Below are 224,653 nucleotides of genomic sequence, written 5' to 3'. Positions count from 1 at the left end.
TCGTCGAGCCGACGGATGCGGTCATCCGCGTCACCGCCGCCTGCATCTGCGGCTCGGACCTCTGGCCCTACCGCGGCATCGAGCCGGTGGACCACCCCACACCGATGGGTCACGAGTACATCGGCGTCGTCGAGGAGGTCGGCGACGAGGTCCGTGACATCGCGGTCGGCGACTTCGTCGTGGGATCGTTCGTCGCGTCCGACAACACGTGCGAGATCTGCCAGGCGGGATTCCAGTCGCGCTGCATCCACCAGGTCATGATGGGCGGCGTCGGCACCCAGTCCGACTACGCCCGCATCCCTCTCGCCGACGGCACTCTCGTCGCCGTCGAGGGCGATCCGACCCCCGCGCAGACGCGCAGCCTGCTCGCGGCATCCGACGTCCTGGGCACCGGATGGTTCGCCGCCGTGGCCGCCGAGGCGGGGCCGGGCAAGACCGTCGCCGTGGTCGGCGACGGAGCCGTCGGCCTGCTCGCGATCCTCGCGGCCAGGCAGCTCGGAGCCGAGCGGGTCATCGCGATGTCCCGCCACGCCGACCGTCAGGCTCTGGCGACGAAGTTCGGGGCCACCGACATCGTCGAGGAGCGCGGCGACGCAGGCGTCGCGAAGATCAAGGAGCTCACCGGAGGGTACGGCGCCCACTCCACCGTCGAGGCGGTCGGCACCCAGGAGTCGATGATGCAGGCGATCCACGCCACGCGTCCGGGTGGACACGTGGGGTACGTCGGCGTGAGCCACGGCGTCGAGCTCGACGGCCTGGACCTGTTCTTCTCGACCGTCAGCCTTCTGGGCGGGCCGGCGCCGGTGCGCCGCTTCCTGCCCCAGCTGATCGACCTCATCATGACCGATCAGATCGATCCGGGGGCCGTCTTCGATCTGACGCTGCCGATCGAGCAGGCGGCCGAGGGCTACAGGGCCATGGACGAGCGCCGCGCCACCAAGGTGCTGCTCACCACCGACTGATCAGAACCCCCGACGACGGCGGGCGCCTTTCTCGTGCCCTCCGCCGTCGGCGAAGGAACCTCGCGGTCAGCGTGCCGCCGCGGCCGAGCCGTCGAGGTCGAGGTCCACATCGACGTACCAGTCGCTGTGGCCGCCGTGCTCTCCCGAGTCCGGAGAATCGGGATAGAGGCGGTGCGCCTGCAGCTTCGCCGCGTGCTCGCTGAAGTCGGGCTCGTCGTCATCGAACTCGTGCGGCCCGACCAGCAGGTCGTTGCCCACGCCGATCACGAGGTCGGCGCAGTCCTCGCGCCCGCCGACGAGGATGGGGATCTCGACGGCGTCGGCCTCCCCCTCTTTGGCGACGGCTGCGGCGAGAGTCACGAGAGAGTCCGCCACGTCATCCGTGGTCACCAGCTGCTGGCCTGCGTACGAGACGATCTTCATGGATCCATCCTGGCCGACTCGGCCGATCCGCGGTGCAGGGTTGCGCGGCGGATCACGGTTCGATATGCGGGCGAAGCCCGACGGGCGGGATCAGCTCACATCCGGGCGTAGCGGGCGCGGGCGAAGCAGAACAGGCCGTACAGAGCGAGGCCGGCACCGACCACCCACAGGATGACGGCGCCGAACGGGAGTCCGGCCAGAGCGCGCAGCGCCGAGTCCAGGCCGCCGGCGGTCTCGGGGTCATGCGTGAGCGCCGCGATGACGAACAGCACACCCGCGACCCCGACCGCGATGCCCTTGGCGACATAGCCGGCCGTTCCGAAGGCGGCGATGCCGGATCGCGCTTTTCCGGACGGCACGGACAGATGCTCCATGAACGCGCGAGTGATGCCCCGGACGACGAAGGCGACGCCGACGGCCGCCACTCCGAGCCCGACGAGCACGAGGAGCACGACGCCGGCCGGCACCGCGAGCAGCTTCGCGCTGAACGACTGGGAGGATTCGGACGACTGCGACTGGCCCCCGAGCGCATAGACCAGAGCCGTCGCGCCGATCGCGAGATAGGCGACAGCCGTGCCGAGGAACTTCGCCCGGTGCGCCCACTTCTTCTTCGCGTCGGGATCGCGCTCGACGACCGCCTCGGCGATCTGCCAGATCGCGAGAGCGAGCAGGCCGAGCACGATCAGCCACAGCAGGAACACGCCGGCGGGAGACTCCTGGATCTGCTGCATGGCACCGCCCTGATCGGCGTTCTCGCCGCCGCCGCCGGTCGCGATCGAGATCGCGATGCCCCCGATGAGGATGTGCAGGATGCCGAGCACGACGTAGCCGACGCGCGCGAGGACGCGGAAGGCGGTCGAGTCCTGGGCGGCTCTCGCGGTGGAGGCGGCCGAGTCGCGAGTGTTCATGGATTCACGGTGCTTTCGATCGGTTCTTCGGAGGTGTCGGGAGTGGGTGTCGCAGACGCGAGGCGCCGCGCACGGATCGCCTCCATGCACGCCCAGACGAATGTCGCGACGGCGACGCCCTCGAGCATTCCCGCGACGACGTCGCTCAGCCAGTGGGCATGCAGGTAGGTGCGGCTCCACATCATGAGGAGCACCCACACGACGCCCACGACCCAGACCCATCGACGACGGAGCACCAGTGCGAGGACGACCACGACGGTCGTGGCGACAGCCGTGTGCCCGGATGGAAAGGACGTCGCGACGCTCTCGGCGAGCGAGTCCGCCGGTCGCGTGCGCCCGATCACTGCCGCCATGGTCGCGCCGATCGCCACGACGGCGACCATCGCGATCGCCAGCGTCGCGGCATCCCACCGCCGACCGCGCCAGATGAGCGCAGCGATCAGCAGCGCTCCGACGACGATCATGCCGATGGTGCCGCCGACCACCGCCGGGACCCAGGCGACGACGACCCAGATGTCGCTGGTCAGCGCGACCATGAGGTCGTGCCACCAGACGTCGATCGCGAGCGGCTCGTGACCGCCGAGGGCGACCACCGCCCGCAGCACGACGAAGGCGAGGGTCGCCGCGACACCGACGACGATCGCGCCGGTGCCGCGCTGCACCTCGGTCACGCCGACATCAGGCGAGGGGCTCGTTGTCGCGCATGCTGCGACGGGTCACGCGGTCGCCGGTCGCCGGGTCGACGGCGGTGCGGTCGACGGTCTCGGTGCGACGGCTGCGCATCGTGAGGATGAGGCTGATCAGGAAGACGACGACTCCTGCGCCCATGAGGATGTAGCCGATCAGATCGAGATCGACGTAGCCGCCGGTGTCGATGTTGAGTGCGAAGACCAGGATCGCTCCGATGACGAAGAGCGCGATGCCGCTGCCGATGCCCATATGTCCATTCCTCTCCGAGACCGCGTCCGCGGTCTCGCGACGACCAGAATATGGTCAACACCGATTGAGTCAATACCCGTGGACACGTCCATCATCCCGTGATATGGATGGGAACGATGACTGATCTCGAACGCCGCGTGGCGATCTTCGCCGCACTCGCCGATCAGACGCGCCTGCGCATCGTCGACCTGCTCACCCTCGGCGACCTCTCGTCGTCGGAGATCGGCACGACGCTCGACCTGAGATCGAACCTGATCGCCCACCATCTCGGCGTCCTCGAGTCCGCGCGCATCATCACGCGCACGCGCTCGGAGTTTGACAGGCGGCGCAGCTACATCGGGCTCCGCCCCGAGGTGTTCGACACGCTCGCACCGCCGAGCGTCGCTCCCCCGCGCCGGGTGCTGTTCGTGTGCACCGCGAACTCGGCACGATCGCAGCTCGCCGAGGTCATCTGGCGCGACATGAGCGCGATCGACGTGGCCTCCGCCGGCACCCAGCCCGCCTCCGCGGTGAACCCCCAGGCGCTGGCGACAGCCGAACGCCACGGGCTGATCATCGACCCGGCCCGGCCACCCCGCCACGTCGACGAGGTGCGCACCGACGACGACCTGGTGATCACGGTGTGCGACGACGCGCACGAGCGGATGCTCACGGGCGACGACCTGCACTGGTCGGTGCGGGATCCTGCCAGGGTCGGCACGGCCGCCGCCTTCGAGAGCGCCTTCGACACGCTCTGCCAGAGGATCCGCGCGCTGTCGTCGCGGCTGATCGCGGCCTGACAGCCCCGGCCCGGATGTCCCCGGCCCGTGCGACGATCTGCACGTCGACGGGAGAACACGATGCGGGGCGAAGCCACCGTGCTGCACGCCGATCTCGACGCGTTCTACGCCTCGGTCGAGCAGCGCGATGCGCCTGCTCTGCGCGGCCGGCCCGTCATCGTCGGCGGCGGCGTGGTGCTGGCGGCGAGCTATGAGGCCAAGGCCCGAGGGGTGCGCACCGCGATGGGCGGCCGCCAGGCGCTCGAGCTCTGCCCGGATGCCGTGGTCGTCCCGCCGCGCATGGAGGCGTACTCGGCGGCGAGCAAGGACGTGTTCGCGATCTTCCGCGACACGACCCCGCTCGTGGAGGGCCTCTCGATCGACGAGGCCTTTCTCGAGGTCGGCGGGCTGAGGCGCATCGTCGGCACCCCCGAAGAAGTCGCAGTGCGGCTGCGGAATCGGGTGCGCGCGGAAGTCGGCCTGGCCATCTCGGTGGGCGTGGCGCGCACCAAGTTCCTCGCCAAGGTCGCCAGCGCGGTCAGCAAACCCGATGGGCTGCTCGTGGTCGAACCCGACCGGGAAGAGCAGTTCCTGCTGCCGCTGCCGGTCGAGCGCCTGTGGGGCGTCGGGGCGGTGACGGCCGAGAAGCTGCACCGCTACGGGGTGCACACGGTCGGTCAGCTGGCGGAGCTCGAAGCGGCGACGGCCGAGCGGGTGCTGGGCAAGGCTGCGGGCTCGCACCTGCACGCCCTCGCCCGCCTGCGCGACCCGCGCCCGGTCGACACGACCCGGCGCCGCGGCTCGATCGGCTCGCAGCGCGCCCTCGGCTCGCGCGCCCGCACAGCGGACGAGCTCGACCTCTTCCTCACGCAGATCATCGACCGGCTCGCCCGCCGGCTCCGCGACGGCGAGCGCGTCTGCCGCACGGTCGTGCTGCGCCTTCGTTACGGGGACTTCGCCAAGGCGACCCGATCACGCTCTCTCCGAGTGCCGACCGATCGCACCGCGATCCTGCTCGACGTCGCGCGGACGCTGCTCGCCGCGGCCTGGCCCGAGATCGAGGCGCGGGGCATCACCCTCATCGGGATCTCGCTGTCGCAGCTCGACCGCGCCGAGAACGCGCCACCCGAACTGCCGATCGACTGGGGCGACGACGAACGACTCGACACGGTGCTCGACACCCTGCGCGGTCGCTTCGGCGCGGCATCCGTCTCGCGCGCCGCTCAGCTGGGGCGCGACCCGGGGTGGTCGAGTCCGATCCTCCCCGAGCACGAGTGAGCGCTCGACGTCAGAGCTGGTCGAGCACCAATTCGCCGCGCGAGTTCAGCTGATCCATCATGTGGGCGACCCGTTTGGGGTCGATCGCGGGCATCGTCGGATCATCGAACTCGAGCACCAACGGGATGCTGGGGTGCACCCAGATGGTCATGCGGCCGGACGATGCCTCGGGCTTCGAGAGCCAGGTCATCATGAAGCTCTCATTGCGGCGCAGCTTCGTGCCGATCACGATCTTCACGTGCGCCAGAGTGGCGTCCTCGATCTCGATCGCGGGCCGCGAGCTGTTGTACTCCAATTTCCCCATGATGAGAACTGTACGCTCAGCGGAACCGATCGGGACCGCCCCACCCTCCGACCCATGCCTCCACGTGCGGGTTGGAGCGCAGCAGATGCACGCCTTCCGCACGGACGGTCAGGGTCTCGAATCCCTCTGCCGTGCCCCATCGCGCGGCTCGCCGCAGCGCTCGGCGCGAGTGCAGCACACCGGCGGACGAGCCGGCGGAGTCGACGAGATCGACGGTGCCGACGTCACCCGCACCGAGGCCCGCGACGAGCTCGGCGATCCCTGCCGACTCGAGGACCACGACCGGGCGGTCGAGTTCCCAGAGCACCCTGGCCTCAGGCTCGTCGCCGTCGATCACGATGCGCGGGTCGTCGATGTCGAGTCCGGACGTCGCATCGAGCATCACGCGCGACCGCGGGAACGCGGTGAGGATCGAGTCCACCGCGATGAACAGCGCCTCCCGGGTGTGCGTGCCGCGCAGCCGGACGACGAGATCCGGGACCGCCGACAGCAGTCCCCGCGGAGCCGAGCCGTCGACCGGAATCGACGAGACGAGTGTCATGGTCTGGGCGTTCGCGCGCTCGAGCCCGGAATCCGTGCGCTCGGCCCACTCGGGCCCGTCGTGCCAGGCCACGGCCGTCGGCACGTGCGCCAGCACGGCGCCGGCCTGCCACATCCGATGCGCCCACTCCCAGTCCTCCCCGCCGTAGGTCGAGAACGACTCGTCGAAGCCGCCGGTCTCCTCGAACAGGCGACGCGAGCAGGCGATCACCGCGCCGATGACGAACCGGTACGAGCGGTCGTCGGCGTCGAGCAGGTCACGGCTGCGTACGTACTCCTCGGCGAGCCAGGCCGGCTCCGGGAGCTCCCGGCCGATCACCGCCCCGGTCACGGGAGTCTCCGCATCGATGCCCGAGAAGTCGGCGTGGCGACGCCGTCCGACCGTGACCGCCTCGGGAAGCAGCGCCGGAAGACGGGTGAGAGCCCGCACATACCCGGGTTCCGGGGCGGTGTCGGCATCCAGGAAGCAGAGCACGTCCCCGGTGCTCGCTCGTGCGCCGAGATTGCGTGCAGCGGCGAGGCGGAAGCCCCGGTCGTCCTGCCGCACGAGGGTGACCCCCGGCGGCACGAGGACATTCCCGGCGGAGCCGTCGTCGGCGACGACGATCTCGAGGAGTTCGCGCGGATAGTCCTGCGTCGACAGCGCCGACAGCGTGCGGGCGAGCTCCCCGGGCTGCTCGTAGTGGGCGACGATCACCGACACTTTCGGCAGCGTCTGCGGCTGGACCCCGTCGAGCGAGTCCCACCTGTTGCCGACGACCCACGGGCGCCGTGTCACCACGCCAGCCCGCCCCACCAGCGCACGTAGGCCTCCGCCGCGTCCGGCCACGACATCGGCAGCCGAGTGAGTCCGTGCCAGGTCGTCTCGGGTCGTTCGAACGCCGCCCGCACCGCGGTGGCGAGCTCTGATCCGTCGACGGTCTGCACGGTTCCCGGACGCAGCGCCGCCATCTCGTCCATGTAGCGATTGCGCACGGCGACGGGACGGCGCCCCCAGCCGATCCACGATGCGAGGGACCCCGACGCCGACACATGGCGGTGGGCGATCACCGGCACCGACACCGCGCGTCCCCGCCGGGCGATCTCCTCGTCGTCGAGCCAGCCCGTCACGTCGACCTCGACACCGAGGGCGCCCGCGCGACGGACGAACTCCTCGAGCTCCGCGGCGTGGCCGTCGGACGCCCGGCCGAGAACCGTCATCCTCGTGATGCCCGCGGACGCGGCTGCGCGGGCCGCCTCGTCGTGTCCTTTGCCCGGGTAGAAGTAGCCGAGCACTCCGATCGACTCGTCAGCCGGCGTCCGCGGCACCTCGGGCCGCAGCTCGACGGGCAGCGGGATGCTCACCGCCGGGCCCGTCCACACCCGCTCTTCGCGCAGCAGCGCACGCTCATGGTCGCTGTTCACCGCCACTCCACGCGCCGCCGCCGCAACCGCCGCGTACGCGGCCCGCCGCCGGGGCAGGTTGCGCTCGCCGTCCGACGCCTGCGGCACGTCGTGCAGGGTGACGCTGATCGCGCGCCCGGCGGCGAGGTCTCCGAACGTCTGCGCCGCCTCCTCGGGAGAGCGACCCCAGAGTCGGTCGGTGAAGTGCACGTGCAACGGGGCGCGTTCGTCGTCCGCATCCAGGTCGGGCGGTTCCACGGTGCGGATCGACGGATCCGCGACGCGGACCGCATCGGCCATCTGCCGTCCGTACATGGCGACGCCGTGCGTTCCAGGGTGGACGAGCAGCAGCGGGGTGACGCTCATCGTGCTCGCCAGACGTCGAGAAGGGGCGCGAGACGGGTCACGGCGGCGTCGACGAACTCCGGGTGCGTGGCGTACCACTCGCGGTGAGCGGCACGCACCTCGGCGTCGTCGACCGCCACGCCGTCGACGATCCAGTGCGCGCGCGGCTCGTCCGCCAGCCCCCACGCGTCGACGACCTCCGGCTCCAACGGCGCGCGCACCGAGTTCAGCAGCGGGCGCCCGGGGTCGGTCGGGCCGCCCGTATGGCCGAGCATCTCGAGCATCCGGGCACCCAACGGCATCCACACCGCATCGCCCGGATGATTGACCGTGCGCATGTGATCGGCCGTGACGGAGTCGAAGAGGTCGGAGACCGCCACGTCGGCGGTCTGCTCGCGCAGGCGCAGCGTGTCGATCGACGTCTGTCCCACGGCCCGCACCTCAGCGGGCGCGAGCGCGGCGACGACGGGGATGCCCGCGGCGACGGCGAGAGTGCGCACGTCGTGGTACGCCACGACGGGCGGATCTCCCTCGACGCCAGGAACCCGGAAGGCGGATTGAAACGGATGCAGTCCGGCGAAGCGCACCGGGGGCACGGTCATGACCCGGGCATCGGTCACTGCGGCGATCTGGCGTGTCCCCAGCGGCAGATCGCGATAGTCGTCGCGGATCGGCTGGCTCACCACGACGTCGGCGAGGCCGGCGATCTCGTGCAGGCGCGCGGCGTCGGCGGCGGTCATCTCGTGCACGGCGGGGACGCGCACGAATCGGTGCTCCGGCGCATCCATCACCACGCGCAGCGACTCGGCCTGGCAGTTGCCGAGGACGACGCCGAATCGTTCGGGAAGCGGGGTGAGCCCGTAGAACTCCGAGTAGTGCTTCTGACGCGCTAGCACCACGGAGCCGGTCGGCGCAACGCCCGTGCGCGGTTCGGGATCGTGGCTCATGATTCGAACGTACCCCCTTCGATCGCATCAGTCGTGCGCCCCCTTTGCTGTGCGGTCACCCCCGTCATCGCGACCCCGCACGTCGATGCTCTGCCCGCCCACGGAGAACCACATCGTCACCGAACCCGCCCTCATCCGCGTCGCCTCGATCCCGGCCACCCATCCCTACGTGCGCGCCATCGCCGACACGGAGCGAGTGAAGGTCCTCCCCGATCCGCCCGTTCCCGGCGCAGCTGCGGGCGTCTGGTGGCCTCCGGTGGCTCTCACCCCGCAGTGGCTGGTGTCGCACGCAGATGAGTTCGATGTGCTGCACGTGCACTTCGGCCTCGAATCCTTCTCGCCCGACGAGCTGCGCGAGGCGCTCGAGACCGCGCACCGGCTCGGCCGCCCGGTCGTGTACACCGTGCACGACCTCGAGAACCCGCAGCTGGTCGACCAGGCGCCGTATCGAGAGCTGCTCGATGTGATCATCCCGTCGGCCGATCACCTGGTCACGCTCACCGCGACGGCGGCGGACGAGATCGAACGACGGTGGCACCGCAGCAGCGAGGTGTTGGCGCACCCCACCCTGCTCGACGATGCGCCTGTGATCGGGCGCTCGGATGACGCGACCGTGCGGGTCGGCATCCACCTGCGCGACCTGCGTCCCAACATCGACGCGGAGCGTGCGGTCCGCACGGCTGTCGACGCGGCCGGGCAGCTCGCCGAGGCGGGTCGCGCCGTCGACTTCGAGATCCTGCTGAACGAGCGCACGCGGGATGACGAGGCGGCAGCCCGCGTGGTCGCCGCCGCGGCCGACCACCCGTCCGTGCACGTGCGGCGCACCCCGCGGCTGAGCGACGCGGACATCGCCGCGTGGATCGGCGGCCTCGACCTCTTCGTCCTGCCGTACCTGCACGGAACCCACTCGGGATGGGTCGAGCTCTGCCACGACCTGGGGGTCCCCGTGGCCGGGACCGAGGTGGGGCACATCGGCTCGCAGCATCCCGACGACTTCTTCATCATCGGGCTCGACGACGCGCGGACGCTGGCCGAGGCCGTGTCGCGCGCGTCGGACGCGCCGCCCCGGCCGCCGATGGACACGCGCAGGTCCGAGAGGCTGGCCGAGCGGCAGGCGGTGCGCACCGCCCATGCGCGGCTGTATGCCGAGGCATGTGCGCGCGTCACCGAGGGGGTCCGCGCATGATCGGTCGCGAGCAGCTGCGGGTGCTGGTCGTGGCGCCCGAACGTCATCCTCTTCGCCAACCGCACGCGGGCGGGCTGGAGGCCGTGGTCTGGAACCGCGTGCGCTGGCTGCGCAGCCGCGGCCACCATGTGGAGCTGTGCGCGGCGGAGGGATCGGACTTCCTCGACGCCGACACCGACCTGCACCTGCCGAGTCCGCGGTGGCACCGGGCGCGGGATGCGTCCGACACCGACTTCCCCGAGGGGCACCGCCGTCTCATGACCGACGCCTTCGCGCGGGTACGCGATCGGCTCGACGCGCCGGAGACTCGCGTCGATGTCGTCGACAATCACAGCCTCCACGGCGATCCGATCCTGTGGAGCCGCGAGATCGGGGTTCCGGTCGTCACCACGCTGCATACCCCTCCCCTCGCCGACATGGTGATCGCGTCGAATGCTCTCGACGGCACGTCGCCGCACAGGTTCCTCGCGGTCAGCCAGTACACGGCGCGCGCGTGGTCGGCCGAGGGCGTCGAGGCGTTCGTCTTCACCAACGGCGTCGACACCGCACAGTGGAGTCTGGGATCGGGCGGAGGGGACTGGGTGTGGTTCGGCCGGATCGTGCCCGAGAAGGCACCCCATCTCGCCATCGATGCCGCTCGACGCGCCGGCGCACGCCTGAAGCTCGCGGGCCGCGTCGGCGACGCCGCCTATTTCGACCGCGAGGTGCGCCCACGTCTCGGCCGGGGCATCGACTACGTCGGCGCGCTGCGACAGCCCGAGCTCGCCGCGCTCGTCGGGGCCTCATCGGTCGCCCTCGTGACACCGGTGTGGTCGGAGCCCTTCGGGCTGGTGATGGCCGAGGCGCTCATGACCGGCACGCCCGTCGCCGCGTTCGACTCGGGAGGCACCAGTGAGGTGCTCGCCGGAATCCCCGGCACCGCCGTGGTGCCGTCCGCCGACACCGAGGCGCTCGCGCGTGCCGCGACGAGCCTGGTCGCGCAGTCGCGCAGCGGACTGCGCCGACGGGATGTGCGCGACGCCGCCTCCGCGCGGCATTCGCTCGACCATCGGCATCGCGAGATCGAACGGGTCCTCACCGTCGCCGCTCAGAGCGCGATGCCCGCCCACGAGTTCGTGGAGGCGGTCGGAGCATGATCGCGTGGTACGTGCACCATCACGGGTGGGGCCACCTGACGCGGATGCAAGCGATCCGCCCGCACCTCGCCGACGAGGTCACGGTGTTCTCGAGCCTGCCTGAGCCCGAGTCCCTGGCACCGCGGACGACATGGGTTCAGCTGCCCTCCGACTCCGACCCGGTCGTCGGGGCCGACGGAGTGCGCCGAGAGGCGCACGAACTCGGCGATGTCACCGCGAACGGCAGCCTGCACTGGGCACCCCTCGGGCATCCCGGGCATCAGGCTCGCCTCTCGGTGATCGCCGACTGGGTGGCCGTCCACCCGACCGCGGCCTTCGTCGTCGACGTCAGCGTCGAGATCACGATGCTCGCCCGCCTGATGGGCGTGCCGACGATCGTCTTCGCTCAACCGGGCGAGCGCACCGACGCCCCGCACCGGCTCGGATACGACCTCGCCGACCTCATCCTGACGCCGTGGCCGCAGGGAACCATCGAGGCGACGGCGCTCGTCGGCCGCGAGCGCGTGCGAGCGGTCGGCGGCGTGTCTCGCTATGACGGCCGAGCCCGCGTCGACACCGGCGATGAGCACCCCCGTCGCGTGCTGTTCCTCGGCCGCGCTCTCGACCGTGACGGGCTCTCCGAGACCGTCGAGCTGCTCAGAGCGGACGGGTGGGACGTCGAGAGCGCCGGCGCGAACGACGACGATCGGGTCGACGACGTCTGGCCCCTGCTGTGCCGCGCCACGGTCGTGGTGAGCGCGGCGGGCCAGAACAGCATCGCCGACCTCGCCGCCGCCGATGCCCGCGCCGTCGTGATCGCCCAGGAGAGGCCCTTCGGCGAGCAGGAGGACATGGCCCGCGTGCTCGCCGCACAGGGCTTCGCCCAGAGTCTTCCGGTCGATGCGGAGCCCTCCCAGGTCGTGGACGGCATCCGCCGAGCTGCTGAGACCGCTCCCCGCTGGCACGCGTGGCAGGTGCACGGGGCTGCCGCCCGCGCCGCGAGCGCGATCGAGGAGGTGGCGTGATGAGCGTCCGCGTCGCCGTCATCACGCCGGCTTCGGTCAACCGTCTCGACCATCTGCAGCGTCAGCGGCGGTTCCTCGACGAGGTGAGCACGCCCGGTGTCGAGATCGTCCGCATCGAGGCGTGGCTGGATGCGGAGGCCCCGCCCGTGCAGCCCCCGGCCCTGTTCGTGCATGTGCCGCCGGGCGACCACGGCATGCGCGTCGGCGCGGCGCGGAACGCGGCGGCCTCGCTCGCGCTCGCTCGGGACGTCGACCTGCTGGTGTTCCTCGATGTCGACTGCCTGCCGGGACCGGGACTCGTCGAGCGATATATCGGTGCCGCGCGAACGCACCCGCAGGACCTCCTCTGCGGCCCGGTGACCTATCTCCACAGTGTGCAGCGCCCGTCGACACCGCACGATCTCGGCATCCTGACCCGTCCGCACCCCGCTCGCCCACTGCCCGCGGGCGACGCCGTCGTCGCGGCGACCGATGACGAGTTCGACCTGTTCTGGTCGCTCTCGTTCGCGGTGACCCCCGAGACCTGGACGCGTCTCGGGGGATTCGACGAGGTGTACGAGGGCTACGGCGCCGAAGACACCGACCTGGGTCGACGCGCACGGGCGCGTGGCATCGGTCTGCGCTGGGTCGGCGGCGCGCATGCCTACCACCAGTGGCATCCGGCCGGCTCTCCGCCCTGGCGCCACCTCGACGACATCCTGCGCAACGGCGCTCTGTTCGCCGAGCGATGGGGCGAGTGGCCGATGCGCGGCTGGATAGACAGCTTCATCGAGGGCGGTGCCGTGGAACCTCACGGCGACGGCTTCCGCCGCGTCGATCGCGCGAGCGCATCCCGTCGCTGAACCGCTCGACGGGAGGTTCGGATGCCGGGGAATCCGCACTACGCTCGGCAGCATGACGGCGTCTTCCCCCGATGAGCACCCGCTGCTTCGCGCGCACCGCACCCTGCGTCCGGGATTCGGCACCGAAGCGGCGGTCTACGGAACGATCCTCGTGAGCGGACTGATCGCCGTCTCGTCCGCACACGGAGAGACGTCTGCCGCGGTGCTCCTGTCGGTCGGAGTGACCGTCATCGTCTTCTGGGCGGCGCATGTCTACGCGGGTGCCGTCGCCCGGCTCGGCCGAGACGATCCCGAGCAGATGGGCGTGCGCACGGCCATCGGCCGCTCGGTGCGCCATTCACTCGGGATGCTGAGCTCGGCCGGGATCCCCGCGCTCATCCTCGTCGCCGGCACGACGCGGGTCATTCCCGACGATGCCGCGAACGACGTCGCCCTGTGGTCAGGAACCGTCATCCTGGCCTTCCTCGGCTACGTGGCCTTCCTCCGTCGGGGCAGCTCCATCCCCGTCCGCATCCTCGGGGCGCTGAGCACAGCGCTGTTCGGGGTGGCCTTCGTCGTGCTGAAGGCGTTCGTGCACTGACGTCCGGTCAGGCCGGCAGGATCACTCTGATCTGCGCGGCGACCTCGTCGACGATCTGCTCGACCGAGTGAGCGATGTTGATCGTGGCGGACATGGTCAGGAACATGACGGCCGAGACGATGCGGGCGAGCGCCGCGGCCTCGTCGGCCGAGACCCGCGTATCACGGGCGATGACGTCGGCGACCAGCTGCTCGGTCTGCCCGGTGAGGGCGAGCGCCTCACCGTGATGCGGTTCTTCGGGGTCGCCGAACACGATCTCACGCAGGTAGGTGCGGCCGTTGTCGATCTGGGTGCGGTTGCATTCGATGACCGGCCGGATCACCGCCAGCACACCCTCGAGAACACCGTCCGCGTCGGCGGCGGCGGCGCGTCCGCGCTCGAGCGCCTCGGCGTACATCGAGTTCTGCACGAGCAGCAGCAGCTCGCCCTTGGTCTTGGCGTAGAGGAAGAGCGTTCCCGTGCCGATGTCGGCGCGATCGGCGATCTCCTGCGTCGTGACGTCGTCCACCCCTCGTTCGGCGAAGAGCTCGCCGGCAGCGGTCGTGATGCGCTCGAGCTTGTCGAGCTTGTTGCGCTCACGTCGACCGAGAGGGCGGGAGTCGACAGTCATGACGTCCTTCGGAATAAATAATGATCACGCTCAGTTCTGATCATAGTCACCAGGGTGTGGGCTCGGTTCGCCCATTCTCCCACGAGCGCCTCATCGATCCACGGTGAAGCCGTGACGGCATCCGTTCGATCCCTCCCACAGAAAGCCCACCCTCATGCCTTCTCTCTCTGGAGCAGTAGTCCTCGTCACGGGCGCGAACGGAGGGATCGGCACGCACTTCGTCCGCGAGGCCCTCGCGCGCGGCGCCTCGAAGGTCTACGCCTCCGCACGCACGCCCCGCGAGTGGGACGACGAGCGCATCGTGCCGCTCGCCCTCGACGTCACCGATCCGGCATCGATCGCCGCAGCCGTCGCTGCCGCGCCCGACGTCACGGTGCTCATCAACAACGCCGGCGCCTCGCCCTCGAGCCCCGGCATCCTCTCGCACAGCGACGAGGAGATCCGCGCGAACGTCGAGACCAACTTCCTCGGCCCGCTGTTCCTCGCTCGCGCCTTCGCGCCGATCCTCTCGGCCCAGCCGCAGTCGGCGCTCATCGACATCCACTCGGCCTTGAGCTGGTACGCCGTCGCCGGCATCTACAGCGCGACCAAGGCGGCGCTGTGGTCGGCGACGAACTCGCTGCGCCTCGAGCTCGCCCCGGCCGGAGTGCACGTCGTCGGGGTGCACGTCGGATACGTCGACACGGCCATGGCGGCGACCGTCACCGACCCGAAGCTCGACCCGGCCGTGCTCGTGACCACAGTGCTGGATGCCACGGAGGCGGGCGAGTACGAGGTGCTCGCCGACGACACCTCGGTGCAGGTCAGGGCCGCCCTGAGCGCCCCGCTCCAGGCGCTCTACCCGCAGCTGGCGCGCGCCTCGGAGCAGTAGTCCACACGGCGAAGGCCCCGGGAGCGATCGGATCGCTCCCGGGGCCTTCGTGCGTCCGGATGCTCTGCAGCGATCAGGACTCAGGCTCCCCTGATCACGACCTTGCCGCGGATTCCGCCCCGGGTCAGCGACGCGATGCCGTCGGCGGCCTCCTCGAACGGGAGCACGCGACCGACGATCGGGCGGATGGCTCCCGCGTCGACGAGTTCTGCGATCTGGCGCAGCTGTTCGCCGCTCGCCCGCATGAAGAGGAACGTGTAGGCGACGCCCAGGCGCTTCGCCTGGGCCCGGACCTTGCGGCTGAGCACGGCCATGGCCAGTCGGAGCAGTGGATTGAGGCCGGCTGCGCGGGCGAACTCGGGTGTGGGCGGACCCGAGATCCCGACCGCCCTGCCTCCCGGCCGCAGGATGCGCAGCGACTTCTCGAGGTTCTCGCCGCCGAGGCTGTCGAGCACGACGTCGTATCCAGTGAGGACCTCCTCGAAGTCCTCAGACCGGTAGTCGACGACATGGTCGGCGCCAAGCATCCTCACGAAGTCGGCGTTCGCGCCGCTCGCGGTCGTCGCCACCTCCGCACCCAGGTGCTTCGCGAGCTGGATCGCGATCGATCCGACGCCGCCGGCTCCCGCATGGATCAGCACCTTGTGGCCCGGCCGCACCTCGCCGATCTCGACCAGGGCCTGCCAGGCCGTCAGCGCGACGAGCGGCAGCGACCCCGCCTCGTCCATCGTGATCGACGCGGGCTTCAGCGCCACGTCGCTCTCGTCGATCGCGATCCGCTCGGCGAAGGTCCCGATGCGACGATCGCGCGGACGCGCGTAGACCTCGTCGCCAATCGCGAAACGGCTCACGCCGGCGCCGACGCGGATGACCGTGCCCGCGACGTCATGCCCGAGGACGATCGGCAGACGGTACGGCAGGATCGCTCTGAACTCGCCGGCGCGGATCTTCTCATCCAGCTGGTTGACACCCGCCGCCTGCACGCGGACGAGCACGTCGCGCTCGCCCACGGAGGGCTCGGGCACGTCGGCCGCGTGCACGGCGGTGTGGTACTTCGAGAGGACGAAAACTCTCATGGGTGATCTCCGGAATCCGTCGCAGAATAACGACTGAACTCTATTATGAGCGCACTCAGTTTTATTGTCAACGGCGAGATGCTCTCAGTCGAGTCGAGAGGACAGCTCCTCGATGATCTGCGCGACCTCGCGTCGCGCATCCGCCAACCGTTCGATCTCCGCGTCGAGGCCGGCGAGCGCGGTGTCGGACGATCCGTGACGGCGTGCGATCTGCAGGTTCGCCCGGATGTTCAGCGACGCCCCCGACAATCCGGCGCCCAGGGCCTCTGCGGCGACGGCGAGATCAACGGCGATGTGAGGGTTGCCCGCCTCGACGAGCACCCGCACGTCGCGCAGCATCCGCACGCCGATGCCACCGACCTGCGCCGCGGACTCGGCCGCCTCGACGGCCGCCTCGCGGACGCGCTCGTCGCGGGACGGGTCGTCGCTGGGCAGTGCGAGGGCAGCTCCGAAGCGTGCCGAGACGACGCCGTCCGCCTCGACCGCCCGCAGCGCCTCGACGCGTCGCCCGGTGAGCGGATCGAGGCGCTCCGATGCTCGAGGGTCGTCATCGGAGTACCCGCCCACCATGCTCATCAGCGAGGCGGCGATCGCGAGCATCACTCCCGACGCGGCGCCTCCCCCGGGAGAACCGGTCGGACGACTCAGCGCGTCGAACCAGTCGTCCATCGGGGTGGATGCGGGGATGTCGGCGGAGTCCTCCATGACCGTCACCCTACGAGCTACGACCAGAGCAGCGGGAGCAGCGACACCACGAGACCCGCGAACCCGACGCCGGCGAACACGATCCCGAGGGTGAGGACGACGCGGCGTGCGTGCGGGGGCTCCCCCACCCGTGCGTGGGAGGGGTTGTTCGCGCTGACCACTCCGTCGGCCCAGCCGGCCTCCGCCGTCGCCGATTCCTGCCGGCTCAGCGGTCGCTCATGGAAGTCTCCGCCGGCGAACCAGCGGGCGAGCAACGCCCCGTCGCGCTCGATAATGGCGATCTCTGCGGGCAGCCACGGCCCCTCGATCGTCCGGATGAGGACGCCGATCAGCAGCATCGGCAGACCGAGCCCGAGACCGACCCACGACAGCACCTCGCCGACGAGCGCGAGGGTGTCGAGCATCTGCATGATCTCATCGTAGAGAGTTCGGTTAACCCTCGTCGGCCTCTGACGCAAGGCCCTCGGCACACTCGCTTCGATCGCATAGCGTCGGCCACACGAGAGGGAGGAGCGCACAATGAGCACGAACATCGAGATCGACGGCCGGAATTTCGTGCTGCGTGACGATCGCCCTCTGAGGCAGGTGATGGACGAGATCGAGGCCGCCGCATCCGCAGCGCCGACCTTCATCACCCTGTCGGGCGACGACCGCAGCATCAGCGTGCTCATCCGCCCCACGACGCGCGTGGTGATCTCGGTCGAGAAGGCCGCGCACGTCGATACGACCGGACGCATCGAGCCGGACCACGCCTCCTGGGATCTCCCGTTCGAAGACTGGGAGATGTGACGTGCAGGAGCTGTGGCTCGTCAGGCACGGAGAGAGTGTCGGCAACGTCGCCGCGACAGCCGCGGAGACCGCCCGCGCCGAGGTGATCGACCTCGCGACCCGAGACGCCGATGTGCCGTTGTCGACCACCGGCGCCGAGCAGGCGCGAGCGCTGGCGGCCGCGTTGCACGGCGGCCCTGTCACGCCCCAGGTCGCCTGGTTGTCGCCGTACGTGCGAGCCCAGCAGACGTTCGCGCTCAGCATGGAGGGCGTGGAGGGCGTCGCCGGCGTCGAGCGGGTGCTCACCGACGAACGGCTGCGCGACAGAGAGCTCGGCATCCTCGATCTGCTGACCCGGTGGGGCGTCGCCGCCCGGCATCCCGAAGAGGCCGACCGTCGGGCGCGACTGGGCAAGTACTACCACCGGCCGCCCGGAGGAGAGTCGTGGGCCGATGTGTCCCTGCGCCTGCGGTCGTTCCTGCGAGATGCACTGGCCGACGACGCCCGCGTCGGTCTCGTCGTCGCGCATGACGCCGTCGTGATGCTGCTGGTCGCACTGCTGACCGGGATGGACGAGACGCGCCTCATGCAGTTCGCCTCGACGAACCCGGTGCTCAACGCCTCGGTGACGCGGCTGCGCCTGGACGGCCGGCAGTGGCAGCTCGAGGACTTCTCCGACGTGCGCCACCTCGCGCAGCTGGGCGCCGACATCACCGTGCACCCGGGAAGCCCCGATGTCGGCCCGGGATGAGCCGACGCGGGTGACGCCGCAGCTGCTGCAGGAGTGGGGTCTGCCCGACCCCGGCGACTCGAAGAAGTCCCGCGGCACGGCGATGATCGTCGGCGGCTCGTCTCTCTCGGCCGGCGCGGTCGTGCTGGGCGGGGAGGCCATGCTGCGCGTCGGAGCGGGCAAGGTCGCGGTCACGACCGACGCCTCGGTCGCGGATGTCGTGAGGATCGCGTTCCCCGAGGCCGGGGTCTACGAATCGCCCGGTCCGGGCGAACCGATGACCGACGACCTGCGCAGCGCCTGCGAAGGAGCGGATGCGGTGCTGGTCGGGCCGGGGCTGGACGACCCCGACGATGCCCTCGGGTGGCTGCGGCGGCTGGCGGGCCACGACATCTCCTGCCTCGTGGTCGACGCCTTCGCCGTCGGTGCACTGCGCGACGTGCCGCGCTCGGATCTTCCGGCGTCCCTGATCGTCAACGCCAATCTCGACGAGGCCGAGCTCCTGCTGGGCCGCCCCGTCGACGACCTCTTCTCGGAGCTGCCGGGACTCGCTCAGGAGCTCGACGCCGTGATCCACTGCTACTCCGCCGTGGTCTCACCCTCGGGCACCGCATGGCGACTCGACGACGGCGGCCCCGGCCTCGGCACGGCCGGATCGGGCGACGTCGTCGCGGGCGCCATCACCGGCTTCGCCGCCCGAGGACTCGCCCCGGAACGCGCCGCCGTCTGGGGAGCATGGGCGCACGCCCGCGCAGGAGACCGACTCGCCGAGCGCAGGGGTCTCGGCTACCTCGCCCGCGAGCTGGTGCGCGAACTCCCCGCCGCCGTGCTCGACGTCGACGGGGCTCGAGGCGACGTCGACTGAGCCTCAGGTCACGCGTCCGTCGCCCGGTCGCGAGACCCGGAGCCAGCGGTAGCCGTATGCCGGCACCTCCAGTTCGACCTCGCCGTCCGGCCCCAGCGCGATCTGGGCGGGATCGAGCAGATCGACGAGCCTCGTGCCCTCAGGCTCGTCCTCCACCCGGAACGACGTGGTGACCGGCACCTCGGCGAAGTTGTGGAGGGCGATCATCCTGCCCACGTCCGCGGCGAGCGAGTGCGCGAGGAGCGAGGCGGCCGGCTGGTCGATGATCTCGAGCGTTCCCCAGCCGAGTTCCGGCGAGATTCGATACGCCGAGGTGAGCGCCCGCACGAAATACAGCATCGACTCGCGGTCACCCAGCTGCGCGGCGACGTTCACGTGCTCCGGCGCGTACCCGTCGGACGGTGGCCGAGCGACGAGCCGGCTGGGCGCGGCATCCGAGAATCCCCCGTTCTTGTCGACCGACCACTGCATCGGCGTCCGCACCGCTTCGCGGCCGGGGATCTCGATGTTCTCCCCCATGCCGATCTCCTCGCCGTAGAACAGCACCGGGGTGCCGGGCAGGGTGAAGAGCAGGCTGTAGGCCATGCGGATGCGACGAGGGTCGCCCTCGAGCATCGGAGGAAGGCGGCGGGTGATGCCCCGCCCGAACACGCGCTGGCGTTCATCGGGCGCGAAGGCGTCGAACACCTCCTGGCGCTCGCTGTCGCTGAGCTTGTCGAGGGTCAGCTCGTCGTGGTTGCGCAGGAAGTTCGCCCACTGCACCTCGGATCCGAGCACGGGGCGAGCCCGCAGCGCCTCGATCAGCGGAGCGGGGTCCTTGCGGGCGAACGACAGGTACAGCGACTGCATCCCGACGAAGTCGAACTGCATGGTGAGCTCGTCCTCATCCTCACCGCCGAAGTACTGCACCTGCTGGTCGTAGGGCAGGTTGACTTCGCCGAGCAGGATCGCCTCGCTCGACCGGCGCTGCAGGAAGCGGCGGATGTCGCGCAGCAGATCGTGGGGCTCGGGGATGCCGGAGCCCTCGGGGATCTCGAGCAGGAAGGGCACCGCATCGACGCGGAAGCCGGAGATGCCCAGCTGCAACCAGAAGCCGATGACCTTCGCGATCTCGTCACGCACCCGAGGGTTGGCGATGTTCAGGTCGGGCTGGTGCTCGTAGAAGCTGTGCTGGTACCACTGCCCCGACTTCTCGTCCTTGCCCCAGATGCCGTTCGCCTGCCCGGGGAAGACGGCGTTCTTCTGCCCCTTCGGAGGTGCGTCGTCACGCCACACGTAGTAGTCGCGATACGGCGAATCCACGCTCCGTTTCGCGGCGAGGAACCACGGATGCCGGTCGGAGGTGTGGTTGATGACCAGGTCGACGATCACCCGCATCCCGCGGTCCCGTGCAGTGCGGATGACCTCGACGAAGTCGCCGTGGTTGCCGAGTCGCGAGTCGATCCCGTAGAAGTCGCTGACGTCGTAGCCGTCGTCGCGGTCGGGCGTCGGATAGAACGGCATCAGCCACAGGCAGGTGACGCCGAGCTGCGAGAGGTAGTCGATGCGCTGGGAGAGGCCCTGCAGATCGCCGACGCCGTCGCCGTTCGAGTCGAGGAACGTCTCGACGTCGAGGCAGTAGATGACTGCGGTCTTCCACCAGAGGTCGCTCGTGTCGGTGATCTTCACAGTCGCTCCTTCAAGGCGGGGATGAGCTCGGATGCTGCGGCGTCGAGGTATCGGGACTGCTCGGAGCCGACGTGATGCAGGTAGACGCGGTCGAACCCGATCCGAACCAGATCCGCGATGCGGTCGGCCAGTGCGGTCGCGTCGTGGTCGATGAGGACGGCCTTGCGGAGCCCCTCCTCATCGATCCCGACCAGCGCCGCCTCGAAGTCCTCCGGCTGCTCGAGATCCCAGGTGACCGGAGGCGCGAGCAGTCCGTTCCGCCACTGCTCGCGCGCGATCCCGAACGCCGCATCGTCGCTCTCGGCCAGGCTGAGATGCACCTGCAGGATGCAGGGACCCGTGCCTCCTGCACCCCGGTAGGCATCGACGACGCGCTGCAGTGCGGCCGGTTCCTGCGCGACCGTCGCGAGGCCCTGCGCCCACGACGCCGCCCACTCCGCCGTCTCGGCGCTCACAGCGGTCGCGAACAGCGTCGGCGGTTCAGCCGGTCGGCTCCAGACCCGCGCGCGATGCACGCGCACCAGACCGTCGTGGTCCACCTCCTCTCCCCCGATCAGTCGGCGGATCACGTCGACGCTCTCGCGCAGTCGGTCGTTGCGGATGCTCTTGTCGGGCCATCCGTCGCCCGTCACGTGCTCGTTGACCGCTTCGCCGCTGCCCATCGCCGCCCAGAAGCGGCCGGGGAACATCTCCTCCAGCGTCGCGAACGCCTGCGCGATCATCACCGGGTGATACCGCTGACCCGGAGCATTGACCATGCCGATCGAGAAGCGGGTGCGGGCGAGCGCGGCGGCGATCCAGCTCAGGGCGAAACCCGACTCGCCCTGAGTCGTGGTCCACGGTGCGAGGTGGTCGGAGCACATCGCCCCGTCGAACCCTGCGCGCTCCGCCTCGACCACGGCCTCGAGCAGGGCGCTCGGGGGGATCTGCTCGTGCGATGCATGAAAACCGATGAACACCATGCGCCGAGTCTGGCAACGAACAGCGCGCGGCGGCAGTGGTGGACACTCCGGAACGAGTCTGGCAAGATGCGACGCCCGGATCGGCCCGCGGTCTCAGCTGCCCGGGCTCACGATCCCGAGCTCGTAGGCCAGGATCACCGCCTGGACGCGACTGGGCAGATCGAGCTTCACCAGGATGCGGCCGAAATGCGCCTTGACCGTCGACTCGCTCAGATGCAGCGTCTGCGCGATCTCGCTGTTGGTGAGGCCGCGCGCGACCTGCAGGAAGACGTCACGTTCCCGCTCGGTCAGCGCCGAGAGCGCGCCCTCCCGGGCCCCGGCGTCCGGCGGCGCGAGGTGCGGCAGGGCGACCTCGATGAGCGTCGCGGTGATGCGGGGTGCGACCACCGCATCACCGGTGGCGACCGTGCGGATCGCGGCGACGAGCTCGGCCGGTCTCGTGTTCTTGAGCAGGAACCCGGCGGCCCCGGCCTGCAGGGCTCCGAAGGCGAACTCGTCGAGATCGTACGTGGTCAGCACCAGCACCCTGGTCCGCGGCAGACGCGCGTAGTCGCCGGCGGGCTGTCCGGCGGGCGGGTTGATCTGCACCGTGACCGGATTCGCGATCGCCGGGTTGAACAGGAGCGGATCCGGGAGCTCGTCGCTGATGACGGTGTTGAGGCAGCCGGGGTCGTTCACCGACGAGCAGTTGACGGTGATCTGATAGGTCACCGTGTCGCCGGGTCCGAAGGGGCCCGCCTCGACTGCGGACTTCTGGATCGAGAACGCCGCCACCGCGAAGGCCGGTGCCGCTCCGAAGACCAAGGATGCCGCGGCGAGCGCGAGCACGGTGAGTCCTGCGAGAAACCGTCGTCGCCGTTCCATGTCGATGACCCCCCTGAGCCTGCGTGGATCAGGCCAGCGTAGGAAGGTCCCGAAGAGACCGACAGGACGCCCTCACCCTGCCGGGGTGACACCGGGTGGTGGTGCGGCGAGCGTGCTCATCCGCCTCAGATGACGGCTAGCGCGACCGGGTTTCGCTCTCGACGGGCTGCCGACTGGCCGACTCACGCACTCGGAACCACAGCGTCAGCTCCATGATCGCGCGACCGATCATGTCGTGATCGCCCATGCGGAGATCGTCGAACGAGTCGCGATATCCCGAGGCCGTTCCAGGCTCCGGAGCGACGAGGGACTGATATCCCATCGTCCAGTCCCGGAAGCGCCGTTCGTGCAGCGGCTCTTCGATCAGCACGCGGACATCCGTGTGGCGCGGGTCGCGGCCGATCCTCTCCATCAACGCCTCGACGTCGGACCTGGGCCCCTCGAGGATCTGCACGAACTCTCCGCCGCGGTAGAGCAGCATCCCGGTGATGTCGCGGTCGCTGTTGCGGGCGCGACTCACTGACAGCAGTTCACCGAGCTCGTGTTCGCCGAACGGCTGCGTGGCGCTGCTGCAGTAGACGAGCGAGACGAGCGGATTCTGTTCAGTCATTCCGCACCCCGTCCCTGCCGTGGTAAGCCGACCGATGCGCGCTGACCTCGACGGTGGCCGTCACCGCTGCCATCGCTCGATGGTGGTCCGCGAAGTCGCCGATGGAGCGCGAGGCCGCATCGAATGCGCGCCAGACGCCGTCGGACAGACGGTCGACGTAGCCGAGGAAGGAGCCGTCCTGGCTGCCCACGTAGAAGCCGTCTGCCACGCTCGCCCAGAGCGGGCGAACAGGCGTCGGCGATTGATCACCCATGCTCTCAGCGTACCTTCGAGATTCCGGGCGGGCTCCGGATCATCCTCCAGGCGGAGTGACGATCGGAACGCGCGGTCCGGCTCTGGCAGGATCAAGGACATGATCACGGTTCACCTGCGCTACGAGATCGACCCCGACAAGCTCGATGACTTCACCGAGTACGGCCGGGCATGGATCCGTCTGGTGGCGAACCACGGCGGGACCCACCACGGCTACTTCATGCCGAGCGAAGGCGACAGCGATGAGGCGTTCGCGCTGTTCACATTCCCCTCGTTGGCCGAATACGAGGTCTACCGCACGGCATCGAAGACCGACCCCGAGTGCATCGAGGCCTTCGAGTTCGCGCGCAGGACCCAATGCATCCGCCGCTACGAGCGCCGCTTCCTCAGCCCCGTCTTCTCGGCCGACGCCGACTGAGGAGGATGTTCCCGCCCGGTGCGTCAAGGGGGTTCGACGGTGCCGCTCTCCGTCCTAGCGTCTGCGCATGGCTATTGAACTGAATCACCCCGCCCTCGAACACGCCCGCTCGCTGGTCCGCGACGGCAAGGTCGTCCGCGACGAGCGCGACGACTGGTCGGAGGCCGCGCCCAGCGCTGACGACGAGAACCGCTTCATCGAGCAGCACGGATGGACCGAGTTCTCCCACTGGCACCTGGGCATCGACAAGAGCGAGAACCCCGAGACGAAGAAGGCGTACTCCTTCCCCTTCGGGGATCTCCGCTCGGTGCGCCGCTCGGGAGTCATCTCCGGTGAGAGCCGTGCCGGGCAATACGACCACACCGAGATCCGCGACGAGCTGCGCAAACTCCTCGAGCTGATCGACGCCGACCGCGACTAGCTCGGACTCCGGATGCCTCAGTCCGAAAGCGACCGTTTGCCGGGATGTTCGGCCCCGCCCGTGGCCACGGGCCGCGACATCATGATCTCGATCCGTCCGTCGGGGAACGTCTCGCTCGCCCCATCGGGCGTGAATCCCAGGCGCGTGTACGCCGCGATCCCCCGGGGGTTGCTCTCCATCACACCGAGATGGATCGTGTCCGCTCCACGGGAGGAGACATAGTCCGCGCAGGCGACCATCAGCGCGTCGACGGCTCCCTGACCCCGGTGATCCGGTGCGACCCAGACCCCGTTGACCACCCAGCGGCCACTCATGTCGTAGACGCCGCCGATGCCGACGTCCTCGCCATCGATGCTCGCGATGAATGCTCCAGGATGAGTCGAACGGCTCCGCCAGACGTCGTCGCCGAACGCGGACTCCCGCCGCAGCGTCGACCCGAACATCTCCGGGGACTCTGCGAGCGCGGCCAGCCGAAGGTCTCGGTAGCGTTCCCACGTCGCAGACGGCGCCGGAGTGATCGTCACATGCATGCCAGAAGCCTGCCAGAGCGCGGGACGCGACGTCAGATCCGGTCGCTGACTACGGCCCCCGCGCCGTCGCTGAGCGCGTTGCGCTTGTCGCGTCGGCTCTCCCGAATGACGCTGATGACGCTGATCGCCAGCAGGATCAGAAGCAGGCTCTCCACGTACCCGAGTGCACCGGTCCCCGAGTCGTCCGCGGGCGAATGCTGCACGGGGACCGATGCGGACGGAAGCCCGACGTCGGACCCGACGTAGAGGACCCAGTCGGTGAGAGCGTGAATGAGCATGGCGACCCAGATGCGCCCGGTGACGCGACGGATCCAGTAGTAGGTGGCGCCGGCTGACATCAGGGCGATCACATTGAAGGCGATGATGAAGAGCGGCAGACCGCTGAACAGATAACCCGGAATATGGGCGAGCGCGAACACGAAGCACGTGAGGAGGAACACGGCGAACTCGCCGAAGCGCGCGCGGACCGCTGTGAGCAAGACGCCCCGGATCACCAGCTCCTCACCGAACCCGACCATCAGCGTTCCCAGCGCCACGACGACCAGGAAGCCGAGCGAGCGCCCAGCCCAGGGCACGTCGAACAACTCGACCACCGGCACGGCGAACGCGAGCACGGGAATCGAGATCAGCCACCACCGGCGAGGGGTGAGGGTCGGGGTCGGTCGCTCCCTCCACACCTCGGCACCCCAGCCTGCCCACCGCAAGAACAGCAGAACGCCGCCGATGCCCACAGCGAGGGGGATGAAGTGACCGAGGGAGAAGTCCGCCAACGAGCCGTCGTCGCCGACCAGCCCGCTGAGGAGGTTGCCGAGCCCCCATGCGCAGAGAACGTAGAAGACCACGACCCCGAGTGCGAGCCAGATGCTGCGGGGACGTCCGATTGCGGTCTTCATCCTGAGGCTCCCCTGATCCGGCGGGCGTCGCCCCGTCGACGCCGCATGAGAGCGAGCGTCCGGTCTCCGAGGCAATCCTAGGGTTGCGGAACCTCCGCTCGTCGTTCGCCGACTGACGCAGAGAGGTCGCTCACCCCTTCGGAGCGAACGAGCCCAGAGCCGACCGATACTGCGCGCTGTCGCTGCGCACCTCACCGGTGACCAACAGCGCGTGAGGGCCGATCTGTCGCACGTGCAACTCGCGGCACGGGATGGTCACGACCTTCAGCAGGCCGCGACGCCAGGCATCCGCGAGCGCCTCGACGTCTCGATGCTCGGGACTCTCGGCGAGCGTCGTCGGTCGTGTCTCGACGTGAGAATCGAAGCCGCGCCGCTCCCAGTCCCGATATGCCTCATCGTCGAAGACATCGCCGCCGAAGTCGTCTCGCCATGCCGGCCCGACGAGCTCGCGCAGAAGGCGCTCCCGCTCCGTCGAGCTCAGGTCTGAGCTGAACACCGCATCGAGCAGACCTCGGTCGGGTTCGACGGCGGCGTGCGCGAGCACGTCCTCCCAGATCCGCGACCAGGCTGCCGACCAGCGGTCGCGGGTGACGGCATCCACCGGGTTCGCCGCAGCCGCAGGCGTCTCGATCAGCCTCGGCGGCAGCGTCTCGCCGACGGGACGCAGATCGTGCGCCTCTCGAATCCAGAGCAACTCGAGCAGGAGCTGTGGTCTGTCCTCCACGGTGATGGACATGTCGTGCGGCCAGGGGTTGTCCGGCATCGGAGTCGTCGATCGCATCCCGTCAGTCCATCGGATCGCCGTTCGGCTTTCAACCGGTTGCTGTCCCCCGAACGGCGGATACCGGAGGATGCCGGCATACGAGAGGATGGCCTTTTCTGCGGAATGCGAGCGACGGGTGGACGCGATGAGGGGCTCTCGATGACGGCACCCGGGCAGCCGGTGGATGGGCTGTCCGATTTCGCGGAGCTCATGGCGCATGAGCAGGAGTTCAGCGGTGATCGGGTCGACCCCGCGGTGCGCAGAAGACGCCGGCGACGAGGGCTCGTCATCACCGCCGTCTGCGTGGTCCTGGTGCTGGCCGTGACCGGAGGGTACGTCGGGTGGGCGCTCACGGCTCCGGTGGATCCGCCGGCCGTGACCGCACGCGCACCGCAGGTCCCGGTCGGCGACGCGGCTGCCGTCGCCACGCATACGGCTGCGGCATCGGCGATCAGCGTGTCCGGCGCCGACGCGTACCTGGGCGAGGGGGCGAGCGGCACGTGGTCGGCGACGGGGACGGGCGAGCCGCTCCCGATCGCGAGCATCACCAAGCTCATCACCGCCCTCGTCATCCTCGACGCGTCACCGCTCGCCTCCGCAGACGACCCCGGACCGACCATCACGTTCGGCAAGGCCGATCACGACCTCTACGACCAGTACTACGTGCAGGGCGCGACCATCGCTCCGATGCCCACCGGCACCTCGATGTCGTTGCATGATGCCCTGGCCGTCATGCTCATCCCCTCCGCGAGCAATTACGCCGACGCGCTGTCCTCCCGGATCTTCGGGTCGCAGAGCGCTTTCCTCAGTGCGACGCGCGCCTGGCTCGCATCCCACGGCCTCACCGGAACGACGGTCACCGAGCCCACTGGCATCAGTTCGCGCAACACGAGCACGCCCGCCGATCTGCTGGCCATCGCGAAGCTCGCCGCCGCGCATCCGGCGATCGCTCGGATCGTCGCGACCCCCTCGGTCTCGATCCCCGGCGCCGGTCAGCTGATCAACACGAACGCCCTCCTCGGCACCGCCGGGATCACGGGACTGAAGACCGGCAACCTCGGCGAGGGCACGCACAGCCTGCTGTACACGGCGACGCTCGACGTGGGCGCGCCCGATCCGCTCGAGATCACCGGCGTCGTCCTCGGCGGATCATCGCGCGAGTCGGTGAATGCCACCGTGATCGCCGAGCTCGAGAGCATCCGCTCCGGCTTCCATCAGGTGCCCGTCGCGAGCGAGGGCCAGGAGATCGGAACGATCTCGACACCCTGGGGGTCCACCGCCACCCTGGTCATCGGCGAGGACGCATCGATCTTCACCTGGTCGGACACGCCGATCGAGCTGACGATGGACATCGACACCCCTCCCACCTACCGCGACGGCACGGCCGTGGGGACCGTCACCTGGACCGCCGGACCGAACACCGTCACTGCCCCCGTGACCATCGCAGGCACCATCGATCCGCCCACCGAGTGGTGGCGGCTCACCCACCCGTCCGAGCTCGGCTCCGCGACGGATGCCGAGGGCTGAGGCCGCTCGACCGCGCATCGGAACGCTGCGTGCCGACCTTCGGACGAAAGTCGAAAGATCGACCGATCGGCCTCCGCCTGCGTTCTCCGGCTATACGATCTGCATCGAGGCGCCAGGCCCGATGTGCTCTGCGGAAGGACAGCCGGATATGTCAGCAGACCCGATGACCTCTCGACCTGAGGCACCGAGATCCGCCGCCGTCTCCGCCTGGGCGCCGCTGGCCATCCCGGCATTCCGGGTGCTGTGGTTCGCGCAGCTGGGAAGCAACATCGGCACCTGGATGCAGACCGTCGGCGCACAGTGGTACCTCGTCGACGCCGCGGCCAGCGCGACCATCATCGCCCTCGTGCAGACGGCGAGTCTGGCCCCGGCCGTGCTGTTCTCCCTCCCCGCGGGGGTGCTCGCCGACTCCCTCGACCGCCGCAGACTGCTGATCTGGGGGTCGGTGGCGAGCGCCGTGATCGCCGCGGCGCTGACCGTCATCGCCTTCCTGAACGAGCTCACTCCGTGGACGATCCTCGGCTTCACGTTCCTGCTCGGGATCACCTCCACGCTGACGTCCCCGGCCTGGCAGGCGATCCAACCGGAACTCGTGCCCCGCCCGCTCATCGGCGCGTCCTCCGCGCTCGGCGGCGTCACGGTGAATGGCGCCCGGGCCGTCGGCCCCGCGCTCGCTGGCGTGCTGCTGTCGCTGTTCGGCGCACCCGTCGTCTTCGGCATCAACGCGCTCAGCTTCATCGGAGCAGTCGTCGCCCTTCTGTGGTGGCGACGGCCGCCGCAGAGCGGACTCGACGACAGGGAACCGTTCACGGCCGCGCTGCGCGCAGGCGTTCGGTACGTCACATCCGCCCACCTCGTGCGACGCATCCTTCTGAGGTCCGCTCTCTTCGCCCTGCCCGCCAGCGCACTGTGGGCGCTGCTTCCCGTGACCGCCAAACGGCTCGACCTCACCTCGAGCGGATACGGCTTCCTGCTCGGAGCGCTCGGCGCCGGGGCCGTGCTCGGCATCTTCGTTCTGCCCATCGCCCGCAAGAGGTTCTCGGACAACGCGGTGATCGCGGCGAGCGCTCTGCTGTTCGCAGCCGGCACGCTCGCCGCGGCATGGCTGCCGTTCGTCCCCCTGCTGCTGCTGCTCGTTCTCGCCGGAGTCGCCTGGATCGGCACGCTCACCGTGCTGAACGCCGCACTGCAACTGACCCTCCCGCAGTGGGTGCGATCGCGAGGAGCATCGATCTACATCCTCGTCTTCATGGGAACGATGGCCGTCGGGTCGTTCGGCTGGGGCGCCCTGGCCGGAGCAGTCGGCACGGCGACGTCGCTGGCCGTGGCCGCGGCGCTGCTCGTCGTCATCGCAGCCAGTGTGATGTGGCTGCCGCTTCTGCCGGGCACGAGCACCGTCGACCGGACCGTCTCGATGTCGTGGCCCACCCCGACCCTCGTCCTCGACCCCCAGCCGACCGACGGCCCCGTTCTCGTGCAGATCACCTACACCGTGCGACCCGACAGCATCGACGCGTTCCGAGAATCCATGCGACTGGTGGAGAGTTCGCGGCGGCGAACCGGCGGGTACCGATGGACGCTCCTCCGCAGCGGCGAAGAGCAGGACCTGCTGCTCGAGTCCTTCATGGTCCCCTCCTGGGGAGAGTACCGACGACAGCAGACCCAGAGACTGACCGGTCGCGACCGTGAGATCCAGGCGACCGCGCGGGCGCACACCGACGGCGAGCCCACAGAGGTGCACTACTTTCCCGAGCCCACGCCGCCCCGCAGGAGACCCGGACCTCAGCGCTGAACGGGCTCAGGGGGACAGCAGAAGGCCTGCGCCGTCGGATGCCGGGGCATCTGGGAATCCCGTGAGAATCGACGGGCTGGTCACGACCGCGCCGATAGCGTCGAAGCATGGATATCGACACCAGACGACCCCAGGTTCGCCGTGCACGCATCCTCTCGCCCCTGTTCGGGATGGCGGTCGCCGCTGCGCTGCTGGCCGGATGCGCAGCCCCCGCGTCCCCGACCCCGACGGTCACGCAGACGGTGACGGCATCCGCTGATCCTGCGCCGAGTCCATCGCCCAGCGCATCCTCCACGCCGACCGCGGGCGTCAGCCCATCGGGCATCGGAGACGTGGAACTCGGCGCGCCCTACGACGAAGCCGTGGCGGCGGCGGGTGCCGCTCCGGTTGACGCCTGCCCGTGGCTCGCGTCCACGGAGGCCGACGGATACATGCTCACCGTTCAGCGCCCCGAGGTCTCGGAACAGGACCCCGCGGTGGTCGACCTCGTGCAGGTGTCCGCCTCACCCGTCGACCTCGAAGGCAAGCCGGCCGTCGGCCCGCTGACCGCTGAGGGGATCGGTCTCGGTTCCCGGCTCGACCAGGCGCTGGCCGTCTACCCCGACGCGGTCGAAGTCGAGAGCGTCGGCGATCGCCGCTATCTCGCGATCGAGTCGGAAGCCGGCACCGGTTCGGTCTTCCTGACCTATACCGCCGGAACCGACATCATCTGGGGCGTGACGGCGACGACCCTCGACGAGCCGCCGTACGAATCCTGCGCGTGAGCGCGGGCGTGAGGCGGGAGCATCCGGAGTCGAGTGTAAGGCGAAGGGTGAGTCGGCCCTGTCTCGTACTCCTCACGCTCCGGTGCGAGAGTAGCGACTGACCCAGAGGCCGGGAATCGGCTCGGCATCCGACTGGTGCACGAAGCCGAGGGACTCGTACAGCGCTCGAGCTGGCGCATTGTCGCGCCCGGTCGCGACGACCGTCTGGGGCGCGAGCGACATGACCTGCCCCACCAACGCGGCGCCCAGGCCTTTCCGGTGATGGGTGGGGTCGATCATGAGACGGTCGAGGTCGACGACGTCATTCTCGATCACGTATCCCACCGCTCCGGCGATCTGGTGATTCTCGTCGACGCAGACCAGCCACTCCAAGGCAGCCGAAAGCAGGTCGGACGCCGTCTCATGAAGCGGCGGAATGCGGTCGTCACCGATCAGCCGAGCCTCGACAGCGTACGCCTCGTGCTGAAGCTCAAGGAGGCGCGGCGCGTGTCTGCGCACTTCATCTGCGGTCAATCTTCGCGTCAGCACAGTCCGCCGCTCCTTCACCCGATCGAGCCGGTAGACCCGGCCTTGGCCTTTGTGTCGCCACAGAGACCACATCAGTTTGGCGCGACTACGGAGAGTCGGGGGCCGGCCCCAGCTTTTCTTCGATCATGCGCCGCCTCTCGATCCGTGGCGCTGTCCGACGGTGCGATCTGGGTGCGGCGACAGCTCAGCGATCCGCTGGCTTCGTCGACACACGGCATCACCGCTGTGACCTCCCGGGCCTCTCGTCGCGGAGGACGGATGCGGGACGCCTCGCGCGAGGGAGGAACGCTGATGCGAGGCGCCCCGAGTGAGGCCGATGCCCGCCGGAGTCACTCCGGCCAGATGATCGCCCCCGGCGCCATCCGGCAGATTCAGGATCCCCGCTCGAATCCATTCCCACAAGACTCAACTAGACATCGAGTGACGAGGTACTCCGCGTTGCCGCGCATCGCGGGCTTGTACCGCTCAAGGTCATCGACAGGCACCATGATCGACCCACCAGACCAGGCGCGTCTCGCACGTCTCCAGGAGATCCGAGTCGCTTCGGATCGAGGCTCTCGCCGAACGTGGAGGTAGAACCTTCACGACCGAAGAGACGCTCGGGTTCATCCGGCGACATGATCTCGCCGCAGACAGCCCCTCGCGCCAGACGCGGGTTGATTCACGCCCTGCCAACATCTAGGTACATAAGTGTTGGTATGATGATGTGATGTCCACGTCTTCGCCCAGCACACGCATCCCCATCGATGCCGTCTCGAGCGAGACCCTCGACTGGGCGCCGCGCGCACCGGAGATGTTCTCACGGGCCGAGGTTGTGCGTCAGACCGGGCCGTACGAGGCGACGGTCACAGCACCGATCGCCGAGTGGAGCCCGCAGGTTCCCAGCGAAGACGCCGCTGATGTCGAAGACGCCACGCGCCAGCTGGTCGCGTTCGACGAGCATGCGCGGCGCACGTTGGGCACCGACAATCCGGCCCTGGGCCCGATGACCGCGATCCTGCTGCGCACAGAGTCCGCGTCCAGCTCACAGATCGAGCAGCTGACGACGTCGGCGAAGCAGCTCGCTCTCGCCGAGATCGATGAAGGCGACAAGGCCAACGCGCTCACCGTCATCGGGAACGTCCGCGCCATGGAAGCAGCCCTCGCGCTCTCGGACGAGATCTCCGAGGATTCCATCCTGCAGATGCACCACGCTCTACTGCGCCACCAATCAGGCCTCGAGCAGGAAGCAGGTCTCTACCGCCAAGAACAGGTCTGGATCGGCCCCGGCAACGCCGGCCCCCGCCAGGCGGAGTTCATAGCTCCCCACCACGACCGGATTCCCGGTGCGATCGGTGACCTGGTCAGATTCGTGCAGCGCCAGGACATCTCCGTGCTTGTTCAGGTCGCTGTCGCGCACGCCCAGTTCGAGACCATCCACCCGTTCGTCGACGGCAACGGCCGCACCGGCCGCGCGCTCGCGCAGTCGATCCTGCGCAACAAGGGTCTCGTCAACTCCACCGCCGTACCGATCTCTGCCGGACTGCTCGTGAACACCGGGCGCTACTTCCAGGCGCTGACCGCTTTCCGAGCCGGCGACGCTGCCCCGATCATCCGCGAGTTCGCCATCGCGAGTCGCATCGCCGCGTCCACGGGGACGCAGCTGGTCGACGATCTCGTCGCGCAGCTGGACGAGTCCCGCGCTCTACTCCAGGGCGTCCGCTCCGACGCTGCGGTCTGGAAGGTCCTTCCCGCGCTCGTGGGCCAGCCGGCTGTGAACACGAAGTACCTCATGAGCGCGCTCGGACTCGGCGAGATGGCGGCGCTGCGCGCGCTGGACACACTCGCCGATCGCGGGGTGCTCACCGAGACGACCGGCCAAGGACGCAACCGCGTCTGGCAGCACCGCGGGATCTTCGACGTCCTCGACGACTACGCCGAGCAGATCCGCCGGATGACTGCTCGAGGCTAGCCGCGCGCCAGCGCGGGGTCATAAGCCCCGGCGGGTCGGCACTGCTTATGACCCCCGATCCGACTTCCGCGGAATCTCGCGGATTTCGTGCGCTCCCCTGCGCTCTGTGGATGAAGAATCGGCGGCTAGATCGACTAGAGCCAGGAGCGGTACGGTGAGCGCATGACCCAACCCATCGAGACCGAGGCTCCGCGCGAGTGGCGAGAGACCTGCGGTCGGATCGGATGGGCGGTTCTCGCTATCGCCACGACGATCGTGGTGGTCACGGTCATCGAGACACTCCTCGCCGGTCTCGGGCTCGCACTCGGCGCCGGAATGACTGCTGAGGAGGCAGCGGGCATCATGCTCCGTGTCTGGATCACTCTCGGGGTCGTAGCTGCGATCGCGGTGATGTCGATCATCGCTTCGAAGTGGGGGCTGCTCGCCGCGTCGCTGCCGATCCTGGCTGTTCTGTTCGTCTTGGCCAACGGAAGACTCACCACCGTCTCATAGAGGTCTTCGACGGCCGTCCCGTAAGGGGTCATAAGCCCGGACGGGTCGCCACTGCTTACGACCCCCGATCCGCCTTCCGCGTAATCGTGCGGATTTCGTGCGCTCCCGTGCGTTCGGTTGCTGGGGCACTTCGATGGAGACCCCCAGCAATCGAGCGCATCCGAGCGCGCATTGCCTCTGAACGAGGTCTAATCCGGGTCCGGACCTGCGGCTGCAGTTCCCTCGAGCTCGCGAGGCCGTTTCAACGGAGCCCAAGGACAGATCGCTATCCACGCGATCGAGATCATCGGTGCACCCATGATCATCGAGGCGATGTCCATGGCGCCCAGCATAGGCAACGAAGACAGAGAGCCACCCCGCCCATACTCGCCCGGGCAGCCCTCTGCCGTAAGTCCTTCGCCCAACCTCAAAAACCTCAGAACGAGGACTAGTCGCCAATCCGCGGAAATGCGGGGGTTTCATGCCCCCAACCTCACAAACCTCAGATGCGCAGCGATGCCCCCTCCCGCCAGACGCACTCCAGCACTCTCGGCCTCGAGGAGACACCGATGGCTCTCGTCCACAGCACGACCCCGCCACCCTGATGAGTAGCAGGGTCGACTTGTTAGGCCTGAACGTGGGCGAAACATACTCCTTGCGGAAGAGGATCGTGCCGAAGTGCTGCATCCCGGGCTCCTGGACGCATCGCTCCAGCGGGACGCTTCAGATCGCGGCATCACGACCGGTGGGCCAACCCCGTTTCACTACAACAACGGTTTCTGGGCGCGAGACTTCAGCAGCGCTGACAACGCGGCCTTCACCTCACCGTTCTCGGTTCCGTTCATGTCGGGGTTCGGAGGGATCACCGTCGCACTCATGCCCAACGGGTCGAGCTACTACGTCTTCAGTGACAACAACGAGTTCGCGTGGCGAGACGTCGTCGCAGAATCCAACAAGCTCGACCCGATGACTGGCGGCTGAGACGTGCACGCGAGTCCGTGGCACATGCGCTCGGGCCACGGACTCGTCAGGCGGGCTGATCTCAGGCGAGCAGCGCACCCATCTGCTTCGCGATCATGGTCGTCGCGAACTTGGGGTTGAGGCGCGACAGGCGATCCATGGCCGCAGCATCCGAACCGATGGTCGCTCGGAAGCGGTCCTTGCGGATCGCGTCGACGATCACCCGGCCGGCCTCTTGCGGCGTCGTCGTCTTGTACGCGCTGGTCTCGGCCGACGCATCGCCCCCGAGATCGACGCCCGAGTTCGCGGCGATGTCGGTGCTGATCGCGCCCGGGAAGATAACGGTGACGTGCACGTTCGTGTCGAGCAGCTCGGCGTAGAGCGCTTCGGTGAGGAGCTTCACCGCGGCTTTCGAGGCGCCGTAGACGGCCTGACCGGGCACCGGGGCATACGATCCCATGCTCGCGACGTTGAGCAGCGATGCCTCCGGCCGGGCGAGGAGATGGGGCAGGAATGCCTTGCACACGTTCATCACGCCCCAGAAGTTGACATTCATGACCTTCTCGATCTCGGAGAACGGCAGTTCGTTCACCGTGACGAACTTCTGGATCACACCGGCGATGTTCGCGACGCCGTCGACCTGGCCGTGAGCCGCGATCACGGCGCCGGGAAGCGCGTCGATCGCATTCCGGTCGGTGATGTTCACCGCGTGCTGAGTGAATCGCGTGCCGACAGCCGCGAGTGCTGCGGTCGCTTCGAGGCCTGCGGCGTTCAGGTCGACGCCGGCAACCGAGGCGCCACCGGCAAGCAGACGCAGCGTCACCTCGCGTCCGATGCCGTTTCCTGCGCCCGTGACGACGAAGACCTTGCCTGAGATGTCCATGGTTTCCTTCTGGGTGGGTCGGGCCGCGATCAGCGCGACTCGGAGGAGATGTCCGCAAGGATGCGGTCGAGGGTACGGGTGATCGAGATCGTCGTCGCCGCGTCATGCCAGGGATGCTCACGCAGACCGGACTCGATCGCCGTGCCCACCGCCTCGAGCATCGGCCCGTAGCCGTTGCCCACTCGCGGATGCCCGATGCGCTCCGGCTCGCGGAAGATACGCTCCGCCGACCCTGCATGAACTCGGGCGTCGCTGCCCGCCCAGAACATGGGATCGAGCGTGATCCAACCGCGCTCGCCGCTGATCGCCGCTGAGAGATCGAGGAAGTCCACTCCTGACCAGGCGAGCTGCGCGAAGGCGCCGCCGGCACTGTCGAGGGTGGCATGCCCCGCGAGGTCCACCCTCTCGGAGACGACTCCTCGTGCTTGGACGTCGTCTGGCTCCCCGAGGAACCAATGGGCCAGCGTGACCGGGTAGATCCCCCTGTCGCGCAGGATGCTTCCGCCGTCTTCCGGCCGCTCTTTGCCCGGGCGCGGGAAGAACGGGGTGCCGAAGCTCGCCCGCACGTTTCCGATCGCGCCGAGCTCTCCTGCGGCGATCCGGTCGATGACCTCGACGTGCAACGGGTTGAACCGCATCCACATCGCCTCCATGAGAAATCGGTCCACCTGAGCCGCGCGGGCGAAGAGCAATTCGGCGTCAGCGGCCGAGGTCGCGATCGGCTTCTCGACCAGCACATGCTTACCCGCGTCGAGGGCCTCGAGCGTGATCGCGGTATGCGTGACGACAGGGGTGGCGATGTAGACGATGTCGACGTCGTCGCGAGCGAACAGCGCTGCCCGATCGTCGGTCGACGACGGGATGCCGTGCCGCGTCGCGAAGTCCGACGCGCGGTCTGCGGTTCGCCCCCAGACAGCGCTGATGTCCCCGCCGATGGCGAGCAGATCGGAGACGAGGCGATCGGAGATGTCGCCGGTGCCGATGATGCCCCACCTAGGCATCGACGGCCTTCCGCTCGCGGATCGGCGCCACGGTGAGCGTCGCGAGGGCGACGAGCACGAGTGCGGCTCCCCAGACGAGCTGATACCCGCCGGTCGCTGAGACCACGACCGCAGCGAGCGCCGGTGCCAGCGCCTGACCGAGGTTCATGGCGACGATCGCGAGACCGAGATCCCGCCCTGCGCGCGCCGGATCAGGGAGCACGTCGATGAACATCGCGTTGTCGACCGGCAGGTAGATGCCGAAGGCGAGGCCAGTGATGATCACCTGGGCGAAGAGGGCCGGGAGCGTCGGCGAGATCAGCGGGATCGCCATCGACACCGCCATGAGCAGCGACGCAACGACGATGAAGGGCTTGCGACGGCCGACACGGTCGGAGAGCCGCCCCGAGATCGCCACGGCGATGAGCGTGAAGGGGATGCCCGCGAGCCCGAGGATCGGCACCATCGCCGATGCCTCGGCGGCGCTCAGCGCGGGGCGCACGTAGCTCTGCAGCATGTAGAGATTGAGCACCGTCGACGTGCTGTAGCCGAAGAAGAAGAGCACGCGCGAGATCCACAGCCACCGGTAGTTGCGGGCTTTGAGAGCACTCGCGTAGCCGAGCAGGAACGGCTTCCAGGCGAAGGGCTCACGCTCGACATCGACGGATGACGCGTCACGGTTCCGGGTGACGAAGAGCACTGTGGCGATCGCCACGAGCAGGCCGAGGATCAGATAGAAGTCCAGCCCGACGAGTCCGAACAGTGCACCGGCGCCGATTCCACCCAGGATTCCGCCGATGATCGAGCCCATGCTCGTCCACGACGTCACGCGGCCGCGTCGGTCGCGCGGCACTCTGTCGGCGACCGTGGCCTGCAGCGGGTTTCCTGCGACGTTCAGCGCCAGCTCGGCGGCAGACCACAGCACGACGAGCACCACGAGCGACGGGGCGTACCGGACGGCGACCAGCAGCACGGCGCCGATCAGTCCGGCGTAGAGGATCCACGGCGCCCGGCGTCCCAGGCGGGAGCGCGTGCGGTCGGACAGCACACCGATCACCGGCTGGAGGATCATGACGATGATGGCGCTGGTCGTCGTGACGAGCGCCAGCCCGTTCGCTCGCGCTGCTTCGAAGTCAGAGAGCAGGGCGAGCTGTCTGGTCTGATCCGTCGTCGGAGTGACCTCGCCGGCAGCGACGGCGCGACCCAACTCGGTGAGAGCCTGCAGGTCGACGCCGGCGTCTGCCCCATTGAAGAAGGATCCGAACTCCAGCAGTTGGATCTGGTTCGGCATGAGGATGCCGTTCGTCGCCGCCCACACTGCCGAGACAGCCAGCGAGAGCAGCAGGTACCAGCGGATGTATCGGGAGAGCGGCTTCTTCGCGTCGTAGTGCACCCCGATGTTCGAGGTCCATCGGGATTCCTCACCGGCGCGATGCGTGATCTGCTCGCTCATGACCGAGCTCCCTGCAGCTGTGCATTCGTCATCGAAGTCTCCAGACCGCCTCACTGTTGAGGCTCTTACATCAAATCAGAGATCGACGCATTTGGCAACCGATTGCCACGTTCACAGAAAGACGTCAGCGCACCGCACGGCACTCAGCTCCGAGCAGCGCGCCCTGTACTTCCCCGCACCACCAGGGTCGTCGCGAGAGGATCGTCGCTGACCGGTTCGGTCGCATCGCCCAGAGCTTCGAGGACCTTACCGACCGCGCGCTCCCCTGCGAGCTGCAACTGGGCGCGCACGGTGGTCAGCGCAGGGACGATGAGTTCGCTGCCGAAGATGTCGTCGAACCCCGCGATGCTCAGTCCGTCGGGCACGAGGATGCCGGCGGCGGACGCAGCCTGGATCAGGCCGATCGCCATGAGGTCGTTGAACGCGATGACGGCGGTCGCCCGCGATGCCTGCACTCGACGAAGAGCTTCGCGACCGCCGTCGATCGTCGGCATGTGCGGGCCGATCTCGACGACTGCCAGGCCGAGGCGCTCGGCGGCGTCGAGCATAGCTTCCCACCGTCGTCGGCTGATCCACGATGTCTCGGGGCCGGAGAGATACGCGATCGAGCGGTGACCGAGGTCGGCGAGATGGGCGACGAGGTCCGCGACACCCTGCTCCACCTCGGGGAGGACGCCGACCACGCCGTCGACCTGCCGGTTGATCAGGATGACGGGCTTGCGCTCCGCCAGCCGCAGGATCCGCTCGTCAGCCAGACGGGTGGTCGCCAGGATCAGCCCGTCGACGCTCGGCAGCAGCCGCGAGACCGCCTCGGCCTCCGCTTCACCGGACTCCTGCGATTCGGCGATCACCAGCGTGTATCCGGCCGCGGCTGCCGTGTGCTCCGCGCCGCGGACGATGCCGAAGATCACGGGGTTGGTGATGTCCGCGACCATCAACCCGATCGTGTGGCTGCGTCCGGTCGGCAGGGCACGCGCCATCGGGTTGAACTGGAAGTCCAGGCGGTCGGCGGCGAGACGGATCCTCTCCTCCGTCTTCTTGCTGATGCGACCGGGCTTGCTGAGCGCGCGCGACACCGTCGACGGGTTCACACCCGCGAGTTCCGCGATGTCGTAGATGGTCGCGGCGCCGCCGCGACGCCGGATGCGCTCCGCGAGTTCACCGGGCAGATCGTCGTCCATGGTTCCTCCCAGCTCCCAGCGTGTCATGACCGGTGCGATTCGAGCCATTCGACGGCGGCGCGGGCGAGTTCCGCGGGCGGGCGACCGACGTCGACGACGACCGCGACCTCGTCGGCGTCGAGCGCTTCGAGGGTGTCGAGTTGCGATCGAAGCAGGGAAGGAGGCATGAAGTGATCGGTTCGGCCGGCCGCGCGCTCGGCGAGCAGCTCGTCGCTGCCGTGCAGGTGCACGAACACGACACCCGGCACCCGCTCGCGGATCCGATCCCGATAGACCCGCCGGAGCGCCGAGCACGCGATCACTGACCCCGATGCCGACCGTGCGGCGAGTTCATCGCTGACGCGGTCGAGCCACGGCATCCGGTCCTCATCCGTCAACGGTGTGCCCGCGCTCATCTTCGCCCGGTTGGATGCGGGATGCAGGTCGTCCGCGTCGAGGAACTCGACGCCCAGATCGGTCGCGAGCAGGCGCCCCACTGTCGACTTGCCGGCGGCCGAGACCCCCATCACCACGACCGGGGGCGATGCGTGTGCGCTCACCAGTCGTGGACGGTGCCGTCGAGCAGCCGGTTGTAGGGCAGGTAGGCCTGCTCGTACGGGTACTTGCCCGCCTCGTCGACGTCGAGGTCGACACCCAGACCGGGCTTGTCGCCGGGGTGCAGGTAGCCGTCGGTCCAGGTGAACGACTGCTGGAACACCTGGTCGGTGCGCGACCCGTGCTGCATGTACTCCTGGATGCCGAAGTTGTGGATCGCGAGACCGAGGTGCATCGCCGCCGCCATGCCCACCGGCGAGATGTCGGTCGGGCCGTGCATGCCCGACTTGATCTGGTACATCGCCGCGTAGTCGAGAGTCTTCTTCAACGCGCTGATGCCACCCATGTGGGTGACGGCTCCACGCACGTAGTCGATGAGCTGATCGCGGATGATGTCCTTGAAATCCCAGACCGTGTTGAAGATCTCGCCGATCGCCAGCGGCGTCGTGGTGTGCTGGCGCACGAGGCGCAGCGCCTCCTGGTTCTCGGCCGGAGTGCAGTCCTCGAGCCAGAACAGGTCGTAGGGCTCGAGGTCCTTGCCGAGGCGTGCGGCCTGGATCGGCGTCATCCGGTGGTGGCCGTCGTGCAGCAGCGGGATGTCAGGGCCGAACTCGTTGCGCACGGCTTCGAAGACACCCGGGAGGTGATTCAGGTAGGCGCGCGTGTCCCAGTCCTCCTCCACGGGCTTCGCGCCTCGACGCGCCGGCTCGTGGTCGTACCGGACACTGGCATCGCCGACGTCCGCACCCTGCGCGGCGATGCCGTAGATGGCCTTGAGCGTCGGCACCCCGGTCTGCACCCGGATCGCCTTGTATCCCTGTGCCTGATGCGCGCGGATCGAGTCGAACAGCTCGGGCAGCTCCTTGCCGGACGCGTGACCGTAGGCCATCAGGCCCTTGCGACTGGCTCCGCCGAGCAGCTGGTACACGGGAAGCCCGGCCACCTTGCCCTTGATGTCCCACAGCGCCATGTCGACGGCTGCGATGGCCGCCATCGTCACGGGCCCGCGGCGCCAGTAGGCGCTGCGGTACAGGAACTGCCAGGTGTCTTCGATGCGAGACTCGTCGGCGCCGATCAGCAACGGCACCACGTGCTCGGTGAGGTAGGCGACGACCGCGAGCTCACGCCCGTTCAGCGTCGCATCACCGAGTCCGGTCACGCCGTCTGCGGTCGTGATCTTGAGCGTGACGAAGTTGCGGTCGGGACTCGTGACGATGACGTCGGCCCTGTCGATGGTCATGTGCTTCTCCTCTGCGTGAAGGCGGTAGGTCAGGCGTCCGCGCCGGGCTTGCGTCCGTCGAGCCCACGCCAGCGCTGGCGCAGAGCGAATGCGGCGGACTTCGGCCGGCGCTCGCGGGTGAAGATGCCCTTCTTGTTGCCACCGACGCGGTGCAGGCCGTTGGTCGTGGCGAAGTCGGCGAAGTTCCAGATCTGCTCACCGACGAACTGCGGGAAGCGATCGAAGACACGGTGGTACATCGCGAGCAGGTCGGTCTGGTACTCCTCGGTCCACACCTGGTCCCACACCGAATGCAGCCCCGGCATCGTGTCGGCGCCGTACTCGAGCATCATGATCGGTTTGCCCGTGCGGTCGATCCAGCCCTGGATGTCGCCCTGCAGATACATCTCGGCCGTCGCGAGGTCGCCCGCGTTGATGTACCACCCGTAGTAGCGGTTGAGGCTCACGACGTCGAACAGGTCGATGATCTGGTCGTTCTTGAAGGTCGCGAACATGACCATCGAATAGGTGATCGGGCGCGTCGGGTCGAGCTCGCGCACCAGGTCCACCAGCGGCTCGAAGTACTCGCGTGCGCCGTCCTCGTTCGAGGCGGGCTCATTGGCGATGCACCACAGCACGACGGACGGGTGGTTCTTGTCGCGTCCGATGAGCTCACGCAGATGCTGCGCGTGCGCCGCGTGCGTCTCCGCCCCGGCATACTGCTCCGAGAAGGTGGGGAACGGCGGGGTGCCGCTCAGACCGCCGACGACCCCCATGTTGAGACCCACGGCCGCGGTCTCGTCGATGACCAGGATGCCGTGGCGGTCGGCGAAGTCGAGAACGTCCTCGGCGTACGGGTAGTGCGAGGTGCGGAACGAGTTGGCGCCCGTCCACTCCATCAGCTGGAAGTCGTGCACCATGTACGCGTCGTCGTGCCCCTTGCCGCGCACGAACGTGTCTTCGTGCTTGCCGAATCCGGTGAAGTAGAACGGTTCGCCGTTCACGAGGAACTCCTCGCCTCGCACCGCGACCGTGCGTACCCCGACTGCCACGGAGTACGTGTCGAGCACGTCGTCTCCGTCGACGGCCTCGACCGTCAGCTCGTAGAGGTACGCGGCGCCCGGCTTCCAGAGCACGACGTCGGCGATCTCGAGACGGCCCTCCGGGCCGGACGACGTCGCCACGACACTGCCCGCGGCATCCGCCAGGCTCACCCGCACGGCGGCATCGCCGACGGTCTCGACGCGGTAGTCGACGAATCCGGTCGAGCCCTCGAACGTCGTCACGACCGTGACGTCGTCGACGTGCACCTGCGGCAGCGAGTACAGCGACACCGACCGGGCGAGGCCCGCGTAGTTGTAGAAGTCGTGGAAGTAGGTCTGGGTCTTGACGCCGGTCATGCCGACCTCGATCTTGCCCGGCGGGATGGTGGTGTTGCTGAGGTCGGGGCTGACCGCGACCGTGAGCCGGAACGCGGCGCCCGGCTTCACGACATCGGTGACGTCGATGTCGAACGGCGTGTACCCGCCGACGTGTCCACCGACGAGCTGGTCGTCGACATAGACCTTCGCCGAGTGCGTCGCGGCGTCGAAACGCAGGAGGATCCGCTCCCCCGCCCAGCCGCGCGGCACCTGCACCGACCGCTGGTAGTACACCCAGCCGACGTGGTCGCGGATCGCCGGATCGGTGAAGAGGTCGTTGTAGCTCGCCGGAACGGCTGCTTCGAGAGGCGTGTCGAGAGTGGCGAGCCAGGGCTCCTCCGGGAGGCGGGAGTCGATCCCGAACTTCCAGACTCCGTCGAGCTTGACGAGGTCACGGGTCGCGGTGGCGATGGGCTTGAGCATCAAGGGCCTTTCGTGCGCTTCTTTGCGTTCTTGGTTTCAGTACAGCAGAGTTCGGAAGAAATGGCAACCGATTGCCATTCAGATGGTCTCTCCGGCGTCCGCAAGCAGCGTGCTGCCGGTCATCACCACCGACAGGTCACTGGCGCAGAACAGCACCACCCGCGCGATGTCGTCGGGCGTGCCCTGACGACCGATCAGACTCTGCGACATCGCCGAGGGCATGGTCGAGGGGTCGATGCCGGCTGCTGCCATCTGCTCCATCGCCGCAGCTGCCATCGCCATGTTCCCCTCGGTCGGCACGTAACTGGGAGCGACACCGAGAACGCGGATCCCCTGGGGCGCGAGCTCCAGAGCGAGCTGCTTCGTGAGCCCCCGCACCGCGTGCTTCGACGACACATAGGCCGACAGACCGGGCGCAGTCCCACGGAAGCCTGCGGTCGAGACGATATTGACGATCACGCCGCCCTGCGGCATCCGACGGGCCGCCTCGCGAGCACCGTTGCGCACACCTCGGGTGTTGACGGCGAACACCTGCTCCCAGGTCTCGTCGCTCATCTCGAGCAGGGACTGGCTGGGGAAGATTCCGGCATTGTTCACCCAGACATCCGGAGCACCGACCTCAGCCGCCGCGGCGTCGGTCGCCGCAGCCACCGACGCCGAGTCGGTCACATCCATGCGCACGCCCACCGTCCGCACCGAGAAGCGCTCGCCGATCTCGTCTGCCGCCGCTCGCGAACGGCCCTCGTCGAGGTCGGCGATCACGATGCTCGCACCGGCCTCGGCGAGCCGATCCGCGATGGCACGACCGAGGCCCTGAGCGCCTCCTGTGATGAGCGCGGTGCGTCCTGTCAGATCGATCAGCGAGCCGAGGGGGGTCGACGAGACGTCGGGGAAGGGAAAGGACATCATTGCTCCGTTTCGAATGGGTGATGCTCAGCGGACGCTGCGCACCGAGAGGGTGATGAGGAGACCGCCGGCGAAGGCGAGCGCGGCAGCGAGGAGATACAGCGCGGTGAAGTTCTCGGCGCCGGCACCGATGGCCAGCACCGCCCCGCCGAGCACCGGCGCGAAGACGCCGGGTATCTTCTGCGCGAACAGGGCGATGGCCATGTAGCGGCCCGCTTCCCTCTCGCGATCGGGCAGCACGTCGAGCAGAAGGGCTTGAGCCACAGCCGAGAAGGTGGCGATGCCGAGGGAGTTCAGCAGGGTGCCCACCATGAGCGTCGGCAGGTCGTGGGCGAACGCCGAGACGCTGCATCCCGCCGCGAAGAGAGCGGCACCCGCGAGGATGAACGGCTTGCGCCTGCCCACCCGGTCACTCAGCCATCCGCCCCCGAGGGAGCCGACGGTGGCCGTCACGATGCTCGACGCCGAGACGATCGCGAGCACTCCGGCGACATCGGGCACGCGCAGCTCGAGGCGCTGGGCGACGAAGAACACGGTGAAGCTGGTGGTGAGAGTCAGCCCGGAGAAGAAGATGAAGCGCCCGAGCCAGTTCCATGCGAAGTCCGGGGCTTCACGCGGATCGAAGCCGTAGCTCCGCAGCAGTCCGCCGACGGTCAGCCGCCGCTCGATCAGCATCCCCCTGGTGTCGGGGTCGTGCACCACCGCGAGGAATGCGATCACCAGTACGACACCGATCGCCGCAGGGAGCGCGAACACGAGGATGACCTGATCGCGGAAGAGTCCGACGAGGATGATCCCGACAACGGGCGCGACCTGCATGGTGACGCCGGTGAGGCCGGACACGCGGCCGCGTTGGTGCGGCGGCAGACGATCCGCCTGCCAGTTGCCGAGCGACGCAGCCGCCGTTCCCCACCCCACGGTCGAGAGCGTCCAGCCGATGGTGAGGGCGGTGAGATTCGGGGCGAGGGCCATGACCGGCACAGAGGCCGCGCCGATCAGCAGACCGATCACCGTGAACGGACGCCGCCGCCCCCAGCGGCTGCGCAGGCGATCGCTGAGGATGCCGGTGAGCGGCGCGAGCACGAGTGTGGCCGCCGAGCCGACGGCGAGGACGATGCCGAGCGCTTCGGTGCGCCCGGGCGCAAGCTGGTCGAGTCGCACGGCCAGCGAATAGGCCATCGGCACGATCATCGCCATGCCGGCGCCGAAGGTCGCGGCGACGAGCAGGGCGATCGACCACCCCGAGACGGACGCCTGCCCGGTCCCCGCGCGATCGTCGGGCGCGGGGACCAGGGAGGAAGGCTGCGGGAGCGCGAGGTTTCCCTCGGGAACGCGCCCCGCAGCCTCCGCAGGGCCTTCGCCCTGGGGATCGTCGACGTCGACGGTCATCTGCTCGGCCTCTGTACGCGGCTTCGGTCAGGCCAGACCGTTGCGCTTCGCGACCTCACCCAGCCAGCCGAGGCTCGGCTTGGGCGTGCGCACGAACGTCTCCCGATCCACGGCGATCAGGCCGAAGGTCGGAGCCCAGTGACCCCACTCGAAGTTGTCGAGCAGCGTCCAGTGCAGGTAGCCGCGCACGTCGATGCCCTCGTCGATGGTGTCGGCGAGTCCGCGCAGCGCGGCATCCGTGTAGCGGATCCGCTGGGTGTCGTCGGCCGTGGCGATGCCGTTCTCGGTCACGATCACGGTGACGCCCTCGGAGACCTCCCATGCGTGGCGCACGGCCATGGCGAGCGAGTCGGGGCGGAAGGCGGTGCCGACGAGCGTGTTGTCGGGGTGCGGCGGATGCGGCACAAGACCGTCGGCATCGACCTCCTGCGACGAGTACGCCTGCACACCGACGAAGTCGTCGCCGCGGGACCCCTCCCAGTAGACGTCTTCCTTGCCGTAGCGGATCTGCTTCAGCTTCTCCTCGCCACCGGGGGCCGCGGTGAGCGCGCCTGCGGCGATGGTCCAGCCGACCTTGGCGTTCGTCTTGGCGCGCACGATCTCCCGGGCGGCATGGTGGATCTCGACGAACGCGCGGCCGATCTCGGGGTCTGCGTCCTGCAGGAAGGAGCCGTGCTGCTTCTTCTCTTCCTTCTGCTCCGCGGGTGCCTCGCTCTCGACCGCGTCCGCCTCGACCGTGGGGCTCGTCCACTGTCCGCCCTGAGCGGCCATGCGACGCATCGCCGTCATGATGGCTGCCTGCATGTTCGGCTCATTCATGGTCGCGACCCACTCGACACCGTCGAGGATCGTGGTGGCCTGGGTCACGAAGCTGAGGAAGCGGTCCTTGGCCTTGGGCGACGTCCAGCCGCCGTCGTTCGCGAACCATCGCGGCGTCGTGAAGTGCTGCAGCGTGACGAAGGGAGTGACATCGCGCGAGAGGCAGTAGTCGATCACTCGACGGTAGTGCGCGAGCTCTGCGCGAGAGAACTGGCCCTCGATCGGCTCGATGCGCGACCACTCCAGGCTGAAGCGGTAGGTGTCGAGGCCGGCGTCGGCGAGCAGGTCGATGTCCTCGCGGAAGCGGTGGTAGCTGTCGACGGCGTCGCCCGAGGGCTCCATGCCGGGCATGGTCAGCTCCCGCTCCCACCAGTCGCTGTTGACGTTGTTGCCTTCGATCTGGTGTCCGGCAGTGGCGGCCCCCCAGAGGAAGCCGGTGGGGAAGTTCGTCATTGAGGGATCCTCTCGATCGGAGCAATCGCGACAACCGATTGCCAGCTAACGGTAACATAAAATAGTAAGTCCTCACTATTTTTATCGCCGGAGGTATCGATGGTCCAATACGCCAAGACCGCAGCCGTCCGCCGCGGCATCCTGGACGCCTGCCTCACGATCTTCGGCGAGTCCGGCTTCCACGGAGCCTCGATGGCCGAGATCGCTCGTCGTGCAGGCATCAGCCACACCGGGCTCCTGCATCACTTCCCCCGCAAGGAGGACCTGCTCATGGCGGTTCTCACCCTGCAGGACGAGCGCAGCGCCGACTACCTCGCACGCAACGAGGTCTTGAGCGCCGGAGCCGATCCGCTCGACGTGCTCCGCGGCATGGCCACGACGTTGATCGAACGCGACCAGCGGGTCGGACTGGTCGAGCTGAGCGCCGTGCTCACCGGCGAGGCCACGGCGCCCGCTCACCCGGCGCACGACTACTTCGAGACGCGATACCGCAACATCCGCTCGTTCATGACTCGCCTGTTCACCCGGCTCCGAGACGAGGGGCGCCTGTCGACCGACCTGCCCCCGGCACACCTCGCAGCGATCACGATCGGCGCGATGGACGGGCTGCACACGCAGTGGCTCTTCGACCGTTCGGCGATCGACGTAGACACCTGCGTCACGTCGCTGATGTCGACCTTCGTGCCGGAGCTGCGGTCCCGCCCGCGGGACTGATCACTCCGCAGCGGCACCCGATTCGTACTCGAACCGACTGACGACGACCTGGTCTCCGAGAGCCTCGACACCGATGACCCTGCCTGTGAATCCACCGGCGACCTCGGTCGACAGATAGCGGCCGTCGAGCGTGGCGAGCTCGACGAAGCCCTCCACCGAAGAGAGACCGGCGCGCAGCAGGTCGGGACCGCGCCGCGCGCCGCGCTCGGCTTCGAACTCCGTGGCTCGAATCTCGAGCACCGCATCCGCCGGAGCCTCTGTCCGCGCGACGACGTCGCTCAGCGGACCGATGACGATCCGTGCGCGCACCTCTGCACCGACGCGCTCGACAATCAGCTGATGCGCGTCGTCCATCCGGACCGAGAGCGCGACGTCGCCTGTCGCGTGCAGGCGGGCCGACCAGAGTTCGTCTTCGGCGCGCACCGCGAGCAGCCGCTCGGCACTGGCGGCGAGCGCACCCCGCCCCCGCTCGAGGTGCAGCCCATCTGCACTCGTGCGGGCGAACGACGACGGCGAGGTTCCCGGCGAGATCCACCGCGGATGCAGTTCCTCGCCTCTGAAGTCCTCGACGAACGAGGTCTTCGCGAGTGGGACGTCGTAGCGCTCTTCGTCGATGACCGGCCACCCGTCGACCCAGTCCACCCCCGCGAGGAAAGTCTCGCGCCCGTTGGTGTGCCAGCGCGGGAAGGTGCCGCGGGGCCGCGTCGCGAGGAAGACCAGTGCCCAGGATCCCTCGGCGAGCTCGACCAGATCGGAGTGCCCCGTCGACTGCACGGCCGCGCTCGTGCTGCGGTGAGTGAGGATGGGGTTCGTCGGTGCCGGCTCGAAGGGTCCGCTGATGCTCGAGGATCGCGCGATCGTCACCATATGGCCGGGCCCCGTACCGCCCTCGGCGACCAGCAGGTACCACCACTCCCCGCGGCGGATCAGGTGAGGCCCTTCGGCGTGCGCACCACCGGTTCCCGCCCACAGCGACCGCGGCTCCGACAGCACCTCACCGGTCAGCGGGTCGATGACGGCCTGCGAGATTCCGCCGCGCATCACGTCGCTCCACGTCACGACGCAGGTGCCGTCGTCGTCCCACGCGATGTCGGGGTCGATGCCGATGAGCCCTGCGACGTAGACGGGATCGCTCCACGGGCCGGCGGAATCCTCGGCGTGCACGAGGATGTGACCCCGCCCCACCTCGTGGATGTTCGTCGTGATCATCCAGAACCGGCCGTCGTGATGCCTCAGTGTCGGGGCGTAGATCCCCCCGCTCGCTCCCGCGAGCCCGGTACGCACGTCGAGGTGCTCGGGGCGATCGAGGATGTTGCCGACCTGCGTCCACGAGACGAGGTCACGGGAGTGGAACAGCGGAACGCCCGGCGAGTACTCGAAGCTCGAGTTCGCGAGGTAGTAGTCGTCGCCGACGCGGCAGATCGACGGATCCGGGTGGTATCCGGGGATTATCGGATTCTGGGTCATGATGCCTCCATGATTCGGCGGCGCTCGAGTCGCCGCTCGCGCTGACGGGAGGGGTCGGCGACCGGCGCCGCGAGCAGCAGCTTCTGCGTGTAGGGATGGTCGGGGGTCGAGGTCACGTGCTCGGCAGGTCCGGTCTCGACGAGGTCGCCGCGGTACAGAACGGCCACCCGGTGACTGATGTGGCGGACGACCGAGAGATCGTGCGACACGAAGAGGTAGGCGACCCCGGTCGCCCTCTGGATCTCGACGAACAGATCGAGCACGCGTGCCTGGGTCGAGAGGTCCAGAGCAGACACCGGCTCATCGCACACGATCAGGCGAGGCTCAGGAGCCAGCGCGCGCGCGATGGCTACACGCTGACGCTGACCGCCCGAGAACTCTCGGGGCAGTCGCTCGACGGCATCCGAGGGCAACCCGACCTGGTCGAGCAGGGTCTTGACCCGCGAGCGTGCATCCTTCGCCGTCGCGCCCTGGATCACCAGCGGCTCGGCGAGGATGTCGCCGATGGTCATCGACGGGTTGAGCGACGTGTACGGGTCTTGGAACACCACCTGGATGTCACGAGACAGGCGACGACGATCGCGAGGTGAGATTCCGGCGATCGACGTCCCGTCGAACCGGATGTCGCCGCCGGACGGCTTCACCAGGCCCAGCACCGCGCGTCCGATCGTGGTCTTGCCCGATCCGGATTCGCCGACAAGCCCCAGGGTCTCCCCCGGCGCGACGCTGAGCGAGACGCCGTGCAGCACCTCGACCGGCTTGGCCCGCCATCCACGTCCGGGGAAGGCGACACGAAGCTCATCGACCTCGAGAAGGCTCATCGGTCTGTCCTTTCATCGGAGGCCGCGACGGGCGGATCGGTGCGGACCGTGCTCTCGTCGAGGATCGCACCGAGCAGCATCTTCGTGTACTCGTGCGTCGGGTGTGAGAACACCTCCGCAGCGGTGCCGGACTCGACGATCACGCCATGCTGCATGACCGCGATGCGGTCGCACAGGTCGGCGACGACACCGAAGTTGTGAGTGACCAGGAGGATCGCCATGTCGAGCTCGGACTGCAGGTCTCGCAGCAGGTCGAGGATCTCGGCCTGCACCGTGACGTCCAGTGCCGTCGTCGGCTCGTCGGCGATCAGCAGCTTCGGCCGGCTCGCGACGGCGCCCGCGATCAGCACACGCTGCGCCATGCCGCCCGAGATCTGATGGGGGTACGAGTCGAAGGTGCGCTTCGGGTCAGCGATGCCGACCCTCTCGAGCAGCGCGAGCACCCGGGCGGATGCCTCCGCGCGGGTCACGCCGAGCGCCGACCGTACGCCCTCGACGAGCTGTGCGCCGACCCTGTACGACGGATCGAGGTTCGACATGGGTTCCTGGGGGATGTACGCGATCTCCTTGCCGCGCAGCGGACGCATCTGCGCATCCGTGAGGCCGACGAGTTCGCGCCCGTCGAAGCGGATCGACCCGCGGGTGATGACCGCCTCGTTGGGCAGCACCCCCAGCGAGGCGAACGCTGTCTGCGATTTTCCCGACCCGGATTCGCCGACCAGCCCGACGATCTGCCCGCGGGCGATCGACAGGTCGACGCCGCGTACGACCTCGTTCAGGCCGCCACTCGGACGCGGATAGGCGATGGCGAGCTCGTTGATCTCGAGCAGTCCCGTGCGCGCGGCCGTCGCTTCTCCGGCGCTGTCCAGCACACGCTGGCCGCGTCCGACCTTGGCCGGCTTCGGCATGGAGCCCTCCAGGATGTCACGCAGGGCGTTGCCGAGCAGCACGAGAGACGCCGTGATGACGCCGAGCAGGAGGCTCGGCCACAGGAACTGCGTGGGCGCGATGTACAGGTTGCGGAAGCCCGAGGAGATCATCGACCCGAAGCTCGGGATCTGCAGCGAACCGACGCCGAGGAAGGCGAGACCCGACTGCACGGCGATCGCAGAGCCCGCCATGAAGGCTGCGGCGATGATGATCGGCCCTCTCACGACGAAGAGCACGTGGCGACCGAGGATACGCAGGTTGCCGAGCCCCGACACTCGGGCGGCATCGACATAGAGCTCGTTCTTCACCCCGAGCACGAGGTTGCGAACGATGCGGTAGATGCCGGGCGACAGCAGCACGCCGAAGATCAGCATCGTGAAGCGGTAGTCGCCCCCGGTGACCGGCATCAGGATGATCAGCAGCAGGATGCCGGGGAAGGTCATGATGAGGTTGAACAGCCACTCGGTGGTGGCTCGCGTCACGGTTCCGAAGTAGCCGCCGATGAGGCCGGCGACCACTCCGACGAGCAGGGCGACACCGGCTCCGATCAGAGCCGAGATCGCTGCCGTGTTGATCGAGTGCAGCAGCCGCGACAGGATGTCGCGCCCGGCCTCGTCGGCACCGAGCAGGTACCCGGGGGTGCCGACCGGCGCGTTGATCATCGCAAGATCGGCGTCGTTCGGACCGTGCGGCGCGAGCCACGGTGTGAGCAGCCCGAGCAGGAAGATCACGGCGAGAAGCCCGAGCGTCACGACGGCCTGCGGGTCGCGCAGAATGCGGCGCCAGGTCGACGTGCGGGTCTTCGCTGCGTTCTCGAGGGTGACGAGCAGCTCGGTGCTGGGAGGTGTCACGGTGCCGGTGGTGGTCTGGGGTGGGCGTTCGTCGCTCAATGGACTCTCGCTTTCGGGTTCAGCCAACCGTTGGCCAGGTCGGTGAGGAGGTTGACGACGGTGACGAGCAGCACGCCGAAGGCGGTGATGCCCATGATCACGGGGATGTCGCCCTGCAGGGAGGCGTTGAACGCGAAGCTTCCGTAGCCCGGGAGCGCGAACACGTTCTCGATGATGAGTGCGCCGCCGAACATCTGGATGAACTCCAGCGACATCACCGTGAGCGCGGGGCTCGCGGCGTTGCGCAGAGCGTGCTTGATGACGATCGAGGTGGTCGACGATCCCCGCGTGCGCAGGGTTCGGATGTAGTCGCGACGGAGCTCGTCGATCATCCTGCCTCGCACCTGGGCCGCCATGTTGGCGACGCCGCCGATGGTCAGCACGATCACCGGGATGGTGATGCTGCGCACCCATGCCCCCGGGTCCTCGGCGAACGGCGTGAACCCGGTGGCCGGAAGCCACTTGAGCTGCACCGCGAACACGACGACGAGGACGATCGCCAGGAGGAGACCGGGAACGATGTAGCCGATGAGCGAGATCCCCTGGGCGATGCGGTCGACGATCCCGCCGCGCGATGCCGCCCAGACGCCGAGGAAGACGGAGAGGATGACCGTCAGGATCAGTGCTGGGACGATGATCGAGAGGGTGACCGCGAGCCGCTGCAGCACAGAGGGTCCGACGGGCAGTGAGGTGTACACCGAGACGCCGAAGTCACCCTGCACGGCGTGGATCAGCCAGTCGAAGTACTGCACGATGACAGGGCGATCCCACCCCTTCGCTGCGATCAGATCATCGACCACATCGGGCGTCGCCGACGTGCCGAGGATGGCCTGAGCGACGTCGTTGAACGAAGTGCTGAGGAGAAGGAAGGTGATGAGGGTGACCAGAATCGCGAGCACGACGCCGGCGCCGAGTCGGCGGAGGATATAGCTGAGCATCAAGAGACTCCCGGTGTGTGGTGGGGATGCGGCGCGCCGCATCCCCACCCGTCACTCACTCGGTGACGTCGAACTGTCGGATGGTTGCGAGGGTGTTCGCCTTGCCGACGTAGGTGATCCCGTCAGCGGTCGCCCACGTCGCTCCGATATAGGCGATCGGGGCGACGAGCGCCTGATCCACGACGTACTCGTTCAGCTCCTTGTAGACCGGGAGAGCATCCGCGAAGTCGACGGTGTTGTTGATCTCGTCGAAGTAGCCATCGAGCGTCGGATCGGTGTACCCGGTCGGGTTGCCGAAGCCGGCGGCGCCGATCGTGGTCGCGAGATCTGCCGAGTCCGAGTTGAATCCGAGGATCTGGTAGTACAGCCCGTAGTCACCGGAACGGGCAGCTGCCTGCGCCTGCTGCGGCGGCACGGTGACCCACTCGAGGGTCAGACCGATGTCGGCGAACGCCTGCGTCAGCACGGGCTCGATCGTGGTGCTGAGGAAGGTGCTCGGGATCTGGAAGGTCTCGCCGGCGTAGCCCGCCTCTTCGACGAGCTCCTTGCCCTTCTCGGGGTCATACTCGTACGCGTCGTTCAGCTTCTCGTCGTAGACCTCGCCGAACGGGCTGACCAGCTGCGTCGTGGCGATGCCCACTCCACTGAAGATGCCCTTGAGCACGCCCTCGCGGTCGATCGCCATGTTGATCGCCTGACGCACCTTCACGTCACCGAGCGCCGGGAACTTCTCGCCGGCGCGATCGAGGATGTTGAGGTACCCCACGGCCACCGCGTCGTTCACCGTGATGGTGAACTTGTTCGCGTCGAGCTGCGAGACGACCTGCGACTGCACGGTCGCCGCGTTGAGCTCGCCCGCCTGCAGTGCGTTGAGCGATGCCGTCGGGTCCTGCAGCACCTTGACGGTGAGCGTCTTGAACGGCACATTGTCGGCGTCCCAGTACTCATCGCGCTTGACGAGGACGTAGCTGCTGCCCGGGACGGTCTTGTCGACGTCGAGAGTGAACGGGCCGGATCCGATCGGGTCGGTGGCCGTGCGCTCTTCATCCATGGTCGCGGGATCGCCGATGGCACCAGGGCCCTGGGCGAGGTTGTCGAGGAACTGGGGGTCGAATGCCGAGAAGCTGATGACGACGGTCTTGTCGTCCTCTGCCACGACGTCCGCGACCGCGGCGAGGCGGCTCTGTACGGCTCCGGGCGTGGCCTTCGAACGCAGCAGGGTCGCAGCGACCGCGGCAGCATCCACCGGGTCTCCCGAGCTGAACGTCATGCCGTCGCGCAGCGTGAGGGTCAGCTGGGTGCCGTCTTCGTTGTACTCCCACTTCTCTGCGGCGCCGGGGAGCAGTTCACCGGTCTCCGGGTCCTTGCGCAGCAAGGTGTCGAGGATCGACGACCAGACGAACATCTGCTGACCGTCGACGATCTGAGCGGGATCGAGCGAGTTGGGGGCAGACACCGCGGCGACTGCGAGGTCCTTCTCGACGACGGCCGCCGACGTGCCTTCGGGCGTCGAGTCGCTTCCGGCAGCGCAGCCGGTGACCGCGAGTGCGGTGATGAGGATCGCAGCGGGCAGAGCCACTCGGCGACGGTGCTTACGGGTGTTCCACATTGTTCATACTCCTTTGGATGAAACGACTTGATGCGCAACCGCTTGTCAGCGGGGTGTGGCGGACGAGGACGGCGACGTCTGATGTCAGTAAAGCAGGGTTCTGGAGTTTTGACAACCGATTGCCAACTTGTTACCGAAGCGTGAGATCCGCAAAAGACCGGCGGCCCGCGAACACCGCATCTACGAACACCTCATCACCACCGAGCACAGGGCTGAGGTCGGCGACCGCGCGTTCCACCCCTGCACGATCCGATGCCCCGCCGTCGATTGCCAGCCACGCAGCGACGACCGCCGCGCACGCAGCACCGGTGCGGCCCGCCGCGCGTTCACGCTCAGCCACCGGCGCGATACGCACCCGCATCTTGGTGTCGGCGTCGAGTGCGATCTGCGCGAGTAGGTGCCGGATGCGGGGGTTCCGGAACCGCCCGAGCAGCGCCGTACGGTATTCGGGCAGCTCGAGCTCTGCCGGAAGATGGCGGCATGCCTCGTCCCAGTACGCGTCGACAGCACGGAGACACTCTGCGTCGGCTATCGCTTCGGAGACGGTGAGATGCCCCCGAAGTCGACCGACCGAGGCGAGCAGGGTGTGAGCACCGTTCAGTAGCCAGAGCTTCCGCGCCTCCCACGGTTCGAGGTCGTCGGTGAAGCGCGCTCCCGCCGTCTCCCACTCCGGTCTGCCCGCAGGGAACTCCCCAGCGATGACCCAGTCGGAGAACGGCTCGGCGACGACCGGTGCACGATCCCCGTAGCGCTCTGCGAGCTCAGCCGCCTCCTCGTCCGAGAGTCGGGGCGTGATGCGATCCACCGAACTCGAGACGAACGAGACCTGGAGATCGATCCAGTCGGCGAGCCCGGGCAGCCCGCCCGCGACCGCGTGCACGGTGTCACGGAGAACTCCGCCGTTGTCGGGCAGATTGTCGCAGGAGACCAGTGCGAGCGGGCCCGAGGCTGCGCGCCGGCGCGCCTCGAGCCCCAGGGCGAGACGACCGATCGCGGTGAGCGGACGGATGCCGTCGAGGTCGTCGCCGGCCGCGTCTGCGAGCAGAGCCCGATCGCGTGACAGTGCGGGGTCGGCGTAGGCAGCCTCGGTGATCGTCAGACTGACGATGCCTGTCGTGGGAGCGGCGACGTCATTCACGAAGGACGGGATGTCGGTGCCCGGATGGGCCCGGACGATACTGCCGATCCGTTCCGCTTCGTCGCCTTCCGGCGAGCGCACGACCAGTGTGTAGAGGCCGTCCTGGGCGGTGAGATCATCCGCAAGGCCGGCGCTTCGTCCGGTGTACGCCGCGATCCCCCACTCGGCTGCATCCGCGGCATGAGCCGTATACCAGGCCAGATGGGAGCGATGGAAGGCGCCGAGCCCCATGTGCACGATCCGCACGGGCGGAGCCGGCGACTCGCGCACGCCGAGTGTCGTGGCGCTCACAGCTTGAACACCCGCTTCGGCTGCGGACCGACGATGTCGCCGATGATCGCGGCCGCCGACTCCTCGCTCACCCGACCCTCGACCACGAGGCGCGCGAGGAATGCGGCATCCGCTCGACGCGCCGTATCGTGCCGGGCTGGGATCGAGAGGAACGCGCGGGTGTCGTCGATGAAGCCCGACCCCCGTGAGAATCCTGCGGTCTCGGTCACGGCCGACCGGAATCGGGCCATGGCGTCGGGTGCGTCGAGGAACCACCACGGAGCCCCGATGTAGACGCTCGGATAGAAGCCCGCGAGCGGCGCGACCTCCCGCGAGTAGACGGTCTCGTCGACCGCGAACAGCACGAGGTGCAGGTCGCGCTCGAGCCCGAACCGCTCGAGCAGCGGTCGCAGACCGCCGACGAAGTCGGTGCGCCGGGGAATGTCGTGGCCCGTGTCGGGCCCGAACCTGCGGAAGGTCTCCGCGTTGTGATTGCGGACCACGCCCGCATGGATCGTCATGACCAGACCGTCGTCGACGCTCATCCGGGCCATCTGCAGCAGCATGTGCGCGCGGAACGAATGGCGATCGGCAGCATCGGCATCCCCGGCCATCACTCGGGCGAACAGCGCCTGCCCCTCGGCTGCGTCGAGATCGAGGGTGTCGGGCACCTCGACACCGTGGTCGGCCGAGACCGCGCCGTGCTCGATGAAGTACCGCCTCCGCGCCTCCAGCGCTGCGAGGTAGCCGGCGAATGTGCTCGGCTGCCCAGTGGTCTCGAGCAGGCGCTGCACGCTGGCGGCGAACCCTGCCGCGTCCGGGTCGAGGTAGCGATCAGGCCGGAAGGTGGGAACGACCCTGCCGACCGCACCCTCGGCGGCGAGCGCAGCATGCCCCGCGAGATCATCGAGTGGATCGTCGGTCGTCGCGAGGACCTCGATGCCGAAGCTCTCGAAGAGCGCACGCGGTCGCATGCTCGGATCGACGAGCTTCGCGGCGATGTGATCGTACGCATCGTCCGCAGTCGCGGCAGTGAGCGGCGTCCGAAGCTCGAGCACGTTCTCGAGCGACTCGCTCAGCCAGTACCCAGACGCCGTGCCCGCGAACAGCGGCCAGCGCTCGGCGAACAGCCGCCACACCTCTCGCGGGTCCGCCGGCGATCCACCGACGCCGAGCGCATCGAGTCCGACACCCGAGGCATGCAGCAGCCGGGTGACGTAATGGTCGTGCGTGATCAGCAACGATGCCGGGTCGGCGAAAGGGCGATCCTCGACGAGCCACTCCACCGGCACGTGGCCGTGCGGCGAGACGATGGGCGCAGCTGAGACGCTCTCGTACAGGGATCGCGCGACGGAGCGCGTCGCCGGGTCGGCAGGAAGCAGGCGGTCGCGGTCGCGGCGTTGCGGCTGGAGCATTCCTCTATCAGATCGGTTTCCGCCAGTTTTGTCAATCGGTTGCCAAGCGTGTTGTTCGCACGGCGACATATCCCGGCGGACCTGCTGCCGTACGATCGGGGAACCGGATGCCGGTCGCAGCGAAGGGAACAGCACGCGATGTCGATGGACGATCTGACAGCACCCGATGAGGTGCCTGGCAGTGCTGGCACCTCTGCCCGCCGAGCGACCATCTACGACATCGCGCAGCGGGTCGGCCTCAATCCCTCGACGGTCTCCCGCGCTCTGAACAAGCCGGGTCGCACGAACGCAGCGACCGAAGAGAAGATCCGCGCGGCGGCCGCCGAGCTCGGCTACCGCGCCAACCCGATGGCGAGAGCTCTTCCCACCGGCCGGTCGGGCACCTTCGCGATCGTACTCCCTGACATCACGAACCCGGTGCACTTCGAACTGATCCGCGGCGCTGAGCAGGTCGCCCGCGCTGGCGGCTTCACGCTGATCATCTCGGAGACGGAGGGATCGGCGGAGATCGAGCACGAGACCATCGAGACGCTGCAGGCATCCGTGGACGGGCTCCTCGTCGTGGCGTCTCGTCTCGGCGACTCCGACCTCGCCACCCTCGCCGCCGTGAAGCCGATCGTGGCGGCGAACCACTCGGCGCCCTCGCTGCCGAGCGTGATCCCCGACCTGGCGATGGGGCTGACCGCAGCCATCGACCATCTCCGCGATCTCGGACACCGGTCCGTCGCGTACCTCGGGCTCGGCGGTGTGCAGATCAATCGCGCCCGCTGGGATCTCACCCTCGACCTCGCGCTGTCGCGTGACATCTCTCTGGTCGAGATCACCGTGGATGCCCCGACCGTCGCCGCGGGTGCGGATGCCCTGCGCCGCGTGCGCGCCAGCGGCGTGACCGCCGTTCTGGCCTACAACGACCTGGTCGCTCACGGCCTGCTCCGAGCAGCCCGCGGCGCCGGCCTCACCCTGCCTGAGGCGTTCAGCGTCATCGGGTTCGACGACATCTTCAGCGCCGAGCTCGCCGTGCCGGCACTGACGACGCTCCACTCGCCGCTGCGCGAGATCGGCACGCGGGCCATGGAGACACTCATCGAGCCCGAGCGGAATCGCGCCCCGTCGAAGGTCGTCCTACCGCTCGATCTCGTCGTGCGCGAATCGACGGCGCGCCCCGTGAGCTGAGCGCCCGACACGTAGGTCTCGCGGTCAGACCGAGGGAGCGGCGGAGGGTACGGCGAGTTCGCCAGTCAAGTACTGCGCCCGACCGAATCCGAACGACCAGTCCTGAGGGCCGTTCTCGACGTACCCGATGAAGACGTCCTCGCCCGCGACGCCCACCGCAGCGAGTCGGGCTGCGATCTCGGCATACAGGTTCTGCTTCATCTGGTCGCTGCGCCCGCGCTGGGTGAAGATCTGGATGATCACGGGGTCGGTCCGATCGAAGCCGAGCCCGGCATCCTCCGCGATGATCGTGGTCGTCGATCGAGAGGTGATCACCTGGAATCGGTCGCGGACGGGGATGCCGTAGACCTCGACGATCGCGTCGTGGATCGCTTCCGAGATCTCCTGGGAGTTCGAGCGGGCGTCACTGTGGTCGATACGTACGAGTGGCATGAATCCTCCTGAGTATTTGTCCTGACATTCTCACATTAGTCGGATCAGTCCGTCAAACTCTTGCATCCACTCTCTCCTCCATGCAAGAATGTCTTTACATGGAACGCGCTATCGTGTTCCGCACCACCCTTCCGCCGCTGCGGCATCCACCGCGTGGCGATTCCACGCAAAGGAGCGTCCTCGTGTCGAATTCCCGCATCACCAGACCGTCGTCGGTTGTGACCGGCGGCACCGCAGGGCGGGGGTTCCTCGCTCGCCTCACGGTGATCTCCACCCTCGGCGGTCTGCTCTTCGGCTACGACACCGGGGTCATCTCCGGTGCGCTGCTGTACATGCGCGATGACCTCGCGATGTCCACGGGAGAAGAAGCCTGGGTCGTCAGCGCACTCCTCTTCCCCGGCGCCGCCTTCGGCGCGCTGCTGGGTGGGCGCATCGCCGATGCGCTCGGGCGCAAGCGCAGCCTTCTCGTCTGCGCCGTGATCTTCCTCATCGGAGCCATCGCCTGCGCGATCGCCCCGAACGTCACGATCATGGTCATCGCGCGCATCTTCCTCGGGTTCGGAGTCGGCGCCGCCGCCGTGGCGTGCCCCCTCTACCTCGCAGAGATGGCGCCAGCCGACAAGCGCGGCCGTATGGTGACGATCAACGAGCTGATGATCGTGACGGGACAGCTGCTCGCCTTCGCGATCAACGCGCTGCTCGCCGTTCTGATCAGTGACACGCACGTCTGGCGCATCATGCTCGCGGTGGCGTCGATCCCGGCGTTCATCCTCCTGATCGGAATGCTGGTACTCCCGGAGTCTCCCCGTTGGTTCGGCGCCCGAGGTCGTCTCGACGAGGCACGACTCGTGCTCAGCAAGAGCCGTACGCCTGACGAGGTCGAGACAGAACTCGCCGAGATCGCGCAGAACGCGAGCGTCGAGGGCGATCAGCGTCGCCACGCGTGGCGGGCGCTGCGCGACAACCGCTGGATGCGTCGGCTCCTGTACGTCGGCTTCGGTCTCGCGACGGTGCAGCAGGCCACTGGCATCAACACGGTCAACTACTACGCTCCCAGCATCCTCACCCAGACGGGCCTCGGCGACCAGGCCGCCCTCATCGCGACGATCGGCGTCGGGCTCACCAGCGTCATCATGACCATCGTGGGGATCTGGTTGATCGGATTCATCGGCCGTCGCAGGATGCTGGCCATCGGCTTCAGCGGCGTGGTCGGCTCGCAGATCGTGCTCTCCCTGGTCTTCCTGCTGCCCCAGTCAGACGGGGTCAGCTACCTGATCCTCGCCGCGATGATGCTCTTCGTCGCCTTCGTGCAGGGCTTCATCGGCACCGTCGTCTGGCTGCTGCTGAGCGAGATCTTCCCGCTGGCGATCCGCGGACTCGCGATGGGGCTCGCCGTGTTCGTGCTCTGGACCGTGAACGCGTTCATCTCGTTCGTCTTCCCGCAGATCGTCGAAGGCATCGGTTCGACCTGGACTTTCGCGCTCTTCGCGGCGATCAACGCCGTCTCGCTGTGGTTCGTGCTCACCCAGGTTCCTGAGACCAAGGGCCGCTCGCTCGAGACGCTCGAGACCGACTTCCGCACCCAGGCGATCCGCACGATCCCTCGCCGGGAGCGCCTCGCAGGGCGCTGATGCATCGCCTCTGAGAGGGGGTGGGGAGCCTGACCGGCTCCCCACCCCCCTCTCTTCGTGCGCCGGCCACAGCGAAGCCCCCTCCTCGAGATCGAGGAGGGGGCTTGTCGGCGCGACGCGACTCGTGCGCGGGACCTCAGCCGATCAGTTCGCGCAGCCTCTGCAGCTGGAAGCGTGAGACCTCGTCTGCCCGCTCATCCTCGGCGAAGACGTTCGAGACCAGCAGCGCGTCTGGGCGATCGAGATATCCGCTCGCCCGCAGCGTGTCGAACAGCTCGATCCAGTTCACGTCGCCGTCGCCGATCTGCAGGTGCTGGTGCACGCGGGCCGCGTTGCCGGGTGGGTTCGAGATGTAGCGCAGGCCGTGAGAGCGATGGTGGTCGAATGTGTCGGCGGCGTAGACCGCCCCCAGTCGCTCACCGATCTCAGGAAGCAGGGTCGCCGCACGGTCGCCGTAGTGGAACGTGTGAGAGGCGACGTACACGAATCCGACGGCCGACGAGTTCAGCCCGCGGATGACCCGCCAGGCCTCGAGCCCGTCCTCGACGAAGTCGTCGGGGTGCGGGTCGATGTTCAGCCGCACCCCTTCCTTCTCGAGGATCGGCAGCAGCTCCTCCATCGAGCGGTAGAACGCGTCTTCGCTCTCCTCCTGGAGCTCCGGTCGACCCGAGAACTCGGTGTTCAGCACCGGGGCGTCCAGAGCGACGGCCAGCTCGATGATGCGCCGCATGTTGCGCACGGCGGCTGCGCGCTCCGTCTCGACCGGAGACGAGATCCGCTGCACAGGGAGCAGCGCAGGGATCGCCACACCGGCGTCCACCGCGCGCTTCTTGAGAGCCGCGGCGAGCGCATCATCCGCCTTCGGATGCCGGAAGAACGGGGCGAAGTCGGCGTGCGGCGTGAGGTGCAGATACTCGTACCCGAGACGTGCGGCGACATCAGGGAAGTCGAGGAGCGCGTGATCGTGGTGGTACGGCGTGGGGTCGAGTGCGATGCGGACCATGTCGGTTCCTCTCCGGCTCAGGCGTAGAACGCAGGACGCTCAGCTGCCTCGACGGGAACGATACCGCCGTCGAGCGCCTTGACCCCCGCCTCGCACGCGAGTGCGACGAGGTATCCGTCCCAGGCATTCGGACCATCGACAAGACGGCCGTCCTTGACGGCATTCACCCACCGCTGGATCTGGCGGTCGTACGCCTCCGCGAAGCGCGTCGTGAAGCTCGTGTGGTCCTTGATCGAGAACTGTCCGTCGCGCCACTGCTGCAGGCCGGACGGCTGTCCGATGCGGGCGATGCCCTTCTCGAACACCGCCTCGGTGCCGACCTGGTAGCCGAACTGCACGCTCACGTTCATCTCGACATCGACGAGCACACCGTTCTCGAGCTCCATGATCACGAGGATGGGCTCGCGCAGGTGCTCGGGGGTGAGAGTGTTCCGACGCGGGAACTTGATCTCGACCGACTTCACAGCGGATCCGGCCAACCACGGGATCACATCGAATTCATGCACGACCGAATCCGTGATGAGCATCGTCTGCGTATAGCTGTCGGGCACGGACGGGTTGCGGTGCACACCGCGCACCATGACCAGGTCGCCGGCGTCGCCTGAGGCGATCAGTTCGCGCAGGGCCGCGTACTCCGGGTCGAAACGACGCATGAAGCCGATCTGGATGTGCGGCTTGTCGAGCTTCTGCTCGCGCTCGATGATGTCCCACGACGTGGCGGAGTCGGGCGTGAGCGGCTTCTCGCAGAGGATCGGAAGGCCGGCCTCGAGTGCGGGGATCAGCACCGGGGCGTGGAACTGCCCGGGTGTGGCGATCAGCACGGCGTCGACCGCGTGAGCGGCAATCGCGTCTTCGACGCGGCTGAAGGCGGCAGCACCCGGCGCGTTGAACACAGCCGCGGCGGCACGCCCCGGATCCGGCTCGATGATCGCCGAGACGACGGCGCCCGAGATGCGATGGGTGATGCGGGCGATGTGATCGGCGCCCATGAGTCCGGCGCCGACGACGCCGATGCGGAGGTCAGTGGTCATGAGTTCAGTGCTCCAGAAAGAGAAGGGATCAGTGGATGCGGGCGAGGTGGGTGCATCCGAAGATGTGCTCACGTGTGCGCTGGGCGATGGGGAAGGGACGGTCTACGTCGCAGCCGTACATGTCCTGCTCGACGATCGCGAAGATCTCGGAGTCGATCGCGGCGACCGCGTCGATGATCGGTCCGAGATCGGGCACGCCGTGCGGCGGCTCGATCATGATGCCCTGCGTGACGGCATCCGCGAAAGGAACGTCGTTCTTGAGCACGTCGAAGAGCAGCGAGGTGTCGACCTGCTTGAGGTGCAGGTATCCGATGCGATCGGGGCGCTCCTGGATGAGCTTGACGTTGTCGCCGCCGTAGTAGGCGAAGTGGCCGGTGTCGAGGCAGAGGTTCGTGTACCGCTCGTCGGTCTCGTCGAGGAATCGCACGACCTCACGAGTGGTGCCCACGTGGCTGTCCGCGTGCGAGTGGAACTGCTGCTTGACCCCGAATTCCTCGAGCAGAGCCTTGCCCAGACGGTCGTGCCCCGCGGCGAGCTTCTTCCACTGCTCGTCGGTGAGGGTCCGCGCCTCGAGCACCTCGCTCGTCGCGTCACTGCGCCACAGGTCGGGGATAACGACGAGATGCTCGGCGCCGAGCTTCGATGCGAGTCCGGCGACGGCGAGGGCCTGGTCCCACGCCCGCTGCCACTGGTCGTCGCCCTTGTGGAATCCGGTGAAGACGGTGCCCGCGGACAGCTTGAGCCCCCGCGAGCCGAGTTCGTCCTCGAGCTGGTGCGGGTCGGTCGGCAGATAGCCGTACGGGCCGAGCTCGATCCACGAGTACCCGGCGGCGACGACCTCGTCGAGGAAGCGCTGCCAGGGCACCTGCTTCGGGTCGTCCGGGAACCAGACGCCCCAGGAATCGGGAGCGGTGCCGATGCGCAGACCCGGGTTGGCGCCTGCGGCCACGGATGCGGTGGTGGTGTCAGTCATGTCAGTTCTCCGTTGAAGTCAGCCGAGGAGCGGACGCTGGTGCGCCTGCTGTGCGAGGTACTCGGTGCGCGCCTGCTGCGTGCTGGCGAGCGTCGAGACCTCGGGGACGGGCACGTCCCACCATCCGTCGCCGTCCGGCGCATAGATCAGCGGGTCGCTGTTGATGTGGATGAAGGTCGATGTCGCCGACGCCTTCGCCTCGGCGACAGCTGCCGACAGCGCGTCGATGGCCCCGGCTCCCGGCTCGATCTCGATCACGTCGAGTCCGTAGCTGCGGGCGTTCGCGGCGAGATCGATCGGCAGGGTCTGCTCGCCCTGGAAGTTGCGCGCCTGAGGGTCGTACTCGCGATACCAGGTGCCGAAACGGTCGGAGCCGACCGTCTCGGAGAGGTGCCCGATCGACGCGTAGCCGTGGTTCTGGATGAGGACGAAGATCACCTTGATGCCCTCGGCGACGGCCGTCACGAGTTCGGTGTTCAGCATCAGATACGAGCCGTCGCCCACCATGACGATGACATCTCGGTCGTCGCCGTCGGCGACCAGCCCGCGCTTCGCGCCGATTCCGCCCGCGATCTCGTACCCCATGCAGGAGAACGCGTACTCGACGTGGTAGCCGAGGGGATCGCGCACCCGCCACAGCTTGTGCAGGTCTCCGGGCAGCGAGCCTGCGGCCTGCACGATGACGTCTTCCGGGGCGGAAGCCGACTGCACGGCGCCGATGATCTCGGACTGGCCGGGCAGCGCGAGTCCTGACGGGGCGAAGGCCGCGTCGACGCTCGCGTCCCACGCCGCCTTCTCACGGGCGATGCGCTCGGTGTACTCGGAGGTGATCTCCCACCCCTCGAGCTCGATGGCGAGTTCGGTCAGCGCCTCGCGTGCATCGGCGATGACCGGCAGCTGCGAGCCGTGCTTGTAGGCGTCGAACGACGCGATGTTGATGTTGACGAACACCACATCGGGGTTCTGGAAAGCGGTGCGGGAGGCGGTCGTGAAATCGCTGTACCGCGTGCCGATGCCGATCACGACGTCGGCCTCCGCCGCGATGCGGTTCGCCGCCAGAGTGCCCGTCGCGCCAACGCCGCCGAGGTACTGCGGATGATCCCAGACGAGCGAGCCGCCACCCGCCTGCGAGGTGCCGACCGGGATGCCGGTCGCCTCGACGAGTGTGCGCAGGTGATCTTCGGCACCGGAATAGAGCACGCCTCCTCCGGCGACGATGAACGGACGCTTCGCCGAGCGGATGGCGGCGACTGCCCGAGCGAGCGCCGCGCGCTCGGGCAGAGGCCGGCGCACGTGCCACTCGCGATCCTGCAGGAACTCGAGAGGCACATCGATCCGCTCGGCCTGGACGTCCTCCGGCAGCGCGATCGTGACTGCTCCGGTCTGCACCGGGTCGGTGAGAGCGCGCATCGCGCCGAGCGCGATCGAGTACAGCTGCTCAGGGCGCTGAACCCGGTCGAAGAACACCGACAGCGGCCGGAAGGCATCGGTCACTTGGATGCCGGGGTCGTGCGGGTGCTCGAGCTGCTGCAGAACGGGATCGGCCACGCGGGTGGCGAAGGTGTCGCTCGGCAGCAGCAGCGCGGGAAGCCGGTTCGAGGTCGCCAGGGCCGCCGCGGTCAGCATGTTCGCCGCACCCGGTCCGACGGAGGCCGCGGAGGCGAGAGTGCCTCTGCGCCGGTGCATCCGGGCGTAGCCGACGGACTGGTGGACCATCGCCTGCTCGTTGCGCGCCTGGTAGTACGGCATCAGGTCGGGCTGCTCGACGTTGAACTGCTTGAGCGCCTGACCGATGCCGGCGACGTTGCCGTGTCCGAAGATGCCGAACATGCCCGCGACCGTGCGCTCGCGGATGTCGCCGTCGACGGTCCACTGGTGTCCGAGGAACTCGACCAGCGCCTGGCTGACCGTCATCGTCTTGGTGTTAGCCATCAGGGCCGGCCTTCCTTGTCGGTGTCGTGCTCGTAGGGCAGCCGGGAGTCGAACTCCTGACCGTCCCAGGTGTTGCGAACCCACGCATGAGCGGGATCGTCGCTGATCAGCCACGTGCGTTCCGGGTCGGGACCCGCCATGACGTTGAGGTAGTAGAGGTCGTACCCCGGGGCGGCGACGGCCGGGCCGTGATAGCCATAGGGCACGAGTGCGATGTCACCGGTGCCGACCATCGCATTGATGTCGATCTCACCTGCGGGCGAGGAGTAGGTGCTGAACATCCCGAAGGCGCCGTCGGCCGCGTCCGGGTTGCCGCCCGAGCGCGACGGGGCGCTCTCGAAGTAATAGATCTCCTCGAGGCGCGACTCGTGCCCCGGCTTGTGCTCGTCGTGCTTGTGCGGAGGGTACGACGACCAGTTCTCGGCCGGGGTGATGACCTCGCAGACGATCAGCCGAGCGGCGTCCAGCGCCTGCGGAGTGCCGAAGTTGTGCACCTGACGGCTGGAGCGCCCCGCCCCGCGGAGCTCCACGGGCGTCTCCTCGGCGGCGATGTACTGCCAGTCGCGACGCTCGGCGGTCGGCGCTTCGGTGACCGCGACGCGGCCTTCGCCGCTGATGGTCGCCGTCGTGCCGATCGACAGATAGAGCACGTCGGTCGGCCCGTCGAACACCGACGCACGACCGTGCAGTCGTGTGTGCCACTCACCCGGGTGATGGTGATGCGCGATGCGGAACGACCCGGCCAGCGGCACGATGACCCGCTCGACGTCGAGGGCCGTGAGCTCGAGCTCGTCGCCCTCCGTCAGCTCGGCGATGCGGATGCCGGTGTGCTGCCACCCCGCGAGCGAGGCGTCGACCACGCTCTGCCATCCGTCGCGCGCGAGTGTGCCGCGTCGGTGGAACCAGCGATCTTCTGTGGTGCTCATCTTCGTGCTCTCAGAGGAATGGATGCCGCCCGCTCCCCCGCGGGCGGCATCCGGATCGGGTCAGTTGTTCTGCGGGAATCCGAGGTTGATTCCGCCGTGCGTGGCCGGGTCGAGCCAGCGGCTGGTGATCGCCTTCTCCCGCGTGAAGAAGTCGAACCCGTGCACACCGTACGCCTTCGCGTCGCCGAAGAGCGAGGCCTTCCAGCCGCCGAACGAGTGGTACGCGACCGGCACGGGGATCGGCACGTTGATGCCGATCATCCCGACCTCCACCTCGCTCTGGAAGCGCCGGGCGGCGCCTCCGTCGTTGGTGAAGATGGCGGTGCCGTTGCCGAACTCGCCCGAGTTGATCAGGTCGAGACCCTCCTGGAAGGTCTGCACCCTCACGACCGAGAGCACCGGGCCGAAGATCTCCTCGGTGTAGGCGCGCGACGTGGTCGGGATGTCGTCGATCAGGGTCGGCCCGAAGAAGAAGCCGTCTTCGTGTCCGTCGATCGTGAGGCCGCGTCCGTCGACGACGATCTTCGCGCCGTCAGCTTCTGCGATGTCGACGTACGAGGCGACCTTGTCGCGGTGCACACCGGTGATCAGGGGTCCCATGTCGGGCTCGACGCCGTCGACACCCGCGCCGTTGCCGATGCGCAGGTTCGCGATGCGCTCCGAGACCTTGGCAATCAGTTCGTCGGCGACGGGCTCGACGGCCAGCACGACCGAGATCGCCATGCAGCGCTCGCCGGCGGCGCCGTAACCGGCGTTGACGGCCTGGTCGGCGACCAGGTCGAGGTCGGCGTCGGGCAGCACCAGCATGTGGTTCTTCGCGCCGCCGAGAGCCTGCACCCGCTTGCCGTTCTTCGACGCCGTCTCGTAGATGTACTGCGCGATCGGCGTCGAGCCCACGAATGAGATCGACTGCACGACCGGGCTGTGGAGCAGACCGTCGACAGCGAGCTTGTCGCCCTGCAGCACCGTGAACACGCCGTCGGGAAGACCGGCTTCCTTCCAGAGCTGAGCGATCCAGAGGGCAGCCGAGGGGTCCTTCTCGCTCGGCTTGAGTACGACCGCGTTGCCTGCGGCGATCGCGACCGGGAAGAACCACATCGGCACCATGGCGGGAAAGTTGAACGGGCTGATGATGCCGACCACGCCGAGCGGCTGCTTGAGCGAGTAGACATCGACTCCGGTCGAGGCGTTCTCGCTGAATGCGCCCTTGATGAGGTGCGGGAATCCCGTGGCGAGTTCGACGACCTCCTGGCCGCGGAGGATCTCGCCCATGGCGTCGGAGACGACCTTGCCGTGCTCGGCCGTGATGATCTCGGCGAGCTCGCGCTTGCGGGCGTTCAGCAGCTCGCGGAACGCGAAGATGACGGTCTGACGCTTCGCGATCGAGTAGGTCTTCCAGACCTGGTACCCGCGCTGGGCGGACTCGATGGCGGCATCGATCTCGGCCTGGTCGGCCAGCGCGACGTGCGCCTGCACTGCTCCGGTGGCGGGATTGTAGACGGGCGCGGTGCGTCCGCTGCTGGAGGGGCTGTCGGCGCCGTCGATCCAGTGGGAGATGACGCGAGGTTCAGGGGTGCTCATGGGTGGATCCTTCGTGGATGGCAGTTCAGCGGATGGGTGCGGCGGCGCCGCGGACGAGCCCGGCTGCGGCGTCGACGGCGGCGACGACGTCGCCGTCCGGCGGATAGAGCAGCGTGCGGCCGACGGTGAGACCGCGCACGCCGGGGAGGGTCAGAGCGTCCTCCCACGCGGCGAAGGTCTGATCGGGGTCGGCGCCGGAGTCGCCGCCGAGAAGCAGCGTCGGCATGGTGGTGGCCGCCATCACCCGCTCCATGTCCTCGACGACCGGGAGCTTCATCCACGTGTACGCAGACGACGCGCCAAGGCCGGCCGCGATGGCGATCGAGGCGATGACGGCATCCGTCGAGAGATCGTTGACGATGTGGCCGTCTTTCCAGCGGCTGAGGAACGGCTCGAGCATGATCGGCAATCGAACTCTTGCGGCGGCGGTGACAGCGTCGGCCGTCGCCTGCAGCGTGGGTGCGGTTCCTGCATCGTCGAGGTTGATCCGGATCAGGGTCTTCGCGAAATCTGCGCCGATCGCTGCGAGCTCGTCGACCGTATAGGCGCCGTAGCGGTCGTCCATCTCGAAGGTCGCGCCCCTCAGACCGCCTCGGTTCATCGACCCGACGACGATCTTGTCGTCGAGCAGCCCGAGGGCGGCCAGGTCGTCGATGATGTCGGGGGTGCCGAGCACGCCGTCGACGCCCGGGCGTTTCAGCGCCGTCGCGAGTCGATCCAGCAGGTCGTACCGATCGGCCATGGCCATGGGGTCGGAGCCCACGGCGAGAGCGCCACGGGCGGGGTGGTCGGCGGCGACGATGAACAGCTTGCCGTCGACCCCGAGCAGGTCGCGTCGGCGGCGGTTGCGCAGTCGCGAGGCGATCTCGTGCGGCGCTGAGGCGCGCAGGTCACGGAGACGGGAGAAGTCGTCTGCCGAGAGGGTGATGCCGGTCATCCTCGGACTCCTTCGAGTAGTTGCTGCACCTCGGACACGGTGGGCATGGCGGTCGAGCATTCCAGTCGCGAGGCGACGATCGCGCCGGCGACGTTGGCGAATCGGAGGATCTCCTCGAGACCCCAGTCCGAGAGGAGCCCGTGACACAGGGCGCCACCGAACGCGTCGCCTGCGCCGAGTCCGTTGACGACGTCGACGAAGTGGGGCGGCACCTCGACCGTCTCGTCGGCCGTCTTGGCGAGCACGCCCTTCGGTCCCTGTTTGACGATGGCCAGTCGTACGCCGCGCTCCAGAAGAGCATCCGCCGCTCGGAGGGGCTCGGTCTCGCCGACGGCGACCTCGCACTCCTCCCGATTGCCAACGGCCACGGTGACGTGCTCGAGAGCGCGACCCACCTGAGCGGTCGCCTCGCTCGGGTCGGCCCAGAACATGGGCCGGTAGTCGAGGTCGAGGACTGTGTGATCTGCGCGACCGCGCATCGCCCAGGCATCGAAGTGCGTCTGGCGGCTGGGCTCCTGCGAAAGACCGGTCACCGTCGACCAGACGACGCCGGCTGCACGGATGGCATCGGCGTCGAGCTGATCGGGCGTGATGTTGAGGTCCGGTGCCTTCGGCTCGCGGTAGAAGTACAGCGGGAAATCGTCCGGAGGGAAGATCTCACAGAAGGTGATGGGCGTCTTCAGATCCGGATCGACGGCGACGGCCGAGTCGTCGACACCAAGTCGCGTGAGCTCTCGATGCAGATAGCGACCGAAGGGGTCGTCGCCCGTCCGGGAGACGAGCTGCACGGCCCGGCCATAACGAGCGGCGGCCACGGCGACGTTCGCCGCGCTTCCGCCGAGGTACTTGCCGAACGTCGCCACGTCCTCGAGACCGACGCCGCTTTCGAGGGGGTAGATGTCGACGCCGAGGCGCCCGAGGGCGACGACGTCGAAGGTCTTTTCTCCGGTCATACTCCTGTGTACAACTTTCCTGATCGCAATGGACGGGATATGTCCTAACAATAACACAAGGCTCGATTCTCGCAAGGGCCCGCGCGCCTGGCTCTCGCGCTCTGAGGTGACAAAGTCTGCGGGAGGTAATATTGTCGCGACAAACGAGGGAGACCACGAGATGGCGACGACGGACGGCGTATGGCCGGACCACCTGTTCCACGATCTGGACCGCACAGGGCCGATTCCCCTGTACTTCCAGGTGTCGAGCAGGCTCGAGGCGGCGATCCGATCGGGCGAGATCCCGCCGGGTGCGCGCCTCGAGAACGAGATCGCGATCGGTGAGCGCCTGGGACTCTCTCGCCCGACCGTTCGGCGGGCGATCCAGGAGCTCGTGGATCGGGGCCTCCTCGTACGTCGCCGCGGAATCGGCACGCAGGTGGTGCAGGGGCAGGTGACCCGCCAGGTCGAGCTGACCAGCCTCTTCGACGACCTGCAGAGCACGAAGCACAGCCCCGGCACGACGGTGCTGCTGCACGAGCTCTCTCCCGCCCCCGAGAACGTCGCCGAGCACCTCAGCGTCCCAGCGGGCGCGGAGGTGCTGCACATCCGCCGCCGCCGCACCTCCGACGGCAGCCCCGTGGCGATCCTCGAGAACTGGTTCCCCGCCGACATCGCCGAGATCACCCGGGAGCAGCTGGAGGATCAGGGCCTCTACCAGATTCTGCGCAGTCGAGGCGTGACGATCCGTGTCGCGAAGCAGCGGATCGGCGCTCGACGGGCTCACGACGACGAGGGCAAGCTGCTCGACATCGACCGGGACGGGCCCGTGCTGCAGATGGAGCGCACCTCGTTCGACGGCGCCGGCCGAGCGATCGAGTTCGGGGTGCACATCTACCGCCCCGATCTCTACAGCTTCGAGACCACACTCGTCGCGAAGTAGCCTGCGCGGCGCCGGCTCGGCGCAGCAGCATGCGGACAACAGGGGTGGCGAATCGACGGATTCCCCGCCCCCATCGGCGACCCTGGAAACGGTCTGCGATCTTCAGGTTCGAATGTTATGACATTCTATTGACTTCTTGCTAGGTGCTGGATACGCTCAGCGCACCAACGACGGTAGCCGGAACCCGCCGGCGCAAGAAAGGATCACGACGTCGTGACACTCACACACAGCTCCCGCACCGGGATGGCCCTCGTCGCCGTCGCCGTGTCGGCCCTCGCCCTGGCGGGCTGCTCCGCCGCCGCCTCCGACGGCTCGACCGACGCGTCCAGCGGTCTCGAGAGCGGCTACGGCTCTCTCGCCGAGAACCGCAACGCCTACTTCTTCACCTACTACAACCCGGCGGGCGATCCCTTTTGGGCCCAGATCCTGCAGGGCGGCGAGGATGCCGCCGAACTCGGAGATCTGACGCTCACGCACCAGACCGCAGAGGGCGACCCCGACAAGATGGTCGACCTCGTACAGACGGCGATCGCCACCGACCCCTCCCTGATCTTCATGCCCTTCAACGAGGGCGAGAAGTGGGTGGGCGTCGCCTGCGACGCCGCCGAGGCGGGCATCACCGTGGTCGCCTACAACGTGCCGGCGCCCGAGTCGGCCGCTGACTGCGTGTCGGGCTTCGTGGGGCAGGACTTCTTCGAGGTCGGGGAGATCGTCGGCGAACGGCTCGTCGAAGAAGCAGGTCTCGAGAGCGGCGACAAGGTCCTACTCCCCGCCGAAGAGCCCGAGCAGGCCTACGCGATCAACCGCGGCGGTGGCGTGCAGTCCTCGCTCGACGAGGTCGGTGCGAAGGGCGAGTTCCTGCGCACGTCGGGCAACGACGAGGAAGCGCTCAACTCGCTGACCGCCTGGCTCACGGCGAACCCGGATGTCGCCGCGATCGCTCCTCTCGGCGGCACCCCGCACCGGAACATCGTCGCCGCCATGGAGGCGGCCGGAGTGAAGGTGCCGGTCGTCGGCTTCGATACCTCGCCTCAGGTCGTCGCAGGGATCAAGAGCGGCGACATCATCGCTACCGCCGACCAGCAGGGGTACGTGCAGGGATTCCAGTCCGTCACGCAGGGAATCCTCTACATCGACTTCGGCCTCTCCCCCGCCAACATCAACTCCGGCGGGCGCGGCCTGATCGACGAGTCGAACGTCGATCTGCTCGAGAACGACAAGCTCAAGGGCGTCCGTTTCTGAGAGCTCGACTCGCGGGGGCCGCAGCCTGGGGCGCGGTCCCCGCCTCCTTCTTCCTCACTTCCCCGAAAGGCATGAGATGTCTCAGCCCACAGAAAGACCGCGCGAGCACGTCCTGACCGCTCCCGCCCCGACCGAGACCGTCGTCACCGGACGGATGCTCGGCGACAGCACCCCGCGGACGTTCACCGACTCGCTCCGCGAGAGCATCCGCTACAGCCGAGGCAGGGGTGCCCTCGAGATCGGCGTGATCGTCGCGCTGGTGCTCGTCGGCTTCATCATCGCCGGCTCGGTGGCCCCCGCCGCCTTCCCTTTCCTCTCTGCAAGCAACCTCTCCGGAGTCATCTCGCAGAGCATCCCCGTGCTCGCGCTGCTCGGCCTCGGTGCCGGCATCCTGATGGTGGCCGGCGAGTTCGACCTGTCTCTCGGCGCGAACGTCGGCTTCACCGCGATCGTCTTCATCAACGTCTCCGAGAGCGTCGGTTGGGGCTGGGGCATCGTCGCCGGACTCGCCACCTCCACCTCCATCGCTCTGATCAACGGACTCATCGTGGTGCTCACCCGCATCCCGTCCTTCATCGCCACACTCGGCATGGGGTTCTTCTGGGTGGGCGCGAGCATCTTCGTCAACGGCACCTCTCCCGCCATCCTCGTCGACGGCAAGGACGACGTTCTCGTCACGGTGTTCGCCGGCGACTTCGGCTTCTTCCGGTCGCAGTTGGTCTGGCTGGTCCTGATCGGCCTTGCCGCATGGGCGTTCCTGCACCGCCACAAACTCGGCAACCACATCTTCGCAGTGGGCGGCAATGCGTCTGCAGCCAAGGCGATCTCGATCAAGCCCAACTCCGTACGCCTCCTGGCCTTCGGAGTCTTCGGCCTGCTCGTCGGTTTCGCGGCGATCCTGATCTCCGTCCGCACCGGCTCCATGCAGCCGGGCAGCACCGATGACTACACGCTCATGGCGATCGCTGCCGCCGTCGTCGGAGGCACCTCTCTGAACGGCGGTCGCGGATCGGTCATCGGCATGATCATCGGCGCCGCCCTGATCCGACTCATCGAGAACGGCCTGATCCTCGCCAAGGCACCGGGCTTCTACATCCAGCTCTTCGTCGGCCTCATCATCGTGATCGCCGCCGTCTTCAACAAGCTCATGGAAGGCAAGGCATCATGACCTCCGACTACCTGCTGCGTCTCGAGGGCGTGACCAAGAAGTACGGTGCGAACACCGTGCTGAAGGACGTCTCGTTCGACATCGGCCGCGGCGAGGTCGTCGGCCTGCTCGGCGACAATGGCGCAGGCAAGTCGACCCTCGTGAAGATCATGTCCGGTGTCGTGCCGATGACCTCGGGGGCCTACTACTGGGACGGCGCCGCCGTGCCCACCGTCAACCGACCGACCACCGAGTCGCTGGGCGTCGAGACGATCTTCCAGGACTCCGCCCTCGTCGATCAGATGTCGATCACCCGCAACATCTTCATGGGTCGGGAGATCACGAACCCCCTCGGCTTCATGAAGTTGAAGCAGATGGATGCCATCGCGACGAACATCCTCGACACCGTCGTCACGATCGAGGGCATCAAGAGTTCGAAGCAGCTCGTCTCGTCACTGTCGGGAGGACAGGCGCAGGCCGTCGCGATCGCGCGGGCAGTGCACTTCAAGCGCAGCCTGCTCATCCTCGACGAGCCGACATCGGCCCTGGCCGTGCGTGCGACCGAGGCTCTTCTGGACTACCTCCGACAGCTCAAGACCGAGGGAGTGAGCTCGGTTCTCGTCACCCACAACCTGCACCACGCCTACAAGGTCTGCGATCGGCACATCGTGATGAATCACGGCAGGAAGATCCTCGATGTGCGGCGCGAGGACACCAGTGTCGAAGAGCTGACCGCAGCCGTGGTCGAGGGCCAGATCGGGGTCGACCGCTTCCGCGCCGGAGTGGGCATCTGACCGGCAGCTCCACACGCGAGGCCCCGCACTGCAGCGCAGTGCGGGGCCTCGCTGTACCCGGCAGTACCGATGATGCGAAGACGCTACTTGATCGCTCCGGCGCCGATGCCCTTCACGATGTGGCGCTGGGCCATCAGATAGAAGATCACCACGGGCACGATCGAGATCGTGGTCGCGGCGAGCAGGATCTGCTGCTGCGGCGTCTCTGCGGACGTGAACGCGGTGAGACCTCGCTGGATGGGCATCAGCGCGTTGTCGTCGAACAGCACGAGCGCCATCAGGTACTCGTTCCACGCTCCGAGACCCTGGATGACCGCCACGGCTGCGAGCCCTGGCTTCGCGAGCGGCAGGATCACGCTCCAGAAGATGCGGAGCGGTCCGGCCCCGTCCAACGCCGCGGCCTCTTCCAGGTCTCGAGGCTGGCTCACGAAGAAACTGCGCATGATGAGGGTCGACATGGGGATGCCCGATGTGATCAGGATGAGGACGTAGCCCACCGGGTTGTTGGTCAGACCGAGCGAGATCAGCAGCTTGTACTGCGCGAGGAACATCGCCGGAGCCGGAATGATCATCACCGCCAGGATGATGAACGTGAAGACGCCCTTGCCTGCGAAGTCGAGGCGCGCGAGCGCGTAGCCCGCCAGGCTCGACACGATCAGGATGCCGGCGACGGCGCATCCCGTGTAGATCACGCTGTTGCGCAGATACGTGCCGAGGTCGCCCTGCACCCAGGCGGTGATGTAGTTCTGCCACTGAGGGTCAGCCGGCAGGAAGGTGTCGTTCGACAGCAACTCGGTGAGGCTCTGCAATGACCCCGAGAGCATCCAGAGCAGAGGCAGCAGCGCTGTCAGCGCCGCGATGATGAGGAGCCCGTAGAGCCCCACTCTGTCGGCGCGGATGCGACGACGCGGTCGCGGCCGGGGCTGGTCGATCGTGGTCTCCGCCTCCTCGACCGGCGGCTGGGTGATGAGTGTCATGCGCGGGACCTCCGCCCGGTGATGGCGAGCTGGAGAACCGAGAGCAGCACGAGAGCGCCACCGAAGACCACGGACATCGCGGCCGCACTTCCGTAGCGCCAGTTCACGAACGCCTCGTTGAAGATCGCGAGCGTGGGAACCATCGTGTGATAGCCGGGACCGCCGTTCGTGAGCACCTGCACCGTTCCGAAGATCTGCAGAGCGGCGAGCAGGGTCAGCAGGCTCACGATCGAGGTGACCGGCGCGAGATGCGGCCAGGTGATGTAGCGGAACTGGGTCCACGGACTCGCGCCGTCGAGCTCCGCAGCCTCGTACAGCTCCTTGGGCACATCCTGCAGCCCTGCGAGGAACAGCAGGAAACCGAACCCCCAGTGGAACCAGACGAAGACCGCGGCCACAGCGGGAAGGGCCACAGAGGGGTCCCCGAGCCAGTTCTGCTGCAGCGCGCCGAGACCGACCATCTCGAGGACGCGATTGAGCACGCCTGACCCCGGCGCGAGGATGAAGGAGAAGAGCAGACCGACGACGACGACCGAGAGCACGCCGGGCAGATAGAAGACGGTGCGGAAGAAGGTCTTCCCCCGCGTGATGCGGTTCACGGCGAGCGCCATCGCGAGTGCGACGCCGTTGCCGACGAAGAAGCCGACCACCCCGAAGAACAGCACGTTCCTCATCGACGCCCAGAAGACGGGATCGCTTGCGATGAACTCGTAGTTCGCGAATCCGACCCAGGGGGTGTCAGGGCTCACGCCGTCCCACGACTGGAAGCTGAGGAGGATCGCCTGCCCGAAGGGGACGATCGTGAAGATGCCGATCAGCGCGATGGCGGGTGCGAGGAACAGCCAGCCCAGCAGGTTGGCGCGCAATGAGCGCTTCCTGCGCGGCGCCCGGGTGGGGCGCCGCGCAGCAAGCGGGAGAGAGGAGGTCGTCATGACACTCGGTCTTGGGCGGCCTGGATGTTGGCGAGAGCCTCGTCGATCGTCGCCTCACCCAGCACGACCCGCTGAGCCTCGGCGACGATCGCGGTGCGCACGTCGGTCGCGAACGTCGCGGACATGACCTGGACAGTCTCGACTCCCGAGGCGAAGCCCGCGAGCTGCGTCGGCACGTCGCCACTCGAGAGCAGTTCGGGGTTCGTCGGCAGGATGCGGCCGACCTCGGCGAACACCGCCTGCTGCTCGGGCTCGGTCAGCCACTTCACGAACGCGAGCGCCTCTTCGGGGTGCTCACCCTTCGGGTTGATGACCGCGCCCTTTCCGGGGACGCCCGGGGAACGGGGATCCTCGGTACCGCCGTCGACGACCGGGATGCCCACCGAGAAGTAATCCTCGAACTCGGGGTTCGTGCGAAGGCCCACGGAGACACCGGGAGACGCGTCGAAGATCGAGCCCATCGCCTGGGTGAAGAACGACGACTCCACGTTCGGGTTGTCGTCCTGACCCCCGACGAGCGCGTCGTTGGCGATCACGCCGGCGTCCTTCATGTCGACGAGCACCTGGAAGGCCTCTCGCCAGGCATCCTGCTCCCAGCTCTCCTCACCGTTGAAGGTCGCGGCGATCTCGTCGTCGGTGAGCCAGTTGGAAGCGATCGCCTGCAGGAACTGCGGCGTCAGCGACGCCGCGACCGAGAAGCCGGCGGCACCGTCATCCGCATCGGCGAGGGCCTCGATGAAATCGCCGGCCGTCGTCGGGGCGTCGTCCAACGTCATGCCGGTGAGCGCCGGGTTCACGAGGAAGCCGTACGTCTGCGTCTCCCAGTGCACGGTGTAGATCCCCGGGGGAACATCGAGATTGTTGCCTTCTTCGAAAGTCGACATCTCGATGATCGCCGGGCTGAAGTCATCGCTCCACTCGCCCTCGAGCTCGGACGACAGGTCCATCGCCCAGCCCGCCTTGTAGAACGGCGCCATGTCGGTGGCCTGGAACGAGGAATAGATGTCGGGCATCGAGTTCGACTGTGCTCGCGCCTGCAGCTTGGGAAGGTAGTCGGCGGGTCCGGGCGAATCGATCGTGACGGTGACGCCGGTCTCTTCTGCGTACTGCTCGGCGAGCTGCGTGAGAGCGGCTTCCTGGCCGCGGGACTGGTTCATGAACGTCAGCTCGACGTCCTCTGCCTCCCCCGGGGACTCCGCCGGCTCTGGCGAAGAGCATCCCGAGAGCGTGATCGCGGTCGCGAGGGCGATGCCGCCTGCAGCGAGCGCCAGGCGGCGAATGCTGCGGGGAGAATGTGTGTAACGCGTGGTCCTCATCATTGAAAATCCTTCGAACGATGAACCGTCTGGCGGTTCGGGATCGGTTGCTGCGTGGGCGTTCCGGCGTCGATCGTGATTGTGTCAACCGGTTGCCCTTTAAGGAATCATCCTCTCTCTCATGCGATGCGCGGGAAGGTCAGACGGCGGCGGAGGCCGCGTGAGACGGCGAGGGCGATGGCGCTGGCGCACCGTCATAGGTCACCCGCCACCCGTCCGGCTCGCGATCACCGGCGTCGATGGCGCGGACGATGTGGGCGATCGCGGCGAGCAGCCCGCCGTTGGCCGGCAGGTACAGCGACAGGAAGCCGGGGATCTGCGGATTGTGTCCGTTCGCGAGGAACTCGTTCTTGGGCGACGGCAGCAGGAGAGCGTCGAACGCGAGTGCGAGATCGCCGAGCCGGGCCGCGGTCATGGCCATGACCGGGTAGTCCCACCCCCAGCTGGATTGGAGGTCCCACCGATCCCACACGGCGTCGAGCGTCGCGCTCATGATGTCGGCGTCGATGATGTCCGTCGGCGGGAGCCACCCGAGTGCCATGAGCATCGACGGGTGGTCCTTGCGGATCAGGTGCGGCGGCGAACTCAGCGCGGCATACGTTCCGTCGTCGAGAAGCGTCGGCATGGTCATGTTCTGCGCGACCCGCTCCCACTCAGGCTGCACCCCGAGCCCCAGCTGCGAGCGCCACTCGTTGGCGACCTCGAGAGCCCAAGACCAGTACGCCAGTTCGAAAGTCGGGTCGGCGTTCGTCCCGCGGTCGGCGAGATAGCTCTCCTGCGCGGGGATGATCGGTGGCGGCAGGTGGAAGGCGCCGTCCCGCTCCTCGACGAAATCCGCCATGAACTCCGCGGTCGCCTCGACAAGCGGGTAGTGCGTTCGCAAGAACTCCGAGCCCCGGCCCTCCTGCCGCAGCAGCTCGAGAAGGTGGATGATGTGGGGCTGCTGCCACACCAGGAAGACGCCGATGTTGCTCGGCGACTCGGCCGCCGAGGGGTCGGTCTGCTTCGGCCAGCGGGCACCGCGATACCCCTGCCACTCGGCCGTCGAACGCGCGGCGTCGAGCGCACTGTGGTACCAGCCAAGACTGCGCTCGAGCAGGTGCCCCCGCCCCCACAGGGCGAAGTGCGCGGCATGCCACCAGTGCATCTCGAGGTGGAACTTGCCGGTCCACGTGTTGTAGGTCAGCCCGGTCTCCGCAGGCGGGGTCGATCCCGCACTGTTGACGGCGGCCAGATACTGCGACAGGACGACGCGACGCTCGAGTTCGGTCGCTCGCTCGTCGTCGCTGCCTTCGAAGGAGACGGCGACGCCGCTCGACCAGTACTCCTCCCACCACGCCTCTGCGGCACGGGCGACCTGACCATACGTCGGCTGGCGCAGATCGTCGGCCGAGTCATCGGCATGCAGGGAGACGACGACCTCGAGCCGCTCTCTGTCCGATGTGGCGACGGTGGCGTCGGCTCCGCGGAGCGCAAGAGCACCGTTCGTCGACATGTCGACCCGGTACGCCGTCGTCTCGATGCGACGACGACCTGTCCAGCGACCGGGGGCACGGCGTTCCCACTGAGTGGACTCCTCCAGCGGCAGCTCGAATGTCGCGAGATCGTCCGGCTGAGTGTCGAAGATCCACGCGACACCCCATCCGCGCTGAAGCAGTGGCGATTCGACCGACACCGCGAAGACGTCCTTCTCGGGATGGGCGACGGTCGTCACGGTGACCGGCTCTCCTTCGAGCACGAACTGTGCGTGCACACGACCCGACCAGAGATCCAGTTCGGTCCTCGGCTCCCTCACCGCGGTGACATCGATGCGACCGGGTTCACCCGCCGGCAGCGTGAGAGCGAGACGTCCGAGGTGGGCACGCCGCGGGTTGTAGTGGAACCAGGCACCGGCCTCGAACTCGTCGGCGATCTCATCACCAGCCCTCTGCAGTCCCATCCGGTCGAAGTACGGAACCGCACCTCGAGCCGTGTCGTACCGGGTGACCGTCTCGTCACGATCGAACTCTCGTGTCGTCCTGGTGCGATACCAGCCCCACGACGACTGCGTGCGCAGCGGAATCTGGAAGTCATCCGCGTCGAAGACCCGCACTCGCTGCTCCGGCAGCCCGTCGATGCCGGCGACCGCCACCCTGAGGGGATCGGGAACCAGCTCATGGGCCTCGGGAAACGTCTGGAGCCCCGTGATATCGACCGTCAGAGCAGCATCTCCGTTGCCGACGGTGAGGACTCCGGTGGGATGCGCCGCCGTCAGCACAGGATTGTGCCGTCGCACGAGGCGACGGCGATCGACGGTCGACGCAGGCATCTTCACCTTTCCCTCGACTCAATTCTGAGTCGACTATTACTTTGGCCGGATGAGCATAACATTGCCTGAGCGCCACACTCAAGAGCAATCGGAAGGACCCTGATGGCCCAGAAGAGAGGTCCGTACGCGAAGTCGGACCAACGACGCCAGGCACTCAGCAGGGCCGCACTCGACCTCGTGCGCCGGCACGGGCACCGCAACGTCTCGGTCTCGGACATCGCCGAGCTCGCCGAGACGAGCGAGGCGACCGTGTTCTACCACTTCCCCACCAAGGAAGCCCTGTTCATCGCCGCGCTCGCACAGCACGACGAGGAGAACATCCGCGCGCGGGGGGCTGAGGCGGGCGCGATCGCCGAGATGGGCGAGCGCGCAGAAGCGGGCGTGCAGCGCACCAACTACGCCCGCCTCTACAACGAGCTCGCCGGGGCTTCCGCCGACCCCTCACACCCGGCGAACGGCTTCTTCCAGGCGCGCTGGGCGCGATCGACGGCTGTCGTCGCCACCGACATCCGCCGACTGCAGCAGGCCGGTCGGATCGACGACTCCATCGATCCGGATGCCGCGGCGCATCTTCTGCTGGCGGCCTGGGAGGGCCTGCAGCTGCAGTGGATGCAGGGGCCGCCGTTCGACATCCGCGCCCGGATCGAATCGCACATCCGCGCACTGCTCGGTGCGGGCGCGCTGGACTGACGCGCCCCGACCACTGTGAGCCGGGCTCACACCCCGCCGTCGCCGCCTCCCTCACGATTCCGCCTCGCGACATCCCCGAGCCACCCCAGGCTGGGCTTGGGATGACGCTCGAAGGTCTCGCGATCCACGGCGACGAGGCCGAAGGTCGGATCCCAGTGACCCCACTCGTAGTTGTCGAGAAGGCTCCAGTGGATGTAGCCGCGAACGTCGATGCCGTCGTCCATGGCCTCCGCGAGGGAGCGGAGGGCCGCGTCGGTGTAGGCGATCCTGCGCGCGTCGTCGGACGTGGCGATGCCGTTCTCGGTGACGACGACCGGCACCTGCGGGAGCACCTCTGCCGTGTGGCGCACGGCGATCCCGAGGGCGTCCGGACGGTAGGCCGTGCGCACCAGCGTGTTGTCGGGGCGCACGGGGTGCGGCTCGATCCCGTCGAGCCCGACCCACTGAGCCGAGTACGCCTGTACGCCGATGTAGTCGTCATCTGCGGCAGCTTCGAGATACAGGTCCTCCCAGACGTACTCGAGCTGGCGCCGCACCTCTTCAGCCCCGGGACGAGTCTCGAACGCACGGTTGGCGACCGACCACCCGATGCGGGCATCGGTCCGCTCGCGCAGGATCTCGCGTGCTGCGTGGTGCGCCTCGATGAGGCGTCGACCGATCTCCTCCGACGGCGCCGGCTTGACCGGACGCGGGGTGTCGGCTTCGAGCGTCGGGCTGAGCCACTCGGTCTCGGAGTCCGGGTCGAGTGCAGCCTCGGCCTCGCCCACCATGATCGCGAGCATGTTCGGCTCGTTGATCGTGCAGACCCATTCCACACCGTCGAGGATCGTCGCTGCGACCTCGACGTACGCACGGAATCTGTCGATGGCATGCGGCGAGCGCCACCCTCCCTCTTCGGCGAACCATCGCGGCGACGTGAAGTGATGCAGCGTGACGAAGGGCCGCACCCCTGCCTCCAGCGCGGTGTCGATCATTCGCCGGTAGTGAGCGAGCTGCACGCGTGAGAACCGGCCGGGAGCCGGCTCGATGCGGGCCCATTCGATCCCGAAACGATAGGTGTCGAGGCCGGAGGCGGCGACGAGAGCGATGTCTTCGGGGTACCGGTTGTAGCTGTCCAGAGCGTCGCCGCTGCGATCGGCTCCGGTCATGTACGGCTCCTGCATCCAGAAGTCGCTGTTGACGTTGTTGCCTTCCACCTGATGCGGCGCGCTGGCCGCACCCCAGAGGAACTCCTTCGGGAACGTGGGCATCGATGCTCCAATTCTGAGTCAACTAGTAATTTCAGAAGACTAGCGGACACGTCGCGGAGTCCTCAAGCAAGGATCGCGACGGGCGCCCTTCGCCCGCCGCGACCCTGGCAGGCGGATTCACCCGCCGTTGGACTGACGGATGCCCTCCCCGTAGGCCTCGAAGGTGTGCACGAAGCCGCCCGCCGGCCCGCTGACGACGAGGTATCCGTCGGTCGTCCCCGGCGCGATCGCGATGTTCGTCGCCGACTCGAGTCCCTCACCCGGCACGCGGATCGTACCGATCTGCTCTCCGGTCTTCGCGAAGACCACGATCTCGGCCTTCTCGTGGAACATCTGATAGATGTTCCCCTCGGCGTCGACCGCGGTCGAGTCGATGCGTCCGATCCCGCCGTCGACGTGGATCGCGGGATACGCCGAGACGACGCGGGTGCGCGTCTCATCGAGGGCGAAGTAGTCGATCCGGTTCGCGTTGTACTGCGCGACCCAGAGCCCCGCATCCTCTTCGTCGAAGACGACGCCGTTCGGGGAAGGAAGGTCGCCCGCGAGGGTCGACGCCTGCCCGTCGGCGCCGATCCTCACCACACGCCCCGGAGTCTCCCATCCTGGCCCGTCCATGCCGCGGGTGTCGGTCACGAACATCGTGCCGTCGGGATGGAACGCGATGTCGTCGGGCAGCATCGCGATGCCGTCGACGTCGCCCGAGAAGTGCACCTGCGGGTCTTCTCCGTCAGCCGTGATGCTCATGACACCACCGCCGAGGAAGTCGGTGAGATACAGGCGCCCGTCGTTCGGATGGAACTGCGCCGAGGTGAACGCGCTCGTCTCATCGGTGAAGACCTGGTCGACGTCGCGCTCGTCGACGTCGACGCGCAGGACTTTCGCCTCCCCGGCGGGCGCCATCACGTCGACCATGAACAGCGACCCGTCTTCGTGAAAGGTCGGCCCCTCGAGCAGCGTCCCTCCGGTGAGCTCATGCGGCTCCGTCACCTGGAGCAGCTCTTCCGAGCGCTGTTCCGCAGCGGGCCCGTCCGATGGAGCGTCGGTCTGCGCCGCATCCGGAGCCGCCGGCGCGCACCCGACGAGCAGAGCCACCACCCCGATCGCACCTGCCGCGGCCGCCAGCGCCGCCCTCACGCCGACACCCCGATCTCCGACGACTCGCGCACGCATTCGTCCGCATCGTCGACCACGAGCAGCTCCGCCATGTCTCCCGCACGCCACTCGCGCAGGAGTCGATGGAAGGCCACCGGCCCCGGGGAGTACGTGAGTCCGCCGATCGTGCGCGAGCCCTCACCGTTGTAGTAGCCCGGCGTGCACTGGGCCTGGAAGTCCGAGACGTCCCTCGAGGTCTCGGCAACAGTGCGGCACCAGGCATCCTCGGCCTCAGCGGTCGGCTCGATGCGGCGAGCGCCGACCCGCTCGGCCCGCTCGATCACCGCGGCGATGTGCGTCGCCTGCTCCTGCAGGATGTGCACGAAGTTCACCGAGTTCGCGTTCTGCATCGGGCCGAGTTGGAACAGATTCGGGAAGCCGTGCGTGGTGAATCCGTGCAGCGTCCGCGGGCCCATCCCCCAGGCCTCGAGAAGAGCTCGGCCTCCCCGCCCGGACACGGGCAGGGTGCCGGACACCACGCCCGACACTCCGACATCGAACCCGGTGGCGAAGATGATGCAGTCCACCTCGTACTCCGCCTCACCCACCACGATCGATGTCTCGGTGAGCGCGGTGATGCCGTGCGTGTCGGCCGTGTCGACGAGGGTCACGTTGGAGCGATTGAACGCCTGCAGGTAGAGATCACTGAACCCCGGCCGCTTGCACATGTACCGGTACCAGGGCTTGAGGGCGGCTGCGGTCGCCGAGTCGTCGACGATCTCGTCGACCCGGGCGCGCAGCGCATCCATCTTCACAGCGTCGTCGAGCTCCTCCCGCAGCAGGCGGTCCTGCTCCGATACAGAGCCGTCGACGCTGCCAGAGAGGATGCTCCGCTGCAGCCGGTTCGTCGAGGTCCACCCGTCCTGCACGAGCGATTTGACGGGCTCGCCGGCCAGCACCTCGAGGAAGTTGTCCATCCGCTCGCGCTGCCAGCCCGGCGCGAGGGTGCGCGCCCAGTCGGGATCCGTCGGACGGTTGTCGCGCACATCGACGGTCGAGGGCGTGCGCTGGAAGACCAGGAGCTCACGCGCGTGCTCGGCGAGGTGCGGAATCACCTGCAGGCCCGTCGCCCCCGTGCCGACGACCGCGACGCGCTTGTCGGCGAGCTTCGTGAGATTCCCCTCGGCGGATCCGCCGGTGTAGGCGTAGTCCCAGCGGCTGGTGTGGAAGGTGTGCCCGGTGAAACGCTCGATGCCCGGGATGCCGGGGAGCTTCGGCTGCGTGAGCGTGCCGGAGGAGGTGATCACGTACCGCGCGCGGAACACGTCACCTCGATCGGTCTCGACGACCCACTCGGATGCATCCTCGTCCCAGGTCAGCCCCGTCGCTCGGGTATGCCCGACGAAGTCGCGGTAGAGGTCGTAGTGCTCCGCGATGCGCTCGGCGTGCTGACGGATCTCCTCGCCAGGCGCATAGCGCCTGCTCGGGATGTATCCCGTCTCTTCGAGGAGCGGCATATAGACATACGATTCGATGTCGCAGTGGATGCCGGGGTAGCGGTTCCAGTACCAGGTTCCACCGACGTCGCCCGCCTCGTCCATGAGCCTCACCGAGCCGATGCCGGCGTCTCGCAGCCCCGCACCGGTGAGCAGCCCGCCGAAGCCCGCCCCGATCACCAGAGCCTCGACGCGATCCCGCAGCGGCTCTCGATCAGTGCGGGGGGTGTAAGGGTCCTTCGCGTAGTAGCCGTACTCGCCGAGAGCCGATCGATACTGGGCCGCCCCGTCGGGGCGGATGCGCCGATCGCGCTCCTGCGCGTACTTCTCCCGCAGTGCCCGCAGCCGCGCGACCTGCTCCTGGGTGGCCTGTGCCTGGTCGGTCATGGTTCCGTCCTCCTGTCGCCGGGGCTCGGGCCAGGTCGACGCGAACTGGGGACGGCGTGAACCTGAACCCGACACGACCCCGGATCGGTTCCTTCACAGAAGGTTAGCTCGAAGCTAAGTAAATATCCCTGGGAATCGCCTCGGAGCGCGTTACGGTACTGAGGTGAGCGATGACCGGAGACGTGCGGAGGCATTGGAGAACATCGATGCCCTCACGCTGGCGGTATCAGTGCGCTCACTTCCCCGCATGATCGGCTCCCTGCTGAGCACGCAGCTGACGATCCAGCAGCTCAAGGTACTCACGTCGATCGTCGTATCCGACCACAGCACGATCAGTGGCCTCGCGTCGTCGTTCGAGGTGTCGCTCGCCACGATGTCGAAGCTCGTCGAGCGCCTCGTCGACCAGCACCTCGTCGAACGACTGACGGATGCAGTCGATCAGCGTGTGCGGCGCCTGGCGCCCACGGCTCTCGGGCGTGACGTCATCGGGAAGATCATGGCGGCGCGCCCCGAGATGGGCGCCGACATCCTCGACGGGCTGACGATCGACGAGCTGGAATCCCTCGCCCTCGGCCTGCGCGCGATCAATCGGGAGCTGCAGGCCGCGGCGATGCACGACGACTGATCCACGCCGTCAGCGGGCGCCGGAGAACCCGCCCGCGCCGGCGAAGGATCCGGGTCCTGCTGCCCGCGTCGTCCCGTCGGGGAAGACCACGGTCGCGCGACTCCCTGCCGGGATGTCCGCCTCGACCACCAGCTCGTCCCCCTCGACGCGCCACTCCACGCGGATCCGCCCCTGCGGAGTGTCGAGATGCCCCTTCGCCCAGCTGACGCCGCCGCCGGGGAGCGGCGCGATCGTGAACGCCTCCCATGCTGCCGAGTCCGCATCCTGACGCAACCCGAGGGTGTGCGTGTGGAGGAAGCGGATCACCGCACCCTTGCTGTAGTGGTTCAGCGACTCGTGGGCGACGCCCTCGTCGTCGATCCCCTCCCAGTCCTCCCAGATGGTCGTCGCTCCCCTGTCGATCATGTACATCCACGACGGAGCGCTGCGCTGGAAGAGCAATTCGTAGGCGACGTCGGCGTGCCCGCTGTCGGCGAGAACCGGCAGCAGGTCTCCCGTCGACAGGAATCCGGTGCCGAGATGGGTGCCGGCGTCGCGGATGAGTTCGACGAGGCGCTGCGCAGCGGTGGCACGAAGCGATTCCGGGATGAGACCGAACGATAGTGCCCGCACATAGGCGGCCTGAGTGTCCTGCACCGTACGCCCGTCGTCCGTGACGAACTCGGAACGCCACGCGTCGAGCACGCGCTCGGCGATCGCGGCATACTTCGCCGATTCACCCGTGCGACCGAGCACGGCCGCGGCATCAGCGAGGATCCGAGTCGAGCGATACAGGTAGGCCGTGCCGACCTCTCCCTTGTCGGCCATGAACCAGGCCATGGGGTTCGTCTTGATCGGATCCAGGCGCGAGCCGTCCTCCGCCTTCGCGACGGGCTCGGTCCACTCCCCCCAGTGGAACGTGCCGTCCCACAGATACTCCTCGTGCGGCAGCGGCTCGGCGGAGCGCTCGACGCGAGAATGATGCCGATTCGCGCGCGCGGCCCCGAGCTCCCACTCGACCCACCGCACCATCGCGTCCCAGTTCTCTTCGAGAACGCGAGCGTCGCCGTATGCGGTGTACATCTCCCAGGGCACGAAGGTGATCGCGTCACCCCACCCGGAGGAGCCCGTCATCATGGCGAACTGGTCGTCGAGCTTGTGCTTGATGCGACGGCCGTCAGGGGAGAAGTTCGCGACGCGACCGTCGTCGAGCTGATCGTCACGCACCGACTGCAGCCACTTGCGAGTGAACCCGAGCACGTCGTACAGGCGCGCGGCGGTCGGCGCGAACACCTGGTAGTCGCCCGTCCAGGCCAGACGCTCACGCGTCGGGCAGTCGGTCGGCACATCCACCGCATTGCCGCGGAAGCTCCAGTCGGCGATCTCGTGCAGCCGGTTGAGGTCGGGATCGCTCGACTCGAAAGATGCGGTGCGACGCAGATCCGTCTGCACGACCTGCATCTGCGCGGACGCCGGTTCGAACGGAGCACCCTGACGCGTGATCCGGGCGAACTGGAAACCGTGAACCGTATGACGCGGCTCGAAGATCTCGCCCCCTCCGGCTGAGACCACTTCGTCGTGCTGCACGAAGACGACGTCAGGCTCGCCCGGCTTGGTGGAATCGAGGTGTGCGGTGCTCACGTCACCGTCAGGCCCGACGTACTCGCCGTAGTCGATCGCCGTGCGCGTTCCCGCCGGACCGAGATCGGTGAGCCGCAGCCAGCCCGAGGCGTTCTGACCGAAGTCGAGCACCCAGGTGCCGTCCGCGATGTGGTTCCCGTTCACTGCGTCGCGTGTCTCGACCACCCGGATGGGCGGAGCCGGCGACCAGGAGATCGGCGGACCTTCGACCGCGCCGACGATCACGGCTTCCGCAGACCCGGCATCCGCACGGAAGTCGGTCGTCTGCCCGTCCATCAGGTCGGCGCGGATCACTCTGGACCGAGCGCTGGTCCAGTCTCCGTCGGTGCGGATCACCTGTCGCGAGCCGTCAGAGAGCTCGAGGTGCAGTTCAGCTCGAGCTGCGAGAGTCGTGCCCCACCCGGCCGGCAGACGGAACGCCCCGACCTGCCCGCGGTACCAGCCGTCGGAGAGCTCGATCTCGAGCGAGTTGGTGCCGTCGGTCAGCAGGCGTGTCACGTCGGCAGCCTGGGCGTAGAGGGTGCGGTCGTAGGACGTCGACCCCGGCGACAGCTCGGCCGTGCCGACCCGCTCGCCGTTGATGCGAGCTTCGTAGACGCCGAGAGCGGTCGAGTACAGCCGCGCCGAGACGACGCCGGAGACATCGAACCGACGGGTGAGCGAATGAGCGGGGCGCGCCCCGTATCCGGGGTCATCGTGCTCGACCGGGGTGATCCAGGCGGCAGTCCAGTCAGCGTCGAGCAGTCCGCACTCGAAGGTTGCCCACTCGGACCATTCTGAGAGAGTGTCGCCGCTTGTCGCGCGCGCTCGCCATCGGACCCGCTGACCGCTGGACAGCGCGAGCCACGGCCACTCGATGAAGAGGTGCGCGTCGGCGGCGAGCGGCACCAGCGCCCGACGCTCACCGTCGACGATCGCCTCGAGTTCGAACCCGGTCCACGCCGCGCCGACCGGAACCGTGAACGACAGCCGGGGCGAAGCCTCGCACACGGTGAACTCGTCGCCCCCGCTGTCAATCCGCAGGTCATACGGCGCGGTGGGCACGGATGCCGGGTTCGATGTGAGCGTCATCTCAACGCACTCCCTTAACCTTGAACATGATGATCAGACCGCCGATGAGGGCGAACACTGCGCCGATCAGGTAGAGCAGCGTGTAGTTCTTCTCGGCACCCACGGCCCCGATCGTGATGATCAGCGGAGCGATCAGCGGTGCGATCGCGCTGGGGATCTTCTGGGCGAACGCCACGACGGCCATGTAGCGGCCGGACTCGGCGCGGTCGGGAATGATCGCGTACACGATGGCCTGATCGACGGTGGCGAACACGGCGATCGCGAGCTGCATGAGCACCGCCCCCACGATGAGCTGCGGCAGCGACCATGCGAACGCCTCGGCGAGCGCTCCCCCGATGAAGATGAAGGCGGCCGCGAGCACGAAGAGCCGACGGCGCTTGAGCTTGTCGGACAGGAATCCACCGAGCAGCGCGCCACCGGCAGCAGCGACGACTCCGAGCATCCCGACGGTGGCGACGACACCCGCGACTTCGCGGACCGGCAGGTCGAGACGCTGGGCGTAGAAGAACGTGCCGAAGGTCGTGTTGAAGTACAGGCCGATGAAGAACACCATGCGGCCGACCCAGTTCCACGCGAAGTCCGGGTACTTGCGGGCGTTGAAGCCGTAGCCGGCGATGACCTTCTTGAGCGTCACCGACGAGTCGACGACCAGGTCCTTCGAGCTTCCCTCCTTCTTGAAGGTCGGCAGCAGGACGAGCAGTACGACGCCGATCACGGCGGGGACGAAGAACACCAGGAAGGTGCTGTACGACACGGCGTAGGCGATTCCGATGCCGAGCACCGGCGCGACCTGCGTCATCAGACCGGTGAGGGCCGAGACCTTGCCGCGCTGCTCCTCGGGAAGCTTGTCGGCCTGGAGGGTCTGGATCGCCGCGCCGGCGGTCGACCAGCCGGTCATCGCGACGACCCACCCCGCACCGACCAGCAGCAGGTTGGGGGCGAAGCCGATGATGACGGCCCCGACGATGCCGAGTGCGGCGCCGAGGAACAGGAACGGGGTGCGACGCCCGAAGCGCGACCGGGTGCGATCGCTCCAGATGCCGATCATGGGGCTGAGCACGAGGAAGATGAGCTGCGCGGTGCCGGTGACGTAGCCGAGCACCTCTTCGTGCCCGGGGGCGAGCTCGGTGATGCGCAGTGCGAGGCCGTAGGCCAGCGGGACCATCATCGCGATGGACGCACCGAAGTTGGCCAGCATCAGCCAGAAGATATATCCGCCGCTGACCTTCGCGGTCGGCTCGGAGCCGACGGGGGTTCCCTCCAGCGGAGTGCCGTCAGGCGTGTTCCCGCCTACCGGCTGTGCCGCAGCGATCGAGTCGATCGTGTCGTTGCGGTCGAATTCACTCTTGGTCACCTGGACTCCTTCATCGTTCAGTGATCCGCGGCGCCCTCCACTGGGCGTCCCTCGCGAAATGTGATCGTCAGCAGTTTGGCAACCGATTGTCGATCCTGAGCGATAGTAACCACTTTGGTAACAGAAGGCAAAAGTGAGAGGGTGAGAGCATGACGTCACCGCCGACCGCCGAGCCCGCCCCACGCCGCCGAGGACCGAGCGCGACCACCCCGGCGAGACGCGCCGAGATCGCTGAAGCCGCTCTCGCGAGCTTCGCCGAACACGGCTACGAACGGGCGTCACTGCGCGACATCGCCAGTCGCGCCGGCCTCACCCACGCCGCACTGCTGCGACATTTCTCCGGCAAGGAGGAACTGCTGCCCGCCGCCCTCGCCCAGCGCGAGGAGCACGAGGAAGACCTCGCCGCTCGGATCATGACGGCGCACGTGCCCGGCGAGCAGATCCTGAGCGCCGTGCTCGCCGACGAGTTCGCGCACCCCGACTTCCAGCGCAACTGGCTGGCTCTCACGGTGGCCGCCACGAACCCGGAGCATCCGGCGCACGACTTCTTCCTCGGGCGCCGCGAGCGCATGCGGTCCCGCTTCACGGACGGGCCCCTCCCCACCAAAGAGGACGAACTCCTGACGGCAGACGAGAAGATCACCCTCGTCCTCGCCATGGTCGACGGCCTGCGCATTCAGGCGCTGCTCGACCCGTCGCGAGACGCTCTCGGACTGCTGACGATCTTCATGAAGCTCATCGCAGCGCAGCCGCCAGCGGCATCGTCGGAGGGCGCGTAGTGAACGAACGCCCGCTGAAGGCGATCCAGCAGATCCAACTCGGCACTGTGCTGTCGACCGAGCAGCAGGCACGCGAGACGCTGGGCCGGCTCGAGCGTGCCGGGTTCGAGGGCATCGAGCTGAACGGCTTCATGACCCGACCGACGCCCCTGTTCGTTCGGGCGCTGACGAGAGCGTCCGGGATGCCGGTCGGCCGCGGCGGACGGCTCGATTGGCCGGAGCTCATTCGCAGCACCTCGCTGAAGGTCGTCGGCCTCCACGAAGACCTCGGCACTGTCGAGCGCGAGCCGGATGCGGTGATCTCGCGAGCGGCGAGCTTCGACACCAGACGCGTCGTCATCACCGGCATGCACCGGTTCGATTACACCGACGAGGCACAGGTACGAGATCTTGCCCTGCGGCTCAACGCCGCGGGCCGCGTGCTCGCCGCCGGCAACGTCTCCCTTCTCTACCACAATCACAATGTCGAGTTCCGTCGCCTGCCATCGGGGCGCACGGCATTCTCCGTCCTCATTGCAGAGACGGACCCCTCAGCCGTCAACTTCGAGTTCGACTGCTATTGGCCGACTGCGGCAGGGGTAGACGCCCTCGCACTCATGCGCGAACTCGGCGAGCGGGTCGTGCTGTGCCACATCACCGACCGCGGCACCCGCCGCCGAGGCTCTTCGCTGACCCCGATCGACGAAGCGGATGCCGTCGAGCTGGGCCTCGGGAACATGGACATCCCCTCGTTCATCGAGCAGGCGAAGCTCTCGGGAACACGGGCGGTGATACTCGAGACACACCGCAACTGGATCGAAGGTTCACCGATCAGGAGCTTCGAGACGAGCGCGAAGGTGCTCAATCGTCATCTCGGGCAGCATTCGCCTCTGTGACCGGCGGCGACCGAACGGGGAGCGCCTAGGACGGAGCACGTCCGAACTTCAGAAGGACCTTGCTGGACTGCGTCGGATCCGCCGCGATCGCGAAGGCCGCTTCGGCCGATCGCCAAGGCTCCACATGGCTGATCACCGGGGCGATCCGAAGCCTCTTCTGGGCGAGCGCCTCGATGACCTCGTCGATCTCGTCGTTGAAGCGGAACGAGCCGAGGAGATCGAGTTCTTTGGCGATCGCCAGCGCGACCTGCACGGGCTGCGGCCCGCTCGGCAGCAGCCCGACCATGGCGACTGCGCCTCCGCGGGTCGCCGCACGGATCGCCGTGTCGAGACCGCGATGACTTCCCGATGACTCGACCACGACGTCGGCATCGATCGCCGAGACGTCTGCCTCATCGGGCTGCTTCAGCAGGACATCCGCCCCCAGCTCCTTCGCGACCTTCAGCGGCCGGTCATGCAGGTCGATGGCGGTGATGTGGCGCACGCCGCGCGCCCGGAGCACGGCGATCGCGAGGAGCCCGATCGGACCGCACCCCACGACCAGCGCCGAGAGGTCGGTGACATCGCCGATACGGTTCACTGCATGCCAGGCGACGCTGGCGGGCTCGATCAACGCCGCTTCCTGCAGATCCACCGTCTCGGGGAGCGCCCGGAGCATTCCTGTCGGCATCGCCACTCGCTGCGCGAACGCCCCGTCACGGTGCGGGAACCGGGCGGCGGACCCCAGGTAGCCGCCGCCCGCGATGTTCGGTCGGTGCGCGGGGTGACGTACGTACTCGGTCGCCGGAGTGGCCGGGTGCACGGCGACGCGCGTGCCCTCCCAGGGCCCGCTGCCGTCGGCCGCAGCGCGGCTGACGACCCCCACTACCTCGTGGCCGAGCACCATGGGGGCGCGCAGGATCGACTCCCCGGCGGCACCATGCGTCCAGTAGTGCAGATCAGAGCCGCAGATGCCTCCGTAGACGATGTCGATCACGGCCTCGTCAGATGCCGGCAGGGGCTCGGCGATCTCCTCGACGCGGAGGTCGCCGGCCGCGTGGATCACGATCGCGTGCGGAACGGCCGCCATCACACCACCGCCGTCATTCCGCCGTCGACGAAGACGACCTGTCCGGTCACGAATCGGGATGCGTCGGATGCCAGCCAGATCACGGCGCCTCCGATGTCCTCCGGCTCTCCCCAGCGCCCCACCGGGGTGCGCCCGAGCACCCACTCGTTGAATGTCGGATCATCGACGAGAGGCTGGGTGAGTTCCGTGCGGATATAGCCGGGAGCGACGCCGTTGACCCGTACGCCGCTTGCCGCCCACTCAGCCGTCATGGCCTTGGTGAGGTTGCGCAGGCCGCCCTTGGCTGCGGTGTACGCCCCGATCGTCGGACGGGCGAGATCGGTCTGCACCGAGCAGATGTTGACGATCGCACCGCCTCCGCGCTCGACCATCGCCCGCGCCGCGGTCCGGCCGACGAGGAAGGCGCTCGTCAGGTCGGTACGGATGACTCGCTCCCAGTTCTCGAGGCTCACGTCGAGCAGCGGCTCCCGATGCTGCATGCCGGCATTGTTCACGAGGATGTCGATCTGCCCGTCGGCCTCGATCGCGCGGATGCCGGTGATCACCGACTCCTCCTCGGTGATGTCGAACGCGGCTGCGGACGCGGCGTCCGCCCCGAATTCCCGGCCGAACGCCGCAACCGCACCCTCCACGACGGCGATGTCGCGGCCGTGGACGATGACGTGCGCGCCTGCCTCGAGCAGCGAACGTGCTATGGCATGGCCGATGCCACGGCTGGAGCCGGTGACGAGCGCGCGCCTTCCGGTGAGGTCGAACGGGTTGGTCATGATCTCTCCGATGGGTCAGTAGTACTCGACGGTGTCGACGACATTGCGCAGCGCAGCCCCATCGAGGAACCGGGTGGCGTTGTCGGCGAAGAGCTCGGCGATGCGGCGATCCTCCCGCGCGTCGAGCGCAGCGGTGTGCGGGCTGACCAGCACCCGAGGGTGACCCCACAGGGGGCTCTCGTCGGGCAACGGCTCGACCTCGAACACGTCGAGTGCGGCGAACCCGATGACCCCTGATTCCAGGGCATCAAGCAGCGCCGCCTCGTCGACGACCGTCCCTCGACCGACGTTGACCAGAGTCGCCCCCGGACGCAGCGCGGCGAGGAATCGCCGATCGACGAAGTGGTGGGTCGCATCCGTACCGGGAAGCGTGGTGACGACGGCGTCCACCTCGGAGAGCACCGAGGCGACGTCATCGGGGCGGACGGTTCGCGAGACTCCGGGTACTGACGCACCGCTGCGCGACGTGCCGATCACGGTCGCGCCCACGGCCGACAGCTTCTGGGCGACCGATGACCCGATGCCGCCGAGGCCGAGCACGAGCACGGTCTGCTCCGACACCTGCGACATCAGCCAGCGACCGCTCCATACCCGATCTTGCTGCTGCTTCACGAGGCGCGGCAGATGCTTCGCTCCGGCGAAGACGCCGAAGACTGCGAACTCGGCGAGCGCGTCGCCATGCACGCCCGCCGACGTCGTGAAGACGACGCGGTCGAGTTCCTCTTCGCTGAGTGCGGCGGCCTTCACCTGGCCGCCACCACCGGCCGCCATCGTGTGCACCCAGCGCAGCGAGGGATTCATCCGGATGGTGCGCGCGAGTGCCGACGGGTCGACATCGGGGATGCCGTACAGCGCGTCGGCCGAGTCGACAAGCTGCTCATACGCCGACTGCTGCGCAGGCGTCCGTCGGAACGACGGGTCACCGGAGAAGTCGGCCGGATGCCGCATCGGCGGCAGCAGCGTCTGATCGACGATCAGGTCGATGCGCGGCTCTCTCGTCGTGAGCAGCTCGCACAGTTCCGGCGCGAGAGGAGCAGCGACGACCGCGCGGAGACGTGCCCTCATCGCAGCGCCTCCACAGCAGCGGCGATCTCGGCGACGGCGGCGTCGATCGTGTCGAGATCGGTGGCGAACGAGATCCGGAAGAAGGGCGAACGACCGTAGGCCGACCCCTGGATCACGGCGACGCCCGCGTGATCGAGCAGATACAGCGTCACGTCCTGGTCGTCCTCCAGCACCGTGCCGTCGACCGTGGTACGGCCGATCAGGCCTGCGCAGTCGACATAGAGGTAGAAGGCTCCGTCCGGGACGAGCGGCATCACCCCGTCGATGCCCTGGAGACCGGCGACGGCCGCATCGCGGCGGGCACGGTACACCGGCACGGACTCGGCGATGAAGTCCTGCGGGCCCTCCAGTGCGGCGGCTGCAGCGGCCTGGCTGATCGACGACGGGCACGACGAGGTCTGCGACTGCAGCGTGTTGATCGCACCGACGAGCGCGGGGTCGCCCACCGCATAGCCCAGGCGCCAGCCGGTCATGGCGTATGACTTGGATACGCCCGAGACCACGAGCACCCGGTGACGCAGGTCGGGTGCGACGGCGGCGAGGCTCGGAGCGGGCGCACCGCCGAACGAGATCTCGCTGTAGATCTCGTCCGACAGCACTGAGACGTGCGGGTGGCGACGCAGCACGTCGGCGAGAGCTGCGAGCTCATCCTCTGTATGGATCGCACCGCTCGGGTTGCCGGGGCTGTTCAGGATCAGCCACGTCGTGCGTTCCGTGATCGCGGACTCCAGTTCCGCCGCGCTGAGTTTGTAGCCGTTGTGCGCAGAGGTCTCGACGATGACGGGTGTGCCCTCGTTCGCACGCACCATGTCGGGGTACGACACCCAGTAGGGCGCCGGGATGAGGACTTCATCACCGGCATCCACCGTCGCCATCAACGCGAGGAAGATGACCTGCTTGCCGCCGCCGCCGACCGTGATCTCGGCGTCGGAGTACTCGATCCCGTGCGTGCGCAGCAGCGACCCGCGGATCGCCTGGCGAAGGCGCGGCGTGCCGTTGACTGGGGTGTACTTCGTCTCGCCCGCGTCGATCGCGGCGATCGCCGCCTGCTTGATGTGCTCGGGAGTGTCGAAGTCCGGCTCGCCGACGGTCAGGTCGAGGATGCGGCGCCCCTGCGACTTCAGCTCGCGCACCCGCGCCGCCGCGGCGGTGCTCGGCGAGGGCTTGATACGGCCGAGGCGCTCCGCCGCGCGGAACGACGACGCGATCACGTCGGTCATGACGGGTCCTCGATGTCGGACGTGAGACCCTTCGCCTTCAGCACCTCGGAGAGGTTGCAGAGCTCGATCGTGGTGCCGCCGGCCCAGTACTTCGTGATCAGTTCGGCCTCGTGGGCATCCCGGGCGGCCGACAGCTCGGCGGCCTCCCGCGCCTCCTCCCGCCGGACGACGACGACGCCGTCGGCGTCTCCCTTGACGATGTCGCCTGGGTGGATGATCTCGCCGGCGAAGACGACGGGCTGGTTGAGGGCGCCGAGGGTCTCCTTCACCGTGCCCTTGATCGACACGCTCCCCGAGAAGACCGGGAGTCCGAGCTCGCGCAGCTCCTGCGTGTCACGCACCCCGGCATCGGTCACGAGAGCCGCGATGCCCTTCGCCTTGCAGGCGTTGCCGAGCACATCGCCGAACATGCCCGCCTCGGCGAACTCGCCCGCCGATACGATGAGCACGTCTCCCGGCTGCGCGTAGTGGATGGCGACCTGGAGCATGAGGTTGTCCCGCGGAGCGCACACGACCGTGAAGGCCGAGCCGACGAACGACGTGTCGCGGTCGATGGGCTTGATGTTCGCATTCAGGGCGCCGCGGCGGCCCTGTGCCTCGTGGATGGTCGCGGCGGTGAACTCGCCGAGGCGGGCGATGTCGGCGGCGTCGGCGCGCTCGATACGGGTGGTGACGTGAACCATGGTGGTGTCCTTACTCTGCAGCCTGGAGTGCGGCGTCGCGGCGGTCGAAGGTGAGACCTCCCGGCACCTGGAAGGTGGGCATCAGCTCGACGAGTCCGATGTTGACGTGCGACGGCGCGTCGACCGCGAACTCGATCGCCGAGACGACGTCGTCGACGGTGAGCGACTCGAAGCCCTCGTAGTAGGTCGCCCAGGCCTCGGCATCCGTCTCGGGGGTTCCACCGAGGTTGCGTGAGAAGATCTCGGTCTCGATGCGGCCGGGGCTGAGCTCGGTGACCCGCACCCGCTTGCCCAGTGCGTCGTTGCGGAGCTGACGCGAGAGCTGATGAACGGCCGCCTTGGTCGCGTGATAGGCGGTGTGGCCGAAGAAGTTGTAGTGCCCGGCGATCGAGGAGATGTTCAGCACATGGCCGCGATCCCGCTCCACCATCCCGGGGTACAGCAGACGCAGGATCTGCATCACCGCGGTGAGGTTCACCTCGACCAGGTCGTCCAGATCCTCGGCGGAGGAGCTCAGGAGGTTGCCCGCGCGGCTGACACCTGCGCTGTTCAGCACGATGTCGGCCTCCACACCGTCGAGCGCACGGGTGAGGGCATCCGTGTCCCGCACATCCAGTGCGTGGGCGATGACCCCCCTCTCTGCGAGCTCTGAGAGCCGCTTCTCGTCGCGCGCGATCGCGTGGACGGTGAGCCCCTTCGAGAGGAAGAGGTCGATCGCCCCTCGCCCGACGCCGCTGGTGGCGCCGGTGACGACGGCTACTTCGTAGTCGGAGAAAGTCATAGCAGGGTCCTTCCGGTGGTTGACAGGGAGAGCGCGTCGAGAGCCGCGAACACGGCTCCGACACGAAGACGGAGAGCATCGAGGGCGACGAGGTCGGCACGGGTGCGCGCAGCGGCCTCCGCCGACGAGACGCGGCGGAACCGCAGCCTCTGGCCCGGGCGCACCTGGGCGAGCACGTCGAGCGAACTCGAGGTCACGACGGCGAGCACGGGGTATCCGGCGGTGACCCCACGGCCCCGGTGCAGGACGAGCAGCTCGTCTCCGGGCGGCACCTCGACCGCCCCCACCGGAACTCCCCGGGAGAGCACCTCGCCGCGGCTGATGCGTTCGGGCAGGGGCCCCGTCATCCGCAGTCCGATGTGGTTGCTCGTCGGGGTGACGAGGTACGGCTGCTCGAAGAGGCGATCCGCCGTGCCTGCGAAGTCGTCGATGTCGGGGCCGTCCGTGACGTCGACGACGAACCCTGCGGGGATCCGCGGCACGTCGAGGCTGTACAGCTCTGCGGTGAAGTGGTCGTTGAAGAATGGCGAGGTCTCGTGGCGAAGGGCGAGCGACGAGCCCGCCGAGAGCCGACCGCCGAACCCGAGAACCGAGTCGGGTGCACAGCTGCCGAGCAGCAGCGGCACCTCGAAGGAGCCTCGCACAGCGAGGTAGGCGCGCAGGCCCCCCTGCAGCTGCCGAAGCGCAACGGACTCCCCCGCCCGCACCGACACCGGCTGGCCGCAGGGGCGTCCGACCCCGTCGATCGTGAGATGGCCGTCGGCGCCGGTGACCGCGATCAGGATGTCGATGTCGGGGACGAACTCGAGGTCGAGCGCCGTGATCTCGAGCAGCGCCGCGTTCTCGGGGTTGCCGACGAGGATGTTCGCGATCCGCGCCGATCGCTGGTCGAGGGCGCCGTTCACCGGCACGCCGTATCGTGGGCCTCGTCGGCGTCCGAGATCCGTGACCTGCGTGGAGCCGGCCTCGACGATGGTCAGGATGCCGGCGCTCATCGCGCCACCATCCGCGTTCCGAGCAGCGACTCGTACTCCTCGGGGCCGATGGGAGTGAACCGGATGAGGTCACCCGGCTCGTAGGGCACGAAAGGCTCGGCATCGAGATCGAGGACCGTCAGGGGCGTGCGTCCGATCAGCGGCCATCCGCCAGGTGCTGCGGCGGGGGTGATCGTCGCCTGACGGCCGGCGACCGAGACGACGCCCTGCGGGACATGCGCGCGGGGACTCGCGAGGCGCGGCACCGGGTTCGGGAAGGGAGGACCGTCGAGCATCGGCGACCCACCGGGAGCGCCGAGACACCGCACGACGTAGGTGGGCTCGCTGTGCAGACGCACGATCTCCTCCGCGCTGAGACTCTGCGCCGCGGCGACCGTCTGCAGGTCGAGCTCGCCGTCGAGGTCGTACAGCACGGGCACGTCGAACGTGCGCGGGGTGTCGGTGAGCGGACGATCGTGGTCGAGTCCCTCGATCACATGGGCGAGGTAGTCGCCGAGTCGGTCGAGCGACACCTCCGCCGGATCGATCTCGATCAATGCGGCGTCATAGGTGGGGATCACGCACTCGACACCGGGCACGTGCGCCGCGTCGACGAAGCGCGCGAGGTGATGGACGAGACGCCACCCCGCCTCGCGGTCGGCCAGGACGCTGACCACGCGCAGCGCGGAGTTGCCGCTGGATGAGATGACGACGGATGCCTCTGACATGGCGACTCCTCACTCCAGCCAGTCCGAGAGGGGCGCGATCTCGACGCCGGCCGCTTCGAGGCCTTCGCGGATCTCGCGAGCGAGATCCACCGCACCCGCGGTGTCGCCGTGCACGAGCACCGTGTCGCACGCGACCGGGATCAGCACGCCGTTGCGGCTCTCGATCACTCCGTCGACGACCATCCGCACCGTGCGGCGCCGGATCTCCTCGCCGCCGTGGATCACGGCACCCGGCTCGGTCCGGGGCACCAGAGTGCCGTCATCCTCGTACGCCCGATCGGCGATGCCGACGATGCCGACGCGGAGCCCGGCCGCCCGCGCGGCGTCGGCGAGTCTGCCGTCCTGCGCGAGGACGATGAGCTCGGGGTCGATGCGCTGCGCCGCAGTGGCGACGGCCTCCGCGTAGTCCTCGCGCACCGCGACGAGGTTGCCGAGACGCCCGTGCGGGGCGATGTGAGTCACCGTCGTGCCATGGAATGCCGCGAAGGCCTGCAGTGCACCGAACTGGTAGAGGACGTCGGTGCGCACCTCGTCGGCCGTCAACGCCATCTCGCGCCGCCCGAAGCCCTGCAGGTCGGGGAACGACGGATGTGCGCCGATTCCGACACCGCGCTGCACGCAAGCACGCACCGTCTCGTCCATGATCTGGGAGTCGCCCGCGTGGAAGCCGCAGGCGATGTTCGCCGAGGTGAGGATGTCGAGAAGAGCCGCGTCATCGCCCATCCGCCATGGTCCGAAGCCCTCGCCGAGATCTGCGACCAGATCGATCCTGCGTGTCATCGCCAGCTCCTCTCCTCATCGATTCCGCTGTGGGAATCAGGCTAGGACGGACGACATCAGGAGTCCTCAACTCATGCCACTTACGTGCCGAAAATCTCGCTAAGTTCCTGTATTTGCGGGGTATCGGCGTCCTCACTTTGGCAAATTCCTTGCCATTTGCCTTTCCCCGACGGCGCCTGTTCGGTAGTGTCGTCGACACGCGCATCCGCAGGAGGAAACCCATGGTCGTTCCCGCACGCCGAGTCCAGCGTCGCGTCACTCTCACCGAGATCGCCGAGGCTCTCGGCGTCGCACCGTCGACGGTGTCGCGCGCCCTGTCGAATCCGAACCGGGTGAGCCCGGCGATGTACGAACGCATCACGAGCAAGGCGCAGGAGATGGGCTACACCTCGGCGCTCCTCCCCGCCGCCGAGAACCGTCTCGCCCGCGGCACCATCGCACTCGTCCTCCCGAACCTCACCAACCCGTTCAACCTCGACGTGACGCGCGGCGCGCAGGCGCAGATCCGCGCAGCCAGCTATCTGCATCTGCTCGTCAGCACCGAGGAGTCGCTCCCGATGGAAGAGCAGTGGCTGCGGGAGATGGCACGAACGGTCGACGGAATCGTCGTGTCGTCCCCTCGGATCGACGACGAGGCGCTGCGCGCCATCTCGCAGATCGCACCGACCGTGATGATCAACAGGGCAGCCCCCGGGCTGTCCGGCGTGGTGATCGACACCCCGGCGGGGCTCGCCCAGGCCGTGCTTTATCTGAACTCGCTCGGCCACACGCGCATCGCGTACGTCCGTGGACCTCACGGGTCATGGACCGACCACACGCGATTCGATGCGATCACCGCAGCCGCCGACGAAAGCGGCGTCGACCTCATCACGGTCGGTCGATATCAGCCGACGCTCGCGAACGGGGCGGCAGCTGCCGATGCCGTCGTGCTCACCCGCGCCACTGCCTGCATCTTCTTCAACGACGTGCTGGCGATCGGAGCGCTCGATCGCTTCCGGCAGCTCGGCGTCTCGATCCCCGACGACCTCAGCGTGGTCGGGTGCGACGACATCTTCGGCTCCTCGTTCTCGCATCCGCCTCTCACCACGGTCACCTCGCCCGGCGAGAGCGCCGGCCGCGCCGCCGTCGACATGCTCATCGGCCGGTTCTCCTCACGCGACCGCTCCGACCGCATCGACCACATCTCGGCGCACCTGACCGTGCGGTCCTCGACGGGCCCGCTGCGGAGCTGACACCGGCGGCGGCGCAGGAGCCAGACAGGCAAAGGACCCCGGATGCCGTCAGCATCCGGGGTCCTTCACGGTGGTCGGTGTTACGGGATCAGGATCGACGCCGTGACGGCATCCTTCTCCTTCTGCGTCTGCTGCACGTCGTCGACCTCGTCGAGCGTGTAGCGCCGGGTCTCGGTGGCGGTCAGCGCCGCGATCACCGCGATGAGCATCAGACCGATGCCGAGGAAGGCCGGTCCGATCCAGTTCTGCAGATCCTCTCCAGCGAGCGCCGTCGAGGCGACAGGGCCGATCGCTCCGGCGATCGCGAAGCCGATCTGCGTGCCGACGGCGAGGCCAGAGACGCGCACCCGGTTCGGGAACATCTCGGCGAAGAAGGCCGGCCAGGCCGCGTTCGCGGTGGAGTAGAAGAAGCCGTTGCACAGGATGCCGAGCACGAAGATCAACGGCCAGTTGCCCTGTGTGATCGCCCAGAGGTAGGGCACGGTGGTCAGGCCCGCACCGACCGCCCCGACGATGAAGACGGTCTTGCGACCTATGAGGTCGGAGACGTATCCGGCGAGCGGCGTGTAGAGCAGAGCGAGAAGGCTTGCCAGCACCGGCACCCACAGCATGGTCGCCTTGTCGAGTCCGTATCCGGTCGTGGCGAACGCGACCGAGAACGTGGCGAACAGGTAGCTGACGCCGGCGATCATGGCGCAGGCGGCGACTCGGATGATCGCGACCCAGTGGAAGCGGGTGACCTGCTTGATCGGCGCGAGCTGCACCTTGATCGCCTGGGTCTCGACGAACGACGGCGGCTCCTCGAGGTTGCGACGGATCAGGTACGCGACCACGACCACGACGGCCGAGAGCCAGAACGGGATGCGCCAGGCCCAGCCGAGCAGGTCTTCCTGAGGCAGCGCGGCGAACGGGATGAACACCGCAGTCGCCAGTAGACCACCGGAGGCGGATCCGCTCGTCACGAAGCTCGTGGTGAATCCTCGGCGGTTGTCTGGGGCATGCTCGAGGCTCATCGAGATCGCGCTCGCCTGCTCACCCGACACCGACAGGCCTTGGATGATGCGGATCACCACCAGCAGGATCGGAGCGAGGACGCCGACCTGTTCGAACGTCGGCAGGCAGCCGATGATGAACGTGCAGATGCCGATGCCGAAGAGCGTCAGCATCATCACGAACTTGCGGCCGAAGCGGTCAGCGAGCGGGCCGAGGATGAAGGCCCCCAGCGGGCGCACGACATACCCCACGGCGAGGGTCGCCATACTCAGCAGCACGCGGATGCCTTCGGGCAGCTCCGGCGGGAAGAACAGCTGGTTGAGCACGAGCGCCGCGGCAGTGCCGTAGACCGCGAAGTCGTAGTACTCCAGCGTCGTGCCGATCCAGGACGCGATCGCCGCCTTGGCGGGCGTCTTCTTGGGTACAGAAGTGGTCGTCATGTCGCCTCCATCGGCGGTTCCGCAGCGGTGTGGCGATCGGGATATTCGCCGTCGTCCGCTGTGCGGTACCGCTGGTCGGGTTCTCGTGGGCGGCGGTCTCGCTCGCTTGCTCGAACTGTAGGTATCGACATGGCGGGCGAGCAAGCAATGTGCCACAGATTTGCCATATTCTCGCGAGGCAGCCGCGGAATTCTCGATGCGAAGTACTCCTTCTCACCGATCCGTGCCACGCGATTTGCCAGAGCGACGATCCAGCTCACGCGACTGCTCGGCTGGGCCGTCGATGGATGCGTGGGGCTGAGGCTGCTCGACCGCGTAACGGACCGCCGGCTGCCGGCCTTCCGACGATTGTCGAGCAGACCCAGAGACTGACCGGTCGCGACCGTGAGATCCAGGCGACCGCGCGGGCGCACACCGAAGGCGAGCCCACAGAGGTGCATTACTTTCCCGAGCCCACGCCGCCCCGCTGAAGAGGCTCAGGGCTGAACGACGCGCACCCATGCCCGATCGACGTCATCAGCATCCAGGAGGTTCACCTGCACCACACCGGCGTACGGCAGCCGATACGAGAACTCGCCGGTCGGCGGATCGTCGCATCTGAAGTCCCCCTCGGCGAGTACCCGCCTCTCGGCATCGGCGGTCACCACTTCGAACCCGACGCCGTCTCCCTCGCACCGCCCCTCGATGGTGAACTGTCGGTCCTCGACGAGCGCGGCGGGGCCCGCGATGATCTCGCCCGAGGGGTCGTTGCCTTCCCCGTACTTGAGAGCGATGGCCACCTGAGTGGGGTCTGTCTTATCGGGATACGCGAATCCTCCCGCGGGAGGCGCTGTCGTCGCCGATGGCGTCGATGCGGATGTCGTTTCTGGTGCGACCGGCTCCGGCGCTGCGCTCGAAGTACAGCCGGTGACCACAGAGGCAAGAACGACCAGACAGACCGGAACGACCGTGAGGGCGCGGATGCGAGTGTCCATCGCTCCACACTATGACTCCCAGGCATCTGGGAATCCCGTGACCTACATGACCGGAACCGACATCATCTGGGCAGTGACGGTGACGACCTCGACGAGCCGCCGTACGAATCATGCGGTTGATCGCGAGACTTCATCATCTGCGTCCACTCGGCGCCCTGGTCCGCTGAGGAACGGTCGTGCACACTGAAGAGCATGAGCGACCCCGGGGCGACCGATGCAGGCACGGCGGAATACACCACGTTCGGGGTGCTGTCCGGCATGTTCGTCGCGATGGTGCCGACCCCACTGAGTCGATCAGCGGCGACAACCACGATTTGGCTCGCGTTACCGCTGGGTTAGCGCCGTCAGGGCTCGTGCAAGACGAAGGCCCCGCTTCCCGGTCAAATCACCGGGAGTCGGGGCCTTCGTGGTGGCGGTGACGGTGGGATTTGAACCCACGGTAGGGATTAACCTACACAACATTTCGAGTGTTGCACCTTCGGCCGCTCGGACACGTCACCGCGGACTAGCTTACGACAACCCGCGCCACGGCGCGAATCGAGCAGTCAGGCGAGTACCGGTGCGGGCTTTTGTCCGGTTGCGCTCCCCGTCGGCCATCGAGCCGCCTGGTTAGGATGGCCTAAGGCATCGGCACGGAGGGGACGCAATGGGCTTCATCACATCAGAGGCACTGGCAGAGACCGGCTATGTCGTGCTCGATGACCATGACCAGGCATCCGACCCCGCCGAGTGGCTCGATCTCGAGTACATCGGCTGGCGCTCATCCGGCGTCACCCGCTTCGCGCCGCTCGCGAGCTATGCCGGCGCGATCGAGTGCAACGGCTTCTGGAACCACACCCCGCCCCGCACCGACAAGGACGGCGTCTGGATCGAATCGCAGGTCGCGATCGCCCCGACCCTGCAGCGGCGCGCCCTCGAACCAGGTGCCGGAGTGGGCCGATGCCGCGTCATCGAGCTGCAGCCCAACGAGTACGCGGATGCCGTCTACAACCTGCACCAGGACGACAACAACCGCCTCAACGAAGACGGCACCGGCTGGGTCGTGCGCGGCTACTACAACCTCTCCGACGACACCGACTCGCTGCTCCTGCTGCGCTCCGACCGGTTCGACCCCGCGACCGAGATCCGCCTGCCGCTGCGCGAGGGCTCCCGCATCATCGTCGACACCCAGCGCTTCTGGCACGCGGTCTGGCACCGGGGCACCGCCCCGCGCTACGCCCTGATCACGTCATGGACGTCGGGTCCCGAGCTCGACGCCTACATCGAGGCCAACCACGGCGACCCGCGCCCGGCCACCGTCGCGCTCGAGCCGCAGCTCGTCGACGACGCACAGATCGAGCTGCACCGCCGCATCGAAGAGCGCCGCCGCGTCTTCGAGGCCCAGGGCATCGTGATGGAGCCGCGCGCAGACCTCAACGTCTGATTCGCGATCCCGGAGCGCCCCGCCCCGGTAGCGTCCGCCCACTCCGTCGACTGACCGTCTGCAGGGCCGAAGCACGTCTGCAGGACCAGAGCCCGGTTCTCGACCCGGCATCCATGCCCAGGTCCAGCAAACGGACGCTATGCACGGAGAACTTCGCCGCCGCAGCGAGCACACCTTCGGACCCCGAGACCGACACACCGGACGGGACGACGGATGCCACGGCGCGGCGCCCCCATCATCCGATCTTGTGCCAGCACGCCAGCCCCACGGACGGGGACGACGGCCCCCGACTCACCCCGAAACCGTGCGCCCGTCTTCCAACCTGACGACCCGGTCAACGGTTCCCGCAGGTGGAGCGACATGCGAGATCAGCAGTACCGACTGCTCCCCCGCCGCCTGCAGCAGATCACGCAGCAGAGCATCGGATGCGTCCGGGTCGACTCCCGCCGTCGGCTCGTCGAGCACGAGCACCGGGAAGCCGCGCAGCAGAGCTCGAGCCAGGGCGATGCGCTGCGCCTGACCGCCCGACACGAGGCCACCACGGTCGCCGACTCGCGCATCCAGTCCCCCACGCTCGCGCACCCACGAGCCGAGTCCGACTCTGTCGAGCACGGCGAGCAGCTCGTCGTCGGTCGCCGAGTCACGGGCGAACAGCAGATTCTGCCGGATGTCCTCGTCGAACAGCTGCGGACTCTGCTCGCACAGCCCGATCGTGCGGCGTAGCGCAGGACCCGAGAGCGCCGATGCATCCATGCCGCCGACGGAATACTCACCCTCGACCCGCAGGAATCCGACGAGCGCTGCGGCCAGCGAGCTCTTCCCCGCACCGCTCGGTCCCGACACGAGCACACGCTCGCCCGGATGCAGATCGAGATCGACTCCGCGCAGCGCGGGCGCCCCGCCCGGCCACCACGCCCGTACGCCTCGCAGCCGCAGCGCGGGAACGCCGTCGATCTCGGCATCGTCACCATCGTCGGACCGCAACTCGGAGGGCACCTCGGAAGGAAGCACGTCGTCGATGCGCTCGGCGCTCGAACGCACGCTGCGCCAGGATGCCGCGGCGATCGGCACGGCGCCGAAGACCTCGAACACGACCATGGGAACGAGCACGGCCACGGCGAGCCAGGGTCCGTCGATCGCCCCGGTCGTCAGCCCGGGAGCCGCGACAGCCAGCGCCCAGACCGACGCCGCGCCCGCGACCGCCGACACGACGCCGGCTGCGATCGCCTGTGCCAGCGACGCTGTGCCGACGGCGCGGCGGAGCTCGGCATCCGCCTGCCGCACCCGCTCGCGGGCCTGCGGCTCTGCTCCGTAGGTGAGCAGCACGTCGAGCGAGCCGAAGTAGTCGGTGAGCGCCGCCGACAGGTCGCCTCGACGACGCGAGACAGCGGCCTCGGCGCGCGACCCGAACAGCCACCCGAGTCCGATCGCCGCGGCTGCGGCGATCACCAGGCAGGCGGCCAGGGTCAGGGCAGCCGGTAGCGACACGAACGCGAGGAACCCCACTGCACCGAGCGCCACGAGCCCCGCCACCGCGAGCGGCTGAACCACGCGCAGCGGCAGGTTCTGCAGATTCTCGACGTCGTCGACCAGAGCCGACAGCACCCGCCCGCGGTCGGTGCGTCCGAGTCCGGCAGGCGACAGCGGAGTCAGCCGCCGCACCATGTCGGCGCGGGTCGACGCGAGCTGCCGCAGCGCCGCGTCGTGTCCGCTCAGCCGCTCGAGATAGCGGGTGACGGCGCGCGAGACCGCGAAGAACCGCACGCCCACCACGGCGATCGACAGCGGCACGAGCGAGTCGACGATCGAGGCGCTGACGATGAGCCAGCCGCTCACTGCGAGCAGGCTCACCGCGGCCCCCGCCGACAGGAAGCCCCAGATCGCGCCCGGGAGGAAGCGACGAAGCGGCGGTTGCGCGAGACGCAGGATGCCGCGCACACGCGCGGCGGAGCTGGCGCCGCTCACACGCCCACCCCCAGTTCGACGACCTGATCGGCCACGTCCCGTGCCGACCGGCGGTGCGAGACGAGCAGCACCGTCGCCCCGGCATCCGCCCTCGCACGCAGTGAGTTCCACAGACGCTGCTCGGTCTCCGGGTCCAAGGCACTGGACGGTTCATCGAGCGCCAGCACGGCGTCGGGGCGCTGCGCCTGGCGATACAGCGCCCGCGCGACCGCGACCCGCTGCGCCTGTCCGCCCGAGAGCCCGCTGCCCTGCACACCCAGCTCGAGCGCAGGGTCGAGGTCGTTCGCGCACGCCTCATCCAGGGCACGGCGGATGCCGTCGGCATCCGGTGCCGGATCCCCCAGCGCCACATTCGCGGCGATCGTGCCGCGACTCAGCTGAGGGCGCTGTCCGCTCCAGGCCAGCCACTCCGACGGCGCGCGACCTCGCACATCGACTCCGGCGACCGCAGCCGAGCCTTCGAACTCGACGGCACCGCGCAGAGCCGCGAGCAGACTCGACTTGCCTGCGCCGCTCGGCCCCTCGATCAGCGTGATGGTTCCCGGCTCGGCTGTGAACGAGACCGGCGGCAGATCGCGCACGCGCAGACCGGAGACGACGAGGTCTCGCGCGTCGCCCGTTCGCAATTCAGCATGAACACGGCCAAAACCAGCGCTCAGCTCTTCTCCCGACACCGTGCCACGGTTCCGTGCTGAATTGTGAACGCCGACCTCCCGAGCCCCGGCCGCGTCGAGTACCTCGAACACATCCTCGGTCGCCGCAACCCCCTCGGCTGCCGCATGGAACTGCACGCCCACCTGGCGGATCGGCAGGAACGCCTCGGGCGCGAGCAGCAGCACGAACAGCCCGACCTCGAGCGACAGGTCACCCGAGAGCAGCCGGAAGCCCACCGCCACGGCGATCAGCGCCACCGCGAGCGAGGCCAGCAGCTCCATCGCGAACCCCGACAGGAACGAGAACCGCAGCACCTTCATGGTCTCGCGGCGGTAGTCGTCGGCCGTCTGCTCGATCTGCGCAGCGGCGCGGCGCTCACGTCCGAAGAGGCGCAGCGTCGAGAGGCCCTGCACGGTGTCGGCGAAGCGCGCGGCGAGCCGCTGCAGCGTCTGCCACTGCGTGCGCTGCACCGTGCGGGTCGCGATGCCGATCAGGATCAGGAAGAGCGGGATGAGCGGCAGCGTGATGATCGCGGTGAGCCCGCTCGGCCAGTCCTGCCACCACATGACCGCCACCAGCACCGGCGTCGCGATGACCGTGAGCACGAGCTGCGGGATGTATCGGGCGAAGTACGCGTCGAGCGCTTCGAGCCCATGCCCCGCCGTCACGGCGAGCCCCGCCTGGTTGCGCTGGGCGAGCCACCCCGGCCCGAGGCGACCGACTGCCGCGATCAGTGCCGTGCGCAGCTGCATCCCGCTCTTCGCCGCAGCACGGGTTCCGGCGGCGTCCGAGACCGCGATCAGCACGCCCCGAAGTCCCGCGAGACCGAGCAGCCACAGCAGCGAGGTGGCGACATCGCGCCCGGCGAGCGCGCCGGTGACGGCATCCGTCAGCATCCACGCGAACGCGATGGTCACCGCGGTCTGCGCGACCCCGATCGAGCCGGAGAGCAGCAGGAATCCGCGGGCGGCGCTCGCATACCGCAGCAGCCGGATGTCGACCGGCTTCATCGCGCCATCTCCGCAGCGAGGGCCCGACAGGTCGCTCCGGTCGCAGTTCGTGCCGCTCCCCGATCAGAGAGGCGGCGCGAACTGCGACCGGAGCAGAAGTCGTGTCTCACGCGTGCGCCGGAGCCCCCTCGATCGAGCTGCGGGTGACGCGCTTGCGGAAGATCCAATACGTCCAGGTCTGGTACGCGAGCACCAGCGGCAGGGCGATCAAGGCGGTCCAGCTCATGATCGTCAGCGTATACGGCGTGCTCGAGGCGTTCTCGATCGTGAGGCTGAAGGCCGGGTCGATCGTCGACGGCATCACGTAGGGGAACAGCGCCGCGAACAGCATCACGACAGCGGATGCCACGGTGACGGCGCCCGCCGTGAAGGCCCGTCCGTCACGTCCGCGCATCGAGAAGAGCACCGACGCGATCAGGGCGAGCGCCGCGACGAGCCCGCATCCGATGACCATCAGCATGAGCGGAGACTCGCGATCCCAGGCGATTCCGATCGTCCAGAGCACGGTGCCAGCGGCGGCGAGCACCGTCGGGCCGGCGGCGAGCTTGACCAGACGACGAGCGTCTGAGTGCACCTGTCCGTCGGTCTTGAGCGAGACGAACAGCACGCCGTGCAGGAAGAACAGCAGCAGCGTCGTGACGCCGACGAGCAGCGAATAGGGGTTCAGCAGTGCGAAGAACCCGCCCACGTAGATGTGGTTCTCGTCGATCGCCACGCCCTGCACGATGTTGCCGAACGCGACACCCCACAGCAGCGCGGGCACGGCGGAGCCGATCACGATCATCCGGTCGAAGCCGCGCTTCCACTGAGCGCCCTCACGCTGGTGCCGGTACTCGAACGACACCCCGCGCAGGATCAGCGCGAGCAGGATCAGCAGCAGCGGCAGGTAGAACCCGCTGAACAGCGTCGCGTACCACTCGGGGAACGACGCGAACAGGCACGCGCCGGCGACGATGACCCAGGTCTCGTTGAGATCCCAGATCGGGCCGATCGTATTGATCACCTGACGACGCGAGACGTCGTTCTTGCCGAGGAACGGCAGCGACATGCCCACGCCGAAGTCGAACCCGTCGAGCACGAAGTAGCCGACGAAGAGGAAGGCGACGATCCAGAACCACATGTATTCCATGACTGATCCCTTTCTCAGTACACGACGGACGGCAGCTGGGCCGTCTCCTCGTGGGGCTGCTCTTCGGTGTCCGGACCCTTCTGGGCCGCACGGATGATGAGGCGGATCTCGACCACGGCGAGCGCGGCGTAGATCGCGGTGAAGGCGATCAGCGAGATCAGCACCTCGACCCCGCTGACGCCCGGCGAGACGCCGTCCTGCGTGGTCATGAGTCCGAAGACGATCCAGGGCTGCCTGCCCATCTCGGTGAAGACCCAGCCCATGATGTTGGCGACGAGCGCGAGCGGGAACGACCAGATCGCGAGCTTCCACATCCACGGCGCCGGCGGGTTCTTGGCGCCCTTGCGGGTGACCCAGAGGCCGACCACGGCGACGAGGGCGGCGGCCATGCCGAGGCCGATCATCCAGCGGAACGCCCAGTACGTGACCCAGAGGATCGGAGCGAACTCGGTGAGTCCGGTGTCGGCGAAGGTGGTGGCGTACTCGGCGTTGAGGTCGTTGATGCCGTGCACGCACGCGTCGAACGTGTGGGTCGACAGCAGCGACAGCAGGTACGGCACGCGGATCGAGAACAGCTCGGAGCTGCCGTCTGGGGTGCCCAGCGTGAAGAGGCTGAAGGAGGCATCCGGCCCGCACACCGTGTTGAAGGTCGCCTCGGCGGCCGCCATCTTCATCGGCTGCGCGGCGTACATCGCAAGGCCCAGCTGGTCACCCGTGAGCACGACACCGGCGGTCGAGACGATCATCGCCCACAGGCCGAACTTCAGCGAGATGCGCATGGTGTCGAAGTGCTGTCCGCGTGCCAGGTGCCAGGCCGAGACCGAGATCACGACGCCGGCGGCGAACATCAGCGCGCCGAAGATGGTGTGCGGGAAGGCGGCGAGCGCGACCGGGTTGGTCAGCAGCGCCCAGAAGTCGGTGAGCTCGGCGCGGTTGGTCTCGGGGTTGAAGACGTACCCGACCGGGTTCTGCATGAAGGCGTTCGCGGCGATGATGAAGTACGCCGAGAGGATGCTGCCGATCGAGACGCACCAGATCGTGGCGAGGTGCAGCTTCTGCGGCAGCTTGTCCCATCCGAAGATCCAGAGGCCGATGAACGTGGCCTCGAAGAAGAAGGCGAGCAGCCCCTCGAACGCGAGCGGGGCGCCGAAGACGTCGCCGACGAAGCGCGAGTAGTCCGACCAGTTCATGCCGAACTGGAACTCCTGCACGATGCCCGTCACGACGCCCATGGCGAAGTTGATGAGGAAGATCTTGCCGAAGAACCGGGTGAGGTGCAGGTACTGCACCTTGCCGGTGCGCACCCACGCGGTCTGGAAGATCGCGGCGACGAGCGCCATGCCGATCGTCAGCGGCACGAACAGGTAGTGATAGACGGTCGTGAGACCGAACTGCCATCGAGACAGGACCAGCGGGTCCAACCATTCCATGAGCCACTCCTTCTTCCGTGCCCTGGGTGCCACGCTAACGACGGGCCTGCCGCCCCCGATGGGCCGCCGACCGTGAATAAGGCAGATGCGCGCCTAGGCGGCGGACATCTCCGTCAGACGCAGCTGCACGGTGCAGTCCGCCGGCAGGGCGGAGGTGCGAACGGCCTCGGCGGCGAGCGGCCCACCGGCTTCGGTGAGCACCCCCTGCATGAGGCCGAGGTGCACGGAGCACAGCATCGGACGGTCTTCGGCGCGACCCGCGGCATGCGGGCACGGGCTGAGATCGACGGTGAGCTGCTCGTCATCGACGACGGGCTCGAAGCCGCTCTCCTCCAAGTGTTCGATCAGGGCGTCCAGCTGGTAGGTCGCATCGCGACCGAGAGAGGATGCCGACGCAGGCAGGACCCGACGCAGCAGATCGCCGCGGACGGCGGCCGCCTTCGCCTTGTCGCGGGCGATGGGACTCGAGGCATCCGCCGCACCGGTCACTGCGCTGTACAGCGTGCGCGGACGGCCGCGAGTCGTGCGGCGCTCACTGGCCTGGATGACGTAGCCGCCTTCGATGAGGCGCTGCAGGTGCTCGCGAACCGTGTTGGGATGCAGGCCGGTGGCCTCGCACAGCTCGCCGATCGTGCGCTCCCCGCGGGTCCGCACGGGTCCGCCGTCGTGCTCGGCGTCGCCATCGATGCGGGGGCCGCCTTCGAACAGCGCGTGCAGGATCTGCACTCGCGAGAAGGTCGAGATCGGCCCGCAGACGGGCCCGCCGTTGGCCATGGATCCAGTATCCCGCGGGGGCTCGGCGCCATGGGGTGGTTCGGCCGTGAATAATGCCCCAGGCGATAGGGATGTCTGATCTCGGCGATAGCCTGGCTGCATGGCCACCCGAAAACCCGCTGCTCCTGCGTACGTCTGCACCGAATGCGGGTGGACGACCGCCAAGTGGGTGGGTCGCTGCGCCGAGTGCCAGCAGTGGGGAACCGTGCAGGAGCAGGGCACCCAGACGGGCATCCTGAGCCGGATCACGCCGCTCGCGCCGACCGCGGCGAAGGCCGCGCGACCCATCACGCAGATCACCACCGAAGACGCTCCACGTCGCACGAGCGGGGTCGGCGAGTTCGACCGCGTGCTCGGCGGGGGCATCGTTCCCGGCGCGGCGATCCTGCTCAGCGGAGAACCCGGTGTGGGCAAGTCGACGCTGCTGCTCGAGGTCGCCGCTCAAGCCGCCCGCTCCGGCCGTCGGGTGCTCTATGCGAGCGCCGAGGAGTCTCCGGCGCAGGTGCGCCTGCGCGCCGAGCGCACAGGCGCGCTGCACGACGAGCTCTACCTGGCGAGCGAGACCGACCTCGCGACGATCCTCGGCCACATCGACGAGGTCGCCCCGCAGCTCGTGATCGTCGACTCGGTGCAGACCGTCTCGTCGTCGCTCATCGACGGCGCGGCCGGTCAGCCGAGCCAGGTCCGAGAAGTGGCGGCCACGCTGATCCGCGTCGCGAAGGACCGCGGGCTGCCCGTCATCCTCGTCGGGCACGTGACGAAAGACGGCACCGTCGCCGGGCCGCGCGTGCTCGAGCATCTCGTCGACGTCGTCTGCCACTTCGAGGGCGACCGTCAGACATCGCTGCGTTTCATCCGCGCGCTGAAGAACCGCTTCGGTCCCACCGACGAGGTCGGCTGCTTCGAGATGACGGGTGCGGGCATCTCCGAGGTGCCCGACCCGTCCGGTCTCTTCCTCTCGCAGGGTGCCACCGAGCCGGGAACCTGCGTCGCGATCTCGCTCGAGGGCCGCAGGGCGCTGCCGGTCGAGGTGCAGGCGCTGACGATCACCACCACCGCTCCGAATCCCCGTCGAGTGGTACACGGACTCGACTCGTCGCGTGTGGCGATGGTGCTCGCGATCCTCGAACGCCGCGCCGGGATCAAGACGAGCAACCTCGACGTCTACGTCTCGACCGTCGGCGGGGTGCGTTTCACCGAGCCTGCGGCCGACCTCGCGATCGCGATCGCCGTGGCGGGGTCGATCCAGCAGATCTCGGTGCCTCGCACGGTCGCCGCCGTCGGAGAACTCAGCCTCGCCGGCGAGATCCGCCCCGTCACCCAGTCGGCGCAGCGTCGGTCCGAGGCGTCGCGGCTCGGCTACGACCAGGTGGTCGACGACCGCTCGAAGACGCTGCGTGCGGCGCTCAACGACGTGCGTGCGCGGAACACGAGCAGGCGCAGCGAAGCCGACATCCCGCCGTTCTGAGCCCGCGGCGATGAGCGCCTGTCCCGCGCTCAGCCGGGTCGTACACCGTCAGCGGGGCCACATCCGGACCGCACCGTCAAGCGGGGCCACTTCCGCACCGCACCACACCACACCGCGGGGCCATTTCCCCACCGCACCGTCAAGCGGGGCCACTTCCGCACCGCACCGTCAAGCGGGGCCACTTCCGCACCACACCGCCAAGCGGGGCCACTTCCGCACCCCAAGCGGGCGATCGGCATGCGAAAGTGACCCCGCAGAGATCATCCGATGCGAAACTGACCCCGCACAGATCATCCGATGCGGAACTGACCCCGCACAGATCATCCGATGCGAAAGTGACCCGGCACGGGCCGTGGGTCCTGCGCCGGTCGCGAGAGCACGCGAGCTCGCACCGGTACTCAGGCGTCGAGGGCCTTGAGCAGCTCTTCGGGCGAGGCCTGCATCGGGTGCGGTCCCGCGATGTCGAGGAATACCGTGGTGATCGGGTGCGCGCCGAGGAACTTCCGCAGCCACTGCGCACTGTAGATGCCGACCCCCGGCGGGAGGTTGGCCGGCTTGTTCTTGGCATCGCTGAACAGCAGCAGTGCCAGATCGCCCGAGTTGGGGTCGCGATAGGTCCAGACCTCGCCGCTGTCGAGAGGGTTGTCGCGGGCGCCGGGCTTCACGAGCGGCACGACCGTGGTGCCGTGGCGCAGTGCGAGAGCGACCGCGGCGATGTCCTGCTTCTCCAACGCCTGGGCGAGGGCATCCGACCGGAAATCCTCAGGTGCGGGCTTGCTCTTCGCGGATTTCGACTTCTTCGCTGCCATGTATCCAGCATATTCAGCGGATGCCGCAGCGCGGTCCGAAACCGAGCCGGGAGAAGAAAGGGGCCCTCTCGAGTCATCCATTGGGGACTGGGGTACTCGAGAGGGCCCACGGACCCTCGGGCGGCATGTCGAAGCGCTGGGGACGCTGTGCTCGACGCCACTGGGGATGGCATGCGCCGCAAGTCTGCGAGGGTCACTCCAATGGTATCCCAAAGAAACAGCAGTGTCACCCGAAACTGAGTGCAGGACTGTATTCAAGACCTTTGGCTAGTTTTTGCCTCAATACAGGAGGATCTGCTTCGTCGTCGTGCCCTTGAAGCCGCCGATCTCGACAGCGACGTGATACGACGCTCCGCCGCCGGGAGCTCGCGGCCGATTCTCGTCCGCGCAGGTCTCGACGCTCGACCGCGTGCGGTCCCAGGTGACCGGCACCTTGCTCGTCACGGTCGCGCCGGCGGTGAGCGTGGCGACCATGCTGCTCGGGTTCTCCTGGCAGTCGGTCGACGTCCACCAGACATCGGTGCCGCTCGACACCGTCATCCGCTGAGTCGTCGACCCCACGTCGATCGCGCAGTCGGTCGACCCGCGGTTCGTCAGCGAGATCGACAGCTGCGGCAGCACGCCGGGATCGTACGAATCGGCATCTGTCACGGCCGCCACCTCGACGTCCGTGGCCTCGCACGCGACGATCCCGGGTGTCTCATCGGCCGACGGCTCAGGAGACGGCGACTCGGCTGCGGGCGATTCTGAGGTCGTGGCATCCGGCGACGGGGATCCCGAGGCCGAGGCGCTCGGCGAGGGCGTCGCCTCGGCGGCGCTGGCCCACGGGCGCGCCAGGAGCAGCCACACCGCGGCGCCGATGACGGCGACGAGCAGGATCGCCGCGACGAGGGTCACCAATCGTCGGCGACGATAGACGGCGGCGGAGTGGCGAGGCATTGATTCAGGTTAGTTGAGGCTCTTCAGCATCCTGGTGTTGCCGAGCGTGTTCGGCTTGACATGCGCGAGATCGAGGAACTCCTCGACACCTGCGTCGCCGCTGCGCAGCAGCTGAGAGTAGACGTCGGGGTCGACGACCTGTTCGCCGATGATCGAGTATCCGCGGCGTCCGAAGAAGTCGACCTCGAAGGTCAGGCAGAACAGTCGGCTGAGCCCGAGCTCGCGAGCCTGCTCTTCGAGCGCGCCGACGATCGCGCCGCCGACGCCGTGGTGCAGCCAGTCCCCGCGGACCATGAGGGTGCGCACCTCGCCGAGGTCCTCCCAGAAGACGTGCAGCGCACCGCATCCGATCAGCTCGCCGTCGGCTTCGGCCACGACGAACTCCTGCACGGCGCCGTAGAGCACAGCGAGATCCTTGCCGAGCAGGATGCGCTGCTCGACCATCGGCTGCAGAAGGTTCCGGATGCCGATGATGTCGGCGCTGCGCGCAGGCCGGACGATGTACTCGCTCACACCGTCAAGCCTAGAACCCGTCACCTCCCCAGACCCTGAGCGAGCCCGGAATGCCGGAGTGCTGGAGTCCCCCGGACACGCAGAAGGGGCGGATGCCGCAGCATCCGCCCCTTCTGTGATCAGGTCACTCCCCGCTGGCGACCGCCAGGTCGGGGGTGCCGGAGATCGCTCCACCGGTGTTGACGCCGACCGCGACCTTCTCGCCACGGGGACCGTGCTCGAAGAGGAACTCGCCGTCCTTCGCGTCGACCTTCACGTGGTCGCCGGGGTTCAGCTCGCCGTGCAGGATCTTCTCCGACAGACGGTCCTCGACCTCGTGCTGCATCGCGCGACGCAGCGGACGGGCACCGAGCGCCGGGTCGAACCCGATCTCGATGAGACGCTCCTTGGCGGCCTGCGAGAGCTCGATCGTCATGTCGCGGTCGAGCAGACGCTCGCCGAGGCGCTTCGTGAACAGATCGACGATCTGCACCAGCTCTTCCTTCGACAGCTGCGGGAACACGATGATGTCGTCGACACGGTTGAGGAACTCGGGCTTGAAGTTGCGCTTGAGCTCTTCGTTGACCTTGCCCTTCATGCGCTCGTAGTTCGTCGAGTTGACGCCCTCGATCTGGAATCCGACCGGACCACCGGCGATGTCACGCGCACCGAGGTTGGTGGTCATGATGATGACGGTGTTCTTGAAGTCGATCACGCGGCCCTGACCATCGGTCAGGCGACCCTCTTCGAGGATCTGCAGCAGCGAGTTGAAGATGTCCGGGTGGGCCTTCTCGATCTCGTCGAACAGCACCACGCTGAACGGCTTGCGGCGCACCTTCTCGGTGAGCTGGCCACCCTCTTCGAATCCGACGAACCCGGGAGGGGCACCGAACAGACGCGAGACGGTGTGCTTCTCACCGAACTCGCTCATGTCGAGCGAGATGAGAGCCGCTTCGTCGTCGAACAGGAACTCGGCGAGCGCCTTGGCGAGCTCGGTCTTTCCGACACCCGTGGGGCCGGCGAAGATGAACGAGCCCGAGGGACGCTTCGGGTCCTTGAGGCCGGCGCGCTGACGGCGGATCGTCTTGGAGAGCGCCGCGATGGCCTCTTCCTGACCGATGACGCGCTGGTGCAGCGCCTTCTCCATGAAGACGAGTCGCGAGGACTCCTCTTCCGTCAGCTTGAAGACCGGGATGCCGGTGGCCTGTGCGAGCACCTCGGCGATCAGCCCCTCGTCGACGACCGCAGCGGTCGCGACGTCACCCGAACGCCACTGCTTCTCGAGGCGCAGGCGCTCGGCGAGGAGGCTCTTCTCCTCGTCGCGCAGCGATGCGGCCTTCTCGAAGTCCTGGTCCTCGGACGCGACTTCCTTCTGCTCGCGGACCTTGGCGATCTTCTCGTCGAATTCGCGCAGCTCGGGCGGGCTCGACAGGATGCTGAGTCGCAGGCGTGCGCCGGCCTCGTCGATCAGGTCGATGGCCTTGTCGGGCAGGAAGCGGTCCGACACGTAGCGGTCGGCGAGGTTCGATGCCGCGACGATCGCGCCGTCGGTGATCTGCACCTTGTGGTGCGCCTCGTACCGGTCGCGCAGCCCCTTGAGGATGTTGATCGTGTGAGGGAGGCTCGGCTCGTTCACCTGGATCGACTGGAAGCGGCGCTCGAGAGCGGCATCCTTCTCGAAGTGCTTGCGGTACTCGTCGAGGGTGGTGGCGCCGATGGTCTGGAGCTCGCCACGAGCGAGGAGCGGCTTGAGGATGCTGGCCGCGTCGATCGCGCCCTCGGCGGCACCCGCACCGACGAGGGTGTGGATCTCGTCGATGAAGACGATGATGTCGCCGCGCGTGCGGATCTCCTTGGTGACCTTCTTGAGACGCTCTTCGAAGTCACCGCGGTAGCGGGAACCGGCGATGAGCGAGCCGAGGTCGAGCGAGTAGAGCTGCTTGTCCTTCAGCGTCTCGGGCACATCGCCCTTGACGATCGCCTGAGCGAGGCCCTCGACGACGGCGGTCTTGCCGACGCCGGGCTCGCCGATCAGGACGGGGTTGTTCTTGGAGCGGCGAGACAGGATCTGCATGACCCGCTCGATCTCCTTCTCGCGCCCGATGACCGGGTCGAGCTTGTTGTCGCGCGCGGCCTGCGTGAGGTTGCGGCCGAACTGGTCGAGCACCTGCGAGCCGCCCTGGGCGCTCGGGGTGTCGTTCGACTGCGCGCCGACGGCTGCCGGCTCGCGTCCGGGGGCACCCGAGAGCAGCTGGATGACCTGCTGGCGGACCTTGTTCAGGTCGGCGCCGAGCTTGACGAGGACCTGGGCTGCGACACCCTCGCCCTCGCGGATGAGGCCGAGCAGGATGTGCTCGGTTCCGATGTAGTTGTGACCGAGCTGCAGGGCCTCGCGGAGGCTGAGCTCGAGCACCTTCTTGGCGCGCGGCGTGAACGGGATGTGACCGGTGGGCTGCTGCTGGCCCTGACCGATGATGTCCTGCACCTGCTCGCGGACGGCGTCAAGGGAGATGCCGAGGCTTTCGAGCGCCTTGGCTGCGACACCCTCACCCTCGTGGATGAGGCCGAGCAGGATGTGCTCAGTGCCGATGTAGTTGTGGTTGAGCATCTTCGCCTCTTCTTGGGCGAGGACGACCACTCGACGGGCTCGGTCCGTGAATCTCTCGAACATGCTGTGACTCCTTATTCGCACGTGTTGTTCGACACTGGCGAAGACGCGTGAAGCGCTTGTACATCGAGAGTAACCACCGTGCGCAGGCAGTATGCCCGTGTTCGCCGTCGGCATAGTGCCGTGACCGTCGGCGACGCGTCTCCTGGACCACCGGGGTTGACGGACTTATCGACAGTCGTTATGTTAACGATTATCGGTAATAACGACTCTCGATAAGGAGTGGACGATGACCTCGACGAAGGACCGCACGATCTCTCGCGGCGATTCCGGAGCCCTGATCGGCTTCTGCATCGCAGGAGCACTGATCGCCGCCTACATCACGGTGTTCTCGATCATCCGCATCATCGAACTGGCTCGCGGGGTCGACGTGCCCGTGCTGGTCGAGTTCGTCGGCTCGACGGCTCCTGTCGAGCTGCCCCTCAGCACCGGCGACTCCATCACGGTCGGTCTCGACAGTGCGATCATCACCGCCCCGCAGCTTCCGGCGATCGCCGCCGTGCCCGGCATCATCGGGCAGGTCGCGCAGATCCTCACGATCGTCCTCGTCATCGGATGCCTGATCCTGCTGGCGCGGAGCGTGCTGACCGGCCGCGTCTTCAGCCGCCGCAACACCGCTCTCGTCGCGACCGCCGGGATCGCCGGCCTGGTCGGGTTCGCCACCGTGCGCTTCTTCGACAACATGCTGGCCAACGCGACGGTCGCCAGGATCACCGACAACGGGGTGGACAACGCCGTGATCAGCGTCGAGCCGTTCACGTTCGTCCTCGGGGCCTTCGTCCTCGCCCTCATCAGCACGGTCTTCGTGATCGGCGACCGGCTGCAGCGCGACACGGACGGGCTCGTCTGATGATCTCATTCGGAGCGGACTCTGTCTGGGACTCCCTGCGGTTCATCGGCATCACTCTGGTCGCCATGGCCGTGGTCGTCGGACTCTTCGTGTGGATCGGCCGTCGCCGCGGCAGCAAGACCGTGGCGCTGGATGCCGCTCTGACGATCAGCGGGATGTGGATCATCCTCAGCGTGCTCGGCGGCGTCATCATCGTCGTGAAGATCTTCCAGGTCGGCTGGGCGGAACTCTCGGGTCGCACCCTGGTGTGGATGGACTGGCCGTCGTCTCTCCCCTGCCTCGACCCGACCCTCAGCACGACGCCCGGGGCCGTACTCAACTGCGGCGGCACCGAGCTGACCGACTTCACGGTCGAGAACGCGTCGCTCGGGCTCCGCGCTCTCGCCGGCGCCGCGCAGCTGACCACCGGGATCCTCGACACGCTGCCCGCGATCATCCTGGCCGTGATCTGCTTCAACACCCTGCGCGGTCGTGCGTTCTCGCGCACGATCACCCGCGCGCTCATCGGCGGGGCGATCGCCGTGCTCGTCTTCGGCATCGCCTCTGAGTTGCTCAGCAGCATCGCCGCGACGGCAGGACTCCGCGAGGTCTTCCCACCCGACAGCGAGTGGTACCCCTCGCAGTTCCAGCTCACCGTGACTCCGCTCCCCTTCGTCGGCGCGCTGATGCTCGCAGCTCTGGCCGCTGTCTTCCGTCAAGGCCTCAGGCTGCAACAGGAGCGGGATGAGCTGCAGCGCACGAACGCGGCCCTCGAGGATGAGACTCGGGGTCTCGTATGAGCCCGGCGGAGAACGACGACGAGCTCACCGGCATCCACTGCCGACTCGACGAGCTGCTCGCCGAGCGAGGGATGACGCTGACCGAGCTGAGCGCACGCGTCGGGGTGAGCATCGTCAACCTGTCGGTGCTCAAGAACGACCGCGCGCGGGCGATCCGGTACTCGACCCTGCGCGCGATCTGCGACGCCCTCGACTGCCAGGTCGGCGACCTGCTGGTGCTCGCGTAGGGGGGACCGCGATGGGGGCTCCTGTTTCGATGACCGCCCTCGGGTGACGGCCGCGGGACAGCATCACGGACGGCATGCTCAGCGCAACCCCTTCTATGAATCTCCTGTGGGTCGATAGCGTTGACCGCATGAAGCTCAACGACCGGAACCTGCGCACACCCTCCCGCATCCTCATGGCTCTGCCCATCGCCGCACTCGCCTTCTCGCTGGCCGCCTGCGGAGGAACGTCCCGCCCCGCGGTCGACGACGTCGCCGACGGCATCCAGAAGGTCTACGAAGAGCAGGGACTCGGTGATGTCGTGACGGACGACGTCGCGACCTGCTTCGCCGACGCCCTCGTCGACTCCGACCTGAGCAACGAGACCCTCACCTACATCGCCAACGGCGAGGACAAGCAGTCCAGCGAAGAGGACAAGGCACTCACCACGCAGATCCTCACCGACAACCTGGAGAAGTGCGCGGGCTGACCCCCGGGCCGACCACGAAGGATGACGGATGCTGCGGCATCCGTCATCCTTCGTCATCTCCGCCTCCGGTCGCGGGCGCGGCTCCTAGCGTGGACGGATAGCGCGCACACGGCGCGCACCGATTCTGGAGTCCCCGATCCAATGAGCACCACCGTCCGCGCCACGAAGGCGCCAGACACCCGCGGTCCCGTCCGGAAGCTGCTGACGTCGTTCGGCTTCCAGATCCTCGCCGCACTCGTCCTCGGCATCGCCGCCGGCCTGATCGCCCGTCAGCTCGGAGCGACCGGCGACGAGCCGAACGGCCTCTCGGCCACCCTCGACACGATCGGCAGCTCGTACGTCACGCTGCTGCGCACGGCCGTCGTGCCGCTGATCTTCACCGCGATCGTGGCGAGCATCTCGAACCTGCGGCGCGTGCAGAACGCCGCACGCCTGGCCGGTCAGACGCTGCTGTGGTTCGCGATCACCGCGTTCATCGCCGTGAGCATCGGCATCGTGCTCGGACTCGTGATCCAGCCCGGGTCGCGCGCCGGCGACGACCTCGCCCCGAGCGCGCCCTACACCGTGGGCACCTGGTGGAACTTCCTGCTCGGTCTGATCCCGCAGAACTTCCTCGGCCTCAGCGTCAGCACCAACCCCGGCGCGACCGAGGGCACGTTCTCCTCGAGCGTCAACTTCAACATCCTGCAGGTCATCGTGATCGCGGTCGCCGTCGGCATCGCTGCGCTCAAGGCCGGCAAGAAGGCCGAGCCCTTCCTCGCGTTCACGGAGTCGCTGCTCAAGGTCATCCAGCGCGTGCTGTGGTGGATCATCCGCATCGCCCCCATCGGCACCTTCGGCCTGATCGGCGCCGCGGTCGTCGAGTACGGCTGGGAGAAGCTCGCCTCGCTCGGCTGGTTCGCGATCGCCGTGTACATCGGTCTCGCTCTGGTGCTCTTCGTCGTCTACCCGGTGCTCGTGAAGACCAACGGCCTGTCGATCAGGCAGTACTTCTCGGGCGTCTGGCCCGCCGTGCAGCTGGCGTTCGTCAGCCGCTCGTCGATCGGCACCCTGCCCCTCACCGAGCGCGTGACCGAACGCAACCTCGGCGTTCCCCGCTCGTACGCCTCCTTCGCCGTGCCGTTCGGCGCGACCACCAAGATGGACGGCTGCGCCGCCATCTATCCGGCCATCGCCGCGATCTTCGTCGCGCAGTTCTTCGGCATCGAACTCACCCTCGTGCAGTACCTGCTGATCGTGCTCGTCTCGGTCGTCGGCTCGGCAGCCACCGCGGGCACCACGGGCGCGACCGTGATGCTCACCCTGACGCTGTCGACGCTCGGCCTGCCGCTCGAGGGCGTCGGCCTGCTGCTCGCGATCGACCCGATCCTCGACATGGGCCGCACCGCGGTCAACGTCGCGGGCCAGGCGCTCGTGCCCACCATCGTCGCCAAGCGCGAGGGGATCCTCGACGAGGAGCTCTACAACGCGCCCCGCGAGGGCCTGCCGTTCGCCGACGACTCGGCCGACGACGACGCACCCGAGGCGGATGCCGCGGCATCCGAGACCGAGCCGGCCAGCACCCGCTGACCTCTTTCCGTCACCGCCCGAGCGCCTCGTCCCTTCCGGGGCGGGGCGCTCGTCCGTCTCCCGCTATGCGCGACCCTGCTGGCGGGTGGCACCGCGGGTGTCGAGCGCGAGCTCCTCGGCATCCATCGCCGTCATCAGCTCGCGCATGAGCTCTTCATCGAGGTTGCCCGCGTCCCTCTCCGCGAGCAGGATGTCACGGCGCACCTGCAGCCATCCCCGACTCAGGGCAGCCAGGTCGTCGAAGGACGGGCGAGCTGCGGCATCCTCGACCTGCTGCGCGTCGTCGGTGTCCTTCTCGACGCGGGTCATGCGCTTCGTGAACGCATCGAACACTCCCAGGTCGACCTCGCCGTACTTGGCCTCCCACTCGACGCGCTTCTCGGCCAGGAACGCCTTGCCGGCCTCTCGGCTCTTCTCCCGCACCGCGGCGAGCGCACGCTGGTCGTCATCGTGATCGACGTCTCCCTCGATCCCGAGGCGGCGGATCAGCATCGGCAGCGTGAGCCCCTGCAGCAGCAGCGTGCCCACGGTCACCACGAACGCCACCACGACGATCGCGTGCGAGGCCTCTTCGTCGAGCGTCGCGAGATCGGCGGCCGCGAGAGCGATCGCGAGCGTCACGACGCCGCGCATACCGGCCCATGAGATCACCGCGCTGTCCTTCCAGGTCAGCTGCAGCCCGGCCATCTGGTCGCGCACGATGTGCGTCCGCAGCTCGTCGGCCGTGAACTGCCCCCACCGCCGGGACTTCTCATGACGTTTCTCGAACTCCCCGCTCTCGACGCCGCGATCCCAGCGCTGAAGGCGCTTGCGGTCCTGGAAGTTCGCCCACGCGCTCGTCGGATAGATGTACAGCGGACGCACCACGAGGACGACCAGCAGCACGATGCCCGACAGCACGAGGATCTGCTCGACGGACTCGCTGCCGAGGTCGCGGAGCACCCGGGGGAACTGCAGACCGATGTACGCGAAGACGAAGCTCTCGAGCAGCAGATCGGCCGACAGCCAGAGCGGCTTCTCCTGCTGGCGGGTCGTGTAATCGGTGCGAGGCGAGTTGTATCCGACGTACAGGCCCATCGCGACGACCGCGAGCACTCCGGAACCCAGCAGGTGCTCGGCGATCGCATAGGCGCCGAACGGTGCGAGCAGGCCGAAGGTCCCGATCACGACCGCATCGTTGATCCGCATGCGGAGCTGATGCAGCAGGATGCCGAAGACGAGTCCGATCGCGACCCCCACGGCGACGGCCAGCAGGAACTGCCCCACGCCGCCCCACACCGACACGGTCGCGCCCGCGAGGATCGCTGCGAACACGCGGTACAGCGTCAACGAGGTCGCATCGTTGATCAGACTCTCGCCCGAGAGCACCGTCATGATGCGGCGCGGCAGACCGAGCTTGCGGCCGATCGCGGCGGCCGACACCGCATCCGGCGGCGCCACGATCGCGCCGAGCAGCAGGGCGCCCGGCAGGGTCAGCGACGGCATGATCCACCAGGCCACGAACCCCACCGCGAGCGCCGTGAGCAGCACGAGCCAGATGCCGAGCCGTCGGATCTGCGGGAGGCTGCGCTTGAAGCCGACGAACGAGACGTCCAGGGCCGCCGAATAGAGCAGCGGCGGCAGCACGAGGTTCAGCAGCAGATGGCCGTCGATCTCGACATCCGGCACGAAGGGCAGGAAGGATGCCGCGAGCGCCACGACAGTGACGAGGAGCGGCGCCGGCCAGCCGCGCCATCGGGCGATCGCGGCCACCACGACAGCACCGACGAGCACGTAGAAGATCTCGGCATCCATGCCCCTAAAGTACTGCCCTCCCGCGTCGGTCGCGGGGCGCAGCCGCGTCGGTCACGGGGCGCAGCGGGCCGCGGATCAGGGGCGATCGTCGGCGAACTCGTCGCGGAGGCCGGCGTTCTCATCCTCCAGATCGAGCACGCGACGGATGCCGACGATGTTGATGCCCTCGACGCGGAGCCCGGTCACCCGGCGGATGCGCTCGAGGTCGTCATCGCTGTAGCGGCGCGTGCCGCCCTCGCTGCGCGCGGGCGTGACCAGCCCCTTCGCCTCGAAGAGTCGGAGGCTGGCCTCGGGGACCCCGCTGAGCTGCGCGGCGACGGCGATGCCGTAGACCGGCATGCTCGGATCACGATCACCCATGGGCACCTCCCTCTCGACGCACTTGCATTCTATCTCGCGTTGTTCTATAAAAAATCTATAGCAACGGTTGCAGATAATCTGCACCGGAGAACGCCCGCTCGGGCCACACGAAAGGAGACACTCATGGCCATGTCCTTCGATCCGTTCAGTCAGCTCGACCGCTTCGCTGCGAGCGTGCTGGACTCCGTCCGCGCACCGCGTCTCATGCCGGTGGACCTCTACCGCGACGGCGACAGGTACATCCTGCACGCCGACCTCCCCGGCATCGATCCGGGCTCGATCGACGTCGACCTCGACGGCGGACAGCTCACGATCCGCGCGCAGCGCACGGCCGACGGTCGCGAAGGCGTCCGCTGGCTCGCACGCGAACGCGGGGCTGGCTCGTTCCTCCGCCAGTTCTCGCTCGGCGACGGCGTCGACCTCGACGCGATCAGCGCCTCGTACGAGAGCGGCGTGCTCTCGGTGATCATCCCGGTCAGCGAGCGCGCGAAGCCCCGCAAGATCGAGGTCGAGTCGAGCGACAACCGACAGTCGATCACCGCCTGACCCTTCGGTGGGCCGGGGGCGCACAACCCCGGCCCACCCCGCTCTCCCTTCGGAAAGGACGATCCCATGCGCACCTCTTCTGCTCTCGACCGGTTCCTCCGCGGCATGGAGTACCCGGCGACAAGAGACGACCTGCTCCGCGAAGCAGCCCGCGACGGCCTCGGCCCCGATGACCGAACGGCCCTCGCCCAGCTTCCCGAGCAGAGCTTCAGCGCCGCCTGGCACATCCGCTATCACCTCACGCGACGCGCGCTCACCGAGGAGTTCACGCCCTCGGCATCCGCAGGTCTCGTCGCTGTCTGAGACGCACCGGCGACGATGGGGCGGACGGGAATGCCCCGCCCGCCCCCGCCGTTGCATTCGGGGATGACTTCCACCGCGCTCTCCGTCCTCGACCTCGTCCCGGTTCGCACCGGCCAGACCAGTGCCGAGGCGATCTCCTCCTCCCTCGATCTCGCCGCGACCGCCGACCGGCTCGGCTACCGTCGCTACTGGTTCGCCGAGCACCACAACATGCCGGCCGTGGCATCCACCACTCCCCCGGTGCTGATCGCCGCCGCCGCGATGCGCACGACGCAGATCCGTCTGGGATCCGGCGGAGTGATGCTCCCCAACCACGCACCGCTCATCGTCGCCGAGCAGTTCGCCGCCCTCGAGGCCATCGCGCCCGGACGCATCGACCTCGGCCTCGGCCGCGCCCCCGGCAGCGACCCCGTCATCACCCAGCTGCTGCGTGGATCGGGCACGACCAGCGACGTCGAGCAGTTCCCGCGCAACGTGCAGGACATCGCCGCACTCATCTCGGGCGAGGGCGCCACCGTGCGCTTCACCTCGGGTGGCGAGTACACGGTGCACGCGACCCCGGCCGCCACCGGAAGCCCCGAGGTGTGGCTGCTCGGATCGAGCGACTACTCGGCGCAGCTCGCGGCATCCCACGGCCTGCCCTACGTCTTCGCCAACCACTTCTCGGGACAGGGCCTCGAACGCGCACTCGACCTCTACCGCACCGGCTACCAGCCGAGCGAAGAGCACCCCGAGCCGCGGACGTTCCTCACGGTCAACGTCGTCGCCGCGCCGACACAGGAAGAGGCCGAGGCGCGCGCCCTTCCGCAGCTGCGCATGATGTCGCGCCTGCGCCTCAACAAGCCGCTCATCGCACTCGAGACCGTCGGAGAGGCCCTCGCCGCAGAATCGGATGCCGCGACCGACCAGGTCGTCGAAGCCGCCCGCTCGCGCTGGTTCGTCGGCACCGGCGAGTCGGTCGCCGCCGAGGTGCGCGCGTTCGCCGAGAAGTACGGCGTCGACGAGGTCATGCTGTCGCCCGTCGCCGGTGCATACGAGTCCGAGCCTCGTGACGCCGCCGCCGGCCGCGCCCAGACGCTCGAGCTCATCGCCGCGGCCCTGTAGGCGCCGCGGGCACCGCGCTGTAGGCGCCGGGCTGTAGGCGAAGGGGGCGCCGCGTGCCGTCGCGCGCTGGGCCGTCGCGCGCTCGTCGCCGGGCGCTGGTCGCCGCGCTGGTCACCACTCGCTTGTCGCCGCGCGCGCTCGTGCACGCGAGCGGGGCCACTTCCGCATCCCGCCGCCAGGCGGGGCCACTTGTGCATCCGAAACGCCGGTTTCAGATGCAGAAGTGGCCCCGCTCGCGGCACCCGATGCAGAACTGGCCCCGCTCGCGGCACCGGATACAGAACTGGCCCCGCTCGCGGCACGGGATGCAGAACTGGCCCCGCTCGCGGCACCGGATGCAGAAGTGGCCCCGCCCCACGCCGGAAGAACGCGGCGCTCAATCTGTCCACAGGCGCGACTTGTCCACATCTCTCGGGATCTCGCGGTCATCAGGCCCGGAAGACGCATCCGACCAGCGAGCCTGATGGGATGCGCCATCGGATACTCCTGCCCGACGAACTCGGGCGCCATTTCTCCGTGCGGCAGGCCGCGGCCGCAGGTGTCGGTCGGGGTCGCGCATCCGCGCGCGATCTCGACAGGCCCTTCCGCGGGGTGCGTTCGGTCACCGCTGTGGAGACACCACTCGATCGCGTCGTCGCCCTCGCGCCCCTCCTGCACCGTGGTCAGCTCATCGGCGGGGAGACGGCGATGCGGGTGTGGGGGTATCCGCATCCCGGCATCTGGAACGTCGAGACAGCGATCCTCGTGGTCGTGACGACGGGTTCGGCGCGCGTCCGCCGCCGCGGCGTCACCGGCCGACGCCTGGCAGAGGGACGGGCCCATCCCTGGCGAATCGGTGGAATTCCGGTCGTCGATCCGGCCGCGGCTCTGTTCATGTGCGCCGCGACGCTGACCGACGACCAGGTGGTCATCGCCCTCGACGCAGTGCTGAGCACGGCCGACAACTATCCCGGGCTGCGTCAGGGGCGCCCTCCCCTGACAGAGACCGACATCGAACAGCGCCTGCAGGCCTGGGGCCGCTTCCCCGGCTCTCGACGAGTCCGTGACGCGCTGTCCCGTGCGCGCGAAGGAGTGGAATCGCCCAAGGAGACCGAGACGCGGTTGCTCATCGTCGCGGGAGGTCTTCCTGAACCCGTCGTGCAGTACGAGATCCACGAGAACGGACTCCTCATCGCGCGCAGCGACATGGCCTATCCCGACCTCAGGATCTCGATCGAGTACGAGGGCGACGGCCACCGCACGAGTCGCGATCAGTGGCGCCGCGACATCCAGCGGCAGCGAGATCTCGAGGACCTCGGCTGGATCGTCATCCGCGTGACTCAGCTCGACCTGGACGACGGGCGACCGCTGATGGACCGCATCCGTCGCGCGATGGCATCCCGTCGCTGACGCTCGCACATCTCTGCGTCCCGCCCCGCCCCTCCCACGCCCGCAGGCGGGGCCATTTCCGCATCCGGCGTCCCGGCGGGGCCAGTTCCGCATCCGGATCATCCGTTTGCGATGCACAACTGGCCCCGCATCACCGGCGCCATGTGGCGAATGCCGCCAAGACTCCGCGTCAGGGGCTGGTATTCCGGTGCGCCGGGGCGTAGGGTCACCCGCAACGGAAGGGGTTCGATGATGAGCACTACCAAGACCCTGGCCCTCTGGGTGGCGTACGGCACGAACGGCGTCGTCGGCAGCATCCGACATGACGACGAGGGATACACCGTCGTCATGGCCGGATCCGATGCGGCGACAGGCACGTACCCGACCTTGGAATCGGCGAAGGGCGCGTTGCATTCGCACATGCTGCCGGGCAGCGGTTGGCCGATGTTCCGCGAGCACTGACTTTCGAACGGGGAAACAAGGGGCAGAGGGGCGGCGCGGTCGCGGGGCATCCCCGCGACCGTCGTACGCTGACTGCATGCGAATCACCACTCCCCTCGCTCCTCCGGCATGCTGACGGTCGAGGAGCAGCGGGCGAAGGTGATCGCCGCCACCCGACCGCTGGATGCCGAATCGGTGCCGCTCGCGCAGGCGGCGGGCCGCATCCTCGCCGCGACCGTGCACGCTCGGGTCGATGTGCCGCTGTTCGACAACTCGGCGATGGACGGATACGCGGTCCTTTTCACCGACGTCGAGTCGGCCACGGCCGAGCACCCCGTCGAGCTCGCGGTGGTCGCCGACCTCCCGGCGGGGTCGGCCGACGAACCCGAGCTGCGTGAGGGACGAGCCGCACGCATCATGACCGGCGCGCCTGTGCCACAGACGGCGACCGTCGTCGTGCCCTTCGAGCACACCCGCGACGGCCTGCAGGCGTGGGACGCTCCTGCGATCGTGGTCACCGCGCCGACTCGCGCGGGTGCCAACATCCGCCGCCGCGGCGAGGAGCTGCGCGCCGGAGCTGTCGTCGCGACAGCCGGCACCACCCTCGGCCCGCTCCAGCTCACGGCCATCGCGGCCACCGGCGTCGACACTGTGCCGGTGCGTCGCCGTCCTCGCGTCGCGGTCATCTCGACCGGCAGCGAGCTCGCCGACCCCGGCGCCGACCTCGCCCGCGGGAAGATCCCCGAATCGAACTCGGTGCTGCTCGCTGCGCTGTGCGCGGAGACGGGCGCCGACGTCGTCTCGGTCGACACGGTGACAGACGAGGATGCCGCCTTCACCGCACTCCTCGATCGCGCGCTCGTCGATGCGCGCGTCGATGTCGTGGTCACGTCCGGCGGAGTCAGCGCCGGCGCCCATGAGGTCGTGAAGAACGTGCTGCGCGATCGCATCGAGTTCGTGGCGGTCGCCATGCAGCCGGGCAGGCCTCAGGCTTTCGGACGCCTCGGCGACGCGCTGGTGTTCGGACTGCCCGGCAATCCGGCGAGCGTCGCCGCGTCGTTCGAGGCCTTCGTGCGGCCGGCGCTGCTCGCCCTCCAGGGTCGCGCAGCACTGCAGCGGCCGGTGCTCCGCCTCGCCAGCACCGCAGCGTGGCGCAGCCCGGTGGGACGACAGCAGTACGTGCCCGTCGCCCTCGACCGATCCGACCCGGCCGCCTGGTCGGTGCGCCCGGCGGCCGCCGACGGGTCGTCGGGCGCGCATCTGGCGGCAGGACTCGCCAGAGCGGATGCCTATGCCGTCGTGCCCGCCGACGTATCAGCCGTCGCGGCAGGCGACCTGGTCGATGTGATGCTGCTCTCGTGACCGGGACGCGCACGACCGAGACACCGGACGCCGCGACACCGGCGTCCGGGCCGACTGCCGCGATCATCCTCGCCGGCGGGCGGGCCTCACGACTCGACGGGACTGCCAAGCCGTTGCTCGAGGTCGGCGGCCGCACCCTGCTGGACCGCGCCATCGCCGCCGTCGACGGCTGCGACCCCATCGTGGTCGTTGGTCCGCCGGCGCCGACCCGTGTTCGCGTCGTATGGACCCGGGAGACCCCGGAGTTCGGCGGACCGGTCGCCGGCATCGCCGCCGGCCTCGCTCTCGTCGACACCGCCCACGTCCTGCTGCTGGCGGCCGACCTGCCGAACGCCGAAGGCGCCGTGGCGCTGCTGCACCGGCATCCGCCCCTCTCCGCCGACGCCGACGGCAAAAACGGCAAGGCCGACGCCGACGGCAAAAACGGCAAGGACGACGCCCCTCGCACGACCGGCAAGGACGGCAAGGCCGACGCCCCCAGCACGACCGGCAAAATCGGCAAGGACGGCAAGGACGACGCCGACAGCACGAATGGTGCGCACGGCATCGACGGCGTCTGCCTGATCGACGCGTCGGGACGCATGCAGTGGCTCGTCGGCCGCTACCGCACCGATGCCCTGCGATCCGCCGCCGCGGCTCTCCCCGACGGCGGCCGCAACGCGTCGTTGCGATCGCTGCTGGCGCGCCTGCGCATCAGCGCGATTCCGGCGGGAGACCTGGCAACGGATGTCGACACGTGGGACGATCTCGAACGGGCCCGCGCCGCGGCACCGATGCCCCCGCGCGACGGAGCACCAGACGAGGAGACGACATGACCGACAAGCCGCAACACCTTCCGGTCGAAGCCCTGGACGACTGGACCACGGCGGTCTGCAGCGCGCTCGGGATCGATCGCGAGTCCGTCGATGTCGCCCTGCTCCTGGATCTCGCCCGGGATGTCGCGCACGGCGTCGCGCGCCCGGCCGCACCGCTCAGCGCCTACCTCGCCGGCCTCGCCGCAGGTCGCGCGGGCGGCAGTCGTGAGGACACCGCTGCGGCGGTCGCCACCATCACCGAGCTGGCCGGGGAATGGCGCGCCGAAGACAAGGATTCCTGAAGTTCTCTCATCGCCCACCTCGCCGATGTGATCGAGAAGTAATCGTCCGGTAATCGCACTCGTGCGGCCCTGCAACATCCGCCGCCTACGTTCAGAGCATTCACCTCTCGAACGCAGGAGCCGCGATGTCCCAGATCACCGGAAGAAGCAGCGTCGACACCCCCGCCGTGACCCTCACACGCCGCCCCGGCCGGTGGATCGACGGCTGGAACCCCGAGGATTCGGCCTTCTGGGCCACCGAAGGCAAGGCGATCGCCCGCCGCAACCTCGGCTGGTCGATCTTCGCCGAGTTCCTCGGTTTCATCATCTGGCAGCTCTGGAGCATCGTCGTCGTGCTGCTCCCCGCCGCCGGGTTCACTCTGAGCACCACCGAGTCGTTCTGGCTGATCTCGCTGCCGAGCCTCGTCGGCGCGACGCTGCGGTTCCCGTACACGTTCCTCGTCGCCCGCTTCGGCGGACGCAACTGGACCATCGTCTCGGCGCTGCTGCTGCTGATCCCCGCCGTCCTGCTCGGCATCGTCGTGCAGGATCCCGAGACCCCGTTCGGCGTGCTGCTCGCCGTCGCGGCTCTCGCCGGCTTCGGCGGCGGCAACTTCGCCAGCTCCATGGCGAACATCACCTACTTCTTCCCGCAGAAGGAGAAGGGCTGGGCGCTCGGGCTCAACGCCGCCGGCGGCAACCTCGGCACCTCGGTCGCCCAGCTCGCGGTGCCGATCGTCGTGTCGATCACCGCCGCGTCGACCTTCAGCCTGTCGTTCGCCGGCTGGATGTGGGTGCCGCTGATCCTCGTGGCCGTGTGGGGAGCATGGCGCCACATGGACAACCTGTCGTCGGCCAAGGCGGACTTCGCCGGGGCCGCCGCCGCACTGCGCGAACCGCACCTGTGGGTGCTGTCGCTGCTGTACATCGGCACGTTCGGATCGTTCATCGGCTTCTCGAGCGTCTTCCCGAAGCTCATCGCCGACACCTTCCCCGAGTTCTCGACGTTCCAGATCGGCAGCGCCTCGCTGTCGCTGGCCTTCCTCGGGGCCCTCGTCGGCTCGCTCGCCCGCCCCTATGGAGGAAAGCTCGCCGACCGCTTCGGCGGAGCACGGATGACGATCGCCGCGTTCTCGCTCATGATCGTCGGCGCCCTGTCGCTGCTCGTCACTCTCGAGGCGAACAGCTTCGCGCTCTTCCTCGGATGCTTCCTGCTGCTGTTCGTCGCGGCGGGCGTCGGCAACGGCGCGACCTACCGGATGATCCCCAACGTCTTCGCCGCACGCGGTGCCGCGACCGCGGGCGACGCGCTCGCTGTCAGCACCCAGCGCAAGGGTGCGGCCGCCCTGGGGCTGATCTCGGCCATCGGCGCCTACGGCGGATTCGTGATCCCGCAGGTTCTCGCGGCGGCGAAGAGCGGCACAGGTTCGTACGCTCCGGCATTCGGCGGATTCGTCGCCGCCTACATCGTGCTGCTCCTCATCACGGTCTTCGTCTATCTGATGCCTCGGCCCTCGCTCGCCGGACACCGGATCTGACCATGACCGAGCGCATCGTCGTCATCGGCGCGGGGCCTGTCGGCATCCGCTTCGCCGAAGAGCTCCTGCCGCTCGTGGCAGGGGGTCGGGCGACGGTCACCGTGCTGGGCGCCGAGACAGCGGATCCGTACAACCGGGTGCTGCTCGCGGAATACGCCGTGGGCGAGGCCTCGTCCGACGAGCTCACTCTCGCCACTGCCGCGAGCCTCACCGGTGTGGATCTGCGGCTGGGGGCGCGAGCGGTGCGGATCGATCGGGAGGCGCGGGTCGTCGAGCTGGTCGACGGATCGACCGTCGGGTATGACCGCCTGGTGCTCGCGACCGGCGCGCGATCGATCGTCCCGTCGCTCGAAGGCCTCGAGACGCTCGGTCCGGACACCACCGGCCTCGACAGCAGTCTGACCACAGGGGTCTGCGTGCTCCGCGATCTGTCGGATGCCGAGCAGGTGCGCGCCGTGGTCGCACGCGGCGGCCGGGTCGTGGTGCTCGGAGCCGGCGTGCTGGGGATCGAGCTCGCCATGCTGCTCGCGGACGCCGGCGCCGTGCCCTCCGTGGCCCACTTCGGTCCGATGCCGATGCCCCGCCAACTCGACCGGGGGTCGGCGAGCATCCTCTCGACCGCTCTCGCCTCGGCCGGCGTCACGCTGGTGCCGCACACCCGTGCCGAGGGAGTGATCGGGGTCGAGGGCGACGACGGCATCCGCCGGTTCCGTGCACTCGCGAGCTCCGACGGCAAGCGCATCGAGGGCGATCTGCTCGTGCTGTCGTGCGGCGTCAGGGCGCGCACCGAGCTCGCCGAGGCCGCGGGACTCCGCGTCGGCAACGGCGTGCTCGTCGACGGCGCACTGCGCTCGTGGTCGGATCCGCGCATCCACGCGATCGGGGACTGCGCCCACATCGCCGACCCCGCCGAGTTCCTGCACGACCGCCAGGTGCCGGGCGGACCGCACGGCCTCGTCGGCCCCGGCTGGCGTCAGGCGAGCTGGCTCGCCGCGGCCATCGCCGCCGAGCTCGACAGTGCCGACGACCACCCGGGCGAGTTCGCCGACGAGCACCCCGGCGTCGTCGTGCTCAAGGGCGAGCTGGTCGACATCGCATCCGCGGGCGACGTCTCGGCCGACCCCTTCGCCCCTGTCCCGGCCGGTGAGGATGCCCCCGGCATCGCCGTCTGGGCCGACCCCGAGCACGGCACCTACGTGAAGATGGCGACGCGCGACGGCATCCTCACCGGATTCGTGGCGGTCGGGATGCCGCGGGCCGCGGCCGAACTGAGCGTGCTGTACCTGCGCGGCGGCGAGCTGCCCGCCGACCGCTCGCTGCTGCTGCGTCTCGATGATCCTGACGCCGATGCGATCGCACCGGCCGGTCGTGACGCGACCCTCTGCATCTGCAACGCCGTCACCGTCGGCCAGATCGAGGACGCGATCGACGACGGCTGCTCGTCGGTGGCTGCGGTCGGCGAGTGCACCCGCGCCGGCACCGGATGCGGAGGATGCCGCGCCCGCATCACCGAGATGCTGCACGCCCACGCGGGGGCCGTCGCATGACCGACACCCACTGCCCCTACTGCGCGCTGCAGTGCGCGATGACGCTGACCCCGACCGTGGGCGCACCGCTGCCGGTCGCCGTCGCCGGACGCGACTTCCCGACGAACCGCGGCGGGCTGTGCAAGAAGGGGTGGACCTCGGCCGAGCTGCTCGCCGACGCCGGTCGCCTCACCACTCCCCTGGTGCGCGGGACCGACGGCGAACTGCACCCGGCGGACTGGGACGTGACTCTCGATCTGATAGCCGCGCGGCTGCGTCTGATCGCCGAGGAGGACGGCCCCGATGCGGTCGGCGTCTTCGGCGGCGGCGGGCTCACGAACGAGAAGGCGTACCAGCTGGGCAAGTTCGCCCGCATCGCACTGCGCACCTCGCGCATCGACTACAACGGCCGCTTCTGCATGTCATCCGCTGCGGCCGCCGCCAATCGCTCCTTCGGAATCGACCGCGGCCTGCCGTTCCCGCTGACCGACCTCGACACCGCCGAGACGGTGCTGCTGCTGGGATCGAACGTCGGCGACACCATGCCGCCGTTCGTCTCGCATCTGCAGGGCGCCAGGGCCCGCGGCGGTCTCATCGTCGTCGATCCTCGCCGCAGCTCGACGGCACGACTGAGCGCCGACGGCGCAGGCATCCACGTGCAGCCGGTGCCCGGCACCGATCTCGCGCTGCTGCTCGCAGTGATCCATGTCGTGATCGCCGAGGAGCTCTACGACGACGGCTATGTGCGCCAGCGCACATCGGGCTTCGACGCCCTCCGCCAGTCGGTGTCGGCGTGGTGGCCCGAGCGTGCCGAGACCGTCACCGGGGTGCCGGCGCGCAGCATCCGCGATCTGGCACGCAGACTGGCGGACTCCGACTCGACCTACATCCTCACCGGCCGTGGCGTCGAGCAGCACGTCGACGGCACCGACACCGCGACGGCCGCCATCAACCTCGCACTGCTCCTGGGTCTTCCGGGGACACCGGGGTGCGGCTACGGCACGCTGACCGGGCAGGGCAACGGCCAGGGCGGACGCGAGCACGGACAGAAAGCCGACCAGCTTCCGGGGTACCAGTCGATCAGCGACCCGGCCGCCCGCGCCTCGGTCGCGGCCGTGTGGGGCGTCGACCCCGACGACCTTCCCGGGCCCGGCATCCCCGCGGTCGAGCTGCTACAGAGCGCCGGACTCCCGGGCGGCGTGCGAGCGCTGCTCGTGCACGGCTCGAACGTGTTCGTGTCGGCGCCGAACGTGTCGACCGTGCGCGAGGCCCTGGGCCGGCTCGATCTGCTCGTCGTCTCGGACTTCTTCCTCTCGGAGACCGCGAAGGCCGCCGACATCGTGCTCCCCGTGCTGCAGTGGGCCGAGGAGGAGGGCACGATGACCAACCTCGAGGGCCGCGTGCTGCGTCGCCGCCGAGCGGTCGACGCCCCCGCCGGCGCCCGCAGCGAGCTGTGGATCATGGCCGAGCTCGCCCGTCGCCTCGGCGCCCCCGGCACCTGGAGCCTCGTGCCGTCGGAGGTGTTCGGCGAGCTGGCCCGCGCCTCCGCCGGCGGCCGCGCCGACTACTCCGGCCTCAGCCACGAACTGCTCGACCTCGGCATCGAGGCGCACTGGCCCTTCCCGATCGGGAGCCTCGGCACCCCTCGACTGTTCGCCGACCGCTTCGCGCACGCCGACGGGCGCGCGAAGCTCGTCGCCGTGCGGGCTCGGGAGCATCCGACGGCGAGCGCCGACCGGCTCACCCTGATCACCGGGCGCCTGCTCGAGCAGTACCAGAGCGGAGCGCAGACCCGCCGCATCCCCGAGCTCACCGAGAAGCGGCCCGATCTCGTCGCGCAGCTGCACCCTGCGACCGCGCGTCGTCATGGGATCGGCGAGGGCGACGGCATCCGTCTCTCGAACTCCCGCGGCACCCTGCGGGCGCGGGCCGAGCTGACGCACGACATCAGGCCCGACACGGTGTTCCTGCCGTTCCACTACGCGGATGCCGAGAGCGCCAATCTGCTCACCGACGACCGGGTCGATCCGCACTCGGCGATGCCCGAGTTCAAACGGGCTCTGGTCGAGCTCCGCGCCGTCTGATCGTGGAGGCGGCGCTCAGTCGTCCGGCTCGCCGCTGAGGATGCCGCGCAGCCAGTCGCGCGCCTCGACGAAGATGTCGTCGGAGTAGCGCTCGGGATACTGCACGATCTGCCGGTCGGCTCGCGGATACGACCCGAGGAACACCACGCGCGGGCTGAAACGGCGGATGCCGAGCAGGGCGTCGGCCATGCGCTCGTGCTCGATGTGGCCGTCGGCGTCGATCACGAACCGGTAGCGGCCGAGCTCGTCGCCGATCGGACGCGACTGGATCAGCGAGAGGTTGATGCCGCGGGTCGAGAACTGCTCGAGCATCTCGAGGAGGGATCCGGGGTGATCGTTCGGCAGCTCGACGATCAGCGAGGTCTTGTCGGCCCCGGTCGGCGCCGGCGCCGTGGTGGTGCGGGTCACGAGCACGAAGCGGGTGACGGCCTGGGCGTTGTCGCCGATGTCCTCGGCCAGCACGTCGACGTCGAGGTGCTTCACGACGCCCGGGGCGGCGATGGCCGCCTGGGCGGGAAGACCGCCGTCGAGCATGCCGATCGCCGACGCGACGTTGCTCGCCGCAGGCACATGCGAGTGCCTGGGGAGGTGCTCCCCGAGCCAGCCGTGGCACTGGGCGTAGGCGACCGGGTGCGCGGCGATCACGCTGATGTCCGCCAGGGTCGTGCCCCGAGGCGCCACGAGCACGAAGTTCACCGGCACGAGGTACTCGCCGATGATCCGGAGGCCCGGCAGAGTGGCCAGCGCATCCTGCGTGGTCGAGACGCCGCCCTCGATCGAGTTCTCGATCGCGATCATCGCGGCGTCGCTGCGCCCCTCGAGCACATCCGCGAGGGCTTCTCCGACGTTGTGCACGGCACGCCAGTCCTGACCCCGTGCTTCAGCGACCTGTTCGAGCGCCGCTTCGGTGAATGTTCCGGCGGGGCCGAGATAGCTGTAGGTGCGGCGTTCAGTCACGCGTTTCACCTTAGGGCACCGGCACACGCCCAGAAGATGCGCGGATGCCGAGATGGGGGCAGACTGTCTGCATGACGAGCCGCGCCGGCCTCCCTGCCGAGGAATCTGATCTGATCGATGTCGACGAGCTGATCGCCGCTTACTACGACCGCGTGCCCGACCCCGGGGTCGCCGCCGAGCGGGTCGCGTTCGGCACCAGCGGTCACCGCGGGTCGTCGCTGACCAAGAGCTTCAACGAGAACCACATCCTGGCGACCACCCAGGCGATCGTCGACTACCGCGCGAGCCAGGGAATCACCGGTCCCCTGTTCCTCGGCCGCGACACCCACGCGCTCTCGCTGCCCGCCGAGCGCAGCGCCATCGAGGTGCTCGTGGCCAACGGCGTCGACGTCCGCGTCGACTCGCGCGACGCCTGGGTGCCGACGCCCGCGCTCAGCCACGCGATCCTCACCTTCAACCGCGACCTCGCGTCGGATGCCGCCGGCCGCGCCGACGGCATCGTCGTCACCCCGTCGCACAACCCGCCCCGCGACGGCGGCTTCAAGTACAACCCGCCGCACGGTGGACCGGCCGACACCGACGCGACCGGCTGGATCGCCGACCGCGCCAACGAGCTGATCGCCGGCGGTCTCGTCGACGTCAAGCGCGAGCGGTTCGCCGACATCGACTGGGACGCGCTTCCGGGGTACGACTTCCGTGACGCCTACGTGCGCGACCTGGCGACGATCATCGACATCGTCGCCATCCGCACCGCCGGCGTGCGCATCGGCGCCGACCCGCTCGGTGGCGCATCCGTCGAGTACTGGGCGCTCATCAAGGAGGTCTACGACCTCGACCTGACCGTCGTGAACCCCGAGGTCGACCCGACCTGGCGCTTCATGACACTCGACTGGGACGAGAAGATCCGCATGGATCCGTCCTCCCCGTCGGCCATGGCCTCGCTCGTCGCCAAGAAGGGCGACTACGACGTGCTGACGGGCAACGACGCGGATGCCGACCGCCACGGCGTCGTCACCCCCGACGCCGGGCTCATGAACCCGAACCACTACCTCGCGGTCGCGATCGACTACCTGTTCTCGCACCGCTCCGAGTGGCCGCGCGACGCCGCGATCGGCAAGACCCTCGTGTCGTCGATGATCATCGACCGGGTGGCCGAATCGCTCGGACGCCGCCTCCTCGAGGTGCCGGTGGGCTTCAAGTGGTTCGTGCCCGGTCTGCTCGACGGCTCGGTCGCGTTCGGCGGCGAGGAGTCGGCCGGAGCATCGTTCCTCCGCAAGGACGGCACGGTCTGGTCGACCGACAAGGACGGCATCCTGCTGTGCCTGCTCGCGGCCGAGATCATCGCGGTCACCGGCAAGACGCCGTCGGAGCGGTATGCCGAGCTGGAGCAGGCCTTCGGCTCGTCGGCCTACCAGCGCGTCGACGCCCCGGCGACGCCCGCGCAGAAGGCGACGCTGGGCAAGCTCGCTCCGGATGCCGTCTCGGCGACGACCCTCGCGGGAGAGGAGATCACCGCCAAGCTGTCGCACGCCCCCGGCAACGGTGCGGCGATCGGCGGCCTCAAGGTCCAGACCGAGCACGCCTGGTTCGCCGCCCGCCCCTCGGGCACGGAAGACGTCTACAAGCTGTACGCCGAGAGCCTGCGCGGCCCGGAGCACCTCGCCGAGGTGCAGGCGGAGGCTCGCGCCGTCGTGTCCGCCGCCCTCGGGGGCTGATCCCGCGCCCTTCGGGCTGTTCTTCTGCCCCCGCACGTCGCCCGTGTGGGGGCAGAAGTGCATCCGGGACCGGAACTCTTTCGTGGCGGAACGCCCGCGTGGCGGAACGCCCGCGGGGCGGACTGCCGCACGGCATCCCCTCCTTGTGCGTGCGGGGTCAATTACGCACCCGAAACGGCTGATCCCGATGCGAAAGTGGCCCCGGCTGGCGTCCGCGATGCGAAACTGACCCCGACTGGCGGGCGAAAATGCCCTCGCGTCCCCTATCTCGCCGCCCCTGCGTGTGCGTGGTCGATTACGCATCCGAAACGGCCGATCCCGGTGCGAAAGTGGCCCCGGCTGGCGAGCCGGAGTTACCTTCCGGCCCTCGTGCTCGCCCCCTGCGTGTGCGGGGTCAATTACGCACCCGAAACGGCCATCCCCGGTGCGAAAGTGGCCCCGGCTGGCGAGCCGGGTGCGAAAGTGGTCCCGACGGGCTGGCGGGCGGATGCTGCGGGGGGCGGGGGCAACCCGGGCGGAAGGATGCGGACGGATGCGGACGGATGCTGCGCAACAGCGACCCCACCGTGGGCCGACGCGCGCGGACGCGATGCGTCAGACCGAGCGGGCGAGCAGTGCTCCGGCCTCGCGCAACCAGCGGGCGGGGTCGGCGAGCGCGGCATCCGACGATCCGGCGATCTCGGTGAGCGACGCGGATGCCGTGAACAGCGCGGTGTCGGAGTCGGCCGTGATGCGTCCGGCGGCGAGCAGGGCGGTCGCACCGGTCGTCGACGCGAGGCCGGCGATGAACGAGGGCACCTTGCCGTCTCCGGACTGACCGTCGTACGACCCCTCCCCTGTGATGACATGGTCGGCGTCGGCGATCGCGTCGGCGAGGCCGATCAGGTCCGCCACCTCGGCAGCGCCCGGGGCGAGCGTCGCACCCCAGGCGACCAGCGCACCGCCCGCGCCACCGGCGGCTCCGGTGCCCGGCAGTGCGGAGTCGAGGCCGAGCAGTGCGGCGAGGCCCGCGAGTCCGGCATCCACCTCGTCGAGCTCCGGGCCGACGAGACCCTTCTGCGGTCCGAACACGGCTGCGGCGCCCCGCGGGCCGACGAGGGGATTCGTGACGTCGGTGAGCACGCGCACCCGCGGCGCCGTGCGCAGACCGCTCAGGTCGGCGGAGGCGATGTCGGCGAGACCGCGGGCCCCTCGTGCGACCGGCTCACCGGCGGCATCGAGGAATCGCGCGCCGAGGGCGGTCAGCATCCCGGTGCCGCCGTCGGTCGACGCGCTCGACCCGATGCCGACGACAAGTCGCGTGACGCCGTGGTCGAGGGCCGCGGCGATCGCCTGACCGAATCCGGAGGTGTCGGCATCCCACGGACGCAGTTCGTCGAGCAGTTCGATGCCCGAGGTCGAGGCGAGGTCGACGACGGCAGTCCCCCCGGGTGAATCCGCCGAGACGGGAAGCAGCAGCCAGCTCGTCTCCAGCGCCAGCCCCGCGGGTCCGTCGACGACGACCGGCATGCGTCGCGCTCCCTGCACGGCCGCCTCGAACGCGGCGACGGTGCCCTCGCCGCCGTCAGCCATGGGGCGGTGCACGAACGTCGCGGTCGGCTCGACCGATGACCAGCCTTCGGCGAGGGATGCCGCCGCATCCGCCGCGGTGATCGTGCCCTTGAAGCTGTCCGGCGCCAGCACCACGCGGGTCATCGGGTGAGTCCGGGGGTGCTCGCCCGCACGATGACCTCGAGCGGAAGCGGAGCCTGCTGCCAGTCGGCGTCGACCGTCGCACGGAAGGCCTGATATCCGACCTCGCTGAGCGGCACGCGCACGGTGGTGAGCGCCGGGGTGACATCGCTGCTCGAGGGCACGTCATCGAAGCCGCAGACCGCGATGTCGGCACCGACCTCACGACCGGCCTCGCGGATCGCCGCCATCGCTCCGATCGCGACCACGTCGCTCATGCCGAACACGAGGGTGCCGGGTTCGACGCCGTCGGCGAGGGCCGCCGTCATCGCCTGCGCACCCGATTCGCGGCGGAAGTCGCCGCGGATCACCCGCCCGATAGCCCCGCCGTCGGTCTCGAAGCCGGCGCGGAATCCGGCGAGACGCTCGTCCGACGTCAGCACTCCCTCGGCTGCGCCGATCGCGATGGCGGAGCGGTATCCGAGAGACGCCATGCGGCGACCGAGCGCTTCGGCGCCAGCGCGGTTGTCGATCTCGACGTGGCGGTTGTCTGCGCTGCCGGCGCCGAACGTGACCACGCGTCCACCGAAGCGGGCGTACTCCGCGAGCTCGCGTGAGGTGTCGGAGTCCGTCGGCTCGTTCGTGCGCGATGCGGCGAGGATCAGGCCCTGGGGTCGCTGCCCACGGAGGGCCCGCACGATGCGCGCCTCGCGTGCCGGATCTCGCTCGGTGATCGCGATCGTCACGACCAGGCCCTGTTCGTCGGCTCCGCGGGCGACACCGGCCGCGATGAGTCCGAAGTAGGGGTCGGCGATGTCGGCGACCAGGAGTGCGATCACGGGCGAGGTTCCTCGGGCGGTCGCCTGCGCCGATGCGTTCGCCGTGTAGCCCAGTTCGGCGGCCGCCTGCTCGACGCGTTCGCGGAAGGACTCGGCCACCTTGCGCTCGGATCCGTTGAGAACACGGGATGCCGTGGCGAGCGAGACTCCGGCCTCACGGGCGACGTCGTGCAGGGTCGGGGCCGCGCCCCGGGAATGCCGCGGCTGACGCACGCGGGAAGGGCTTTCCTGCTGACTCATGCCCTGAGCATACTGCGCGGTGAGGACGATGCCGGGGAGGGGCCGGCGACCGGACTGCGGGGGCGCATGGCTCAGAGGGAGAGGTAGGCGCGCAACGTCGCCGCCTCGCCACGCAGCAGCGTCGGATCATCGCCGGGTACGAACTCGAGCAGCGCATCTCGGGGCGGAGTCGTCGCGGACAGCGCATCCGCGAAGAAGCGGGTCCACAGGGCATCCCTCGCCCGCAACGGAAGCCTCTCGTGATCCGGCCACCACGAGAACACGTGCGCGGCGCTGACCCGGTCGGCGATCGCGCGGTACTCGTCGAGCACCGCATCGACCGTGGCACCGACCGTCGGCTGCCAGTACGAGCTGAGCGTCGGCCGAGCCACCTCGTCGAGCACCCGCAGCGTCGTCGGGGCGGTGTCGGCGAGCGTCCCGGAGTGGAACTCGAGCGCGAGCGAGATTCCCCGGGCGGCGGCCTCATCGACAGCATCCTGCAGTCGGGCGATCGTCGACGCCCAGTCCTGCGGCGACGCCTCGCCGGACCCGATCGGCCCTGCCCAGACGCGCACGCGATCGACACCGAGCGCCTCGGCGGTGTCGAGCACGGGGGTGATCGGCTCGTCGGCACCGGCACGGAAGTACGAGCCGTAGGAGCACGCGACGAGCCCGGCATCCGTCGTGAGCGTCGCGACCCTCGCGGCCTGCTCGACGTCGCCGGGCAGCACGTGCGAATCGGCTCCCCACTCGATGACCTCGAGTCGGGCGTCGGCGGCGAGGTCGACCACCTGTTCGGCGCTCAGCGACCGGAAGGTCACCGAGCAGAGTCCTGGGCGGATCTTCGTCATGACGTCATCCTCTCAATCGTTCGGCGGGGTGTCTCGGGGCTTGCGCCGTGCGCGACCGCCGCGTACAGGTGGGCGGTTCCCGGGTGGGGATCCGGTCTTTTCCGGTCCGGTCTTTTCCGGTCCGGTCCCGTCGGACGAGAAGACCGCCGCACCCCCTCCCATCTGCAGGACGCAGACACGGATGCAGGACAGAAACGGTGTCACGGCCCTGCATCCGTGCTCGGGTCCTGCAGGTGCTCCGGCGAACGGTCCGGTCCGGTCCGGTCCGGTCCGGTCCGGTCTTTTCCGGTCCGGTCTTTTCCGGTCCGGTCCCGTCGGACGAGAAGACCGCCGCACCCCCTCCCATCTGCAGGACGCAGACACGGATGCAGGACAGAAACGGTGTCACGGCCCTGCATCCGTGCTCGAGTCCTGCAGACGGTAGAAGCGTGGCCCGCTCGCGGACGTTCGCGGCCGGTGCCCGACCGGATCCCGGTGCCCGACCCGGTTCGCCGGCCCCGACCGGAAGCCCGACCCCGACCGGATCCCGGCGGCCGTCAGCGCAGATGCGGCGAGATCGCGGTGCCGAAGGTCTCGGCCGTACGACGGACGACGTGCTCGGGAGCGTCCGCCCAGATGTCGGCGTTGAAGATCTCGACCTCGATGTCACGGTCGTATCCGGTGTCGATCACGGCCCGCGTGAGCGAGCCGAAGTCGATCACGCCGTCACCCGTGTAGTGCCGCGACAGCAGCACATCGGCGGCGAGCGGGGTCTTCCAGTCGCACACTTGGTACGTCGCGATGCGCCCCTCACGGCCGGCGCGCGTGATCTGCTCGAGCACCTGCGGATCCCACCAGATGTGGAACGTGTCCACCGCCGCGCCCACGACGTCGGCATCGAAATCGGCCGCGATGTCGAGCGCCTGCCCGAGCGTCGAGACGACCGCGCGGTCGGAGGCGTACATCGGATGCAGGGGCTCGATCGCGAGCGTCACGCCCGCCGCCTTCGCGTCGGACGCGAGCACGCCGATCGCGTCGCGCACACGCTCGCGCGCGCCGATCAGATCGCGCGATCCCACCGGGATGCCGCCGGCCACGAGCACGAGCACGGCCGTCGATCCGTCGGCGCCCGCGGCGGCGAGGGTCGCGGTCTCCTCGATCGCTCGGCGGTTGTCGTCGAGCGCAGCGATGCGATCCGGCCCCTCCGGAAGGGTGAAGAAACCACCGCGGCAGTGGGTCGTGAAGCGCAGCCCCGAATCGGCGAGCATCTGCGCGGCGACGTCGAGCCCGACCTCGTTCACGGGCTCGCGCCACAGGCCGATCGCCTGGATGCCGGCATCCGCCGTCACCCGCAGCGCCGTCGCGAGGTCTGCGTGCTTGATCGTGGCCTGGTTGATCGACAGGCGCGGGTCGACGGTCACAGGTCCACTCCGTTCAGGCGGAGCATCCCGTGCCAGCGCTCGCGTGCGAGTTCGGGATTCTCGAGGGCGAGCGACGCGTTCGCCAGCTCGACGATGCGGCTGAGGTGCGGAAGGCTGCGCGCCGAGTGCAGTCCGCCGACCATCTGGAACGCGGGCTGGTGCCCGTTGAGCCAGGCGAGGAAGGCGACACCGGTCTTGTAATAGAAGGTCGGCGCGGCGAACACCTGGCGGCTGAGCTCTTCGGTCGGGCCGAGGATCTCGAGGTAGAGCTCGGGGTCCCCGGCATCGAGCGCCTGGATCGCCGCGGAGGCGACCGGGGTGATGGCCGCGAACGCGCCGAGCAGCGCGTCGGAGTGCCCGTCACCCTGCCCCACGGTGTCTCCGCCGATGAGGCCGACGTAGTTGAAGTCGTCGCCGGTGAACATGCGCACACCCTGAGGCAGTCGCTCGCGCACCGAGATCTCCGACTCGGCGTTCAGGAGGCTCATCTTCACGCCGGCGACCTTGTCGGGGTTCTCGGCGATCACGTCGAGCAGCACAGCGGATGCCGTCTGCCAGTCGTCCGCGCCGAAGTACCCGGCGAGCTCGGGGTCGAAGGCCGTGCCGAGCCAGTGCAGCACGACCGGGACGGTGGCCGCCGAGAGCACCTCGCGATAGACGCGACGGTAGTCGTCGGCGTTCTCAGCGACACGGGCGAGGTGGCGAGAGGCCATGAGCACCGGGCCCGCCCCCTGCTCCTCGGTGAAGTGCAGCTGCTCCTTGTAGGCGTCGATCACCTGGTCGAGCGAGATGTGCGACTCGGCGACGTGATCGGTGTTGACGCCGACCACGACCGAGCCGCCCTCCTCGCGGGCGACCTCGGCGCTGCGCGCGATGAGCTCGCGCGTCGCCGCGGCATCCAGCCCCATGTTCCGCTGAGCGGTGTCCATGGCGTCGGCGACGCCCAGACCCCACGAGTACGCGTTGCGGCGGAACGCCAGAGTAGAGTCCCAGTCGATGTCGGCGGGCTGCCCCGGGGTGTTGTCGGCGTTCACCTTCGGCACGACATGGGCTGCGGCGTACGCGACGCGGCTCTGCAGCGGAGAGGCCGGACGCGTATACCCGCCGCCCTCGCGCAGCTCGGCATCCGTCACCGCGCCCGCGGCGTCGAGAAGTCGGAGAGTGGTCATGCTCAACCCAGCGTCAGCGGGGTGAGTGCGACCTTGCGGCCTTCGGCGCTGGAGGTCAGCCCCGCCTCGGCGAACTGCACGCCGCGGGCGCCCGAGAGCAGGTCGAAGGGGTACTTCGTGCCCTCGACGAACGAGACCAGGTACTCCTCCCACTGCTGACGGAAGCCGTTGAGGAAGACGTCGTTGGTCGGGACGTTCTGCCAGTCGGCGTCGTAGTCGTGGCTGTCTTCGAGGTCGGGGTTCCAGACCGGCTTCGGAGTCGCATTGCGGGGCTGGATCTTCGCGCCGAAGAGTCCGACGACCGCGGATCCGTGGGTGCCGTCGACCTGGAACTCGACGAGCTCGTCGCGGTTGACGCGCACCGTCCAGCTGGAGTTGATCTCGGCGACGATGCCGCCCTCGATCTCGAAGATGCCGTACGCGGCGTCCTCGGCGGTGGCGGTGTAGTGCTCGCCGTTCTCGTCCCAGCGGTCGGCGATGTGCACGGCGGCCTGCGCGTAGACGCTCTTGACCTCGCCGAACAGGTTCTCGAGCACGTAGTTCCAGTGCGGGAACATGTCGACGATGATGCCGCCGCCGTCTTCGGTGCGGTAGTTCCAGCTGGGGCGCTGCGCGGGCTGCCAGTCGCCCTCGAAGACCCAGTAGCCGAACTCGCCGCGCACGGAGAGGATGCGGCCGAAGAAACCGGAGTCGATGAGGCGCTTGAGCTTCTGCAGACCCGGCAGGTAGAGCTTGTCGTGTACGACGCCGGTCTTGACGCCGGCCTCGTCCGCGAGACGCGCGAGCTCGAGGGCCTCGTCGAGCGACTCGGCGGTCGGCTTCTCGGTGTAGATCGCCTTGCCGGCCGCGATCGCCTTGCGAAGGGCCGAGGCGCGGGCCTTGGTCACGAGGAAATCGGCGTAGATCTCCCACTTGGGGTCGGCGAGCGCTGCGTCGAGGTCGGTCGTGTAGTCGTCGATGCCGTGCTTCGCGGCGAGCTCGGCGAGCTTGGCCTCGTTGCGGCCGACAAGCAGCGGCTTGACCGTGATGCGGGATCCGTCGGGCAGCTCGATGCCGCCCTGGTCGCGGATCGCGAGGATCGACCGCACGAGGTGCTGCCGGTAGCCCATGCGCCCGGAGACGCCGTTCATGATGATCCCGATCTCGCGGGGTGTCGCCTGTGACATTGCTGGTCCGTTCTGTTATCTCTGAGGTCCCGCGCACTCGGCGGGGAAACTGTGCGGTAAGCGCTTTCCGACAGCATGCCATGCTGTGGCTCGGTGCGCAAGAAAAGGTGGAAAACGCTCTCCATGCTCGTGCGGGTCGACGGACGCGCTCACGCGCTCAGCTCCATGTCGAGGCGCGTGATCACCTGCGACGGGACGCCGCCGTGCAGCAGCGCCTCGACATCGTCTAGGGCTGAATCGGCGAGCCTCCGCGCCTCGGTGCCCATGGATCCTGCGATATGCGGGGTGAGGGCGACGTTCGGCAGCCCGCGCAGCGCTGCACCGATCGGCAGCGGATCGGGCTCGGTGACGTCGAGCACCGCATCCAGTCGCCCCGGCGCACACTCGGCGAACAGCGCATCGTGATCGAGGATCCACCCGCGTGCGGTGTTGATGACTGTGGCACCGTCGCGGAGTGCCGCCAGCTCGGCCGCGCCGATCATGTGCCTGGTCTCGGGCAGTGCGGGCGCATGCAGCGACAGCACGTCGACCTGTCCGAGAATGTCGTCGAGAGGCAGCAGCTCAGCCCCGGCGTCGGCCACAGCCTGGGGCGAGACGAAGGGGTCGGCGACGAGGATTCGGATGTCGTCGAGCTGCCCCAGCATTCGTACCACCCGGCGTCCGATCCGCGAGAAGCCGACGATGCCGACCGTTCGACCGACGCTGCCGTACCGCGTGGAGCCGACCAGGTCGCGCCACTCAAGCACCGTCGACGGCGAGCGCACGTGCACGAACGCGCGCTTGAAGGCGAGGATGATCGTCGCGAAGGTGTACTCGGCGACCGGCACGGCGTTGGCATCGGCGGCCGAGGTCACCGTGATGTCGCGCTCCCACAGGTCATCGGACACCAGCCGTTGCACGCTGCCGGCCGCGTGCACCACGGCGCGCAGCCGCGGCATGCGGTCGAGGAGCGCGGCGTCGAGGCGCGGAGCACCCCACGATGTGAGCAGGATCTCGGTGTCGGAGATGTCGCCGTCGTCGATCTGGAGTCGTGGCGACGGCGCCAGCTCGCGCAGTCGCTGCAGACGCGCATCGTCGAAGAGCAGGTCGAAAACCTCGGGGCTCATTGCGGTGCGAACGGTCATGCGCGCACTTCTTCGACGTCGTGCACGGTCTCGATGTCGAGCACGGGGCGCAGGGTGTACCGGCTGTTCGCCCACACCACGTACAGGGCGGGGGCGCAGGTCAGGCCGATCGCGATCGCTGGCATCGTTGTGAAGAGCCCGAACTGCACGGCGAGCACCGCGAGCGACAGCGCCGTGAGGTGCCAACGCCGCACACACAGGTAGAGCGCGGCCTTGACGATGTCGCGCATCCTCGCGCCCGGCTCCTCCGCCAGGGCGACGAGAGCCACGAGAGAAGTCGACACGGCGATCACGGTGAGCAGGGCGAGCACCGGGACCATCAGGACGGATGCGGGTGACGCGGCGACCACGCGCACATCGACAAGCAGCACGACGACGGATGCCGCCGCGATGGCCCCGATCAGCATGCCTTTGCGCGCGGTGGCCCTCCAGCCACGGAGGAACGAGCGGACCACCTGCGGCTCCCCGCGGCCGAACTCGCGGAACGCCGCGAATGCGCCGGTCAGCGCCGGCGCCGCCAGCGGAGCCGCGAGCGCGAGCAGCGGCCACGACAATGCGGGATCCGTCGTCATGAGCAGCACCACGAGAGGCGACGCGGTGACGAGCACGAGGAAGTTCGTCATCAGCCCCAGGTAGACGACCCCGAGGATCGTGGCCCAGGCGTCGTGGGAGATGCGCTTCATCGGTCAGCCCTTCAGCCCGCTGGTGGCGATGCCCTCGACGAAGTACTTCTGCCCGAGCAGGAAGATGATCGCAATGGGGAGCACCGAGATCGTGAGTCCGGCGAAGAGCAGCGCGTAGTTCGTGTCGAAGAGGTTCGAGACGAAGCTCTTGAGACCGAGCTGGATCGTCCAGAGATCCGGGTTGCGCAGGTAGATGAGCGGACCCAGATAGTCGTTCCAGGTGTTCACGAACGTGAGCATGGTGAGGCTGGCGATCGCGGGGATCGACAACGGCAGCATGATGCGGCGCCAGATGGCGTACTCGCTGAGCCCGTCGAGGCGTGCAGCCTCGCTGAGCTCCTCGGGGATCGTCTCGTAGTACTGCTTCATGAGGAACACACCGAAGGCTCCGAACGCCTGGAGCAGGATGATCGCCCACAGAGTGTTCGACACCTTCAGATTCGACAGCAGGATGAACTGCGGGATCATGTACGACTGCCACGGCACCGCGATGGTGCCTACGTAGACGAGGAACAGGATGTCGCGCCCCGCGAACTTCATACGGGCGAAGCCGTAAGCGGCGAACGATCCGGTGAGCACCTGCAGGAACGTGACGGTGACGGCCAGGAACAACGTGTTGCGGATCCAGACGAGCATGTTCGACTTCGTCCAGATGTCGATGTAGTTCTGCCACACGAACGTCTCGGGGATCCAGACGACCGGCACAGAGAACACCTCGTTGGCGTTCTTCAGCGAGCTCATGATCATCCAGAAGAACGGCGCGAGCAGGCCGATGGCGGCGATGATGAGAGCGATGTAGCCGAGGGTGCGGCCGACCGTGAGCGCGGTGCGCACCCGACCGGCGGGGCGGGGATCGCTGAGTTTGCGCAGCGTGCCGCCGGTGACGAGAACCTGGGTTTCGGTCATCATGCGCTCCGCTTCTTGTTCCAGACGAACTGGCCGATGGTCACGAGGATGCAGAGGAAGAACAGCGCGACGGCAGCGGCGGACGCGTAACCGAACTGCGACTCCTCGAAGCCCTTCTTGTAGATGAACTGCGACAGCACCAGGGTCGACTGGCCGGGGCCTCCGTCCGTCATGACGAGGATCAGGTCGAAGATCTTGAACGAGTTGATGGTGAGCATCACCGTGACGAAGAACGTGGTGGGGCGCAACGACGGCAGCGTGACGTTCACGAAGCGATCCCACACGTTCGCCCCGTCCATGCGCGCCGCCTCATGCAGCTCGCGCGGCACGGTCTGCAGGCCCGCGAGGAAGAGGATCATGTAGTAGCCCATGTCGCGCCAGGTGCTGACGATCACGACGGCGGGCATCGCCCATTCCGACGATGTGAGCCAGCCCGGCGGCTGCGAGATCCCGATCGCCCGGAGCACCTCGTTGATGGGTCCGTAGTCAGGGCTGAAGAGCAGGTTCCATACCACCGCGATCGCGACGATCGACGTGATGTAGGGGAAGAACGCAGCGGTGCGGAAGAACGCGACGCCGCGCAGCTTGTTGTTGAGCAGCAGCGCGAGACCGAGCGAGACGACGATCGTCAGCGGGATGTGCAGCACCGAGTAGTAGATGGTGTTCCAGAACGCGATGTGGAAGCTGCCGTCACCGAGCAGGCGCTGGAAGTTCGCGATGCCCACCCAGTCGGCCTTGCCGAAGACGTTCCAGTTCGTGAACGCCATGTAGAAGAGGATCAGCACCGGAAGCAGGGTCAGGAACCCGAATCCGAGGAAGTTCGGCAGGATGAAGCTCCAGCCGATGAGGGCGTTGCGGCGACGCAGCGCCGAACGGCGGCGGCTCGGCTTCGTGGTCGTCGGCGGCGGGGCCGTGCCGGGGCGTGGGGCCTCTGTCGTGGTCATGTTCTCGTCTCCTGGATGCTGCGCGAGGTCGGTGTCGGGGGCCGACCGAGGGCCGGCCCCCGAGTGGATCAGCCGACCTCGTTCTTCACGCGGTCCTCGGCCGTCTTGATGGCGTCGTCGACCGATACCGAGCCCGACATGACCGCGGTGTGCAGATCCGCGAGGATGCCCTGGATCGTGGCGGTCTTGTTGGAGGTGGGGTTCTCGGGAAGAACCTCGTGCGTCGACCAGGCGAACTTCGACAGATCGTCGGTCGGTGCTCCCTCGACCCCGAAGTACGATTCGACGACGGCGTCGTTCGTGAGCGCCGGGGTGATCCCGATCTCAGCGAGAGCCTGCGCGGCCTCCTCAGATGCGGCGAACTCGAGGAACTGCTTGGCGGCGTCGGTCTTCGCCGAGTCGATGTTCGCGTTGATGCCGAATCCCGTCGGGTCACCGAACGTCACAGGAGTGTTGTCGGTGCCGGTGGTCTTGTCGTCGAGCTGCGGCGCGGGGGCGATGCCCCACTCGAAGTCGTTCGCCTCCCCCGAAGCCTGCTGTGCGATGAGGGTCGCGGTGTACCACGTTCCCATCAGCATCATCGCGGCCTTCTGAGTGCCGAACTCGCCCTGGTAGGTGAGCTGGTTGGCGGTCGAGGTGTTGAAGTCGACCTGGCTGCCGGCATCCTGCAGGGCGAGCGTGCTGTCGTAGTACTCCGTCATGTTGCTGAAGTCGCCGTCGAGCACGCTCGTGCCGGTCTGCGCGTTCGCGAAGCCCTGCACAGTCGACTGCCAGCGGTGCAGGTACGCGCCCTTGGAGGCGTCGGTGGTGAGAGCCTCGGCCGCATCGGTGTAGTCGTCCCAGGTCCATGAGCCGTCGGGGTGGTCGACACCCGCCGCGTCGAAGAGCGCCTTGTTGTAGAAGAGGACCCAGGAGTCCTGGCGGTACGGCACCGCGTAGGCGGCGCCGTCGACCTCATAGGAGTCGGTTCCGCTGATGCCGTCCGGCAGCGGCACGTCGGAGACGTCGAGCAGCTGGCCGCCCTCCTGGAAGGTCGTGACGTACTTGACCTCCTTCTGCGTGATGATGTCGGGGCCGGATCCGGCGGCGAGGTCGGCGGTGACGAGTGTGTTGTACTCGGTCGCGTCGTACTCCTTGAGTTCGATCGTGACGTTCGGGTGGTCCTCGGTGAAGGCGTCGGCGAGCGTCTGGAACTCGGGAGTGGTGTCGATGCTCCAGCCCGAGAGGGTGAGCGTGACGGGGGCGTCGGGGTCGGCGCTCCCACCGGTGTCAGAGCCGCCGGAGCAGCCTGCGAGGGTGAGGGCCGCGACAGCGGCGATGCTGCCGGCGGCGAGGATCTTACGGTTCATGGGGATACTGCTCCTTTGCAATGACGGGCGCCCAGGACGGGTCGGGTGCTGGCTCAGGCGAGCCGGTGTTCGGTGGTGGTGGAATCAGGCCAGATGACGGTGACGTCGTCGGTGTCAAGGCGGACGGAGGGAGCGGATGTGGAGGCGTGGTCGGACAGATGCACCGCGGTGGCGATCCACTCGCCGGTCGACACCGGATACGTGACGACAGGCACCGAGGCGACGGCGCCGAGCGGGCTCGCGTCGCGCCGGTTCTCGACCGACGGGACTCCCCCCGGGGTGAGCGCGACGATGGTGCTGTGGCGGCCGCGCGCCGAGGACGCGGCGGTGCTCACCGAGATCGTGTCGTCGACGGCATCGGCGGCGAGCGCCCATCCGCCGATGCGCAGCGCGACGCGTGCGGCATCCGCCTCGACCCGGTCGATGCGCACGAGCCGCACCTCCCATGCTCCGCGCGCGATCGACCAGGTGGTGACGGTGCCGGCGATCGCGACGTCACCGGTGATGCCGGAGCCGTGCCTGGTCTGGGTCGCTGCCGGAGTGATCCAGTGCGCGGTCGCCTCTGATCCCGCGATCGCTGCGGCACCCTCGTGACGGATGCCGCGCACGCGCATGCCGGCACGGTGCGTCGCCCGACCGTCGGCATGCAGCAGGGCGACGGACTGCTCGAGCGGCTCCGCCCAGGCGTCGCCGTTCAGCAGCGGGCTCGCCGCAGTCGAGTACCCGAGGCGGGTGTACAGCGGCGAATCGCCGACGAGGTCACCCGGCCGCGCGTGGTCGGCTCCGTGGTTGATCACCCGGACGATGCCGTCGTCCGCTGTCGTGGAGATGATCCATGCGGGGGCCTGCGCGACGCGGAGGACGTCTGCGGTCTCGGAGGGCAGCAGCTCTGACGGTACCGACCAGACGGGGTGCTCCGCGGGCAGGGCGATGCCGAGCAGGCCTTTCGCGGCCCAGTAGGGCGAACCGGTTCCCGAGTAGTTCTGGGCGAGCCGTCGCCACTCGTCGTGCCATCCGAGATCGAGGAGTCCCTGTTCGTTCGGGGCGCCGTTCTCGGCGAAGTGGCGCACGATCGACGAGGCCGCACGGCGCAGCTGCGCGGCCGGCACTGACGTGACCCCCGCGACCAGACCCGCCCAGTACGGCGCGGCCGCTGCGAAACGGTAGACGAGGCTGCGGCCCTGGATCAGGGGCGAGCCGTCGGCTCCGACGAGCGCAATCGCATCCTGCAGGAAGGTGTCGAGGCGGGCGATGTCGCCCTCCGTCCGGCGGCCGGCGAGATCGGCCGCTCCCTGCATCCGCGACCACAGCACCGGATACAGGTGCAGCGCCCAGCCGACGTAGTGATCGTACGATCGGTCGTCTCCGTCGGAGATCCACCCGCCCTCGCGGAGGAAGGAGTCGTGCTGCGCCAGGTCCTGGTCGATGTCGGCCTTCGACCATGGGCCGCCCACCGAGCGCAGGAACGTCTGCACGACGACGCGGAACCACAGCCAGTTGTTGCGGGGGTAGGTCTCGTCGCCCACGACCGGTGAGAGGTAGTCGATCATGCGCTGCTGGGTGATGTCGTCGAGGCGATCCCAGATCCAGGGGCGAGTCATGTCGAGGATCAGGGCGACGGATGCCGCCTCGACCTTGGCCTGGGAGTGCTCGTCGAGTCGCACCCACCGGTCGGGGCTATCGGGGTCGACGCCTGCCGTGAGGCCGCGCGAGTAGAAGTCGATGAGGTCGTCGACGCCGTCCCCGCGTGCGCCGGCGATGCGGAAGCCGGCCAGCAGGAAGGTGCGCACGAATCCCTCGAGGCCGTCGACCTCGACGCCGTACCCGCCCGATGCACCCGGCAGCGTGATGCGGGCGTTGTTCTCCGAGGCCCAGGGTCGCACGGCAGCGAGCAGTCGGTCGGCATAGGCGATCAGATCGTCACGGGACCACTCGGAATTCCGAGACTCCACGGCGTCACGGGGGCTCACGGCCGTCGCCGGGCGGGTGCGCTCGTATGTCACAGGGTTCTCCTTTGAAGACTGCTTCGAGAGTGGACCGCGAGCCCACGTCGTTCGTTCGCGATCGTTGGGAGATTATCACCGCAATTCGATCAATACAAGACTTAAATGAGGCTAGATCGATCATTTTCGATCAGCTAGGCTGGGCCTGTGAACATGCTCCCCTCGCCGACCGCAGACGATCGCGCCGTCTGGTCGCACGTCGATGCGGCCGATCTGATCACCCGTGCGAACGCCGATCTGGGAATGCCTTGGCCGCAGCCTCTCGCCAGCCAAGCCGCGCGGGTGCACCGCGACGGCGACCGCGTCGCCTGGGAGGAGCCCACCTTCGCCCGACAGCATCGTCTCAGCCGCGCGGTCGTCGCCGCGGCCGTCACGCTCGAGAATCGCTGGATCGACGAGGTCGTCGACGGAGTGCAGCTGCTGTGCGAGCAGAGCTCGTGGTGCTGGCCGGCCCACGACGACACGTTCGAGAAGCACGGCAGCGTGCTCGCGACCGTCACCGAGCCCTTCGTCGACCTCGGCGCGGGTGAGGTCGTCTCCCAGCTCGCCTGGGTCGACCACGTGCTCGGCACTCAGCTCGACGCCCGCGCTCCCGGCATCCGCTCCCGCATCCGGCATGAAGCGCAGTCGCGCGTCTTCCGTCCGTTCGCCGAGCGACGCGACTGGCACTGGCTGGGCCTCGACGGCGATGTGCACAACTGGAATCCGTGGGTCCACTCCGCGATCCTCGCCGCGGCCGTGCAACTGCACGACGAACCCGACCAGCTGTTCGACCTGATCGTCGAAGGCCTCGACCGCTATCTCGTCTCACTTCCGGCAGACGGCGCGATCGACGAGGGCTACTCGTACTGGTGGAACGGCGCCTGCCGAGCGCTCGAAGCACTCGACGTGCTCGAGCACGCCACCGGACGATCGTTCCCCGACCTGATCGCACTACGCGAGACCGTCGCCTTTCCGCACCGCTGCCACCTCGGCCGCGACTGGTACGCCAACCTCGCAGACGGGCAGGCCCGCCCTCGCGAGCATCACCCGTGGCACGCGCTGCACCGCGCCGCCCGGCGGACGGGCGATGCGGATGCCGCAGCTCACGCTGCCGCGCATCGCGCCGTCGCACCGTCCGAGTCCGCCGGGCTCGGACGCCTGATCCGCGAGCTGACGGATGCCGAGTGGCTCGCCACCGGCTCAGTCCGCTCTCCGCTGCCTCGCGACGTGTGGCTGCCGTCGACACAGGTGCTCCTCGCGCGACAGCGGGCCGGATCGGCCGACGGCCTCGGCCTCGTCATCAAGGGCGGCCACAACGCCGAGCACCACAACCACAACGACGTCGGTTCGTTCATCGTGACGTCCGACGGGGTGCCCATCATCGTCGATGCCGGGCGCCCGACCTATACGAAGGCGACTTTCGGCCCCGACCGCTATTCGATCTGGACGATGCAGAGCTCGTGGCACAACACACCCACAGTCGCCGGCATCGACCAGTCGCCGGGCCGGGAATTCGCCGCGACCGACGTCGACGTGTCGGTGACGGATGCCGCGTCGTCGCTGACCCTCGGCCTCGGCGACGCCTACGAGATCGGCGGACTGACTTGGCGACGCACTGCCGAGCTCGACCGCGCTGAGGGGATCATACGAGTGTCGGACGAGTGGAGCGGCACCCCATCGTCAGGCGAGCCCACCCGCCTCAACCTCGTCGTCGCCGGTGTCGTGACACCGCTCGTCGACGGCATCCGCATCGCGCCGCTCGACCGGGCGACACCCGTCGTGATCCGCTGGCCCACCGGCATCCGCCCGACCCTGACCGTGCGCCCTCTCGACGACCCGATGCTGAGCGAAGTGTGGGGGGAACGACTCACCCGCATCGAACTGGACGTGAGCGCACGCGATCGCGCGTGGATCAGAGTAGAAAGAGACGACGCCATCCCGGTGACGGGTGACAGCGAGGACGACCGATGACCGATCAGCAGCACGCGCCGTTGGCGCCCGCGCGTCATGCGCACATCCTCTCCGCCCTCGAACGCGACGGGGTCGTGCGGGTGTCGCGCCTGACCGAAGAGCTCGGCGTGGCACCGGTGACGCTGCGCCGCGACCTGCAGCAGCTCGAGGAGGAAGGACGCCTCGAGCGGGTGCACGGCGGAGCGGTCTCGGCACAGACTCCGGATGTCGTGCCGCCCGCGCCGTCACAGACGGGCGGAGCGATCGGCGTGCTCGTGCCGTCACTCGCGTACTACTGGCCGGGAGTCGTGAGGGGCATGGAGGCCGAGGCGCGCAAGCAGGGGCTGCGCCTCGTACTGCGTGGCGCCTCTTATGAGCTGCAGGACGAGCGGCCCGTGCTCGAGCGGCTCCTCGCCGCCGACGATGTGCGCGGCCTCATCGTCGCACCCAACCCTGACGTGACCCATGCGCAGGATGTCGTGCAGTGGCTCGACGCCTGCGGCGTTCCCGCGGTCTTCGTCGAGCGCGACGCCGTGGTGCTCCCCGACCGTGCGCCGGTCGAGAACGTGACGACCGACCATGCACTGGGGGCGGTGCTCGCTGCGCGCCATCTCGCCCGCCTCGGGCACCGCAGGATGGGCCTCATCCTGTCGCGGGAGTCGCCCACCGGCCGCAAGATCCTCACCGGGTGGGCGACCGCCTGCGAAGAGCTCGGGCTGGCACCCTCCGAGCACTTCGAGAGTCTCTTCCCCGATCGCAACGGCCCCGGTTTCACGGCCGCCGTCAATGCAGCCATCGACAGAGCGCTCGACGCCGGAGTGACCGGGCTGCTGATCCACTCCGATCCCGAGGCGATGGCATTCATCGACATCGCGCTCAACCGAGGACTCTCGGTGCCGGACGACCTCTCGATCGTGGCGTACGACGACGAGGTCGCACAGCTGTTCACCCCCGCGCTCAGCGCCGTCAGCCCGCCGCGCGCCGCGGTCGGTGCGGCGGCGATCGACCTCCTGGCTCGGCGGATCGCCGATCCGGCGCGCCCCGTGCATCGGGTGTCACTGAGTCCGACGATGCACGCCAGAGAGTCGTCGGCGCCGCCCTCCTGACCGTAGCCCGCGCACCGCCTCCGCGTTAGGCGGGGTCACTTTCGCACCTCCCGCGGCAGGGGTGGCCAAAAGCGCATCCGAATCGGGCGTTTGCGATGCGTTATTGGCCCCGCACCACCGAGGCAGCGGACACACGGCACCGATGCGAGCGCCGGAACAGCAGGCCTCACAGCGCGTCCTTCGCACCAGGCGGGGTCACTTGCGCATCCTCCGCGGCAGGGGTGGCCAAAAACGCATCCAGAACGGGTGTTTGCGGTGCGCTTTTGACCCCGCAGCGCGAACCCGATGCGTTATTGACCCCGCAGCGCGAACTAGGCGACCGCAGCGCGAATAAGCCGACCGCAGGCGCGGCGAGGCGACCGCAGGCGCAGCGAAGACGACCCCAGGCGCGGCGAAGGCGACCGCAGGCGCGGCGAGCCGACCGCCTCAGCGAGTGCTGGCGCGGTCCACCAGAAGGGTCGGCACGACAGCGGATGCCGCGGCGCCCTCCGCGCCCTCCGTGCCCTCGATCTCGGCGACGAGCAGGTCGACGGCGCGGTGTGCCAAGGCGGCGAAGTCCTGACGGATCGTCGTCAGCGGTGGGCGGTAGTTGGCGGCATCCGGCACGTCGTCGAAGCCGATGACGCTGACGTCCTCGGGAACCCGCCGCCCCGACTCGGCGAGCGCACGGAGGAGCCCGAGCGCCATCTGGTCGTTGGCGCAGAAGACGGCGGATGCTGCTCGCAGCGCCTTGCCCGCGGCGAACCCTGCCTCGGCGGTCCAGTCGCCGCGGACGACCTCGGTCGCCTCGACCCCGACCTCCGCGAGCGCCTTCCGCCATCCGCGCTCGCGCTCGGCGGCCGCGAACGAGTCGGCAGGCCCGGCGAGGTGGTGCACCGTCTCGTGGCCGAGGCCCAGCAGGTGAGCGGTCGCCGCAGCGGCGCCTCCGACATGGTCGCTGTGCACGACAGCGAGATCCGCAGACCCCGGGGCATCGACGACCACGAGGCGCAGTCCCGGCGGCCGATCGGCTGCGGGTACCAGCGCCGACGCCTCGTTCAGCACGATCGCGCCGTCGACCTCCTGCTCGGCCAGGCGCTCGAAGGCGTCGGCCACGCTGTCGCCCGCGGTGACGAGGGTGAGGGCGTAGCCGCGTTCAGCCGCGGCCTCGGCGGTGGCCTGCAGCATCCGCGAGTTGCCGACCGTCGCGAGAGTGGTGACGACGAGTCCGATGGTCTGCGAGCGTCCGGTGCGCAGAGCGCGCGCTGCGCGGTGGGGGCGGTAGCCGAGCTCGGCCATCGCGGCTTCGACGCGCCGGCGGGTCGCGGGGTCGACGCGAGGGCTGTCGTTGACGACGCGCGACACGGTCTGACCCGAGACGCCGGCGCGGGAGGCGACCATCGCCATCGAGACACGACCGGACGGGGCCTGGCGGCGGCGCAGGCGCGCGGCGCCGCGACGCAGATCATCGTCGCGCAGCAGCTCGTCGTCCACGGGCACCCTCTCTACGCGCTTACAACTCCGGAATGTTGACGTTACCACGGCGCTGTGCGTACCATGTTTACGTGAACACGCCCGAATCTCCTGAGTTGCGAACCGAGACCCTCTCCGCCGGCATCGTCAAGCGCGCGACGACGCTCGCCGACGGCCGCGAACTGATCTACTTCGACGATCCCGACACGACGCTCGGCGCCGACCGCGCCGTCGACAGCCGCACGCTCGACGCCCGCGGCGAGACCGCCACGATGCGCCTCGATGTGCTCACCGGCGACTGGATCACGGTCGCCGCCAACCGGCAGAACCGCGTGATGATGCCGAGCGCCGACGCCGATCCTCTCGCTCCGCAGTCGCCGACCAACCCCTCGGAGGTGCCGTCGCTCTACGACGTCGCCGTGTTCGAGAACCGCTCGCCCGCCTTCGGCCCCGCCCTCGCCGAGGCGACCGGCACCGCTCCTGAGGCGAGCAACCCTCCCCGCGGGCTCGACGATCTCGCCGCCCTCGGACTCGGCCGCACCCGCACCTCGGTCGGACGCTGCGAGGTCGTGTGCTTCAGCCCCGAGCACACCGGCTCGTTCGGCACCCAGTCGGTGACGCGCGCCCGCACGGTGATCGAGGCCTGGGCCGACCGCACCGCCGCCCTGTCGAAGCTGCCGGGCATTCAGCAGATCTTCCCGTTCGAGAACCGCGGCGAGGCCATCGGCGTCACGCTCCCCCACCCCCACGGCCAGATCTACGCCTACCCCTACGTGACGCCGCGCACCACGCGCCTGCTCGACTCGATCGACCGCACCGCGCCCGACCTGTTCCAGCACATCCTCGAGTCCGAGCAGGCGTCCGAGAGGGTCGTCTTCCGCGGGGAGCACTGGACGGCGTTCGTGCCCTTCGCCGCCCGCTGGCCGCTGGAGGTGCACCTCATGCCGCACCGCCACGTTCCGGACTTCGCCGAGACGACGGATGCCGAACGCGACGAGCTCGCGCCCCTCTACCTGCGACTGCTCCGCGGTGTCGACGCGCTCTACGACACCCCGACGCCCTACATCGCCGCCTGGCACCAGGCCCCGGTGAACGTCGGCCGAGACAGCGTGCGCCTGCACCTGCAGCTGACCAGCCCCCGCCGGGCGGCCGACAAGCTCAAGTTCCTCGCGGGATCCGAGGCCGCGATGTGGGCCTGGGCCGCCGAGGTCACCCCCGAGCAGGGTGCGGCCCGCATTCGCGAGGCCATCGCGAAGGCCGACGCCGCACACACCGCATCCGCAGACCAGAACGCAGACGAGGCATCCGCATGACCACCACCCAGGACGCCGCGCGCGCACTGTTCACCGACCTCACCGGTCGCACCCCCGAAGGCGTCTGGTCGGCGCCGGGGCGCGTGAACCTGATCGGCGAGCACACCGACTACAACGACGGATTCGTGCTGCCCTTCGCCATCCCGCATCGCACGGTCGCCGCCGTGGGAATCCGCGACGACCGCCGCATCCGCGTCGCCTCGACGTTCGCCGACGAGCCGGTCGAGGTCTCCCTCGACGAGCTCGACGAGCTGTTCCCGACCCCGACCGGCACCGCGCCGCGGGTGCCCGAGTGGGCCGCCTACCCCCTCGGTGTCGCCTGGGCGCTGCGCCAGGCCGACGGTGTCGCTCCGTCCGCGGCCACCGGTTCAGGACTCGACATCGCCATCGCGTCCGACGTGCCCGTGGGTGCGGGGCTCTCGTCGTCGGCGGCGATCGAGGGTGCCACGGCATCCGCGCTCAACGAGCTCTGGGAGGCCGGGCTCGACCGCGTCGCGCTCGCCCGTGTCGGCCGGAAGGCCGAGAACGAGGCGGTCGGCGCCCCGACCGGCATCATGGACCAGATGGCGTCAATGCTCGGCGAGCCGGATGCCGCGATCTTCCTCGACTGCCGCTCGCTCGATGCGAACCTCGTGCAGGTCGGCATCGCCGGGGCCGGCCTCGCCATCCTCGTGATGGACACCCGGGTCAAGCACGCGCACTCCACGGGCGGATACGGCGAGCGCCGTGCGGCCTGCGAGCGCGGTGCCGCCATCATGGGCGTACCGAGCCTGCGCGACGTCTCGGTCGACGACCTGCCCCGCGCCGAGGAGCTCATGGACGACGTGACGTTCCGCCGCGTGCGGCACGTCGTCACCGAGAACCAGCGCGTGCTCGACACCGTGGTGGTGCTGCGCGAAGACGGTGCCCGTGCGATCGGCGACCTGCTCGTGGCCTCGCACGCCTCGATGCGCGACGACTTCGAGATCTCGGTCCCCGAGCTCGACACGGCGGTCGAGACGGCCCTCGCGGCCGGCGCACTCGGTGCTCGCATGACCGGCGGAGGCTTCGGCGGTGCGGCGATCGCGCTGGTCGAGCAGGACTCGGTGCAGCAGGTGACGGATGCCGTGTCGGCGGCGTTCGCCTCATCCGGTTTCACCTCCCCCGTGATCTTCACCGTCACGCCGTCGGCCGGAGCGCATCGCGACGCGTGACCGCTGCCCGCTCGACCACGTCGTGAACGAGCGGCCTCAGAGTCCGCCGATCGCGACCTGAGATACTGAACACTTCCCCACCCTGAGGAGCACAATGTCCTGGATCGTGACCGGCGGCGCCGGCTACATCGGCTCGCACGTCGTTCGCGCACTGGCGGATGCCGGGCTCACGCCCGTCGTCCTCGACGACCTCTCGAGCGGCGTCGCATCGTTCGTGCCCGAAGGCGTGGCTTTCGTGCAGGGCAGCATCCTCGACCGTGAACTGGTCGAGAAGGCGCTGCGCGATCACGACGCCGAGGGTGTCATCCACGTCGCCGGATACAAGTACGCCGGCGTCTCGGTGCAGCGCCCGCTGCACACCTACGCGCAGAACGTCGAGGGCACTCGGGTGATCCTCGAGGCGATGGATGCCGCGGGCGTCACCAACATCGTGTTCTCGTCGTCGGCGGCCGTGTTCGGCACTCCCGATGTGGCGCTCGTCGTCGAGGAGACCGCCAAGAAGCCGGCGAGCCCCTACGGCGAGTCCAAGCTCATCGGCGAGTGGCTGCTCCGTGACCAGGCGATCGCGACCGCCGACTCCGACAAGCCGCTGCGTCACACCTCGCTGCGCTACTTCAACGTGGTCGGGTCGGCCGACCCGTCGGTCTATGACGTGAGCCCGCACAACCTCTTCCCGATCGTGTTCGAGAAGCTCATCGCCGGCGAGACCCCCCGCATCAACGGCGACGACTACGACACCGAGGACGGCACCAACGTGCGCGACTACGTGCACGTCGGCGACATCGCCGCCGCCCACGTCGCGGCAGCGAAGCGTCTCGCCGGTGGCGAGCCGATCGAGGCCGCATACAACCTCGGCTCGGGCGACGGCCTCAGCGTGAAGCAGATCATGGACGCGGTCGCACGCGTCACGGGCATCGACTTCACCCCTGAGATCGGCCCTCGGCGTCCGGGAGACCCCGACCGCATCGTCGCGACCGGCGAGCTCGCCGCGCGTGACCTCGACTGGAAGATGCGATACACGGTCGACGAGATGGTGCGCACGGGCTGGGAGGCCCGTCAGGCCGCGTCCTGACGTCGGTCAGAGATCGCGCGTGCGGATCGGGTAGAGCCAGAAGCACAGCCACGCGAGGGCGGCGAAGACGAGCGGGACCACCGCGACCATGACGCGGATCCCGCCATCGACGGCCTCCGGCTGCGCATCGCCGAGCGAGGCGTCGAAGCCGGATGCCGTGAGCACCACCGCCGCCACGACGGCCTGCAGCACGACCGAGCCGCGCACGACGAAGCCGTTCACCCCGAAGTACGCGCCCTCGCGTCGATGACCGGTGCGTGTTGCGTCCTCGTCGATGATCTGGGCGAGCACGACCTCGAGCAGCTGCAGCAGACCGCCGACGCCGACGCCCACCGCGACGCCGATGAGCGCCGCGGCGAGCACGGTCGACGGCAGCAGGTAGCCGAGCACGGAGATCCCGAACACGGCGACGCTCCACAGCAGCGCGGCGCGGGGTGAGGTGCGGCGCACGATCGCGCTCCACAGCACGATCGACGGGATGGCTGTGACGAAGATCGCCCCCAGCAGCAGGCTCGCCTCTCCCTCGGCGGCGCCCAGCGAGTAGCGCACGTAGAACGGCAGCGCCGCGAGGATGACGGCGATCGAGGTCTGGATGAACAGCGAGCCGAGCACGTAGGGCACGAACGCCCGGTTCGCGAACGTGTACTTCAGCTGGTCGCCCCAGCGCATCGCCTCGGATGCGGCCTCGGGCACTCGACGCTCGATCATGCCGCCGAAGAACGACCACACGAGCAGCGCGAGGCAGACGGCCGAGAGCACGAGGGCCATTCCCGGCCAGCCGATCGAGTCGTACAGCGCAGGGGCACCCGCGGTGCCGAGCACCATGCCGAGGATCGCGAAGATCTGACGGGGCACGTTGCCGCGCGCCCGCTCATCGGTGGTGCGGAAGATCTCGGGGAACAGCGCCGAGATGTTCAGCACGACCACGACGAAGGCGATGTCGTACACCGCCACCACGATCAGGAACCAGACGATCAGCCCGGCGGTCGGCAGCTCCGGCGGCATCCACACCAGCGCGAAGGCGACCACGAGCGGCACGATGCCGAGACCGATCCATGGGATGCGGCGGCCCCACGGCGTGCGGATTCGATCGGACAGCGCCCCGACGACCGGGTTGAGCACCGCGTTCAGCACGCCGTGCGCGATCATCGCCGCGGCCACCCATGCTGGCGCGACACCGAGGTGGGTGACGTAGAAGTAGACGACGAACGCCGAGAACGTCTGCGCCATGAGCTGGGTCGGGAACCCCGATGCTCCGAACGCGATGGCCTGAGCCCTCGTGGGGGCGGCGTCGAGTCTTCGGTCGCGCAGCCGCGTCGTCAACGACGTCATGCGCGTCGGCTCCGCTGCAGATCGCGCAGATCGCGCCATCCGAGCCGCACCAGTCCCTCGTCGGCGAACACCTGCAGCACCTCGGGGTCGGAGAGCAGGCGAAGCTCGTGCCCGCGTTTGGCCGCACCGAAGTCGACGGCCGCGCGCAGCTCGTCGTCGTCGACCATCGGATGCAGGTAGATCTCGGTCACTCCGGCCGGAACCGCGCGCAGCAGCGCGATGAACCCGTCGCGCACCTGTTCGTACGACTCGTCCGGCGCCTCTTCGAACGGGTGGCTCCACAGCCGATCGATGATCTCGACGCCGAGCGCATCGGCGGCGGCCGAGGCCTCGGCGAGCTTCGCCTGCAGGGCGGCGTCGTCGCCGGTCCCGTCCATGCTGCGCGGCAGCCGGAACGGCAGGCCGTTGCGGGCGGCGAGCTCGAACACCGGGCCGAGGAAGTCCCGCCCGGTCAGCAGACCGTAGACAGACCCCATGTGGTTGTCGAGATGCGTCACGTCGACCCCGGCATCCAACGCCGTCTGCAGCTGTGCGGCGATCTCGGCGGTGACGTCGTCGACCGACGCGAGCTCTTCGATCGCGAGAACGCCGGCGGGAAAGTACCCCGCGTCGTCGACGAGGGTGGTGTCGGTGCCGGTGAGGGGCCGCCAGCGGTAGTCGGTCCACTCGCTCGTGAGCACGAGGTGCACGCCGACGTCGAGGTCGGCGCGCGAGGCCGCGAAAGCGAGCGCCTCGGGTGCCCACGCGCACGGCACCATGAGCGTCGTCGAGTCGATGTGCCCCGCATCGAGCAGCTGCATGATCGCCGTGTTGGCCGCGTGGCACATGCCGAAGTCGTCGGCGTTGATGATCACGCCCCTGGCTCCCGGCGCGAGGCCGAGGCGATCCGCGAGGTCCGAGGTCATCGCCGACTCCTGTCCGATGCGGGAAGCAACCGCGAGAAGACGGTCGCGCGAAGAGCGGATGCCGCCTCACCGGCTGCGCCGACCAGCGGCGCCTCCGGGCCGAACGACGAGACGAGGAGGGTGAGCGGGAGCTGCGGGGCGAGCTCTTCGGCGAAGGCGACCGCCGCTCGGGCCAGCGCCGGGTGCGCGGCAGTGCCGCTGAGGAGGAACGCCTCGGGATCGAGCACGAGCGCGATGCTGCCCGCGATCAGGGTGAGCCTGCGTCCCATCTCGGCGGCCATGGCGAGTGCGGCCGGATCGCCGGCGGAGGCGGCGTCGAGATGCTGGTCGATCGTCTCGTCCGGGTCACGCCCGTTCGCCAGTGCGAGGTCGCGCACGACGGCGTCACCGAGCACGGGAGCGCCGATCGGCAGCGGACTCTGCGGCAGATACATGACCTCGCCGGCCACGCCCGAGAAGCCCCGGTGCAGGGAGCCGTCGATCACGATGCCGGCGCCGAGTCCGTCGTCGAGGAGCAGCAGCGCGAAGCTGCTGAGCGCCGCGCCGGCGCCCTCGGAGAGCTCGGCGAGCGCCGCGAGATTGACGTCGTTCTCCACCCGCACCGGGCAGCCGAGGCGCGTCGACAGGGCGTTCTTGAACGCGCCGCCGTCGGGGCCCTGATCGTCGCGGATGCCTCCGTCGGCGGTGACGATGCCCGGGATGCCGACGACCGCGAGCAGCAGCGGACCGGCCACGGCCCTCTGACAGGCGTCGATGAGCCCGGCGATGTGCTGCACGCGGTCCCCGCGCACGGGGAAGGCGGCGTGGCTCTCGGCCCGCACGGCTCCGGTCGGGTCGACCAGCGCGACGTGGGCGGCGTGGGCGTCGACGTGCACTGCGGCAGCGAGTCCGAGATGTGGATGCAGCGAGACGCGCCCTGCTGCCGGTCCCCGCGTGTCACGGTCGACGCCCGCAGCGGCGACCGCCGACGAGGATTCGAGCATCCGCAGCACCTGCGTCACCGCAGTGCGAGAGAGACCGGTCTCGGCGACCAGTTCGGCGCGGGTGAGCGGGCCTCGGCGCGCGAGCGTCTCAAGGATCGCGCGGCCGTTGAGTGTTCGGAGCAGGGTCTGGGGCCCCGCAAGTGGTCGTGCCAAGTGGATCCCCCCGGATTCGACGTCCGCCCCAGCTTGACACATCGCGTCATACGTGTCGAGAGATCCGGACCCTGATCCGCGTCACGATCCACGGCCGTACGTGTCTTGCTTCAGGGAGCCACCGTGGCCCCGTCCGACCACAGGGAGGAGGCATCCGATGCGACCGACCATTTCGCACCGACTCGACCGACGTCCGTCGTCGCGCAGCGACACTCCGACCCCGGCCGTGTACCCCTATGAGGTGACGGCCCTGCTCGAGCGCGGGTGGTGGGTGCTGCACGTCGCCGACCTCGACGTGCGCGGCGTCGCCGCGACGCTCGCCGAGGTCAGATCGGCCGCCGAGCTGCTGCTCGCGCGAGCGCTCGATGCCCCCGTCGGCAGTGTGCCGATGACGATCTCGGTGGTGCGGTTCACGCGAGGGTCGCTCATCCGCTCGCGCTGGTAGCCCGAGACCCGCCGTCAGTCCAGCGCGGACATCACGTGCTTGATGCGCGTGTAGTCGTCGAAGCCGTACTGCGAGAGGTCTTTGCCGTAGCCCGAGTGCTTGAAACCGCCGTGAGGCATGTCGGAGACGAACGGGATGTGGGTGTTGATCCACACGCAGCCGAAGTCGAGGTCGCGAGAGAGGCGCATCGCGCGGGCATGATCGGCGGTCCACACCGACGATGCGAGGGCGTAGGGCACGTCGTTCGCCATCTCGAGTGCCTGCTCCTCGGTCTCGAACGACTGCACGGTCAGCACCGGGCCGAAGATCTCGCCCTGCACGGCCTCGTCGTCCTGATGCAGACCCGACACGATGGTCGCCTCGAAGAAGTAGCCCTTCTCACCCTGACGCGCACCGCCGGTCTCGATCGTGGCGTGTGCAGGCAGGCGGTCGACGAAGCCCTGCACCTGAGCGAGCTGGGCAGCGCTGCTGAGGGGACCGTAGAGCACGCCCTCCTCGTGCGGGGCGCCCGTGCGGGCATCCGTCTTCGCCTTCTCGACGAGCGCGGCGACGAACTCGTCGTGCACAGACGAGTGCACGAGCACGCGGGTGGCCGCGGTGCAGTCCTGTCCGGCGTTGAAGAACGCGCCGGTGACGATGCCGGATGCCGCCTTGTCGAGGTTCGCATCGGGGAAGACGATCGCGGGCGCCTTGCCGCCGAGCTCGAGGTGCACCCGCTTGACGTCGTTCGCCGCCGAGCGTGCGACGGCCATCCCGGCGCGCACGGATCCGGTGATGGCGACCATCTGCGGCGTCGGATGCTCGACCAGTGCCACGCCGGTGTCGCGGTCGCCGAGCACGACGTTGAGCGTGCCGGCGGGCGTGTGCAGCGCGACGATCTCGGCGAGCAGCAGGGTGGTCAGGGGCGTCGACTCGGCGGGCTTCAGCACCACTGTGTTGCCTGCGGCGAGCGCCGGGGCGATCTTCCACACGGCCATGTTCAGCGGATAGTTCCAGGGGGTGACCTGCCCGATCACGCCGATCGGCTCGCGGCGCACGAACGAGGTGTGGCCGGCGAGGTACTCCCCCGCCGCGCGTCCTTCGAGACTGCGGGCGGCTCCGGCGAAGAAGCGCAGCTGGTCGATCGACTGCAGGATCTCGTCGGTTACGAGGCTGGCACGCGGCTTGCCGGTGTCCTTCGACTCGAGGTCGGCGAACTCCTCGGCGCGGGTCTGCATCTCATCGGCGATGCGGAACAGCGCGAGCTGGCGATCGGCGGGAGTGGTGTCGCGCCAGATCGGGAACGCGGCGGATGCGGCGGCGTAAGCGGCGTCCACGTCGGAGGCGTCCGAGACCGGCAGCTCGCCGTAGGCCTCCTCGGTCACCGGGTCGATCAGCGGCATCCGCTTCTGTCCGCTCACGGGAACGTACTGCCCGCCGATGAAGTTCTGTAGGAGTTCTGTGGCCATGCTCGCCATGCTAGCGATCGGATCACGAATACAGAAGAGTGAAGTGATCTTAACGATGGAATCAGTTGCCAGGGAGCGCCGATCCTGTCAATATCGACACATGAGCACCACGCCGAAGCAGCCCGTGTTGGACGACATCTCGAAGCGGATCGTTGAGTTGCTGCAGGAGGACGGTCGACGGCCCTATGCCGAGATCGGCCGAGAGGTGGGGCTCAGCGAGGCGGCGGCGCGTCAGCGCGTGCAGCGGATGACCGAGGCGGGCATCATCCAGATCGTCGCGGTGACCGACCCGATGCAGCTCGGCTTCAACCGCATGTCCATGATCGGCATCCGCGTCACGGGCGACCCGCGGCTGATCGCGGAGGAGCTGACGAAGATCACCGAGCTCGCGTACGTCGTCGTCACGCTCGGCACGTTCGACATCCTCGTCGAGGCGGTGTGCGAGAGCGACAGCCACCTGCTCGATCTGATCGCGACCCGCATCCGTACGATCCCCGGCATCACGCACACCGAGAGCCTGCTCTACGCAGGGCTCTATAAAGACCTCTACAACTGGGGCACGCGCTGAGGCGCGGGTCCAGAACCAGGAGAACACCATGGGAACCACGGTCTTCGAACGTCGCCGCCCCGCGGATGCCGTGATCGATGCCTCGCTGCGCGACACCGCGTTCAGCGTGTTCTGGCTCGATGATGTCGAGCGCGTCTCGCACCCCGCGCTCACCGACAGCATCACCGCCGACCTCGCCATCGTCGGCGGGGGCTATGCCGGCCTCTGGACCGCCGTGCGCGCGAAGGAGCGCGATCCTCAGCGCAAGGTCGTGCTGCTCGAGGCGTCGCGCATCGCGTGGGCGGCGTCGGGCCGCAACGGAGGGTTCTGCGAGGCGAGCCTCACGCACGGGCACGAGAACGGCCTCACGCGCTGGCCCGACGAGATCGACCGCCTGGAAGAGCTGGGGATCGAGAACCTCGACGGCATCGAAGAGACCGTGAAGCGGTACGGCATGGATGTCGACTTCGAGCGCACCGGCCAGCTGGCCGTCGCCGTCGAGCCGCACCAGGTCGAGTGGCTGCGCGAGGAGGAGGGATTCCTCGACCGCGAGGCCGTGCAGGCCGAGGTGCACTCCGACACATTCCTCGCCGGGGCGTGGGAACGCGAAGGATGCGCACTGGTGCACCCCGCCAAGCTGGGTCTCGAGCTGGCGCGCGTCGCCGTCGAGCTCGGGGTCGAGATCTACGAGCAGTCGCTCGTGCGCGAAGTGATCGGCGACGGATCGAGTGCGATCACGCTCGTCACCCGCGACGGCGGACAGGTGCGAGCGGATGCCGTGGCTCTCGCCACGAACGTCTTCCCCTCGCTGCTCAAGCGCAACCGCCTGATGACCGTTCCCGTCTACGACTACGTGCTCATGACCGAGCCGCTGACCGACGAGCAACTGGCGTCGATCGGGTGGTCGAACCGCCAGGGCCTGGCCGACAGCGCCAACCAGTTCCACTACTACCGCCTCACCGCCGACAATCGCATCCTGTTCGGCGGATACGACGCGGTCTACCATTTCGGCGGCAAGGTGCGACCCGAGTACGAGGATCGCGCCGAGAGCCACCGCAAGCTCGCCTCGCACTTCTTCACGACGTTCCCCCAGCTCGAGGGGCTGCGCTTCACGCATCGGTGGGCGGGGGCGATCGACTCGTCGAGTCGCTTCTGCGCGTTCTTCGGCACCGCCCGCAAGGGACGCGTGACCTACGCGACCGGGTTCACCGGGCTCGGCGTCGGCGCCGCGCGCTTCGCCGCCGACGTCATGCTCGACAAGCTGTCGGGCGAGCCGACCGAGCGCACCGAGCTCGCGATGGTGCGCGAGAAGCCGATCCCGTTCCCGCCCGAGCCCGTCGCCTCGATCGGCGTCAACCTCGTGCGAGCCGCGATGAACCGGGCCGATCACAACGAGGGCAAGCGCAACCTGTTCCTCAAGACGCTGGATGCCGTCGGCATGGGCTTCGACTCGTGAGCGAGCTCGCGCCGGGCGAGCTCGCGCCGGGAACCGGAGTGGATGCCGCGGCGCTGCCGCTGATGCACGAACCGCTGCCTGCGGTGGACGTGCTCATCGGTCGCCCGACGACGGCTGTGCAGGCGTTGGGGACTCTGGGTGAGGTCGAGATCGGCATCTGGGAGATGACGCCCGGCACGGCATCGGACACCGAGGTCGACGAGGTGTTCGTCGTGCTGACCGGTCAGGCGCGGATCGAGTTCGTCGACCCCCCGCTGCCCGCCGTCGAGGTCGGCCCCGGGTCGGTCGTGCGCCTCGCCGCGGGGCAGCGCACCGCGTGGACGGTCACCGAGACGCTGCGGAAGATCTATATCGCCTGACGTGCGGCATCGACGGCGACCGCCTGGATGCCGCGCATGAGTGTGTGCCTTCCGTCGGCGAGCTCGTTCCGATCACCGATTCCTCGGTGGATGTTCGGCGCGGCCGTCGATAGTGTCATGGGCAAAGCACAAAGGGGGGCATCGTGTCTCAGACCGCGAGGCGGGACGCGCCGACGACAGAGTCCGCAGTGCCGGGCATGGAGATCATCGCTCGCGTTCGGCGCCTGGTCGTGGTCGCCCTGGTCGCCGCTCTGGGCTACTCGACGTTCATGACGAGCGGAAAGGGATACTGCCCAGGAGGCGTCGCAGCGGACGGCGGTTTCATCGATGCAGCCGGCAAGGCGACCGAGACCGCGCCGACGTGCGTGTATCTCGCTCTGCAGCCCAGCCCGTTGATCCTCTTCGCATTCGCCGCGATCGTATTGGCGGCGATCACCGCGGTGCTGCGCCGCGCGCAAGACATCCCCTCAGCAATCCGATACCTCGATCGGGCCGCTGCTGCCGTTGCGATCCTCGCCGTCGTCTCGGTCGCGATCAGCCAGATCTGGTTCGCGATGATCCCGATCACCGAGTGGGACGGAACAGGGACGTTCTTCTACCCTTTCCCCTTCGGATCCGTAGAACTCACGACCGAACCGATGTCCTCTGGTCAGGCAATGCTCGTCGAGCTGGCGACGGAGCATGCTCAGGACGCTCACCTATGATCTCTGCATGCGTCGACCTTGGCTGTTCGGTGGTTCTCTGGTGGCGGCCCTGTTGGTGATGACCGGCTGCGGCCTCGTGCCGCCGGCGAGCGGTCCCGATCGCTCCGAAACCGTGCCTGTGCCGGGTGGCACGTGCGAGATCGAATGGTGGCTCAGCCCCGCGGTCGATGATCCGCCCGCCGAGGCCAGCAGCATCGCCGCCAAAGCTCTCGATGATGCGACGGTCAGCGAGTCTCAGTGGTCGGAGTGGTATTCACTCCTCGACGATGATCCTGACCTCGACTCCGTTCCCGAGATCAGGCTCCGAGGGTCCGCCTACTTGGAATCCGTGCGGGAGGACGTGCGGGCCGCTCTGGAAGAAGCGGGCTACCCCGATATCGAGCGAGTCATCGAGGTGTATTCGCACCTGTCCTGCTCGTGATGCGTTCGTGAAAGAGAGCGGCGATGAGTGAGCGCACCCTCACGGCATCCCGGCACCCGCGGATGCTGCAGACAGCGGCGACAGTGGCAGTGGCCGCAGTGACGATCGCGGTGATCGGCGTGGCCGTGGTCGATTCCGCATCCGGTGGCGATGCTCAGCTACTGCTCGGCACCTTGCCGTCACGACACATCATCGGAGCATCCACGATCCTCGCGTTCATCGCGATCAGCTACATGCTCTGCACCGTCTCGGCGCCCTCCCGCTGGCTCGGACCGATCGTGATCGGGCGACTGCTGTCGATCGGCGGAACCGTGGTGGCAGTGTTCTGGGGGTTTCTGACCATGCCGTGGCTCGTCACCCCCTTGCTGGTCGACGGGTGCGAATCGGGATACGTCGTCGAAGAGAGGTCCTTCCTCTTCCTGTCATCGATAGACGTGCTCGAGCAGGATGGGCTGCTCGCCACCCCTGTCCTGCACACGAGCGCGGACGACGGCCATCAGCCATTCACCGCCGGCGACTACGGCACGCGGATCGCCGACGGGCAGATCGCCGGATGGTTCGCCCTCGAGCCCGGATCGGCCGCGAGGCTGACCAGGTTCGAGCTACCGCTGCTGCAGTCGCCGAACTGCCAGTAGCTGTCGCTGCCGACGCCCGTGACTGCGCTCGCGCCCGCCACGTGCCACTATGGGGCCGTGCGGATCGTCGGCAGTGCCTCCCTGACCATCGCCGCGACGCTCATCGGACTTTTCGGGGCTCTCATGCTCGGCTTAGCCGGCCTCAGCTTGGCGGGCCCCGGCCTCAGCTGGGGAGGCCCCGGCGTCACGGTAATCGAGTACGCCGATTCGGACGACACCGAGCGGGCGATCGGTATCGGGATGGGCATCATCGCGCTTCTGGTCTGGCTCGTGCTGCTGCTGTCGGCCGTGCTGGTGGGGCTAGGCGGCGTGCATCCGAAGCGCGAGCGACGTGCCACGGTATGGAGCATCGTGGGGCTCAGCGCGGTCCTCGTGATGGGGGCGCTGATCGCCGTGCTGGCTACGCCGCCTCCCCTGTACCACTAACCCGCTCGACGCCCCTGAAGCCTGCCGACAGCGAACACCGCTGCGCCGATGAGGGCGATACCCAGCGCGGTCACCATCACCGCGGCGTCATTCGGCAGCATGGCGCACCCCACGGACGTGTCCTCATAGGGACAGCTCCTCCACGGCTGGAAGAAGAACAGTACTGCTGTCGCGGCACCCGACAGGGCCACTGAAGCGCCGATGAAGGCCATCGATCTCGATGCGCGTTGAGTCACGGACCTGCTCGCCGCCGACCATGAGGAGACCCGATGACCTCGCACGATGAACTCCCCCGACCCGACCTCGAGTTCGCCTTCGACGTCACCGTCGACCTCGGCCCGCTCGAAGATCACCACGCCACGAGCGTCGGTCATCGCCGTGTCGTGCCGATCCTCGGCGGGCGCATCACGGGCGCCGTCGAGGCCGAGATCCTGGCCGGCGGAGCGGACTGGCAGATCGTGCGACCCGACGGGACGATCGAGATCGACGGCCGCTACTCGGCACGGACCGACGGAGGCGACCTGCTGCTGCTGCACGCGAAGGGACTCCGCACAGGGACTCCCGACGTGCTCGAGCAGCTGCGACGCGGTGAGGACGTCGACCCGGGCGCGTACTACTTCCGCACGACCGTGCAGATCGAGACGGCCGCGCCGGCACTCGCCCACCTGCAGCGAGCCCTGTTCCTCTCGGCCGCTCAGAGGCAGGCGGATGCCGTGCGCTACCGCGCCTACCGGGTGAGCTGAGCCCCGCAGCCGGGCACGGGCCCGGCTCGGGCCCGGCTCGGGCCCGTCGAGGCGTGTCAGACCAGCGCACGCACCGACGCGTACGCATCGGCGACGTCGCGGGTGGGCAGGTCGTACACCCGCACCATTCCGGCATCCCCCTGGTGCTCCGGCCAGCCGGGATCACCCGTGGTGAGGAACGCGACGGCGGCACCGTGCAGCTCGTCGGCGAGTTCCTGCGGCGGATTCGGTCCGGCGAGCGCCTCCATCGAGGGGCCGTTGAGGCAGTCGAAGAAGAACGGCACATCGAGGCAGTGCTCCGCGAAGCCGAAATGCCCTGACGGCCACGAGAACCGGTAGAGCCAGGTGGGCGCGTCGCCCCGGGCGGCTGCGATGCGGGGAACTCCGCTGCGGAACATCCGATCGGTGAGGACGCGACCGGCGAGGCGGGCCTTGCCGAGACGGGCGACGTCGGCGTTCGCGGCGAGATAGTCCGCGCGGATCGTCTTGCGCAGGCCCAGCCGGGTCAAGAGGACGCCCTGCGGCACCCAGCGCAGCGCCCGCGCGGCGCTGCCGGTGAACGCCATGGTGAACTCGTCGTCGGCTGCGCCGATCACGAGCGGCTTGTCGGCACCGACGCCGGCACGCAGAGAGTCAGGGGTCGGACGTACGAGAAGGTCGCCGTCGATCGCGGGACCGAGCGGAAGCCCTTCATCGATCATGCTGGTCATCGACGACGGACCGAGCTGGGTGGCCTTCTTCTGCAGGGCGAGCAGACGCTCCTCCGCGACCGATGAGAATCCGGCCACGGTGGGGTCGACGCTCGCCGCCGCAGCGAGCGCCCGCCCGAATGCCTCGGCTCGCGGCGCCGCGACATCGCCGAGCGCTCCCGAGATCGCATAGACGCCGTGGAACAGGTGCTGCGCCTTCTCCATGCCGAGCAGGGTCAGCACTGCGCCACCGCCCGCGGACTGCCCGGCGATCGTCACCCGCTCGGGGTCTCCGCCGAATGCGGCGATGTTCTGCCGCACCCATTCGAGAGCGAGCAGCCAGTCGCGCACGCCACGGTTCGACGGGGCGTCCTCGATCCAGCCGAATCCGTCGAAGCCGAGCCGGTACGAGATCGACACGGTGACGACGCCGTCGCGGTTGAAGTTCCGGCCGTCGTACCAGGGGCTCGCCGGAGAGCCCGCGAAGTATCCGCCGCCGTGGATCCACACCAGCACGGGAAGACCCGCCGCCGTGGGATCGGGCGTGAAGACATTGACGTTCAGCGTCGAGTCGCCCTCGACACTCGGCTCGGGGATCAGTGTCACCCCGGGATCGCCGCGCTGGGCGGTCGCAGCGAACTCGAGGGCGTCGAGCATGCCGTCCCAGGGCGCCTTCGGCACCGGAGCCTGGAACCGCAGGTCACCGATCGGCGCCTCTGCGAACGGGATGCCGAGGAAGGCCGCCGACCGCGGTGCGCCCCTGTCTCCGGTGGTCGGGCGCCACCGCCCGCGAACCCGCCCCGCGGCGGTCTGCACCTCGACGTACTCGGTCATGACTCTCACACTCTCACGCCGAGACTCTCTCCCGCCGAACGGCAGCCCGGGATGTGTCCCGTCGGCCGATCCTCGGCCCGTATGTTCCCGCCACGGACCGCGCCCGTCGCCTAGTGTCGACGTCATGGTCTACCCCCGCGCCTACTTCTCCGCGATCACGAACGAGGCCGAGTTTCTCGCCGACTACGAGCCCTCGCTCGCACGATGGGCAGACGAGGACGGATCGACCCTGCTGATGCGAGCCCTCCGCAACGCCGATCCCGCCAGCCGGGTCGCGATCGCCACGCGACTGCTCGACGACGGCGCTGATGCCGCCGCAGCGACCGAGAGCCACGTGAACGCTCTGCACGTGTTGCTGAGCGCGACAGCACACGATTTCACCGCCGAAGCGCCTCTGCTCGCCCGCCTGATCGATGAAGGTGCGGATATCAATGCCGACAGCGGCAGTCGGTGGGGCATGCCGCTGCAGACGCTCAGTCGCACGCTCAAGTTCTCCGACGAGACTCTCGCTCCGTTCTACGACGTCCTGTTCGCCCGCCCCGGTCTCGATGTGACCACCCCGAGCAGCGTGGGACGCAGCGTCACCGAGAGCGCACAAGCCGCCATCAGACGCCGCGCCGACCTGCTCGCGCGTTGCCACGCGCACACGAGAACCCACGCACCACGCTGACGCCTGTTGCGGCAGGCGAGCATCCTTGCTGAGAGTGCTCCGCGGGCGGGCTACTCCCCGACGCGGGTCACCACGGCATCGGGCATCCGCTCGGTCATGACGCGCACGGCCTCGGGGTTGTCGTCGACGAGCACCGCGTCGCGCCCGAGAGCCGAGGCGACGGCCCCGGCGGTGCCGCTGCCGGCGAAGAGGTCGAGCACACGGTCGCCCGGACGGCTGGACGCCCGCACGATGCGCCGCAGGATGCCCTCGGGTTTCTGCGTCGGATATCCGGTCTTCTCGCGGCCGGTCGTCGGCACGATCGTGTGCCACCACACGTCGGTGGGCAGCTTGCCTCGGGCGGCCTTCTCTGCCGTGACGAGGCCGGGAGCCATGTACGGCTCGCGATCGATGTCGTCGGAGTTGAACACGTACTCGCGGGGGTTCTTCACGTAGACGAGGATCGTGTCGTGCTTGGTGGGCCAGCGACGACGCGACTTCGCGCCGTAGTCGTAGGCCCAGATGAGCTCGTTGAGGAAGCAGTCGCGACCGAAGACCGCATCGAGCATGACCTTGGCGTAGTGCGCCTCGCGGTAGTCGAGGTGCAGGTACAGCGTGCCGTCGTCGGCGAGCAGCCGCCACGCCTCCTCGAGCCGGGGCATCAGGAACGCACCGTAGTCGTCGAAGCGGTCGTCGTAGGTGCGGAGCATCCCGCGCACCCGCTCATAGGCGTGGCCGTGGAACCCGTGCCGCACCTCGGCCGGCGGCGCCGCCGGTTCAGAACTCAGCACGATCGGCGTGACCGCCGCATCCGACCCGCGGGATTCCGGGAGTCCGACTCCGGACGCACCCGGTTCTTGCTGAGTCGTGAACGTGCGACGGGCGGTGACCACCTGTCGCTCCTGCGTCCGGCCCGTGTTGAACGGCGGGTCGAGGTAGACGAGCGTGAACGACGCCGACGGCAGGGTCGCCGCGACGGCGAGGTTGTCGCCCTGGATGATCGAGACGTCACCGCGGACGACAGGAGCGGGATCCACCGCCCCGGGATCAGACGAGGGGTCAGGCGCGGGGTCGGTCACGGAACCCGCTGCAGCCACGCGTCGGTGGCGAACTTCGACTCCACCAGCGCCTCGGCATCCGCGTACTCGTCGGAGCTGATCGTGCCGTCCTCCGCCGAGGTGAGCGAGCGGAAGGTGTCCTTGAAGCGCTCGATGATCTCGGCCCGCGCGAGGCCGGTCTGGCTGCGCAGCGGATCCACCCGCTTCGCGGCCGACGTCGTCCCCTTGTCGCTGAGCTTCTCGCGACCGATGCGCAGCACCTCGGTCATCATCTGACCGTCGATGTCGTACGACAGGGTCGCGTGGTGCAGCACTCCCCCGTTGGCGAGGCGCTTCTGCGCGGCTCCGCCGATCTTGCCCGACGAGCTGGCGATGTCGTTGAGGGGCTGATAGATCGCGTCGATGCCGAGCGAGCGCAGGGCCTGCAGCACCCAGTCGTCGAGGAAGGCATAGGAGTCGGCGAAGGTCATGCCCTGCACGAGCGACGCCGGCACGTAGAGCGAGTAGGTGATGATCTGCCCCGCCGCCATGAGCATCGCGCCACCGCCCGAGATGCGGCGCACGACGTCGAAGCCGTGGCGGGCAGCACCTTCGGGGTCGACCTCGTTGCGGTACGACTGGAATGAGCCGATGACGACGGCTGACTGGTCCCACTCCCAGATGCGCAGCGTCGGACGACGGCGCCCCTCACCGACCCGAGAGGTGAGCACCTCATCGAGCGCGAGGTTCATGCGCGGCGAGACCGCCTTCTCGTGCACGATCTCCCAGTCGAAGTCGTTCCATCCCGGTGCCGTGACGAGTGCTCGACGCACGGCCGTGCCGACCGCTTCGGGAGTGAACCCGAGCAGCTGTGCACCGTCGGGGAGCGCACCGCGCACCGCGGCGGCGATGGCCGTGGCGTCCGTCTCGACGGGCAGCCCGGTGACCGCCCGGTCGATGTCGTCGAGCGCCGTGTCGGGTTCGAGGAAGAAGTCGCCGGCGAGCCGGAAACGGGCGATCCTGCCGTCTTCGACCTCGAGGTCGACGACGACGAGCTTTCCTCCTGGAACCTTGTATTCACCGTGCACGGTTACAGCTTAAGGCGGGGCCGTCAGGTCGGCGCGGTACGCCGCGGAATCAGCGCCCGTGCACCACCGCGCGCTCGCCGGCGCGAATCGGCGCCGAGAAGCGGTTGCCCGCCGGCGGCAGAGGGCAGACGAACTGGTCGGAGAAGGCGCAGGGCGGCAGGTATGCCCGATTGAAGTCGATGACCGCCGACCCGTCGGGTGCCGGCTCCTCGATCGGCAGGAAGCGGAACCGGTAGGTCTCGGTGCCGTTGGTTCCGTCGGCTAAGACCGCGCTGAGCCCGCCCTGCGGCGCACGCGTCGCGGCCAGCGCCACCGCGACACCGTCGAGCGTGAACCGCAGCCGTCCGGCGAGATCGGTGTCGTGCGAGCGCCCGTCGATCGAGGTCACGGTGATCGTCTCGCCCGGCGTGGGCTCGAACACCGCCGGGATCCGCCATCCCTTCCGAGGCGGATACGCGTCGATCGCGCTGAACCGCTCGCGCTCGGGGCGTCGGGGGTTGAACACCCGCAGCGCGACCTCGCCGCGCCGGTCGAACACACGCAGCTCGCGGCGTCCGAGCCGCAGCGTCTCACGGCCCCTCAGCGTGACGACCGACCCGGCCGTGCCGAGATCGCTGCCGCGGATCCCTCCGTCTCCCGTGAGCGCCCAGAGACCCGGGACTCCCTCCACGGCGGCGGGTTCGGTGATGAGCCAGTTCGTCGACTCGAGCGCGGCCGGGCCGTACTCCGCGCCGGCATAGCGCTCTCGCGCGTCGTGCCATGCACGCCACTCGTCTTCGAATCCCACCCCGCACCTCCCTCTCGCCGCGAATCTATGCGGAGGAGAGGCCGATGTGCCGGGATGACGTCACGCGGATTCACCCGCTGTAACGTCCGTTCACGGGGCGTAACACGCCGACGCGCGAGCCGCCCGGATGATGGCGGGGCTCGCCCGGATCGAGGCGACGGTCAGCGAGCGGGAATGCGGGTGTCGAGCCACGACAGGATGTCTGCGCGCACCTCGTCCTGCTGCAGCTCGTTGAAGATCTCGTGACGAGCGTCGGGATACACCAGCGTCGTGATGTCGGTGAGTCCCGATCGGGTGCGGTACTCGTCGGCGAGCTTGTGCACGCTGCGCGGACCGCCGACCGGATCGTCGCGACCGACGAGCAGCAACAGCGGGATGTCGCGGCCGAGGTCCTTGCGCGGACGGCCGTAGAGCTTGGCCGCCTCGACGGGGCCGAACAGCTTCAGCAGCGGCTGGTTCGTGGTGAGCGGATCCTCGTCGAACGCCGTCCACACCGCCGGATCGCGGCTCAGCCACTCGAGGCCCGTGGCGTCGTCGGCGGCCCAGCGTGCGTTGAGCGGTGCAGCGTTGAGCGATCCGGGCGTACGCAGAGCCGAGCCCGAGAGGATCACCGCATCCCATGCCTCGGGGTGGTCGTTCACGAGCATCTGCGCGAGGAATGATCCCCACGAGTGCCCCAGCAGCACGAGGGGCAGGTCGGGGTGCTCGTCCTTGATGATGCCGGTGAGCTGCCAGATCGCCGCCTCCGCCGCACGCAGACCGCCCTTGCCGAGTCGACCGAGCTTCTCGGGTCCGCCGTGCTGACGGATGCCGGTGCGCCCATGCCCCCGATGATCGTCGGCGTAGACGATGAATCCGGCCTCGGTGAGCGCGGCGATCAGCGCGCCGTACCGACCGGCGTGCTCGCCCACCCCGTGCAGCAGCTGCACGACTCCCCGCGCATCACCGACCGCCGGGTGCACGTCGTAGACGATGGCGATGCCGTCGGCATCCGTGAATTCGCGCGTATCGGTCACGCCCCCACCCTACTGAGAGTGCGCGACATGCGTCAGGCCGACCGCGTCGGACGCGTCAGCTCGACAGCGCGGCGATGACGCCCTGGGCGATCTCGAGATCGGTGACCTCGTATCCTCCGACGCCGTCGGCGGCGGAGCCCATGCGCACGCCGCCGTCTTCGCTCACCGTGCGCTTCGCGGAGAAGTGCAGGGCGTCGACACCGGCGGCGGCGAGGGCGGCGGCGCTGGCGGCATCCACTCCGCTGCCCGCCATGATCTCGATCTCGCCGGCGGCCTCGGCGACGAGCGCCCGGAGCGTGTCGATGCCGTCGATCGCGACCGAGGCGCCGCCCGAGGTCAGCACGCGGCGCAGGCCCAGCGAGCGAGCGGCGACGAGCGTGGCGACGGGGTCGGGGGTCACGTCGATCGCGCGATGCAGGGTGACGGATGCCGCCCCGGCGGCGTCGCGCAGACGCCGCATGGCGGGGATGTCGAGCAGCCCCTCGTCGTCGAGGGCGCCGATCACGACACCGTCGGCTCCCGCCTCGATCGCACGTCGGACATCGTTCTCGGCGATCGCGATCTCGTCGGCGGAGTAGCGGAAGCCGCCCGCCCGAGGCCGGACGAGCACGTGCACCTCGACACCGACGGCATGCGCGGCGTCGATCGACAGGTCGAGGGTCGCCGGCGACGGAGTGAGGCCGCCGAGCGAGAGGGCCTGGGCCAGCTCGACGCGCGCGGCGCCGACGGCTCCGGCGATGCGCACTCCGGCGGGATCCTGGACGGCGATTTCGATCGCGGGGGTTCGGGTCACCCGTCCATTGTGACCCGTGCGGCGGGTGCGTCCTGCCACCGACTTCCGATCCGGGCGAAAATTACTTAGACTGTCTAAGTAATGTCTGCGCCTGATGATTCCCTCCACCTCACCGCGACAGACCTGCGCATGGCGACGTTCCGGCTCGCACGGCGCCTGCGATGCGCTCGCGCCGTCGACGCGATGAGCGACGCGCAGCTCGCGGTGCTCGCGACGCTGCGCATGCACGGCCGCCGCACCATCAGCGCCCTGGCCGAGCGCGAGCGGGTCACCGCGCCGTCGATGACGAACATGATCAACGGGCTCGAAGAGCAGGGATTCGTGCTCCGCACTCCGGATGCCGAAGATCGCCGCCGCGTGCAGGTCGACATCACCGAGGCAGGCACCGAGATCGTGGAGCAGACCATCCGACGAAGAGACGAGCTGCTCGCCGAGATGCTCGGCGAACTGGACTTCACGGAGGACGAATTGGCGACGCTGCGCGCAGCGAGCGCCCTGATGCGAAAGGTGGTCGACCGATGAGCGCGATGTTCCGTTCCTTCTCGAACATCAACTACCGCATCTGGTTCGCCGGCGCCCTCGTCTCGAACATCGGCGGGTGGATGCAGGCGACCGCCCAGGACTGGGTCGTGCTCACCGAGCTCACCGACAACGATGCCGCGGCCATGGGCGTCACGATGGCGCTGCAGTTCGGTCCGCCGCTCGTGCTCGTGAGCCTCACCGGATGGGTCGCCGATCGCTTCGAGCGCCGCCGCATCCTGCTCGCCACCCAGAGCGCGCTGCTGATGCTCGCGATCGCCGTCGGCGTGCTGCTGCTCAACGGCGTGATGACGCTGCCGATGATGTTCTGCTTCGCTGCGGCGTTCGGTGTCGTCAACGCCTTCGACGCCCCCGCGCGGCAGGCGTTCGTCTCCGACATGGTCTCCGCCGGCGACACGTCCAACGCGGTCGCCCTCAACTCGGCATCCTTCAACCTGGCCCGCATGATCGGCCCGGCCGTCGGCGGCCTGCTGATCGTCGCGATCGGCTCGGGCTGGGTGTTCATCGCGAACGCCGTGACGTTCCTGGCGATGCTCGTCGCGCTGCTGATGCTGCGCACCGGCCAGCTCGCACCGCGCCTGAAGAACCGCCGCCCCGGCGGACTCGCCGAGGGCTTCCGCTATGTGTGGGGGCGCAGCGATCTGCGCGTCGTGTTCGTGACGGTGTTCCTGATCGGCGCCTTCGGCATGAACTTCCCCATCTTCGCCTCGACCATGGCGATCGAGTTCGGGGCGGGCGCCGACGGGTACGGAGTGCTGAGCTCGGTGCTCGCGATCGGCTCGCTCGCCGGTGCGCTCCTGGCTGCCCGGCGTGACCGAGCCAGGGTGCGTGTCGTGATCTTGGCTGCCGGGGGATTCGGCGTCGCGGCGTTCGTCTCCGCATCCATGCCCACGTATCTGACGTACGCGATCACGCTGACGTTCACCGGGTTCATGATCGTGACTCTGCTGACGACCGCCAACGGCTACGTGCAGATGACCACGGCGCCTGCCCTGCGCGGCCGCGTGCTCGCGCTGTACATGGCCGTGATCATGGGCTCGACGCCGGTCGGCGCCCCGATCGCCGGGTGGGTGGCCGACACCTTCGGGCCGCGCACGGCGATCATGCTCGGCGGCACCGCCGGTTTCGTCGCGTGCGCGATCGGCGCCATCTGGGTCTTCACCTCCGGACGACTGCACCGCTCCGAGGGCAGCCGATTCCTCATGACGCTCGACGAGACGCGACCGCTGAACATCGTCGACGAGGCCGAGATCCTCGAGAAGAAGGCCGAACCGGTCGAGTTCAGCGACGAGGCAGCCGTCACCACGCCGATCCGCACCTCGAAGAAGGACTGACCGCGTTCTGACCGGGCATCGCGGGCGGAACGCGTGAGACCCGGTTGTCAATGCCCTCCACGCGCAGGCGGGGTGGACGTACCGTCACGTCATGGACCAGAACACAGGACGCACCCCGCACCCCGAGCAGCCCGCAGAAGGCTCCCCCGACGTGATCCCCGAGCACAACACCGCTCCTGACGGCCAGTCGACGGCGGACGCCGGGCGTCAGCCCGACGAGCTCGACGGAAACGCCCAGGGCTCCAATCAGGGCGGCGCGATCCAGGGCGACAGCTCGCACGGCGACTCGCCGCGCGGTGCCATCCAGGGCGACGCCGACGACGAGAACGCGCAGGGCGCTGCCCAGGGCGGCGCCATCCAGGGCGACAGCTCGCACGGCGAATCACCCCGCGGCGCCATCCAGGGCGACGCCAGCCCCGACCGCGACGCGGCCATCGGCGGCGACGAGAACACCGAAGACCAGCTGACGGCCGACAACGAGGTCGAGCAGGACACCCTGCGCACGCTGGACCCGAACGACACCCCGGCCTGAGCGCGCGGGAACGACGAAGGGGGCGGATGCCGCAGCATCCGCCCCCTTCGTGCGCCGTCTGACAGGGCGTTCAGCGAATCGTCCCGGCCCGCACGAGCAACCGCCGCACTCCGATCACGCCTGCCGCCACCGCCAGTTCGCCGACGATGCGCGCGCCGAACGTCGCCGTCAGCACGCCGGGCACCAAGTGCTCGGGGGAGAACACCGGCAAGGCGACGAGGAACAGCACGACGCCGGCGACCGCAGCGGCAAGGAGGATGCGGCGTGCGCTCGCCCTCGTTCCCCGCTGGAGCGGCAGGACCAGATCGAGCGCGATGGCGGCGCAGACCATCGGCACCGCCGCGATCGGACCGATCGGGGAGATCACCGACGTCAGCACCCCTGTGACCGCAGCGGTGAACGTGGCCATGCCCGGCACGCGGGTGACCACACGGGCGAGCAGCGGCATCGCGGTGTGCACGGCGGCGACGAGCGCGTACGCGGGCGGAGACGACACGGCGAGCAACGAGGTGATGGGCACGACCATCACGAACACCAGCGCCTGAACCGCCGCGAATGCCGCGCTGATGAGCAGCGCGCTCGTCGGCACCCGCCTCACGGTTCGGGGTCGGGCCTCATGCATCCCTCCAGCCTAGATCCGTGCAACTGCAGCGCGGATCCGTGACCGACGTCCCTCTGTCGCAGGAAGACCCTGACGCGCCTCCCCGACGATGTTTCGGAATATCGTAGAGACGCACACCATCCGGGGAGGAGACGATGCCAGCTTCTGCCGCGCTCGCGCATGTGGACGTCCCCCGCCTGCCGAGCGATGTCACCTCGCGCCCGAGACTGGTGGCCGCGCTGGAGAACCGCAGTCCGCTGACGGTGCTCCGCGGCGCGTCGGGACTCGGGAAGACGGTCGCGCTCGCGGAATGGGCGCGCGTCACCGCGTCGACGACCGTCTGGGTCACTGTCGATCCGACGAGATCCAGCAGCACCGAACTCGCCCGCGCCGCTCTGCGCGCGCTGTCCCGTGCGGGACTCACCTCGCCGACCGGCGACGACCGTCTGCATCCGTGGAGCGCCGTCGCGCAGTGTCTCAGCGAAACCGCGGAGGAGCTCGTCCTCGTACTCGACGACGCTGCCACCCTGTCGCCGGACAGCATCTTCGACCTGTGTCGGACGGTGGCCGCAGCGCCCCGAGCGCGCGCGATCGCAGCGACGAACCGGCGCAGCGCGTTCGATCGCGACGGGTTGAGCCTGGTGATCGATCGAACGGTGATAGGACCGGACGACCTTCTCTTCGACATCGAGGAGATCTCCCGTGCCCTGCGGGTCGACGAGTCGGACGCGGCGGACGTGCTCCAGGCGACGGGCGGATACCCCGCACTCATCCACGCGGCCTCGAAGCGGTCTGCACTCGGCGACGATCCGGCGGCGGCGATCGAGGCCGCCTCGCCCGCAGTCGAGGAGTACATGCAGTCACGCCTCGAAGCCTCGGGCATCGGCCCCGACGTCCTCGAGGCACTGGTGCGCATCAGTGTCGCGGATGCCGTCGACCTCGCCTCGGCGCGCGCGCTGTCGGGCGTCGACGAGATCGAGAGCCCGCTCGACGACGCGGAGGCGTTCGGTCTCGGAAGCTGGTCGAACGACCGCCTGTTCCTCTTCGCTCCGGTCGTGCGGACGCTGCTGCGCCGCGAACTCGTGAGGTCGCACGCGGACGAGCTCCCGCGCCTCATGAACCTGGCCGTCGAGGGCGCGCTCCAGCGGCGAGCGCCCTTGGAGGCGTTGCAGCTCGCGATGGAGTACGACGATCTTCCGCTCGCATCGCACGTGATCATGTCGGGGTGGAGCCAGCTGCTCGACCACCACGGGCCCGCCGCAGTGCGCCTGCTGCGCAGGCTTCCGGTGTCCCGATTGAAGGACCAGCCACTCATCGCCATGCTGCTCGCCATCTGCTACAACGCCAGCAAGCTGAGGCGTCTGCGCGGCCTGCAGCTGATGCGCGTGGCGATCTCGGCAGCGAACTCCCGCCGCACTGATGTGGCCACGACCGAGCGCGTCTTCATCTGGGCTGCCGAGAGCGCGGCCCTGCGAGTCATCGGGATGTCGGAGCGCGCCGCTCAGGTCGCTGCCCGAGCACTGAGCCTCTACCGCGAGACGCCGGAATCGGTGTGGCAGCCGTACGCCCTGGAGATGCCGCTGCTCTGCACGCATCTCGGCATCTCCCTCTACTACGGCGGGCGCGAGGATGACGCGATCGAGTGCTTCGAGAACGCGGCGGCGATGGCGGCGTCGCGTGACCTGAGCAAGGCCTTCCACAGCATCGCGCTGCTCAGCGGCATCCACGCGCTGAACGGCGATATGCCAGAGGCACGCCACTACGCCGAGCTGATCCGCGAGAGCTCGTGGGAGCAGCAGCAGCGCGACGGCTACCGCGGCACCTTCTATCGCGTCGCGGAGGCGCTGCTCGCGGTCGAGGACGGCGACGTGGCCGCGGCTCGCGAGCATGTGGGCGTGTTCGGACCTCACCGCCCGACCAGCGAGCACTGGGCGACGATGGGGCTCGCTGAGGCCTGGGTCGCTCTGCACGAGGGCAGAGCCGCAGCCGGACTCGAGCAGCTGGAGTCTCTGCGACGGCTGCGACGGCGCGAGACAGGGAGCACCCACGCACGGCACGTGCTCAGCCGCGCCCGGACCCTGCTGCATCTCGCCGTCGGCGACGTGGCCGCGGCTCGAGCGACGCTGCGGCACGATGCGAGGCCCGACGAGTTCGGCACGACCATCGAACGCGCACGCCTCGCGGTGGTCGAGGGCGACGCCTCCGAGGCGGCTCGGCTGCTGGCTCCGAAGCGGGAGATCCCGCAGACCTCGCGTCAGCGCGCCGAGGCGGCCGCGATCCAGGTCGTCGCCCTGCGCCGCACGGCGGGCGCGACCGCGGCCGCGAAGGCTGCGGTCGCCCTGGGAATCCAACTGGATGATCGTGAGCTGACGACGCCGGCCACCCTGTTCGCCCCCGACGACGTCGAGCTGCTGCAGGACGCTCTGGCGACCCACGCCCCCGGGCGGCCGGTGACCGCGGTGCTTCCCGCGACATCCGATCGCCCGCGTCTCTCGGCCCGCGAGCTCGTCGTGCTGCGCGCACTCACCTCGGGTGCGTCGCTGCCGTCGATCGCGGCCGACCTGAGCGTGTCGCAGAACACCCTCAAGACGCAGCTGCGGAGCATCTACCGCAAGCTCGATGCCCGCAACCGCGCCGACGCGATCGAGCAGGCCGCGAAGCACGACCTCCTCACCGACCGCTGAGTCTCGACGGCAGCAGAGTCGACGCAGGACAGCAGAGTCGGATCACGACACCGAACGGCCCTCGGCACCTGAGGGGGGCAGGTGCCGAGGGCCGCTCTTCGTGCGGGTCGCTCAGTCGATCGATGCGCGGCGGCGCAGGATCAGGAGCGCTGCTCCCCCCAGGAGCAGGGTCAGCGCGAGCACCAGCACCCAGGGTGCGAGCTGACCGCCCGTGATCGCCAGAGGCGACTGGACCGGATGAACGGTCGCGCTCTCGACGACCGGGAGAGGCGCATCCCCCGGGCTCGTCGCCAGCGCCGTGGCCACGTTCTCCAGCGTGGCCCCCGCGGCATCCGCATCCACGGTCACCGAGTACGTGACCGTCACCGTCTCCCCCTCGGCGAGGGCGCCGACCCAGTGCAGCCCGCTGTCCGTGACCACGGGTGCGGCGACCTCGTGATCGCCGACGGTCGCGGTGACGACACCGGTCAGTGCCGCGTGGTCCAGCACCTTGGAGAGATCGTCGCTGACGACGACCTCGTCGAGGTCGGTCTCCCCGGTGTTGACGCCGGTGAGCGTGTAGGTGACCACGCTGCCCACGGCCACTGCCGTCCCGGAGCCCACGTTCGCGGTCTTCGCGAACGTGAAGCCCGGAGCGCCGACACTGTGCTCCGTCGATGCCGGAGGAGGCGTGAGCTCGGCGCCGCCGGGGGCGGTGGCGGTGCCGTCGGCGACGTTCGAGATCGTCGCACCGCCCGCGTCGGCATCCACCGTCACGGAGTACGTGATCGCGACCCGCTCGCCGACCGCGAGAGCACCCTGCCACGAGAGCTCATCGCCCTGCACGATCGGCGCTGCGACGGGCGTGCCGTCGACAGCGGCCGACACATCGCCGTTGTATTCGGCGTGGGCGAGGACGTTCGAGAGGTCGTCACCGATGGCGACCGGGTCGAGCGCGGTCTCACCCGTGTTGATGCCCGTCACGGTGTAGGTGATGATGCTTCCCGGGTCGACCCGCGTCCCCGAGGCCGGGTCGGCGGTCTTCACGAGCTCGAATCCGGGCTCGTTGATCGGGTTCACCGTGACCGCCGGGGGCGTCTCGATCGGAGGCACCCCTCCGGGAGGAGTCGCGCCGCCCGTCACCGAGTTCTCGAGCGTCTCGCCACCGGCATCCGCGTTCACGGACACCGAGTAGCTGATCGTGACGGTCTCTCCGATTCCGAGTGCGCCCGTCCACGAGAGCGTCTCGCCCACGAGTTGCGGAGCAGAAGCCGGTGAACCGTCCACCAGGGCGATCGCGTCGTCGTTGAACCCGGCGTCGTCGAGCACGCCCGACAGGTCATCGCGGATGTCGACGGGGTCGAGCACGGTCTCGCCGGTGTTCACGCCGGTCACCGTGTAGGTGACGACGGCACCGGGGTCGATGGCCGTGCCCGAAGCGGGAGCGGCGCTCTTCGACACCGAGAAGCCGGGCTCGTTGACCGGGTTCGTCGTCGTGGCCGGGGGCGGCGTGATCTCTTCACCGCCCGGAGGCGTCGCGATGGCGGTCGCCGAGTTCTCGATCAGTTCGCCGGCGGCATCCGGTCCTACCGTCACCGAATAGGTGATGGTGACCGTCTGTCCGACGGCGAGCGCACCCGTCCACGAGAGCTCGCCGTCGACGACCGCGACAGGCGTCTCCACGCCGCCGATGATCGTCGCGACGGGATCGGCGTCGAGCGAGGCGTGATCCAGGACGCTCGAGAGGTCGTCGACGATCTCGACGCTGTCGAGCGCCGTCTCGCCGCTGTTCACTCCGGTCAGCACATAGGTGATCACGTCACCCGGATCCACAGCGGTTCCGGATGCCGGATCGGCCGTCTTCGAGAACGCGAAGCCGGGCTCGTTGACCCGGTGCTCGGTGACCGCGGTCGGCGGCACGATGGGCGCGCCCGGTGTCGTCGGGCTCGCCGGGTCACTCGGATCGGACGGAACCAGCGGCGTCGCCTCTCCCGTCACCGTGTTGGTGATGGTCTCGCCACCGGCGTCGCCGTCGACGGTCACCGAGTAGGTGATCACGACGTCCTCACCCGGCTCGAGCGAACCGGTCCAGGCGAGGGCGCTGTCGGTCACCGTGGCGGTGCCGCGCGTGGCATCCACATCGTCGTTGTACGAGGCGTTCGCCAGCACACCGGCGAGGTCGTCCGAGATCGCGGCCGGGTCGAGCACGGTGTCGCCCGTGTTCGTGCCGGTCACGGTGTACTCGATCACGCTGCCCGGGTCTACAGCGGTGCCGGTGACCGGGTCGGCGGTCTTGCTGACCTCGAATCCGGGGTTCACGACCGGGTGCTGGGTCGACGCGGGCGGCGGCGACACCGGAGCGCCCGGAGTGCTGGGGCTGTCCGGATCGGTCGGGTCCGAGGGGATCAGCGGTGTCGCCGTTCCCTCCGCGGTGTTGCGCAGCAGCACACCGGTCGCTTCGCCGTCGACGGTCACGGTGTAGGTGATCACGACGTCGTCGCCGGAACCGAGTGCGCCCGTCCAGCTGAGCTGGGATCCGGTCACATCGACCGTGCCTGTGGTCGCCGAGACGTCGCCGTTGTAGACGGCGTTCGCGAGAACGGCCGACAGGTCGTCGGTGATCGCCGCGGGGTCGAGCACGGTGGTGCCCGTGTTCGTTCCCGTGACCGTGTACTCGATGGTGTCGCCAGGATTCACGGCCGTGCCGGAGGCCGGATCAGAGGTCTTGGTGACCTCGAAGCCGGTGTCGACGACGGGATGCGTGGTCTCGACCTGCGGCGGAGTGATCGGCGTGCCGGGAGTCGTCGGGCTCTCGGGGTCGCTCGGGTCGACGGGGATCTGCGGTGTCGCCTCGCCGGTCGCGATGTTGCGGAGCAGGGCGCTCTCGACGCCCGCGTCGACGGTGACCGTGTAGCGGATCGTGACGGACTCCCCCTGCGGGATGGAGCCCGTCCAGGTCAGCGTGCCGTCGGTCACATCCGCGCTGCCGCGGTCGGCCGTGACGTCGTCGTTGTATGCGGCGTCATCGAGCACCGCAGTGAGGTCGTCGGAGATGGTCACCGGCGAGAGGTCGGTGTCGCCGGTGTTGGTTCCGGTGACCGTGTACTCGATCGTGTCTCCGGCCGAGACAGAGGTGCCGGATGCCGGGTCGGCGGTCTTGCTGATCGTGAAGCCCGACCCGAGCACGGGATGCTGGGTGACCGAGGTCGGAGGAACGATCGGCTCGCCGGGGATCTGCGGACCCGTCGGGTCGGCAGGGTTCGGCGTCGTCGGGGTGGCTGTGCCCGAGGCGACGTTGCTGAGCACCTCGCCGGAGGCGTCTTCAGCGACGGTCACCGAGTAGGTGATCGTCACGATCTGACCGGCCTGCAGCGTGCCGCTCCAGGCGAGGTCGGTGCCGGTGAGGGTGGCTCCCCCGGTGAGAACCGGGATGCCGTCGATCGCGGTCGCGATGTCGGCGTTGTACTCGGCGTGCGCGAGCACGTCGGTGAGGTCGTCGGCGATGGAGGCCGGGGCGAGAGCGGTGGCACCGGTGTTGGTGCCGGTGACGGTGTACTCGATGATCTGGCCGGGCTGCACGACGGTGCCTGAGGTGGGATCAGCCGTCTTGGTGAGGGTGAAGCCCGCGACCGGGTGCTCGGTCGTGACGACCGGAGGAACGATCGGGTCGCCTCCCGGAGGCGTGCCCGAAGCCGTGACGCTGTTGGCGATGGTCTCACCCTCGACGTCCTCGTCGACGATCACCGAATAGGTGAACGTCATGATCTGCCCCGGCTCGAGGGCTCCCGTCCACGTGAGCATGTCGCCGGTGATGGCGGCACCGCTCTCGACGAGATCGATGCCGTCGACGGTCGTCGCGAGGTCGTCCTGGTACTCGGCGAGCGAGAAGACCCCGCTCAGGTCGTCGGCGATCTCGACATCGTTCAGCACGGTGTTCCCGGTGTTCTCGACCGCGACCTGGTAGGTGATCCGCTGCCCCGCCGCGACGGCGGTGCCGTCTGCCGGGTCGGAGGTCTTGCGCAGGTCGAGCCCGGGCGCGAGGAGCACGTTGGAGTAGACGCAGGTGACGTCGGTGCCGAGAGGACCAGCCGGCTGGGTGACCTGTCCCGAGTCGCTCACGGCGACGGGTGTGGTCGAGCCGTCTCCGTTGATCTGCTCGCAGACCAGAGAGGAGTCGTAGCCTGTCGGGTCGGCCGAGCCCGCGGCCGCCTCTGCGAGGTCGAACGTGTCGCCCTGATTCGTGAACACCGGACCGGCGTAGTCACGCTGGACGCCCGGCTCATCACCGGTCGTCGTGGCCGAGGTCTGCGCGACGCTGTATCCGTCGGGCGACTGGATGCTGAGCGCGAACTGGTCGGTCGGCGCGTGGCGCCCATCCGGCAGGTCCTTCTTGAGCGTGAGGGTGTTGGGGAAGGTGCAGCTCGACATGTCGGTCGGCGAGAAGCTGCCGAGGAGTGTCGTGTTGACCGTCTCGCCTCGCGGAAGGTCGACCTCGATGATGCGGTTGCCACCGCTCGAGACCGAGACGAAGATGTGGCCGAGGTTGCCGAAGGCGATGCCGTTGCCCTGCACACCGTCGCCGAGGTCATGCACCTGCTTGGCGTCGATGGTGGCGGTGCTCGACACGAGTTCAGTGGGCAGATCGGCGGCGTAGATGTCCTGATCTGCGACGAGCACGAGCTGGCCGGAGGCGCTGAAAGCCATGTCGCCGTTCGCACCGAAGGCGCTGCTGCCTGCGGTGGGACGCAGCGTGCCGACCTGCACGTAGGTCTGCGGGGTGACGCCCTCGTTCCAGGCGTAGATGTTGATCGCGTTGCCGGCTGTGCCGCTCGCGAAGTAGTAGACCCCGGTCACCGGGTTCACTGCCCCACGCAGCACGGCGGAGCTGAGCGTGAACGGGGTGCGCGTGGTCTGATCGGTGACCCGGTCGTGCTTCGCCAGCACCTTGTTCGACGACGTGTTCGTCACCGTGTAGGCGTAGCGACCACCGGCAGAGATGCCGAGACCGTTGTCGGAGTGGCCGGTGCCGAAGCTGATCGTGCCGAGGGCGCCGCCGTCACCGGGCGCGCCGCCCTGCTCGTTCACCGCGAACTCGCGGATCTCCGTCGTGCTCTGCACGAAGACCGCCCCGGGCGTGCAGAGGAACGGGTCGGCGGCCGCTGCGGGGGCGGCCGTGACCGTGCCGCCGATGAAGACCATCGACGACGCGACGACCGCTGTGGTGACGAGCCCGCTGACGAGCTTGCGCGCCGTCCTCCCCCAGCGTGGCGTCGCCTGCTGTGTCTCGGTCGGTTGATGGCGCTTTCGCGCACCACGAATAATCACGACTGCTCTCCCCTTGTCGCATCCGGTGCGCACTCGCGCACACGGGGCCCGCCACCCCCTTCGGCGGCATCCCGGAGCGCTGTCGATCGACCTCGCGCTCGAACCGGGCCTCCGAAAGACTGCCGTGCCGGCAGATTCACCCCCGCCCGAATGAGCCGAATTCACCCCTCGTTTTCACCCCTCGCTCGGAACGGTGGGGCGTCATGGTGCACGGCACGAGTGACCAAACTGTTAGGGTTGCCTAACCAACATCGATATGGTCGGTGTCGTTCCCCTCCCCGGTCCCGAAAGGTCATTCACCATGCCCTCCAGCCTCCGTCTTCGCGCCGTCACGGCCTTGGCCGCCTCAGGATGCGCACTGCTTCTGCTCGCCGGCTGCGCCGCTGAGCCGACCGCCGTCACCGATGCGGCGGGGGAATCCGCCGGCACCCACGACGTCGAGCATGCCCGCGGCACCACCGCGGTCCCCGACGAGCCGCAGCGCGTGGTGACCCTCGAACCGCTCGAGCTCGACACCGCCGTCGCGGTCGGCATCGAGCCGGTCGGCGCTGCGGTCGCGAGCAACGTCGCAGGAGCACCGGCATACCTCGGCGCCGACGACGTCGAGCCCGTGGGCACTGTTCCCGAACCCGACCTCGAGGCCATCGCCGCGCTCGAGCCCGATCTGATCCTCGGAACCGAGGCCCGGCACTCCGAGCTCTACGAGCAGCTCTCGGCGATCGCCCCGACCGTGTTCATCGAGACCCAGGCCGACCCGTGGCGAGACAACACCATGCTCATCGGCGAAGCGCTGGGCCGCGAGGCCGAGGTCGCCGATCTGCTCTCGGCCGTCGACGACCGGTGCGAGTCGCTGGCCGGCGAGTATGCGATCGACGGCGAGAGCGTGCAGCTGATCCGCCCCCGCGACGAGACGACCCTGAGCCTCTACGGACCGGTGTCGTTCTCGGGCAGCCTCCTCGAGTGCGCCGGGTTCACGATCCCCGCGCAGGAGTGGGCCGATGGGCTGCAGGCAGACATCTCGCCCGAGAACATCGTCTCGGCGGCAGCGGACCATGTGTTCGTCACCGTGACCGACGTCGACGAGGCCTCGGATATCCCCACCGCGATTACGCAGAACGCCGCAGACTTCCCCTCGGTCACCCCTGTCGACACGAGCTACTGGGTCTCAGGAGTCGGGCCGAAGGGCGCACAGGCCGTGCTCGATGACATCGAGGCGTACCTCGAAGAGAGCCGGTGACGACTCTCACCCCGGTCGAGACGTCGGGGGCTCCGCACGCGCGGATCCCCCGACGCGGCCGTCGTGCGGTCGTCGGTGCGATCGTCCTTCTTGCTGCGCTCGCGGCCGCCGTCGTCCTCTCCCTCGCGATCGGCGCGAATCCCCTCTCCCCCGAAGCGGTCTGGACGACCCTGCGGGGCGCGGGCACGACCGAGATGGATTACATCGTGCTCGAGTTGCGCATACCTCGCACCGTCACGGGGATCGTCGCCGGTGCGGCGCTGGGTGTGGCCGGCGCTCTCATCCAGGCCTTCACCCGTAATCCGCTCGCCGACCCGGGCATCCTCGGCGTGAACGCCGGCGCCGCGCTCGCGGTCGCCCTCGGCGTGAGCCTGCTCGGCCTGCGCGACGTCTCGCAGTTCGTCTGGTTCGCCTTCTTCGGCGCCCTCATCGTCACGGTGGCCGTCTACCTGATCGGCTCGGCGGGGCGCGGCTCCGCTGACCCGCTCCGCCTCACGCTCGCCGGGGTCGCACTCGGAGCCGTGCTCTCCGGCATCACGACGGGCATCTCCCTCAGCGATCCGGAAGCCTTCGACTCGATGCGCAGCTGGAACGCCGGAACGCTGCTCGGACGTGGTTTCGACGGCGTCATTCCCGTCCTCCCGTTCGTCGCTGTCGGAGTCGCACTCGCAGTGCTGCTCGGTCCCGGCCTGAACGCCATCGGCCTCGGCGAAGACGTCGCTCGGGCACAGGGCGCGAATGTCGCAGGCATCCGCGTCGGGGTCATCATCGCCGTCACACTTCTCGCGGGCGCGGCGACCGCCCTCGCCGGCCCGATCTCGTTCATCGGGCTGATGGTGCCGCACGTGATCCGCTGGACGTTCGGCGTCGACCAGCGAGTGATCCTGCCGCTCTCCGCCGTGCTGGCACCGGTGATCCTGCTTCTCGCCGACGTCCTCGGCCGGGTCATCATCGCCCCGGCGGAAGTGCCTGTCGGAATCGTCGCGGCATTCGTCGGAGCGCCGGTGCTGATCGCGCTGGCGCGGCGACGCCAGGTGAGTGCCCTGTGAGCGCGTCGATCGCCTCGGCGCTCACGGACGCCTCCCGCTCCAGGATGATCCTGCACCTGGGGCCGCTGCGGATGCCGGTTCGCCGGCGCAGCATCCTCGTCGGCGTCGCTGCAGCGGCCACTCTGATCGTTCTGGGCATCCTGGCGCTGGGGCTGGGGAGCTATCCCCTCACTCCCCCAGAGGTCGTGCAGACGCTGCTCGGCGGGGGCGACGCCCTGCACCGCACGGTCGTGATCGACTGGCGCCTGCCACGCGCGATCGCGGCGATCACCGTCGGTGCGCTCCTCGGCATCGCCGGCGCGCTCTTCCAGACCGTCACGAGGAATCCGCTCGCGAGCCCCGACATCCTCGGCCTGTCCAACGGCGCGTTCACGGGCATGCTGATCGCGCTGGTGCTGGTCTCGGGGAGCTGGCCCGTGCTCACCGCCGGGTCTCTCATCGGCGGGTTCGCGACAGCCGTGGTGATCTGGCTGTTGTCGGCACGAGGCGGTGTGCACGGCTTCCGCCTCATCGTCGTGGGCATCGGAGTCTCGGCGATCCTCGCCTCTCTCAACACCTGGCTGCTCCTGCAGATCGAGCTCGAGACCGCGATGTTCGCGTCTGCCTGGGGCACTGGATCACTGAACGGCGTCACCGCAGGCCCGCTCGCGGGCGCGCTCCTGTGCGCCCTGCCGTTCGCCGTCGCAGCGCTTCTCCTGGTGCCGCGACTGCGCCAGCTCGAGCTGGGCGACGACACGGCCGCAGCCACAGGGGCCCGACCGGGGCGGATCCGGGTCGTGGCGCTGCTCATCGGTGTCGCACTCGTCGCCGCCGCGACGACCGTCGGCGGCCCCGTGGCGTTCGTCGCGCTCGCTGCACCGCAGATCGCGCGCCTCGTGGCCCGCACCCCGCACCTCTCGCTGATGCTGTCGGCGCTGTTCGGAGGAGTCCTCCTGCTCGGTGCCGACCTCATCGCCCAGCACATGCTGCCCACTGCTCTGCCTGTCGGCGTCGTGACCGTGTCGGTCGGCGGCGCCTACCTCGTCCTGATGATCATCCTGGAGATCCGCCGCCGTGCTTGAGAGCTCGACCTCGCCCGACCCCAGCGCCGCCTCGCGCCTCAGAGCCGAGAGCATCACGCTCACATACGACCGCACCGAGATCGTCCGCGAACTCTCCGTGGCTGTGCCCGCAGGAGGCTTCACGGTGATCATCGGGCCGAACGCGTGCGGCAAGTCCACCCTGCTGCGCGGCCTGTCGCGCCTGCTGCCTCCCTCGAGCGGGCGCGTCGTGCTCGACGGCCGGTCGATCAGCGAGTACCCGGCGAAGGAGGTGGCCCGCCGGCTGGGGCTGCTTCCTCAGAGTGCGACAGCGCCGGACGGCATCACCGTGGCCGATCTGGTCGCCCGCGGACGTTACCCGCATCAGAGTCTGATGCGCCAATGGTCGGATGCCGATGAGAGTGCTGTGCGGCACGCTCTCGACGCGACAGGAACAGCAGATCTCGCGTCACGCCCCGTCGATGCTCTGTCCGGTGGGCAGCGCCAGCGCGTCTGGGTGGCGATGGTGCTCGCGCAGGAGACGGATCTGCTGCTGCTCGACGAGCCGACCACTTTCCTCGACGTGGCCCACCAGGTGGATCTCATGGAGCTGCTCGCGCATCTCAATACGCAGGGACGCACACTCGTCGCCGTTCTGCACGACCTCAATCACGCCGCACGCTACGCGAGCCACATCATCGCGATGCGCGAGGGCCGCATCGTCGCTCAAGGCCCACCCCGCGAGGTCATCACGAGCGAACGAGTGCAGCAGGTGTTCGGCCTGGCGAACGTCGTGATCGATGATCCCGTCACCGGAGGACCGCTGGTGGTGCCGCTGCGCGGCTCGGCTCCTGCGGGAGTGCGGTCGTGACCGCCGAGCGCCCATGGGCCTACAGCGCTTTCCCGGTGGAGGTTCGCGCACGCGTGATGCTCAGCCCGCATTTCGTCAGGCTGACCCTGGGCGGTGAGAGTCTGCGGAACTTCGCCGACTGGGGCATGGATCAGCGCATCAAGGTCGTCCTGCCGCTGGCCGACGGAGGCATCGCCGACTTCGGACTGCTCGACGAGCCGACACCGCATCCCTCCGACTGGTACACACGGTGGCGCGCCCTCCCTGAAGACGAACGCAACGTGCTGCGCACCTACACCCCCGCCGCGATCAGAGCCGAGGACCGCGAGATCGACATCGACTTCTTCCTCCACGAGCCCGCCGGGCCCGCCTCTGCATGGGCGGCCGCGGCGTCCCCGGGTGACCGCCTCGTCGTCAACGGTCCCGACGCGCGGATGGGGTGGACCGGGTACGGACTGCACTGGCATCCCGGCGATGCGGGGCGGTTCTTGATCATCGCCGACGAGACGGCATTCCCGGCTGTGCGCGGCATCCTCGACTCCCTCGGGCCGGACGCGCGCGCCGAGGTCATCCTCGAATGCGGTCACCCCGCCGATGATCTCATCTCGCCGGCTGCCCCCGACACCGCGCGCGTGCATCGCGTGCTGCGCGACGCCCCGGATTCGACGGCGATCGAACGGGCGGTGCACGCCTGGGGCGCCACCCACGGTGCGTCCGCCCGCGAGGACATCGCCTTCTACGCGTGGATCGCGGGTGAGTCCGGCATGACCACCGGTATTCGCCGGTATCTGACCTCCGACCTCGGCATTCCGAAGGACCGCGTCTCCTTCCTCGGCTACTGGCGTCGAGGTGGGCCACTCGTCGGGTGATCCGCGCAGCGGAACACGACGAAGGGGGCGGATGCCGCAGCATCCGCCCCCTTCGTGTCGTTCAGCAGGTGACTCAGAAGTCCCAGTCGTCGTCTTCCGTCGCCTCGGCCTTGCCGATGACGTACGACGATCCCGATCCCGAGAAGAAGTCGTGGTTCTCGTCGGCGTTCGGCGAGAGAGCCGACAGGATCGCCGGGTTCACGTTCGTGACGGTCGAGGGGAACATCGCTTCGTAGCCGAGGTTCATCAGCGCCTTGTTGGCGTTGTAGTGCAGGAACTTCTTGACGTCCTCAGTCAGGCCGACGCCGTCGTAGAGGTCCTGCGTGTACTGCACCTCGTTGTCGTAGAGCTCGAACAGCAGGTTGAAGGTGTAGTCCTTCAGCTCCTGGCGGCGCTCCTCGGTCTCCTTCTCGAGACCCTTCTGGAACTTGTAGCCGATGTAGTACCCGTGCACGGCCTCGTCACGGATGATGAGGCGGATCAGGTCGGCCGTGTTCGTGAGCTTAGCCTTCGACGACCAGTAGATCGGCAGGTAGAAGCCCGAGTAGAACAGGAACGACTCGAGCAGCGTCGAGGCGACCTTGCGCTTGAGCGGGTCGTCGCCCTGGTAGTAGTCCATGATGATCTGAGCCTTCTTCTGAAGGTTCGGGTTCTCGGTGGACCAGCGGAACGCCTCATCGATCTCCTTCGTCGACGCGAGCGTCGAGAAGATCGAGGAGTAGCTCTTCGCATGCACCGACTCCATGAACGCGATGTTCGTGTACACGGCCTCTTCGTGAGGCGTGATCGCGTCGGGGATCAGCGAGACGGCGCCGACGGTGCCCTGGATCGTGTCGAGCAGCGTCAGACCGGTGAACACGCGCATGGTGAGCAGCTGCTCATCGGGCGTGAGCGTGTTCCACGACTGGACGTCGTTCGACAGCGGCACCTTCTCAGGCAGCCAGAAGTTGTTCACCAGGCGGTTCCAGACCTCGAGGTCCTTGTCGTCCTGGATGCGGTTCCAGTTGATCGCCTGAACGCTGTCGACCAGCTTGAGCGGGGGGTGAGGAGTCATGATTCTTCGTCGTTTCTCGTGTTCAGGGCCGGATCAGAGCATGCACGAGACGCACTCGGTCATGTCGGTGCCCTCGAGCGCCATCTGACGCAGACGGATGTAGTAGATCGTCTTGATGCCCTTGCGCCATGCGTAGATCTGAGCCTTGTTGATGTCACGCGTCGTGGCGGTGTCCTTGAAGAACAGCGTCAGCGACAGGCCCTGGTCGACGTGCTGGGTGGCGGCGGCGTAGGTGTCGATGACCTTCTCGTAGCCGATCTCGTACGCGTCCTGGTAGTACTCCAGGTTGTCGTTCGTCATGAACGGCGCCGGGTAGTAGACGCGGCCGAGCTTGCCTTCCTTGCGGATCTCGATCTTCGACGCGATCGGGTGGATCGACGACGTCGAGTTGTTGATGTACGAGATCGAGCCGGTCGGGGGCACCGCCTGCAGGTTCTGGTTGTAGATGCCGTGCTCCTGGATCGACGCCTTCAGCGCCACCCAGTCCTCCTGCGTCGGGATGTGCTTGCCCGCGAAGAGCTCCTTGACCTTCTCGGTCTCGGGAACCCAGGCGCGCTCGATGTACTTGTCGAAGAACTCCCCCGACGCGTAGGTCGAGTCCTCGAAGCCGTCGAAGGCCTGCTTGCGCTCGATCGCGATGTTGTTCGAGGCGCGCAGCGCGTGGAACAGCACCGTGTAGAAGTAGATGTTCGTGAAGTCGATGCCCTCTTCGGAGCCGTAGTGCACGTGCTCGCGGGCGAGGTAGCCGTGCAGGTTCATCTGGCCGAGGCCGATCGCGTGCGAACGGTCGTTGCCGTCCTCGATCGAGCGGACCGAGCGGATGTGGCTCTGGTCGCTCACCGCGCTCAGCGCACGGATCGCGGTCTCGACCGTCTGGCCCAGGTCATCGGCATCCATCGACAGCGCGATGTTCATCGAGCCGAGGTTGCAGGAGATGTCCTTGCCGATCTGGTCGTACGACAGGTCGTCGTTGTACGTGGTCGGCGTGTTCACCTGCAGGATCTCGCTGCAGAGGTTGGACATGTTGATGCGGCCCTTGATCGGGTTGGCCTTGTTCACCGTGTCCTCGAACATGATGTACGGGTAGCCCGACTCGAACTGGATCTCGGCGATCGTCTGGAAGAACTCGCGCGCGTTGATCTTCGTCTTCTTGATGCGCGGGTCGTCGACCATCTCGCGGTACTTCTCGGTGACCGAGATGTCGCCGAAGGGGACGCCGTAGACCTTCTCGACGTCGTACGGCGAGAAGAGGTACATGTCCTCGCCGTTCTTCGCCAGCTCGAACGTGATGTCGGGCACGACGACGCCGAGCGACAGCGTCTTGATGCGGATCTTCTCGTCGGCGTTCTCACGCTTGGTGTCGAGGAAGCGCATGATGTCGGGGTGGTGTGCGTTGAGGTACACCGCGCCGGCACCCTGACGCGCACCGAGCTGGTTGGCGTAGCTGAAGCTGTCTTCGAGGAGCTTCATCACGGGGATGATGCCCGAGGACTGGTTCTCGATCTGCTTGATCGGCGCACCGGCCTCACGGATGTTCGAGAGCAGGAGCGCCACTCCGCCGCCGCGCTTGGAGAGCTGGAGGGCGGAGTTGATGCCGCGGGCGATCGACTCCATGTTGTCCTCGATGCGCAGCAGGAAGCAGCTGACGAGTTCGCCGCGCTGGGCCTTGCCCGAGTTGAGGAAGGTCGGGGTCGCGGGCTGGAAGCGGCCGGAGATGATCTCCTCGACCAGTGCGACGGCGAGCTGCTCGTCGCCGCCGGCGAGGCCGAGGGCCGTCATCACGACGCGGTCCTCGAAGCGCTCGAGGTAGCGCTTGCCGTCGAACGTCTTGAGCGTGTAGCTCGTGTAGTACTTGAAGGCGCCGAGGAACGTCTCGAAGCGGAACTTCTTGCCGTAGGCGAGGTCATTGAGCTTCTGGATGAACTCGAGCGAGTACTGCTCGATCACGGCCGGCTCGTAGTACTCCTTCTCGACGAGGTAGTCGAGGCGCTCCTTGAGCGAGTGGAAGAACACCGTGTTCTGGTTGACGTGCTGCAGGAAGTACTCGCGCGCCGCCCGCTTGTCGGCGTCGAACTGGATCTTGCCGTTCGCGTCGTACAGGTTCAGCATCGCGTTGAGGGCGTGATAGTCCAGGCCCTCGTAGGTCGGGTTCATCTTGAACGCCACCGTATCCGTCACTGAGTCGGCTCCTGCCTGCTCGTCAACTGCGGTACCCACCGTCGCTCCAATCCGTCGCTCACGCGATCTACATCGTCTTGTGTGCCGAAGATCTCGAGCCGATACAAGTGAGGCACGTTGCACTTGCGGCTGATGATGTCACCGGCGAGACAGAACGAGTCGCCGAAGTTGGTGTTGCCCGCCGAGATGACTCCGCGGATGTGACGCCGGTTGCGCTCGTCGTTGAGGAACCGGATGACCTGCTTGGGCACCGCGCCTCGTTCGACGCCGCGCCCCTCACCCCCGCCATAGGTGGGGGTGACCAGCACGAAGGGCTCGTCGACGACGAGTTCTTCCTGCTGTCGGAGAAGGGGAATGCGTCGGGCCGGGAGCCCGAGCTTCTCGACGAAGCGCGCGGTGTTACCCGAGGCGCTCGAGAAGTAGACCAGGAGCGGCGCGGCGGTCGCGACGGCGCTCATGGCGGATCACGCCAGACGCGAGGCGAGCTCGTCGATCTTGTCGGGGCGGAAGCCCGACCAGTGACCCTCGTCGGTGACGACGACGGGTGCCTGCATGTAGCCGAGCGCCTTGACCTGCTCGAGCGCCGTGGCGTCCTCCGACAGGTCGAGGATCTCGTACTCGATGCCCTTGGCGTCGAGCGCGCGGTAGGTGGCGTTGCACTGAACGCAGGACGGCTTCGTGTAGACCGTGATCGACATCTTTTCGCTTCCCCTCACATCTCTGGCCTGCATCTGAATCAGGCTGTTTTCCGGTAGACCCTCACCGGGATCTCAATACTACATATAGGTACGGACATTCAGGGTGACCACTAGGGGTAGTAGTTACATACGTGTAGTTTTCCACCGCTCTCCACTGTTACAACACAGGTTCTCCACCGTTTCTTCCACAGGCACAGCCCCCTTGACAGTGCCTCCGAACCGCGAGAAATCGCGGCTGGGAACGACCTGTGAGAGATCCATCCACAGGGGGGACGATATGGCCGACCTCGGACATCGGATTTTCTGTGGAAACTCGGTTTGGGCGTGTCGCGGCGTGTCGCGGAGGAGCCGCTTGGACCCGCGTCCGCGCCTCCCGGTAGCGTTGACCCGTGGCGGGATATCGGGACCTTCTTCGCACGCCCGGAGTGGCGCGCATGATCGCTGCACAGCTGACCGCTCGCTTCCCCAACGGGATGACCTCGCTCGCGATCCTGCTGCACGTCGAGCAGCAGACCGGGTCGTACGGCTCGGCGGGCCTCGTGCTCGCCGCGACGAGCGTCGGGCAGGCCGTCGCCGGCCCGATCACGAGTCGGTGGATGGGTGTCTGGGGCATGCGCCGCGTGCTCACCCTGACGCTCAGCGTCTGCGTGGTCGCCGTGCTGGGGCTCGCGCTCCTCCCCCTCAGCATCCCCGGCTACATGATCCTGGGCATGATCGCCGGTCTCTCGACCCCGCCGGTGCAGGCCGCCGTGCGCACCATCTATCCGAAGCTCGTGAACTCGAAGCAGCTCACTCCGCTGTTCTCCCTCGATGCCTCGCTGCAGGAGATCATCTGGGTCATCGCGCCCGTCGTGATCACCCTCGTCTCGACCCAGGTCGGCACCGCCGAGGGTCTCCTGCTCGTCGCCGTCGTGCTGGTGGGCGGCGGGGCGTGGTTCATCCTCTCGCCCGAGGTCGGTCGCGTGCGCATCCCCCGCAGCCGCAACGCCCTCGGCAAGGTCGTCCTCAAGCCGCCCGTGCTGCTCGCCACCGTCATCGGGTTCCTCCTCATCGGCGCCTGCTCCGCCGTCGAGGTCGGCGTCGTCGCCACGTTCGAGCACGGCAGCCTCGCCGCCGGCCTCGTGCTCGCCGTCTTCTCGGTCGGCAGCCTCGCCGGCGGACTCGCGTTCGGACACATCCCCATCGGCCCCTGGGCGATGGCCCGCCGTCTCGCGATCGTCACCGTCGGCCTGGCGCTCACCATGTTCTCCCTCAACGTGTTCTGGCTCGGCGGCACGCTGGTCCTCGCCGGCATCGGCATCGCGCCGGCCCTCGCCGTGCTGTTCGCCATCACGACCGCGAGCGTGAAGTTCAGCGAGACCGCCGAGGCGTTCGGCTGGGCGGGCACGGGACAGCTCATCGGTGCCGCGGCGGGCTCGGCGGTCGCCGGCTTCCTGGTCGATGCGACGGACCCGCGCGGCGCCTACCTCGCCGCGACACTGTTCGCCGCAGCCGGCCTCGTCGTCTCGATCGTCTTCGTCCGCTCCTTCCCCGACCTGCGCCATCGCGACGCGAGTCCCCACCCCGACACCGAACCTCTGGCGGTCACCCCTTCATGAGCTCTGCCCCCTCCCCCGCATCCGCCGCCCCCGAGGTCGTCTGCATCGGCGAGTCCATGGGACTCGTCACCGCTCTCGGCGCCCCGCTCGCCGAGACCGAGACGGCTGCGCTCGGTCTGGCGGGAGCCGAGGGCAACGTCGCGGTCGGGCTCGTGTCGGCAGGGCACCGCGCCGCGTGGGCCTCACGCCTCGGTGACGACCCGATCGGCGTGCGCATCTCGACCGAGCTCGAGCGGCGCGGCGTCGACCTCTGGGTGACGACGGATGCGGATGCTCCCACCGGCGTCATGTTCAAGGACCCCGGCGTGGAGTCGTCGTCGGTCTACTACTACCGGCGCGGTTCGGCCGCCTCTCTGATGGCACCGGGGTTCCTCGACGCCGCCCAGCTCGCCGGCGTCCGCATCGTGCACACCACGGGCATCACCCCGGCGCTCTCGCCGTCCTGCCGCGCGATGGTCGATCAGCTGTTCGTCGACGCTCGCGCCGCCGGCGCCCTCGTGTCCTTCGACGTCAATGATCGCCGCGCACTGTGGACGATGCAGGATGCCGCCGACACCCTCGCCCGCCTCGCGGACGCCGCCGACATCGCCTTCGTCGGACGCGACGAGGCCGAGCGCATCTGGGGCACCGCGACCGCCGCCGAGATCCGCACCCGTCTGCCGCACTGCGGGCTGCTCATCGTCAAGGACGGCGACGTCGGGGCGACCGCGTTCCTCGGCGACGACGAGTCGGTGTTCGTGCCCGCTCCCCGTGTCGAGGTCGTCGAGCCGGTCGGCGCCGGAGACGCGTTCGCGGCCGGGTTCCTCGCCGCGACCCTCGACGGCGCAGATCTGTCGGCACGGCTGTCCGCGGGCCACACCGCAGCGGCCCGCGTGCTGACGACGCACGGCGACCTGCCGCCCCTCGACTGAGCTCCGCAGGCCTCACCGCCGCGAGCCGGTCGTAGGCTTGCTGCATGCCCGCACCGCTCACGCTGCCCCGCATCTCCTGGGGCGACCCGGCATCCGATCGTCGCGTTCTCCTCGTGCACGGGCTCGGCTCGTCCGCGGCTCTCATGTGGCGCGTCGGCTCCGACCTCGCCGACGCCGGATGGCACGCGACCGCCGTCGATCTGCGTGGCCACGGCGACGCCCCGCGCGCCCTCGACTACTCGGTCGCCGCCTACGCGGCAGACCTCGCCACCACGACGCCCGACGGAGGGGGACCCTGGGATGCCGTCGTCGGCCACTCGCTCGGCGGGGCCTCCAGCACGGCGGCGGCGGCATCCGCTCCCGAGTGGACGCGCCGACTCGTGCTGCTCGATCCGGCGATCCTCGTCGGCGGCCGGGATGCCGCGATCGTCCGCAGGAGCCAGGAGCGCGCCTTCGCCGACAACAGGGTGGAGCTGGTGCGGCAGGAGCATCCGCACTGGCACCCGCAGGACTGGGAGCTGAAGGTCGACGCGGTGCACCGCGCGAGCGCCTGGGCGGTCGAGCAGACGAGTGCGCAGAACACTCCGTGGGACGTCACTGCGGATGCCGCCCGGCTGACCGTTCCCACCCATGTGATCGCCTCGGATCCCGCGGTCTACAGCATCTTCACCGGCGAGGTCGCGGCCGGCGTCCTCGCCTCCAACCCCCTCGTCACGATGTCGGTCGTCGAGGGCGCCGGGCACTCGCTGCACCGCGACAAGCCCGAAGAGACCGTCCGACAGCTGAGAGAGGCACTCGCGTGAGCACCTTCGATCCGACCGCCTACCTTCCCGACGACCTTCTCGAGCGCATCCGCGAGCGGGCCCCGATCCACGACCGCGAGAACACGTTCCCCGAGCAGGACCTCGATGAGCTCCGCGATGCGGGATATCTGTCGATCCTCGTGCCCGCCGAACGCGGGGGCGCGGGGCTCGGCCTCGCCGAGGCGGCGATCCTGCAGCAGCGTCTCGCGACCGCCGCTCCCGCCACGGCGCTCGCGATCAACATGCACCTGGTGTGGACCGGCGTCGCGAAGGTCTTCTCCGACCGCGGCGTGCCGGGTCTCGAGTTCGTGCAGGACGGCGCGGTCGCGGGCGAGGTCTTCGCCTTCGGAATCAGCGAGGGCGGCAACGACCTGGTGCTGTTCGGGAGCGACACCGAGGCCGCGCCCACCGCCGACGGAGGCTACGCGTTCACCGGCACGAAGATCTTCACCTCCCTCGCGCCCGTATGGACGAGGCTCGGGCTGCACGGCCTCGACACGACGAGCGCCGACGCTCCGAAGCTGGTCTTCGCCTTCGTCGACCGCACCGACGCGGTCGTCACGGGCGACGACTGGGACACCCTCGGCATGCGGGGCACCCAGAGCCGCACGACGCGTCTCGACGGAGCCGTGGCGGATGCCGCGCACGTGGTGCGTCGCATCGATCCGGGCCCGAACCCCGACCCGATCGTCTTCGGGATCTTCTCCGTCTTCGAGATCCTGCTCGCCTCCGTCTACACGGGCATCGCACGCCGTGCCCTCGACCTCGCGGTGCTCACCGCGCAGATGCGCCGTTCGAAGAAGACGGGTGCGACGTACAGCCAGGATCCCGACATCCGCTGGCGCATCGCCGACATGGGCCTCGCGTACGACGCGCTCCCGCCGCAGATCGCGGTGCTCGCCCGCGATGTCGATGAGAGGGTCGACAACGGCGCTCGGTGGTTCACGCTGCTGTCGGGCGTCAAGCACCGGGCGATCACGATGTCGAAGCACGTCGTCGATCAGGCGATGCTCGTCGCCGGCGGCGGCTCGTACTTCTCGTCGAACGAACTGTCGCGTCTCTACCGGGACGTCCTCGCGGGCGCATTCCATCCCTCCGATCCCGAATCGGCGCATTCCACTGCGGCGAGCGCCTGGCTCGGACCCCTCGAGGCATAAGCGCGATATTCTGCGGTTTCACCCCTGAGGCTCTGCCGATTCTGCGGAATCAGTTGAAGACCGGCCGCTGCGGTGCGAGGATCGCATCATGGCGTCCTCGAAGAAGCACCCCCCACTGGACGATGTCGCGAAGACGATCATCGAACTGCTGCAGGAGGACGGGCGACGCTCGTACTCCGACATCGGGCGAGAGGTGGGACTCAGCGAAGCCGCCGTCCGCCAACGCGTGCAGCGGCTCACCGAGTCCGGCGTGATGCAGATCGTCGCAGTGACCGATCCGATGCAGCTCGGCTTCCCCCGGCAGGCCATGATCGGCGTCCGCGTCTCGGGCGACACGAGGGTCGTGGCCGAGGCCATCGCCGAGATCGCCGCCATCGACTACGTCGTCATCACCGTGGGCTCGTTCGACATCCTCGCCGAGGTCGTCTGCGAGGACGACGAGGACCTCCTCGCCCTCATCAACGATCACATCCGCCCGATCGACGGGGTCCTGTCGACCGAGACCTTCATCTACGCCAAGCTGCAGAAGCAGCTCTACAACTGGGGGACCAGATGAGCACGCAACGCCCGACACCGTCCGAGTCCGAACTCCAGACCATGGCCAAGGACCACCTGTGGATGCACTTCACACGGCAGTCCACGATGGAGAAGAGCGGCGTCCCGATCATCGTCAAGGGCGACGGTCACCGCATCTGGGACTCGAAGGGCAAGGAGTACTTCGACGGCCTCGCCGGACTCTTCGTCGTCAACGCCGGCCACGGCCGCCGTCGGCTCGCCGAGGCCGCGGCGAAGCAGGCTTCCGAGCTGTCGTTCTTCCCGCTGTGGTCGTATGCGCACCCGGCGGCCATCGAGCTCGCCGATCGACTCGCGGCCGAGGCGCCCGGCGATCTGAACCGGGTGTTCTTCTCGACGGGCGGCGGCGAGGCGGTCGAGACCGCGTTCAAGCTCGCGAAGCACTACTGGAAGCTGATGGGCAAGCCCACCAAGCACAAGGTCATCTCGCGATCGGTCGCCTATCACGGCACCCCTCAGGGCGCACTGGCCATCACCGGCATCCCGGCGATGAAGTCCATGTTCGAGCCCGTCACCCCGGGTGGGTTCCGCGTGCCGAACACCAACTTCTACCGCGCGGCCGAGATGGGCGGCCCGAGCGACGACCTCGAGGCCTTCGGTCGCTGGGCCGCCGACCGCATCGAGGAGATGATCCTGTTCGAGGGCGCCGACACGGTCGCCGCGGTCTTCCTCGAGCCGGTGCAGAACTCGGGCGGATGCTTCCCGCCTCCTCCCGGATACTTCGCCAGAGTGCGCGAGATCTGCGACCGCCACGACGTGCTGCTCGTGTCGGACGAGGTCATCTGCGCGTTCGGTCGCCTGGGCCACACCTTCGCGTGCACGGGCCTCGGCTACGTGCCCGACATGATCACGTGCGCCAAGGGCATGACGAGCGGCTACTCGCCCATCGGCGCGACCGTCATCAGCGACCGGATCTACGAGCCGTTCTCGAAGGGCGACGTGTCGTTCCCGCACGGCTACACGTTCGGCGGGCATCCGGTCTCGGCGGCCGTGGCCCTCGAGAACCTCGCGATCTTCGACGAGGAGGGGCTCAACGAGCACGTGCGCGAGAACTCGCCCCTGTTCCGCGCCGCGCTCGAGAAGCTCCTCGACATCCCGATCGTGGGCGATGTGCGCGGAGACGGCTACTTCTTCGGCATCGAGCTCGTGAAGGACAAGGCGACGCGGGAGACCTTCGACGACGACGAGTCCGAGCGGCTGCTGCGCGGCTTCCTCTCCCCCGCCCTGTTCGAGGCCGGGCTGTACTGTCGGGCGGACGACCGCGGCGACCCGGTGATCCAGCTCGCGCCGCCGCTCACGGTGGGACCCGCGGAGTTCCGTCAGATCGAGCAGATCCTGCGGAGCGTGCTCACCGACGCCCAGTCGGTGCTCTGACTCAGTCGGTCACCGCGGTGCGCCGCCTCGCGAGGAGCGCGAGGTGGAGCGCCGCGATCGTCTCGCCGTCGTCGAGGTCGGCACCGAGCAGATCGCCGATCAGCGTGAGGCGCTGATAGAACACCGACCGCGACAGGTGACTCGCGGCGGCCGCCGCCGAGCGGTTGCCCGGGTGTGCGACGAGAGCCGCGAGCACGGCGAGCAGGTCGCCGCGACGCTCTCGGTCGTGGCGGATCAGCGGCGCCAGCATCCGCTCGCGGTGCTCGTGCAGTCGGTGATCGTCGCGCAGCGTGGCGACGAGCCTCTCGAGCGGACGATCGTCGACCCGCCGCACTCTGGCCCCCGCCTCGGCGCGGTCGCTGTCGGCGAGGTCGCGCGCGGCGCGCAGCGAGCCGAGCAGTCCGACGACGTCATCGGCGACCGGGCCGACGAACACCGCGCGGTCGGGACCGGCGATGCGCAGCACGACCTCGTCGGACAGCACTGCGGATGCCGGAAGCGAGAGCAGAGCGACGCCGTCGCCCTCGACCCTGGCCGCCATGACGGCGAACCCCGCCTGCCGTGCGCGATACGCGAGCTCGCTGATCGACGCCGACCCTCGGGCGACGATCCCGTGGCACTGCCGGTCGGCGAGGGCGAAACCGCCGGCACGCAGCCGCGCGTCGATGTCGTCGGCCTTCGCGAAGCGCGCCCCCAGCAGGTCATCGATCACCGTGCGCTGCGCGAGCAGCGACCATTCGGTGTCGCCGCCGTCGGCGATGCAGCCGAACGCGAGGGCCGTCGCCCCCTGTTCGAGCACCGTGACCCGCCCGGCGGGGTGAGCCGGTCCCGGCTGGGCGAGCAGCGTGCCCCAGCGCACTCCCCGCGCCTGCACCGGCACCCGCTCGGCGTCGCCACGCGAGCTCAGGACGTCGGCGATCGGAGAGTCGAGCCCCTCGGCCGCGATCACCTCACCCGCGAGGTTCTCCAGGATCACCGGTGCGCGCAGCGCCCGCGCGGTCTCGGACACCACGACATCGGCCGGCGCGCCCTGCAGGCTCAGCGCGGTGAAGAGCTCGTGCAGGTGCTGCCGCTCGTGCAGCGCGTGCGTCTGCGCGGCGATGAGTGCGTGATGCACCGCCTCGGTCACCGCGACGAACTTGACCTCTCGGGTCAACGCGATGAGCGCCAGTCCGGCCGTCGCACACAGGTCGACCAGCGGCTGGGGAACCGCCTCCCGGGCTGTGCCGAGCTCGAACACGATGCCGGCGATGCCCGCGCGGTGCAGGCTGGTCGCGAAGTCCCGCAGCTGCTCGACGTCGCTCGGCCACCCGGCGCCCGTGGTCAGCAGCAGTTCGCCGCCGTCGAGAAGCCGCGCGACGTCCGGGCTGTCGGAGACATGCACCCACCGCACGGCGACATCGAGAGCGGCGCCGCCCACGAGCACCGACGGGCCGCCCTGCTGCACGGCGGGCTCGGAGAGCACGTCGGAGACGCTGAGAAACGTGCTGCCGTCCGGACGTTCTGTCCGACCCAGCTCGAAGTCGCTACGTTCTGACACCTGTTCGCCCTCTCGTGCTCTGTGATCATGGGAGAGAACCCAGCGTATCGCTGCTCGGTCAGAGTGTTCGATACGGATCACGCAGCACGAAGGAGCCCCGTGGACATCGTCCGTCACCTCATCAATGGAGCAGAGACCGCCGACGCGGCGCGCACGGGACAGGTCTTCGACCCGGCCACCGGCCAGGTGTCGAAGCAGGTCGCCTTCGCGTCGACCGCCGAGGTCGACCAGGCCATCGCCGCCGCGGCATCCGCTCTGCCCGCCTGGCGCGAGACGAGCCTCATCAAGCGCGCCGACGTCTTCTTCCGCCTGCGTCAGCTGCTCAAGGAGCGCACACCCGAGCTCGCGGCGATCGTCACCTCGGAGCACGGCAAGGTGCTCTCGGACGCCGCCGGCGAGGTCTCGCGCGGCATCGAGAACGTCGAGTTCGCCGCCGGCCTCGTGCACCTGCTCAAGGGAGAGCGCAGCGAGCAGGTCTCGCGCGGCGTCGACGTGCACTCGGTCAAGCAGCCCGTCGGGGTCGTCGCGGCGATCACGCCGTTCAACTTCCCCGTCATGGTGCCGCTGTGGATGGTCGCCTCGGCGATCGCCTGCGGCAACACGGTCGTGCTCAAGCCGAGCGAGAAGGACCCGTCGGCGGCCATCTGGATCGCGAAGCTCTTCCAGGAGGCAGGACTGCCCGACGGCGTGCTCAATGTCGTGAACGGCGACAAGGAGGCCGTCGACGCGCTGCTCGAGTCGCCGCGGGTGAACGCGATCAGCTTCGTCGGATCGACCCCGATCGCCCGCTCCATCTACCAGCGGGCGGCGAACGCGGGCAAGCGCGTGCAGGCTCTGGGCGGCGCGAAGAACCACATGGTCGTGATGCCGGATGCCGACATCGACGCCGCGGCCGACGCCGCGGTCTCGGCCGCGTACGGCTCGGCCGGCGAACGCTGCATGGCCGTCTCGGTGCTGGTCGCGGTGGGAGACATCGCCGACGACCTGGTCGCAGCGATCGCCTCGCGCATCGACGGACTCACCATAGGCGCGGGCACGGATGCCGCGAGCGAGATGGGCCCGCTCATCACCCGCGAGCACCGCGACCGCGTCGCCTCCTACGTGACCGGCGCCACCGCGGAGGGTGCGACCGTCGTGGTCGACGGCACGACGAAGGAGTTCGACTCCGACGGCTTCTTCATCGGGGTCAGCCTCATCGATCGGGTCGCTCCCGGCATGAAGGTGTACGACGACGAGATCTTCGGCCCGGTGCTCTCGGTCGTGCGCGTCGAGACCTATGCCGAGGCCGTCGAGCTCGTCAACGCGAACGCGTACGGCAACGGCACCGCGATCTTCACCCGCGACGGCGGCACCGCCCGTCAGTACGAGTTCGACATCGAGGTCGGCATGGTCGGCGTCAACGTGCCGATCCCCGTGCCGATCGGCGCCTACTCGTTCGGCGGCTGGAAGGACTCGCTGTTCGGCGACTCGCACATCTACGGACCCGAGTCGGTGCACTTCTACACTCGGTCGAAGGTGGTCACGACGCGCTGGCCCGACCACACGCCCTCGCAGATCGACCTGGGCTTCCCGAGCAACCACTGAGCCCCCGAGCAGACACTGAGAACCGAGACACGAGACATGACGAACTTCATCGATCGCCACGGCGCATCGCATCCGCTCCCCGCCCCCGAGGCCGAGGCGCAGGTGCGGGCGGACGACCGCGGCCACGTCTTCCACTCCTGGAGCGCCCAGGGACTCATCGATCCGCTGCCCGTCGCCGCGGGTGAGGGCTCGACGTTCTGGGACTACGCCGGCAACGCCTACCTCGACTTCTCGAGCCAGCTGGTGAACCTCAACCTGGGGCACCAGCATCCCGACCTCGTGGCCGCGATCCAGCAGCAGGCGGGTCGCCTCTCGACCATCCAGCCGGCGATGGCCAACGACGTGCGGGGCGAGCTCGCCCGACTCATCGTCGAGGTCGCGCCCGAGGGCTTCGAGAAGGTCTTCTTCACCAACGGCGGCGCCGAGGCCAACGAGTACGCCGTGCGCATGGCGCGCCAGTCGACGGGCCGCCACAAGGTGCTGTCGATGTACCGCAGCTATCACGGGTCGACCTCGACGGCGATCTCGCTGACGGGTGATCCTCGCCGGTGGGCGAACGGCACACCGGATTCCGGAGCCGTGCGCTTCTTCGGGCCCTACCTCTACCGCTCGCCGTTCCACGCCGAGACGCCGGAGCAGGAGTCCGAGCGCGCCCTCGCCCACCTCGAGCAGACCATCCAGCTCGAAGGACCCTCGACGATCGCGGCGATCATCATCGAGACCGTCGTCGGCACGAACGGCGTGCTCGTGCCGCCGCCCGGCTACCTGCAGGGCGTGCGCGAGCTGTGCGACCGCTGCGGCATCGTCTACATCGCGGACGAGGTCATGGTCGGCTTCGGCCGCCTCGGCGAGTGGTTCGGCATCGACGCGTACGACGGGCGTCCCGACCTGATCACCTTCGCCAAGGGCGTGAACTCCGGATACGTGCCGCTCGGCGGCGTCGTCATCTCCGAGCGCATCGCGAAGGCCTTCGACACCACGCCGTTCGCCGGAGGGCTCACGTACTCCGGGCATCCGCTCGCGTGCGCCGCGGGCGTCGCGACCTTCGAGGTGTTCCGCCGCGACGGCATCCTCGAGCGGGTGCGCGACCTCGGCGAGCGCATCGTCGAGCCGACCCTGCGCCGCTGGGTCGACACCCACCCGAGCGTCGGAGAGGTACGCGGCCGCGGGCTCTTCTGGGCCGTCGAGCTGGTTCGCGACAAGGAGACGCGCGAGCCGCTCGTGCCGTTCAACGCGAGCGGAGCGGATGCCGCGCCCGTCGCCGCCTTCGCCGCCGCCGCCAAGAAGGCGGGTGTCTGGCCGTTCACGCACTTCAACCGCATGCACGTGGCACCGCCGCTCGTGATCGGCGAGGACGATCTCGTGCGCGGTTTGGCCGTGCTCGACGAGGCTCTCGCCGTGGCCGACGAGGCAGCCACGAGCTGACAGTGCCGTGAGGCGCAGCCGCTGCTGCGCGGGTTCAGATCAGGAATCCGCGCAGCAGCGCTTCGGAACCGGCGAGGTGATCGCGCATCGCCGCCTCGGCGACGTCGGGCCGCCCGGCGAGGATCGCCGTCACGATCTGCTCATGCTGCTCACCCGAGTGCTGGATGTTGCGCGGCATCAGCGGGAACGTGTCGAGCCACGCATTGACGTCGGCCCGGTTCTCGGCGACCAGCGCGACGAGCGAGGGGATGCCGGCCGCCTCCGCGATCGCGAGGTGCAGCAGCGTGTCGAGACGCCGATACTCCTCGGGCCCGGCGGGCAGCGCGGCCTCATGTCGCGCCCACAGGTCGGCGCGGGTCGCGGCATCCAGCGCCCGGCTCGCCGCAGCCCGCACCGCTCCCGTCTCGAGCACCCGCCGCAGCCCCAGCACATCGTCGATCTCGTCCGCCGTGACCTCCCCGGCGTCCGAGGGCTGGGGCAGCGGATCGGCGATGAACGTGCCGCCGTACCGCCCCCGCTTGGGCACCAGGTATCCGGTGTCGGCGAGTTCGCGGATCGCCTCGCGCACGGTGTCGCGACTGACGCCGAACGAGGCGGCGAGCTCTCGTTCCGGCGGCAGCGACTCCCCCGGGGCGACGACGCCGAGGCGGATGGTCTGCACGAGGCGAGCCACCGCATCCTCGAGGGCGTTGCCTCGGCGAAGCGGCCGGTAGACCGCCCGACGCACCTCGACGAGATCGCCGTCGGAAGGGTGCTCGCTCATGCTTTCACCTTGTCACAGTGACATGGTCCCGCTTCACAGCGGGGTGACGTAGGCGTTCGTGATGCCGCCGTCGACGACGAAGGCGCTGGCGGTGATGAACGATGAGTCGTCCGAGGCGAGGAAGGCCACAGCGGCGGCCAGCTCGGACGGCTCGGCGAAGCGCCCCATCGGCACGTGCACGAGTCGTCGCTGCGCACGCTCGGGATCCTTGGCGAACAGCTCCTGCAGCAGCGGCGTGTTCACCGGCCCTGGGCACAGCGCGTTCACCCGCACGCCCTGTCGCGCGAACTGCACGCCGAGCTCGCGCGACATCGCCAGCACGCCGCCCTTCGACGCGGTGTAGCTGATCTGCGAGGTCGCCGACCCCAGCAGGGCGACGAACGACGCGGTGTTGATGATCGATCCGCGACCCGCCGGCACCATGTGGCGCAGTGCCGCACGGCTGCACAGGTACACGCTCTTCAGGTTCACGTCCTGCACGCGATCCCAGGCCGGCAGCTCGGTCGTCTCGATCGAGTCGTCGTCGGCGGGCGAGATGCCGGCGTTGTTGAAGGCGATGTCGATACGGCCGAACTCCGCGGCGACGCCGTCGAAGAGCGTGTTCACCATGGTCTCGTCGGCCACGTCGACGGGACGGAACGCACCGCCCACCTCGGCCGCCGCCTTCTCGCCCGTGGCGGGGTCGACGTCGGCGATGACGACGAACGCGCCTTCGGCCGCGAAGCGCTGAGCGGTGGCGAAGCCGATCCCGCTCGCCCCTCCGGTGATGATCGCGACGCGGTCCTTGAGGCGCTGGGTCAGATCGATGGTCATGTGTGCTCTCCGTTGCAGGTGGGGATGGTCGGGCCGGGTGTCGCTGGTCAGGATTCGTCTGTCGCGAAGAAGACGTTCTTGGTCTCGGTGAAGTGCTCTGCGGCGTCGGGACCGAGCTCGCGCCCGAGTCCGGATGCCTTCATGCCGCCGAACGGCGTCGCGTAGCGCACCGACGAGTGCGAGTTCACCGAGAGCACGCCGCTCTGCACGCCGCGCGAGACGCGCACGGCCCGACCGAGGCTCTCGGTCCAGATCGACCCGGCGAGACCGTAGGCGGTGTCATTCGCCAGGCGGATCGCATCGGCCTCGTCCTCGAACGGCATCACCGCGACGACCGGGCCGAACACCTCCTGCTGGGCGATCCGGTCGGACGGGTCGGCGAGCACCACGGCGGGCGCGAACCAGAATCCGTCGCCGCTCGGAGCGCTGCCGCGGAACGCGATGTTCGCGTCGTCGAGGAACCCCGACACGGTGTCGCGATGCGCGGCCGAGATGAGCGGCCCCATGTCGGTGTCGGCACTCGACGGGTCGCCCACACGCCACGCCCTGACCGCGGGTTCGAGCATCTCGAGGAACCGGTCGTACACCGATCGCTGCACGAGCAGCCGGCTGCGGGCGCAGCAGTCCTGGCCCGCGTTGTCGAACACCGAGCCGGGCACCGCGGCGACGGCCTTCTCGAGGTCGGCGTCGGCGAAGACGATGTTGGCGCTCTTGCCGCCGAGCTCGAGCGTCACGGGCTTGAGCGCGCGAGCGCATCCGGCGGCGACCTCGATGCCGACCTCGGTCGACCCCGTGAACACGACCTTGCGGACGTCGGGGTGCTCGACGAGACGCTGCCCCACCACGGATCCCGACCCGGTGACCACCTCGAACAGCCCTTCGGGAAGGCCCGCCTCGAGGGCGAGCTCGCCGAGTCGGATGGCTGTCAACGGCGTGAGTTCGGCGGGCTTCAGGACGACGGCGTTGCCTGCGGCGAGCGCCGGCGCGAACGCCCACGCCGCGATCGTCATCGGGAAGTTCCACGGCACGATGACTCCGACCACGCCGTAGGGGTCGTGGAAGGTGACGTCGAGTCCGCCGGCCACCGGGATCTGCCGACCCGACAGTCGCTCGGGATCGGCCGAGTAGTAGTTGAGCACCTGCGCGACGTGTCCGGCCTCCCAGCGGGCCGAGCCGATCGGATGCCCGGAGTTCCGCACCTCGAGCTGTGCGAGCTCCTCCGTGGCGGCCTCGACCGCACGAGCGAAGGACCGCAGCGCGTCAGCCCGCGCGACCGGGGCGAGAGCCGCCCACCGTCGCTGCGCTGCGACCGCGCGCGCGATCGCGGCATCCGTCTCTCCGATGTCGGCGCGCGCGATCTCACGGATCGCGGCACCGGTCGACGGGTTGATGACTGTGAACGCGCTCATCGGGCGTCCTCCTTCCGCCCTGCGGCGAACGCACGGGCCTGTGAGACGAGATCGGTGAAGAGCCGCCGATCCTCGGCGTTCTCCTCGGGGTGCCATTGGACGCCGACGATGTGGCCGGCTGACGTGTCGACGAAGGCCTGCACGAGGCCGTCGTCCGAATGCGCGGCGGCGACGAGCCCCTCGCCGAGACGGTCGACCCCCTGGTGGTGGTAGCTGTGCACCCGCATCTCGGTCTCGCCGATGATGTCGGCGAGGGGGGTGTCGGTCGACACCGCGACGTCGTTCTCGGCGAAGACACCGCCGCCGATGCGGTACTTCTCGGTGCCGAGCGACTCGGGCAGGTGCTGCTGCAGGGTTCCGCCGCGGGCGACGTTGACGAGCTGCAGACCGCGGCAGATGGCGAGCACCGGGATGCCACGACGCTCGGCCGCCTGGAAGAGCGCGAGCTCCCACGCGTCGCGGTCGACCCTCGCGGGGTCGGTGAGCGGATGCCGGTCCTCGCCGTACAGCTCGGGCGCGACGTCCGCCCCGCCGGAGAGCACGAGGCCGTGCATGCCCGAGATCGCCGCGTCCGCGGCATCCGGATCCTGGGGCGGGAGAAGAAGGGCGATGCCGCCGGAGGAGGTCACGCTCGTGAGGTACTGCTCCGGCAGGAACGCGGCCCTGACATCCCACACCCCCTGCTGCGCGCGCTCGAGATAGGTCGTGACGCCGATCAGCGGCGCGGGGTCAGAGGCGCTCGAAGCCACGGATGCGCTCCCAGTCGGTGACGGCCGCGTCGTAGGCTTCCACCTCGATGCGGGCCTGGTTCAGATAGTGCTCGACCACGTCGTCGCCGAACGCCGCCCGCGCGACGGTCGATTCGCTGAACAGCTTCGCCGCCTCGCGCAGGGTGGTCGGCAGGTGGTCGACCGCATCCTCGTAGGCGTTGCCGGTGAAGCGCTCGGGCAGCGGCAGTTCGTTCTCGATGCCGTGCAGACCGCCCGCGATGATCGCCGAGATCGCGAGGTACGGGTTCACATCTCCGCCGGGCACCCGGTTCTCGACCCGCAGCCCCGATCCATGGCCGACTACCCGCAGAGCGCAGGTGCGGTTGTCGATGCCCCATGCCACACCGGTCGGCGCGAAGCTGCCCTTCGCGAAACGCTTGTACGAGTTGATGTTGGGCGCGAGCAGCAGGGTGAATTCGCGCAGAGTGGCGAGGATGCCGGCGATCCAGTGCTCCATGACGGGACTGAAGCCGTGCTCTCCGTCGCCTGCCATCACCGGGGCACCCGACTCGTCGCGCAGCGACAGGTGGATGTGGCAGCTGTTGCCCTCACGCTCGTTGAACTTGGCCATGAACGTGAGCGCCTTGCCGTGCTGCTCGGCGATCTCCTTCGCGCCGTTCTTGTAGATCGCGTGCTGGTCGGCGGTCTCCCGCACCTCCGCATAGCGGAACGCGATCTCCTGCTGACCGAAGTTACACTCGCCCTTCACGCCCTCGCAGTACAGGCCCGCGCCGTCCATGCTGTTGCGGATGTCACGCAGCAGCGGCTCCATGCGGGTCGAGGCGAGCAGGTTGTAGTCGACGTTGTAGTCGGTCGCGGGTGTCAGCCCGTCGTACTTGCGCGCCCAGGCGTCGCGGTAGGTGTTGTCGAAGACGATGAACTCGAGCTCGGTGCCCGAGTACGCGGTCCAGCCCCGCTCGGCGAGGCGGTCGCGCTGGCGATCGAGGATCGCCCGGGGCGAGGGCCCGACGGGTTCGCCGTTCTGCCACACGAGATCGGACATGACCAGCGCGGTGCCCTCGAGCCACGGGATGTTGCGCAGGGTCTCGACGTCGGGCTTCAGCACCATGTCGCCGTAGCCGCGGTCCCACCCCGACATCGCATAGCCGTCGACGGTGTTCATGTCGACGTCGACCGACAGCAGGTAGTCGCAGGCCTCAGCCCCGTGAGCCAGGATGTCCTCCTGGAACAGCCGCGCCGACACGCGTTTGCCGACCAGTCGCCCCTGCGCATCCGCGAAAGCCACGATCACCGTGTCGATCTCACCGGCGGCGATGCCGGCATCCAGCTGTTCGATGCTCAGGTTGCCCGACATCTGACGCTCCGTTCTCGTGCGGTGAAGCGATCGGCCGACCGGCTTCGCCCTCAGAGTAGATCAACTCGTCGTCTAAAGGTAGACGAAACCACCATTGACTGTCACAATCATCCGCAAGGTGCACCCGGCGCCTGCACGCATGCGAACGGAGAGCGGATGTCCCAGCAGAGCAATGAATCCCGCAAGGTCGCCGGAGCGACCTATACACGTGCCGGGAGTGACTACTTCGAGAAACGGACGCTGAAGAGGTCGGCCGGCGTCTGGGGCCTGTGGGGTCTGGCGGTCGCCGCGGTGATCTCGGGCGACTTCTCCGGCTGGAACTTCGGCATCGACTTCGCGGGTTTCGGCGGGATGCTGATCGCGTTCGCCATCCTCGTGGCGATGTACTACGGCATGATCTTCGCGATCGGCGAGATGGCGGCCGCGATGCCGCATACCGGCGGCGCGTACTCTTTCGCCCGCTCGGCCATGGGTCCGTGGGGCGGTCTCGTCACCGGAGCCGCCGAGACCATCGAGTACGTCGCGACCACGGCGGTGATCGTCTACTTCTCGGCGTCGTATGCCAACGGCATCACGAGCGAGCTGCTCGGCCTCGAACTGCCAGGCTGGGTCTGGTACCTCATCCTCTACGTCGTCTTCATCGCCCTGAACTCCGCGGGCGCCGCCATCTCGTTCCGCTTCGCGATCGTCGTCTCCGTGATCTCCATCGGCATCATCCTGGTGTTCTCCGCCATGGCGATCTTCTCCGGCGCGTTCTCGTGGGATGCCCTGTGGGACATCGTCCCCGACGAGGGCCAGACCGCGTTCCTTCCGCACGGCGTCCTGCCGATCCTGTTCGCGCTGCCGTTCGCGATGTGGTTCTTCCTCGGCATCGAGGAGCTCCCGCTCGCGGCCGAGGAGTCGCACAACCCGACCCGCGACATCCCGAAGGCAGGATTCTGGGCCCGCGGCACCCTGATCGTCACCGGACTCCTGGTGCTGTTCCTGAACACCGGCGTGATCGGCGCCGAGGCCACCGGCACCGCCGGTGAGCCGCTGCTCGACGGCTTCCGCGCGATCGTCGGCGACCAGCTCGCCGCCGTGCTCGCGCTGTTCGCCCTCATCGGCCTGCTCGCGTCGCTGCAGGGAATCATGTTCGCCTACGGACGCAACATGTACTCACTGTCCCGCGCCGGCTACTACCCCCGCTTCCTCTCGCTCACCGGAAAGCGGCAGACCCCGTGGGTCGCGCTCACTGTCGGCGCGGCGGTCGGCTTCGTCGCGCTGATCGTGCTCGACGTGCTCACGGCCGTCGACTCGGAGGGTGCCGGAACGGTCGCCGGCGCGATCGTGCTGAACATCGCCGTCTGGGGAGCCGTCGTCGCCTATGGACTGCAGCTCGTGTCGTTCATCATCCTGCGCAAGAAGTTCCCCAACGTCGACCGTCCGTACGTCAGCCCGTGGGGCATCCCCGGCGCGGTGATCGCCCTGGTGATCGCGGCACTGATCTTCGTGGGCTTCCTGCTCAACCCGACGTTCGGCCCGGCGATCATCGCGATCGCGATCGTCTACGCGATCATCCTGCTCGGATTCGGCCTGTTCTTCCGGCACCGCCTCGTGCTCTCGCCCGAAGAGGAGTACGCGCTGTCAGGCGGTTCGCACGGCGACCCGCAGGCCGAGGGCTACGACGCCATGGAGGGCGAGGTGTTCGGCGGCGGACGCTGACGCGGAGCGGAGGAGCGCGGCGCTACTTGCGGTCGAAGTCGAACGCCTTGAGCAGCTCGTCGACGGCCTTGTCGCGCTCCTCCCCGCCCTCGTCGAACATGTGCGTCACGTGCGTGCGCAGATGGTTCTCGAGCAGCAGGCGGTTGAGGGACTCGAGCGAACGCTGGATCGCGCGGGACTGCGTGATGATGTCCATGCAGTACTCCTCGCTCTCGATCATCCGCGCGACTCCGCGCATCTGACCCTCGAGGATGCTGGTGCGGTGCAGCGCACGCTTCTTGATGTCTTCGATCACGATTCGAGGGTACTCGTGTCCTGCGCGTGTCAGTCCGAGAACGGGTTCAGCACCGACAGGCCGGGCGCGGACGGATCGCTGCACGCCGACCTCAGCGCGAACTCCGCGTGAAAGGATGACGTCATGCCGCGAACCCCGATGGCGCTCCTGTCGCCCGCAGACCAGGTACGACTTCGCGCTCTTCGCCGCATGAAGGCGGTGGCTCTCGGCGCCCTGATCTTCATGGCGGTCGTGTTCGTGATCGCGTTCGCCTTCCAGGAGCGTCAGCCGTGGTTGGCCTACGTCCGCGCCGCCGCCGAGGGCGGCATGGTGGGTGCTCTCGCCGACTGGTTCGCCGTGACCGCGCTCTTCCGTCGGCCGCTGGGGCTGCCCATTCCGCACACCGCGATCATCCCGAACCGCAAAGACGAGATCGGCCGCACGCTGGGCGAGTTCGTCGAGACGAACTTCCTCGAGGCGAGCGTCGTGCGCACCAAGCTCGCGAGCACGGCGATCGCGAAGCGAGCCGGTGAATGGCTGCGTGAGCCCGCCCACGCCGAACGCGTGGCGGCCGAGGGGGCGACGATCGCGACCGCCGTCCTGAACGCTCTCAGCGACGACGACGTGCGCGACCTCATCACCGACCTCGCCCGCGAGCACCTCGTCTCTCCCGAGTGGGGACCGCCCGCCGGCGCCTGGCTCGAGAAGATCGTCGAGGCCGATGCGCACCACGGGGCGGTCGACCTCGCCGCCGACAGCATCGGCCGCTGGCTGGATGCGAACGCCGAATCGTTCTCGGGACTCATCTCGCGCAGGCTCCCCGGGTGGGTGCCGAAGCTCGCCCACCGATTCGTCGACGACACCGCCTACAACGAGGCGGTCAAGTTCGTCCGCGCCGTGCAGGCCGACCCGAAGCATCCGGCGCGCATCGCCGTCGACGGCTATCTCGCCCGCCTCGCCGACAGCCTGCAGAACGACCCCGCGACGAGGGCCAAGCTCGAGAACGCCAAGGCATCGCTGTTCGACAGCCCCCGCGTGGGCGCCCTCGCCGCCGAGGCCTGGGACACGGCGAAGAACGGACTGCTCACCGCCCTCGCCGACCCCGAGAGCGGTCTGCGTGTGCGGGCAGCACAGGCTCTGCAGGAGATCGGCGACAGGCTCACGACGGATGCCGCGCTGCAGCACCGCGTCGACACGTGGGTGTCGGATGCCGCGGTGTTCCTCGTCGACCGCTACCGCCATGACATCGCGTCGATCATCACCGACACCGTCGAGCGGTGGGACCCGGTTGAGACGACCGAGAAGATCGAGCTCATGGTCGGCCGCGACCTGCAGTACATCCGTCTGAACGGCACGTTCGTCGGCGCGCTCGCGGGCCTGGCGATCTTCACGATCGCGCACCTGCTGATCCCCGGGGTCTGACGCGTGCGGATCGTCGTCTCGGGCACGCACGCCAGCGGCAAGAGCACGCTGATCTCCGACTTCCACGCAGCTCATCCCGAATACTCGGTGCTCGGCGACCCTTTCGACGACATCGAGTCGGAGGCGCCGAGCAGCGCAGCCAGCTTCGTCGCGCAGCTCCGCGTCACCGTCTCACGACTGCGAGAGACTGCGGGCGAGGGTTCCGTCATCTCGGAACGTGGCCCCGTCGACTTCCTCGCCTACCTCACTGCGCTCGAGGTGCTGGGGCGCGGTGACGGCGCCCTGCTCTCGCGGGCGCAGGAGCTGATCGAGTCTTCACTGACCCACATCGATCTGATCGCCGTCGTACTTCTGGATGCGCGGCACCCGATCGACGTTCCCGACGACGAGGATCCGGAGCTTCGAGAGGCGATGGAGAGCGCCCTTCTCGATGCGCTCGACGACCTGGAACGCACCGGTGCTGCGCCGCCGACAGTGATCCTCACGGGGAGCCCGGGCGAGAGACTCACGCAGCTGGAGAAGGCTGCCGGCCTCTGAGGCCCCGCCCCATGGCCGAGAAGTACGATCGCTCCATGACCTCATCACCTCAGATCTGGATGATCACGGGCGCGGGCCGCGGGCTCGGGCGGGCACTCGCCGAGTCCGCACTCGAGGCGGGGCACATCGTCGTGGCGACGGTCCGTGGCGAACACGAGCTGCCCGCGCACGACCGCCTGACCATCATGACTCTCGACGTCCGCGACCGCGGCGCCGCTCGAGACACCGTCCGCCGCGCCGTCGAACATCACGGACGCATCGACGTGCTCGTGAACAACGCCGGCTACGGACTGATCGGCGCCGTCGAAGAGGCGTCGGAGGACGACATCCGCTCGGTCATGGACACGAACCTGCTCGGCCCGCTCTGGCTCAGCCAGGCCGTCATCCCGGTCATGCGCGAGCAGAGCGGCGGACACATCGTGCAGATCTCTACGGTCGGAGCGGTGGGCACGATGCCTCTACTCGGGCTCTACAACTCCACGAAGTGGGGGCTGGAAGGGTTCAGCGAAGCCATGGCGGCGGAGGTGGCACGCTTCGGCATCCGCGTGTCCCTCATCGAACCGGGCGCTCTCGACACCGCGTGGGCAGGGCCGAGCATGCGGTTCAGTTCGCCCTCCGACGTCTACGACGAGCAGCGGACGGAGCTGTTCGGCACAGCCGAGGTTCCGTGGCCGCCGGGCGACTCTGCCGGCGGCACGACACCGTCGGATGCCGCAGCCGCGATCCTCGCTCACGTCGCCTCCGATAACGGGCCCCTGCGCGTCCTCATCGGCGACGATGCTCCTGAACAGGTCGCCGCGGCACTCGATCTTCGGAGACAGGACTACTCCCGAGATCCCCGGTTCCCTGGCGCATAGTTCCCTGGCGCATAGTTCAGCAGGCCCGCGTCAGGTGCAGTTGCTAGGGTCCTCACCTATGGCCGCCGATGACGCATTCACCACTTCAGACCACAGGCGCACGGGTGGGCGTTCTTGGCAGCGAGTCGTTGCCGCGCTGTCCGTGCTCGTCAGCGGCGTCATCGCGTTCATCCTCGCCGGCTCGGCCCTGGATCTCGTGCGCGACCAGCTGCACCACAACTGCGGGATGCAGCCCCCGGGCTCCGAGGGAGCGGGCTCCTGGATATGCAGCGACGGGATCGGATATCTCGGCATCGCAGGCATCCTCGGCATGGGGTGGCTCGCTGTCGTGCTCGCCGGCTCCCTCACCGCTCTGCTCGTCCGCCCTGCTCGACAGGCGCGACTCGCCCTCGTGATCCTCGCAGCCCTGTCCACCGCATGGGTCCTCGGGCTGACCTGGTACGGGTCGGCGACGCAGGTTCAGGATCAGTACGCACCCATGACCGGCGCGGGGTACTGGCTGGAAGCAGTCGGCACTGCAGCGCTCGTCAGCGTCCTCGGAGTCACCATGGGCCTGCTGAGCCTCGTGCCGACGGGACCGCTTTCGTGGATCATGGGGATCGTGGCGACGATCCTGCTGACCGTCGCGGCCGTGCTGCAACCAGGGCTGAGCCTCAACATCATCCCGGCCGTGGGGCTGCTTGCCGCGGCGACCATCCGCGCGATCGGCGTCGACACCACCGCGGGTCCGGGGTTGCGTCGGCCTCGACGACCCGGAATTCTGCGTGTAGGGCACTGACGACCAGACGGCGACCGCCCCCGACCGGGAGACACGCTCCCGACCTGCAGTTCCGGTCAGAGGAACAGCGGCAGCAGGGATCCGACGAGACCGATCACGCCGACACCCGCGAACACGATCCCCAGGGTCATCACGACCCGGCGCAGATGCGGCGGATCCCCCACACGAGCGCGCGCGGGATCGTTCGAACTGACGACTCCCGCGGCCCAGCCCTCATCCGGGGCCGCGAACTCGTCACGCCGCAACGGCCTCTCGTGAAAGTCGCCCCCGGCGAACCAGCGGGCGAACACGGAGCCGTCGCGCTCGACGATCGCGATCTCGATGCTGCGCCACGGTCCTTCGATCGCGCGGATCAGCATGGCCAGCAGGAGCAGCGGCAACCCGAGCCCCAGCCCCACCCACGACAGCACCTCGCCGACGAGAGCAAGGGTGTCCAGAGCATCCATGGCTCCATCGTAGAGTCGTCGATCTCCTGGGCCTGGCCGGTCTCCTGACCTTCATGGCGATGGAGTCGCGACGGCGCCGAGCGTCGTGGAGGCTGCGCGACCAGCAGCCGCGGTCAGCGCGCCGCGAGATCAGCGGGTGGCGAGTGCCGCGAGCATCTCGAGCACGCAGAGGGCCGCGAGCCTGACGGTGCGCATGTCGTCGGTGTCGGCGGTCGCGTCGACCTCGGCGATGTCGGCGCTGACGACGCGAGGATCCGCGACGATCGAGCGCACGAGAGCGCGCAGCTCCCACGCGGCGAAGCCACCGGGAACGCTCGCCGGGCACCCGGGCGCCGCGGCCCGATCGGCGGCGTCGACGTCGACATCGAGATGGATGCGAGCGGCGGCGCCGGCTCCCGCGATGCGCGTCGCCTCCGCGACGACGTCATCGATCCCACGGCGCCTGACCTCCTCGAGCGTGATCACCCGGATGCCCCACTCGGCGGCGCGGGCCGCGTACGCGGCCGAGTTCGCGAAGTCCGCGATGCCGATCTGGACGATCCGTGTCGGGTCGATCCGCTCGCCCTCGGGGGCATCCTCGATCAGCCGCCGCACGGGCGATCCGTTCGACACACCGTCGCGCAGGTCGAAGTGCGCATCGATGGTGATGAGTCCGGTGGCTCCGGCTCCTCGCGCGACCGGGTAGGTCAGCGCGTTGTCGCCTCCGAGCGCGATCACAAGACGCACGGATTCGCTGAGCTCGTGCACGCGTGCGACGCTCGCCGCGATGCCGGCCTCGCCGTCGGGCTCGGCCACATCCCCGGCGTCGAGCACGCGCAGCGCCTCACCGAGATCGACGACCGGCGGGCCCATGAGCGTCGCGCTGTACCGGGTCAGCGCCTCCCGGATCGCCGCGGGCGTCGCATGCGCGCCGGTCGGCGACAGCGAGGTGCGCCAGGTCGGGACGCCGACCAGCACGGCATCCGCGTCGTCTCCTGCGGCGAAGGCCGGCCAGGAACCGGCGCGCGGCCAGAGGTCATCGTGCGAGAGAGCCATGGTTCTCCGTTCCTGAAGTCGCGCCCGGCGCCGCGAGGGTCGCGACACCGTCCTTCCACACCTGATCGACGAGCGGCACTCCCGGTCGATACGCGAGATGGATGCGCGTGGGTGCGCTCAACAGCACGAGGTCCGCCCGCGCGCCCGGCGTGATCACGCCGACATCGTCGCGGCGCAGCGCCAGAGCGCCCCCGGCGGTCGCCGCCCACACCGCCTCGGCGGGGGTCAGGCCCATGTCGCGCACCGCGAGCGCGATGCAGAACGGCATCGACGACGTGAAGCTCGATCCCGGATTGGTGTCGCAGGCGATCGCCACGGTCACGCCCGCGTCGATGAGTCGTCGCGCGTCGGGATACGGCTGGCGCGTCGAGAACTCCACCCCGGGGAGCAGCGTGAGCACCGTGTCGGATGCTGCCAGCGCCTCGATGTCGGAGTCGGTCAGGTAGGTGCCGTGGTCGACGGATGCCGCGCCGAGGTCGACGGCGAGGCGTACTCCCTCACCCGGGCCGAGCTGACTCGCGTGCACTCGGGGAACGAGCCCCTGTGCGATGCCCGCCTCGAGCACCCTTCGCGACTGCTCGACCGAGAACGCACCCGTCTCGCAGAACACGTCGATCCACTTCGCATGCGGAGCGCACGCGTCGAGCATCGGCCCTGTCACCAGGTCGACGTACTCGTCCGCGCGGTCGGCGTACTCCACCGGCACCACGTGCGCTCCGAGGAAGGTGACCTCGGGCGTGACTTCCGCCGCGAGGCGCACCAGGCGCTCCTCGTCTCGCACGCTCAGGCCATAGCCGCTCTTGATCTCGACCGTCGTGGTGCCCTGGGCGAGCATCTCGTCGACGAATCCCCGCAGACGCGCGCGCAGCTCGTCGTCGCTCGCCGCTCGTGTCGCGGCCACGGTCGAGCGGATGCCGCCGGCGGCGTATCGCTGCCCCGCCATCCGGGCCTCGAACTCCGCAGCGCGGTCGCCTCCGAAGACCAGGTGGCTGTGGCTGTCGACGAAACCGGGGATGACGGCGCGACCCGCCGCGTCGATGACGACGTCGGCCTCCGGCGCATCCGCGGCGGATCCGACCCATGCGATCCGCTCGCCGTCGATGAGCACGGCCGCGTCGACGAGCGTGCCGAAGCGGTCGCCGTCGGGCGAGGCGACGTTGGTCGTCAGCTCGGCGATGTTCGTGATCAGCGAGGTGCTCACAGCATCGGCACCTTGAGTCCACGCTCACGGGCGATGTCCCGAGCGTGCTCGTATCCGGCGTCGACATGGCGCATGACGCCGGTGCCCGGATCGTTGGTGAGCACGCGTTCGAGCTTCTCGGCGGCGAGCGCCGATCCGTCGGCGACGGTCACCTGCCCTGCATGGATCGAGCGCCCGATGCCGACTCCGCCGCCATGGTGCAGCGACACCCACGATGCACCGGATGCCGTGTTGAGCAGCGCGTTCAGCAGGGGCCAGTCGGCGATGGCGTCCGAGCCGTCCTTCATGGCCTCGGTCTCGCGATACGGCGACGCCACGGAGCCGGAGTCGAGGTGGTCGCGGCCGATCACGATCGGCGCGGCCAGCTCCCCCGAGGCCACCATCTCGTTGAACCTGAGGCCGGCGAGGTGGCGCTCCTTGTATCCGAGCCAGCAGATGCGCGCGGGCAGTCCCTCGAAGTGCACCTTCTCGCCGGCCTTCTCGAGCCAGCGGTGGAGAGCCTTGTCTTCGGGGAACAGCTCGGCGATCGCACGGTCGGTCTTGTAGATGTCCTCGGGGTCGCCCGAGAGCGCCGCCCAGCGGAAGGGTCCGCGACCGTCTTCGAACTGCGGGCGGATGTACGCCGGCACGAAGCCCGGGAACTCGAAGGCGCGATCGAATCCGCCGAGCTGCGCCTCGGCCCGGATCGAGTTGCCGTAGTCGAAGACCGCGGCCCCGGCATCCTGGAACGCGACCATCGCCGCGACATGCTGAGCCATCGACTCGCGCGAGCGGCGGGTGAACTCCTCCGCATCCCGCTCGGCCTCGGACTTCCAGTCGGCGACGGCCATGCCGACCGGCAGGTAGGCGAGCGGGTCGTGCGCGCTGGTCTGATCGGTGACGATGTCGATCGGCACCCCGCGGCGCAGCAGCTCGGGGAAGACCTCGGCCGCGTTGCCGACCACGCCCACCGAGAGCGCTTCGCCCGCATCCTTCGCCGCGACGACCCGCGCGATCGCCGCATCGAGATCGGTGGTGTACTCGTCGAGGTAGCCGTGCTGCACCCGACGGGCGAGACGCGATTCGTCGACGTCGACGATCAGCACGGCGCCGTCGTTGAGCGTCACCGCGAGTGGCTGAGCGCCGCCCATGCCACCCGCACCGCCGGTCAGCGTCAGCGTTCCCTTGAGCGAGTCCTTGCCCAGCGAGCGGGCGACCGCGGAGAACGTCTCGTACGTGCCCTGCAGAATGCCCTGGGTGCCGATGTAGATCCACGACCCCGCGGTCATCTGGCCGTACATGATCAGACCGAGCTCTTCGAGCTTGCGGAACTCGGGCCAGTTGGCCCAGTCGCCCACGAGGTTCGAGTTGGCGATCAGCACGCGCGGCGCCCACTCGTGCGTGCGGAAGACGCCGACCGGCTTGCCCGACTGCACGAGCAGCGTCTCGTCCGGCTCGAGCTCATCGAGCGTGCGGACGATCGCGTCGTACGCCTCCCAGCTGCGCGCCGCCTTGCCCGTGCCGCCGTAGACCACGAGATCTTCGGGGTGCTCGGCGACCTCGGCGTCGAGGTTGTTCATCAGCATCCGCTTCGCCGCCTCCGCACCCCAGCTCTTGGCGGTGCGCTGGTTGCCACGGGCGGCGCGAACCGTGCGCGGCCCGGTGGTCGGAGTCGTATCCGTCGTGATGTCAGTCATTCGCGTGCTCCTTTGCGATGCGGGCGATGGCGCCGGACTGCACGAGTGCGGTCACGGCCTCCATGTCGGGTGAGAGGAATCGGTCGGGCCCGGGGCCCGCGGCGACCGTGCGCACCAGGTCGCGCACCGCTCCGGTCGCGGGGCCGGCCTGCAGCGGAGCGCGCAGATCCAGCGCACGGGCACCGGTGAGCACCTCGATCGCGATGACACGGCCGAGGCCGTCGATCGCACGGCGCAGCTTGCGAGCAGCAGCCCACCCCATCGAGACGTGGTCCTCCTGCATCGCCGAGGACGGGATGGAATCGACGGATGCCGGAACGGCGAGCCGTTTGAGCTCCGAGACGATTCCAGCCGCCGCGTACTGCGCGATCATCAGCCCCGAGTCGACACCGACCTCGTCGGCGAGGAAGGGCGGCAGCCCGTGGTTGCGTGCCGGATCGAGCGCGCGGTCGGTGCGGCGCTCGGAGATGGAGGCCACGTCGGCGACCGAGATGGCCAGGAAGTCCAGCACCGCTGCGACCGGTGCACCGTGGAAGTTGCCGTTCGACTCGATGCGCCCATCGACCGTGATCACCGGGTTGTCGATGACGCTGGCGAGCTCGCGCTCGGCGATGGTCGATGCGTAGCCCATCGTGTCGCGCGCGGTGCCGTGGACCTGCGGCGAACAACGCAGGGAGTATGCGTCCTGCACGCGCCCGTCCTCCGGTCCCTTGTGGCTGTGCACGATCGGCGAATCGTGCAGGAAGGCCCGCAGGTTCGCCGCCGACTCGGCCTGGCCGGACTGGGGACGCAGCGCCATGAGGTCGGCCGCGAAGACCGCATCCGTGCCCAGCTGCGACTCGACCGACATCGCCGCCGCCATGTCGGCCGTCACGAGCAGCGTCTCGAGGTCGTGCAGCGCCAGCACGAGCATGCCGAGCATGCCGTCGGTGCCGTTGATGAGCGCGAGGCCCTCCTTCTCGACGAGAGTGAGGGGATGGATGCCGGCTGCGGCCAGCGCGTCGGATGCCGGGATGAGCGTCCCCTCGGCGTCACGGACATCGCCCTCTCCCATCGCCGCGAGCGCGATGTGCGCGAGCGGGGCGAGGTCGCCGGAACACCCCAGCGATCCGTATTCGCGCACGATCGGGGTGATGCCCGCGTTCAGCAGAGCAGCGTAAGTCTCGACCACGACGGGGCGAACACCCGTGCGGCCGGAGGAGAGCGTCTGAAGGCGCAGCAGCTGCAGGCCGCGGACGACCTCGCGTTCGACCTCGGCGCCGGTGCCGGCCGCGTGCGAGCGGATGAGGCTCGCCTGCAGCTGAAGGCGGCGGTCGGGGGCGATGAAGGTCGTCGCGAGTGCGCCGAAACCCGTCGAGACGCCGTAGTGCGGGTGCGGATCTGCCGCGAGTCCGTCGATCACGCGCCGCGTCCCCGCGACCCGGTCGAGAGCGGCGGAGCTGATCATAACGTTCGCGCCATGGCGCGCCACCGCGACGACGTCGGCGGGGCTCAGGGGTGCATCGCCGATGAGGACGGCGGGAAGATCGGTCATGTCTCGATTCCACACCCGACGGGTCGCGCGTGGCAGGTGATCGTGACATCCTGTGTCTGTGATCCCAGACAACATGGAGGCCGCCGCGCAGGTGCCCGCCGCCCACAACACGCTGCGGATCCTGAGCTATCTGGCCGGACGCCCCTCGCCCGTCGCCGCCTCGGCGATCGCCCGAGAACTCGAGCTGCCCCGCTCAACCGTCTATCACCTGCTCACGACCCTCGCTGCGCACGGGTTCGTGCTGCACATGAAGGAAGACCGGCGCTGGGGCCTCGGCACCTCGGCATTCGAACTCGCCGGCGGATACGCGCGGCAGCAGCCGCTCGCGCGCATCGGGCGGCCTCTCGTGGCCGCCCTCTCAGATCGTCTCGGCGAGAGCACCCACCTGGCGGTGATGAGCGGCGGCGACGTGCTCTATATCGTCGAGGAGCGCGCTCCCCGACGGCAGGCTCTCGTGACGGATGTCGGCGTCCGCTTGCCTGCGCACCTCACCGCCTCGGGGCGGGCCATGCTGGCTGCGCTCCCCCGCGAGCAGGTGCGTGCGCTGTATCCGAGCGCGTCTGCGTTCCCCGACCGTACGGGACGCGGCCCCAGGAAGCCGAGTGAACTGCGCGAGCTGCTGCGCACCGTTCGTGAACGCGGCTATGCGACCGAGGACAGCGAGGTGGCAGACGGACTGCGCAGCGTCGGCGCCGTCGTCCGCGATCATGCGGGCTGGCCTGTGGCCGCGGTCGCTGTGACCTGGGCCGGCGGCGAGCTCGATGAGCGTATCCTTGCGGACGCCGTGATCGAGACGGCGTCCGCGCTCGAGTCACGGCTCAAGCGCTGACGCTGCGCATTCTCTGCCGCGCCCGGTCAGTCGGCGACTGCGCTTGCGCTTGCGCTTGCGCACACGTTAACGCAGAAAAGCCACCCAACATTGGGTGGCTTTTCTGTTTAGAAGAAGTCCGGCGGTGTCCTACTCTCCCACAGGGTCCCCCCTGCAGTACCATCGG

The 224,653-nt window shown here is 68.7% G+C and carries 210 protein-coding genes and 1 tRNA gene (1 of these 211 cut by a window edge); 89 read left to right on the top strand and 122 right to left on the bottom strand.

Annotated features, from left to right (window positions below; all coding sequences use genetic code 11):
* Positions 1-962: the 3' portion of a zinc-dependent alcohol dehydrogenase family protein gene (locus QRN21_RS13875; protein WP_056280243.1), read on the top strand. It extends 64 nt beyond the left edge of the window; only the last 962 of its 1,026 coding nucleotides appear in the window; the start codon falls outside the window, past its left edge; its stop codon occupies positions 960-962.
* 66 nt (positions 963-1,028) lie between these two features.
* Here QRN21_RS13875 and QRN21_RS13870 read toward each other — a convergent pair whose 3' ends face one another.
* The 4 genes from QRN21_RS13870 to QRN21_RS13855 form a co-directional block, all read right to left on the bottom strand.
* On the bottom strand, positions 1,029-1,385 hold the full coding sequence (locus tag QRN21_RS13870) for a hypothetical protein (protein WP_053097638.1): 357 nt from the start codon (positions 1,383-1,385) through the stop codon (positions 1,029-1,031).
* 95 nt (positions 1,386-1,480) lie between these two features.
* Positions 1,481-2,293, bottom strand: coding sequence for a DUF1206 domain-containing protein (locus QRN21_RS13865; RefSeq protein ID WP_053097639.1), 813 nt, complete (start codon positions 2,291-2,293; stop codon positions 1,481-1,483).
* A complete protein-coding gene (locus QRN21_RS13860; protein WP_187250245.1) occupies positions 2,290-2,964 on the bottom strand; it encodes a phosphatase PAP2 family protein in 675 nt (224 codons plus the stop codon). The genes QRN21_RS13865 and QRN21_RS13860 overlap by 4 nt, the downstream gene beginning before the upstream one ends.
* Before the next feature lie 7 nt (positions 2,965-2,971).
* Positions 2,972-3,232, bottom strand: a complete 261-nt coding sequence (locus tag QRN21_RS13855) for a DUF6458 family protein (protein ID WP_053097641.1) — start codon at positions 3,230-3,232, stop codon at positions 2,972-2,974.
* Between the two features lie 116 nt (positions 3,233-3,348).
* On the opposite strand from QRN21_RS13855, the gene QRN21_RS13850 reads away from it, so the two are divergent.
* Positions 3,349-4,011, top strand: coding sequence for an arsenate reductase/protein-tyrosine-phosphatase family protein (locus tag QRN21_RS13850; RefSeq protein WP_321163941.1), 663 nt, complete (start codon positions 3,349-3,351; stop codon positions 4,009-4,011).
* A gap of 60 nt (positions 4,012-4,071) precedes the next feature.
* Positions 4,072-5,268 carry a DNA polymerase IV gene (gene dinB / locus QRN21_RS13845; protein WP_285364610.1) on the top strand — a complete coding sequence of 399 codons (1,197 nt, stop codon included), beginning with the start codon at positions 4,072-4,074 and terminating at the stop codon, positions 5,266-5,268.
* Between the two features lie 10 nt (positions 5,269-5,278).
* Here the strand turns inward: dinB and QRN21_RS13840 are convergent, their stop codons facing one another.
* The 4 genes from QRN21_RS13840 to QRN21_RS13825 are packed head-to-tail and all read right to left on the bottom strand — an operon-like array spanning position 5,279 to position 8,787.
* Positions 5,279-5,572 carry a DUF7882 family protein gene (locus QRN21_RS13840; RefSeq protein ID WP_053097644.1) on the bottom strand — a complete coding sequence of 98 codons (294 nt, stop codon included), beginning with the start codon at positions 5,570-5,572 and terminating at the stop codon, positions 5,279-5,281.
* A gap of 16 nt (positions 5,573-5,588) precedes the next feature.
* On the bottom strand, positions 5,589-6,893 hold the full coding sequence (locus tag QRN21_RS13835; RefSeq protein ID WP_285364608.1) for a glycosyltransferase family 2 protein: 1,305 nt from the start codon (positions 6,891-6,893) through the stop codon (positions 5,589-5,591).
* Positions 6,887-7,861, bottom strand: a complete 975-nt coding sequence (locus QRN21_RS13830) for a hypothetical protein (protein WP_285364606.1) — start codon at positions 7,859-7,861, stop codon at positions 6,887-6,889. Before QRN21_RS13830 ends, QRN21_RS13835 begins: the two co-directional genes overlap by 7 nt.
* Positions 7,858-8,787, bottom strand: a complete 930-nt coding sequence (locus QRN21_RS13825; RefSeq protein ID WP_285364605.1) for a WcbI family polysaccharide biosynthesis putative acetyltransferase — start codon at positions 8,785-8,787, stop codon at positions 7,858-7,860. Before QRN21_RS13825 ends, QRN21_RS13830 begins: the two co-directional genes overlap by 4 nt.
* An 85-nt stretch (positions 8,788-8,872) precedes the next feature.
* On the opposite strand from QRN21_RS13825, the gene QRN21_RS13820 reads away from it, so the two are divergent.
* From QRN21_RS13820 to QRN21_RS13800, 5 genes are read left to right on the top strand one after another with little or no spacing between them, the layout of a single operon-like run.
* Positions 8,873-9,973: a glycosyltransferase gene (locus QRN21_RS13820; RefSeq protein ID WP_285364602.1), complete on the top strand. Its 1,101-nt coding sequence runs from the start codon at positions 8,873-8,875 to the stop codon at positions 9,971-9,973.
* Positions 9,970-11,109 carry a glycosyltransferase gene (locus QRN21_RS13815; protein WP_285364599.1) on the top strand — a complete coding sequence of 380 codons (1,140 nt, stop codon included), beginning with the start codon at positions 9,970-9,972 and terminating at the stop codon, positions 11,107-11,109. Before QRN21_RS13820 ends, QRN21_RS13815 begins: the two co-directional genes overlap by 4 nt.
* A complete protein-coding gene (locus QRN21_RS13810; RefSeq protein WP_285364596.1) occupies positions 11,106-12,113 on the top strand; it encodes a glycosyltransferase in 1,008 nt (335 codons plus the stop codon). The genes QRN21_RS13815 and QRN21_RS13810 overlap by 4 nt, the downstream gene beginning before the upstream one ends.
* Positions 12,113-12,955: a galactosyltransferase-related protein gene (locus QRN21_RS13805; protein ID WP_187250236.1), complete on the top strand. Its 843-nt coding sequence runs from the start codon at positions 12,113-12,115 to the stop codon at positions 12,953-12,955. Before QRN21_RS13810 ends, QRN21_RS13805 begins: the two co-directional genes overlap by 1 nt.
* 52 nt (positions 12,956-13,007) lie before the next feature.
* Positions 13,008-13,535 carry a hypothetical protein gene (locus QRN21_RS13800; protein ID WP_233277240.1) on the top strand — a complete coding sequence of 176 codons (528 nt, stop codon included), beginning with the start codon at positions 13,008-13,010 and terminating at the stop codon, positions 13,533-13,535.
* Positions 13,536-13,542: 7 nt separating this feature from the next.
* Here QRN21_RS13800 and QRN21_RS13795 read toward each other — a convergent pair whose 3' ends face one another.
* Positions 13,543-14,145 (bottom strand): TetR/AcrR family transcriptional regulator, encoded by a 603-nt coding sequence (locus QRN21_RS13795; protein WP_053097652.1) that lies wholly within the window; start codon positions 14,143-14,145, stop codon positions 13,543-13,545.
* A 154-nt stretch (positions 14,146-14,299) separates the two neighbouring features.
* Between QRN21_RS13795 and QRN21_RS13790 the strand changes: the two genes are divergently transcribed.
* The gene (locus QRN21_RS13790) at positions 14,300-15,016 is read left to right on the top strand and encodes an SDR family oxidoreductase (RefSeq protein WP_285364593.1); all 717 of its coding nucleotides are present in this window, start codon (positions 14,300-14,302) and stop codon (positions 15,014-15,016) included.
* Positions 15,017-15,096: 80 nt separating this feature from the next.
* On the opposite strand, the gene QRN21_RS13785 is transcribed toward QRN21_RS13790, so the two are convergent.
* The 3 genes from QRN21_RS13785 to QRN21_RS13775 all read right to left on the bottom strand — a co-directional run bounded on the left by QRN21_RS13785 (position 15,097) and on the right by QRN21_RS13775 (position 17,207).
* Entirely contained in the window at positions 15,097-16,092 is a 996-nt protein-coding gene (locus QRN21_RS13785; protein WP_285364592.1) for an NADP-dependent oxidoreductase, read from the bottom strand.
* Positions 16,093-16,176: 84 nt separating this feature from the next.
* Complete coding sequence (locus QRN21_RS13780; RefSeq protein ID WP_053097655.1) at positions 16,177-16,797, bottom strand: cyclodeaminase/cyclohydrolase family protein; 621 nt, start codon at positions 16,795-16,797, stop codon at positions 16,177-16,179.
* Positions 16,798-16,814: 17 nt separating this feature from the next.
* Positions 16,815-17,207: a hypothetical protein gene (locus QRN21_RS13775; RefSeq protein ID WP_285364589.1), complete on the bottom strand. Its 393-nt coding sequence runs from the start codon at positions 17,205-17,207 to the stop codon at positions 16,815-16,817.
* A gap of 109 nt (positions 17,208-17,316) precedes the next feature.
* Here QRN21_RS13775 and QRN21_RS13770 point away from each other — a divergent pair, with 109 nt between their 5' ends.
* Genes QRN21_RS13770 through QRN21_RS13760 form a run of 3 tightly spaced genes read left to right on the top strand, consistent with a single transcriptional unit; the run spans position 17,317 to position 19,160 of the window.
* The gene (locus QRN21_RS13770) at positions 17,317-17,586 is read left to right on the top strand and encodes a hypothetical protein (RefSeq protein WP_053097657.1); all 270 of its coding nucleotides are present in this window, start codon (positions 17,317-17,319) and stop codon (positions 17,584-17,586) included.
* A 1-nt stretch (position 17,587) separates the two neighbouring features.
* A complete protein-coding gene (locus QRN21_RS13765; RefSeq protein WP_072591776.1) occupies positions 17,588-18,316 on the top strand; it encodes a histidine phosphatase family protein in 729 nt (242 codons plus the stop codon).
* A complete protein-coding gene (locus QRN21_RS13760; RefSeq protein WP_285364586.1) occupies positions 18,300-19,160 on the top strand; it encodes an ADP-dependent NAD(P)H-hydrate dehydratase in 861 nt (286 codons plus the stop codon). Before QRN21_RS13765 ends, QRN21_RS13760 begins: the two co-directional genes overlap by 17 nt.
* A gap of 3 nt (positions 19,161-19,163) precedes the next feature.
* Here the strand turns inward: QRN21_RS13760 and QRN21_RS13755 are convergent, their stop codons facing one another.
* The 5 genes from QRN21_RS13755 to QRN21_RS13735 form a co-directional block, all read right to left on the bottom strand.
* Positions 19,164-20,828, bottom strand: a complete 1,665-nt coding sequence (locus QRN21_RS13755; RefSeq protein WP_285364585.1) for an alpha-amylase family protein — start codon at positions 20,826-20,828, stop codon at positions 19,164-19,166.
* Positions 20,825-21,790, bottom strand: a complete 966-nt coding sequence (locus tag QRN21_RS13750; protein WP_285364583.1) for a TIGR03885 family FMN-dependent LLM class oxidoreductase — start codon at positions 21,788-21,790, stop codon at positions 20,825-20,827. Before QRN21_RS13750 ends, QRN21_RS13755 begins: the two co-directional genes overlap by 4 nt.
* Positions 21,791-21,883: 93 nt before the next feature.
* A complete protein-coding gene (locus QRN21_RS13745; RefSeq protein ID WP_285364582.1) occupies positions 21,884-22,654 on the bottom strand; it encodes a LuxR C-terminal-related transcriptional regulator in 771 nt (256 codons plus the stop codon).
* Between the two features lie 136 nt (positions 22,655-22,790).
* Positions 22,791-23,264 (bottom strand): BLUF domain-containing protein, encoded by a 474-nt coding sequence (locus tag QRN21_RS13740; protein WP_285364580.1) that lies wholly within the window; start codon positions 23,262-23,264, stop codon positions 22,791-22,793.
* Entirely contained in the window at positions 23,257-23,517 is a 261-nt protein-coding gene (locus QRN21_RS13735) for a hypothetical protein (protein ID WP_285364579.1), read from the bottom strand. Before QRN21_RS13735 ends, QRN21_RS13740 begins: the two co-directional genes overlap by 8 nt.
* A 99-nt stretch (positions 23,518-23,616) precedes the next feature.
* Between QRN21_RS13735 and QRN21_RS13730 the strand changes: the two genes are divergently transcribed.
* Positions 23,617-23,934, top strand: coding sequence for an NIPSNAP family protein (locus QRN21_RS13730; RefSeq protein ID WP_285364577.1), 318 nt, complete (start codon positions 23,617-23,619; stop codon positions 23,932-23,934).
* 67 nt (positions 23,935-24,001) lie between these two features.
* Positions 24,002-24,355, top strand: coding sequence for a hypothetical protein (locus tag QRN21_RS13725; protein WP_187250164.1), 354 nt, complete (start codon positions 24,002-24,004; stop codon positions 24,353-24,355).
* Positions 24,356-24,372: 17 nt separating this feature from the next.
* On the opposite strand, the gene QRN21_RS13720 is transcribed toward QRN21_RS13725, so the two are convergent.
* The 3 genes from QRN21_RS13720 to QRN21_RS13710 form a co-directional block, all read right to left on the bottom strand.
* On the bottom strand, positions 24,373-24,885 hold the full coding sequence (locus tag QRN21_RS13720) for a GNAT family N-acetyltransferase (protein WP_285364575.1): 513 nt from the start codon (positions 24,883-24,885) through the stop codon (positions 24,373-24,375).
* Positions 24,886-24,917: 32 nt separating this feature from the next.
* Positions 24,918-25,778, bottom strand: a complete 861-nt coding sequence (locus tag QRN21_RS13715; RefSeq protein ID WP_285364574.1) for a CPBP family intramembrane glutamic endopeptidase — start codon at positions 25,776-25,778, stop codon at positions 24,918-24,920.
* A 130-nt stretch (positions 25,779-25,908) separates the two neighbouring features.
* Complete coding sequence (locus QRN21_RS13710; RefSeq protein ID WP_285364572.1) at positions 25,909-26,559, bottom strand: hypothetical protein; 651 nt, start codon at positions 26,557-26,559, stop codon at positions 25,909-25,911.
* A 141-nt stretch (positions 26,560-26,700) separates the two neighbouring features.
* Between QRN21_RS13710 and QRN21_RS13705 the strand changes: the two genes are divergently transcribed.
* The 3 genes from QRN21_RS13705 to QRN21_RS13695 all read left to right on the top strand — a co-directional run bounded on the left by QRN21_RS13705 (position 26,701) and on the right by QRN21_RS13695 (position 30,624).
* The gene (locus QRN21_RS13705) at positions 26,701-28,068 is read left to right on the top strand and encodes a D-alanyl-D-alanine carboxypeptidase family protein (RefSeq protein ID WP_285364570.1); all 1,368 of its coding nucleotides are present in this window, start codon (positions 26,701-26,703) and stop codon (positions 28,066-28,068) included.
* A gap of 163 nt (positions 28,069-28,231) precedes the next feature.
* Positions 28,232-29,860, top strand: a complete 1,629-nt coding sequence (locus QRN21_RS13700; protein WP_285364569.1) for an MFS transporter — start codon at positions 28,232-28,234, stop codon at positions 29,858-29,860.
* Positions 29,861-29,967: 107 nt separating this feature from the next.
* On the top strand, positions 29,968-30,624 hold the full coding sequence (locus QRN21_RS13695; protein ID WP_053097679.1) for a hypothetical protein: 657 nt from the start codon (positions 29,968-29,970) through the stop codon (positions 30,622-30,624).
* 72 nt (positions 30,625-30,696) lie between these two features.
* On the opposite strand, the gene QRN21_RS13690 is transcribed toward QRN21_RS13695, so the two are convergent.
* Entirely contained in the window at positions 30,697-31,137 is a 441-nt protein-coding gene (locus QRN21_RS13690) for a GNAT family N-acetyltransferase (protein WP_285364566.1), read from the bottom strand.
* A 724-nt stretch (positions 31,138-31,861) separates the two neighbouring features.
* On the opposite strand from QRN21_RS13690, the gene QRN21_RS13685 reads away from it, so the two are divergent.
* From QRN21_RS13685 to QRN21_RS13675, 3 genes are all read left to right on the top strand, one after another.
* A complete protein-coding gene (locus QRN21_RS13685) occupies positions 31,862-33,103 on the top strand; it encodes a Fic family protein (protein ID WP_285364565.1) in 1,242 nt (413 codons plus the stop codon).
* Positions 33,104-33,265: 162 nt separating this feature from the next.
* Positions 33,266-33,595, top strand: coding sequence for a hypothetical protein (locus tag QRN21_RS13680; protein ID WP_285364564.1), 330 nt, complete (start codon positions 33,266-33,268; stop codon positions 33,593-33,595).
* Positions 33,596-34,417: 822 nt separating this feature from the next.
* Positions 34,418-34,555, top strand: coding sequence for a hypothetical protein (locus QRN21_RS13675; protein WP_285364562.1), 138 nt, complete (start codon positions 34,418-34,420; stop codon positions 34,553-34,555).
* Between the two features lie 61 nt (positions 34,556-34,616).
* Here QRN21_RS13675 and QRN21_RS13670 read toward each other — a convergent pair whose 3' ends face one another.
* From QRN21_RS13670 to QRN21_RS13625, 10 genes are all read right to left on the bottom strand, one after another.
* Positions 34,617-35,417 carry an SDR family NAD(P)-dependent oxidoreductase gene (locus tag QRN21_RS13670; protein ID WP_285364560.1) on the bottom strand — a complete coding sequence of 267 codons (801 nt, stop codon included), beginning with the start codon at positions 35,415-35,417 and terminating at the stop codon, positions 34,617-34,619.
* A gap of 29 nt (positions 35,418-35,446) precedes the next feature.
* On the bottom strand, positions 35,447-36,418 hold the full coding sequence (locus QRN21_RS13665; RefSeq protein ID WP_285364558.1) for a Gfo/Idh/MocA family protein: 972 nt from the start codon (positions 36,416-36,418) through the stop codon (positions 35,447-35,449).
* The gene (locus QRN21_RS13660; protein ID WP_285364556.1) at positions 36,411-37,850 is read right to left on the bottom strand and encodes an MFS transporter; all 1,440 of its coding nucleotides are present in this window, start codon (positions 37,848-37,850) and stop codon (positions 36,411-36,413) included. Before QRN21_RS13660 ends, QRN21_RS13665 begins: the two co-directional genes overlap by 8 nt.
* Before the next feature lie 143 nt (positions 37,851-37,993).
* Positions 37,994-39,058, bottom strand: a complete 1,065-nt coding sequence (locus QRN21_RS13655) for a LacI family DNA-binding transcriptional regulator (protein WP_285364555.1) — start codon at positions 39,056-39,058, stop codon at positions 37,994-37,996.
* On the bottom strand, positions 39,055-39,570 hold the full coding sequence (locus tag QRN21_RS13650) for a gluconokinase (protein ID WP_285364553.1): 516 nt from the start codon (positions 39,568-39,570) through the stop codon (positions 39,055-39,057). The genes QRN21_RS13655 and QRN21_RS13650 overlap by 4 nt, the downstream gene beginning before the upstream one ends.
* A complete protein-coding gene (gene manD / locus QRN21_RS13645) occupies positions 39,567-40,805 on the bottom strand; it encodes a D-mannonate dehydratase ManD (RefSeq protein WP_072591781.1) in 1,239 nt (412 codons plus the stop codon). The genes QRN21_RS13650 and manD overlap by 4 nt, the downstream gene beginning before the upstream one ends.
* Before the next feature lie 29 nt (positions 40,806-40,834).
* The gene (gene uidA, locus QRN21_RS13640) at positions 40,835-42,628 is read right to left on the bottom strand and encodes a beta-glucuronidase (protein WP_285364550.1); all 1,794 of its coding nucleotides are present in this window, start codon (positions 42,626-42,628) and stop codon (positions 40,835-40,837) included.
* A 78-nt stretch (positions 42,629-42,706) separates the two neighbouring features.
* Positions 42,707-43,537, bottom strand: a complete 831-nt coding sequence (locus QRN21_RS13635; protein ID WP_232224475.1) for an SDR family NAD(P)-dependent oxidoreductase — start codon at positions 43,535-43,537, stop codon at positions 42,707-42,709.
* A gap of 24 nt (positions 43,538-43,561) precedes the next feature.
* The gene (locus tag QRN21_RS13630) at positions 43,562-44,923 is read right to left on the bottom strand and encodes an MFS transporter (RefSeq protein ID WP_285364545.1); all 1,362 of its coding nucleotides are present in this window, start codon (positions 44,921-44,923) and stop codon (positions 43,562-43,564) included.
* A 27-nt stretch (positions 44,924-44,950) separates the two neighbouring features.
* Positions 44,951-46,195, bottom strand: a complete 1,245-nt coding sequence (locus QRN21_RS13625) for a glycoside hydrolase family 1 protein (protein WP_187250224.1) — start codon at positions 46,193-46,195, stop codon at positions 44,951-44,953.
* Between the two features lie 99 nt (positions 46,196-46,294).
* Here QRN21_RS13625 and QRN21_RS13620 point away from each other — a divergent pair, with 99 nt between their 5' ends.
* Positions 46,295-46,909 (top strand): TetR/AcrR family transcriptional regulator, encoded by a 615-nt coding sequence (locus QRN21_RS13620; protein WP_285364542.1) that lies wholly within the window; start codon positions 46,295-46,297, stop codon positions 46,907-46,909.
* On the opposite strand, the gene QRN21_RS13615 is transcribed toward QRN21_RS13620, so the two are convergent.
* From QRN21_RS13615 to uxaC, 7 genes are all read right to left on the bottom strand, one after another.
* Positions 46,910-48,376 (bottom strand): glycoside hydrolase family 43 protein, encoded by a 1,467-nt coding sequence (locus QRN21_RS13615; protein ID WP_285364541.1) that lies wholly within the window; start codon positions 48,374-48,376, stop codon positions 46,910-46,912.
* Positions 48,373-49,197: an ATP-binding cassette domain-containing protein gene (locus QRN21_RS13610; protein ID WP_285364540.1), complete on the bottom strand. Its 825-nt coding sequence runs from the start codon at positions 49,195-49,197 to the stop codon at positions 48,373-48,375. The genes QRN21_RS13615 and QRN21_RS13610 overlap by 4 nt, the downstream gene beginning before the upstream one ends.
* A complete protein-coding gene (locus tag QRN21_RS13605; protein ID WP_285364539.1) occupies positions 49,194-51,017 on the bottom strand; it encodes an ATP-binding cassette domain-containing protein in 1,824 nt (607 codons plus the stop codon). Before QRN21_RS13605 ends, QRN21_RS13610 begins: the two co-directional genes overlap by 4 nt.
* The gene (locus QRN21_RS13600; protein WP_072591787.1) at positions 51,014-51,955 is read right to left on the bottom strand and encodes an ABC transporter permease; all 942 of its coding nucleotides are present in this window, start codon (positions 51,953-51,955) and stop codon (positions 51,014-51,016) included. The genes QRN21_RS13605 and QRN21_RS13600 overlap by 4 nt, the downstream gene beginning before the upstream one ends.
* Before the next feature lie 55 nt (positions 51,956-52,010).
* On the bottom strand, positions 52,011-53,564 hold the full coding sequence (locus QRN21_RS13595) for an ABC transporter substrate-binding protein (RefSeq protein ID WP_285364537.1): 1,554 nt from the start codon (positions 53,562-53,564) through the stop codon (positions 52,011-52,013).
* A gap of 130 nt (positions 53,565-53,694) precedes the next feature.
* Positions 53,695-54,993 (bottom strand): mannitol dehydrogenase family protein, encoded by a 1,299-nt coding sequence (locus QRN21_RS13590; protein ID WP_285364535.1) that lies wholly within the window; start codon positions 54,991-54,993, stop codon positions 53,695-53,697.
* Positions 54,990-56,387, bottom strand: coding sequence for a glucuronate isomerase (gene uxaC, locus QRN21_RS13585; protein ID WP_285364533.1), 1,398 nt, complete (start codon positions 56,385-56,387; stop codon positions 54,990-54,992). The genes QRN21_RS13590 and uxaC overlap by 4 nt, the downstream gene beginning before the upstream one ends.
* A 144-nt stretch (positions 56,388-56,531) precedes the next feature.
* Here uxaC and QRN21_RS13580 point away from each other — a divergent pair, with 144 nt between their 5' ends.
* Positions 56,532-57,560, top strand: a complete 1,029-nt coding sequence (locus QRN21_RS13580; protein WP_285364531.1) for a LacI family DNA-binding transcriptional regulator — start codon at positions 56,532-56,534, stop codon at positions 57,558-57,560.
* A gap of 24 nt (positions 57,561-57,584) precedes the next feature.
* Here the strand turns inward: QRN21_RS13580 and QRN21_RS13575 are convergent, their stop codons facing one another.
* Positions 57,585-57,992, bottom strand: a complete 408-nt coding sequence (locus tag QRN21_RS13575; protein ID WP_285364529.1) for a tautomerase family protein — start codon at positions 57,990-57,992, stop codon at positions 57,585-57,587.
* Between the two features lie 182 nt (positions 57,993-58,174).
* On the opposite strand from QRN21_RS13575, the gene QRN21_RS13570 reads away from it, so the two are divergent.
* Positions 58,175-59,623 carry a sugar porter family MFS transporter gene (locus QRN21_RS13570; protein ID WP_285364527.1) on the top strand — a complete coding sequence of 483 codons (1,449 nt, stop codon included), beginning with the start codon at positions 58,175-58,177 and terminating at the stop codon, positions 59,621-59,623.
* A gap of 136 nt (positions 59,624-59,759) precedes the next feature.
* Here QRN21_RS13570 and QRN21_RS13565 read toward each other — a convergent pair whose 3' ends face one another.
* Genes QRN21_RS13565 through iolC form a run of 8 tightly spaced genes read right to left on the bottom strand, consistent with a single transcriptional unit; the run spans position 59,760 to position 68,959 of the window.
* On the bottom strand, positions 59,760-60,626 hold the full coding sequence (locus QRN21_RS13565; protein ID WP_285364525.1) for a sugar phosphate isomerase/epimerase family protein: 867 nt from the start codon (positions 60,624-60,626) through the stop codon (positions 59,760-59,762).
* 17 nt (positions 60,627-60,643) lie between these two features.
* Entirely contained in the window at positions 60,644-61,657 is a 1,014-nt protein-coding gene (locus tag QRN21_RS13560; RefSeq protein ID WP_285364521.1) for a Gfo/Idh/MocA family oxidoreductase, read from the bottom strand.
* A gap of 28 nt (positions 61,658-61,685) precedes the next feature.
* Positions 61,686-62,630: a sugar phosphate isomerase/epimerase family protein gene (locus QRN21_RS13555; protein ID WP_285364519.1), complete on the bottom strand. Its 945-nt coding sequence runs from the start codon at positions 62,628-62,630 to the stop codon at positions 61,686-61,688.
* Between the two features lie 18 nt (positions 62,631-62,648).
* Positions 62,649-64,562, bottom strand: a complete 1,914-nt coding sequence (iolD, locus tag QRN21_RS13550) for a 3D-(3,5/4)-trihydroxycyclohexane-1,2-dione acylhydrolase (decyclizing) (protein ID WP_285364516.1) — start codon at positions 64,560-64,562, stop codon at positions 62,649-62,651.
* A complete protein-coding gene (iolB, locus tag QRN21_RS13545; RefSeq protein WP_285364514.1) occupies positions 64,562-65,488 on the bottom strand; it encodes a 5-deoxy-glucuronate isomerase in 927 nt (308 codons plus the stop codon). Before iolB ends, iolD begins: the two co-directional genes overlap by 1 nt.
* A gap of 60 nt (positions 65,489-65,548) precedes the next feature.
* Positions 65,549-67,069, bottom strand: a complete 1,521-nt coding sequence (locus QRN21_RS13540) for a CoA-acylating methylmalonate-semialdehyde dehydrogenase (protein ID WP_285364513.1) — start codon at positions 67,067-67,069, stop codon at positions 65,549-65,551.
* 25 nt (positions 67,070-67,094) lie between these two features.
* On the bottom strand, positions 67,095-68,006 hold the full coding sequence (locus QRN21_RS13535; protein WP_285364511.1) for a Cgl0159 family (beta/alpha)8-fold protein: 912 nt from the start codon (positions 68,004-68,006) through the stop codon (positions 67,095-67,097).
* Complete coding sequence (gene iolC / locus QRN21_RS13530; RefSeq protein WP_285364508.1) at positions 68,003-68,959, bottom strand: 5-dehydro-2-deoxygluconokinase; 957 nt, start codon at positions 68,957-68,959, stop codon at positions 68,003-68,005. The genes QRN21_RS13535 and iolC overlap by 4 nt, the downstream gene beginning before the upstream one ends.
* A gap of 160 nt (positions 68,960-69,119) precedes the next feature.
* Between iolC and QRN21_RS13525 the strand changes: the two genes are divergently transcribed.
* From QRN21_RS13525 to QRN21_RS13510, 4 genes are all read left to right on the top strand, one after another.
* On the top strand, positions 69,120-69,881 hold the full coding sequence (locus QRN21_RS13525; RefSeq protein ID WP_215169499.1) for a GntR family transcriptional regulator: 762 nt from the start codon (positions 69,120-69,122) through the stop codon (positions 69,879-69,881).
* Between the two features lie 213 nt (positions 69,882-70,094).
* On the top strand, positions 70,095-71,123 hold the full coding sequence (locus QRN21_RS13520; RefSeq protein WP_285364505.1) for a substrate-binding domain-containing protein: 1,029 nt from the start codon (positions 70,095-70,097) through the stop codon (positions 71,121-71,123).
* Positions 71,124-71,199: 76 nt separating this feature from the next.
* Complete coding sequence (locus QRN21_RS13515) at positions 71,200-72,291, top strand: ABC transporter permease (RefSeq protein WP_285364502.1); 1,092 nt, start codon at positions 71,200-71,202, stop codon at positions 72,289-72,291.
* Positions 72,288-73,064 (top strand): ATP-binding cassette domain-containing protein, encoded by a 777-nt coding sequence (locus tag QRN21_RS13510; RefSeq protein WP_285364499.1) that lies wholly within the window; start codon positions 72,288-72,290, stop codon positions 73,062-73,064. The genes QRN21_RS13515 and QRN21_RS13510 overlap by 4 nt, the downstream gene beginning before the upstream one ends.
* Before the next feature lie 83 nt (positions 73,065-73,147).
* Here QRN21_RS13510 and QRN21_RS13505 read toward each other — a convergent pair whose 3' ends face one another.
* The 4 genes from QRN21_RS13505 to QRN21_RS13490 form a co-directional block, all read right to left on the bottom strand.
* Positions 73,148-74,041, bottom strand: a complete 894-nt coding sequence (locus QRN21_RS13505) for a carbohydrate ABC transporter permease (RefSeq protein WP_056514761.1) — start codon at positions 74,039-74,041, stop codon at positions 73,148-73,150.
* On the bottom strand, positions 74,038-74,973 hold the full coding sequence (locus QRN21_RS13500) for a carbohydrate ABC transporter permease (RefSeq protein WP_285364496.1): 936 nt from the start codon (positions 74,971-74,973) through the stop codon (positions 74,038-74,040). Before QRN21_RS13500 ends, QRN21_RS13505 begins: the two co-directional genes overlap by 4 nt.
* The gene (locus QRN21_RS13495; RefSeq protein WP_285364495.1) at positions 74,970-76,289 is read right to left on the bottom strand and encodes an ABC transporter substrate-binding protein; all 1,320 of its coding nucleotides are present in this window, start codon (positions 76,287-76,289) and stop codon (positions 74,970-74,972) included. Before QRN21_RS13495 ends, QRN21_RS13500 begins: the two co-directional genes overlap by 4 nt.
* Before the next feature lie 139 nt (positions 76,290-76,428).
* Positions 76,429-78,597, bottom strand: a complete 2,169-nt coding sequence (locus tag QRN21_RS13490; protein ID WP_285364493.1) for a hypothetical protein — start codon at positions 78,595-78,597, stop codon at positions 76,429-76,431.
* Between the two features lie 102 nt (positions 78,598-78,699).
* On the opposite strand from QRN21_RS13490, the gene QRN21_RS13485 reads away from it, so the two are divergent.
* Positions 78,700-79,287: a TetR/AcrR family transcriptional regulator gene (locus QRN21_RS13485; RefSeq protein ID WP_285364491.1), complete on the top strand. Its 588-nt coding sequence runs from the start codon at positions 78,700-78,702 to the stop codon at positions 79,285-79,287.
* 26 nt (positions 79,288-79,313) lie between these two features.
* Here QRN21_RS13485 and QRN21_RS13480 read toward each other — a convergent pair whose 3' ends face one another.
* From QRN21_RS13480 to QRN21_RS13470, 3 genes are all read right to left on the bottom strand, one after another.
* Complete coding sequence (locus QRN21_RS13480) at positions 79,314-80,537, bottom strand: family 1 glycosylhydrolase (protein ID WP_285364489.1); 1,224 nt, start codon at positions 80,535-80,537, stop codon at positions 79,314-79,316.
* 117 nt (positions 80,538-80,654) lie between these two features.
* Entirely contained in the window at positions 80,655-81,707 is a 1,053-nt protein-coding gene (locus tag QRN21_RS13475; RefSeq protein WP_285364488.1) for an SMP-30/gluconolactonase/LRE family protein, read from the bottom strand.
* Complete coding sequence (locus QRN21_RS13470) at positions 81,668-83,512, bottom strand: flavin-containing monooxygenase (protein WP_187250215.1); 1,845 nt, start codon at positions 83,510-83,512, stop codon at positions 81,668-81,670. The genes QRN21_RS13475 and QRN21_RS13470 overlap by 40 nt, the downstream gene beginning before the upstream one ends.
* A gap of 163 nt (positions 83,513-83,675) precedes the next feature.
* Here QRN21_RS13470 and QRN21_RS13465 point away from each other — a divergent pair, with 163 nt between their 5' ends.
* On the top strand, positions 83,676-84,137 hold the full coding sequence (locus QRN21_RS13465) for a MarR family winged helix-turn-helix transcriptional regulator (protein WP_187250214.1): 462 nt from the start codon (positions 83,676-83,678) through the stop codon (positions 84,135-84,137).
* Between the two features lie 9 nt (positions 84,138-84,146).
* Here the strand turns inward: QRN21_RS13465 and QRN21_RS13460 are convergent, their stop codons facing one another.
* Together QRN21_RS13460 and QRN21_RS13455 are read right to left on the bottom strand one after the other, a co-directional pair.
* On the bottom strand, positions 84,147-86,828 hold the full coding sequence (locus tag QRN21_RS13460; RefSeq protein WP_285364487.1) for a family 78 glycoside hydrolase catalytic domain: 2,682 nt from the start codon (positions 86,826-86,828) through the stop codon (positions 84,147-84,149).
* 1 nt (position 86,829) lies between these two features.
* Entirely contained in the window at positions 86,830-88,182 is a 1,353-nt protein-coding gene (locus tag QRN21_RS13455; RefSeq protein WP_285364485.1) for an MFS transporter, read from the bottom strand.
* Positions 88,183-88,331: 149 nt separating this feature from the next.
* On the opposite strand from QRN21_RS13455, the gene QRN21_RS13450 reads away from it, so the two are divergent.
* Both QRN21_RS13450 and QRN21_RS13445 read left to right on the top strand, forming a co-directional pair.
* Positions 88,332-88,961 (top strand): TetR/AcrR family transcriptional regulator, encoded by a 630-nt coding sequence (locus QRN21_RS13450; protein WP_285364482.1) that lies wholly within the window; start codon positions 88,332-88,334, stop codon positions 88,959-88,961.
* Positions 88,961-89,836: a sugar phosphate isomerase/epimerase family protein gene (locus QRN21_RS13445; RefSeq protein WP_285364481.1), complete on the top strand. Its 876-nt coding sequence runs from the start codon at positions 88,961-88,963 to the stop codon at positions 89,834-89,836. Before QRN21_RS13450 ends, QRN21_RS13445 begins: the two co-directional genes overlap by 1 nt.
* 25 nt (positions 89,837-89,861) lie before the next feature.
* Here QRN21_RS13445 and QRN21_RS13440 read toward each other — a convergent pair whose 3' ends face one another.
* Genes QRN21_RS13440 through QRN21_RS13400 form a run of 9 tightly spaced genes read right to left on the bottom strand, consistent with a single transcriptional unit; the run spans position 89,862 to position 97,903 of the window.
* Positions 89,862-90,905, bottom strand: a complete 1,044-nt coding sequence (locus tag QRN21_RS13440; protein ID WP_285364479.1) for a zinc-binding dehydrogenase — start codon at positions 90,903-90,905, stop codon at positions 89,862-89,864.
* On the bottom strand, positions 90,905-91,672 hold the full coding sequence (locus QRN21_RS13435; RefSeq protein WP_285364477.1) for a glucose 1-dehydrogenase: 768 nt from the start codon (positions 91,670-91,672) through the stop codon (positions 90,905-90,907). The genes QRN21_RS13440 and QRN21_RS13435 overlap by 1 nt, the downstream gene beginning before the upstream one ends.
* Positions 91,673-91,687: 15 nt before the next feature.
* Positions 91,688-92,737 carry a D-2-hydroxyacid dehydrogenase gene (locus QRN21_RS13430; protein ID WP_285364475.1) on the bottom strand — a complete coding sequence of 350 codons (1,050 nt, stop codon included), beginning with the start codon at positions 92,735-92,737 and terminating at the stop codon, positions 91,688-91,690.
* Positions 92,734-93,957, bottom strand: a complete 1,224-nt coding sequence (locus QRN21_RS13425; RefSeq protein WP_285364474.1) for an aspartate transaminase — start codon at positions 93,955-93,957, stop codon at positions 92,734-92,736. The genes QRN21_RS13430 and QRN21_RS13425 overlap by 4 nt, the downstream gene beginning before the upstream one ends.
* On the bottom strand, positions 93,954-94,640 hold the full coding sequence (locus tag QRN21_RS13420; RefSeq protein ID WP_285364471.1) for a 4-carboxy-4-hydroxy-2-oxoadipate aldolase/oxaloacetate decarboxylase: 687 nt from the start codon (positions 94,638-94,640) through the stop codon (positions 93,954-93,956). Before QRN21_RS13420 ends, QRN21_RS13425 begins: the two co-directional genes overlap by 4 nt.
* Positions 94,641-94,650: 10 nt before the next feature.
* Positions 94,651-95,421, bottom strand: coding sequence for an SDR family oxidoreductase (locus QRN21_RS13415; RefSeq protein WP_285364470.1), 771 nt, complete (start codon positions 95,419-95,421; stop codon positions 94,651-94,653).
* The gene (locus tag QRN21_RS13410; protein ID WP_285364469.1) at positions 95,418-96,416 is read right to left on the bottom strand and encodes a 5-oxoprolinase subunit C family protein; all 999 of its coding nucleotides are present in this window, start codon (positions 96,414-96,416) and stop codon (positions 95,418-95,420) included. Before QRN21_RS13410 ends, QRN21_RS13415 begins: the two co-directional genes overlap by 4 nt.
* Positions 96,413-97,123, bottom strand: coding sequence for a 5-oxoprolinase subunit B family protein (locus tag QRN21_RS13405; protein ID WP_285364468.1), 711 nt, complete (start codon positions 97,121-97,123; stop codon positions 96,413-96,415). The genes QRN21_RS13410 and QRN21_RS13405 overlap by 4 nt, the downstream gene beginning before the upstream one ends.
* Before the next feature lie 9 nt (positions 97,124-97,132).
* On the bottom strand, positions 97,133-97,903 hold the full coding sequence (locus tag QRN21_RS13400; protein ID WP_285364467.1) for a LamB/YcsF family protein: 771 nt from the start codon (positions 97,901-97,903) through the stop codon (positions 97,133-97,135).
* A 221-nt stretch (positions 97,904-98,124) separates the two neighbouring features.
* Between QRN21_RS13400 and QRN21_RS13395 the strand changes: the two genes are divergently transcribed.
* Positions 98,125-99,135, top strand: coding sequence for a LacI family DNA-binding transcriptional regulator (locus QRN21_RS13395; RefSeq protein WP_285364466.1), 1,011 nt, complete (start codon positions 98,125-98,127; stop codon positions 99,133-99,135).
* 80 nt (positions 99,136-99,215) lie between these two features.
* Here QRN21_RS13395 and QRN21_RS13390 read toward each other — a convergent pair whose 3' ends face one another.
* The 3 genes from QRN21_RS13390 to QRN21_RS13380 form a co-directional block, all read right to left on the bottom strand.
* Entirely contained in the window at positions 99,216-100,568 is a 1,353-nt protein-coding gene (locus QRN21_RS13390; RefSeq protein WP_285364464.1) for an MFS transporter, read from the bottom strand.
* Between the two features lie 476 nt (positions 100,569-101,044).
* The gene (locus tag QRN21_RS13385) at positions 101,045-101,542 is read right to left on the bottom strand and encodes a hypothetical protein (protein WP_285364463.1); all 498 of its coding nucleotides are present in this window, start codon (positions 101,540-101,542) and stop codon (positions 101,045-101,047) included.
* Between the two features lie 410 nt (positions 101,543-101,952).
* A tRNA-Ser gene (locus QRN21_RS13380) sits at positions 101,953-102,042 on the bottom strand.
* A gap of 146 nt (positions 102,043-102,188) precedes the next feature.
* Here QRN21_RS13380 and QRN21_RS13375 point away from each other — a divergent pair.
* Entirely contained in the window at positions 102,189-102,965 is a 777-nt protein-coding gene (locus QRN21_RS13375; RefSeq protein ID WP_056279334.1) for a hypothetical protein, read from the top strand.
* A 291-nt stretch (positions 102,966-103,256) separates the two neighbouring features.
* On the opposite strand, the gene cydC is transcribed toward QRN21_RS13375, so the two are convergent.
* From cydC to QRN21_RS13350, 5 genes are all read right to left on the bottom strand, one after another.
* On the bottom strand, positions 103,257-104,930 hold the full coding sequence (gene cydC / locus QRN21_RS13370; RefSeq protein ID WP_285364461.1) for a thiol reductant ABC exporter subunit CydC: 1,674 nt from the start codon (positions 104,928-104,930) through the stop codon (positions 103,257-103,259).
* A complete protein-coding gene (gene cydD / locus QRN21_RS13365) occupies positions 104,927-106,594 on the bottom strand; it encodes a thiol reductant ABC exporter subunit CydD (protein ID WP_285364459.1) in 1,668 nt (555 codons plus the stop codon). The genes cydC and cydD overlap by 4 nt, the downstream gene beginning before the upstream one ends.
* Before the next feature lie 106 nt (positions 106,595-106,700).
* Positions 106,701-107,723 (bottom strand): cytochrome d ubiquinol oxidase subunit II, encoded by a 1,023-nt coding sequence (gene cydB, locus QRN21_RS13360; protein WP_072591877.1) that lies wholly within the window; start codon positions 107,721-107,723, stop codon positions 106,701-106,703.
* Between the two features lie 14 nt (positions 107,724-107,737).
* The gene (locus QRN21_RS13355) at positions 107,738-109,153 is read right to left on the bottom strand and encodes a cytochrome ubiquinol oxidase subunit I (RefSeq protein WP_042539936.1); all 1,416 of its coding nucleotides are present in this window, start codon (positions 109,151-109,153) and stop codon (positions 107,738-107,740) included.
* 93 nt (positions 109,154-109,246) lie between these two features.
* Entirely contained in the window at positions 109,247-109,927 is a 681-nt protein-coding gene (locus QRN21_RS13350) for an ArsR family transcriptional regulator (RefSeq protein WP_053097728.1), read from the bottom strand.
* Positions 109,928-110,027: 100 nt separating this feature from the next.
* Between QRN21_RS13350 and radA the strand changes: the two genes are divergently transcribed.
* Positions 110,028-111,395 (top strand): DNA repair protein RadA, encoded by a 1,368-nt coding sequence (gene radA / locus QRN21_RS13345; protein WP_285364454.1) that lies wholly within the window; start codon positions 110,028-110,030, stop codon positions 111,393-111,395.
* 398 nt (positions 111,396-111,793) lie between these two features.
* Here the strand turns inward: radA and QRN21_RS13340 are convergent, their stop codons facing one another.
* From QRN21_RS13340 to QRN21_RS13325, 4 genes are all read right to left on the bottom strand, one after another.
* Positions 111,794-112,204 (bottom strand): dehydrogenase, encoded by a 411-nt coding sequence (locus QRN21_RS13340; RefSeq protein ID WP_285364452.1) that lies wholly within the window; start codon positions 112,202-112,204, stop codon positions 111,794-111,796.
* 279 nt (positions 112,205-112,483) lie between these two features.
* Positions 112,484-113,143, bottom strand: a complete 660-nt coding sequence (locus QRN21_RS13335; protein WP_285364450.1) for a hypothetical protein — start codon at positions 113,141-113,143, stop codon at positions 112,484-112,486.
* A 9-nt stretch (positions 113,144-113,152) separates the two neighbouring features.
* Positions 113,153-113,656: an amino-acid N-acetyltransferase gene (locus QRN21_RS13330; protein WP_042539928.1), complete on the bottom strand. Its 504-nt coding sequence runs from the start codon at positions 113,654-113,656 to the stop codon at positions 113,153-113,155.
* A 124-nt stretch (positions 113,657-113,780) separates the two neighbouring features.
* A complete protein-coding gene (locus tag QRN21_RS13325) occupies positions 113,781-116,306 on the bottom strand; it encodes an ATP-dependent Clp protease ATP-binding subunit (protein WP_053097733.1) in 2,526 nt (841 codons plus the stop codon).
* A 226-nt stretch (positions 116,307-116,532) separates the two neighbouring features.
* Here QRN21_RS13325 and QRN21_RS13320 point away from each other — a divergent pair, with 226 nt between their 5' ends.
* From QRN21_RS13320 to QRN21_RS13300, 5 genes are all read left to right on the top strand, one after another.
* The gene (locus QRN21_RS13320; RefSeq protein ID WP_056279323.1) at positions 116,533-117,153 is read left to right on the top strand and encodes a DUF2975 domain-containing protein; all 621 of its coding nucleotides are present in this window, start codon (positions 116,533-116,535) and stop codon (positions 117,151-117,153) included.
* Positions 117,153-117,932: a hypothetical protein gene (locus QRN21_RS13315; RefSeq protein WP_285364447.1), complete on the top strand. Its 780-nt coding sequence runs from the start codon at positions 117,153-117,155 to the stop codon at positions 117,930-117,932. Before QRN21_RS13320 ends, QRN21_RS13315 begins: the two co-directional genes overlap by 1 nt.
* Positions 117,929-118,159: a helix-turn-helix domain-containing protein gene (locus QRN21_RS13310; protein WP_285364444.1), complete on the top strand. Its 231-nt coding sequence runs from the start codon at positions 117,929-117,931 to the stop codon at positions 118,157-118,159. The genes QRN21_RS13315 and QRN21_RS13310 overlap by 4 nt, the downstream gene beginning before the upstream one ends.
* 128 nt (positions 118,160-118,287) lie before the next feature.
* Positions 118,288-118,626, top strand: a complete 339-nt coding sequence (locus QRN21_RS13305) for a hypothetical protein (protein ID WP_053097737.1) — start codon at positions 118,288-118,290, stop codon at positions 118,624-118,626.
* Between the two features lie 141 nt (positions 118,627-118,767).
* A complete protein-coding gene (locus QRN21_RS13300; protein WP_053097738.1) occupies positions 118,768-120,195 on the top strand; it encodes a dicarboxylate/amino acid:cation symporter in 1,428 nt (475 codons plus the stop codon).
* Between the two features lie 63 nt (positions 120,196-120,258).
* On the opposite strand, the gene QRN21_RS13295 is transcribed toward QRN21_RS13300, so the two are convergent.
* Both QRN21_RS13295 and QRN21_RS13290 read right to left on the bottom strand, forming a co-directional pair.
* Positions 120,259-121,989: a cation:proton antiporter gene (locus tag QRN21_RS13295; RefSeq protein WP_072591881.1), complete on the bottom strand. Its 1,731-nt coding sequence runs from the start codon at positions 121,987-121,989 to the stop codon at positions 120,259-120,261.
* A 75-nt stretch (positions 121,990-122,064) separates the two neighbouring features.
* On the bottom strand, positions 122,065-122,349 hold the full coding sequence (locus tag QRN21_RS13290; protein WP_285364436.1) for a MerR family transcriptional regulator: 285 nt from the start codon (positions 122,347-122,349) through the stop codon (positions 122,065-122,067).
* A gap of 123 nt (positions 122,350-122,472) precedes the next feature.
* On the opposite strand from QRN21_RS13290, the gene QRN21_RS13285 reads away from it, so the two are divergent.
* The 11 genes from QRN21_RS13285 to QRN21_RS13235 all read left to right on the top strand — a co-directional run bounded on the left by QRN21_RS13285 (position 122,473) and on the right by QRN21_RS13235 (position 133,696).
* Positions 122,473-122,895: an Hsp20/alpha crystallin family protein gene (locus QRN21_RS13285; RefSeq protein ID WP_053097741.1), complete on the top strand. Its 423-nt coding sequence runs from the start codon at positions 122,473-122,475 to the stop codon at positions 122,893-122,895.
* Positions 122,896-122,961: 66 nt separating this feature from the next.
* Positions 122,962-123,198, top strand: a complete 237-nt coding sequence (locus tag QRN21_RS13280; protein WP_285364434.1) for a DUF2795 domain-containing protein — start codon at positions 122,962-122,964, stop codon at positions 123,196-123,198.
* A 63-nt stretch (positions 123,199-123,261) separates the two neighbouring features.
* A complete protein-coding gene (locus QRN21_RS13275) occupies positions 123,262-124,302 on the top strand; it encodes an LLM class flavin-dependent oxidoreductase (RefSeq protein ID WP_285364432.1) in 1,041 nt (346 codons plus the stop codon).
* Between the two features lie 468 nt (positions 124,303-124,770).
* Positions 124,771-125,691 (top strand): putative endonuclease domain-containing protein, encoded by a 921-nt coding sequence (locus QRN21_RS13270; protein WP_285364430.1) that lies wholly within the window; start codon positions 124,771-124,773, stop codon positions 125,689-125,691.
* Positions 125,692-125,922: 231 nt separating this feature from the next.
* Complete coding sequence (locus QRN21_RS13265) at positions 125,923-126,132, top strand: hypothetical protein (protein ID WP_053099248.1); 210 nt, start codon at positions 125,923-125,925, stop codon at positions 126,130-126,132.
* Between the two features lie 108 nt (positions 126,133-126,240).
* Positions 126,241-127,473, top strand: a complete 1,233-nt coding sequence (locus QRN21_RS13260) for a molybdopterin molybdotransferase MoeA (RefSeq protein WP_285364428.1) — start codon at positions 126,241-126,243, stop codon at positions 127,471-127,473.
* The gene (gene mobA / locus QRN21_RS13255; RefSeq protein WP_285364426.1) at positions 127,470-128,288 is read left to right on the top strand and encodes a molybdenum cofactor guanylyltransferase; all 819 of its coding nucleotides are present in this window, start codon (positions 127,470-127,472) and stop codon (positions 128,286-128,288) included. The genes QRN21_RS13260 and mobA overlap by 4 nt, the downstream gene beginning before the upstream one ends.
* Positions 128,285-128,569 carry a DUF6457 domain-containing protein gene (locus QRN21_RS13250; RefSeq protein ID WP_285364425.1) on the top strand — a complete coding sequence of 95 codons (285 nt, stop codon included), beginning with the start codon at positions 128,285-128,287 and terminating at the stop codon, positions 128,567-128,569. The genes mobA and QRN21_RS13250 overlap by 4 nt, the downstream gene beginning before the upstream one ends.
* Before the next feature lie 125 nt (positions 128,570-128,694).
* Positions 128,695-130,086, top strand: a complete 1,392-nt coding sequence (locus QRN21_RS13245; protein WP_053097747.1) for an MFS transporter — start codon at positions 128,695-128,697, stop codon at positions 130,084-130,086.
* A 2-nt stretch (positions 130,087-130,088) separates the two neighbouring features.
* Entirely contained in the window at positions 130,089-131,633 is a 1,545-nt protein-coding gene (locus tag QRN21_RS13240; protein ID WP_056279303.1) for an FAD-dependent oxidoreductase, read from the top strand.
* The gene (locus tag QRN21_RS13235) at positions 131,630-133,696 is read left to right on the top strand and encodes a molybdopterin oxidoreductase family protein (RefSeq protein ID WP_285364422.1); all 2,067 of its coding nucleotides are present in this window, start codon (positions 131,630-131,632) and stop codon (positions 133,694-133,696) included. Before QRN21_RS13240 ends, QRN21_RS13235 begins: the two co-directional genes overlap by 4 nt.
* 15 nt (positions 133,697-133,711) lie before the next feature.
* Here QRN21_RS13235 and pheA read toward each other — a convergent pair whose 3' ends face one another.
* A complete protein-coding gene (gene pheA, locus QRN21_RS13230) occupies positions 133,712-134,662 on the bottom strand; it encodes a prephenate dehydratase (RefSeq protein WP_053097750.1) in 951 nt (316 codons plus the stop codon).
* 62 nt (positions 134,663-134,724) lie between these two features.
* Between pheA and pgm the strand changes: the two genes are divergently transcribed.
* A complete protein-coding gene (gene pgm, locus QRN21_RS13225; RefSeq protein WP_285364419.1) occupies positions 134,725-136,368 on the top strand; it encodes a phosphoglucomutase (alpha-D-glucose-1,6-bisphosphate-dependent) in 1,644 nt (547 codons plus the stop codon).
* Between the two features lie 594 nt (positions 136,369-136,962).
* On the opposite strand, the gene QRN21_RS13220 is transcribed toward pgm, so the two are convergent.
* The 12 genes from QRN21_RS13220 to QRN21_RS13165 form a co-directional block, all read right to left on the bottom strand.
* Positions 136,963-138,063, bottom strand: coding sequence for a glycerate kinase (locus QRN21_RS13220; RefSeq protein WP_285364417.1), 1,101 nt, complete (start codon positions 138,061-138,063; stop codon positions 136,963-136,965).
* Positions 138,060-139,118 carry a LacI family DNA-binding transcriptional regulator gene (locus tag QRN21_RS13215; protein WP_285364415.1) on the bottom strand — a complete coding sequence of 353 codons (1,059 nt, stop codon included), beginning with the start codon at positions 139,116-139,118 and terminating at the stop codon, positions 138,060-138,062. Before QRN21_RS13215 ends, QRN21_RS13220 begins: the two co-directional genes overlap by 4 nt.
* Before the next feature lie 71 nt (positions 139,119-139,189).
* Positions 139,190-139,948: a sugar phosphate isomerase/epimerase family protein gene (locus QRN21_RS13210; protein ID WP_285364413.1), complete on the bottom strand. Its 759-nt coding sequence runs from the start codon at positions 139,946-139,948 to the stop codon at positions 139,190-139,192.
* Between the two features lie 536 nt (positions 139,949-140,484).
* The gene (locus QRN21_RS13205) at positions 140,485-141,348 is read right to left on the bottom strand and encodes a sugar phosphate isomerase/epimerase family protein (RefSeq protein ID WP_053097755.1); all 864 of its coding nucleotides are present in this window, start codon (positions 141,346-141,348) and stop codon (positions 140,485-140,487) included.
* Positions 141,345-142,517: a dihydrodipicolinate synthase family protein gene (locus tag QRN21_RS13200; RefSeq protein ID WP_285364409.1), complete on the bottom strand. Its 1,173-nt coding sequence runs from the start codon at positions 142,515-142,517 to the stop codon at positions 141,345-141,347. Before QRN21_RS13200 ends, QRN21_RS13205 begins: the two co-directional genes overlap by 4 nt.
* Before the next feature lie 2 nt (positions 142,518-142,519).
* Positions 142,520-143,683 carry a Gfo/Idh/MocA family protein gene (locus QRN21_RS13195; RefSeq protein ID WP_053097757.1) on the bottom strand — a complete coding sequence of 388 codons (1,164 nt, stop codon included), beginning with the start codon at positions 143,681-143,683 and terminating at the stop codon, positions 142,520-142,522.
* A 149-nt stretch (positions 143,684-143,832) separates the two neighbouring features.
* A complete protein-coding gene (locus tag QRN21_RS13190) occupies positions 143,833-144,807 on the bottom strand; it encodes a hydroxyacid dehydrogenase (protein ID WP_285364406.1) in 975 nt (324 codons plus the stop codon).
* Complete coding sequence (locus QRN21_RS13185; RefSeq protein ID WP_285364404.1) at positions 144,804-145,490, bottom strand: DUF624 domain-containing protein; 687 nt, start codon at positions 145,488-145,490, stop codon at positions 144,804-144,806. Before QRN21_RS13185 ends, QRN21_RS13190 begins: the two co-directional genes overlap by 4 nt.
* A 3-nt stretch (positions 145,491-145,493) precedes the next feature.
* Entirely contained in the window at positions 145,494-146,399 is a 906-nt protein-coding gene (locus QRN21_RS13180) for a carbohydrate ABC transporter permease (protein ID WP_285364402.1), read from the bottom strand.
* Entirely contained in the window at positions 146,396-147,340 is a 945-nt protein-coding gene (locus tag QRN21_RS13175) for a carbohydrate ABC transporter permease (RefSeq protein ID WP_285364399.1), read from the bottom strand. Before QRN21_RS13175 ends, QRN21_RS13180 begins: the two co-directional genes overlap by 4 nt.
* A gap of 68 nt (positions 147,341-147,408) precedes the next feature.
* On the bottom strand, positions 147,409-148,689 hold the full coding sequence (locus tag QRN21_RS13170; RefSeq protein ID WP_285364397.1) for an ABC transporter substrate-binding protein: 1,281 nt from the start codon (positions 148,687-148,689) through the stop codon (positions 147,409-147,411).
* 53 nt (positions 148,690-148,742) lie between these two features.
* Positions 148,743-150,692, bottom strand: a complete 1,950-nt coding sequence (locus QRN21_RS13165) for a DUF2264 domain-containing protein (protein ID WP_285364394.1) — start codon at positions 150,690-150,692, stop codon at positions 148,743-148,745.
* A gap of 153 nt (positions 150,693-150,845) precedes the next feature.
* Here QRN21_RS13165 and QRN21_RS13160 point away from each other — a divergent pair, with 153 nt between their 5' ends.
* Both QRN21_RS13160 and QRN21_RS13155 read left to right on the top strand, forming a co-directional pair.
* On the top strand, positions 150,846-152,645 hold the full coding sequence (locus QRN21_RS13160) for a heparinase II/III domain-containing protein (protein ID WP_285364697.1): 1,800 nt from the start codon (positions 150,846-150,848) through the stop codon (positions 152,643-152,645).
* Entirely contained in the window at positions 152,642-153,730 is a 1,089-nt protein-coding gene (locus QRN21_RS13155; RefSeq protein ID WP_285364392.1) for a substrate-binding domain-containing protein, read from the top strand. The genes QRN21_RS13160 and QRN21_RS13155 overlap by 4 nt, the downstream gene beginning before the upstream one ends.
* A gap of 426 nt (positions 153,731-154,156) precedes the next feature.
* Here the strand turns inward: QRN21_RS13155 and QRN21_RS13150 are convergent, their stop codons facing one another.
* Entirely contained in the window at positions 154,157-155,116 is a 960-nt protein-coding gene (locus tag QRN21_RS13150) for a LacI family DNA-binding transcriptional regulator (RefSeq protein ID WP_285364694.1), read from the bottom strand.
* Positions 155,117-155,274: 158 nt separating this feature from the next.
* On the opposite strand from QRN21_RS13150, the gene galT reads away from it, so the two are divergent.
* The 3 genes from galT (at position 155,275) to galE (ending at position 158,760) form a co-directional block, all read left to right on the top strand.
* Entirely contained in the window at positions 155,275-156,495 is a 1,221-nt protein-coding gene (gene galT, locus QRN21_RS13145; protein WP_053097758.1) for a galactose-1-phosphate uridylyltransferase, read from the top strand.
* Entirely contained in the window at positions 156,492-157,688 is a 1,197-nt protein-coding gene (gene galK / locus QRN21_RS13140) for a galactokinase (RefSeq protein WP_285364391.1), read from the top strand. Before galT ends, galK begins: the two co-directional genes overlap by 4 nt.
* Positions 157,689-157,782: 94 nt before the next feature.
* The gene (galE, locus tag QRN21_RS13135; protein ID WP_053097760.1) at positions 157,783-158,760 is read left to right on the top strand and encodes a UDP-glucose 4-epimerase GalE; all 978 of its coding nucleotides are present in this window, start codon (positions 157,783-157,785) and stop codon (positions 158,758-158,760) included.
* A gap of 6 nt (positions 158,761-158,766) precedes the next feature.
* Here the strand turns inward: galE and QRN21_RS13130 are convergent, their stop codons facing one another.
* Genes QRN21_RS13130 through QRN21_RS13120 form a run of 3 tightly spaced genes read right to left on the bottom strand, consistent with a single transcriptional unit; the run spans position 158,767 to position 162,133 of the window.
* A complete protein-coding gene (locus tag QRN21_RS13130) occupies positions 158,767-160,092 on the bottom strand; it encodes an MFS transporter (protein WP_285364389.1) in 1,326 nt (441 codons plus the stop codon).
* Positions 160,089-160,997: a polysaccharide deacetylase family protein gene (locus QRN21_RS13125; protein WP_056279274.1), complete on the bottom strand. Its 909-nt coding sequence runs from the start codon at positions 160,995-160,997 to the stop codon at positions 160,089-160,091. The genes QRN21_RS13130 and QRN21_RS13125 overlap by 4 nt, the downstream gene beginning before the upstream one ends.
* A complete protein-coding gene (locus QRN21_RS13120; protein WP_285364386.1) occupies positions 160,994-162,133 on the bottom strand; it encodes an ROK family transcriptional regulator in 1,140 nt (379 codons plus the stop codon). Before QRN21_RS13120 ends, QRN21_RS13125 begins: the two co-directional genes overlap by 4 nt.
* 157 nt (positions 162,134-162,290) lie before the next feature.
* Here QRN21_RS13120 and QRN21_RS13115 point away from each other — a divergent pair, with 157 nt between their 5' ends.
* Positions 162,291-162,578: a hypothetical protein gene (locus QRN21_RS13115; RefSeq protein WP_285364384.1), complete on the top strand. Its 288-nt coding sequence runs from the start codon at positions 162,291-162,293 to the stop codon at positions 162,576-162,578.
* A gap of 14 nt (positions 162,579-162,592) precedes the next feature.
* On the opposite strand, the gene QRN21_RS13110 is transcribed toward QRN21_RS13115, so the two are convergent.
* Positions 162,593-164,026 (bottom strand): gamma-aminobutyraldehyde dehydrogenase, encoded by a 1,434-nt coding sequence (locus tag QRN21_RS13110; RefSeq protein ID WP_285364382.1) that lies wholly within the window; start codon positions 164,024-164,026, stop codon positions 162,593-162,595.
* A gap of 100 nt (positions 164,027-164,126) precedes the next feature.
* On the opposite strand from QRN21_RS13110, the gene QRN21_RS13105 reads away from it, so the two are divergent.
* The 3 genes from QRN21_RS13105 to QRN21_RS13095 are packed head-to-tail and all read left to right on the top strand — an operon-like array spanning position 164,127 to position 166,388.
* Positions 164,127-164,594 (top strand): Lrp/AsnC family transcriptional regulator, encoded by a 468-nt coding sequence (locus QRN21_RS13105; RefSeq protein WP_053097765.1) that lies wholly within the window; start codon positions 164,127-164,129, stop codon positions 164,592-164,594.
* A 28-nt stretch (positions 164,595-164,622) separates the two neighbouring features.
* Positions 164,623-166,029, top strand: a complete 1,407-nt coding sequence (locus tag QRN21_RS13100) for an NAD(P)/FAD-dependent oxidoreductase (RefSeq protein ID WP_285364380.1) — start codon at positions 164,623-164,625, stop codon at positions 166,027-166,029.
* Complete coding sequence (locus QRN21_RS13095; RefSeq protein WP_233277244.1) at positions 166,026-166,388, top strand: cupin domain-containing protein; 363 nt, start codon at positions 166,026-166,028, stop codon at positions 166,386-166,388. The genes QRN21_RS13100 and QRN21_RS13095 overlap by 4 nt, the downstream gene beginning before the upstream one ends.
* Here the strand turns inward: QRN21_RS13095 and QRN21_RS13090 are convergent.
* The gene (locus QRN21_RS13090; RefSeq protein WP_268778170.1) at positions 166,376-166,507 is read right to left on the bottom strand and encodes a hypothetical protein; all 132 of its coding nucleotides are present in this window, start codon (positions 166,505-166,507) and stop codon (positions 166,376-166,378) included. The genes QRN21_RS13095 and QRN21_RS13090 overlap by 13 nt on opposite strands.
* 24 nt (positions 166,508-166,531) lie before the next feature.
* Here QRN21_RS13090 and QRN21_RS13085 point away from each other — a divergent pair, with 24 nt between their 5' ends.
* The 5 genes from QRN21_RS13085 (at position 166,532) to QRN21_RS13065 (ending at position 169,317) form a co-directional block, all read left to right on the top strand.
* Positions 166,532-167,092, top strand: a complete 561-nt coding sequence (locus QRN21_RS13085; protein WP_285364375.1) for a hypothetical protein — start codon at positions 166,532-166,534, stop codon at positions 167,090-167,092.
* Between the two features lie 7 nt (positions 167,093-167,099).
* Positions 167,100-167,513, top strand: a complete 414-nt coding sequence (locus QRN21_RS13080; RefSeq protein ID WP_285364374.1) for a hypothetical protein — start codon at positions 167,100-167,102, stop codon at positions 167,511-167,513.
* A 23-nt stretch (positions 167,514-167,536) separates the two neighbouring features.
* Positions 167,537-168,148: a hypothetical protein gene (locus QRN21_RS13075; RefSeq protein WP_285364372.1), complete on the top strand. Its 612-nt coding sequence runs from the start codon at positions 167,537-167,539 to the stop codon at positions 168,146-168,148.
* 57 nt (positions 168,149-168,205) lie between these two features.
* Positions 168,206-168,574 (top strand): hypothetical protein, encoded by a 369-nt coding sequence (locus QRN21_RS13070; protein ID WP_285364370.1) that lies wholly within the window; start codon positions 168,206-168,208, stop codon positions 168,572-168,574.
* Between the two features lie 269 nt (positions 168,575-168,843).
* The gene (locus tag QRN21_RS13065) at positions 168,844-169,317 is read left to right on the top strand and encodes a DUF3237 domain-containing protein (protein WP_285364369.1); all 474 of its coding nucleotides are present in this window, start codon (positions 168,844-168,846) and stop codon (positions 169,315-169,317) included.
* Positions 169,318-169,373: 56 nt separating this feature from the next.
* On the opposite strand, the gene QRN21_RS13060 is transcribed toward QRN21_RS13065, so the two are convergent.
* Positions 169,374-170,840 carry a carboxylesterase/lipase family protein gene (locus tag QRN21_RS13060; RefSeq protein ID WP_285364368.1) on the bottom strand — a complete coding sequence of 489 codons (1,467 nt, stop codon included), beginning with the start codon at positions 170,838-170,840 and terminating at the stop codon, positions 169,374-169,376.
* 124 nt (positions 170,841-170,964) lie between these two features.
* Between QRN21_RS13060 and QRN21_RS13055 the strand changes: the two genes are divergently transcribed.
* Complete coding sequence (locus QRN21_RS13055; RefSeq protein WP_285364366.1) at positions 170,965-171,510, top strand: hypothetical protein; 546 nt, start codon at positions 170,965-170,967, stop codon at positions 171,508-171,510.
* Positions 171,511-171,560: 50 nt separating this feature from the next.
* Here QRN21_RS13055 and QRN21_RS13050 read toward each other — a convergent pair whose 3' ends face one another.
* From QRN21_RS13050 to QRN21_RS13030, 5 genes are all read right to left on the bottom strand, one after another.
* On the bottom strand, positions 171,561-172,568 hold the full coding sequence (locus QRN21_RS13050) for a DNA-methyltransferase (protein ID WP_502883103.1): 1,008 nt from the start codon (positions 172,566-172,568) through the stop codon (positions 171,561-171,563).
* Entirely contained in the window at positions 172,565-173,614 is a 1,050-nt protein-coding gene (gene lplAB, locus QRN21_RS13045) for a lipoate-protein ligase LplAB (protein ID WP_285364363.1), read from the bottom strand. The genes QRN21_RS13050 and lplAB overlap by 4 nt, the downstream gene beginning before the upstream one ends.
* A 49-nt stretch (positions 173,615-173,663) precedes the next feature.
* The gene (locus QRN21_RS13040) at positions 173,664-174,401 is read right to left on the bottom strand and encodes a DUF1684 domain-containing protein (RefSeq protein ID WP_285364361.1); all 738 of its coding nucleotides are present in this window, start codon (positions 174,399-174,401) and stop codon (positions 173,664-173,666) included.
* Between the two features lie 161 nt (positions 174,402-174,562).
* A complete protein-coding gene (locus QRN21_RS13035) occupies positions 174,563-175,417 on the bottom strand; it encodes an alpha/beta fold hydrolase (protein WP_053097778.1) in 855 nt (284 codons plus the stop codon).
* Positions 175,418-175,472: 55 nt separating this feature from the next.
* The gene (locus QRN21_RS13030) at positions 175,473-176,210 is read right to left on the bottom strand and encodes a copper homeostasis protein CutC (protein WP_285364359.1); all 738 of its coding nucleotides are present in this window, start codon (positions 176,208-176,210) and stop codon (positions 175,473-175,475) included.
* A gap of 81 nt (positions 176,211-176,291) precedes the next feature.
* Between QRN21_RS13030 and QRN21_RS13025 the strand changes: the two genes are divergently transcribed.
* The 3 genes from QRN21_RS13025 (at position 176,292) to QRN21_RS13015 (ending at position 178,616) form a co-directional block, all read left to right on the top strand.
* On the top strand, positions 176,292-176,732 hold the full coding sequence (locus tag QRN21_RS13025; protein WP_053097780.1) for a MarR family transcriptional regulator: 441 nt from the start codon (positions 176,292-176,294) through the stop codon (positions 176,730-176,732).
* Between the two features lie 5 nt (positions 176,733-176,737).
* Positions 176,738-178,084 carry an MFS transporter gene (locus QRN21_RS13020; RefSeq protein WP_082298048.1) on the top strand — a complete coding sequence of 449 codons (1,347 nt, stop codon included), beginning with the start codon at positions 176,738-176,740 and terminating at the stop codon, positions 178,082-178,084.
* A 91-nt stretch (positions 178,085-178,175) separates the two neighbouring features.
* On the top strand, positions 178,176-178,616 hold the full coding sequence (locus QRN21_RS13015; protein WP_082297898.1) for a hypothetical protein: 441 nt from the start codon (positions 178,176-178,178) through the stop codon (positions 178,614-178,616).
* A gap of 70 nt (positions 178,617-178,686) precedes the next feature.
* Here QRN21_RS13015 and QRN21_RS13010 read toward each other — a convergent pair whose 3' ends face one another.
* Complete coding sequence (locus QRN21_RS13010; RefSeq protein ID WP_285364357.1) at positions 178,687-179,238, bottom strand: hypothetical protein; 552 nt, start codon at positions 179,236-179,238, stop codon at positions 178,687-178,689.
* A gap of 134 nt (positions 179,239-179,372) precedes the next feature.
* On the opposite strand from QRN21_RS13010, the gene QRN21_RS13005 reads away from it, so the two are divergent.
* Positions 179,373-181,901, top strand: coding sequence for a LuxR C-terminal-related transcriptional regulator (locus tag QRN21_RS13005; RefSeq protein ID WP_285364355.1), 2,529 nt, complete (start codon positions 179,373-179,375; stop codon positions 181,899-181,901).
* A gap of 111 nt (positions 181,902-182,012) precedes the next feature.
* Here the strand turns inward: QRN21_RS13005 and QRN21_RS13000 are convergent, their stop codons facing one another.
* The gene (locus tag QRN21_RS13000) at positions 182,013-187,205 is read right to left on the bottom strand and encodes a beta strand repeat-containing protein (protein ID WP_285364353.1); all 5,193 of its coding nucleotides are present in this window, start codon (positions 187,203-187,205) and stop codon (positions 182,013-182,015) included.
* A 301-nt stretch (positions 187,206-187,506) separates the two neighbouring features.
* Between QRN21_RS13000 and QRN21_RS12995 the strand changes: the two genes are divergently transcribed.
* The 5 genes from QRN21_RS12995 to QRN21_RS12975 are packed head-to-tail and all read left to right on the top strand — an operon-like array spanning position 187,507 to position 192,229.
* Positions 187,507-188,442, top strand: a complete 936-nt coding sequence (locus QRN21_RS12995) for an ABC transporter substrate-binding protein (RefSeq protein ID WP_285364352.1) — start codon at positions 187,507-187,509, stop codon at positions 188,440-188,442.
* The gene (locus tag QRN21_RS12990) at positions 188,439-189,491 is read left to right on the top strand and encodes an iron chelate uptake ABC transporter family permease subunit (protein ID WP_285364351.1); all 1,053 of its coding nucleotides are present in this window, start codon (positions 188,439-188,441) and stop codon (positions 189,489-189,491) included. The genes QRN21_RS12995 and QRN21_RS12990 overlap by 4 nt, the downstream gene beginning before the upstream one ends.
* Complete coding sequence (locus QRN21_RS12985) at positions 189,488-190,552, top strand: FecCD family ABC transporter permease (RefSeq protein ID WP_285364349.1); 1,065 nt, start codon at positions 189,488-189,490, stop codon at positions 190,550-190,552. Before QRN21_RS12990 ends, QRN21_RS12985 begins: the two co-directional genes overlap by 4 nt.
* Positions 190,545-191,381 carry an ABC transporter ATP-binding protein gene (locus tag QRN21_RS12980; protein ID WP_285364347.1) on the top strand — a complete coding sequence of 279 codons (837 nt, stop codon included), beginning with the start codon at positions 190,545-190,547 and terminating at the stop codon, positions 191,379-191,381. Before QRN21_RS12985 ends, QRN21_RS12980 begins: the two co-directional genes overlap by 8 nt.
* Positions 191,378-192,229, top strand: a complete 852-nt coding sequence (locus tag QRN21_RS12975) for a siderophore-interacting protein (protein WP_285364344.1) — start codon at positions 191,378-191,380, stop codon at positions 192,227-192,229. The genes QRN21_RS12980 and QRN21_RS12975 overlap by 4 nt, the downstream gene beginning before the upstream one ends.
* A 73-nt stretch (positions 192,230-192,302) precedes the next feature.
* On the opposite strand, the gene nrdF is transcribed toward QRN21_RS12975, so the two are convergent.
* From nrdF to nrdH, 4 genes are read right to left on the bottom strand one after another with little or no spacing between them, the layout of a single operon-like run.
* Complete coding sequence (nrdF, locus tag QRN21_RS12970) at positions 192,303-193,283, bottom strand: class 1b ribonucleoside-diphosphate reductase subunit beta (RefSeq protein WP_056279164.1); 981 nt, start codon at positions 193,281-193,283, stop codon at positions 192,303-192,305.
* A gap of 33 nt (positions 193,284-193,316) precedes the next feature.
* Entirely contained in the window at positions 193,317-195,437 is a 2,121-nt protein-coding gene (nrdE, locus tag QRN21_RS12965; RefSeq protein ID WP_056280194.1) for a class 1b ribonucleoside-diphosphate reductase subunit alpha, read from the bottom strand.
* Positions 195,438-195,457: 20 nt separating this feature from the next.
* Positions 195,458-195,919: a class Ib ribonucleoside-diphosphate reductase assembly flavoprotein NrdI gene (gene nrdI / locus QRN21_RS12960; protein WP_053097788.1), complete on the bottom strand. Its 462-nt coding sequence runs from the start codon at positions 195,917-195,919 to the stop codon at positions 195,458-195,460.
* A gap of 6 nt (positions 195,920-195,925) precedes the next feature.
* A complete protein-coding gene (gene nrdH, locus QRN21_RS12955) occupies positions 195,926-196,159 on the bottom strand; it encodes a glutaredoxin-like protein NrdH (RefSeq protein ID WP_042537838.1) in 234 nt (77 codons plus the stop codon).
* 434 nt (positions 196,160-196,593) lie between these two features.
* On the opposite strand from nrdH, the gene QRN21_RS12950 reads away from it, so the two are divergent.
* From QRN21_RS12950 to QRN21_RS12925, 6 genes are all read left to right on the top strand, one after another.
* Positions 196,594-197,757, top strand: coding sequence for an MFS transporter (locus tag QRN21_RS12950; RefSeq protein ID WP_502883102.1), 1,164 nt, complete (start codon positions 196,594-196,596; stop codon positions 197,755-197,757).
* Positions 197,754-198,668 carry a sugar kinase gene (locus QRN21_RS12945; RefSeq protein WP_285364337.1) on the top strand — a complete coding sequence of 305 codons (915 nt, stop codon included), beginning with the start codon at positions 197,754-197,756 and terminating at the stop codon, positions 198,666-198,668. The genes QRN21_RS12950 and QRN21_RS12945 overlap by 4 nt, the downstream gene beginning before the upstream one ends.
* 44 nt (positions 198,669-198,712) lie before the next feature.
* A complete protein-coding gene (locus QRN21_RS12940; RefSeq protein ID WP_285364336.1) occupies positions 198,713-199,471 on the top strand; it encodes an alpha/beta fold hydrolase in 759 nt (252 codons plus the stop codon).
* Positions 199,468-200,628, top strand: coding sequence for an acyl-CoA dehydrogenase family protein (locus QRN21_RS12935; RefSeq protein WP_053097792.1), 1,161 nt, complete (start codon positions 199,468-199,470; stop codon positions 200,626-200,628). The genes QRN21_RS12940 and QRN21_RS12935 overlap by 4 nt, the downstream gene beginning before the upstream one ends.
* An 88-nt stretch (positions 200,629-200,716) precedes the next feature.
* Entirely contained in the window at positions 200,717-201,184 is a 468-nt protein-coding gene (locus QRN21_RS12930) for an Lrp/AsnC family transcriptional regulator (RefSeq protein WP_053097793.1), read from the top strand.
* Positions 201,181-202,575 (top strand): aspartate aminotransferase family protein, encoded by a 1,395-nt coding sequence (locus QRN21_RS12925; protein WP_285364333.1) that lies wholly within the window; start codon positions 201,181-201,183, stop codon positions 202,573-202,575. Before QRN21_RS12930 ends, QRN21_RS12925 begins: the two co-directional genes overlap by 4 nt.
* A gap of 1 nt (position 202,576) precedes the next feature.
* On the opposite strand, the gene QRN21_RS12920 is transcribed toward QRN21_RS12925, so the two are convergent.
* Positions 202,577-204,115, bottom strand: a complete 1,539-nt coding sequence (locus tag QRN21_RS12920) for a PucR family transcriptional regulator (protein ID WP_285364330.1) — start codon at positions 204,113-204,115, stop codon at positions 202,577-202,579.
* A 99-nt stretch (positions 204,116-204,214) separates the two neighbouring features.
* On the opposite strand from QRN21_RS12920, the gene QRN21_RS12915 reads away from it, so the two are divergent.
* On the top strand, positions 204,215-205,699 hold the full coding sequence (locus tag QRN21_RS12915) for a CoA-acylating methylmalonate-semialdehyde dehydrogenase (protein WP_056279153.1): 1,485 nt from the start codon (positions 204,215-204,217) through the stop codon (positions 205,697-205,699).
* 36 nt (positions 205,700-205,735) lie between these two features.
* Positions 205,736-207,124 carry an aspartate aminotransferase family protein gene (locus tag QRN21_RS12910; protein WP_285364326.1) on the top strand — a complete coding sequence of 463 codons (1,389 nt, stop codon included), beginning with the start codon at positions 205,736-205,738 and terminating at the stop codon, positions 207,122-207,124.
* A 34-nt stretch (positions 207,125-207,158) separates the two neighbouring features.
* Here the strand turns inward: QRN21_RS12910 and QRN21_RS12905 are convergent, their stop codons facing one another.
* The 5 genes from QRN21_RS12905 to QRN21_RS12885 are packed head-to-tail and all read right to left on the bottom strand — an operon-like array spanning position 207,159 to position 212,194.
* On the bottom strand, positions 207,159-207,887 hold the full coding sequence (locus tag QRN21_RS12905; RefSeq protein ID WP_053097799.1) for a FadR/GntR family transcriptional regulator: 729 nt from the start codon (positions 207,885-207,887) through the stop codon (positions 207,159-207,161).
* Between the two features lie 33 nt (positions 207,888-207,920).
* Positions 207,921-208,700, bottom strand: coding sequence for a 3-oxoacyl-ACP reductase (locus QRN21_RS12900; protein ID WP_053097800.1), 780 nt, complete (start codon positions 208,698-208,700; stop codon positions 207,921-207,923).
* Between the two features lie 47 nt (positions 208,701-208,747).
* A complete protein-coding gene (locus QRN21_RS12895; RefSeq protein WP_053097801.1) occupies positions 208,748-210,109 on the bottom strand; it encodes an aldehyde dehydrogenase family protein in 1,362 nt (453 codons plus the stop codon).
* A complete protein-coding gene (locus tag QRN21_RS12890) occupies positions 210,106-210,858 on the bottom strand; it encodes a gamma-glutamyl-gamma-aminobutyrate hydrolase family protein (RefSeq protein WP_056279147.1) in 753 nt (250 codons plus the stop codon). The genes QRN21_RS12895 and QRN21_RS12890 overlap by 4 nt, the downstream gene beginning before the upstream one ends.
* Entirely contained in the window at positions 210,839-212,194 is a 1,356-nt protein-coding gene (locus QRN21_RS12885) for a glutamine synthetase family protein (RefSeq protein ID WP_285364323.1), read from the bottom strand. Before QRN21_RS12885 ends, QRN21_RS12890 begins: the two co-directional genes overlap by 20 nt.
* A 156-nt stretch (positions 212,195-212,350) precedes the next feature.
* Here QRN21_RS12885 and QRN21_RS12880 point away from each other — a divergent pair, with 156 nt between their 5' ends.
* Positions 212,351-213,898, top strand: a complete 1,548-nt coding sequence (locus QRN21_RS12880) for an amino acid permease (protein ID WP_053097808.1) — start codon at positions 212,351-212,353, stop codon at positions 213,896-213,898.
* A 22-nt stretch (positions 213,899-213,920) separates the two neighbouring features.
* Here QRN21_RS12880 and QRN21_RS12875 read toward each other — a convergent pair whose 3' ends face one another.
* Positions 213,921-214,193, bottom strand: a complete 273-nt coding sequence (locus QRN21_RS12875; protein WP_053097810.1) for a metal-sensitive transcriptional regulator — start codon at positions 214,191-214,193, stop codon at positions 213,921-213,923.
* 123 nt (positions 214,194-214,316) lie between these two features.
* On the opposite strand from QRN21_RS12875, the gene QRN21_RS12870 reads away from it, so the two are divergent.
* Genes QRN21_RS12870 through QRN21_RS12855 form a run of 4 tightly spaced genes read left to right on the top strand, consistent with a single transcriptional unit; the run spans position 214,317 to position 217,766 of the window.
* Positions 214,317-215,594 carry a DUF445 domain-containing protein gene (locus QRN21_RS12870; RefSeq protein WP_053097814.1) on the top strand — a complete coding sequence of 426 codons (1,278 nt, stop codon included), beginning with the start codon at positions 214,317-214,319 and terminating at the stop codon, positions 215,592-215,594.
* A 3-nt stretch (positions 215,595-215,597) separates the two neighbouring features.
* Positions 215,598-216,131: an AAA family ATPase gene (locus QRN21_RS12865; protein ID WP_285364321.1), complete on the top strand. Its 534-nt coding sequence runs from the start codon at positions 215,598-215,600 to the stop codon at positions 216,129-216,131.
* 35 nt (positions 216,132-216,166) lie between these two features.
* On the top strand, positions 216,167-216,988 hold the full coding sequence (locus QRN21_RS12860) for an SDR family NAD(P)-dependent oxidoreductase (RefSeq protein ID WP_285364319.1): 822 nt from the start codon (positions 216,167-216,169) through the stop codon (positions 216,986-216,988).
* A gap of 58 nt (positions 216,989-217,046) precedes the next feature.
* Positions 217,047-217,766: a hypothetical protein gene (locus QRN21_RS12855; RefSeq protein ID WP_285364318.1), complete on the top strand. Its 720-nt coding sequence runs from the start codon at positions 217,047-217,049 to the stop codon at positions 217,764-217,766.
* 56 nt (positions 217,767-217,822) lie between these two features.
* Here QRN21_RS12855 and QRN21_RS12850 read toward each other — a convergent pair whose 3' ends face one another.
* The 5 genes from QRN21_RS12850 to hutH form a co-directional block, all read right to left on the bottom strand.
* Positions 217,823-218,212: a hypothetical protein gene (locus QRN21_RS12850; protein ID WP_285364317.1), complete on the bottom strand. Its 390-nt coding sequence runs from the start codon at positions 218,210-218,212 to the stop codon at positions 217,823-217,825.
* Positions 218,213-218,341: 129 nt separating this feature from the next.
* Positions 218,342-219,247 (bottom strand): arginase family protein, encoded by a 906-nt coding sequence (locus QRN21_RS12845; protein ID WP_285364316.1) that lies wholly within the window; start codon positions 219,245-219,247, stop codon positions 218,342-218,344.
* Positions 219,228-220,448, bottom strand: coding sequence for an imidazolonepropionase (gene hutI, locus QRN21_RS12840; RefSeq protein ID WP_285364315.1), 1,221 nt, complete (start codon positions 220,446-220,448; stop codon positions 219,228-219,230). Before hutI ends, QRN21_RS12845 begins: the two co-directional genes overlap by 20 nt.
* Positions 220,445-222,124, bottom strand: a complete 1,680-nt coding sequence (hutU, locus tag QRN21_RS12835) for a urocanate hydratase (RefSeq protein ID WP_285364314.1) — start codon at positions 222,122-222,124, stop codon at positions 220,445-220,447. Before hutU ends, hutI begins: the two co-directional genes overlap by 4 nt.
* A complete protein-coding gene (gene hutH, locus QRN21_RS12830) occupies positions 222,117-223,658 on the bottom strand; it encodes a histidine ammonia-lyase (protein ID WP_285364312.1) in 1,542 nt (513 codons plus the stop codon). Before hutH ends, hutU begins: the two co-directional genes overlap by 8 nt.
* Before the next feature lie 73 nt (positions 223,659-223,731).
* Between hutH and QRN21_RS12825 the strand changes: the two genes are divergently transcribed.
* On the top strand, positions 223,732-224,487 hold the full coding sequence (locus tag QRN21_RS12825; protein WP_285364686.1) for an IclR family transcriptional regulator: 756 nt from the start codon (positions 223,732-223,734) through the stop codon (positions 224,485-224,487).
* Positions 224,488-224,653 lie beyond the last annotated feature (166 nt).

The organism is Microbacterium sp. LMC-P-041 (genome assembly GCF_030209555.1).
In the GTDB taxonomy this organism is placed as follows: domain Bacteria; phylum Actinomycetota; class Actinomycetes; order Actinomycetales; family Microbacteriaceae; genus Microbacterium.
Note: the sequence above shows the minus strand (reverse complement) of the source record. Positions and strands in the feature narration are given on the sequence as shown.

What these genes read in the sequence shown, in the direction of transcription:
- QRN21_RS13510 (WP_285364499.1), top strand. Translation starts at nt 72,288, where the DNA reads ATGACCTCCGACTACCTGCTGCGTCTCGAGGGCGTGACCAAGAAGTAC.
- cydD (WP_285364459.1), bottom strand. Translation starts at nt 106,594, where the DNA reads ATGAAGCCGGTCGACATCCGGCTGCTGCGGTATGCGAGCGCCGCCCGC.
- QRN21_RS13155 (WP_285364392.1), top strand. Translation starts at nt 152,642, where the DNA reads ATGACCGATCAGCAGCACGCGCCGTTGGCGCCCGCGCGTCATGCGCAC.
- QRN21_RS13500 (WP_285364496.1), bottom strand. Translation starts at nt 74,973, where the DNA reads ATGACGACCTCCTCTCTCCCGCTTGCTGCGCGGCGCCCCACCCGGGCG.
- QRN21_RS13820 (WP_285364602.1), top strand. Translation starts at nt 8,873, where the DNA reads ATGCTCTGCCCGCCCACGGAGAACCACATCGTCACCGAACCCGCCCTC.
- QRN21_RS12910 (WP_285364326.1), top strand. Translation starts at nt 205,736, where the DNA reads ATGACGAACTTCATCGATCGCCACGGCGCATCGCATCCGCTCCCCGCC.
- QRN21_RS13515 (WP_285364502.1), top strand. Translation starts at nt 71,200, where the DNA reads ATGTCTCAGCCCACAGAAAGACCGCGCGAGCACGTCCTGACCGCTCCC.
- QRN21_RS13620 (WP_285364542.1), top strand. Translation starts at nt 46,295, where the DNA reads ATGGTCCAATACGCCAAGACCGCAGCCGTCCGCCGCGGCATCCTGGAC.
- QRN21_RS13675 (WP_285364562.1), top strand. Translation starts at nt 34,418, where the DNA reads ATGTCGGGGTTCGGAGGGATCACCGTCGCACTCATGCCCAACGGGTCG.
- hutH (WP_285364312.1), bottom strand. Translation starts at nt 223,658, where the DNA reads ATGACCGATCTTCCCGCCGTCCTCATCGGCGATGCACCCCTGAGCCCC.
- QRN21_RS13080 (WP_285364374.1), top strand. Translation starts at nt 167,100, where the DNA reads ATGCGTCGACCTTGGCTGTTCGGTGGTTCTCTGGTGGCGGCCCTGTTG.
- QRN21_RS12850 (WP_285364317.1), bottom strand. Translation starts at nt 218,212, where the DNA reads ATGGATGCTCTGGACACCCTTGCTCTCGTCGGCGAGGTGCTGTCGTGG.
- iolD (WP_285364516.1), bottom strand. Translation starts at nt 64,562, where the DNA reads ATGGCTAACACCAAGACGATGACGGTCAGCCAGGCGCTGGTCGAGTTC.
- iolC (WP_285364508.1), bottom strand. Translation starts at nt 68,959, where the DNA reads ATGACCGGAGAAAAGACCTTCGACGTCGTCGCCCTCGGGCGCCTCGGC.
- QRN21_RS13685 (WP_285364565.1), top strand. Translation starts at nt 31,862, where the DNA reads ATGTCCACGTCTTCGCCCAGCACACGCATCCCCATCGATGCCGTCTCG.
- QRN21_RS13235 (WP_285364422.1), top strand. Translation starts at nt 131,630, where the DNA reads ATGACCGACACCCACTGCCCCTACTGCGCGCTGCAGTGCGCGATGACG.
- QRN21_RS13475 (WP_285364488.1), bottom strand. Translation starts at nt 81,707, where the DNA reads ATGCGTGCGCGAGTCGTCGGAGATCGGGGTGTCGGCGTGAGGGCGGCG.
- QRN21_RS13800 (WP_233277240.1), top strand. Translation starts at nt 13,008, where the DNA reads ATGACGGCGTCTTCCCCCGATGAGCACCCGCTGCTTCGCGCGCACCGC.
- QRN21_RS13350 (WP_053097728.1), bottom strand. Translation starts at nt 109,927, where the DNA reads ATGGCCAACGGCGGGCCCGTCTGCGGGCCGATCTCGACCTTCTCGCGA.
- QRN21_RS13695 (WP_053097679.1), top strand. Translation starts at nt 29,968, where the DNA reads ATGGATATCGACACCAGACGACCCCAGGTTCGCCGTGCACGCATCCTC.
- QRN21_RS13355 (WP_042539936.1), bottom strand. Translation starts at nt 109,153, where the DNA reads ATGGAATGGTTGGACCCGCTGGTCCTGTCTCGATGGCAGTTCGGTCTC.
- QRN21_RS13285 (WP_053097741.1), top strand. Translation starts at nt 122,473, where the DNA reads ATGGCCATGTCCTTCGATCCGTTCAGTCAGCTCGACCGCTTCGCTGCG.
- QRN21_RS13595 (WP_285364537.1), bottom strand. Translation starts at nt 53,564, where the DNA reads ATGTGGAACACCCGTAAGCACCGTCGCCGAGTGGCTCTGCCCGCTGCG.
- QRN21_RS13715 (WP_285364574.1), bottom strand. Translation starts at nt 25,778, where the DNA reads ATGAAGACCGCAATCGGACGTCCCCGCAGCATCTGGCTCGCACTCGGG.
- QRN21_RS12855 (WP_285364318.1), top strand. Translation starts at nt 217,047, where the DNA reads ATGGCCGCCGATGACGCATTCACCACTTCAGACCACAGGCGCACGGGT.
- QRN21_RS13110 (WP_285364382.1), bottom strand. Translation starts at nt 164,026, where the DNA reads ATGGCCACAGAACTCCTACAGAACTTCATCGGCGGGCAGTACGTTCCC.
- QRN21_RS13125 (WP_056279274.1), bottom strand. Translation starts at nt 160,997, where the DNA reads ATGACCTCGGACCTCGCGGATCGCCTCGGCCTCGCGCCGGGAGCCAGG.
- QRN21_RS13400 (WP_285364467.1), bottom strand. Translation starts at nt 97,903, where the DNA reads ATGACACGCAGGATCGATCTGGTCGCAGATCTCGGCGAGGGCTTCGGA.
- QRN21_RS12885 (WP_285364323.1), bottom strand. Translation starts at nt 212,194, where the DNA reads ATGTCGGGCAACCTGAGCATCGAACAGCTGGATGCCGGCATCGCCGCC.
- nrdF (WP_056279164.1), bottom strand. Translation starts at nt 193,283, where the DNA reads ATGACTCCTCACCCCCCGCTCAAGCTGGTCGACAGCGTTCAGGCGATC.
- QRN21_RS13670 (WP_285364560.1), bottom strand. Translation starts at nt 35,417, where the DNA reads ATGGACATCTCAGGCAAGGTCTTCGTCGTCACGGGCGCAGGAAACGGC.
- QRN21_RS13020 (WP_082298048.1), top strand. Translation starts at nt 176,738, where the DNA reads ATGTTCCGTTCCTTCTCGAACATCAACTACCGCATCTGGTTCGCCGGC.
- QRN21_RS13010 (WP_285364357.1), bottom strand. Translation starts at nt 179,238, where the DNA reads ATGCATGAGGCCCGACCCCGAACCGTGAGGCGGGTGCCGACGAGCGCG.
- QRN21_RS13635 (WP_232224475.1), bottom strand. Translation starts at nt 43,537, where the DNA reads ATGATGTCCTTTCCCTTCCCCGACGTCTCGTCGACCCCCCTCGGCTCG.
- QRN21_RS13785 (WP_285364592.1), bottom strand. Translation starts at nt 16,092, where the DNA reads ATGAGAGTTTTCGTCCTCTCGAAGTACCACACCGCCGTGCACGCGGCC.
- QRN21_RS13710 (WP_285364572.1), bottom strand. Translation starts at nt 26,559, where the DNA reads ATGCGATCGACGACTCCGATGCCGGACAACCCCTGGCCGCACGACATG.
- QRN21_RS13430 (WP_285364475.1), bottom strand. Translation starts at nt 92,737, where the DNA reads ATGAGGGCACGTCTCCGCGCGGTCGTCGCTGCTCCTCTCGCGCCGGAA.
- QRN21_RS13865 (WP_053097639.1), bottom strand. Translation starts at nt 2,293, where the DNA reads ATGAACACTCGCGACTCGGCCGCCTCCACCGCGAGAGCCGCCCAGGAC.
- QRN21_RS13290 (WP_285364436.1), bottom strand. Translation starts at nt 122,349, where the DNA reads ATGGGTGATCGTGATCCGAGCATGCCGGTCTACGGCATCGCCGTCGCC.
- QRN21_RS13560 (WP_285364521.1), bottom strand. Translation starts at nt 61,657, where the DNA reads ATGACCACTGACCTCCGCATCGGCGTCGTCGGCGCCGGACTCATGGGC.
- QRN21_RS13470 (WP_187250215.1), bottom strand. Translation starts at nt 83,512, where the DNA reads ATGACCGACCAGGCACAGGCCACCCAGGAGCAGGTCGCGCGGCTGCGG.
- nrdI (WP_053097788.1), bottom strand. Translation starts at nt 195,919, where the DNA reads ATGAGCGCCGTCGCGACCGCCGCGCCGCTCCTGGTCTACTTCTCGAGC.
- QRN21_RS13300 (WP_053097738.1), top strand. Translation starts at nt 118,768, where the DNA reads ATGAGCACCACCGTCCGCGCCACGAAGGCGCCAGACACCCGCGGTCCC.
- QRN21_RS13160 (WP_285364697.1), top strand. Translation starts at nt 150,846, where the DNA reads ATGCTCCCCTCGCCGACCGCAGACGATCGCGCCGTCTGGTCGCACGTC.
- QRN21_RS13260 (WP_285364428.1), top strand. Translation starts at nt 126,241, where the DNA reads ATGCTGACGGTCGAGGAGCAGCGGGCGAAGGTGATCGCCGCCACCCGA.
- QRN21_RS13705 (WP_285364570.1), top strand. Translation starts at nt 26,701, where the DNA reads ATGACGGCACCCGGGCAGCCGGTGGATGGGCTGTCCGATTTCGCGGAG.
- cydB (WP_072591877.1), bottom strand. Translation starts at nt 107,723, where the DNA reads ATGGAATACATGTGGTTCTGGATCGTCGCCTTCCTCTTCGTCGGCTAC.
- QRN21_RS13855 (WP_053097641.1), bottom strand. Translation starts at nt 3,232, where the DNA reads ATGGGCATCGGCAGCGGCATCGCGCTCTTCGTCATCGGAGCGATCCTG.
- QRN21_RS13780 (WP_053097655.1), bottom strand. Translation starts at nt 16,797, where the DNA reads ATGGAGGACTCCGCCGACATCCCCGCATCCACCCCGATGGACGACTGG.
- QRN21_RS13280 (WP_285364434.1), top strand. Translation starts at nt 122,962, where the DNA reads ATGCGCACCTCTTCTGCTCTCGACCGGTTCCTCCGCGGCATGGAGTAC.
- QRN21_RS13730 (WP_285364577.1), top strand. Translation starts at nt 23,617, where the DNA reads ATGATCACGGTTCACCTGCGCTACGAGATCGACCCCGACAAGCTCGAT.
- QRN21_RS13390 (WP_285364464.1), bottom strand. Translation starts at nt 100,568, where the DNA reads ATGACGACCACTTCTGTACCCAAGAAGACGCCCGCCAAGGCGGCGATC.
- QRN21_RS13250 (WP_285364425.1), top strand. Translation starts at nt 128,285, where the DNA reads ATGACCGACAAGCCGCAACACCTTCCGGTCGAAGCCCTGGACGACTGG.
- QRN21_RS13750 (WP_285364583.1), bottom strand. Translation starts at nt 21,790, where the DNA reads ATGGTGTTCATCGGTTTTCATGCATCGCACGAGCAGATCCCCCCGAGC.
- QRN21_RS12950 (WP_502883102.1), top strand. Translation starts at nt 196,594, where the DNA reads ATGATCGCTGCACAGCTGACCGCTCGCTTCCCCAACGGGATGACCTCG.
- QRN21_RS13665 (WP_285364558.1), bottom strand. Translation starts at nt 36,418, where the DNA reads ATGCCTAGGTGGGGCATCATCGGCACCGGCGACATCTCCGATCGCCTC.
- QRN21_RS13270 (WP_285364430.1), top strand. Translation starts at nt 124,771, where the DNA reads ATGCGCCATCGGATACTCCTGCCCGACGAACTCGGGCGCCATTTCTCC.
- uidA (WP_285364550.1), bottom strand. Translation starts at nt 42,628, where the DNA reads ATGCTCAAGCCCATCGCCACCGCGACCCGTGACCTCGTCAAGCTCGAC.
- QRN21_RS12940 (WP_285364336.1), top strand. Translation starts at nt 198,713, where the DNA reads ATGCCCGCACCGCTCACGCTGCCCCGCATCTCCTGGGGCGACCCGGCA.
- QRN21_RS13015 (WP_082297898.1), top strand. Translation starts at nt 178,176, where the DNA reads ATGGACCAGAACACAGGACGCACCCCGCACCCCGAGCAGCCCGCAGAA.
- QRN21_RS13105 (WP_053097765.1), top strand. Translation starts at nt 164,127, where the DNA reads ATGAGCACCACGCCGAAGCAGCCCGTGTTGGACGACATCTCGAAGCGG.
- QRN21_RS13840 (WP_053097644.1), bottom strand. Translation starts at nt 5,572, where the DNA reads ATGGGGAAATTGGAGTACAACAGCTCGCGGCCCGCGATCGAGATCGAG.
- QRN21_RS13790 (WP_285364593.1), top strand. Translation starts at nt 14,300, where the DNA reads ATGCCTTCTCTCTCTGGAGCAGTAGTCCTCGTCACGGGCGCGAACGGA.
- QRN21_RS13735 (WP_285364579.1), bottom strand. Translation starts at nt 23,517, where the DNA reads ATGGGTGATCAATCGCCGACGCCTGTTCGCCCGCTCTGGGCGAGCGTG.
- QRN21_RS13565 (WP_285364525.1), bottom strand. Translation starts at nt 60,626, where the DNA reads ATGGTCCGCATCGCACTCGACCCCACGCCGTACCACCACGATCACGCG.
- QRN21_RS13130 (WP_285364389.1), bottom strand. Translation starts at nt 160,092, where the DNA reads ATGACGTCGTTGACGACGCGGCTGCGCGACCGAAGACTCGACGCCGCC.
- QRN21_RS12905 (WP_053097799.1), bottom strand. Translation starts at nt 207,887, where the DNA reads ATGAGCGAGCACCCTTCCGACGGCGATCTCGTCGAGGTGCGTCGGGCG.
- QRN21_RS13600 (WP_072591787.1), bottom strand. Translation starts at nt 51,955, where the DNA reads ATGCTCAGCTATATCCTCCGCCGACTCGGCGCCGGCGTCGTGCTCGCG.
- dinB (WP_285364610.1), top strand. Translation starts at nt 4,072, where the DNA reads ATGCGGGGCGAAGCCACCGTGCTGCACGCCGATCTCGACGCGTTCTAC.
- QRN21_RS12925 (WP_285364333.1), top strand. Translation starts at nt 201,181, where the DNA reads ATGAGCACGCAACGCCCGACACCGTCCGAGTCCGAACTCCAGACCATG.
- QRN21_RS12945 (WP_285364337.1), top strand. Translation starts at nt 197,754, where the DNA reads ATGAGCTCTGCCCCCTCCCCCGCATCCGCCGCCCCCGAGGTCGTCTGC.
- QRN21_RS13480 (WP_285364489.1), bottom strand. Translation starts at nt 80,537, where the DNA reads ATGCCCACGTTCCCGAAGGAGTTCCTCTGGGGTGCGGCCAGCGCGCCG.
- QRN21_RS13490 (WP_285364493.1), bottom strand. Translation starts at nt 78,597, where the DNA reads ATGCCTGCGTCGACCGTCGATCGCCGTCGCCTCGTGCGACGGCACAAT.
- QRN21_RS13395 (WP_285364466.1), top strand. Translation starts at nt 98,125, where the DNA reads ATGGTCGTTCCCGCACGCCGAGTCCAGCGTCGCGTCACTCTCACCGAG.
- iolB (WP_285364514.1), bottom strand. Translation starts at nt 65,488, where the DNA reads ATGAGCACCACAGAAGATCGCTGGTTCCACCGACGCGGCACACTCGCG.
- QRN21_RS13535 (WP_285364511.1), bottom strand. Translation starts at nt 68,006, where the DNA reads ATGACCGGCATCACCCTCTCGGCAGACGACTTCTCCCGTCTCCGTGAC.
- radA (WP_285364454.1), top strand. Translation starts at nt 110,028, where the DNA reads ATGGCCACCCGAAAACCCGCTGCTCCTGCGTACGTCTGCACCGAATGC.
- QRN21_RS13185 (WP_285364404.1), bottom strand. Translation starts at nt 145,490, where the DNA reads ATGAAGCGCATCTCCCACGACGCCTGGGCCACGATCCTCGGGGTCGTC.
- QRN21_RS13745 (WP_285364582.1), bottom strand. Translation starts at nt 22,654, where the DNA reads ATGGAACGGCGACGACGGTTTCTCGCAGGACTCACCGTGCTCGCGCTC.
- QRN21_RS12860 (WP_285364319.1), top strand. Translation starts at nt 216,167, where the DNA reads ATGACCTCATCACCTCAGATCTGGATGATCACGGGCGCGGGCCGCGGG.
- manD (WP_072591781.1), bottom strand. Translation starts at nt 40,805, where the DNA reads ATGACCATCGACAGGGCCGACGTCATCGTCACGAGTCCCGACCGCAAC.
- QRN21_RS13660 (WP_285364556.1), bottom strand. Translation starts at nt 37,850, where the DNA reads ATGAGCGAGCAGATCACGCATCGCGCCGGTGAGGAATCCCGATGGACC.
- QRN21_RS13415 (WP_285364470.1), bottom strand. Translation starts at nt 95,421, where the DNA reads ATGACTTTCTCCGACTACGAAGTAGCCGTCGTCACCGGCGCCACCAGC.
- QRN21_RS13615 (WP_285364541.1), bottom strand. Translation starts at nt 48,376, where the DNA reads ATGACCCAGAATCCGATAATCCCCGGATACCACCCGGATCCGTCGATC.
- QRN21_RS13245 (WP_053097747.1), top strand. Translation starts at nt 128,695, where the DNA reads ATGTCCCAGATCACCGGAAGAAGCAGCGTCGACACCCCCGCCGTGACC.
- uxaC (WP_285364533.1), bottom strand. Translation starts at nt 56,387, where the DNA reads ATGCTCCAGCCGCAACGCCGCGACCGCGACCGCCTGCTTCCTGCCGAC.
- QRN21_RS13200 (WP_285364409.1), bottom strand. Translation starts at nt 142,517, where the DNA reads ATGACCACTCTCCGACTTCTCGACGCCGCGGGCGCGGTGACGGATGCC.
- QRN21_RS13295 (WP_072591881.1), bottom strand. Translation starts at nt 121,989, where the DNA reads ATGGATGCCGAGATCTTCTACGTGCTCGTCGGTGCTGTCGTGGTGGCC.
- QRN21_RS13025 (WP_053097780.1), top strand. Translation starts at nt 176,292, where the DNA reads ATGTCTGCGCCTGATGATTCCCTCCACCTCACCGCGACAGACCTGCGC.
- QRN21_RS12895 (WP_053097801.1), bottom strand. Translation starts at nt 210,109, where the DNA reads ATGAGCGCGTTCACAGTCATCAACCCGTCGACCGGTGCCGCGATCCGT.
- QRN21_RS13175 (WP_285364399.1), bottom strand. Translation starts at nt 147,340, where the DNA reads ATGACCACGACAGAGGCCCCACGCCCCGGCACGGCCCCGCCGCCGACG.
- QRN21_RS13320 (WP_056279323.1), top strand. Translation starts at nt 116,533, where the DNA reads ATGACCTCGACGAAGGACCGCACGATCTCTCGCGGCGATTCCGGAGCC.
- QRN21_RS13090 (WP_268778170.1), bottom strand. Translation starts at nt 166,507, where the DNA reads ATGACACTATCGACGGCCGCGCCGAACATCCACCGAGGAATCGGTGAT.
- QRN21_RS13555 (WP_285364519.1), bottom strand. Translation starts at nt 62,630, where the DNA reads ATGACTGACACCACCACCGCATCCGTGGCCGCAGGCGCCAACCCGGGT.
- QRN21_RS12995 (WP_285364352.1), top strand. Translation starts at nt 187,507, where the DNA reads ATGCCCTCCAGCCTCCGTCTTCGCGCCGTCACGGCCTTGGCCGCCTCA.
- QRN21_RS13760 (WP_285364586.1), top strand. Translation starts at nt 18,300, where the DNA reads ATGTCGGCCCGGGATGAGCCGACGCGGGTGACGCCGCAGCTGCTGCAG.
- QRN21_RS13385 (WP_285364463.1), bottom strand. Translation starts at nt 101,542, where the DNA reads ATGGACACTCGCATCCGCGCCCTCACGGTCGTTCCGGTCTGTCTGGTC.
- QRN21_RS13655 (WP_285364555.1), bottom strand. Translation starts at nt 39,058, where the DNA reads ATGACACGCTGGGAGCTGGGAGGAACCATGGACGACGATCTGCCCGGT.
- hutU (WP_285364314.1), bottom strand. Translation starts at nt 222,124, where the DNA reads ATGACTGACATCACGACGGATACGACTCCGACCACCGGGCCGCGCACG.
- QRN21_RS13810 (WP_285364596.1), top strand. Translation starts at nt 11,106, where the DNA reads ATGATCGCGTGGTACGTGCACCATCACGGGTGGGGCCACCTGACGCGG.
- QRN21_RS13630 (WP_285364545.1), bottom strand. Translation starts at nt 44,923, where the DNA reads ATGACCGTCGACGTCGACGATCCCCAGGGCGAAGGCCCTGCGGAGGCT.
- QRN21_RS13065 (WP_285364369.1), top strand. Translation starts at nt 168,844, where the DNA reads ATGACCTCGCACGATGAACTCCCCCGACCCGACCTCGAGTTCGCCTTC.
- QRN21_RS12825 (WP_285364686.1), top strand. Translation starts at nt 223,732, where the DNA reads ATGGAGGCCGCCGCGCAGGTGCCCGCCGCCCACAACACGCTGCGGATC.
- QRN21_RS13435 (WP_285364477.1), bottom strand. Translation starts at nt 91,672, where the DNA reads ATGACCAACCCGTTCGACCTCACCGGAAGGCGCGCGCTCGTCACCGGC.
- QRN21_RS13805 (WP_187250236.1), top strand. Translation starts at nt 12,113, where the DNA reads ATGAGCGTCCGCGTCGCCGTCATCACGCCGGCTTCGGTCAACCGTCTC.
- QRN21_RS13830 (WP_285364606.1), bottom strand. Translation starts at nt 7,861, where the DNA reads ATGAGCGTCACCCCGCTGCTGCTCGTCCACCCTGGAACGCACGGCGTC.
- QRN21_RS13625 (WP_187250224.1), bottom strand. Translation starts at nt 46,195, where the DNA reads ATGACGAACTTCCCCACCGGCTTCCTCTGGGGGGCCGCCACTGCCGGA.
- QRN21_RS13195 (WP_053097757.1), bottom strand. Translation starts at nt 143,683, where the DNA reads ATGTCACAGGCGACACCCCGCGAGATCGGGATCATCATGAACGGCGTC.
- QRN21_RS13495 (WP_285364495.1), bottom strand. Translation starts at nt 76,289, where the DNA reads ATGAGGACCACGCGTTACACACATTCTCCCCGCAGCATTCGCCGCCTG.
- QRN21_RS13340 (WP_285364452.1), bottom strand. Translation starts at nt 112,204, where the DNA reads ATGGCAGCGAAGAAGTCGAAATCCGCGAAGAGCAAGCCCGCACCTGAG.
- QRN21_RS13210 (WP_285364413.1), bottom strand. Translation starts at nt 139,948, where the DNA reads ATGACGAAGATCCGCCCAGGACTCTGCTCGGTGACCTTCCGGTCGCTG.
- pgm (WP_285364419.1), top strand. Translation starts at nt 134,725, where the DNA reads ATGACGAGCCGCGCCGGCCTCCCTGCCGAGGAATCTGATCTGATCGAT.
- QRN21_RS13060 (WP_285364368.1), bottom strand. Translation starts at nt 170,840, where the DNA reads ATGACCGAGTACGTCGAGGTGCAGACCGCCGCGGGGCGGGTTCGCGGG.
- QRN21_RS13180 (WP_285364402.1), bottom strand. Translation starts at nt 146,399, where the DNA reads ATGATGACCGAAACCCAGGTTCTCGTCACCGGCGGCACGCTGCGCAAA.
- QRN21_RS13440 (WP_285364479.1), bottom strand. Translation starts at nt 90,905, where the DNA reads ATGGCGGCCGTTCCGCACGCGATCGTGATCCACGCGGCCGGCGACCTC.
- QRN21_RS13240 (WP_056279303.1), top strand. Translation starts at nt 130,089, where the DNA reads ATGACCGAGCGCATCGTCGTCATCGGCGCGGGGCCTGTCGGCATCCGC.
- QRN21_RS13825 (WP_285364605.1), bottom strand. Translation starts at nt 8,787, where the DNA reads ATGAGCCACGATCCCGAACCGCGCACGGGCGTTGCGCCGACCGGCTCC.
- QRN21_RS13700 (WP_285364569.1), top strand. Translation starts at nt 28,232, where the DNA reads ATGACCTCTCGACCTGAGGCACCGAGATCCGCCGCCGTCTCCGCCTGG.
- QRN21_RS13100 (WP_285364380.1), top strand. Translation starts at nt 164,623, where the DNA reads ATGGGAACCACGGTCTTCGAACGTCGCCGCCCCGCGGATGCCGTGATC.
- QRN21_RS13005 (WP_285364355.1), top strand. Translation starts at nt 179,373, where the DNA reads ATGCCAGCTTCTGCCGCGCTCGCGCATGTGGACGTCCCCCGCCTGCCG.
- galK (WP_285364391.1), top strand. Translation starts at nt 156,492, where the DNA reads ATGACCACCACCCAGGACGCCGCGCGCGCACTGTTCACCGACCTCACC.
- nrdH (WP_042537838.1), bottom strand. Translation starts at nt 196,159, where the DNA reads ATGTCGATCACGGTCTACACGAAGCCGTCCTGCGTTCAGTGCAACGCC.
- QRN21_RS13315 (WP_285364447.1), top strand. Translation starts at nt 117,153, where the DNA reads ATGATCTCATTCGGAGCGGACTCTGTCTGGGACTCCCTGCGGTTCATC.
- QRN21_RS13335 (WP_285364450.1), bottom strand. Translation starts at nt 113,143, where the DNA reads ATGCCTCGCCACTCCGCCGCCGTCTATCGTCGCCGACGATTGGTGACC.
- QRN21_RS13425 (WP_285364474.1), bottom strand. Translation starts at nt 93,957, where the DNA reads ATGACCGACGTGATCGCGTCGTCGTTCCGCGCGGCGGAGCGCCTCGGC.
- QRN21_RS13815 (WP_285364599.1), top strand. Translation starts at nt 9,970, where the DNA reads ATGATCGGTCGCGAGCAGCTGCGGGTGCTGGTCGTGGCGCCCGAACGT.
- QRN21_RS13325 (WP_053097733.1), bottom strand. Translation starts at nt 116,306, where the DNA reads ATGTTCGAGAGATTCACGGACCGAGCCCGTCGAGTGGTCGTCCTCGCC.
- QRN21_RS12845 (WP_285364316.1), bottom strand. Translation starts at nt 219,247, where the DNA reads ATGGCTCTCTCGCACGATGACCTCTGGCCGCGCGCCGGTTCCTGGCCG.
- QRN21_RS13150 (WP_285364694.1), bottom strand. Translation starts at nt 155,116, where the DNA reads ATGGCGATGGTCGCCTCCCGCGCCGGCGTCTCGGGTCAGACCGTGTCG.
- QRN21_RS13740 (WP_285364580.1), bottom strand. Translation starts at nt 23,264, where the DNA reads ATGACTGAACAGAATCCGCTCGTCTCGCTCGTCTACTGCAGCAGCGCC.
- QRN21_RS13850 (WP_321163941.1), top strand. Translation starts at nt 3,349, where the DNA reads ATGACTGATCTCGAACGCCGCGTGGCGATCTTCGCCGCACTCGCCGAT.
- QRN21_RS13450 (WP_285364482.1), top strand. Translation starts at nt 88,332, where the DNA reads ATGACGTCACCGCCGACCGCCGAGCCCGCCCCACGCCGCCGAGGACCG.
- nrdE (WP_056280194.1), bottom strand. Translation starts at nt 195,437, where the DNA reads ATGAACCCGACCTACGAGGGCCTGGACTATCACGCCCTCAACGCGATG.
- QRN21_RS12880 (WP_053097808.1), top strand. Translation starts at nt 212,351, where the DNA reads ATGTCCCAGCAGAGCAATGAATCCCGCAAGGTCGCCGGAGCGACCTAT.
- QRN21_RS13870 (WP_053097638.1), bottom strand. Translation starts at nt 1,385, where the DNA reads ATGAAGATCGTCTCGTACGCAGGCCAGCAGCTGGTGACCACGGATGAC.
- QRN21_RS13115 (WP_285364384.1), top strand. Translation starts at nt 162,291, where the DNA reads ATGCGACCGACCATTTCGCACCGACTCGACCGACGTCCGTCGTCGCGC.
- QRN21_RS12930 (WP_053097793.1), top strand. Translation starts at nt 200,717, where the DNA reads ATGGCGTCCTCGAAGAAGCACCCCCCACTGGACGATGTCGCGAAGACG.
- QRN21_RS13405 (WP_285364468.1), bottom strand. Translation starts at nt 97,123, where the DNA reads ATGTCAGAGGCATCCGTCGTCATCTCATCCAGCGGCAACTCCGCGCTG.
- QRN21_RS13075 (WP_285364372.1), top strand. Translation starts at nt 167,537, where the DNA reads ATGAGTGAGCGCACCCTCACGGCATCCCGGCACCCGCGGATGCTGCAG.
- QRN21_RS13720 (WP_285364575.1), bottom strand. Translation starts at nt 24,885, where the DNA reads ATGCATGTGACGATCACTCCGGCGCCGTCTGCGACGTGGGAACGCTAC.
- QRN21_RS13795 (WP_053097652.1), bottom strand. Translation starts at nt 14,145, where the DNA reads ATGACTGTCGACTCCCGCCCTCTCGGTCGACGTGAGCGCAACAAGCTC.
- QRN21_RS13375 (WP_056279334.1), top strand. Translation starts at nt 102,189, where the DNA reads ATGGGCTTCATCACATCAGAGGCACTGGCAGAGACCGGCTATGTCGTG.
- QRN21_RS13220 (WP_285364417.1), bottom strand. Translation starts at nt 138,063, where the DNA reads ATGACCCGCGTGGTGCTGGCGCCGGACAGCTTCAAGGGCACGATCACC.
- QRN21_RS13460 (WP_285364487.1), bottom strand. Translation starts at nt 86,828, where the DNA reads ATGACGCTCACATCGAACCCGGCATCCGTGCCCACCGCGCCGTATGAC.
- QRN21_RS12900 (WP_053097800.1), bottom strand. Translation starts at nt 208,700, where the DNA reads ATGACCATCGATCTGACCCAGCGCCTCAAGGACCGCGTCGCGATCATC.
- QRN21_RS13540 (WP_285364513.1), bottom strand. Translation starts at nt 67,069, where the DNA reads ATGAGCACCCCTGAACCTCGCGTCATCTCCCACTGGATCGACGGCGCC.
- QRN21_RS12870 (WP_053097814.1), top strand. Translation starts at nt 214,317, where the DNA reads ATGCCGCGAACCCCGATGGCGCTCCTGTCGCCCGCAGACCAGGTACGA.
- QRN21_RS13275 (WP_285364432.1), top strand. Translation starts at nt 123,262, where the DNA reads ATGACTTCCACCGCGCTCTCCGTCCTCGACCTCGTCCCGGTTCGCACC.
- QRN21_RS13170 (WP_285364397.1), bottom strand. Translation starts at nt 148,689, where the DNA reads ATGAACCGTAAGATCCTCGCCGCCGGCAGCATCGCCGCTGTCGCGGCC.
- QRN21_RS13505 (WP_056514761.1), bottom strand. Translation starts at nt 74,041, where the DNA reads ATGACACTCATCACCCAGCCGCCGGTCGAGGAGGCGGAGACCACGATC.
- QRN21_RS13215 (WP_285364415.1), bottom strand. Translation starts at nt 139,118, where the DNA reads ATGAGTCAGCAGGAAAGCCCTTCCCGCGTGCGTCAGCCGCGGCATTCC.
- QRN21_RS13265 (WP_053099248.1), top strand. Translation starts at nt 125,923, where the DNA reads ATGAGCACTACCAAGACCCTGGCCCTCTGGGTGGCGTACGGCACGAAC.
- QRN21_RS13680 (WP_285364564.1), top strand. Translation starts at nt 33,266, where the DNA reads ATGACCCAACCCATCGAGACCGAGGCTCCGCGCGAGTGGCGAGAGACC.
- QRN21_RS13410 (WP_285364469.1), bottom strand. Translation starts at nt 96,416, where the DNA reads ATGAGCGCCGGCATCCTGACCATCGTCGAGGCCGGCTCCACGCAGGTC.
- QRN21_RS13055 (WP_285364366.1), top strand. Translation starts at nt 170,965, where the DNA reads ATGGTCTACCCCCGCGCCTACTTCTCCGCGATCACGAACGAGGCCGAG.
- QRN21_RS13725 (WP_187250164.1), top strand. Translation starts at nt 24,002, where the DNA reads ATGGCTATTGAACTGAATCACCCCGCCCTCGAACACGCCCGCTCGCTG.
- QRN21_RS13485 (WP_285364491.1), top strand. Translation starts at nt 78,700, where the DNA reads ATGGCCCAGAAGAGAGGTCCGTACGCGAAGTCGGACCAACGACGCCAG.
- QRN21_RS13310 (WP_285364444.1), top strand. Translation starts at nt 117,929, where the DNA reads ATGAGCCCGGCGGAGAACGACGACGAGCTCACCGGCATCCACTGCCGA.
- QRN21_RS13575 (WP_285364529.1), bottom strand. Translation starts at nt 57,992, where the DNA reads ATGCCACTCGTACGTATCGACCACAGTGACGCCCGCTCGAACTCCCAG.
- QRN21_RS13190 (WP_285364406.1), bottom strand. Translation starts at nt 144,807, where the DNA reads ATGACCGTTCGCACCGCAATGAGCCCCGAGGTTTTCGACCTGCTCTTC.
- galE (WP_053097760.1), top strand. Translation starts at nt 157,783, where the DNA reads ATGTCCTGGATCGTGACCGGCGGCGCCGGCTACATCGGCTCGCACGTC.
- QRN21_RS13305 (WP_053097737.1), top strand. Translation starts at nt 118,288, where the DNA reads ATGAAGCTCAACGACCGGAACCTGCGCACACCCTCCCGCATCCTCATG.
- QRN21_RS13770 (WP_053097657.1), top strand. Translation starts at nt 17,317, where the DNA reads ATGAGCACGAACATCGAGATCGACGGCCGGAATTTCGTGCTGCGTGAC.
- QRN21_RS13580 (WP_285364531.1), top strand. Translation starts at nt 56,532, where the DNA reads ATGGACGATCTGACAGCACCCGATGAGGTGCCTGGCAGTGCTGGCACC.
- QRN21_RS13525 (WP_215169499.1), top strand. Translation starts at nt 69,120, where the DNA reads ATGGCGACGACGGACGGCGTATGGCCGGACCACCTGTTCCACGATCTG.
- QRN21_RS13610 (WP_285364540.1), bottom strand. Translation starts at nt 49,197, where the DNA reads ATGAGCCTTCTCGAGGTCGATGAGCTTCGTGTCGCCTTCCCCGGACGT.
- QRN21_RS13420 (WP_285364471.1), bottom strand. Translation starts at nt 94,640, where the DNA reads ATGGTTCACGTCACCACCCGTATCGAGCGCGCCGACGCCGCCGACATC.
- QRN21_RS13775 (WP_285364589.1), bottom strand. Translation starts at nt 17,207, where the DNA reads ATGCAGATGCTCGACACCCTCGCGCTCGTCGGCGAGGTGCTGTCGTGG.